The sequence below is a fragment of the Nocardioides taihuensis genome, from assembly GCF_042657275.1.
GTDB classification, from domain to species: Bacteria; Actinomycetota; Actinomycetes; order Propionibacteriales; family Nocardioidaceae; genus Nocardioides; species Nocardioides taihuensis.
Genome location: NZ_JBHSKD010000027.1, coordinates 280,619 through 509,293, shown reverse-complemented (window position 1 = coordinate 509,293; position 228,675 = coordinate 280,619). Strand labels below are relative to the sequence as shown.

The following is a 228,675-nucleotide window of genomic DNA, read 5'->3' as shown; positions in this document are numbered from 1 at the left end:
GCTCGCACCCCAACCTCGTCAAGAAGCTTTTCGCCCTCGAGGTGCCCGAGATCGCCGACGGCACCGTCGAGATCGCGGCGATCGCGCGCGAGGCCGGGCACCGCACCAAGATCGCCGTCCGCTCCACGACGCCGGGCGTCAACGCCAAGGGCGCCTGCATCGGCCCGATGGGTCAGCGGGTGCGCAACGTGATGTCGGAGCTGCACGGCGAGAAGATCGACATCGTCGACTGGTCCGACGACCCCGCCGACCTGGTCGCCCACGCGCTCAGCCCGGCGCAGGTGACCTCGGTGCAGGTCGTGGACGCCGAGGCCCGCTCGGCCCGCGTGGTCGTGCCCGACTTCCAGCTCTCCCTCGCGATCGGCAAGGAGGGGCAGAACGCCCGCCTCGCCGCCCGCCTCACCGGGTGGCGGATCGACATCCGCTCCGACGAGGCCCCCGTCGAGGAGGTGCCGGTGGCTCCGCCCGTGGAGGCAGCCCCCGCCGACGCCCCCGCCGAGTAGGGCCGAACCGTCACCCAGATCACGCGAACCGTCACCCAGATCAGTCGAGCCGTCACTTCGGTCGGTGGGCGTCGCCCCGAGCGACGGCTCGGCAGATCTACCTGACGGTTCGACGGATCTGAGTGACGGTTCGACGGTCTCGGTTCGAATTCGCTCGCCCCCGCACGGTAGGGTTGCCGGAAGTGGCGCGCGAACGACTCCCTGCACCGACGACCGGGCTACCGGTCCGCACGTGCATCGGCTGTCGCGAGCGGGCCGCCAAGCGCAACTTGCTGCGCGTCGTCGCAGGTCAGGACGCCGACGGTCACCCGGCGGTGGTCCCCGACCCGGACGGCACGGCACCCGGACGTGGAGCGCACCTGCACCCCACGTCCGCGTGCTACGACCTCGCGGTGCGCAGGCGAGCCTTCACCCGAGCACTCCGGCTCCGGGAGGGGCTGGCCAGCACACCGGTGGGCGAGTACCTCGTTGCCGCAGCACAGACCGACACCTCGACCGACAGAAACTGGAGCAGCAGCTCATGAGCACTCGATGAGTACTTCGCGATGAGCGTGCACAACCACTAGCGGTCTGCGGTAACCCCCGAACACGGGTCGCAGGCCAGGAGGAGAAGCGTGGCTAAGACCCGAGTTCACGAGCTCGCCAAGGAATATGGCGTCGAGAGCAAGTTCGTTCTCGAGAAGCTCAAGGAGATGGGGGAGTTCGTCAAGTCGGCATCGTCGACGGTCGAGCCCCCTGTCGAGATGCGGTTCAAGAAGGAGTACGGCGAGCAGCTCAAGGCCGCCGCCTCCGCCGCCCCTGCCGACGAGAAGGCCCCCGCGGCCAAGGCCCCGGCCCCGAAGGCGGCCCCGAAGGCGGCCCCCCAGGCTCCGGCGGCCGAGACCGCCGCCCCCGCTGCCGAGGCCCCCGCGGCCGAGGCGCCCGCGGCGCCGGCCACCGCGGCCACGCCGTCGGCCAAGCCCGGCGCCCGCCCCGGCCCCCGCCCCGGGGCGCCGGCCGAGCCGACCGAGACCGCCCCCGCGGCGGCGGTCGAGACCCCCGCCGCGACTGCCGAGACCCCGGGCGACACCCCGGCGGCCCCGGTTGCCCCGGCGGCCTCCGGTGGACCGACCCCGAAGGCGCCCGCGCCGCGGCCGGTCGGCCGTCCCGGTGCCCCGCGTCCGGGCAACAACCCGTTCGCGTCCAGCCAGGGCATGGGCCGCCGTCCCTCCGCTCCGGAGGGTGGCGCTCCGGCCGCCGGTCCCGGCGACCAGCGGGCCCCACGCCCGCCGGCTGCCCGTGACGGCGGTGGCGCCCGCCCCGGCATGCCGCGCCCCAACCCGGCGATGATGCCGAAGTCCCCGGCCGCGTTCGGCCAGGGTCCCGGCGCCCGACCCCAGGGCGGAGGCCGTCCCGGTGCCCCGAGCCGTGGCGGTGCGCCCGGTCGTGGCGGTGCGCCCGGTCGTGGCGGTGCCCCGGCCGGTGCCGGCGCCCCCGCGCGTCCCGGTGGCTTCGGCCCGGGTGGTGGCGGTCGCGGCCGTCCCGGCCAGCGTGGCCAGACCCAGGGTGCCTTCGGTCGCCCGGGGGGTCCCTCGCGTCGTGGACGCAAGTCCAAGCGGGCGCGTCGCCAGGAGTTCGAGCAGATGGAGGCCCCGACGATCGGTGGCGTGCGCGTCCGCAAGGGCAGCGGCGAGACCGTCCGCCTGGCCCGGGGCGCGTCCCTGACCGACTTCGCCGAGAAGATCGGTGTCGACGCGGCGGCGCTCGTGCAGATGCTCTTCAGCCTCGGCGAGATGGTCACCGCGACCGAGTCGGTCAACGACGAGACCCTCGAGCTGCTCGGTGAGGAGCTCAACTACGTCGTCGAGGTCGTCTCGCCCGAGGACGAGGACCGCGAGCTGCTCGAGTCCTTCGACCTCGAGTTCGGTGAGGACGAGGGCGACGAGTCCGACCTGGCCATCCGTCCGCCGGTCGTGACCGTCATGGGTCACGTCGACCACGGCAAGACCAAGCTCCTCGACGCGCTGCGCAAGGCCAACGTCGTCGCCAAGGAGGCCGGTGGGATCACCCAGCACATCGGTGCCTACCAGGTCGCGGCGGAGGTCGACGGCGACGAGCGTCGGATCACCTTCATCGACACCCCGGGTCACGAGGCGTTCACCGCCATGCGTGCCCGTGGCGCCCAGGCCACCGACATCGCGATCCTCGTGGTCGCGGCGGACGACGGCGTGATGCCGCAGACGGTCGAGGCGCTCAACCACGCCAAGGCCGCCAACGTCCCGATCGTGGTCGCGGTGAACAAGATCGACAAGCCGGAGGCCGACCCGACCAAGGTGCGCGGCCAGCTGACCGAGTACGGCCTGGTGCCCGAGGAGTACGGCGGCGACGCGATGTTCGTCGACGTCTCGGCCAAGTCCGAGCTCAACCTCGACAAGCTGCTCGAGGCGGTCGTGCTGACCGCCGACGCGTCGCTGGACCTGCGGGCCAACCCGCACCAGGACGCGCAGGGCCTCGTCGTCGAGGCGCACCTCGACCGCGGTCGCGGTCCGGTGGCCACGGTGCTCGTCCAGCGCGGCACGCTGCGCGTGGGCGACTCGATCGTCGCCGGCCCGGCCCACGGCCGGGTCCGCGCGATGCTCGACGAGCACGGCGACAACATCGAGGCGGCCGACCCGTCGCGTCCGGCCATGGTGCTCGGCCTCAACGCCGCGCCGAGCGCGGGCCAGAACTTCATCGTGGTCGAGGACGACCGCATGGCCCGCCAGATCGCCGAGAAGCGCGAGGCGCGCGAGCGTGCGGCCATGCAGGCCAAGCGTCGCGTCCGCCGCTCGCTCGAGGACTTCATGGCCTCCATGGAGAAGGGCGAGAGCCAGCAGCTCAACCTGATCCTCAAGGGCGACGTGTCCGGTTCGGTCGAGGCGCTCGAGGACGCCCTGTCGCAGATCGACGTCGGCGAGGAGGTCAGCCTGCGGGTCATCGACCGCGGTGTCGGTGCGATCACCGAGACCAACGTCGACCTGGCCGCTGCCTCCGACGCGATCATCATCGGCTTCAACGTCCGCCCGCAGGGCAAGGCGACCGAGATGGCCGACCGCGAGGGCGTGGAGATCCGGTACTACACGGTGATCTACCAGGCGATCGAGGAGATCGAGGCCGCCCTCAAGGGCATGCTCAAGCCGGTCTACGAGGAGTCGACCCTGGGTCAGGCGGAGATCCGCGCGATCTTCCGCTCGTCCAAGCTCGGCAACATCGCGGGCTGCATGGTCACCAGCGGCCTGATCCGCCGCAACGCCAAGGTGCGGGTCATCCGCGACGGCGCGGTCGTGGCCGACAACCTCGACCTCGCGTCGCTCAAGCGCGAGAAGGACGACGCGTCCGAGGTCCGCGAGGGCTTCGAGTGCGGCCTGGTGCTGCGCAACTTCCAGGACATCAAGGAAGGCGACGTGATCGAGGCGTTCGAGATGCGCGAGATCGCCCGCACCTGACCGCCGGCACCACTGTTCCACCTGTGACCCGGCGGGTCCGACCCCACGGTCGGGCCCGCCGGGTCGTGGCGGCAACCGCCGCACGAGAGAGGAAGCACTGATGAGCAGCCCCCGCGTCCGCAAGATCGCCGACCGGATCCAGGTGATCGTGGCGGAGATGCTCGAGCGGCGGGTCAAGGACCCGCGTCTCGGCTTCGTCACCATCACCGACGTGCGGGTCACCGGCGACAGCCAGCACGCCTCGGTCTACTGGACCGTGCTCGGCACGCCCGAGGAGACCGCCGGCACCGCCGTGGCGCTGGAGTCGGCGAAGGGCCTGATGCGCTCGGAGGTCGCCAAGCAGCTCGGCATGCGCACCGCGCCGACGCTCACCTTCATCCACGACGCGCTGCCCGACGAGGCGCGCGCCCTCGACGACGCCCTCGCCCGGGCCCGGGCGGCCGACGAGGAGCTCGCCGCCCAGCGCGGCTCGGCGTACGCGGGGGAGAGCGACCCCTACCGCAAGCCGCGCGAGGACGAGGACGACGAGGACGACCTGGCCGACGAGGCCCGATGAGCGCCCGATGAGCGCCCGATGAGCGCCCGATGAGCACGGCCTCCGGGCTCGTCGTCGTCGACAAGCCGGGCGGCCTGACCTCGCACGACGTGGTGGCGCGGGTGCGCCGGCTCGCCGGAACCCGCAAGGTCGGGCACGCCGGCACGCTGGACCCGATGGCCACCGGCGTGCTGGTGGTCGGGGTCGAGCGCGCCACCCGCCTGCTCGGCCACCTGCTCCTCACCGAGAAGGCGTACGACGCCACGGTGCGGCTCGGCGTGGCGACCACGACCGACGACGCCGAGGGTGAGGTGACCGCGGCCGCGGGTGCCGCGGGCGTCGACGGGGCCGCGGTGCGCGAGGTCCTCGCCGGCTTCGTCGGCGAGATCGACCAGGTGCCGACGGCGGTCTCGGCCATCAAGGTCGACGGCCGCCGCGCCTACGAGCGGGTGCGTGCCGGCGAGGAGGTCGACCTCCCGTCGCGCCGGGTGACGGTCCACGAGCTCACGGTCCACGACGTCCGCCGGGCCGGTGAGCACGGCGAGCTGCTCGACGTGGACCTCTCCCTGCGCTGCTCGAGCGGCACCTACGTGCGCGCGATCGCCCGCGACGCGGGGGCCGCGCTGGGCGTCGGCGGCCATCTCACGGCCCTGCGCCGCACCGCCGTCGGCCCCTTCACCCTGGGGCAGGCGCGCACCCTCGAGGAGCTCGCCGACACCTTCTCCGTGCTGCCGATCGCCGAGGCCGCGCGGGCGTCGTTCCCTGCCGTCGACCTCGACGAGGCGGCCGCCACCCACGTGCGCCACGGTCGCGCCCTCGACCGCGAGCTCGACGGCCTGACCGCGCTCTTCGCACCCGACGGCGAGTTCCTCGCGCTCTACGAGCCGCGCGACGGCGTAGCGCGGGCGGCGGCGGTGTTCGTCTGATGCAGATCTTCCACCTCGCCCTGGCCGCCGACTGGGCCGCCGCCGTCGAGGCGGGCGACTACCGCGTCTCCACGCGCGGCGTGACCCTCGAGCAGGAGGGCTACATCCACTGCTCGCACGCCGACCAGTGGCGTGGCGTGCGTGACGCCTTCTACGCGGACGTCACCGAGCCCGTCCTCCTGCTCACCATCGACACCGACCGGCTCGCCGCACCGGTGGTCGAGGAGGAGGTCCCGGACGCCGACCGCCCGTTCCCCCACGTCTACGGACCGATCGACCTCGACGCGGTCGTCGAGGTCCGGCCGCTGCCGGGGGCCGGCACCCGGGGTCAGTAGGCTCTCGCCCGTGCGGATCTGGCGTACGACGGACGACGTCCCGGCCGACCTCGGCCCGACGGTCGTGGTCATCGGCAACTTCGACGGGGTCCACCAGGGGCACCGCCGGGTGCTCGAGCGCGGGCGCGCGGTGGCCGACGAGCGCGGCCTGCCGCTGGTGGCGGTGACCTTCGACCCGCACCCGATGGCGGTGCTGCGGCCCGAGCACGCGCCCACGATGCTGACCGGGCTCGAGGAGCGCGCGGCGCTGCTCGCGGGAGCCGGCGCCGACGACGTGCTCGCCGTGCCCTTCGACCGCGACATCGCCTCCTGGACGCCCGAGGAGTTCGTCGACCGGGTCCTCGTCCACAGCCTGCACGCCGCCGCGGTCGTGGTCGGCGCCAACTTCCGCTTCGGCCACCGCGCGGCCGGCGACGTGGCCACGCTGCAGGCGGCGGGGAAGTCCCGCGGTTTCGAGGCCGAGGGCATCCCGCTCGACGGCGGACCGCAGGTGTGGTCCTCGACGTACGTCCGCACCTGCCTGGTCACGGGGGACGTCGCCGGCGCGGCGGAGGCGCTGGGTCGACCTTTCGCCGTGCGCGGCACGGTCGTCGAGGGCGACAAGCGCGGCCGCGAGCTCGGCTACCCGACGGCGAACGTCCCCGTCCACGCGGGCGTGGCGGGCTCGGCCGCTCCCGCCGACGGCGTCTACGCGGGCTGGCTCACCCGGCTCGACGACGGCGAGCGGTGGCCGGCCGCGATCAGCGTCGGCACCAACCCCACCTTCGACGGGCACCGCGAGCGCCGCATCGAGTCCTACGTGCTCGACCGCGACGACCTCGAGCTCTACGGCGTCGAGGTGGAGGTGGCCTTCGTCGAGCGGCTGCGCGGGATGGTGGCCTTCGACTCGGTGGACGCCCTGGTCGTGCAGATGGCCGCCGACGTCGACCGCGCCCGCGAGCTGCTGGCGACCGCGTGAGGGAGCGCGCCCACCGCGACACCGCGACCGACCCGGTGGCGGCGGCCGACGCGTGGTTCCTCGCGCACGGCCTGACCTACTTCGTCCCGGAGAAGCGGGCCGCCGTTCGCGACTCCATGCGGGCCCGGCGGGTGCTGCCGTTCCTCGCCCTGGTGCTGCTGCTGGCGACCGGCGCCGGGGGACTGCTGGCGTGGACCGCCGACCAGCTCACGCTGGGTCCGGCGACCCTGGCGTCGCTGCTCGGGGTGGCCGCGCTCTGCTACGCGCTGACCGCGCTCCACGCGGCGCCGATCGTGCGATGGGCTCTCGGGCGCACCTTCGAGAGCCTACGCACCCTGCTGCCGATGACGACCCGGGCGCTGCCCCTCCTGCTGCTCTTCATCACGTTCCTGTTCATCAACACCGAGGTGTGGCAGGTCGCCTCCAACCTCACGGTCGGCCAGCTGTGGCTGGCGGTGCTGCTCTTCATCGGGCTGGCCGTCGGCTTCCTGCTGGTGCGCCTGCCCGAGGAGGTCGACCGCACCGACGACGACGTCGACGACGCGCTGCTGCTCGCCGCGTGCCGGGGCACGCCGCTCGCCGCGGCGGCCGAGGAGCTGGTCGCCGACGAGTCGGCCGACCCCGCCGCCTACGCCGAGGTGACCGGCCTCGAGCGCTGGAACCTCGTGCTCGTGCTGCTGATCGTGCAGGCGGTGCAGGTGCTGCTGGTGGCCTTCTCGGTGTTCGTGTTCCTCATGGTCTTCGGCTCGCTGATCATGACCCCCGCCGTCATGGACGCCTGGCTGACCGCACCCACCCACAGCGTGCCGGGCTTCGACAGCATCTCGGTCGCGCTGGTGCAGGTGTCGGTCTTCCTCGCGTCGTTCTCCGGGCTCTACCTCACCGTCTCGACCGTCACCGACGAGACCTACCGCGAGCAGTTCTTCGGCAGCGTGGTGAGCGAGCTGGAGCGGGCCGTGGGCGTCCGGGCGGTCTACCTCGCGGTGCGCGCCCGGGGCTGACCCGCCCCCGCTGCTCACCTCAGGCGTCGAGGTCCTGCTCGACCAGCGCCGCGATCTTGTCGACCGCGGCCGGGTCGTCGCCCGACACCTCGACCGTGTCGCCGTGGCCGGCGCCGAGGGTCATGATCAGCAGGGCGGAGCTGGCGTCGACGGGCTCGTCACCGGGGACGCCGATCAGCACCTCGGAGCCGAGCTCCTCGGCGGCCTCGGAGATGATCGCGGCCGGTCGGGCGTGGAGGCCGACGGCGGACCCGACGACGACGGTCTTGCTGGGCATGGCTGCTCCTTCTGGGAGGGGTGGGTGGTGGGGAGGATCAGGCGACGGGCTCGATGTCGGCGTCGCTGGTGCCGATGGACTTGAGGGCGATCACGGCCCCGGCGCCCACGACGACGCCGGCGGCGAGCGCGATCAGGAAGCCCATGACGCCGTCGACCGCGAAGAGGACGAAGATCCCGCCGTGCGGCGCGCGCACGGAGACGTGCATGGCCATCGCCAGGCCGCCGGTGACCGCGCTGCCGAGCATGATCGCGGGGATCACGCGCAGCGGGTCGGCAGCGGCGAACGGGATCGCGCCCTCGGTGATGAACGACGCGCCCAGCGCCCAGCCGGCCTTGCCGTTCTCCCGCTCGGCGGCGTTGAACAGCGAGGGGCGGACGACGGTGGCGAGGGCCAGGGCGATCGGGGGCACCATGCCGGCGAGCATGACCGCGGCCATGATCTGCAGCTCGGGGGCGTCGGAGGCCAGCGCGGCCCCGCCCACGCCGACGGCGGCGAAGCTGTAGGCGACCTTGTTGAGCGGGCCGCCCATGTCGAAGGCCATCATCAGGCCGAGCAGGACGCCGAGGAGGATCGCACTGCTGCCGGACATCGAGCTGAGGCCCTCGTTGAGCTGCTCCATCAGCCAGTTGATCGGCTTGCCCAGCACGACGATCATCGCCAGCCCCGCCAGGATGCACGTCAGCAGCGGGATCACGAGGACGGGCATCAGGCCGCGCGCCCAGACCGGGACCTTCCAGCCGGCGATCCAGTGCGCGATGACACCGGCCAGCACGCCGCCGGCGATCGCGCCGAGGAAGCCCGTGGCGGGGAAGGACACCGGGGTGGCGTCGGTGGTCTGCACGCCGAACAGGTTGGCCGCGAGACCGCCCATCACGAAGCCGGGCGCGATGCCCGGTCGGTCGGCGATGGCGTAGGCGATGTAGCCGGCGAACGCCGGGATGAAGAGCGCGAACGCGGTCTTGCCGATGATGAAGAACAGCGCGCCGAGGTAGGCCATGAGGCCGGAGTCGAACAGCGCGTGCTCGAGGCCGTAGTCGGCGGGGTTCGGCAGGTCGAACAGCGTGTGCTTGACCGCGATGTCGCCGTAGGGGCCGACGATCTCGTAGCCGCCGAGCAGGAAGCTCAGCGCGATCAGCAGGCCGCCGGCCGCGACGAACGGGATCATGTAGGACACGCCGGTCATCAGCACCCGGCGGGCGCGGGCGCCCCACGACTCGCTGCCGCCCGAGTCCGAGCCCACGGCGTCCGCGGTGCCCTCCACGCGGGGCGCGTGCGGGTCGTCGGCGTACTGGAGGGCCTCGGCGATCATCGCGTCGCCCTCCTCGATCGGGCGCTTCACGCCCGAGGAGACCACCGGCTTGCCGGCGAACCGCTGCCGGTCGCGGACCCCGACGTCGACGGCGAAGATGACCGCCGACGCCGCCGCGATCGTGTCGTGGGGCAGCGGCTTGGAGCCGGCCGAGCCCTGGGTCTCGACGGCGATGTCGACGCCGGCCCGCTCGGCAGCGGCCTCCAGCGCCTCGGCGGCCATGTAGGTGTGGGCGATGCCGGTGGGGCAGGCGGTCACGGCGACCAGCGAGCGGCGTACGGCGGGCTCCGGCGCCGCGGCTGCGGCGGCAGGCGCGACGGTCGGCGTGCCCGAGCCGGAGCCGGAGCCGACCACGGCGGGCTCGGCCACGGGCACGGTGGTGCCGAGCTCGGTGCCCACCAGCTCGACCACCTCGGCCGCCGAGCCGGCCTCGCGCAGCGCGCTGGTGAAGGCCGGCTTGACCAGGGCCCGGGCGAGCTTGGTCAGCAGCTTGAGGTGGGTGCTGTCGCCGCCGTCGGGGGCGGCGATGAGGAAGGCGATGTCTGCGGGACCGTCCTTGGCGCCGAAGTCGACGGTGGGGGAGAGCCGGGCGAAGGCGAGCGTGGGCTCGGTGACCCCGGCGGTGCGGCAGTGGGGGATCGCGATGCCGCCGGGGAGCCCGGTGGGGCTGGTCTCCTCCCGCGCCAGGGCGTCTGCGGCGAGGCGTTCGGCGTCCACGGCCCGGCCGGCCTCGGACACGACCCCGGCGAGCGCACGGATGACCTCGCCCTTGTCGGTGCCCAGCGGTGCGTCGAGACGGACGAGGTCGCTGGTGATCAGGTCTGACATGGAGTCACTTTCCTTGGGTGAGGTGGAGGTCGCGGACCCGGACGAGCCCGGGCGTGACGTGGGAGGGGTGGGGGATGGTGGTGCCGGGAAGTCCGGCGGCCGCGCTGCCGTAGGCGACGGCGAGCGCGAGTCGGTGGGCGGGCGACCGGTCCTCGATCGCGCCGAGCAGGTAGCCGAACAGGCTGGAGTCGCCCGCGCCGACCGTGCTGACGACCTGGGTCGGTGGCGGCGTGGCGTGCCACGCCCCCTCCGCGGTGACCAGGACCGCGCCGTGGGGGCCGAGCGTGGCGAGGACCGCTTCGACGCCGGCGGCGACCAGGTCCGCGGCGGCGCGCGCGGCCGCGAGCGGGTCGGCCTCGAGCCGCGCCGGGTCCTGGCCGGTGAAGGAGGCCAGCTCGTCGCCGTTGGGCTTCATCAGGTGCGGAGCCGCGACGTGGAGCCGCTTGACCAGCTCGTGCAGCGGCGCCTCGCTGGTGTCGACCGCGATCTTCGCCCCGCAGTCGGCGAGGGCCGCGACGAGGTCGGCGTACCAGTGGTCGGGCGTGCCCGGCGGCAGCGAGCCGGCGAGCACCACCCAGTCGCCCGGCCGGGCGCGCAGGTGCAGCGCCGCCGTCAGCGCGTCGAGGGTCGCGGGCGTCATCGCCGGGCCGGGGGTGTTGACCTTGGTGGTCGTGCCGTCGGGCTCGGTGAGGGCGATGTTGGACCGGAGCTCGCCGGGGTGCTCGACGGCGCGGCAGTCGATCCCGGCGGCGAGCAGCTCGAGCACGAACGGGTCGTCCGCGGGGGCCGGGAGGACCGCCAGCGACGGGACCCCGGCGGCCACCGAGGCCCGCGAGATGTTGATGCCCTTGCCGCCGGCCTGGGAGATGACCGAGGCGGCCCGCTGGACGGCGCCGCGCTCGAGCGGGCTGGCCAGGGTGACGGTGCGGTCGTGGCTGGGGTTGGCCGTCAGGGTGAGGATCACGCGACCACGACCTCGGGGCCGGCCGCGGCGAGCGCGGCCCGGTCGTCGGCGCCGAGGCCGCCGTCGGTGACGAGGACGTCGACCTCGTCGAGGGCGGCGAACCGGTGCGGTGCCTCCACCCCCACCTTGCTGGCGTCGGCCAGCACGACGACCTGGCGGGCCGCCGCCACCATGGCCCGCTTGGTGGCGGCCTCCTCGCTGTCGGGGGTGGAGCAGCCGTGCCCCACGCTCACGCCGTTGGTCCCGAGGAACGCGACGTCGACCCGGAGGGCGGAGAGGGCGGCGACGGTGTCGGCTCCGACGGCCGCCTGCGTCGTGGTGCGGACCCGGCCGGGCAGGAGGTGGAGCTCGACCTGCGGCAGCGCGGCGACCCGGGAGGCGATCGGCACGGCGTGGGTGATCACGACGAGACGGAGGTCGCGGGGGAGCAGCCCGGCGAGGCGCTGCGAGGTGGACCCGGCGTCGATGAGCACGGTGGAGCCGGCCGGCGGCAGCAGGTCGAGGGCGGCCTGGGCGATCCGGTCCTTCTCGGCGGTGTTGGCGGCGTCGCGCTCGCCGAGGCCGCGCTCGATCACCGTCAGCGAGCCCGCGGGCACCGCGCCGCCGTGGACCCGGCGCACCAGGCCCATCCTCTCCAGCGCCGACAGGTCGCGGCGCACGGTCTCGGTGGTGACGTCGTACTCGGTCGCCAGGTCGGTGACCGACAGGCGTCCGCGCGCGGTCACCAGCTGGGCGATGGCCTGCTGGCGTTCCTCCGCGTACATGCTCATGTGCACTCCGTCCGGTTGTGCCCGCTTCGATCTGTGTATGAGTTGTTTTACGCCCGAATGTGTTGACTGTCAAGCCCCAGCGCGGTTAGCGTGTGTCCATGGTCACCACCGCGAACCCCGACACCGCCCCCACCGTCCTGCGTGGCACCCCGGTCGTCCCCGGGCTGGCCCACGCGCCCGTGCAGACGGTGCGCGGGGAGGTGTCGGCCGAGGCGGTGGCGCGCTTCGGCACCGGCGACTTCGCCGACGAGGACGCCGCGCTGGCCGCCTACGACGCGGCGGCGCAGGCGGTGGCCGACGGCTTCACCGACAAGGCGGCGCGCACGTCGGGCGCCGCGGCCGAGGTCCTCACCGCCAGTGCCGGGATCGCCCGCGACCGGGGGCTGCGGTCGGCCGTGCGCAAGCAGCTGCGCAGCGGTGACGACCTCGTCGCCGCCGTCCGCGCGGCCGCCGACCAGTTCGCGGGGATCTTCACCCAGATGGGCGGCCTGATGGCCGAGCGCGTCACCGACCTGCGCGACATCGAGCGCCGCATGGTCGCCCGGCTCGTGGGGGAGCCCGAGCCGGGGGTGCCGACCCCGGCCGAGCCCTCCGTGCTGGTCGCCGAGGACCTCGCGCCCTCGGACACCGCCGGTCTGGATCCCGCGCTCGTGGTCGCCCTCGTGACGGAGCGGGGCGGGCCCACCAGCCACACCGCGATCATCGCCCGGCAGCTCGGCATCCCCTGCGTGGTCGGCACCGCCGGGGTGCTGCAGGTGTCCTCCGGCAGCCGTCTGCTGGTCGACGGCACCACGGGGCTCGTCGAGGTGGACCCCGACCCCGCCGACGCCGCGCGGCGGGTGGCGGAGGACCAGGCGGTGCAGGCGAGCCTGGCCGCGTGGACCGGCCCGGCCGCCACCGCCGACGGTCGGCCGGTGAAGCTGCTCGCCAACGTCGCCGACGGCGAGTCGGCGCGGGCAGCGTCGGGCGCTCCCGTCGAGGGCGTCGGCCTCTTCCGCACCGAGCTGTCGTTCCTCGACCGGCGCGAGGAGCCGACCGTCGAGGAGCAGGCCGAGGTGTACGCCGAGGTGCTGAACGCCTTCGCCGGGCCCGGTCCCGGCGGAGCGGACCGCCACGTCGTGGTCCGGACCCTCGACGCGGGCTCCGACAAGCCGCTGGCCTTTGCGACCCTCACCGACGAGGAGAACCCCGCGCTGGGTGTCCGCGGCCTGCGCCTCTCCTTCTCCAACGCCGGGCTGCTCGAGCGCCAGCTCGACGCGATCGCCCTGGCCGCCCGTCAGGCCGGCACCGAGGCCTGGGTGATGGCGCCGATGGTGGCCACGGTGGCCGAGGCGGCCGCCTTCGGCGAGCAGGTGCGCCGGCGCGGGCTCAAGGCCGGCGTCATGGTGGAGGTGCCGAGCGCGGCACTGCTGGCCCACCGGATGCTCGAGGTCGTCGACTTCCTCTCGATCGGCACCAACGACCTCACGCAGTACACGATGGCCGCCGACCGGATGGCCACCGACCTGGCCCACCTGACCGACCCGTGGCAGCCCGCCGTGCTCCACCTGATCGCGATCACGGCCGAGGCCGGACGCCGCGCCGGCAAGCCGGTCGGCGTCTGCGGCGAGGCCGCGGCCGATCCGCTCCTCGCCTGCGCGCTGGTCGGCATGGGCGTCACCTCGCTCTCGATGGCCGCTGCCGCCGTCCGCCCCGTCGGCGCTCGCCTGGCCACGGTCGGTTCGGAGCAGTGCGAGGAGGCCGCCGAGGCCGCGTGCGCCGCCGCCGACCCGATGGCCGCGCGCGACGCCGTACGGCGGGTGCTCGGGCTCTGAGCCCCGGCCTCAGGCAGGGGTGACGCGGACCGGGACGCCGTTGAGGGCGGCGTTGCCCGACACGTCCAGCCGCTCGGGGTCGGTCAGGTCGTTGATGGACACCCCGGGCACCGTGCGTGCGTGGGCGAGCCGGACGCCGTCGCGCTGGTGGCCGTAGCCGTGGGGGAGCGAGACGACCCCGCGCATCATGTCGTCGCTGGCCTGCACCTGCGTGGCCACCTCGCCGACGCGGGACGCGACGCGCACGGTCGCGCCGTCCTCGAGCCCGCGGGCTGCCAGGTCGTCGGGGTGCATCAGCAGCTGGTGCCGCGGGCGTCCGCGGGTGAGCCGCGGTGAGTTGTGCATCCACGAGTTGTTGTCGGAGCGGTGCCGGCGGCCGATCAGCAGCAGCTCGTCGCCCGTGGGGGTGGCCGCGAGGTCGTCGACGTGCCGGGCGAGGCGGGGCAGGTCGCCCAGCACCAGGTCGACGGCCAGGCGGACCTTCTTGCCGGGCGTCTGCAGCCGCCCCGGCATGGTCGGTCGCAGCGGGCCGAGGTCGACGCCCTCGGGGTGGGCGCGCAGCGCGCGCATCGTCGTCCGACGCCCGGAGAGCAGGAGCCCCGCGACGACCGTGCGGGGGCTGACCGAGAGCCGGGCGCGCAGGGCGAGGAGGCGGCGTCGCGACGGAGGCTTCTGCAACCGGGCCGCGACCCGCAGGGCGAGCTCGCGGTAGATCTCCCAGTCGTGCATCGCGCCGACGGGCTTCGGCAGGACCGCGGGGGTCCAGCGGGCGGTGTTGCGCACCGCCAGCGCGTGGAAGACCAGGTCGTACTGGTCGCGCTCCAGCGCCGTCGTCGGCGGGAGCACGACGTCGGCGTGCCGGGTGGTCTCGTTGAGGTAGAGGTCGATCGCCGCCATGAAGTCGAGGCCCTCGAGCGCGCGTGCCAGCGACGCGCCGTCGGGGGTCGACAGGACGGGGTTGCCCGCCAGCGTGAGGAGCGCGCGCACCTGCCCGTCGCCGGGCGTCTCGATCTCCTCGCGGAGCACGCTCACCGGCAGCTCGCCGGCGAACTCCGGAGCGCCGCGCACCCGGCTGCGCCAGACGTCCCAGTGTCCGCGCCCGACGATGCCGCGCCCCACGATGTCGGCCGCCGGCTCGGTGAACATCACCCCGCCCTCGCGGTCGAAGTTCCCGGTGAGCAGGTTGAGGCAGCAGATCGCCCACTGGCAGAGCGAGCCGAAGCCCTGGGTCGAGAGCCCCATCCGGCCGTAGACGACCGCCGCGTCGGCCGCGGCCAGCTCGCGGGCCAGCCGCCGGATCTCGTCGGCCGGGAGGCCGGACGCCATGGCCGCGCGCTCCGGCGTCCAGTCGGCCACCGCGAGGCGCACGGCCTGGACCCCCTCGACGTACGACGGGGGAGCGGTGAGGCCCTCCGCGAGCAGCACGTGCAGCATCGCGAGGAGCACGGCCGCGTCGGTGCCGGGCCGCACGAAGTGGTGCTCGTCGGCGACCTTGGCGGTCTCGGTGCGACGCGGGTCGAGCACCACCATCCGCCCGCCCCGGGCCTGCAGCTCCCGCACCCGCTGCGGGAAGTCGGGCACGGTCATCAGCGAGCCGTTGGAGGCCATCGGGTTCGCCCCGAGCACCAGGAAGTACGACGTGCGGTCGATGTCGGGGACCGGGATCAGCAGCTGGTGGCCGAAGAGCTGCCAGGCGACCAGCTGGTGCGGCACCTGGTCGACGGAGCTGGCGCTGAACTTGTTGCGCGTGCGGAACGACTTGAGCATCGCGATGCCGTGGGTCTGCGACCCGAGCGAGTGCGCGTTGGGGTTGCCGAGGTAGACGCCGAGCGCGTCGCGCCCGTGCTCGTTCACCGCCCGCGCGATGCCGTCCGCGGTGAGGTCGAGCGCCTCGTCCCACCCGATCTCCACCCACCGGGCCCCTGCGCCCTCGCCCTCGCGGCGCACGGGCCGGCGCAGCCGGTCGGGGTCGTCGGTGACGTCGGGGAGCGCCACGCCCTTGGGGCAGATGTGCCCGCGCGAGAGGGGGTCGTCGGGGTTGCCGCGGACCCCGGTCACCCGGCCGTCCTCGACCGTCAGCACGAGGCCGCAGATCGCCTCGCACAGGTTGCAGACCCCGAGCGTCCTGGTGCTGGCCACGTGGTCATGCTGCCAGAGTCACGCCAGCTGCCCGGCTCGCGGCCACCGCCGTACGGGCCGGACCGCGGCCGGGCGGACCTCCGCCCGGCCGACCGGTCAGTCCTCGTCGCCGTCCTGGCAGACGTCGCCGCCCTGGTCGTCGTCGTCCTGGCCGTCGTCGTCGACGTCGGAGTCCTGGTCGTCGTCGTCGGTGCTGTCGGAGATGCCGTCCTCGTCGGAGTCCTCGTCGCCGTCGTCCACGCCGTCGTCGTCGGAGTCGGCGTCGGCCGGGTCGTCGCCGTGGTCGTTCTCGTCCTCGTCGGCGAGCGCGTCGCCGTCGCTGTCGTCGTCGTCGGCCACGCAGGTCTCGTCGGTGTCGTCCTCGTCCTCGTTGGTCACGCCGTCCTCGTCGGCGTCCTCGTCGCCGTCGAGCGTGCCGTCCTCGTCGGTGTCGGCGTCGTCGGGGTCGGTCGTCGACGAGCCGTCGTGCACCTCGTCGCCGTCGTCGTCCCCGTCGCCGTCGGTGTCCTCGGACTGCGGGTCGGTGCTGCGGCGGAACTCGCCGAGGTTGCGCAGCCCGTCGTGGTCCGCGTCGCCGGCGCCGTTGGCGCGCTGGGGGTTCAGGCCAAAGCGCTGCTCCCAGCGGTTGGGCATCCCGTCGCCGTCGGAGTCGGTGGCCGCGCCCGCCGGGCCGGCCAGGGTGAGCAGACCGCCGGTCGCCAGCACGGCGATGGTGGCGACGACGCGGTGCAGGGTGCGGTGGTACACGGGGGCTCCTCGGGGGTCGGGCGGCCTCCGACGGGCGTCGGACGGCGACGTGCCCGCCCATCGTGCGACGGTCGGGGCGACAAATCTCAAGAAATCGTCAATCTTGGGGAGGGGCGTGGCCGCTGGTCGAGACCGGCGGTGACCACATGGACCGACCCACCTGCGCCAGCGCCCGGTCCGGGTTGTCCGACCCGGTCCGCGGGCGGGTGTGGCCGTGGCCCCGAGGGGGTAAGAACCCTCGGGCTGCCGCCGGTCACCGTGGCCGGCCGCGGAGAGGAGTGCAGAGCACATGGGCTACGGACTGGGCATCTTCCTGCTCGTGCTGGGGTTGATCCTGGCGCTGGCGGTGCAGGACGCGATCTCCGGCATCGACATCACGCTGATCGGCTGGATCCTGGCGCTGGCCGGCGTGCTGGTGCTGGTGCTGACCGCGGTGCAGGCCAACAGCCGCCGCACCCACCGCACCGTCGCGCGCACCACGCACGCCGACGGCTCGCAGTCGGTCACCGAGCGGCGCACCGACCAGGACCCGCCGCCGGCCGTCTGACGGCCACGACCTGCCGGCTCGGCAGGTCCCGGCACGCCTCCGGCCCCGTCCCGTTTTGGGCGGGGCCGGACGCCGTTGGTAGTCTCCACCGGTTGCCGTCTAACGGCCGCGGACACAGAGTGCCCGGGTGAACAGGCCCCGGCGCGCCGCGCAACGATCCGGAAGGAGCCCGCATGTCGATCGGTACCGATGCGGAGACCAAGAAGAAGATCATCGCCGAGTACGCCACGACCGAGGGTGACACCGGGTCGCCCGAGGTCCAGATCGCGCTGCTCAGCCACCGCATCTCCCACCTCACCGAGCACCTCAAGCAGCACAAGCACGACCACCACAGCCGTCGCGGTCTGCTGCTCCTCGTCGGCCAGCGCCGGCGTCTCCTGAACTACCTGCAGAAGACCGAGATCGAGCGCTACCGCTCGATCGTCGAGCGCCTCGGTCTGCGCCGCTGACCCCCGGAGGGCCCACCATCGGTGGGCCCTTCGCTAGATTTTCAACTGAACACACACCATCCAGGAGCGACCCGCGCCGTCTGGCCCGGTCCTCGGTAGTGGCTCTCAGACCCGGCCCGGCCGCGCACGTGCGCGGCGGCCGGGGGCTGCGGGCCTCGATCGAAGACCGGCCTCTCCACTGCGGGACGTTCGCGGATCGCTCCGCGAAGAGAAAGGGACCACACCGCGTGGAACCCACCATTTCTGCCGTCGAGACCGTTCTCGACAACGGCAAGTTCGGCCAGCGCAAGATCAAGTTCGAGACCGGGCTGCTGGCCCGCCAGGCCGCCGGCTCGGTGACCGCCTACCTCGACGACGACACGATGCTGCTCTCGGCGACCACCGCCGGCAAGCAGCCCAAGGACCACTTCGACTTCTTCCCCCTCACGATCGACGTCGAGGAGCGGATGTACGCCGCGGGCCAGATCCCCGGCTCCTTCTTCCGGTCCGAGGGTCGTCCGGGCGAGGACGCGATCCTCACCTGCCGCCTCATCGACCGCCCGCTGCGCCCGACCTTCAAGAAGGGTCTGCGCAACGAGGTGCAGGTCGTCATCACGGTGATGGCGCTCAACCCCGACGCGCCGTACGACGTGCTCGCGATCAACGCCGCGTCGATGTCCACCCAGCTCTCCGGCCTGCCGTTCTCCGGCCCGGTCGGCGGCGTCCGCGTCGCGCTGATCGACGGCCAGTGGGTGGCCTTCCCCAGCCACAGCCAGCTCGAGGACGCCGTCTTCGACATGGTGGTGGCCGGCCGCGTCACCGAGACCGGCGACGTCGCGATCATGATGGTCGAGGCCGAGGCCACCGAGCAGACCTTCGACCTGGTCCGCTCCGGCACCCAGGCCCCGACCGAGGAGATCGTGGCCGGCGGCCTCGACGCCGCCAAGCCGTTCATCAAGCAGCTGGTCGAGGCCCAGGTCGAGCTCGCCCGCGAGGCCGCGAAGCCCGTCCAGGAGTTCCCGATCTTCCTCGACTACGAGGACGATGTGTACGACGCCGTCGAGGCGGCGGTCAAGGCTGACGTCGCGCAGGCGATGACCATCGGTGACAAGCAGGAGCGCGAGGCCCGCACCGACGAGATCAAGGCGGGGCTGCTCGACCAGCTCGCCGGCAAGTTCGAGGGTCGCGACAAGGAGATCGGCGCGGCATTCCGCTCCGTGACCAAGCAGGTCGTGCGCGAGCGCGTGCTGCGCGACAAGGTGCGCATCGACGGTCGCGGCCTGGCCGACATCCGTCCGCTGCACGCCGAGGTCGGCGTCCTGCCCCGCGTCCACGGCTCCGCGCTGTTCGAGCGCGGCGAGACCCAGATCCTGGGTGTCACCACCCTCGACATGCTCAAGATGGAGCAGCAGCTCGACACGCTCTCGCCGGAGAAGCACCGTCGCTACATGCACAAGTACGTGTTCCCGCCGTTCTCCACCGGCGAGACCGGTCGCGTCGGCTCGCCGAAGCGACGCGAGGTCGGCCACGGTGCGCTGGCCCGCCGCGCGCTGCTGCCGGTGCTGCCCACCCGCGAGGAGTTCCCCTACGCAATCCGGCAGCTCTCGGAGGCGATGGGCTCCAACGGCTCGACCTCCATGGGCTCGGTCTGCGCCTCGACGATGTCGCTGCTGCACGCCGGTGTCCCGCTGAAGGCGCCGGTGGCCGGCATCGCCATGGGCCTGATCTCCGGTGAGCTCGACGGCCAGACGCAGTACGTCGCGCTCACCGACATCCTCGGTGCCGAGGACGCCTTCGGCGACATGGACTTCAAGGTCGCCGGCACGCGTGACTTCGTCACCGCGCTCCAGCTCGACACCAAGCTGGACGGCATCCCGGCCGAGGTCCTCGCTGCGGCGCTGACCCAGGCCCGCGACGCCCGCCTGGCGATCCTCGACGTGATGGCCGAGGCCATCGACGCTCCCGACGAGATGTCGGAGTACGCGCCGCGGATCATCACGGTCACGGTGCCGGTCGACAAGATCGGCGAGGTCATCGGCCCCAAGGGCAAGGTGATCAACCAGATCCAGGACGACACCGGCGCCACGCTCTCGATCGAGGACGACGGCACGGTCTACATCGGCGCCACCAACGCCGAGGCGGCGGAGGCGGCCCGGGCCGCGGTCAACGCGATCGCGAACCCGACCATGCCGGAGGTCGGCGAGCGCTACCTCGGCACCGTCGTGAAGACCACCAACTTCGGTGCGTTCGTCTCGCTGCTCCCGGGCAAGGACGGCCTGCTGCACATCAGCAAGCTGCGCGGCCTCGCCGGTGGCAAGCGGGTCGACGCCGTCGAGGACGTCGTCTCCGTGGGCCAGAAGCTGCAGGTCCAGATCGCCGAGATCGACGACCGGGGCAAGCTCTCGCTGATCCCCGTGGTCGAGGAGGAGGGTGCCTCGCAGGAGGCCTCCTCCGACGACGACGAGTGATCTCTCGTCCCACGACGCGGACGGCCGGCCAGCAGCACGCTGCTGGCCGGCTGTCCGTTCCCCAGAAGACCGGCTCGACGCGCACGGTGGAGACCGTCCGTGACGCCGAGGGCCAGGTGACCTCGCGGGTCCGGCGTACCGTCCTGCCCGGCGGCCTGCGGGTGATCACCGAGCACATGGCCGGCGTCCGGTCGGCGAGCATCGGCGTGTGGGTCGGCGTCGGCTCGCGCGACGAGCAGCCGGCGCTGCACGGCTGCTCGCACTTCCTCGAGCACCTGCTCTTCAAGGGCACCCGGGCCCGCTCGGCCATGGACATCTCGGTCGCGCTCGACGCGGTCGGCGGTGAGTTCAACGCCTTCACGGCCAAGGAGTACACCTGCTTCCACGCGCGGGTGCTCGACGTCGACCTGCCCCTGGCGATCGACGTCCTCGGCGACATGGTCACCGACTCGCTGATCGCCCCCGAGGACGTCGAGGCCGAGCGCGACGTGATCCTCGACGAGATCGCGATGCACGACGACGACCCCGACGACGTCGTCCACAACCTCTTCGCCGCCCAGGCCTGGGGCGACGCTCCGCTGGGGCGGCCGATCGCCGGCACGGCCGAGTCGATCGCGGGCCTCTCGCGCGACCAGGTCTGGCGGTTCTACAAGCGGCACTACCGGGCGGCCAACATCGTGGTGGCCGCCGCCGGCAACGTCGACCACGCGTCCGTCGTACGCCGGGTGCGCTCGGCGTTCGGCCGCACCGACTTCCTCTCCGGCGACGAGTCGCCGGTCGTCCCACGGACCCAGCGCAAGCTGCGCCGCGTGCACCCCGGCACGCTCTCGACGCGGCGTCCGCTCGAGCAGGTCAACGTGGTGCTCGGCATGAACGGCCTGACCCGCCACGACGACCGCCGGTTCGCGCTCGGTGTGCTCAACACCGCGCTCGGCGGCGGCACCTCGTCGCGGTTGTTCCAGGAGGTCCGCGAGCGGCGCGGCCTGGCCTACTCGGTCTTCTCCTTCGCCAGCCACCACCACGACGCCGGCCTGGTCGGCGTCTCCGTCGGCTGCCTGCCCGGCAAGCTCGACGCCGTGCTGGCCACGGTGCGCGCCGAGCTGGCGCGGGTCGCTGCCGAGGGCATCACCGAGGAGGAGCTGGTGCGCGGCAAGGGCCAGCTGCGCGGCGGGCTCGTGCTCGGGCTCGAGGACTCCGGCTCGCGGATGTCGCGGATCGGCAAGGCCGAGCTGGTCTACGACGAGCTGCTCTCGCTCGACGACGTGCTCGAGCGCGTCGACGCGGTCACCCGCGAGGAGGTCGCGGAGCTCGCCGCCGAGATCTTCGGGCAGCCCGAGATCCTGGCCGTCGTCGGGCCGTGAGGTCGTCGGGGGACTGGTGGTGCTGCGGCGGGGCGACCCGGGTCAGCGACGCCCGATGATCCCGACGACGGCGGGCGCCTTCTGCTCGACGACCGAGACCCGGAAGCCGCCCGTGCGCAGCGCGTTGGACGACTTCTCGACGATCGAGGGGACGAGCTCGGGGCGGTTGGCGTCGTAGAAGAGGAAGACCGCGCCGCCCGGCAGCACCCGCTCGTGCAGCAGGGCGACCTCGTCGTCGCACTTGCGGACCCAGAACAGGTTCACGTTGAAGGCGAAGACCTTGTTCAGGCGCTTGACCGGCACCCGCAGCGTGGCCAGGTCGATCTGTCGGACGGTGAGCCGGCCGGCGTCGACGTACTTCTGGCAGCGGCGGCGGGTGCGGTCGACGCCGGACTCCGAGCGGTCGATGGCGAAGAGCTTGCCGGTCTCGAGACGCTGGCAGATCAGCTCCGCGCCGGCGCCCGGCCCGCACCCGATCTCGAGCACGTGGTCGTTGGGCTGGACCTCCATGAGGTCGACCGCCCACCGGATCCGGGGAGGAATCGTCTGCACCGGCATGCCGCAAGCCTGCCAGAACCGCACCCCCGCGTCACCGACCCCTCCGCCCGTGGCGCGTGGCGCTGCCCACGACGGCGTGCCCTAGGGTCGGGCCATGACCGAGGTGATGCGGGTGGGCGTGCTCGGCGCGCGGGGCCGGGTCGGCAGCGAGGTGTGCCGCGGTGTGAGCGCCGAGGGCGACCTCGACCTCGTCGCCCAGGTCGACGCCGGCGACCCGCTCGACCTGCTCCTCGAGGGTGACGCGCAGGCAGTCGTCGACTTCACCCACCCCGACGTCGTGATGGACAACCTCGAGTTCTGCATCAGCCACGGCATCCACGCGGTGGTCGGCACCACCGGCTTCGACGACGCCCGGCTCGCGACGCTGCGCGGCTGGCTGGCCGACAGTCCCGGCACCGGCGTGCTGGTGGCACCCAACTTCTCCATCGGCGCGCTGCTGATGATGCGCTTCGCGGCCGCGGCGGCGCCGTGGTTCGAGTCCGTCGAGGTGGTCGAGCTGCACCACCCCGACAAGGCCGACGCCCCGTCGGGCACCGCCCGGCGTACGGCGCAGCTCATCGCCGCGGCCCGGGACGAGGCCGGGCTCGGGCCGGTGCCCGACGCGACGTCGACCGGTCTGGAGGGGGCGCGGGGAGCCGTCGTCGACGGCATCCACGTGCACGGCCTGCGGGTCCGCGGGCTCGTGGCCCACCAGGAGGTGCTGCTGGGCGGGCCGGGGGAGACCCTGACCATCCGGCACGACTCGCTCGACCGGGCCTCGTTCGTGCCCGGCGTCCTGGCGGGGCTGCGCGCGGTCGGTGACCGCCCCGGGCTGACCGTGGGTCTCGAGCAGGTCCTCGACCTGGGCTGAGGCGGTGGCCGGGGAGCCACCCCGGTCCGGCTCCGTCGCCGCGTAGGGACACCGGGGTGGCGCGGCCGATCAGGGAGCCCGCGGGCTCCGGGAGCGCGCCGGGTCGGCAGCGGCCCGGCGCGTGAAGTCGTGGACGAGCAGGAAGGCGCACACCACGCCGGCCAGGCTGCCCACGAGCAGCCCGTCGACGGGCAGCGGGAGGTCGAGGCTGCCGCTGAGCCAGGTGCCGAGCACGGCGCAGACCAGGATCGCGGCCACGACGACGCGGCGGCTGTACCGCCGGGGCAGAGGACCGAGCACGGTCACCCCCGAATGTGCGGCGGGCGAGATGCCCGCGACTGTCTCCAGCATCACCCTCCGGGCCGCAATGTCAATGAGATCGATCCAAGGCCCGTCGGCCAGGTGCGGTCCGGGCTCCCGGCCGTGGTACGGACCAGGTGGGGACAGGGCCGGGACGGCCGGACGGTGCGGTCAGGAGGTCAGGGCGGTGTGCAGGCGCACCTGCTTGACCCGGGCGCCGTCGGGTCCCTCGAGCTCGCGGTGCGCGGTGTCCGGGGCCCAGCCGGCGCCGGTGAGGAAGGCCCGCAGCACGTCGTCGCTCGCCACGGCCCACAGCACTGCCCGGCGGAAGCGGTCGGCGGCCATCGTCTCCGCCGCCGCCTGCAGCAGCCGCGAGCCGTGGCCCTTGCCGCGCTCGTCGGGGTCGACCGTGAGGTCCATCAGCTCGCCGTCGGCGACCGGGTCGCAGTCGGGGTCGCCGGCCGGGGTGGTCAACGCGAAGCCGACCACCCGGTTGCGCTCGAGCGCCACCAGCACCCGCGACCGGGCGTCGGCCGGCCGCGCCAGGGCGTCGCGCCAGACCGGGGTCGTCTGCGCGGGGTCGAGGTCGAGCGCCTCGGCCGGCAGCAGCTCGGCGTACGACGTCTGCCACGCGCGCACCTGCACCTGCGCGATCGCCTCGGCGTCGTCGGCCCAGGCGACCCGGACGGAGACGTCGGCGGAGGGGGAGCTCATGGACTCCAGTCTGTCCTGACGCGGTAGTCCCCGACGAGATGGCCCCCCCTACCGGTCAGTAGGGGGGCCATATCGTCGGGGACTACCGCGCCGTGTTACATCCCGACGCCCAAGATGTCGTCAACCGTCACAGGCGCTGGTAGCCTCACCGGGGTGTACGGCAACGACTTCAGCGCTCCGGACCAGTCCCGCCGCCCGGGTCCGGACCAGGCGGCGGACGACGACCCGACGTTCACCGCGCTGCTCGCGGACGAGGGGCGGGTGGAGCCCCGCGACGCGATGCCCGAGGCCTACCGCAGGACGCTGGTGCGCCAGATCGCCCAGCACGCGCACTCCGAGATCATCGGGATGCAGCCGGAGGGCAACTGGATCAGCCGGGCGCCCAGCCTGCGCCGCAAGGCGATCCTGATGGCCAAGGTGCAGGACGAGGCCGGCCACGGCCTCTACCTCTATGCCGCGGCGGAGACCCTCGGCGCCGACCGTGCGGACCTGCTCGACCAGCTGCACAGCGGCCGGCAGAAGTACTCCTCGATCTTCAACTACCCGACCCTCACCTGGGCCGACGTCGGCGCGATCGGCTGGCTGGTCGACGGTGCCGCGATCACCAACCAGGTCCCGCTGTGCCGCTGCTCCTACGGGCCCTACGCCCGCGCGATGGTGCGGGTCTGCAAGGAGGAGTCGTTCCACCAGCGGCAGGGCTTCGAGATCCTGCACACGCTCTCCCACGGCACGCCCGCGCAGAAGCGGATGGCCCAGGACGCCGTCGACCGCTACTGGTGGCCGTCGCTGATGATGTTCGGCCCGCCCGACGACGACTCGCCCAACTCCGCGCAGTCGATGGCCTGGGGCATCAAGCGGTTCTCCAACGACGAGCTGCGCCAGCGGTTCATCGACATGACCGTGCCGCAGGCCCAGGCGCTCGGCCTCACGCTGCCCGACCCCGAGCTGCGCTGGAACGAGGAGCGCGGCCACTACGACCACGGCACCATCGACTTCACCGAGCTGTTCGAGGTGATCAAGGGCCACGGCCCCTGCAACGCCGAGCGGATGGCCCACCGCCGCAAGGCGCACGACGACGGCGCGTGGGTGCGCGAGGCCGCGTCGGCGTACGCCGCGAAGCACGCCGCGCCCGCCGGCGCCGGTCGGGGCGTCGCGTGAGCGCCCCGCAGGCCGACTGGCCGCTGTGGGAGGTGTTCGTGCGCTCGCGCCGCGGGCTCTCGCACGTCCACGCCGGCTCGCTGCACGCACCCGACGCCGAGATGGCGCTGCGCAACGCGCGCGACCTCTACACGCGCCGGCAGGAGGGCGTCTCGATCTGGGTCGTCCGCTCGAGCGACATCGAGGCCAGCACCCCCGACGAGCGCGACGCGTTCTTCGACCCCGCGGCCGACAAGATCTACCGCCACCCGACGTTCTACGACGTCCCCGAGGGCGTGGAGCACCTGTGATCACCCCACGGAGATCTTCATCTCCTCCGCTGCGCTCCCCCGACGAACATCTCCGCGGGGACCCCGATCGTCTCGTGGTCGAGGTGTCCTTGAAGGCTCACGTCGACTACGTCCTCGGCCTGGCCGACGACGCGCTCGTCTCGGCCCAGCGTCTCGGCTGGTGGATCAGCCGCGCGCCGCAGCTCGAGGAGGACGTCGCGCTCGCCAACATCGGGCTCGACCAGCTGGGGCAGGCCCGCGCCCTGCTCGCCCACGCCGGCCGGCTCGAGGGGGAGGGGCGCGGCGAGGACGACCTCGCCCACCTCCGCGACGACCGCGAGTTCCGCAACGTCAAGCTCGTCGAGCGCCCCCAGGAGGACTTCGGGGTCGCGATGGCGCGGATGCTGCTGTTCTCGGCCTGGCAGACCGAGCTCTACGCCGCGCTCCGGTCCAGCGCCGACGAGACCCTGGCCGCGGTCGCGGCCAAGGCCGTCAAGGAGGTCACATACCACGCCGACCACGCCGTGCACTGGGTCGTGCGCCTCGGCGACGGCACCGAGGAGTCCCACGCCCGCATGCAGGCCGCGCTCGACGCGGAGTGGCCCTGGCTCGCCGAGCTGTTCGAGCCCGCCGACGCCGGCCTGGTCGCCGCGGGGGTGGCCGTCGACCCGCCGGCGCTCCGCGACGCCGTGCTGGCCCGGGTCGAGGCGGTCGTGGGGGAGGCGACCCTGCAGGTCCCGCAGGTCGACGACGCCGTCGGTGGTGGGCGGCGCGGCCTGCACACCGAGGCGCTCGGCCACCTGCTCGCCGACATGCAGCACCTGCACCGCTCGCACCCCGGAGCCTCGTGGTGACCCGCACCCCGGCGTGGGACGTCGCCGCCACCGTGCCCGACCCCGAGCTCCCGGTCGTCACCATCGCCGACCTCGGGATCCTGCGCGACGTCACGGAGGACGACCGCGGCCGGGTGCACGTGCAGATCACGCCGACCTACTCCGGCTGCCCCGCGATGGAGACCATCCGCGACGACCTCGTCGACGCGCTGACGCTGGCCGGCTACTCCCAGGTCGACGTCGAGCTCGTGCTCTCGCCCGCCTGGACGACCGACTGGCTGACCGACGACGCCCGCACCAAGCTCGAGGCGTACGGCGTGGCCCCGCCCGCCGCGCGGGTGGCCGGCGCCGGCGACGGCCCCGTGCCGCTCTCCCTGAGCGTGCGCTGCCCGCAGTGCGGCAGCCCCGACACCCGCGAGTCGAGCCGGTTCGGCTCCACCGCCTGCAAGTCGCTGTGGGTGTGCCGCAGCTGCCGCGAGCCGTTCGACCACTTCAAGCCGCTCTGAGAGGGCCGAGGACCCCACCCATGGCCCAGCACGCCACCTTCCACGACCTGCGCGTCTCCGCGATCCGCGAGGTCACCGACGACTCCGTCGCGATCACCTTCGACGTCCCCGGCGAGCTGCGGGCGGCGTACCGCTTCACCCACGGCCAGCACCTCAACATCCGCGGCGGCGACGACGTGCGCCGCAGCTACTCGATCTGCACCCCGCCCTCGTCGGGCGAGCTGACGATCGGGGTCAAGCGGCTGCCGGGCGGCGCGTTCAGCGAGGGGGTCGTCGACCGGCTGCGCGTCGGTGACACGCTCGAGGTCTCCACCCCGACCGGCCGGTTCACCACCGAGCTCGACCCCACGGCAGCGCGGCGCTACGTCGCGATCGCCGCCGGGTCGGGCATCACCCCGGTGCTGTCGATCGTGGCGGCGCTGCTCGAGGGCGAGCCCGCGTCCTTCGTCACGCTGGTCTACGCCAACCGCACCAGCCGGTCGGTGATGTTCCTCGACGAGGTGCACGACCTCAAGGACCGCTTCCCCGAGCGCTGCCAGGTGCTGCACGTGCTCTCGCGGGAGACCCAGGACGTCGAGCTCCTCTCGGGCCGCCTCGACGGCCGGCGGCTGCGCGGCCTGCTCGACGCGCTGGTGCCGGTGTCGCTGGTCGACGAGTGGTTCCTCTGCGGACCGCAGCAGATGGTCGAGGAGCTGCGCGGGGTGCTGGCCGACGCCGGCGCCACCCGGGTGCACACCGAGCTGTTCCACGCCGACCCGGTGCCGCGGGCCCCGGTCGCGGCGCTGGCCGACGGCGCGGAGGGTGCCGCGACGGTGACCGTGCGGCTCGACGGGCGGGCCTCGGAGTTCGCCCTGCGGCCCGACGACGTGCCGGTGCTCGAGGCGGCGATGCGGGTGCGCTCCGACGTGCCCTTCGCGTGCAAGGGCGGGGTGTGCGGCACCTGCCGCGCCCGGCTCGTCGAGGGCACCGTGGCGATGGACGCCAACTACGCGCTCGAGCCCGAGGAGATCGAGCGCGGCTACGTGCTGACCTGCCAGTCCCACCCGACGTCCGCGACGGTCGTGCTCGACTACGACGCCTGACGCCGCGGCGGCGTGGTGTCAGGCGCTCAGCGGTAACGCTCGGGGAGCTTCTGGCCGATCTTGACCTGAGCCTTCGGCAGCCGCATGAACTTCATCTGCAGCGAGCGCATGACGGCGTAGTAGGTGGTGCCCTTGATGTCCTCGTCGGGGAAGCGCCGTGCAAGCTCGCGGCGCAGCCGCCAGCGCATCACCAGGATGTCGAGCACGACCAGCAGCAGGGTGCCGAGCATGACGGTGTTGCCGATGCCGGCGAGCGTGGCGTTGCCGGAGTAGCCGAGCACCATGACCAGGATCAGCAGCGGGATCAGCAGCTCGACGAACGAGAAGCGGCTGTCGACGAAGTCGCGGACGAACCGGCGCACGGGTCCCTTGTCGCGCGCCATGTAGTAGCGCTCGTCGCCGGACTTCATCGCCTGGCGGACCTTCTGGCTCGACTCCGAGCGCGCCGCGCGCTGGGCCGCGGCGATCTCCTTGCGGGTCCGCGGGGCCTTGGCCCGGGCCTTCGCCGCCGCCTCCGCCTCGCGCCGCGAGGGTGTCGGGCGGCCCTTGCCGTCGGGCTTCTCCGGGGTGGTGACGGGCTCGGCTTCGGACTTGCTGCGACGGAACAACGCGGGACCTTCGGGACGAGGTGCAGGAGTTCGCTCACTCTACCCGGGCGGCGCCGCGGCCCGGTCCGGTGGACGGTCGCGGCCACTTGGCTGCGGACACTAGGGTGAGCCCCAGAACCGGAGCCGCGGGGTGTGCCCCGCAGAGGAGTTGACCCGATGAGCCTGTGGCAGCGCATCAGCCTGATCTTCAAGTCGAAGGCCAACAAGGCGCTCGACAGGGCCGAGGACCCCCGCGAGACGCTCGACTACAGCTACCAGCGCCAGGTCGAGCTGCTCAGCAAGGTGCGCCGGGGGGTCGCCGACGTCGCCACCAGCCGCAAGCGGGTGGAGCTCCAGGTCAACCAGCTCGAGGCGCAGTCGGCGAAGCTGCAGTCGCAGGCCGAGAAGGCGATCTCGATGGGGCGTGAGGACCTCGCGCGCGAGGCGCTGACCCGCAAGTCGGGGCTCACCTCCCAGATCACCGACCTCCAGGCCCAGCACGCGCAGCTGCTCGGCGAGGAGGAGAAGCTGACCCTCGCCCAACAGCGGCTGCAGGCCAAGGTCGAGGCGTTCCGCACGCGCAAGGAGACCATCAAGGCCACCTACACCGCGGCCGAGGCGCAGACCAAGATCAACGAGGCGGTGTCGGGCATCGGCGAGGAGATGGGCGACGTCGGGCTCGCCATCCAGCGCGCCGAGGACAAGACCGCGCAGATGCAGGCGCGGGCGGGGGCCATCGACGAGCTGATCGCCTCCGGTGCGCTCGACGACGTGACCGCGGTCGGGGCGGGCGACGACATCGCCCGCGAGCTCGACGCGATGAGCTCGCAGTCCGACGTGGAGTCCGAGCTGGCTCGGTTGAAGGCCGCCCAGCAGCCGCAGGCGATCGAGGCGGCCGAGGACGGCGGCGACGTCATCGAGGCCGCTCCGGAGACGGCGGAGAAGCCCGCCGAGGAGCGCTGAGCCGTGATCGTCCGCATCCTCGGTGAGGGCCAGTACGACGTCGACGCGTCCGCGCTCGACGGGCTCAACGAGCTCGACGCCGAGGTCGAGCGGGCCGTGGAGGCCGGCGACGAGCCGGCCTTCGAGGCGGCACTGGCCGCGCTGCACGACGGCGTCCGTGCCGCGGGGCGTCCGCACCCGGCCGACAGCCTCGACGAGTCCGACCTGATCCTCCCGCCCGCCGGCGCGTCGATCGACGAGGTGCGCCGGCTGCTCGGCGGCGAGGGCCTGATCCCGGGCTGACCCGCCGCAGGGGCGCGCCCGACCTGCCCGGAGTCGCTGCGTCGTCACCCCACCTGTGACAGGGTGGTCGGTCGTGACGATCGACGCCCCCGCCCCCGCCCCCGCCGGTCCGGACGAGCGGACCGCGGACGCCGAGCGCGTGCGCGCCCTCACCGACCTCGACGCGCTGGCGGTCCCGCCGCGCCGCGACCTCGTCGCCCTGGTCGACCTCGCCGCACTGCTCAGCGGCATGCCGATGGCGACGATCAACCTGGTCTCCGACACCCAGCAGCACCAGGTGGCGACCTACGGCTTCGCGGCCTCGGTCTGCCGCCGCGAGGACTCCATGTGCGCGCGCACGCTGCACGAGACCGAGCCGGTGGTGGTCGACGACGCATCGGTCGACGAGCGCTTCCGCGACAACCCGTTCGTCACCGGTGAGCTGGGGCGGGTGCGGTTCTACGCCTCGCAGCGGCTGACCACCCGCGAGGGCGTCGTGATCGGCACGCTCTGCGTCTTCGACGAGAAGCCCCGCACGCTCTCGCCCGACCAGGTGCAGGCGCTGTGCACGGTGGCGGACCGGGTCGTCGACGTGCTCGAGCTCGAGCTGGCCGGCCGCCGGCTGGCCGCGGCCAATGAGCAGCTGGCCGCCTCGAACGAGCGACTCGCGGACTTCGCCGGCCAGGTCAGCCACGACCTGAAGAACCCGCTCACCGCGGTCGCGATGTCCCTGGAGATGGCGCGCGAGGAGGCCGACGACGTCCCCGACCTCGCCGGCACCCCGCTGGTGTCGCTGCTCGAGCGGGCAGCCCGCGGCGCCGACCGGATGCAGGGCATGATCGACGACATGCTCGCCTACGCCCGGGGCGGGGCCGAGCCCCAGCTCGAGCCGGTCGACCTGGCCGCGGTCATGGCCGCGGTGGTCGACGACCTCGCCGGCGACGTCGCCGACGGACGGCTCGACGTCCAGGACCTGCCGGTCGTCGTCGGAGACCCCGTCCAGCTGCGCCTGGTGCTGCAGAACCTCGTCGCCAACGGCCTGAAGTTCACCCGCGAGGGCGAGCAGCCGCGGGTGAGCGTGTCCGCCCGGCGTACGACGAGCGGGTGGCGGGTGGAGGTCGCCGACCACGGCCGCGGCGTTGCGGCCGAGGAGCGCGAGCGCGTCTTCGAGCCCTTCGTGCGTCTGGACAAGAGGGTGCCGGGCACCGGTGTCGGGCTGGCCACGTGCCGCCGGATCCTCGCCGCGCACGGCGGCCGGACCGGCCTCGACGAGGCGCCGGGCGGGGGCACCCTCGCCTGGTTCGAGCTGCCCGACCTGCCGGAGGACGACCCGGCCTGACGCGGCCGGACCCGCTGACCGCGGGTCAGGGTCGGTCGGCGTCGGTCGGCTGCGTGCGCTCCGGCAGGGTCGGCGCGTCGGTGGGGTAGAGGCCGGCCACGAAGCCGTGGACCTGGTCTCCGGAGCGGGGGATCTGGGCGAACCGGCGCGCCAGCGCCTGCACCTCGGCCCAGAAGTCCCGCACCTCCTCGACGGGGATCCGCGCGTGCACCAGCGTGCACCGCAGGTCGTCGGTCTCGTGGGCGGCCCGCGACTCCCGGTAGGCCGTCGCCACGCCGTCGACCGAGCTGACGGTGGCGATGTCGTCGGGCGAGCTCAGGGCGCCGATGTAGATGGTGCGGGCCACCCGCCCGTAGTAGCGCTCCTCGATCGCCCGGACCCGGTGGGTGCGCACGACCTTGAGCAGGCCCGCGTCGACGAGGAGGTTGACGTGGTAGGCGACCGTGCTCTTGGGCCGCCCGACGGCCTGGGCCATCTCGGTCACGGTCGCCGCCCGCTCGAGCACCAGCTCCAGCAGCGTGCTGCGCAGGTCGTCCGCCACGGCGCGCAGCTGGACCGGCGCGGTGAGCACGATCGTCTCGTCGAGGTCGTAGTCCGGGATCTGGTGATTGACCGACATATCTGGATCATTCTAGGGTAGTGGATCATTCGATGGCAGTCGTCCGATGACAGGGAGTGTAGTGATGGCCGAGGTGCTGGTGTTCCACCACGTGCAGGGACTCACCGACGGGGTGAGCGCGTTCGCCGACGACCTGCGGGCGGCGGGGCACACGGTCCACCTCCCGGACCTCTGCGAGGGCCGCACCTTCGCCAGCGTCGACGACGGCTTCGCCTACCTGAAGTCGCTCGAGGAGGGGGAGGACGACCGGCGGGTCGCGGAGGCGGTGGAGGGCCTGCCCGCCGGGCTCGTCCTGGCCGGCTTCTCCTACGGCGTGGGCCCGGCGCAGCGACTGGCCCAGACGCGACCCGGCGCCCGCGGTGCCCTGCTCTACGAGGCCTGCTTCCCGATCTCGGGGGAGTGGGCGTTCGGCCCGTGGCCGGACGGCGTGCCGGTGCAGGTCCACGGGGCCGCCGGGGACGAGTTCTTCCAGGAGGACCTGCCGGCCGCCCAGGAGCTCGTGGCGAGGCACCCCGGCCTCGCCGAGCTGTTCGTCTACCCCGGTGAGCGGCACCTGTTCTCCGACCGCTCGCTCCCGTCGTACGACGCCGGGGCGGCGGCCACGCTCCTCGAGCGCAGCCTCGCCTTCCTGGAGCGTCTCGACGGCTGAGCCCGGGGGCGGTCGGCCCGTCGCTCTCAGTCGCGGTGGGAGCGGCCCGGCAGGTCGAGCATCCGCTGCAGCGCGACGAGCGCCTCGCGCTCGGTGTCGGGGTCGACCTCGATCCGGTTCACGACCGTGCCCGTGACCAGCGACTCCAGCGCCCACACCAGGTGGGGCAGGTCGATCCGGTTCATGGTCGAGCAGTAGCAGACCGTCTTGTCGAGGAAGGCGATCTCCTGCTCGGGGTGGTCCTCCGCGAGCCGCCGCACGAGGTTGAGCTCGGTGCCGATCGCCCAGCGGGTGCCGGGCGGCGCCGCCTCGACCGCCTTGATGATGTACTCCGTCGAGCCGACCTCGTCGGCCCGGGTGACGACCTCGTGGCGGCACTCGGGGTGCACCAGGACGCGCACGCCGGGCATGGTGGCGCGCAGCTCGTCGACCACCTCGGGCGCGAAGCGCCCGTGCACCGAGCAGTGGCCCTTCCAGAGGATCATCCGGGCGTCGCGCAGCTGCTCGGCGGGCAGGCCGCCGCCGGGCAGGAGCGGGTTCCAGACCACGCAGTCCTCCAGCGACATCCCCATCTGCAGCACGGCGGTGTTGCGGCCGAGGTGCTGGTCGGGCAGGAAGAGCACCTTGGCGTCGGGCTTCTGCCCGAAGGCCCACTCCAGCGCCACCTCGGCGTTGGAGGAGGTGCACACGACGCCGCCGTGGCGGCCGCAGAACGCCTTGATGTCGGCGCTGGAGTTCATGTAGGTCACCGGCACGACGGAGTCCGCGAGTCCGGCGTCGGCCAGGGCCTCCCACGCGCGCTCGACCTGTGCGAGCCGGGCCATGTCGGCCATCGAGCAACCGGCGGCGAGGTCGGGCAGCACGACCTGCTGGTGCGGCGCGGTCAGGATGTCGGCCGACTCGGCCATGAAGTGCACGCCGCAGAAGACGACGTACTCCGCGTCGGGGCGGGCCGCCGCCTCGCGGGCGAGCTTGAAGGAGTCGCCGGTGACGTCGGCGAACTGGATGACCTCGTCGCGCTGGTAGTGGTGGCCGAGCACGAAGACCCGGTCGCCGAGGGCGTCCTTGGCGGCGCGGGCGCGGGCGACGAGGTCGGGGTCGGAGGCCGCGGGCAGGTCGCCGGGGCACTCGACGCCACGCTCGGAGGAGGGGTCCTGGCCGCGGCCGAGGGGGAGCAGCGGCAGGTCGACGGTGGTCATGGCCTGATCCTATTCCGCGCTAGAGGAACACCCCGTTGTGGAGGTACGGCGCGGGCGGCCCCAGGCCGCGCAGCGCGAGGTAGCCCTCCTGGTGGAGGTCGAGGCGGGCCGTCATCGCCACGTCGACCGCCCACCGGTTCGCCGGTGTGACGTGGAAGAGCTCGGTCTCGCCCCCGGTGGCCGCCAGGGCGTCCCACAGCAGCCGCTCCGCCGTCCGGCGGTTGCTGGCCGCGAGCAGCTGGACCCGTCCGTCGTCCGCCACGTAGGCGTACCCCGAGCCGGTCGAGGTGTCGGAGACCCGCAGCCGCCACAGCCGGGCCATCACCGCGTGGTCGGGGCCGTGGGCGGCGCCGCGGGCGCGCCGGTCGAGGGAGTCCATCAGCTCCACGTCGGCGGCCGTGCCGTCGCGGACCTTGCGACCCGTGCCGACAGGGATGGCGGTGCGGTCGACGGTGCCGGAGAGGAACAGCTGCGGGTGGAGCGCGAAGCCGGCCCGCCAGTAGCGGCGGGTGGCCCGGGTGTCGGAGGACGCGGAGAGCATCGCGCGCAGGCAGCCCCGGCCGTGGTCCTGGGCGGCGGCGAGGAGGGCGGTCCCGAGGCCCTGGCCCTGCAGCCCCGGCCGCACGGCGTACGACGCGAGGATCCACATCAGCTCGCGGCGGTAGGAGATGGCCGCGCCCAGCAGGCCGGAGTCGTCCTCGGCGACCCAGCACCCCCCCGGGTCGGTGGCCAGGAAGTGGCCGGTCCGCGTGAGCCACTCCTCCACACGCGCGGGCGGGCGGAGCTCCGGCTCCGGCCAGGCCCGGCGGAAGGTGCGGGTGTCCAGCTCGTGGTAGGTCTCCGCGGTGAGCCGCTCGACCGCGGGGAGGTCGGCCTCCGCCATCGGCCGCAGGACCGGGTCGCTCATCCGGCCGCCCCCGCGACGTGCTGCGCGTAGCGCCCCAGCAGCAGCCCCCACTCGCCGAAGGTGCCGCGCCGGTGGCCGTTCTCCGCCGTCCAGCCGCCGTGCGTCAGCCGCACGCGCGTGCCGCCCTCCTCGGCCGCGAACGTGACCTCGAGGCTCGTCGGGTGTGCCCGGTCGAGCGCCAGCGTGAAGCTCTGCGCGTAGCGCACCCCGGGCTCCCAGGCCGAGACCCGACCCCACACGAACCGCTCGTCCCCGTGGCGCATCGCCACCTCCCCGCCCACCTCGGGGTCGAGGTCGACGCCGGTGTACGTCGCGGGGTCGGGCGTGAGCCGCGGGTCCCACCAGGCGCCGAGGTCGCGGGTGAACGCCGTGAACGCGGCGTCCGGACCGACCGGCACCACCTGCTCGACCACGATCGGGGAGAGGTCCACGGGCGCCAGCCTTGCAGGCCGGGCGGCCCGCGTCACCCGGACAGGGGCCGTCGGCGGACTGGGGCAGGATGGCGGTGTGCGCGTACTCATCGCCCCCGACAAGTTCGCGGGCACCCTGACCGCCGTCGAGGCCGCCGAGGCGATCGCCGAGGGCTGGCGCCGGCAGGCGCCCGACGACGAGCTCGACCTCGCGCCGATGGCCGACGGGGGACCCGGCTTCTGCGACGTGCTGCACGCCGCGCTCGGCGGCGACCTGCTGGCCGTCACGGTCGAGGGCCCCCACGGGGAGCGGGTGCCCGCCACCGTGCTGCTGGTCGGGGGCCCGGACGGCGCCACGGCGTACGTCGAGAGCGCGCAGGCGTGCGGGCTGCACCTCACGGGCGGCGAGGGCGCGGAGCTCGGCACCACCACCGGCGTGGGGGAGCTGCTGCTCGCGGCGCTCGGCACCGGCGCCCGGCGCGTGGTGGTGGGGCTCGGTGGCAGCGGCACCAACGACGGCGGCGCGGGGCTGCTCGCGGCGCTCGGTGCCACCTCCGACGGCGTGCTCGACCGCGGCGCCATCGGCCTGCCCGGCCTCACCGCGGTCGACCTCGGCCCGGCCCGGGCGCGCGTCGGGGACGTCCGCCTGGTCGCCGCGACCGACGTGGACAACCCGCTGACCGGGATGTTCGGCGCGACGAGGACCTTCGGGCCGCAGAAGGGCATCCCTGACGACCAGCTGCCGCTCGTGGACTCGTGGCTCGAGGAGCTCGCGACCGCGACCGACCGTCGCACCTCGCTGGAGAAGGGCGCCGGGGCCGCGGGCGGCCTCGGCTACGCCCTGCTGGTCCTCGGCGCCGAGCGCGCGCCCGGCATCGAGCTCGTCGCCGAGGCGGTCCGCCTCCCGGAGCGGGCCCGGGCGGCCGACCTCGTGCTGACCGGGGAGGGTGCCTTCGACTTCTCCTCGCGCTCCGGCAAGGTGCCCTACGGCGTCGCCGCCGTCGCGGGGGAGGCGCTGCGCCCGTGCGTGGCCCTCGCCGGGCAGGTGCTGGTCGGTTCCCGGGAGATGCGGGCCCTCGGCGTGGAGTCGGCGTACTCCGTCGTCGACCTCGTCGGCAAGGACCGGGCCTTCGCCGAGCCGCGGGCGGCCCTGGCCGAGCTCGCCCAGCGGGTCGCCCGCACCTGGTCGCACTGACGGCGTGGCGGTCCGCCCGGGGCGCCGGGATCGGCCGGGAGGGCGGGGAATAACCGATCGTGTGCGACCATTGAGCCAGTCGTCCGCACCACCACGCACACCCCGGGAGCCAGTCACATGACCGAGCAGGTCGAGACCACCGACGAGCGTCGTACCGACCAGATCAACCTGAGCGGCGTGGCCGCGTCCAAGGTGAAGAGCCTGCTGGAGCAGGAGGGTCGCGACGACCTCGCGCTGCGGATCTCCGTGCAGCCGGGCGGTTGCTCGGGCCTGCGCTACCAGCTCTTCTTCGACGAGCGCACGCTCGACGGTGACGTGACCACCGACTTCGACGGCGTGACCGTCGTCGTCGACCGGATGAGCGTCCCCTACCTCAACGGCGCGATGATCGACTTCGTCGACACCATCGAGAAGCAGGGCTTCACCATCGACAACCCCAACGCGACCGGCTCCTGCGCCTGCGGCGACTCCTTCCACTGAGCCGCCCGGGGCCTCCGGTCCCGACGACCTCCGACACCCCCGACGGCCCGGCCGTCGGGGGTGTCGTCCGTCCGGGGCGAGGCGCACCCGCCGCCCGCGACCTACGGTGCCGGGGGCCCGAGGCCGGTGCGGACCCCGGAGCGCCCTGGCCGTGTCCCTCCTGCCGCTGACCCTCGCGCGCGCACGTCGCTAGGCTGTCGCCCCTGCCAGCCCAGGCCCGCCGCCCGCCCGAGGACCCGTCATCGTCGCCCTGTCGTTCCGGACCACCGACCGGTTCCGGCCGTTCGCACTGGTCGCCCCTGGCTTCGTCGCGGTGGACCAGGAGGTGCGTGCGCCGGGTCCTCCCGGACCCCTCGCCGCGCCGCTGGTGCTGGCCGAGGAGGGCCCGCCGGCGCCCTACGCCGCTGTCGAGGTGACGATCGACCCGTCGGGGGAGGCGGTTGCCGGGCTGGCGACGGCCCGGGACGAGCACCTGCTGGTGCGGTGGTCGCCGGGCACGTCCCGGGTGACGCTCGAGGTGCGTCGCGACGGCCGCACCCGGGTCCTCCGGCGACGGACGATGCGCGGATCACCTCCGACGGCCCTCGCCTTCGCGCTCTGCGAGAACCAGGTCACGGCGCTGGTGCGTTCCGGGCGCCCGGGGGAGGAGGGCTGGCGCCCCGTGGTGACCGAGCGCGCCAAGGTGGCGGCACGCGTCGACCTGCGGGCGGAGGAACAGCTCGCTGCGCACCGCTACGCCTGGGGCGGCGCGGGCGTACGTCGGGTGCGCGCGGGCATCTTCGGGATGACCGGCTTGCGTGACCCGCGGCTGGTCCAGCACGCGGACGGCACGCCGTACGAACGCGACGGCCGCCTCTGGCTGACCTGGACGGCCGCCGGGCTCGGCTTCTTCCGCCAGGCCCACTGGACGGTCTGGTCGGTCGATCCCGCCGACCCGCGCGACCTGCGGCTCGAGGCCCAGCTGTTCAGCCGGCGTGACGGACGGGTGCTCGGCGACCACGCCGGCCAGCTCGTCCGCGACGGCGACCGCTGGCTGGTCGTCACCAGCTCGTGGGGGGACTTCGCGCCGGGGCACATCCATGTGCGGCACACCGCCACCACGGCCGACCTGCTCGCCGGCGTGCACGTCCTGGACACGGAACGCGCGGCGCTGCCGACCCGGCACGGCTCGTGGGACCCCGCGCTGGTGCGGCTCGACCGCACCTGGCACGTGGCGTTCGTGGAGAGTCCGTCGCAGGAGCCCTTCGACTTCCACCCGGCGCTGGCGCAGGGCACCGCCGCGACCTGGCACGAGGGCCTGGAGGGGGTCGCGGTCGCCGGGCACCTGCACCACTGCGAGGGACCCGTCTTCGTCACGGTGGACGGCCGGACCTGGCTGCTGACCAGCGACGGCGAGGCTCGGCGCTACCCCGTGTTCGACCTCGACGGCCGACACGTCGGTGACCTGGACGCGCCGTACGGCACGAACCTGCCGCACCCGCAGCTCGTCCCCGCCCCTGACGGCGCGCAGTGGCTGATCACCTTCGACGGCACGCAGTACTTCCCACGCGTGATGGGGTACGGCGGCCACGGTGACGTGGTCGTGATGCGCTCGACCTGAGGGGCCCCTCGGCCCCGTTCAGTCGAGGTGCAGGTGCAACGCGTTGGCGAGGCGCTGGGCCGCGTCGGTCACCGCGATGTCGCGCTTGCGCACCTCGGCGGGGAAGTCGTCGTAGTGGATCGACGGCGCCGGCCCGACCGCCGCGCGGGCGGCCCGCTCGAGCGCCGGGACGTTGCGACCCAGCGCGCGGCAGTCGTCGCGCATCTGCTCGGGGCTGGAGAAGTCGTCGTAGGCCAGCTGTCGCACGGGGTCGGTCATGTACCCGACGGTAGGGGCTACCGATGGGTACACCCAGCAGTACCCGCGGGTAGTCTCCGGCGCATGTCGTTGCTCATCACCGGCTCGATCGCGACCGACCACCTGATGTCCTTCCCGGGCAAGTTCGCGGACTCCCTCGTGGTCGACCAGCTCGATAAGCTGTCGGTGTCCTTCCTGGTCGAGGACCTCGAGGTACGGCGCGGCGGCTGCGCAGCGAACATCTGCTTCGGCCTGGGCAACCTCGGCCTCGACCCGATCCTGGTCGGGGCCGTGGGCGAGGACTTCGTGGAGTACCGCGCGTGGCTCGAGCGGCACCGCGTCGACTGCGGGTCGGTGCACGTCTCCGAGACCCGCCACACCGCGCGGTTCGTCTGCACCACCGACGACGCGATGGCCCAGATCGCCTCGTTCTACGCCGGGGCGATGAGCGAGGCCCGCGAGATCGAGCTCAAGCCGGTCGCGGACCGCGTCGGGGACCCGACGTACGTCCTGGTGGGGCCCAACGACCCCGAGGCGATGCTCCGCCACACCGAGGAGTGCCGCCAGCGCGGCTTCCCGTTCGTGGCCGACCCCTCGCAGCAGCTCGCCTTCGGCGACGGCGAGCTGATCCGGCCGCTCATCGACGGCGCCGAGATCCTCTTCTCCAACGAGTACGAGGCCGCGCTGATCACCCAGAAGACCGGCTGGAGCGCCGACGAGGTGCGCGAGCGGGTCGGCACCTGGGTCGTCACCCTCGGTGCCGCCGGCGTGCGCGTGGAGCAGCAGGGCGAGCCACCGATCACCGTGGCCGCGGTGCCCGAGGTCCAGAAGGTGGAGCCGACGGGCGTGGGCGACGCGTTCCGTGCCGGCTACCTCGCCGCGCTGACCTGGGGCCTCGGAGCGGAGCGGGCCGCCCAGCTCGGCTGCCTGCTGGCCGTCCACGTGGTCGAGCAGGTCGGCACGCAGGAGTACTCGCTGTCGCGGGAGGCCTTCCTGCGCCGCTGTGCCGGCGCGTACGGCGACGACGCCGCGGCCGAGCTCGAGCCGCACCTGCGCACGTTCCGCCCCTGAGCCCGGCTCAGGTGACCCGCCGCACGCGGTAGCGGGGGGCGCCGTCCGCCGCGGGGTCCTCGCCGAGGAACTCCTGGCCGGTCATCCGGCACCACGCCGCGACGTCGACCCGGGCCGCGGGGTCGGTGGCCACGATCGCGAGCACTCCCCCGACCGGCACGTCGGCCAGGTGTCGCGCGAGCTCGATGACCGGCTGCGGGCACACCAGCCCCCGACCGTCGAGCTCCAGGTCGACCCCATCGGTGGAGTCGCCGGTCACCGGCCGACCTCGGCGCGCAGGTCGGCCACGACACCCGGCAGCACGGCCAGGAAGCGCTCGACGTCGTCGGCGGTCGTGGTGCGGGTCAGCGAGACCCGCACGTTGCCGTGGGTCAGGGCGCCCATCGCTGCCAGCACGTGGCTCGGCTCGAGCGTCGAGGCCGTGCAGGCCGAGCCGCTGGCGACGCCGAGGCCGTGGCGGTCGAGCGCGGTCACGAGCGCCTCGCCGTCGACGTACAGGCAGGAGAACGTGACCAGGTGGGGGAGCCGGGCGTCGGGGTCGCCGACCACGTCCACGTGGGGCAGGGAGGCGGCCACCTCGCGGATGCGCGCGACGAGGGTGTGCTGGCGGGCGTTGACCTCGTCGCGCTCGGCCACCACGGCCTGCAGGGCCGCCGCGGCGGCGAGGGCCCCGGGCACGTTCTCGGCGCCGCTGGAGCGCGGGTCCACGCGGTCGTCGTCGGGGAAGGGGCTCTCCCACCGGACGCCGGACCTGACCAGCAGCACGCCCACCCCCGGGGGCCCGCCCCACTTGTGGGCCGAGCCGGCTGCCACCGACCAGCCGTCGGGGAGCGGGAGCCGGCCCATCGACGCGCAGGCGTCGGTGAAGAGCGGGACGTCGTTCGGCAGGCGGAGCTCGCCGACGGGCTGCACGGTCCCGACCTCGTGGTTCGCCGTCTGGAGCGCGACCACGGCGACTCCCGGGGCGACCGCCTCCTGCACGAGGTCGCCGTCGTGGACCCGTCCGTCGCTGTCGACGCCGACGACCCGGGGCTCCGCGCCCCACCGGACCGCGTGCACGACCGCCGAGTGCTCCACCGCGGAGTGGACCACGCCCCGCCCGGCGCGCGACCGCGCCCGGACCAGCCCGAGCAGCCCCCGGTGGACGGCGTCGGTGCCCGAGGAGGTGAAGGTGACCTCGTCCGGGCGGACCCCGAGGCACTCGGCCACCACGGCGCGCGCGTTGTCGAGGAGCAGCCGGGCCGAGCGTCCGGGGCGGTGCAGGCGGCGGGGATCGGCGTACCCCTGGTCGAGGGCGGCGAGCAGGGTCTCGCGGGCGGCCGGGTGGAGGGGCTCGGCCGAGGCGGCGTCGAGGTAGCCTCCGGCCGCCGGTGCGGGGGTCGGCCCGGGGTCGCTCACGACCCGAACCTAGTCCAGTGACCGCCCCGTGCCCCACCCGTTACCCGGGGGTGTGATTCGGATAGTGTGGCCCCCGTCGTGATCGCCGAAGAGAGAGGCTCCTTCGTGGGTCTGCACAACCACCAGCGTTCGGCCTGGTCGTGGCGTCGGCTGGCACTGCCTGTCGTGCTCGGCGCCGTGGTGTTCCTCAGTGGTTGCTCCGTCGAGCTCCAGGAGCAGTGGAAGCGGGGCGGCATGCCCGACCCCGCCAGCGAGCAGGGCGAGCCGATCCTGCAGCTCTGGCAGGGTGCATGGATCGCCGCGCTGGCGACCGGCATCCTGGTCTGGGGCCTGATCTTCTGGGCGATCTGGCGCTACCGGCGCCGCAGCGACGACGAGATCCCCGTCCAGACGCGCTACAACCTGCCGCTCGAGATCTTCTACACGATCGCCCCGATCATCATGGTGGTCGTGTTCTTCTCCCACACGGTGCGGGTGCAGGACGAGGTGCTCCAGGACACCGCCGAGGACCACGTCATCAACGTCGTGGGCCAGCAGTGGTCGTGGACCTTCAACTACACCGACGAGGACGCCGTCACCGCTCCCAACGTCTACGTCTCCGGCACCGGCGGGAACATCCCGACACTGGTGATGCCGGTCGACCAGACCACGCAGTTCAACCTCTACTCGCCCGACGTGATCCACGACTTCGGCGTCCCGAGCTTCCTGATGAAGATGGACGTCATCCCCGGCAAGATCAACCACTACGAGATCACGCCGACCACCACCGGCACGTTCAAGGGCAAGTGCTACGAGCTCTGCGGTGCCTACCACTCGCGGATGCTCTTCAACGTCGAGATCGTGACCGAGAGCGAGTTCGAGGCCTACCTCCAGGACCTGGAGGACCAGGGCTTCACGTCGGACGCGCCGGTCACGGGCGGCGGTGAGGCCTACACGCAGGCAGGACTCGACTCCGAGGAGGGCGCGGAGTGACCGCGACCGCAGCACACCCGACCACCACGATCGGCCGCAAGCCGCTGGGGCAGCAGCTGGTCCGGGTGCTCACCACGACCGACCACAAGCTGATCGGCAAGCTCTACCTCACGACGTCGTTCGTCTGGTTCCTCATCGGTGGCGTGATGGCGCTGCTGATCCGCTCCGAGCTGGCCTACCCGGGCAGCCAGATCGTCAGCGACGAGACCTACAACCAGCTGTTCACGATGCACGGCACGATCATGCTGCTGCTCTTCGCGACGCCGCTGTTCTTCGGCTTCGGCAACGTGATCATGCCGCTGCAGATCGGCTCGCCCGACGTCGCGTTCCCGCGCCTGAACATGCTGAGCTACTGGCTGTTCCTCTTCGGCGGCCTGATCGCGGCGTCCGGCTTCCTGACCCCCACCGGCGCGGCCGACTTCGGCTGGTTCGCCTACACGCCCCTCTCCGACGCCGTCCGCTCACCGGGCGTCGGTGGCGACCTGTGGATCATGGGCCTGTGGATGGCCGGCCTCGGCACCATCCTCGGTGCGGTCAACTTCATCACCACGATCATCTGCATGCGCGCGCCCGGCATGACCATGTTCCGGATGCCGATCTTCGTCTGGAACACGCTGGTCACGAGCCTGCTGGTCCTGATCGCGTTCCCGGTGCTGGCCGGCGCGCTGCTCTCGCTCGAGGCCGACCGGATCCTCGGGGCCCACGTCTTCGACACCGCCCACGGCGGCGCGATCCTGTGGCAGCACCTGTTCTGGTTCTTCGGCCACCCCGAGGTCTACATCATCGCGTTGCCGTTCTTCGGCATCGTGACCGAGATCCTGCCGGTCTTCAGCCGCAAGCCGATCTTCGGCTACGTCGGCCTGGTCGGCGCGACGCTCGGCATCGCGATCCTCTCCGTGGCCGTGTGGGCGCACCACATGTTCGTGACCGGCGCGGTCGACCTGCCGTTCTTCTCCGGCATGACCTTCCTGATCGCGGTGCCCACCGGTGTGAAGTTCTTCAACTGGATCGGGACCATGTGGGGCGGGTCCCTGTCCTTCGACACACCCATGCTCTGGAGCCTCGGCTTCCTCACGACGTTCCTGTTCGGTGGCCTGACCGGCATCATCCTGGCCAGCCCGCCGCTGGACTTCCACGTGTCCGACTCCTACTTCGTGGTGGCGCACTTCCACTACGTCGTCTTCGGCACCGTGGTGTTCGCGATGTTCGCCGGCTTCTACTTCTGGTGGCCGAAGATGACGGGCCGGATGCTCAACGAGCGCCTCGGCTTCCTGCACTTCTGGCTGACCTTCATCGGCTTCCACACGACGTTCCTGGTGCAGCACTGGCTGGGCGTCGAGGGCATGCCGCGCCGCTACGCGGACTATCTGCCGTCCGACGGCTTCACCGGCCTCAACCAGGTGTCGACCGTCGGTGCGTTCCTGCTGGCGTCCTCGACGCTCCCCTTCCTCTACAACGTCTACATCTCGCGGCGTGGCCCGCTCGTCGAGACCGACGACCCGTGGGGCTGGGGCCGCTCGCTGGAGTGGGCGACCAGCTGCCCGCCGCCGCGGCACAACTTCGTGACCATCCCGCGGATCCGCTCGGAGTCGCCGGCCTTCGACCTGCACCACCCGGAGATCGCCGCTCTCGAGCTCGAGGACAACCCCGCGGAGGCCGGTGGCGGCTTCGTGGACGCCCCCGACACGGCGGGGCGCGCCGAGCACCTCGACCAGCACACTGACGACCCGGAGGACCGCACCCGATGAAGGCCGAGACCTGGATCTTCGCGATGACGACGGCGTTCTTCGTCCTCGTCAGCCCGGCGTACTGGTTCATCACCGGCGACTGGACGGGCACCTCGGCGCTCACCATGACCACGCTGCTGGCCGCCATGGTCACGGTCTACCTCGGCTTCCACGCGGCCCGGATGGACCCGCGCCCGGAGGACCGCAAGGAGGCCGAGATCGCCGACGGGGCCGGCGAGCTGGGGTTCTTCCCGCCCTACTCGTGGTGGCCGCTGTGGTGCGCCCTCACCCTGTCGCTCATCGTGTACGCCGTCGCCTTCACCGCCTGGTGGCTGGTGATCATCGGCTTCGCGGTCGGCGCCGTCACCCTGTCGGGCCTGGTCTTCGAGTACTACCGGGGCGAGCACGCCCACTGATCGCGGGGGACCGGCGGTCTGGACAGGCGTCCGGCCCGCCGCCGCGCCGCGCGGCGGTGAATTGGGGCGCTGCACCCCACCGGGTTAAATTGGGCGTGCCCGGCACCACCGTCACCGCCACCTGTTCTCTTCCCGGGGGAAGCCAGATGTCCCACGCCCGCTCCGTCGTCCCTGCCATGGTCAGGTCTCGACGCGCCCGCACCGCGGCCGCCACCGCTGCCCTGGTGCTGCTCGGCTCGGCCCTGGCTGCCTGCGACGGCGACTCCGCCGCCGCTCCCGGCGCGGCGCCGTCCGGCTCGGCCGCCTCCGAGTCCGAGGACGCCGTCCCCGCCGTCAGCCTGACCACGTCGCCCCGCGCAGGCGCGAAGGGCGTCAAGGTCGACCGCACCATCGAGGTGGCGGCCGACAACGGCACCATCGAGAGCGTCAAGGTCTCCTCGAGCGCCGGCAAGGTGGCCGGCGAGCTCTCCGCGGACGGCGCCTCCTGGACCGCCACCGACCGCCTCGAGCCCGGCGCCACGTACGCCGTGCGCACGGTGGCCACGGGCGAGGACGGTGAGCAGGTCACCAGGACCGCGAAGTTCCGCACCCAGGACCTCACCCTCGACCAGCAGACCTACCCGTCGGTGGCCCCGCTGCCCGGCGAGACGGTCGGCGTCGGCATGCCGGTGATCGTGCGATTCGACGTGCCGGTCACCGACCACGCGTCGTTCGAGAAGAACATGAGCGTGACCACCGCCCCGCAGCAGAAGGGCTCGTGGTACTGGCTGAGCGACTACGAGGCCCACTGGCGCCCCAAGACCTACTGGAAGCCCGGCACCGAGGTCTCCGTCGACGTCGACGTGAACAGCGTGTCGGCCGGCAACGGGATCTACGGCCAGGAGAGCCGCCAGGTCGACTTCGAGGTCGGCGACGCCCACATCTACAAGGTCAACATGGTGACCCACGAGATGAAGGTCTTCTCCAACGGCGATCTCCTGCGCACCATCCCGATCACGACGGGGGAGCAGCCCGCGTACACGACCCGCTCCGGCACCAAGGTCATCATCGAGAAGTTCGAGAAGAAGGACATGAACTCCGAGACCGTGGGCATCACCGGCGCGGACGCCTACAACATCAGCGACGTGCAGTGGGCGATGCGGCTGACCTACTCCGGCGAGTTCATCCACGCCGCCCCGTGGTCGGTCTCCTCGCAGGGCGTCGCGAACGTCTCCCACGGCTGCACCGGCATGTCGACCGAGAACGCCGGGTGGCTCTACGCGATGTCCCGCCGCGGCGACGTCGTCGAGTACACCGGCTCCGACAAGCCGATGACCCTCGACAACGGCTACGGCGACTGGAATGCCTCCTGGTCCGACTGGAAGAGCGGCTCCGCCCTCAGCTGACCCACCCACGCTGACCCGCCGTTAACTAACGGCGGGTCAGCGTCATTTGTGGCTCTTCCCTGTGGACAAGTCAGGTGGAACCGGGGTTGTCCACAGGCGGCGTCGACCTTGGTGGTGCCGGCGCGGGCGGCGGCCCAACCTGTGGTCATGCCGCGACGCCGCTTGTTCGACCGGATCGACGACTACCCCGAGGCCGCCGTGCCCCGGGAGCGCCCCTTCGCCGCGACGGAGCTGCTGGCTGCCGGGGTGACGCGGCGGCAGCTCGATCACTGGCTGTCCCGAGGCGAGCTCGTGCGACCGATCCGCGGGGTGCTTCACGACGGCAGTCTGGACGACGGACTCGACCTGCGGGTTGCCGTGCTGCGTCTGGTGGTGCCCGACGCGTGTGTCGTGACCGATCGGACGGCTGCCTGGTTGTGGGGTGCCCCGATGGCGCTGGCGCCGGGAGACCACCTGGTCACGCCCGCAGTCTCGGTGTTCTCACCGCCCGGACACCGGCTGCGCAACGGGCTGGTGGCCAGCGGCGAGCGCCGGCTCGAACGACATGACGTTGCGGAGCTGGACGGCTTGCGGGTGACGACGCCGCTGCGCACGGCGTGCGATCTCGGGCGCCTGCTCCACCGCGACCAGGCCCTCGCCGGCATGGACGCGCTGGCGTCGTCGGGTGACTTCACGGTCGAGGAGCTGGTCGTCGAGACGGGGCGGTTCGCGGGCTACCGGGGTGTGGTGCAGCTGCGCGTGCTGGGGCCGATCGTCGACCCCGCCTCGGGCTCGCCGGGGGAGGCCGCCCTCCGGCTGCGCTGGTACGACGCGGGGCTGCCCCGCCCGCAGTGCCAGGTCCCGGTGCCCTCGCCGACCGGTGGCTGGTTCTACGTCGACCTGGGCCTCGAGGAGCTGCGCTTCGGCGCCGAGTACGACGGCGAGGAGTTCCACGGGCCGCAGCAGGCCGAGGAGGACGCCCAGCGGCGCCTCTGGCTGCGCGACGTGCAGGGCTGGCGCCTGGTCGTGACCCGCCGGGCCAACGTCTACGGCCAGCACCAGGACGCGTGCGAGATCCTGCGCGCCGCGTACGACAACGCCCGGCGCCAGGCCCGGAAATGACACTGACCCGCCGTCAACTAACGGCGGGTCAGCGCGGTGGAGCGTCAGTGCTGGCGGAGCGACTCGTCCTCGACGAGGTGGTGCCCGTCGAACTGGTGGCCGTCGGCAGCGTGGTCGAGGCCTGCCTGGAGCTCGTGCTCGTGGTCCGCGTGGGCGTGACCCTCCTGGAGCTCCTCCACGGTCGGCTTCTGGACGTTGTCGGCGTACATGTAGCGACGCAGCCGGTTGCGCAGCGCGTGGATCCGGGTGTGCTTGGCCGGGAGCCCGTTGGCGTCCGGGGTCTCGCCGTCGCCGTCCACGACCGGGTCGCGGTCGCGGGCGGTGAGGACGTAGGCCCGGGTCTCCGAGACGGGCAGGTGCCGCTCGGAGTAGCCACCCTCGGGGGAGCGCATGATCACGCCCGTCTCGTAGCCGTGCAGCAGCCGGTCGCGGTCGGCCCGCTGGAGCGAGATGCACCAGCGGCGGGTGACGATGAAGGCGATCACCGGTCCCACGAACACCGCGACACGCATGAAGTACGTGATCTGGTTGATGCTCAGGTCGAACGTGATCGCGATGATGTCGTTGCCACCCGCAGCCCAGAGCAGGCCGTAGAAGGTCATCAACGCGACCATGGTCGCCGTCCGGGTCGGCGCGTTGCGCGGCCGCTCCAGCAGGTGGTGGTTGCGCTTGTCGCCGGTGATCCAGGCCTCCACGAAGGGCAGGAGCAGCAGGATCGTGAACATCACGCCGGGCAGCACGATGATCGGCAGCATCACGTTCCAGCTGATGGTGTGACCCCAGATGTGCGTCTCGATGCCGGGCATGATCCGCAGGGCGCCGTCGGGCCAGCCCATGTACCAGTCGGGCTGCGAGCCCGCGGTCACCTTGGACGGGTCGTACGGCCCGTACTTCCACACCGGGTTGATCGACAGCAGGCCGCCCATGAGGGCGATCACGCCGAAGACGATGAAGAAGAAGCCGCCCGCCTTGGCCATGTAGACCGGCAGCATCGGGTAGCCGACCACGTTGTCGTTGGTGCGGCCGGGACCGGGCCACTGGGTGTGCTTGTGGTAGACGAGCAGCAGCATGTGCGCGGTGATCAGCGCGAGCAGCAGGCCCGGGATCAGCAGCACGTGCGCGGTGTAGAGGCGGGGGATGATCGCCTCGCCCGGGAACTCGCCGTCGAAGAGCAGGAACGACATGTACGTGCCGACGACGGGCATCGACTTCATGAAGCCGTCCGCGGCGCGGATGCCGGTGCCGGAGAGCAGGTCGTCGGGCAGCGAGTAGCCGGTGAAGCCCTCGAGCGTGCCGAGCAGCAGCAGCAGCGAGCCGATCACCCAGTTGAGCTCACGGGGCTTGCGGAAGGCACCGGTGAAGAACACGCGGAGCAGGTGCACCATCATCGAGGCGACGAAGATCATCGCTGCCCAGTGGTGCATCTGGCGCATCAGCAGGCCGCCGCGGACGTCGAAGGAGATGTCGAGGCTGGACCGGTAGGCCTCGGACATCATGATGCCGCGCAGCTGCTCGTAGGAGCCCTGGTACTGGACCTCGCCCATGCTCGGCGTGAACCACAGCGTCAGGAAGACGCCGGTGAGCAGCAGGACGACGAAGCTCCACAGGGCGATCTCGCCCAGCATGAACGACCAGTGGTCCGGGAAGACCTTGCGCAGGTTCTTCTTGCCGACGGCCGCGAGGCCGAGGCGGTCGTCGGCCCACGAGGCCAGCGCGCCGGCCTTGCCCGGCTTGGAAGCAGTGGCGGCAGTACCGGTGTTGCTCGTAGCGACCTTGCTCGTGTCAATGCTCATTGCGAGTCTCGCTCCCAGAAGCTCGGGCCCACGGGCTCGGTGAAGTCGCTCTGTGCCACAAGGTACCCCTCCTGGTCAACCGCCAGGGGCAGCTGGGGGAGGGCACGCGCGGCCGGGCCGAAGACCACCTTGCCGGAGTCGGCGAGGTCGAAGGTCGACTGGTGGCACGGGCAGAGCAGGTGGTGGGTGGTGCGCTCGTTCAGCGAGATCGGGCAACCCACGTGGGTGCAGATCTTGGAGTAGGCCACGATGCCGTCGACCGACCAGTTCTCCCGGCCGGGGCCGGGGATGATGTCGTCGGGCTCCATCCGCAGCAGGATCAGCGCGCCCTTGGACTTGGCGATCTGCAGCGTGACGCCCTCGACGAGGGGCTCGCCCTCGTCGTCGACCTCGAAGATCGCGGCGGGCTCGGCGTTGACCAGGTCACCGATCTCGAGGTCGCTGACCTTGATCGGGGTGCCGATCACGTCGCGCACGACGCGCATGCCGTTGGTCCAGATGGTGTTCTTGATGCCCGCGCCGGGGTAGTCGGCGTCGTTGGCCACCTGGTTGGGCGTCGGGCCGAGGTCGCGCAGCAGCACCACGAACGGCGCCAGCACCAGCGCGACCGCCGCGAGCAGGGAGTTGCGCACGAGCGGGCGCCGGCCGATGCCGGACTCCTCGAGCCCCTGCTGCAGGACGGCCACCGTGGCCTCGCGGTCCTCGTCGGAGGAGCGGGCGGGGTGGCGCATCTCCACGATCTCGTGGTCGGACATGAGCTTGCGGGCCCACTGGATGATGCCGAGGCCGATGAAGAGCAGCGCGCCGCCGAGGGTCAGGCCGAGCGTGACGTTGGAGGCGCCGAAGCCCAGGATCACGTCGGGGGTGTCGCCGATCTCGAAGATGACGTACGCCGCGACGAACAGCACCACGCAGACGATCGACAGCCCGAACAGCGTCGAGACCTGGCGCTCGGCCCGGCGCTCCTTGGCCGGGTCGACGTCGGTCGGCCGCCACTGGTGGGCCGGCAGGCCCGGGTTGGCGAGCGGCTCCTCCTCGCGCGCCGGCAGGTTGGGGTTGTCGCTCACGCCTGCACCTCGGCTTCCGCCTCGTCCTTGCTCTCGTCGTTGTCGTCGGGGTCGGCCTCGCCCTTGCGCTTGCTCGTGCGCGTCGTGTGCGCGGCGATCCAGACGGCGACACCGACGAGCACGCCGATGCCGACCACCCAGGCCGCGATGCCCTCCGGCACGGGGCCGAGGCCGCCGAGCCCGTAGCCGCCGTACTCGGGCGACTCGTTGAGCGACTCGATGTAGGCGATCACGTCACGCTTGGCGTCCGGCGGCAGGTTGCCGTCGGAGAAGTTGTCCATCGACTGGGGGCCGGTGAGCATCGCCTCGTAGATGTGGCGGGGCTCGGTGTTGCGGATGTTCGGGGCGTAGCCACCGCGGGGCATGGCGCCGCCGCTGCCCTGGAAGTTGTGGCACGCCGTGCAGTTGGTGAGGAAGATCTGACCACCGCGCGAGATCGCGGCCTGACGCTCGGCGTCGGTCATGCCCTCGGTGCTGTACTGCGACGAGTCGGGGATCGCGGGGCCGGGGCCCAGGGAGGCCACGTAGGCGGCGAGCGCGGCGATCTCCTCGTCGGTGTAGACGACCTTCTTGGCCTGGGCCTGCTGGCCCGGCTGCGCCATCGGCATCCGGCCGGTGCCGACCTGGAAGTCGACCGCTGCGGCGCCGACGCCGACCAGCGAGGGGCCGAGCTGCTCGTTGTCGCCGTTGGTCTCGACGCCCTCGCCGTTCTGGCCGTGGCAGAACGCGCAGCCGACGAGGAAGAGCTCACGGCCCTGGGCGACCAGCTCGGTGTCGCTGGTCTGCTCCTCCGCGGACGCGGGGGCGAACGCGGCGTACAGGCCGCCGGAGAGGACCAGCCCCAGCAGGAGCAGGACCATGCCCGCCAGCGGCCCGCGGCGGTGCCGGGAGAGCCGTCCGGCGGATCGGTTCAGGAGACGCACATCGATTCCTTGCGTTGGGTCCGGGCGGGGGTCACTGGACGAGGTAGATGGTGGCGAACAGGCCGATCCACACCACGTCGACGAAGTGCCAGTAGTACGAGACGACGATCGCGCTGACCGCCTGCTCGTGGGTGAACTTGCGGGCCACGAACGTGCGGCCCAGCACGAACAGGAACGCGATCAGGCCGCCGGTCACGTGGAGGCCGTGGAAGCCGGTGGTCAGGTAGAACATCGTGCCGTAGGCGGAGTCCTGGATGGTGACCCCCTCCTGGACCAGCTCGGCGTACTCGGTGGCCTGGCCGCCGATGAAGATCGCGCCCATGATGTAGGTCAGCACGAACCACTCGCGCAGCCCCCAGCCCGAGACCTTGAGCAGCGAGCCGGTGCGGCCCACCTGTCCGCGCTCGGCGGCGAACACACCGAGCTGGCAGGTCAGCGACGACAGCACCAGGATCGTGGTGTTGACCGCGGCGAACGGCACGTTGAGCTTGGCGGTGTTCATCGCCCACAGGTCCGGGCTCACTGCCCGGATGGTGAAGTACGACGCGAACAGCGCCGCGAAGAACATCAGCTCGCTCGAGAGCCAGATGATCGTCCCCACCGAGACCATGCTCGGCCGGTCGTGATGGCCGTGCAGTCGGGATGCCGGAATAGCCGTTGCTGTCGCCACGGGCGCCATTATGGCGGTACGACCCCCCCTGGGGCACCCCGACCCCCTGGCCGTGGGCATCGAGTCTCGGGACCTATCCTCGCCAGCGTGGGCCCGACCGCCTGGACGACCTCTCCCGACCTGCCCCCCTTCGGCCTGGGGCGGGTCGTGACGGAGGCCGGGCTGGCGCCGGTTCCCGTGATCGTGACGGTCTGGGTCTGCGGCCTCTACCTGCTCGGCGTGCACACCCTGCGTCGGCGCGGCGACCGCTGGCCGGTGGGCCGCACCCTGGCCTTCGTGCCGGCCGGCATGGGCGCGTTCCTGTTCGCCACGACGTCCGGCATGGCGGCGTACGACACCACGCTCCTGAGCGTGCACATGGTGCAGCACATGGTCCTGTCGATGTTCGTGCCGCTGATGCTGGCGCTGGGGGCCCCGGTCACGCTCGCGCTGCGCACGCTGCGCCCGAGCCCCCGCAAGGCGCTGCTCGCGGTGCTGCACTCGCGGGTGGCGAAGGTGCTCACCTTCCCCCCGCTCACCTTCACCCTGTACGTCGTCTCGCCGTGGGCGCTCTACTTCACCCGCTGGTACGACGCGTCGCTGAGCTCGGGCTACGTGCACGAGATGATGCACCTGCACCTCGTGCTGGTCGGGTCGCTCTTCTTCTGGCCGATCGTGGGCGTCGACCCGGTGCCGGGACGGGTGGCCTACCCCTTCCGGGTGCTGCTGGTGGTGCTCACGCTGCCCTTCCACGCCTTCCTCGGCGTCACGATCATGGACCAGACCACGCTGCTCGGCGGCGACTGGTACCCCCGGCTGCACGACGGCCCGATGGGCTCCTGGCTGCCCGAGCCCGCGGACGACCAGCACCTCGCCGGCGGCATCCTGTGGGGCTCGGGCGACATCGTGGCGCTGCTGCTGGTCGCGGTCCTGTTCGTGCAGTGGGTGCGCTCCTCGATGCGCGAGGCCGTGCGCGAGGACCGGCGCCTCGACCGGCTCGAGGCGCAGGAGGCGCGCGCGGCCGCCGCGGCCCGCGCTGTCCCTGTCTCCGACGCGGCGGCCGGCACGGGCGCCGACACGGGCGCTGCCGCCGTGGGCGACGCCCCGGACGCGGCGGAGGACAGGTAGCATGCGCGCGTGAGCGACTCGACCTCCTCCACGACGGCCCCGCTGCGGGTGCTTGTCTACAGCGACGACGTCAACACGCGCCAGCAGGTGATCCTGGCCCTCGGCCGGCGCCCGCACCCCGACCTGCCCGAGGTCGAGTACGTCGAGGTCGCGACCGAGCCGGTCGTCATCCAGAACATGGACGCCGGGAACATCGACCTCGTCGTCCTCGACGGCGAGGCGGTCCCCGCTGGTGGCATGGGCATCGCCAAGCAGCTCAAGGACGAGATCTACCAGTGCCCCCCGGTCCTGGTGCTGACCGGGCGGCCGCAGGACGCCTGGCTGGCGACCTGGTCGCGGGCCGAGGCCGCCGTGCCGCACCCGCTGGACCCGATCCAGCTCGCCGAGGCCGCCGTCGCCCTGCTGCGCGACCGCGTGCCGGCGACGTCCTGACGCGTCGTACCCCATGACCAGCTGGCCCGACGTGCTGACCGCGCTCGTCGCGGGTGAGGACCTCAGCGCCGAGCAGACCGCGTGGGCGATGGGGGAGATCCTCGAGGGCGCCGCCACCCCGGTGCAGATCGCCGGCTTCGCGGTGGCGCTGCGGGCCAAGGGCGAGACCATCGACGAGGTCACCGGCCTGGTCGAGGCGATGTACGAGCGCGCCACGCCGATCTCGGTGCCGGGCCGCCTGCTCGACGTCGTGGGCACCGGCGGCGACCGCTCCATGTCGGTCAACATCTCGACCATGGCGGCGCTGGTGGCTGCCGGGGCCGGTGCCCGTGTCGTCAAGCACGGCAACCGGTCGGCGTCCTCGATGGCGGGTTCCGCCGACGTGCTCGAGGCGCTCGGCATCCGCCTGGACCTGCCGGCCGAGCGGGTGGCTGCGGTGGCCGCCGAGGCCGGCATCACCTTCTGCTTCGCCGCCGCCTTCCACCCGGCGCTGCGGCACGCCGCCGTCCCGCGCCGCGAGCTCGGGATCGCGACGTCGTTCAACCTGCTCGGGCCGCTCGCGAACCCGGCCCGCCCGCAGGCGCAGGCGATCGGGTGCGCCGACCGCCGCCGGGCCCCGGTGATGGCCGGCGTGCTCGCCGCCCGCGGGGTGGACGCGTGGGTGTTCCGCGGCGACGACGGGCTCGACGAGCTCACGACGACGACGACGTCCTCGGTCTGGCTCGTGCACGACGGCGCGGTGCGCGAGGCCACCCTCGACCCCCGGGCGCACGGCGTTCCGGTCGGCACCGCAGCCGACCTGCGCGGTGGCGACGCGGCGCACAACGCCGACGTCGTGCGGCGGGTGCTCGACGGCGAGCCCGGGCCGGTGCGCGACGCCGTCGTCCTCAACGCCGCCGCCGCGCTCGCGGTGCACGACGACCCGGCACTTGCCCTCGACGATGCGCTGGCCGCCGCCCTCGTCCGCGCCCGGGACGCGATCGACTCCGGGGCCGCCCGCGCGACGCTCGACCGCTGGGTCGCCGTCTCCGCCCCGTAGGGCGAGCTAGAGCTCCAGGGCGTACGACGCGCCCTCGCGCCGGAAGCCGTAGGGGAGCCGGTCGTAGTAGGGGTCGAGCATGTCCGGGGGCGTGACGACGCGCCGGAAGCCGCGGGCCCGCAGCTGGTCGGTGCGCCGCCACACGAACTCGCCGGGGGAGAAGTCGCGGAAGCGCGGCGTCACGTAGTCGAGCAGGACCCGCGCGACGTCGCCGTCGCGCCGCAGCAGGACCACCCCCACGGTCTCGTCACCGCGCTCGACCTGGAAGGCGAGGTCGTCCGCCGTGACGGCGCCGGCCTCGAAGCCGGGCTGGTAGGTCGCGATGTCCGCGGCGTGCACCTCGAGGAAGTGCCGCAGGTACGCGTCGGAGGGCCCGACCTCGAGCACGGTGTAGACGGCCTCGTCATGGCGCCCGCGCAGCAGGTGCGCGATGAACCAGACGTTGATCGCGCTGGTCGCCAGGTTCATGCCCACCATCGGCCACACGCCGACGAGGGCGTTGAAGAGCACCAGGCTCAGCGAGGCGGCGAGGTTGAGGAGCCGGAAGCGCAGGATCCGGGTCTGGAGCAGCGAGACGATCAGCAGGGCACTGCCGAACCAGCCGAAGGCGTCGAGCAGGGACACGGGCGGGGGTCAGTCCAGGCCGAGCGAGAAGGCCGACTCGAGGTCGTGCTGGGAGTAGGCGCGGAAGGCGATGTGGGTCTCGGTGGAGGTCACCCCGGGCACCTTGTTGAGCCGGTCGGCCACCACCGCGGCGACGTCGTCGTGGTGCCGCACGCGGACCAGGGTGATCAGGTCGATCTGGCCGGTGACGGAGTAGACCTCGCTGACGCCCTCGAGGGCGGCGATCTGCTCGGCGACCTCGGGGATGCGAGCGACGTCGGCCTTGACGAAGACGATGGCGGTGATCACGTCGGGCAGTCTAGGGCCCTCGTCGCCCGCCGCCGGGGATCACCGGGCGGGCTGGTGCACCGGCGTCAGGTCGCGCCGGTCGTCGAACGGCACCAGCGAGAGCCGGGACTCGGTCACCGCGTCGTGCACGGCGAGGTGGCGGGTCGCGCCCGCCACGGGGCACGACCACTCGCCGTCGACCTCGATGAGCCGCACACCGGGCGACTCGAGCCAGCGCAGGATCTTCTCGGTCTCCTCGGCGGTGGCGACGGGCACCGGCCCGGGCGCGGGCCGGACGGTCTCGGCGCCGGCGCGCAGCTCGCGGACGAACTGGTGGGCGTCGGCCCCGGGGGGGATCACCCCCGCGGCGACCAGGCGGCCGTGGCGCACCACGTGGACGGCCCAACCGGCGTCCTCGCGGCGTGCGGCCACGACCTCGGGGCACCGGGTCAGCGCGGTCAGCCGCTGGGTGCGGGCGGCCGCCCGCACGAACGCCGCCAGCCGGTCGCGGTGCACGCCCGCCTCCTCGAACCGCTCGTCGGCGGCCAGGGAGGCCATCCGGGCGTTGATCGCCTCCACGACCTCGTCGGGCCGGTGGAGCAGGGTGTCGCGCAGCTGTCGCACCACCGCGGCGTACGTCGCGGCGTCGGCGCTGCCGTCGCAGGGGGAGAGGCACCGGCCCATCTCCGCGAGGACGCACGGGGACCGCCCGCCGGTGCGGGAGAGGCGCTCGGAGCACTGCCGCACCGGGAAGGTGTCGTGCAGCGCGGCGAGGCACTTCTCGGCCGTCTTGCGGGAGGAGAAGGGGCCGAGGTAGTCGGCGTCGTCGTCGAGCACCCGCCGGACCAGCGACAGTCGCGGCCAGGTCTCGCGGGTGAGCTTGACGAAGTGCGCCTTCTCGGGGAACCGCGAGCGCCGGTTGTAGCGGGGCTTGTGCTCCGCGATCAGCCGCAGCTCGCGCACCTCGGCCTCGAGCGGGGTGGCGCACTCGATGCCGAGCACCGAGTCCGCGAGGCCGACCATCTCGCCCATGCGCGACCGGGTCTCGGAGGAGGTGAAGTAGGAGCGCACCCGGGTGCGGAGGTCGCGCGACGTGCCGACGTAGAGCACCCGCTCGCGCTCGTCGCGGAAGAGGTAGACGCCAGGCGCGTGGGGCAGCCCCTCGGCGAGGTGGCGCTTGCGGCGCTGCGCGGGCGTGACGCGCGAGGTGAAGGTCTGCAGCTCCTCGAGCGTGTGCACGCCGAGCGGGCCGAGCCGCTCGAGGAGCCCGTGCAGCACGTCGACGGTGGCGCGGGCGTCGGACAGCGCACGGTGGTTGGGGGTGGTCGTGGAGTGGAAGACGCGCGCGAGGGAGGACAGCTTGCAGTTGGGGGCGTCGTCGCGGGTGATCACGCGGCGGGCGAGGCGCGCGGTGTCGAGCACCTCGACGCGCGGCCACGGACGCCCCTGCAGCTCGGCGAAGTGACGCAGGAAGCCGATGTCGAACGGGGCGTTGTGCGCCACCAGCACGCAGCCGGCGGCGAACTCGAGGAAGGCCGGCAGCGCCGACTCGATCGGCGGGGCGTCGGCGACCATGTGGTTGGTGATGCCGGTCAGGACGGCGATGAAGGCCGGGATCTCGGTCTGGGGGTCGACGAGGGTCTGGAACTCCCCGAGCACCTCGCCGCCGCGGACCTTGACCGCGCCGATCTCGGTGATCATCGAGCCGGCGGCGGCCGAGCCACCGGTGGTCTCGAGGTCGACCACGCAGAAGGTGAGGTCGCGCAGCGGGCGGCCGAGCTCGTCGAAGCTGCGCTGCTCCTCCCACCGCGACCGGGCAGGGACGTCGCGACCCGGTGCCGCCACGCCTGTCCTGCTCATGCCCACGACGCTAGGCGCGGCCACCGACAATCCCGGGACGACGCGCTGGACGCCCCGCGCCGCTGACCCGGAGGATCTAGGGTTGAGGCGTGACCACGGCACTCCCCGACACGACGCACCGCTGGCGGTGCGGCGGCTGCGGCAACCTCACCCGCTTCGACGTGACCCGGACCCGTCGTACCACGGAGTTCTGGCACTTCGACCTCGGCGGCGAGCACCGCGTCGAGGAGACCGACCTCGTCGACGAGGTCGTCACCTCCGTGCGCTGCCGCTGGTGCGGGCGCGACGACGCGGTCGAGCTGGTCTCGCGCGCCGAGGCCGCCACCGCGACCGATCCGTCGGACGGCTGACCGGGGCGCGATGACCGCGAACGGGACCCCGCTGGCGCAGCTGCCCGAGCAGGTGCGCACGCGCGTGTCCGCCCTGACGGCCGAGGTGCTGCCCTCGGTGCCCGACCTGCCGGCGCCGTTGCGCAAGGTCGCGGCCTTCGCGCCGGCGCGCCGCGCCCGCGCGGCCGGCCAGCAGCTGGCCGTGGCCCTCGACGGCGACGACGCGTTCCGCGAGCGCGTCGCCACCCAGGTCACCGCCGTCCTGGCCACCCCGCTGTCCGAGCTGGTCACCCACCCCGACGAGGCCGACCCCGTCGAGCTCGCCGGGCTGGCCTGGTTGGTGCGTCCCGAGGGCTGGCAGGACGTCGTGGACCGCGCCGTGGGTCGACTGGCCGAGCGCGCGGAGGCATCGGGGGCCGAACGTGAGCGCACCGAGCGGTTGCAGCGGGCCGCCGAGCAGGCCGAGCAGGCGCTGCGCGAGGCCCGGGCGCGGCACCGCGAGGAGCTCGCGGCGCTCAAGGCCGAGAACGCCGACCTGCGCCGCAAGCTGGGGGAGACCCGCACCCAGGTCCGTACGACGACGGCCGAGGCCGAGCAGGCCCGTCAGGAGCTCACCGCCGAGCGGGCCGCGGCGCGCACCGCCGCCGCCGCGGCCGAGCGTGAGCTGCGGCAGGTCCGCGCCCGGCTCCAGCAGCACGAGGAGGCCGCGGCCGAGGGCCGCCGGTCCGCCCGCAGCGAGCGCGACGACGCGACCCTGCGGGCGCGGGTGCTGCTCGACACCGTGCTCGACGCCGCCGCCGGGCTGCAGCGCGAGCTCTCGCTGCCCTCGGCGTCCGGCACGCCCTCCGACCGCGTCGAGGCCGCACTGGCGGCGCAGGAGGGCTCCCGGCCACACTCGGGGGCCGGCGCGCTGGGCCCCTCGAGCCCCGCCCTGCTCGAGCAGTACCTGGCCATGCCACGGTCCCGGCTGGTCGTCGACGGCTACAACGTCAGCAAGACCGCCTGGCCGAGCTCGAGCCTCGAGGCACAGCGCACCCGCCTGCTCCGCGAGATCGCGCCCCTCGTCGCCCGCACCGGCGCCGAGACCACCGTGGTCTTCGACGCCGCCGGCAGCGAGTCCCGCCCGGTCGTCTCAGCGCCCCGGGGCGTCAAGGTGCTCTTCAGTCCCTACGGCGTGATCGCCGACGACGTGATCCGCGACCTGGTAGCCGCCGAGCCGGCCGGACGCGTGGTCGTGGTCGTGACGAACGACCGCGAGCTCGGCGGCGACGTCGTGCGCGAGGGTGCGCGGCTCGCCGGCAGCGAGGGCCTGCTCGCCCTCATGCAGCGGAGTGGATGACCTCGGGCGACGGCGTCGGGGTCTCGGCGCGGGCACGGCGCTCCTGCCAGACGCGCCCGGCCAGCCATCCGACGGCGACCATCAGCACCGCCCAGAAGCCCACGACCGGCAGGGTCCGCAGGGCGAGCACGAACGCGTTGTCGGTCCAGGCGTCCTCACGGTGGAGCAGGAAGCCCTCCGAGATCGCGCCGAGCGAGATGGCGGCGAACTGCAGCCCCACGACCGGGCCGCAGAGCCGCTTGGCCCACGTGCCCATCCGGTGGGCGCTGAACGCGTACGCCGGGGCGACGCAGGCGAGGAGCTCCATGCCGAGCCGCTGGCCGTAGAACCCGTCGCCACCCATGAACTCGTTGAGCTGTCCCTGCACCAGCATGTAGAGGATCCCGCCGACCGGGAGCCAGCGCGCCCAGTCGGGGAGGTCGCGCCACTCGCGCACCACGGCCGGGAGCAGCAGCAGCAGCAGCGGCGTCCAGACGAGGACGCCGCGGTCGGGTGACACCCACAGCCCGAAGTGGTTCGCCACCTGGTTCCAGAAGCCCGTGACGAAGCCTCCGGTGGCCACGCTCTCGAGGTTGTTGCTGCCGTAGCCACCAGCGGGGTTCCAGGTGCCGTACATCCAGTGACTCCACACGGACGCCAGGCCGAGGAAGCCCCCGCTGACCACCCCGACCTTGACCGCGATGTCGGGTCGCCGGCGGGACCACGCCACGCCGAGACCCAGCACGGCCACGATCAGGGTGGTGTGCAGGCGCCCCCACAGGGCGATCCCGCCGAAGAGGCCGACGAGCCACCACCGCTCGCGTGAGGCGGCCCAGCTCATCCCGAAGATGCCGAGCAGGGTGATGCAGTGGGTCCACAGCGAGTTGCCGACCACGCTCCACATCGGCGTGGTCAGCGCGAACACCGCCGTGGCCAGCACCGCCTCCGAGTCGCGCATCCGCGAGCGCAGGGTGAGGAACAGCAGCAGGACGCCCGTCGCGGCCAGGAGCGCGGCCATCCGTGCGCCCGGGTCGATGCTGAACTCCGACTCGTCGGGGCCCTCGCCCGAGAGCCAGTACGCCGGCACGGCCGCCGCGACGACGCCCGGGGACCGGTGCACGACCATGTGGCCGTTGGGCGCCTCGAAGTTGAACACGCGGGCGTCGTAGATGTCCGTCTCCGGGTCGGTGGTGTCGGCGACGCTCACGTCGACGTCGTCCATCCAGGGCGCACCGGTCGAGGCGATCCGCCACCCGCCCAGGCTGGCTGAGCGAGCATCCGTGTTGACCAGGCCGGTGGCGACCGTCGCCAGGTAGACGAGCGCGCACCCCAGCAGCACGACGATCGGCAGCAGGACACGGCGGCGCGGCCCCGAGAGCGGAGTGGACACCGCCCCATTGTGCGCGAAGGAGGGCCGTGCGCGCGGGAGAACGGGCGAGGTGTCGGTGGGGCCTGCTGGACTGCCTCCATGACGACACGGATCGACTGCGACACCTGCGTGGTGAGGGGGCTCGCCTGCCACGACTGCGTGGTGACGGTGCTCCTCGGGCCCCCACCCGAGCTGACCTTCGACGACGACGAGCGCCGCGCGCTCGACGTCCTGGCCGCCGGCGGCCTGGTGCCGCCTCTGCGGCTCGTGGAGCCGGTCGACGGGCCGGTGATCGAGTCGGCGTGAGTCGTGTGTCCCGTGTGACCGGAGTTGCCCCCGTGGCAGGAGGTGCCCATGTGACCTGCGGCGTGACCTGCCTCACCCGTCCGGGCGTGAAGTCGGTGTGATTTCGGGCCGACCCACCGGGGTGACTTGGCGGCTTCTCCGGCCAGTGGTTAGGGTGCTTGCTCAGGAGCTCGTGGAAGTGGATCAGTCCGGGTCCGCGCGAGTTCCGCGCCGAGTCCGAGGTCGCCAGCGATGGGGGCCGAGGAGCCGGGGAACCACTTCCCTGGGGTGAATCGCCTGCAAGGCGACTGTGTCGGGGGACGCGGTCGAGGAGCAGGTGTAGGGACACGTCGTGCCCGAACCCGACAGCTCACCCGGTAGGCGTAACGACACCCCAAGGAGACCGCCCGCTCGTGTTGAACGGTCGGAAGCGACTCATCGCTGCTGCCTGCTCCATCTTCGCGACCGTCGCCGTTCTCGGCCTCGTGCCGGGGAGCGCCTCGGCAGAGCCCGACGTCGACGACGTCAAGGCCCAGGTCAACCGCCTCTACCACGAGGCCGAGCAGGCCTCGGAGCGCTACAACGACGCCCGCCTCGAGCTCACGGAGCTCAAGCGCGACCTCGGCTCCCTCAAGGCCGACGAGCGTCGCCAGGACGCCAGGTTGTCCGCCGTGCGCGAGCAGGTGCGCGACAGCGTGGTCCGCCAGTACGAGGGCCAGGGCATGTCCGCGGTCGGCCAGGTCGTCGTGTCCGAGGACCCGCAGGCGTTCCTCGACAAGCTCTCGACGATGTCGGCCTTCAACGATCTCCAGTCGCAGCTCTTCGACGACTACTCGCGCGAGCTCAAGGCCCTCGACATCCGTCACGACGCGACCGCCGAGCGGCTCGCGGAGATGGCGAAGACCAAGCAGCAGCTGGCCGACGAGAAGGCCACCATCGACGACAAGCTCGCCCAGGCCAAGGAGCTGCTCGGTCGACTCCAGGCCGCGGCGGCACCCGCCCCGGCGCCGACGACGTCCACGTCGCGCAGCAGCACCGTGCGTTACGCCAACGTGCCGGTCTCCGGCCGCGCCGGCGTGGCCGTGCAGTACGCCCTCGACCAGGTGGGCGACGCCTACGTGTACGGCGCCACCGGTCCCGACGCGTACGACTGCTCGGGCCTGACCATGGCCGCCTGGGGCGCCGCCGGCGTCTCGCTGCCGCACTCCTCGAGCGCCCAGTACAGCTCGGGCCCGCAGGTGGCCTCCAGCGACCTGCAGCCCGGTGACCTGGTCTTCTACTACCAGCCGATCAGCCACGTGGGCATCTACATCGGCAACGGCCAGATCGTCGACGCCGCCAACCCGAGCACCGGAGTCCGGGTCGCCGGCGTGTTCTCGATGCCGTTCAGCGGAGCCGTCCGCCCTGGCTGACCCGCAGCCACCAGCACGCCTCGCAGGGGCCGGTCACCCACGTCGGTGGGTGGTCGGCCTCTCGTCGTGCCTGGGCCTGCTGCTCCTCGCCGGCCTCGCCTGGTGGGTGCTGCGCGACGACACGTACACCGCGCCCGTGCCGGACAGCCCGGTGGCCTCCGCCCAGCCCGACGCGGCAGCGGACGCCCTGGCGGAGCTGGTGGACGCCGTCCGGTCCGGTGACATCGGCGCGGCGCGTGCCCTAGCGCCCGAGGACGACCCGGCGGCCGCGGAGGCCCTGGCGGGCGTCGTGACCAACGCCGGCGCGGCCCGGGTCGAGGACGTCGACCTGCGCTACGTCGACGAGCTCGGCGCCGTCGGGGACGACGGTGCGTGGTCGGCCGCGGTGGACACGACCTGGCAGTTCGCCGGCTTCGACAGGACGCCGGCGAGGACGGAGGTCCGGGTCGGCTTCGTGCCCGACGACGCCGGTGGGGTCGCGATCACCGGGGTCGGTGGCGGAGGCCGGCGGACGCCCCTGTGGCTCACCGGGCCGGTGCAGGTGCGCCGCGACGCCGACTCGCTCGTGCTCGTCGACGGGCCGGCAGCCCTCGCCGACCGCTACGCCGCGCTCGCCGACCGAGCCGTGCCGACCGTGCACCGGGTGCTGCAGGGCTGGCGTCCGCGCCTCGTCGTGGAGGTGCCGCGCTCGGCGGACGCGCTGGACGACACGCTGGGCGCGGAGCACGGGAGGTACGCCGCGATCGCCGCGGTCACCAGCAGCGTCGACGGGTCGCTGGGCCCCCGCGCTCCGGTGCACGTCTTCGTGAACCCCGAGGTCTTCGACCGCCTCGAGCCGCGCGGCGCACGCGTCGTGATGGCGCACGAGGCCACGCACGTCGCGACACGGGCCGCGACGGCCGACGTGCCCGTGTGGCTCCTCGAGGGCTTCGCGGACTACGTCGCCCTGCGCGACGTCCGCCTGCCGCTCGCGGTCACCGCACGGCAGGTCGCCCAGCAGGTCCGTCGCGACGGAGTGCCCGACGCCCTCCCCGGCACGGCAGAGTTCGACACCACCACGCCGCACCTCGGCGCGGCGTACGAGGCAGCCTGGCTGGCCTGCCGCCTCGTGGCGCAGGTGGCCGGGGAGGACGCGCTGCTGGCCGTCTACCGGCGGGTGTCGGCCGGTGAGCCCCCGGGGCGGGCGCTCGTGCGCGAGACCGGGATGACCGAGGCCGAGCTGACCACCCGCTGGCAGGACGTCCTGCGGGGGCTGGCATGAGCGGGCGTCCCCCCGAGCGCACCGCCGCCCTGGCGGTCGCCCTGGGCGGGGGAGCGGCTCTCCTGGCGCTGGCCCGGGTGCTGGTGCCGCCGGACGTCGTGGCCGGGCTCCACCTCCCGGCTGCCTCCGACGTGTTCGACCCGGCCTTCCTCGAACGCGCCGAGGCCTACGCGCGCGCGGCGCGGGCCTGGTCGTGGTCGTCGCTGGGCGTGTCGGTCGTCGTGGCGTGCGTGCTGGGCTTCACCCGGGCCGGCCGCGCGCTGGTCGGGCGGCTGCCCGGGCCGTGGTGGTGCGTCGTGGTCCTGGCCGTCTCCCTGCTCGCGGTCGTCGGCCGCCTCGCGACGTTGCCGCTCGGACTCGGGCTGCACCGGGAGCAGGTGAGGGTGGGGCTGTCCACCCAGGGGACGGGGGCGTGGCTCCTCGACGTCGCCCGCTCGGTCGGCGTCGGGGTGGTGATCACCAGCCTGGCGCTGCTGGTGCTGGTCGGCACCGCGCGCCGCCTGCCTCGTGCGTGGCCGGTCGTGGCCGGTGGGGTGCTGGGACTGCTGGTGCTGGGCGCGTCGTTCGTCTACCCGCTGCTCGTCGAGCCGCTCTTCAACGACTTCGAGCCCCTCCCGCCGGGCCAGCTCCGGACCGACGTGCTCGACCTCGCCGACCAGGAGGGCGTGAACGTCGACGACGTGCTGGTGGCAGACGCCTCGCGCCGCACCACCACGCTCAACGCCTACGTCTCGGGCTTCGGCAGCACCCGGCGCGTCGTCCTCTACGACACGCTGGTCGACGACCTGCCGCGCGACCAGGCGCTCTCGGTGGTGGCGCACGAGCTCGCGCACGCCAAGCACCGCGACGTCGTGACCGGGTCCGTGCTGGGCGCGGTCGGGGTCTTCGCCGCCGTCGGGCTGCTCGGCCTCCTCGTCGGGGCGCTGGGTCGCCGTACGGGCGTCGGCATGGCCGACCCGCGGGTCGTGCCGCTCGTGCTCGCCCTCGTCGCGGTGGGCTCACTGCTCGCGAGCCCGCTGGAGAATGCCGTGAGCCGCCGGATCGAGGCCCGGGCCGACGCCGACGCCCTCGCGGTCACCGGTGATCCGGGGGCTTTCGAGGCGATGCAGCGCCGCCTGGCTGAGAAGGCGCTGGCGGACCCGACGCCGCCGGCCTGGTCGCAGTGGTGGTTCGGCAGCCACCCGACCGCCCTGCAGCGGATCGCCCTGGCCCGGTCGCTCGAGCGGGACTGACCCGTGCGGGTCTCCCCACGAAATGCGGAAACGCCCGGCCCGGTCCGAAGACCGAGCCGGGCGAGCCCGACTGGTGCCGCCCTCAGCAGCTGTTCGAGCCGAGGGCGTTCCTCACCGAGCCGCAGGTGTCCGAGTACTGGCCGCTGACGACCCCACCCAGGGCGAAGATGACCAGCACGATGACCGCTGCGATCCCTGCGATCAGGAGGCCGTACTCCACCGCGGAGGCGCCGCGGTCATCGCGGACCTCCGGCGTGACGTCGTCACGTTCCATCTCGAACACCTTCTCTCTCGGTCGTGCTAGCAGTACTGACGTCAGTCAGTCGGTCAGGCGCAGCTACCGCTGCCCGAACCGGACTGGATGGCGTCGCAGGTGTCCTGGAAGACACCCTGGATGGTGCCACCGAAGGCGAACACGACGAGCACGATGAGCGCCGCGATGCCGGCGATCAGCAGGCCGTACTCCACGGCCGAGGCGCCGCGCTCCTCCTTGGCGAAGCGAGCGTTGAGCAGAATGCGCAGGTAGTCCAGCATGGGGGGGTTCCTTTCTCCCACCTATTTCACGTGAGGGAGGCCGGGAGACCTCCACGACTCAAGTTTGGGTCAAGATCGGGGTTCGTGTGATCGGTTCTTCGGATCCACTTGGGTAGTCAATTCGGGCCATCAGCGGCCCCCTCCACCCGTGGTCCTGGCGCCTGGCCATGGCCCGACCGGGTCAGCCGCCGAGGTCCTTGCGCACCGGCTGCATCGAGGAGAGCAGGCCCACCCGCATCGCGGTGACAAGGGCCTGGGCGCGGTTGGCGGCGCCGAGCTTCTGGTAGATCCGCGCCACGTGCGACTTCACCGTCGACTCGCTCAGGTGCAGGCGGGCGCCGATGTCGGCCGCGCTCAGGCCGTCGGCGAGCAGCAGGAGGACGTCGTGCTCGCGGGTGGTCAGCTGGCTGGCCGTGTTCTGGGCCCTGCGCAGCACGGCGTCCGCGAGTGCGGCGCACAGGAACGACCGGGGTGACCTCGCGGAGTGCAGGGCGGCCTTCACCACCTCGGTGGAGGGCGCGTCCTTGCCGACGAACGCCGATGCGCCCGCCTCCATCGAGGCGAAGATCTGCTCGTCGCCCGAGTGCATCGTCAGCACCACCAGGCCGACGTCACCGCCGTTCGCGGTCTCGCGGCGCACCGTCCGCACGATGTCGAGCCCGGTGCCGTCCGGGAGCTGGAGGTCGGTGACGACGACGTCGGGGGAGAGCTCGTCATAGAGCGCGAGGGCCTCGGTGACCGTCTTGGCCGCACCGACCACCCGCGTGGCCGGCTCGAGGCCGAAGGCGCCGGTGAGACCGTCGCGGATCAGGTCGTGGTCGTCGACGAGAAGGACGGTGATCGGTGCCCGGGCGCCGGCGAGGTCGCTCATGCGGTCACCCTGGCCTCTTCGGTCTCGGTGGTGGTGGCGATGGACCCGGTGGCAGGAGCGGCGGCCGGGACACGAGGCTCGCGCACGGGTGCGGGCGCGCGGGCCGGGAGGTCCACGACGACCCGGGTGCCGTGGGGAGGAGCGTTCTCGACGGTGAGCACCGCGTCGACGAGGTGGGCGCGCTCGCGCATCACCTCGAGGCCCTGGGAGTCGGGGCGGGGCGGCCCGAGACCGGTGCCGTCGTCGTGCACCTCGATCCGCGCGGCCGGGGCGTCGACGAGGCAGCGGACCTCGATCACCGACGGTCGGGCGTGCTTGACCGCGTTGGTCATCGCCTCCTGGGCGATGCGGAGCAGCTCGGACTCGACCTCCGGGCGGAGCCGTGCGGTGCGCTCGTCCACCGTCACCTGGATCGGGATGCCGGAGGCGTCGCTGAGGTGGCGGGCCAGCCCGGCGATCGCGGCGCCGAGGCTGGCGTTGGCCCCGACCTCGGTCCGCAACGACTTCACCGACTGCCGGACGTCCGCGACGACGGTGGTGATGCGCTCGCGCAGCACCTGGAGCTGCGCCGCCTGCTCCGGCGTCGTCGCGCGGGCGGCGAGCCCGTCGACGAGGTAGCCGAGCGAGGCGATGTCCTGGGCGATGCCGTCGTGCATCTCGCGGGCGAGGCGACGGCGCTCGCTCGCGGTGGCGGTGTCGCGCAGTGTCGCGAAGAGCAGGGCCGTGTCGAGCTGCACGGCCGTGGCCCGCAGCCGGTCCGCCAGGGAGTCGAGGTGGCGCGCCACCTGCAGCGACTCGAGGCCGACCCGGTGCGACCAGGCGCCGGCCACGACGGCCACCACCCGCGTGTCGGACACCAGCGGCAGTGCGAACGCGTTCTCGGCGAACTCCGAGCGACGGGAGCCGAAGGCCAGGGTCGCCAGATCGTCCAGGGCGGGCGTGGCGGCCGCGGTGCCGGCGTCCAGTCCCTGTCCCTCGGCGTCGGCCACCAGCGGGGTGAGCTCGTCGTCGCGGGGGACGAGCACGGAGACGGCCGTCAGCGGGAGCTCGTCGCGGACCGCGGCGGCGATGGCCGCGCCCAGGGTGAAGGGGTCGAGCCCCGAGGACAGGCCCCGCGAGATGTCGGTCAGCTCGCGGATCAGCTGCTGCGCGTCGCGGTAGGGCGTGAGCGGGTCGCTCTCGTGGGCGGCGGTCGAGTGGAGGAAGGTGCCGATCAGCCCGAGGCCGGCACCGGTGACGATCCAGGTGAACGTGCCGGCTCCCTGCTCGGTGTCGAGCGAGCCGTGGGCGGCGACCGCGAAGCCGACGAGCGCGACCAGCTCCGCCGAGACCGACAGCGCCGCGCCGAGCAGTCCCCGGCGCAGGGCCGCGGTGAACGGCGGCACCGCCAGCGCGCCCAGCACGGCGAGGCTGGCGTCGACCGACAGCGCACACACCGTGCCGATCAGTGCTCCCTCGAGCACGATCGTGACGGTGCTGTCGAGGCCGAGCCTCTCGGCGCCGGTGGCCAGCACCCAGATCATCGCCACGGCGACGAGGGCCAGCCCCATCGTGCTCCCGCCGGACCACAACACCGGCCCCGACAGCACCACCAGGCCGAAGATGCGGGCGCTGACGGCGAGCCGGGCGAGGTGTGTGCCCCCGGCGAGAGTGATCATTTCCCGCTGAAGTTGGCCATGATGCTGATCACCGCCGGCCCCATGACCGCGAGGAACAGGCACGGGAGGATGCAGAAGATCAGCGGGATGGTGATCTTCACCGGCACCTGCTGGGCCTTCTCCTCCGCGCGCTGCCGGCGCTTGGTCCGGATCTCCGACGACTGCACGCGCAGCACCTGGGCGATCGGGATGCCGAAGGCGTCGGCCTGCACCATCGCGCTGACGAACGTCTTGACGTCGCCCACGTTGGTGCGTTCGGCCATGGCCCGGAGGGACTCCGAGCGGGAGGCGCCGATCTGCATCTCTCCGAGCATCCGGGTGAACTCGTCGGCCAGCGGGCCCTCGGTGTTCTTGGCCACCTGTTGGATGGCCGCGTCGAAGCCGAGACCCGACTCCACGCTGATCGTCATCAGGTCGATCGCGTCGGGCAGGTCGCGCTGCAGCCGGCTCGAGCGGTCGTACGACTTCTGGTAGAGGTACATGTTGGGCGCCATGTAGCCGGCGAGCGCGATGCCGCCGAAGACCACCACGAACCAGAGCACGCTGCCGGTGAGGACCACGGCCAGGACCAGACCGATCACGCCGCCGGCGATCAGTCCCATCACCTTGCTCGCGATCACCCGGTCGACGGTCCAGCCCCCCGGGTTGCCCGCGACGTCGAGCTTGACCCGGTAGCGCTCACCGGCGTCGGCGCCGATGAAGCGGCGCCCGAGCCGCAGGGAGGCCGCCCGCGCCGGCGCGAGCACCCGCTCCTGGAACGACTTGTCGAGGTCCTTGGTCAGCTCGCTCGGCGCGTTGGTCATCGCCTCGAGCACCGCGAGCGAGCGGTTGAGGCCGCGCGGCTCGCTGGCGCTCATGGCCTGACCGACGATGACGATCGCCAGCAGGATCAGGATCCCGCCCATCACCAGCAAGATGGTCATCTCACACCTCCACCTTGACCAGGCGACTCATCCAGAAGATGCCGACCGAGAGCAGGACGGCGCCGCCGAGCAGCATCATCCAGCCGATCGGCTCGGTGAACAGCGGCATCACGTACTCGCGGTTCGACAGGTACAGGTACACCAGGAAGATCAGGGGCAACCCGCCGAGCACCCAGGCCGAGAGCTTGCCCTCCGCGGCCAGCGCGGCGACCTGGCGCCGCATGTACTCGCGCTCGCGCATCGTCTCGGCGACCGAGTCGAGGAGCTCGGCCAGGTTGCCGCCGACCTGGCGCTGGATCCGGATCGCCATCACGACCCACGCGAAGTCCTTGCTGTCGAAGCGCTGGCCCACGGCCTCGAGCGCGTCCTCGAGACCGACGCCCAGGCGGGTCTCGACCAGCGCCCGGCGGAACTCGCTCGCGATGGGCTCCTGCCCCTCGCGGACCACGGTGTCCACCGACTGGGCCAGCGACAGACCGGCGGCGAGCGAGCCGGAGATCAGCTGCAGCGTGTTGGGGAGCGAGCCGTCGAACGACTTGCGGCGCCGGTTCTTCTTCCAGCCCAGCCAGAACCAGGGGATGATCGCGCCGAGGGCGAGGAAGACCAGCCCGAGGAACAGACCCCCGCCGCCGAGCAGCAGGCCCACCGCGCCGGCGCCGATGAAGATGCCGGTGTGGATCAGCAGCCACTCTGCGGGCTTGAAGGGGGAGCCGGCCTGCTCGAGCCGGGCGGCCACCTTGGCCTCGAAGCCCTGGTTGGCCGCGAGCACCGCGGCCGCCGCGTCCTTGGCGCCCGCCAGCGCGGCGTCGGGCTCCACCTTCGCCCGCTTGGCGGAGCGCTTGCCGCTCGTACGCGCCGTGTAGGTGGCAGCCGTCTCCTCGGCGGTGAGCGGACCCTGCTTGCGGGGCACGAACACGATCAGGAGGGCGAGCAGACCGATGCCGATGGCGACGAGGCCGCCGTACATCGCCGCGGTCGGCAGGACGAAGCCACCGCTGTCGGCCGCCGGGATGACGAACTGCTCGGCCGGGACCTCCTCGGCCGGCGCCGCCTTGATGGTGGAGAAGGCGGAGGCGGACACCGGACCGGTGTCGGAGGGGAGGCTGACCAGCACCGTGGCCTCCTCGGCCGTGACGCTGTCGGGCACCTGGGCGGTCACCAGCACCTGGCGGGCCAGCACGTCCGCCTCGGCGGAGAAGGCTGCCTTGAGCGCCGCCGGGTCGGCGTCGATGACCTGGCCCTGGCCGGCGTCGGCGACGTCCTCGAGCGCGGCGAGGTCCTCGCCCGTCTGCCCGAGCGACACGACGTCGACGAGCACCTCGGCGTCCTCGACCGCCTTGGTGGCGTCGTCGAGGGTCGCCTTGCTGTTGTTGTCGGCGCCGTCGGAGAGGACGAGCAGCGACCGCTGGCCGTCCTCGCCCGCCAGGGCGGTCGCGTCGACGATGCCGTCGTAGAGGGCGGTCTCGGGGCCGAGCTCGAGGCCCTGGACGACGGTGCGCGCGGCGTCGCGGTCGAGCGTCGGCTCCAGCGCGTCCTCGACGGTGCTGTCGAACGTGACGATGCCGACGTAGACGTCGTCGGGGACGGTGTCGAGGAAGGTGAGCGCGGCCTGCTTGGCGGCGGCGAACCGCTCGCCCTTCATCGAGTTGCTGGTGTCGATCGTGAGGACAGCGGTCCGCTGGACGTCGGTCGTCGAGGCGAGCGCTGCCGTGGCGGTGGCGTCCTGACCGTCGATCTCGACGGTGACGCCCTCGAGGTCGACCTCGGCGTCGGCCGGCACCGACACCAGGATCTGGACGCCGGCGGCGTCGGGCTCGACGTGCGTGATCGCGGCGTCACCCGCCTCCGGCGTGGCGGTCGCCGGCGCGCCGGCGAGCAGCACGACCGCGGCCGCGGCGACGATCGCGCGACCCGGGCGGAGGACCCCGCGGCGGGTCCCGGACGTCCTCGTCACAGCCGACCCTCGGCGAAGATCATCGGGTCGACGTGGACGTTGACGTGCGACATCTTCTCCAGGAACTTCGGCCGCAGCCCGGTGGGCCGCAGCGTGCCCCGCGCCCGGCCGTCCTCGTCGAAGCCGGCGTCGTGGTCGAACAGGAAGACGTCCTGGAGCGTGATCACGTCGCCCTCCATCCGCTCCACCTCGGTGATGTGGGTGATCCGGCGCGAGCCGTCCTTGAGGCGGGCCTGGTGCACGATCAGGTCCACCGCGGAGGCGACCTGCTCGCGGATCGCGCGCACCGGCAGGTCCATGCCGGCCATCAGCACCATGGTCTCCATGCGGGCCAGGGTGTCGCGGGGACCGTTGGAGTGCAGGGTGCAGATCGAGCCGTCGTGACCGGTGTTCATGGCCTGCAGCATGTCGAGCGCCGAGGCGTCGCGGACCTCACCGACGATGATGCGGTCGGGGCGCATGCGCAGGCTGTTCTTCACCAGGTCGCGGATGGTCACCGCGCCCTTGCCCTCGATGTTGTTGGGGCGCGACTCGAGACGGACCACGTGCTCCTGCTTGAGCTGGAGCTCAGCGGCGTCCTCGATGGTGACGATCCGCTCGTCGCCCGGGATGAACGACGACAGCACGTTGAGGGTGGTCGTCTTGCCGGCGCCGGTACCGCCAGAGACGATCACGTTGAGGCGGCCACGCACGCACGCGTCGAGGAAGTCGGCGGTGGAGGGTGACAGCGAGCCGAACTCGATGAGGTTCTGCACGGTGAGCGGGTCGGCGGAGAACTTGCGGATCGTGAGCGCCGAGCCGTCGATCGCCAGGGGCGGGATCACCGCGTTGACACGGGAGCCGTCGGGGAGGCGGGCGTCCACCATCGGGCTCGACTCGTCGACGCGACGGCCGATGCGGGAGACGATCTTGTCGATGGTGCGACGCAGGTGGCCCTCGTCGTCGAAGTGAGCGTCGGCGGCGGTCAGGCGGCCCGAGCGCTCCAGCCAGATGCTGTCGGGGCCGTTGACCATGACCTCGGAGACCGCCGGGTCGCGCAGGAAGGGCTCGATGGGGCCGTAGCCCAGGATGTCGTCGCTGATCTCCTGGGTGATCCGGGTGCGGTCCTTGTTGCTGATCGGCCGCTCGTGGTCGGCCAGCACGTCGCTGAGCACCACGCGGACGCGCTGGTCGAGCTCCTGCTGGTCCATGTCGGCGGCGTAGAGCTGCGGCCCGAGCTGCTTGAGCAGCTCGGCGTGCACCTGGAGCTTGAGGTCCTCGAGGCCGGCACCTCCCGCGGGCGCCAGACGTCGCGCCCCGGTGTCGGGGGTGGCGGGGCGCAGGGTCGGCGGGGTCACCCGCTCCGGAGGCGGCACGGGAGCGGCCGTCCCGTTCGAGCTCGGCGCGGACGTGCCGTTGGTCGCGGCGGGGGTGCCGTTGGACGTGGGCACGGGCGGTGCACCGGCCGGGACCGCACGACGCTTGCCGACGGACGGCGCGGGCAGCCCGGCCTCCAGCCCGGTCTCGACCGGGGGCGCGCTGTGCTGGCTGATCGTGTCGGTGGCTGCCGCTGTCGCTGCGGACCCGGTGTCGGCGGTGTCCGCCGCGTCGAGGTCGCCGGCTTGGAGCGCGGCGGCGGCCCGCGCGGCGGCGAGCCGGTCTCCGAGGCTGCTCATGCTGTGTCCCCCTGGGGTGCGGGGCCCGAGGGCCGGGTGGTCGGGTGGTCGTGCACGGTCGGGGTCGTCATCGGGTCACCGCCGCATCCGGAAGCGGCGGCCGCTCCGGTCGTCGTCGTCGTCGACTGCCATCCCGCCGCTGCCGCCGGACAGGCCGGCCGGCGCGACGGGTGCCTCGGGCTGGCCGGTGAGCGTCTCGGCGAGCTCGCGGATCGTGATGCTGGACTCGTGGGCCGGGTTCGCCGACAGGATCGGCTTCCCGGAGTTGGTGGCCGCGGCGATGTCCATCGAGGTGGCGACCCGGGCGGACACCTCCATGCCGAGGATCGCCTCGACCTTCTCGGGCCCCAGGCCGACGGCGTCGTCCGCGCGGTTGAGCAGCAGGTGCCGGTGGTCGCGGGCGATGTTGAGCATCTCCAGCGTCTCCAGGGCGACCTTGACGTTCTTGAGCGTCGGCACGTCGAGCGTGGCCACGATGACGCACTCGTCGGTCTCGTCGAGCGCGGTCAGCGTCTGCTCGTCGAAGGCCGGCGCGGTGTCGACCACGATGAAGTCGAAGGTCTCGCGGAGCCCGCGGAGAACCCGGGAGATCAGCGTGGGGGAGACCCGGTCGCGCACGTCGGGGTGGCTGGGGGCGGCGAGCACCATGAGGGAGTCGGGGTGACGCGTCATCAGCGACTCGAGCAACGGGGCGTCGATCGAGTCCTCCGACCCGATGGCGTGCTCGATCGAGTGGCTCGGGAACAGCTGCAGCGTGATCGCCACGTCGCCGAAGGCGAGATCGAGGTCCACCAGGCAGACCTTGCGGGCGCCCTTGTCGGTCAGGGCGAGCGCGAGGTTGACCGCCATCGTGGTCTTGCCCACCCCGCCCTTGGGGGAGAAGACCGTGACGATCCGACCGCTGTGGATGACGCCGCCGGGACCGCGCAGCGCGACGTAGAGCTGGTAGGCGCGGTCGATCGCGCTCATGATCGCCGGGGCGTCGGCCGCCGGGACGACGTCGCGGGTGCCGGCGTGCATGGCCTCGCGCATCACCTGTGTGTCGACCTCGTCGCGCAGGAGGATCACGCTGGTCGACGGCCGGGTGAGACGCATCCCGTCGGAGATCGCGAGGGCGGACTCCAGTGCCACGTGCGGACCGAGGACGACGGCGTACTCCTCGGGCCGGTTCTGCAACCAGGCCTGGAGGGTCTCCGGGTCCTCGACCCCGTGCCCGCCGGCTGGAAGAACCTCCAGCAGGCGTGCGAGGGTCTCGCTCTCGGGATCGACGATGACGGGCATGTCAGCTCACTTGAAGAGGGTGGTGGAGGAGGCGCCCTTGTCCATCTTGAGGATGGTGTTGCCGGTGAGCAGCGCCAGCGCCAGCTCGCCGTTGCCCTGGGCGAAGAGCACCTTCTGGGCGTCCTCCTGGCTGAGGGCGAGCGTCAGCAGCGTGCGCGGCAGCTCCTCCTGGACCTGCTCGCCGTCCGCCGTGGTCGTCGTGGTGGTGGTCGTCGTGGTGGAGCCGACGCCCAGGACCTGGACCTTGGGCAGCAGCAGCCGGCTGTAGGCCTGGCCGGTGTCCGGGTCGGCCCCGTTGAGGAAGACGCCGACGTCGGAGCCCGGGTTCACGAAGCCGGCCACGCGTCCGGGGTCGCTCAGGCTGACCGACACCGCGACCATGCCCTTGGGGATCTGGAGCGGCGAGGCCGCCTCGGCTGCCGCCTCGGCGCCACCGAACTTGTCGGGGACGATCTGCTCGCCGGGGTAGATGGTGGTGATCGCGACCTGCCCGCTCAGCTCGCTGACGGTGGTCTGCGCGTTGGGCAGCATGTCCTCCTGCGTGACCGGCTGCAGGGCGAGCTTGCCACTCGAGGCGGCATCGTCGATGCTCTCGCCCGGTGCGATGGGCTGCACGGCCTTGAGCACCTGGACGGTCTCGAAACGCTCCTCGGCGCGCTTGTCGGCTCCCTGCACGTAGAGGAAGACCAGGGCCGTGCCCAGGATGGCCACCACGGCGGCGGCAACCAGGAGGATCTTGCGGCGGTCCATCGACGGCACCTTTCCCGAATACACGACGACCCTTGTTCGTCCTGTGACGAGGGTCGTTTCTCTGTCTCGAAGGGGCCCGTTGGTGCGTCTGCACCCTCGCAACCCCACGCGTCACTCTAGAGAAGGTTTTGCTTTCCCGTGGGCGTTTCGGGGGATGTGGTGCTGGGGTTCCGGACGTCCGCCGAGCGAGCTCCTTGAGGGTCTCCTGACCCTTTGCTGATCATCGTCGCCCCGACCTGGACGGGGTCCGTCAGCCGTCGTACAGGCCGGCGATGTCGTCGCGGTGCTCGCGCGTCACCACGGAGCGCTTGAGCTTGAGGCTGGGCGTGAGCTGGCCGCCCTCCTCGGTCCAGTCCTCCGCCAGCAGGGCGAACTTCCGGATCGACTCCGCACGCGACACGGCCTTGTTCGCCTCCTCGACCGCGCGCTCGATCTCGGCGCGGACGCGGGGGTCGTCGACCATGTCGTGCACCCGCGGCGACAGTCCTCGTGCCCGTGCCCACTCCGGTGCGAGCTCGGCGTCGAGGGTGACCAGGGCGGCGATGAAAGGGCGCCCGTCGCCGACGACCATGCACTGCCCGACCAGGGGGTGGGCCCGCAGGCGGTCCTCGAGGACGGCGGGGGCGACGTTCTTGCCCCCGGCGGTCACCAGGATCTCCTTCTTGCGGCCGGTGATCCGCACGAACCCCTCGTCGTCGACCTCGCCGACGTCGCCGGTGTGCAGCCACCCGTCGCGCTCCAGCGCCTCGGCGGTGGCGTCCTCGTCGTTCCAGTAGCCGGCGAAGATCTGGCCCCCGCGCAGCAGCAGCTCGCCGTCGTCCGCCACCCGTACGGCCGTCCCCGGCAGCGGGCGCCCCACGCTGCCGACCTTGTGCGCGTCGGGCAGGTTGACCGTCGCCGCACCCGTGGTCTCGGTCAGGCCGTAGCCCTCGAGGATGGTGAGCCCGATCCCGCGGTAGAAGTGCCCGAGCCGCTCCCCGAGGGGTGCACCACCGGAGATCGCCCACTGGCACCGACCGCCCAGCGCGTCGCGCAGCCGGGAGTGCACCAGTCGCGAGTACACCGCGTGCCGGGCGCGGACGGCGATGGGGACGCGTCCGCGGTCACGTCCACGCGACCAGGCGATCGCCGTCTCCACGGCCCGGTCGAAGATGGCTCCCCGGCCGTCCGCGGTGGCGCGCTGCGAGGCGGTGTTGAACACCTTCTCGAACACCCGCGGGACCGCAAGCACGAAGGTGGGGCGGAAGTCGCCGAGGTCGTCGACGAGCCGGGGGATGTCGGAGCTGTGGCCCATCCTGACCCGGCGCTTGATGCAGCCCACCTGGATGATGCGCGCGAGCACGTGGGCCAGCGGCAGGAACAGCAGGGTGCACGCGTCGTCGCTGCCGAAGACCTCGTCGAGCTCCTCGACGGCGACGCCCAGCTCGAACATGAAGTTGCCGTGGGTGAGCATGCAGCCCTTGGGGAGGCCCGTCGTGCCCGAGGTGTAGATGATCGTGGCGAGGTCGAGGGGGGTCGCGGTCGTGCGACAGCGCTCGAGGTGCTCGTCGGTGATGTCCTCGCCGAGCCGCCGCAGCACGTCGACCGCGTTGTCGTCGAGCGACCAGACGTGGTTGAGCTCGGGCAGGTCGCCGCGCACCTGTGCGATCCGCGCGAGGTGGGTGGTGTTCTCGGCCACCACGGCCCGCGCACCGGAGTCGCTGAGGATCCACCCGATCTGCTCCGGTGACGAGGTCTCGTAGATCGGCACGGTCACCGCGCCGGCGAACCAGATCGCGTAGTCGACGAGCGTCCACTCGTAGCGCGTGCGCGAGATCAGGCCCACCCGGTCACCCGGCTCGACCCCGGCGGCCACCAGCCCCTTGGCCACGGACGTGACCTCCTCGAGGAAGCGCGCGGCGGTCACGTCGACCCAGGCGCCGTCGGCGCGCCGGCTCAGCACGACGTCGTCGGCCGCCTCGTGGGCGTTGCGCACGACGTCGTCGGTGAGGTTGCCCGTGTCGGGGATGCGGATGGCCAGGGGGGTGGAGTACTCGCGCACGCTGCCTCCTCGTGGCCGGCTGGTCTCGGAGCGGGTCCCGGCGCAGGTTACCGCTGCGGGAGGGGGCCGCCCGATCCGGTACGCTCCGAGCCTCCGGAAGCAGCACGACGTCACCACCGCACCACACCTGAGCAGGAGCCTGATGGCCGAGCAGACGACCTCGTCGATCGTCATCGACGCCGATCCCCACCTGGTGATGGAGGTGATCGGCGACTTCCCGTCGTACCCGGTGTGGGCCAAGGGCGTGCAGGTCGCCGAGGTGGTCGAGGAGGGCGAGCACGGCTGGGCTCGCCAGGTCTTCTTCTCCCTCGACGTCGCGCCGATCAAGGACGAGTACACCCTCGAGTACGAGTGGGACGGGTACGACGGCGTCACCTGGACGCTCGTCGAGGGCAAGATGCTCCGGGCGCTCGACGGCGCCTACCTGCTGCGCTCCCTCGGCACCGGCAGCACCGAGGTCACCTACCGGCTCGCCCTCGACGTCTCGATCCCGCTGATCGGGATGCTCAAGCGCAAGGGCGAGAAGATCCTCATCGACACCGCGCTGAAGGGACTCAAGAAGCGCGTCGAGTCGCTCTGAGGCGGCGCTGACGCCTGTGCGGATCCTCCTGTTCACCGGCAAGGGCGGGGTGGGCAAGTCCACCGTCGCCGCCGGGACGGCAGCCCTCTCCGCGGCGGCCGGCCGGCGCACCCTGGTGCTCTCCACCGACGCCGCGCACTCCCTGGCCGACGCCTTCGGCGTGACGGGGATCGCCGACACCCCGACCGAGGTCGCCCCCGACCTGAGCGTCCTGCAGGTCGACGCGCAGCGCCGCTTCGAGCAGTCGTGGGCCGAGATCCAGCACTACCTCCTCTCGGTGCTCGACATCGCCGGGGTCGACCCGATCGCGGCAGAGGAGCTGACGGTGATCCCGGGCGCCGAGGAGGTGCTCGCGCTCCTCGAGCTCCGGCTGCACGCGTTGTCGGGGGAGTGGGACGCGATCGTGGTCGACTGCGCGCCGACGGCCGAGACACTGCGGCTGCTCGCGCTGCCGGAGGCGCTCGGCTGGTACATGCACCGTGTCTTCCCGACCCAGCGCCGGGTGGTCAAGGCCCTCAAGCCGGTGCTCAGCCGCGCGGCCGGCGCCCCGATGCCCGGCGACTCGGTGTTCGACGCGATCGAGCGGCTGCACCTCGAGCTCGAGGAGGTGCGGACCCTGCTGTCCGGGCCCGAGGCGAGCGTGCGGCTGGTGCTCACCCCCGAGCAGGTGGTGCTCGCCGAGGCGCGGCGCTCCTACACGACCCTGTCGCTCTTCGGCTACCGCGTGGACGGCGTGGTGGCCAACCGCATCTTCCCCGCCGACGGCGCCGACCCGTGGCGCGCCGGGTGGGTCGAGGCCCAGGCGGCGGTGCTGACCCAGGTCGAGGAGTCGTTCGCCGGGCTCCCGCTCTGGCGCTCGCCGTACCGCCGCGGCGAGCCGGTCGGCCTCGGCTCCCTGACCGACCTCGCCCGCGAGGTGTACGGCGCGGACGACCCGCTGCGTGCCCCCCGCGGCGCCGGGCCGTTCCGGATCACCCGCGGCAGCAGCGGCGCCGTGCTGCGCCTCGCGCTGCCGCTCGTCTCCCGCACCGACGTGGACCTCGCCCGCAACGGCGACGAGCTCGTCGTGACCGTGGGGTCGTATCGTCGTCTCCTCACGCTGCCCGCCGGGCTGGCCCGCTACCGCGTGGCCGGCGCCCGGGTGGAGCAGGGTGAGCTGCAGGTCAGGTTCGAGGAGAGGACGTCGTGAGCGACGCGCGTGACGGAACGCCCCCTGGAGACGGCCCGGACGACGGCCCCCGCGACGGCATCGGCGCGGAGGCCGGCCAGGAGGCCGTGGGCAGCGTGGGCGAGGAGGCCGCCAAGCTCTTCGGCGCGCTGTCCGACTGGGCCCGCGACCAGGGCTCCGACCTCGGCAGCGGGCTGTCCGGCCTGGCCGCGCACGCGGCGACCACGGCGCGCGAGGTGAACGAGCACGTGGCCACCGGGGCGCCCGAGTGCAGCTACTGCCCGATCTGCCGCACGGTGCACGTCGTGCGCCAGGCCAGCCCCGAGGTCCGCACCCAGCTCGCCCTCGCCGCCTCGTCGTTGATGCAGGCCGCGGCGGGCCTGCTGGCCACCGCGGTCCCGCAGGAGGAGCGTCGCCGCGGCGAGCCGGTCGAGCACATCGACCTCGACCTGGACGAGGATGGTGGGAACGGCGCCGGTGGCGTGCCGGACGACGACTGGCCGGAGGAGGAGTGATGACCGGTCTGGCCTGCGGCATCGACGTCGGTGGCACCAAGATCGCCGGCGGTGTGGTCGACCACGAGGGCCGCGTGCTCGAGAAGCTGACGGTGCAGTCGCCCGCGGCCGATGTCGGGGCGATCGAGGACGCGATCACCGACGTGGTGCAGCGGCTCCGCGCCTCCCACGACATCCAGACGGTGGGGGTGGGCGCCGCCGGGTACGTCGACCGGACGCGCTCGACCGTGCTGTTCGCCCCCAACCTCGCCTGGCGTGACGTCGACCTCAAGGCCGAGCTCGAGCCGCGGCTCGACCTGCCGGTGGTGGTCGAGAACGACGCGAACGCCGCGGCGTGGGGCGAGTTCACCTTCGGGGCAGGCGCCCACGTCGACGACTTCCTGCTGCTCACGGTCGGCACCGGCGTCGGCGGCGGGCTGGTGTTCGACGGTGTCCTCCACCGCGGTGCCTTCGGCGTCGCCGCCGAGATCGGCCACCTGCGCGTCGTACCCGACGGGCAGCTGTGCGGCTGCGGGGCCCACGGCTGTCTCGAGCAGTACGCCAGCGGGTCCGCGCTGGTGCGCAACGCCCGTGGCGAGGCGGCAGCGGGCGCGCCGCCCGCGCGGCTGCTGCTGGCCCGCGCCGGCGGCGAGATCGGCAAGATCGACGGCCCCATGGTCACCGCGGCCGCGCGCGAGGGCGACAAGTTCGCGGTCGACCTGCTCGCTGAGCTGGGGCGCTGGCTGGGTGAGGGGATCGCCTCGCTCGCGGCCGTGCTCGACCCGGCCATGGTCGCGGTGGGAGGCGGCGTCAGCGACGCGGGTGACCTGCTGATCGTGCCCGCGCGCGAGGCCTTCCTGCGCACCCTGCCGGCACGCGGCAACCGCCCCGAGCTGGAGATCGCCCGCGCCACCCTCGGCAACGAGGCGGGACTGATCGGCGCCGCCGACCTGTCCCGCCAGGACTAGGCGGTCGGCGGTGTCCCTCTTCATCGGCGTCGACGTCGGCGGCACCAAGGTGCTGGCCGCCGCGGTGTCGACGTCCGGCCGGCTGGTGCGCACCGCCCGGCGCGAGACCCCCGACCGCAACGAGGACCCGATGGTCGTCGAGGACGCGCTCACCGACGCCGTGCACGCCGTCGCCGGCAGCCGTCGCGTGGACGGCGTGGGCATCGCCGCCGCGGGCTTCGTCGACGCCGCAGGGGAGCGCGTGATGTTCGCGCCCCACCTGCCGTTCCGGGGCGAGGAGGTCCGGGCCCGGCTGATGGAGCGCTGGGACACGACGGTCATGCTCGACAACGACGCCAACTGCACCGCGCGCGCCGAGGTGACGTACGGCGCGGCGCGCGGCGCGACCGACGCGGTCGTGATCACCCTCGGGACCGGCATCGGCGGCGCCGTGGTGATCGGCGGGCGCGTGCACCGCGGTCGCAACGGCATGGCCGGCGAGTTCGGTCACATGCAGGTGGTACCGCAGGGACGGGCCTGCGAGTGCGGCGGGGTCGGCTGCTGGGAGCAGTACTGCAGCGGCAACGCGCTCGCGCGCGCCGCCCGCGCGCGGCTCGGCGAGGCGCCGACGCTGCTCGAGCAGGCCTGCGACGGCGACCCCGACCTGCTCACCGGGCCCATGGTGACGAGCGCGGCCGAGCAGGGCGACCAGCTCGCCCTGGCGGCCTTCGAGGAGATCGGGTCGTGGCTCGGCGTCGGCACCGCCAACCTGGTGGCCGCGTTCGACCCCGACGTGGTGGTCGTCGGCGGCGGGGTCTGCGACGCGGGCGACCTGCTGCTCGGCCCGGCGCGGCACGCGCTGTCCACGTCGCTGGTCGGCGTCGGCCACCGCGTCGTGCCGCCCGTGCTGCGGGCGACCCTGGGCCCCAGCGCCGGGGCCGTCGGCGCGGCGTCGATGGTCCGGATCGCCGTGCAGGACCACCCGCGGGTGTTCAGGACCTCCGGTACGCGGGCACGAGCTCGCCTGCGAGCTGCTCGAGGAACAAGCCGACGTCGGTGACGATGCCGCGGGCCTGCGACGACCCACGGTCGGCGAGCTTGGTGACGGTAGCGGGGTTGATGTCCACGCAGACGAGCGGGATCGACGACGGCAGGATGTTGCCGGTGGCGACCGAGTGCAGCATGGTCGCGGCCATCAGGCAGAAGCCCACGTCGGGGAGCTTCGCGCGCATCGCGCGCTGACCCTCGATCACGTCGGTGTGGACGTCGGGCAGGGGCCCGTCGTCGCGCACGGAGCCGACGAGCACGAACTCCTTGTCGTGGGTGACCATCGCGTGCATGATCCCGCCGGTCAGCACCCCGCTCTCGACCGCGTTGCGGATCGAGCCCTCCTTGCGGATGGTGTTGAGCGCCCGGATGTGGTGCTCGTGGCCGTGCTCCACGCCGCGGCCCATGGCGAGGTCGACGCCGAGCGAGGTGCCGTAGAGCGCGGACTCGATGTCGTGGGTGGCCAGCGCGTTGCCGGCGAAGAGCACGTCGACGAAGCCCGCGTGCACCATCGCCACCATGGCCGGGGCGGCGCCGGTGTGGACCACACCCGGCCCGAGCACCCACAGCACCTTCTTCCCGTTGTCCTTGGCCTCGCGCATGCCGTCGGCCACCTGGCGCACCAGCACCGCCTGCGGCTTCTCCGAGGACACGTCGGACTCCATGAACCCGAACGAGCCGCCCTGCTCCTGCTGCAGCTCGGGGATCTGCACCTTGATGCCGGAGGCGCCGGTGACGACCTGCATGCCGACCAGCACGTCGGACATCGGCAGCGTGATCACCCGGGGGCCGTCGGCGTCCTCCTCGACGACGAGGCCGCAGTCCATCTCGGGGTTCGCCACGTCGTACCAGCGGCCGCTGAGCCGGACCTTGGTCGGCAGGTTGGTGGTCGAGTAGAAGCCGTCGGGGAAGACCCCGTCGAGCTCGGCCTCCGAGAGCGTCGCCTCGCCCGGGTCGACCTGGTTGACGCCGCGGGTCTGCAGGCGCATCAGCAGCCGCTGCAGCGCCTCGTCGTCCTCCGCGGTGACGGTGATCGTGGCCGTGGAGGTGTCGTGGGCCTCGTGACCGACCTCGAAGCGGTCGATCACGTAGTCGCCCTCGTACTCCCGGATGTCGTCGAGGATGCGGCTGAGGATGCCGCTGTCCATGAGGTGGCCGGAGACTTCGACGGTTTCGCTGCTGCTCACGCGGCAGAGCCTAGCCACGCTCCCCGGCTGCAGGGGCGAGGGTGTGGTTCAGACCACCGCTCCGTCGTCGCCGGGGTCGCGCGGGGTGTTGTCCATGTGCAGCACGAGGTAGCCGAACCCGCCCACGAACCAGCCGATGAGGGCGTAGCCGAGCACCGAGGGCAGCGTCACCCCGAGCACCAGCCCGACGAGCAGCACCGTCGGGGCCCCGAAGACGCCGAGCCAGGCCAGCAGCCGGGCCGGCTCCGGCCACGGGAGGGGTGGCGGGGGCGGGGGGACGAAGCCCTCTTCGTCCGGGTCGTCGATGTCGTCCGCGCCGGCGCTGCCGGCTGCGTCCGCGAGCGCCCCGGTGAACCACACCGGCTCGGGCTCCGGCGCGGGCGGGGACGGGTCGAGGCGCGGGCGCTCGCCGTAGTTCTCGACGATGGCGCGCCAGGCGTCGTCCTCGTTCTGTGCTCCCACGGCACCACGGTACGACGGAGCCGGGAGTCGTGGTCGCGCCCGGCCCGACCGGTCTCAGGCGGTGACGCGGGCGACGAACGCGGCCGACTCCTCGAAGATGGTCGGGGCGTCGTTGTCCATGGTCGCGACGTGGTAGCTCTCGGGCAGCCGGCGCACGGTGACGTCGGGGGAGGCGAGGCCGCCGAGGATCAGCGGCTCCGAGGCCTCGTCGACGACGTGGTCGACCGTGGAGCGGAAGTAGAGCACCGGTGCGGTGATCCGGCCGAGGTCGGCGACCAGCGACGGCCAGGCCGTCATCAGCGAGTGGATCGCCTTGAGCGGCGTGCGGGTGTAGCCGTGCTCGACCCCGCCGGGCATCTTGATGTCGCTGGCGATCCCGGGGAACGACGGCACCACGTGCTTGAGCACCGGCAGCAGCTTCACGTCGAGCCGCTTGGTCGCCACCGCCGGGTTGACGAGCACGAGCCCGGCGACCTCGGTGGGGTGGTCGGCCGCCAGCCGCAGCGCCAGCGCGCCACCCATCGACAGGCCCCCGACGACGACCGCGTCGCTGCGGGCCGCGAGGTCGCGGAAGCTCGCCTCCAGGGTCGCGCACCAGTCGTCCCAGCGACGGGTGTTGAGGTCCTGCCAGGTGGTGCCGTGGCCGGGCAGCAGCGGCACCTCCACGGCGTACCCCAGCTCGCCCAGGTGTTCGCCCCACGCGCGCATGGACTCGGGCGAGCCGCTGAAGCCGTGGCTCAGGAGGACGCCGACCCGGCGGCCGCCGGTCAGCTCGGGGCGCCCGGGGACAGAGAGAGGCGCGTGGATGTCGGGGGTCATGCCCGGATTGTGCACCACAGGGTCTGGGCCCTCGTGCCCTAGGCTGCGCGGTGACGGGTGTCGTCCGGGTCCTGCGAGGTGGGCGTTGTTCTACTGGTTCCTGAAGTGGGTGGCCGTCGGTCCGTTCCTGCGGGTGGTCTTCCGTCCCCATGTCGAGGGTGCCGAGAACGTCCCCGCCACCGGCCCGGCCATCCTGGCCAGCAACCACCTGTCGTACGCCGACTGGCTGTTCATGCCGCTGACCCTGCCGCGCCGGGTCACCTTCGTGGCCAAGGCGGAGTACTTCAACTCCCCGGGCATCAAGGGCTGGTTCCAGCGCAAGTTCTTCGCCGGGTCGGGGCAGGTGCCGATCGACCGCTCCGGAGCCTCGGCGGCGGAGGGCGCCCTGACCGCCGCCAAGCGGATCCTCGACGAGGGCGAGCTCTTCGGCATCTACCCCGAGGGCACCCGGTCGCACGACGGCCGCCTCTACCGCGGCAAGACGGGTGTGGCCCGGCTGGCGCTGGAGACCGGCGTGCCGGTGGTCCCGGTCGCGGTGCTCGGCACCGACGTCGTCGCCCCGCCCGGCAAGACGTTCGGCACCTTCACGCGGCCCGCCGTGCGCTTCGGCGCACCGCTCGACTTCTCCCGCTACGAGGGCATGGAGAACGACCGCTACATCCTGCGCTCGATCACGGACGAGATCATGTACGAGATCATGCGGCTCTCGGGCCAGGAGTACGTCGACATGTACGCCACCCGGGCCAAGGAGGAGTCGAAGAAGCACGCCTCCGACCGCGCCGAGGGCGGGCCCGACGCCCGCGGGGAGACCGAGCAGAAGAAGGCGTCCTGACCGTCGTGGGGGACCGGCGGCTCTGGTCGCGCCCGGCGCTCGACGTCGAGGACCGGCTGTTCCGGGCCCTGGCGATCCTCCGCGTCGTCGTCCTGCTCAACGCCATCGCGCTCAACATCTACCGCGCGCCGGGCGCCGAGCACCCGGCCGCCCTGGCCGGCGTGGTGGCGGTGATGGTGGTCTGGACGGTCGTCGCCATCTGGGCGTACGCCGAGCCCCGCCGCCGCACACCGGCGCTGCTGGTCGCCGACCTCGCGATCGCGACCGCGACGATCCTGGTCTCGCCCGTGGTCAAGGGGCCGGGCATGGAGGCCACGATCGGCGGGTTCTGGATCATCGGCGCCCTCCTGGCCTGGGCGGTGCACTGGAACTGGCGCGGCGGCCTGGTGGCGTCGGTCGTCCTCGCGGTGGCCGACCTCTCCGTGCGCGACCACGTCTCGCAGGGCAACTACGGAAACACCTTCCTGCTGCTGATCGGCGGGCCGATCGTGGGCTTCCTGGCCGAGTCGCTGCAGATGATGGCGAGCGAGCGTGACGCCGCCCAGCGGGCCACGGTCGCCGCCGAGGAGCGGGCCAGGCTGGCGCGGGCGGTGCACGACGGGGTGCTGCAGGTGCTGGCGCTCGTGCAGCGCCGCGGCCGCGAGCTCGGCGGGGAGGCGGCCGAGCTGGGCCGGCTGGCAGGCGAGCAGGAGTCGGTGCTGCGGCGGCTGATCCGCGAGCAGGACGCCGTGCCGTCCGGCCCGGCCGGGGCCACCGAGGCCGACCTGACGTCGGCGCTGGCCGGGCTCGAGTCCGACCGCGTCACCGTGGCGACCACCGGCGCCCCGGTGCTGCTCGACACGCGCGTCGTCGACGAGGTCGTGGCGGCGGCGCGCGCCTGCCTCGACAACGTCGAGCGCCACGTCGGACCCGGCGCCGCGGCGTGGGTCCTGCTCGAGACGCTGCCCGACGAGGTGGTGGTGAGCGTGCGCGACGAGGGCCCGGGCATCCCGGACGGGCGCCTGGCCGCGGCGGCGGCCGACGGCCGGCTCGGCGTGGCGGAGTCGATCACCGGGCGGTTGTGCGACCTCGGCGGCGAGGCGGTGCTCACCACCGGGCCCACCGGCTCGGAGTGGGAGCTGCGGGTGCCCCTGCGCGCGGGGTGACCCGCCGTACGCTCGCCGGGTGACGATCCACACCGAGCACCCGTTCCTCGAGCCGGAGTCCGAGCACGACCCCGAGCGGCGGTTCCGCGGCCGGCTCGGCGGGTCGGTCGCGCTGTTCACGGCCGGGGGGACGGGGGACGTGGCGCGGGCCGGGCTCACGGTGAGCTCGCTCATGATCGCGCGCGGCGAGTCGTCGCGGGTGCTGGCGCTGATCGACCCCGACGCCGACCTCACCGCGACGCTCGAGGCGACGGGGCGGGCCGTCGTGAACCTGCTGGCGTGGCAGCACCGCGACCTGGCCGACGCCTTCGCGGGCCTCGCCCCGGCGCCGGGCGGCCCGTTCCGGATGGCGGAGTGGGAGGACACCGGGTGGGGTCCGTGCCTCGTCGGGGTCTCCGCGTGGGCCGGTGTGGCGCTCGAGTCGACGGCCCCCGTGGGCTGGTCGTCGCTGGTCACCTGCCGGATCGAGCGCCTCGCGCTGCTGAAGGACCAGCCGCCCCTGGTGCACCGACGCGGTCGCTACCAGCGTCCCCCGGGTGACGAGATGGCCTAGTCTGCGCCTCGTGGGGGCCAACGGGGAGGACCACGGCGCGGTCGCCGACGCCGCGCCGGTGCGGGTGATGGTGGTCGACGACCACCCGATGTGGCGTGACGCGGTCGAGCGCGACCTGCAGCAGGCCGGCTTCGACGTCGTGGCCGTCGCCGCCACCGGCGACCAGGCGCTGGCCAGGTTCCCGGCCGCGCGGCCGCAGGTGGTGGTCCTCGACCTCCAGATCCCCGGCCCCACCGGGGTCGAGGTGACCGGTGAGGTGCTGCGACGGGACCCGTCGGCGCGGGTGCTGATCCTCTCGGCCTCCGGCGAGCAGGACGACGTGCTCGCGGCCGTGAAGGCCGGGGCGACCGGCTACCTGGTGAAGTCCGCCTCCCGCGAGGAGCTGCTCGACGCCGTACGCCGCGTGGCCGCGGGCGACACGGTGTTCACGCCCGGGCTGGCGGGGCTGGTCCTCGGGGAGTTCCGGCGGATGGCCCTGCCCTCCCGGCCCGACGACCACCCGGAGCTGACCGAGCGCGAGACCGAGGTGCTCAAGCTCGTCGCGAAGGGCATGTCCTACAAGCAGATCGCCGAGCGGCTCGTGCTCTCGCACCGCACGGTGCAGAACCACGTGCAGAACACCCTGCGCAAGCTGCAGATGCACAACCGCGTCGAGCTGACGCGCTACGCGATCGAGCGCGGTCTCGACGACCCGGACCCCGACCCCGGCGCCCCGCCCGGGGGTGGGGGGACGTGACCGCGGCCGCCACCGCGGCGTACCTGCGACGCCTCGGGCTGGACGACCACCTGCCGCCGACCGCCGCCACCCTCGCCACCGTCCACCGGGCGCACCTCGCGACGGTGCCCTACGAGAACCTCGCGATCATGCTCGGCCGGCCGCCCTCGGTGGACCCCGACCGCTGCCTCGAGCGGGTGGCGCGCCGGGGCCGGGCGGGGTACTGCTTCCACCAGAACGCCGCGCTCGAGGCGGCGCTGCTCGGTCTGGGCTTCACCGTCGAGCGCCGGCACGGCCACGTCTGGACCGACCCGGCGTGGCGTCACCACCCGCTGCTCAACCACCTGGTGCTGGTGGTGACCGGGCTGCCCACCGACGACAACCCCGGCGGGCGCTGGTGGCCCGACGCCGGGCTGGGTGAGGGGTTCTGGGAGCCGCTGCGGCTGGTGGCCGGCGAGGTCACGGACGGGCCGTTCCGGTTCCGGCTCGACGACGTCACCGACGCGGGGTGGTCGTTCGGCCACGACCCGGCCGGCTCGTTCCGCGGGATCGAGGTCGACGACCGGCCGGCCGACCACGCGGCGGTCGCGGCGGGTCACCGCGAGCTCTCGACCCCGCCCGACGGCGTCTTCACCCGCGTGCTGGTCGCCCAGCGCCGCGTTCCCGGTGGGCTGCGCTCCCTGCGGTGCTGCGTGCTGACCAGCACCACCGTCGAGGGCGCGCACGCCACCGACGTGACCTCGTGGAGCGACTGGCGGGCCGCGCTCGTCGACGTGGTCGGCGTGCCCGTCGACGACGTCCCGGTCGACGACCTCCGCGCGCTGCACGCCCGGATGGTCGAGGCACACCGTGCGTGGGACGAGGCCGGTCGCCCATGAGCCGCCGGTGACGGGTCGCGCGGCTACGATCCCCGGCATGTGGGGCGGTCGGGGTCGAGGAGCGCGCGCGGGAGCCACCCGTGGGTGCTGACCCGCTGCTCGCCGAGGCCGAGGCGCTCTACGGGCTGACGCTCGCCGAGTTCACCCCGGCGCGTGACGCCCGCGCCAAGGAGCTCAAGAAGGACGACGCCGCGCTGTCCGCGGCCGTGAAGGCGCTGCGCAAGCCCACCCTGGCGGCGTGGGTGGTCAACGTGCTGGTGCGGCACGAGACCGAGCAGGTCGAGCAGGTGCTCGACGTCGGTACGGCGCTGCGCGAGGCGCAGGCGAGCCTCGACGGCGAGGAGCTGCGGGCGCTGACCCGGCAGCGGCGCCAGCTGACGGCGGCGGTGACCACGCGCGCCCGCGGTGTCGCGGCGGGGCTCGGGGTCAAGGTCACCGAGGCCGTCGCCGACCAGGTCGAGGCCACGCTGACCGCGGCGATGGTCGACGAGGGGTGCGCGCAGGCGGTGCGCAGCGGGCTGCTGATCGCACCGCTGGCCGCGACGGGGGTCGACGAGGTGGACCTCGGCGCCGCGGTCGCGACGCCCGACGCCCTCGGCTTCGCCGCCGCCCCCGCCGAGGCCGCACCCGAGGTACGGCCCGAGCTGCACGTCGTACCCGATCCCGACGCGGACGCCAAGGCGGTCGCGGCGGCGCAGGAGCGTCTCGATGCCGCCGAGGCGGAGGTCACCGAAGCCTCCGCGGAGCTGGCCGAGGCCAGCGGCGCGGTCGAGGAGCTCGAGGCGCGCTCGCTCCAGGTGCAGGCACGCATCGACGAGCTCAGGCGCGAGCTGGCCGGCCTCGAGGAGCAGGCCGAGGAGGTCGACGAGGAGCTCGAGGAGGCCGAGTCGGCCCGCGACGACGCCGAGACCGTGCTCGCCGAGGCGGTCTCGACGCGCGACGCGGCCGCGGCCGCCCTCGCCCGCCTCTCGCCCTGACGGGTAGTACGTCACGAAAAGCCCCGTTTGCCGTCGCGGGGTGGGGCTCTTCGTGACGTACTACCCGCAGCGGCGCCGGGTCAGGGGGCGGCCCAGCCCTTGCTGCGCTCGACGGCGTCGGCCCAGCGGGCGTGGGCGGCGTCGGCCTGCGCCCGGTCGCCGGAGGGCTCGAAGCGGTGGTCGAGCTGCCAGGTGTGGCGCAGCTCATCGGTCGACGACCAGGTGCCCACGCCGAGCCCGGCGAGGAACGCCGCCCCGAGGGCGGTGGTCTCCACGATCCGCGGGCGCTCGACGGGGATGTCGAGCTGGTCGGCCTGGAGCTGGCAGAGGAAGTCGTTGGCGGCCGCGCCGCCGTCGACCCGCAGCGACGAGGCGCCCGGCATCGTGTCGAGGACGTCGCGGACCTCGAAGGCGATCGCCTCCAGCGTCGCGCGGACGACGTGGGCGCGGGAGGTGCCGCGGGTCATCCCGATCAGCAGGCCGCGCGCGTGCGGGTCCCAGTGGGGGGCGCCGAGACCGGTCAGGGCGGGCACGAACACCACGCCGCCGGAGTCCTCGACGGTGGCGGCGACGGCCGCCGTCTCGGCCGCCGAACCGACGATCTGCAGACCGTCGCGCAGCCACTGCACGGCCGCTCCGGTCACGAAGATCGCACCCTCGAGCGCGTAGGTCAGCTCGCCGCCGGGGGAGCGCCACGCGGCGGTCGAGAGCAGGCCCGCGTCGGAGCGCTCCAGGGTCGAGCCGGTGTTGGTGAGGATGAACGACCCGGTGCCGTAGGTGCACTTGGAGTCGCCGACCTCGAAGCAGGTCTGGCCGAAGAGCGCCGACTGCTGGTCGCCCGCCAGGCCGGCGATCGGCAGGTCGAGCCCGCAGAACGATGCCGGGTCGGTGCGGCCGATCTCGCCCCAGTTCGGCACGAGCTCGGGCAGGGCGTCGCGGGGCACGCCGAACAGCCCGCACAGCTCCTCGGACCACTCGCCCGACCGCAGGTCCATCAGCAGCGTGCGGCTCGCGTTGGACACGTCGGTGACGTGGTGGACCCCGCGCGTCATCCGGGCGACGAGGTAGGAGTCGACCGTGCCGACGGCGTACCGGCCCTGCGCGACCAGCGCCCAGGTGTGTGGCTCGTGCTCGGCGAGCCACAGCAGCTTGGTGCCGGAGAAGTAGGGGTCGAGCCGTAGCCCGGTCAGCTCGGTGACGCGCTCCTCGTGGCCGGCGTCGCGCAGGCGCGTGCAGATGTCGGCCGTGCGGCGGTCCTGCCAGACGATCGCCCGCCGCGGCGAGCCGAGCGTCTCGCGGTCCCACAGCAGCACGGTCTCGCGCTGGTTGGTGATCCCGACCGCCTCGAGCTCCGCGGCGTCGACCTGGTCCAGCACCGTCCGCGTGGCCTGCAGGGCGGCCTGCCAGATCTCCTCGGGCGCGTGCTCCACCCAGCCGGGCTCGGGGAAGTGCTGGGCGAACTCCTGGTAGCCGGTCGCGACGATCCGCCCGTCGTGCCCGACGACCACCGCGGTGACGCCGGTGGTGCCGGCGTCGATCGCGAGCACGCTCATGCGCCGGCCCCGCCCTGCTGCTCGCGCACGATCGCGAGCACCTTCTCGTCGATCCACGCGAGGTCGGGCGCCACCCGCATCTCGTAGTTCTCGGTGCCCACCCAGGCGTGGAAGTCGCGGTGTCCCTGCGCGTGGGCGAAGTCCTCCAGCTCCTGCTCCAGCTCCGGCGTGACCGGGACCTGCTCGTCCTCGGTGGAAGCGGTCAGGTAGAGGTCGTTGAGGTCGAGCAGCCGCTCGAGCTCGGGCACCGGCGTCGTGTGGTCGTCGACCCGCAGGTCGACCGCGATGTCGTCGAGCCCGCCGTACCCGGCCCCGTCCTGCACGACGAGCAGCGCGGCCGACTGGCGCCCCCGGCGGTCCCCTCCGGCCGCGTCCCCGGCCGCGAGCGCCGCGAGGAGCCGGCGTGCCAGCGGGGCGTCGGGGTCGCTGGCGAGCCAGGCGGCCTCCATGGCGTCCACGACCTCCTCGCCGGTGAGCACGTTGCCCTGGATGGCGTAGCCGTCGCCGGTCAGGCTCCCGGCCCAGTCGAGGCACGCCTGCCCGGTGTGCGAGACGGCGCCGCCGTCGCTGTCGACGATGCCGATCTGCCGGTGGTCGCGGCCCTCGTCCTCCTCGAGCATCCGCTGCAGCGCGACGGACGCCGTCGCGCCCTCGTCGAGGTGCGCGAGCCCGATGCCCTTCCACGCGACGTTGGCGTCGGCCTGGGTGGCAAGGGCGCCGACGCCGGCGACGGCGGCCGGCACCGCGCTGCCGACCGCGAGGAACTTGGAGGCCACCGCCACGCCCCACGACTGTCCGTCGGCGGAGCGGGCCACGATCGAGAAGGTCATGCCCGGGAGCGTAGCCACACCGCAGCCCGGCCGGCGGCCGCCCGGCCACCGCCACGCCCGAAACCCGCTTGCCCTCAACCGCACTCGAGGTCCGAGGATGGGTCCGTGCTGCAGCGACTCGGCTTCCCCTCCCTCGGCTCCCACCGCCGCTTCGTCACGGCGATCGGCGTGGACGCGGTCGGCAGCGGGGTGTTCATGCCGGTCTCGATGCTCTACTTCCTCGCCGTCACGCCGTTGTCGCTGGTGCAGGTCGGCGCCGCGATCTCCGCGGCCTCGCTGGTGGCCCTGCCGGCCGGCCCGGCCATCGGGGCGCTGGTCGACCGTCTCGGGGCCAAGCGGGTCCTGCTCGCGGGCAACGCCATGCAGGCCGCCGGCTTCGTGGCCTACCTGTTCGTGGAGTCGTTCGCCGCGGTGCTCGTCTGGACGGTGCTGGTGACCGTGGGCCGCACGGCGTTCTGGGGCTCCTACGGCAACATCGTCGCCGCGATCGCCCAGCCGGGGGAGCGTGAGCGCTGGTTCGGCTTCCTCGGCGCCCTGCGCAACGTCGGCTTCGCCCTCGGCGGGCTGGCCTCGGGCGTCGCGATCGCCATCGGCACCGACCTCGCCTTCGCCACGGTGGTGGCGGTCAACGCCGCGTCCTACGTGCTCGCCTTCTGCCTGCTGCTCGCCGTCCCCGACGTGCACCCCGCCGGTCACGCGCACCTGCCGGGCACCTGGGCGACCGTGCTCCGCGACCGCCCCTACCGCCTGCTCGTCGTCGCCCAGGTCGGCTACTCGCTGCCGATGATGGTGCTCAACTTCGCGCTGCCGGTGTACGTCGTGACCCTGCTCGGGCTGCCCGGCTGGATCACCGGCGTGGTGTTCACGGTCAACTGCGCGATGGTCGGCCTCGGGCAGGGGCTCGTGGTCACCGGGCTCACCGGCCGGCTGCGCTACCGCGTCCTGCTGGCCGCCCAGGCGGCGTTCGCCGCGTCGTACCTGGTCTTCCTCGGCGCCGCGTCGTTGCCCGTCGTGCTGGCGAGCGTGGTGGTCGTGCTCGGTACGGTGGTCTACACGCTCGACGAGCTGATGGGCGGGCCGGTGCTCGGCGCGCTGGCCGCGGACGCCTCGCCCGAGCACCTCCGCGGCCGCTACCTGTCGATGATCCAGCTGGCGTGGAACCTCAGCAGCACCGTCGCCCCGCTGCTGTTCGCCTGGCTGCTCGGCGCGGGCACCTCCCCGCTGTGGCTGGTGATGCTCGTCGTCGCCGCGGCCGCCTCGCTCGTCGCCGTGCGGCTCGGCAGCGTGCTGGCCCAGGCCGGCCAGCCGGTCACCAACCGCGCGGAGCCGGTCGCCGCCTGACCCCGGTCGATCCGGCCCACCGGACCGCTGGTGCCACCGACGGAGGAGCCGCTAGGGTCGGGACCGGAAATGTGAACGATCCAATCCCCAAACCGATCGATCCGCAGGAGGTCTGACGTGCGCGTCGGAGTGCTCACCGGAGGCGGCGACTGCCCCGGTCTCAACGCGGTCATCCGCGCCGTGGTCCGCAAGGGCGTCAAGCAGCACGGCTTCGAGTTCGTCGGCTACCGCGACGGGTGGCGCGGCCCGCTCGAGGGCGTGACGATGGAGCTCGGCGTCGAGCAGTGCCGCGGCATCCTGCCGCGCGGCGGCACGATCCTCGGCTCGTCCCGCACCAACCCGTTCTCGATCGAGGGCGGCGTCGAGCGGATCCAGGAGAACCTCGCCAACGACGGCGTCGACGCGCTGGTCGCGATCGGCGGCGAGGACACCCTCGGCGTGGCCACCAAGCTCGCCGACCTCGGCGTGCACGTCGTCGGCGTGCCCAAGACGATCGACAACGACCTGTCGGGCACCGACTTCACCTTCGGCTTCGACACCGCGGTCAACATCGCGACCGAGGCCATCGACCGGCTGCACACCACGGCGGAGTCGCACCACCGCGTGCTCGTCGTCGAGGTGATGGGCCGCCACGCCGGCTGGATCGCGCTGCACGCCGGCATTGCCGGCGGCGCCAGCGCGGTGCTGATCCCCGAGCAGCCGTTCGACATCCAGGCCCTGTGCGACCTCGTCGAGCGCCGGTTCACGACGCGTTACTCCCCGATCATCGTGGTCTCCGAGGGCGCGGTCCCGGCCGAGGGAGGCGACATGACCCTGGTCTCGGGGGAGAAGGACTCCTTCGGCCACGTGCGGCTCGGCGGCATCGGCGACCGGATCGCCGGCGAGATCGAGGCCCGCACCGGTGAGGAGGCCCGCGCGGTCGTGCTCGGCCACATCCAGCGCGGCGGCACGCCCACGGCGTTCGACCGCTGGCTGGCGACCCGGTTCGGCCTCCAGGCCATCGACGCGGTCGCCGAGGGCGACTTCGGCACGATGATGGCGCTGCGCGGCACGAAGATCATCCGGGTGCCGCTGGTCGAGGGCACCGGCGAGCTCAAGACCGTGAGCCCCGAGGAGTACGCCGAGGCCGAGGTCTTCTTCGGCTGACGCAGGCCCGGAGTTTCGCCCCGTCCCACACCGGGAAGACCCCGGGCATGACTGCGCACGCGCAAGAGACGGTCGACGTCAACGGCCCCGAGCCCGACCTCAAGCGGGTGATGGGGCCCGGGCTCCTGCTCCTCTTCATCGTCGGCGACATCCTCGGGGCCGGTGTGTACGCCGTGACCGGCCAGATGGCGGGCATCGTCGGCGGGGTCGTCTGGCTGCCGTTCCTCGTCGCGTTCGTGGTGGCCACGCTGACCGCGCTGTCCTACCTCGAGCTCGTCACCAGGTACCCGCAGGCCGCGGGTGCCGCTCTCTACACGCACAAGGCGTTCGGCATCCACTTCGTGACGTTCCTGGTCGCCTTCGCGGTGATCTGCTCGGGCATCACCTCGGCCTCCGCCTCGTCGAACGTCGTGGCGCTCAACCTGCTCAAGGGGCTCGAGCTGAACGGCTGGATCAGCGGCACGCCCTCGGAGAACACCGGGCTGGTCACCTTGCTCGCGATGGGGTTCATGGCCCTGCTGGCGCTGGTCAACCTCCGCGGCGTCGGCGAGAGCGTCAAGTTCAACGTCGTGCTCACCGCCGTCGAGATCACGGCGCTGGCCATCGTGATCGGGGTCGGCCTCTACGCGGTCTCCGCGGGCGACGGCGACATCAGCCAGGTCACGGTGTTCTCCTCGCCCGAGGGGAAGGGGATGTTCCTCGCGGTCACGGCGGCCACCTCGGTGGCGTTCTTCGCCATGGTCGGCTTCGAGGACTCCGTGAACATGGTCGAGGAGACCAAGGACCCCGAGCGGAACTTCCCCCGGGTCATGCTCACCGGACTCGGCATCGCGGTGCTGCTCTACATGCTGGTCGCGGTCTCGGTGGTGGCCGTCCTGACCTCCGACCAGATCGCCCAGCTCAACGAGGACAAGTCCCCGGCGCTGGTCGCGGTGGTGAGCGTGGGTGCTCCGGACTTCCCGATCGACCAGGTCTTCCCGTTCCTCACCTGCTTCGCGGTCGCCAACACCGCGCTGATCAACATGCTGATGGCCAGCCGGTTGCTCTACGGCCTCGCCCACCAGGACGTGCTGCCGCGCACCCTCGGGAAGGTCTCGGCCCGGAGCCGCTCGCCGTACATGGGCATCGCCTTCTCGACCGCCCTGGCCCTGGGTCTCATCGCCTACCTCAGCCTCGATGCCGAGAGCGACATCGTGCTCAACCTGGCCAGTGTCACCGCGCTGCTGCTGCTCGGCGTCTTCACGATCGTGAACGTCGCCTGCCTGGTCCTGCGCCGCGACCGCGCCGCCCGCCCGGGCGGCTTCCGGTCGCCGGGTCTGACCCCGGTCGTCGGCGCGGTGGCCTGCGCCTTCCTGATCGGACCGTGGGTCGACCGCGACGTCCTCATCTACCAGATCGCCGGGGCGCTGCTGGCGATCGGCATCGTGCTCTGGGCGATCACCTGGATGACCAACCGCGGCATCCGCGCCAAGAAGACCGGCTTCCGCGACATCGAGCACCTCGAGGAGTGATGCTGGGGGCGTGACCGGCCCCGTCCCGCTCCCGCCACTCGCGCGGGGACCGGTGCTCGCCGCGGCCGCGACGGTCGCGGCGGTGCTCACGGCCCTGTCGACCCGCTACGGCTACCACCGCGACGAGCTCTACTTCCGGATGCTCGACCCCGCGTGGGGCTACGTCGACCAGCCGCCGCTGGTGCCCTGGCTGGCCCGCACGCTCGGCGACGAGGTGTGGCTCCTCCGGCTGCCCGCCACCGCGTGTGCGGCCACCTCGGTGGTCCTGGTCGCGCTGCTGTGCCGCGAGGTGGGAGGCGGGCGCACCCCGCAGGCGTTCGTCGCCTGGGCGTACGCCGGCACCACCGCCTGCCTCGACTTCGGCCACGTGCTGCTCACCTCGTCGCTCGACCTCGTGCTGTGGCCGCTCGTGGTCTGGCTCGTGGTCCGGGCCGAGCTGCGCGGCCGGCCCCGGCTCTGGCTGGTGGCGGGACTCGTGGCCGGGCTCGCGTCGTACGCCCACCTGCTGGTGGCGGTGCTGCTGGCCGGCATCGCGCTCGGGCTGCTCCTGGTCGGCCCGCGCTCCCGGCTCCTCGACCTGCGCGTGCTCGGCGGGGGCGTGCTGGCCCTGCTGGTCGCGTTGCCGAACGTGGTCTACCAGGCCACGCACGACTGGCCGCAGCTGGCGATGGGCGACGCGCTCGCCGAGAACAACGCCGGCGAGGTGCGCTGGTTCATGTGGGTGTTCCTGGTGATCGTGCTGGGCCCGGTCCTCGTCCCGGTGTGGTGGTCGGGGCTGGTCGGCCTGTGGCGCCGCGAGGAGTGGCGGCCCGTGCGGTTCCTCGTGCCGGCCTCGGCGCTGGTCGTGGTGTTCACGTTCGTCGGCGGCAGCCAGCCGCACTACCCGACGTTCGTGCTCGTGGCGCTGCTCGGCATCGGTGCCGCGGCCCTCGGCGACCGGCTCGGGCGGCCGGGCTGGTGGGTGGCCGCCGCGCTGAACGCCGCCGTGGCCGCCGTCATCTCGCTCCCGCTGCTGCCGCTCGGCCTCGTGGGCCGCACGCCCGTGCCCGACCTCAACCTGCTCATCGCCGACCAGGTCGGCTGGCCGGCGTACGGCGCGCAGGTGCAGGCGGCGTGGGAGTCGGTGCCCGCCGAGGAGCGGGAGCACGCGGTGGTGATGACCGGGAACTACGGCGAGGCCGGGGCGCTCGACCGGTTCGCAGCGGACATCCCGGTGGTCAGCGGGCAGAACGCCCTGCACGACCAGACCCGGCCTCCCGACGACACCACGGTGGTCGTCACGGTCGGCTGGTTCCTCGAGGACGTCCGCCGCCTCTTCGCCTCGTGCGAGGTGGTCGACGAGCTCGACAACGGGGTCGACGTCGCCAACGAGGAGCAGGGGGCGCCGGTCGCCGTCTGCCGCGGCCCGGTGCAGCCGTGGTCGGTGCTGTGGCCACGCCTGCGACACCTGGACTGACCACCCCGGCCACGCGCGTACCCTTGTGCGGTGAGCATCCCCGATCTCCCGGCCCTGCACGCGCTCGGGCCGGCCCAGCAGCCGAGGTACCCCGACGCTGCCGCCGTCGACGCCGCGGTGGCCCGCCTCCGCACGTTCCCGCCGCTGGTCTTCGCGGGCGAGTGCGACGACCTCACCACCAAGATCGGGGCCGTGGCCCGCGGCGAGGCGTTCCTGCTCCAGGGCGGCGACTGCGCCGAGACCTTCGTCGGCGTCACCGCCGACAACGTGCGCAACAAGCTCCGGGTGCTGCTGCAGATGGCGGTGGTGCTCACCTACGCCGCGTCCGTGCCCGTGGTGAAGGTCGGTCGGCTGGCGGGGCAGTACGCCAAGCCGCGCTCCTCCGACCTCGAGACCCGCGAGGGCGTGACCCTCCCGGCGTACCGTGGCGACGCCGTCAACGGCTACGACTTCACCGCCGACGCCCGCGTGCCCGACCCGCAGCGCCTCGTCGAGGTCTACCACGCGTCCGCGGCGACGCTGAACCTCGTGCGCGCCTTCGTCACCGGCGGCTACGCCGACCTGCGCCAGGTGCACGCGTGGAACACCGACTTCGTCAAGGAGTCGCCCGTTGGCCAGCGCTACGAGGCGATGGCCAACGACATCGAGCGCGCCCTGACCTTCATGCAGGCGATCGGCGCCGACCCCGACGAGTTCCACCGGGTCGACTTCCACAGCAGCCACGAGGCGCTGGTGCTGGAGTACGAGCACGCGCTCACGCGCATCGACTCCCGCACCCAGCTGCCCTACGACGTGTCGGGCCACTTCGTCTGGATCGGCGAGCGCACGCGCCAGCTCGACGGCGCGCACGTCGAGCTGATGCGCCACATCCGCAACCCGATCGGCGTCAAGCTCGGCCCGACCACCGCGCCCGACGACGCGTTGGCCCTGGCCGAGCGGCTCAACCCCGACAACATCCCGGGGCGGCTGACCTTCATCACCCGCTTCGGCGCCGGGCGGATCCGCGACGGCCTGCCGGAGCTCGTCGAGAAGGTCACCGCCGCGGGCGTCGAGGTGGCGTGGGTGTGCGACCCGATGCACGGCAACACGTTCGAGGCGTCGTCCGGCTTCAAGACCCGCCGCTTCGACGACGTCATCGAGGAGGTGCAGGGCTTCTTCGACGTGCACCGCTCGCTCGGCACCTGGCCGGGTGGCGTCCACGTGGAGCTCACCGGCGACGACGTGACCGAGTGCGTCGGCGGCGGCGAGGAGCTCGCCGAGATCGACCTGTCGCACCGCTACGAGTCGGTCTGCGACCCGCGGCTCAACCGCGTCCAGTCGCTCGAGCTCGCGTTCCTCGTCGCCGAGATGCTGCGCAAGGCCTGAGGTGCCGGTGCGGGCCCGTGCGCTGCCGGCGGCCGCCGTGCTCGCGCTCGCCCTCGCGCTGCCGTCGCCGGCCGTGGCCGCCGACCGGGTGGTGACGGTCTCGGACGCGGGTTACTCGCCGGACGTGGTGCGGCTGACCCTTGGCAGCCGGGTGGAGTTCACCTTCGTCGACCCCGGCCACTCGGCCACCTCCGACGTGGGGTTCTTCGACACCGGCGTCCAGACCGGGGGACTCGAGCGCGAGTGGTTCTGGGCCAGTGGCAGCTACCGCTACCACTGCACCGCTCACCCCTCGACGACCGGCCGGGTCCGGGTGCCGCCGCGGGCCACGGAGGAGACCGACGGCGGGTGGCTGCTGTGGTGGGCCGACGCGGACGCCCCCGACACGACGACGTACGACGTGCAGGTGCGGCGGCGGGGTGCCGACGCCTGGCGCGACCTCCGCAGCGACACCACCGACGCGTCCGCGTCGTTCGACCCCGCGCGCCGTGGTCCCTGGAAGGTCCGCGCCCGCGCCGTCCTCACCGCCTCGGGGGCCACGTCGGGCTGGTCACCGGTCCTGCGGCTGTCCTGACGCCCTGCTCGACCCAGGCCTCCCGGCCGTGACGATGCCCACCCGTCTGGACGGCACTTCGGCCCTACCGGCGGTCGGGGTCCGGCGGTAGTGCGGAAGTGAATGGTGCGCAGGCCCATGGTCTCGGGCGGACGGGAGAAGGTGTCATGTCCAGGTCGGGACGCAGTGTCGTCGGTACGTTCGCACTCGCAACAGCTCTGTCGGTCACGATGGCCGGTGTTGCGCCCGGCGTCGCAGCGGCGGCACCCGCGAGCACCGCGACGCTCGTGCAGGTCATCGACCTGTCGACGTGGTCGCCGGCGAGCCCGGACCCCTCGGGCGTCGCCTGGCGTGCGGCCACGGGTCACCTGGTCGTCGTCGACTCCGAGGTCGACGAGACCACGGGTGCCGGCTACCACGGCGTGAACCTCTGGGAGGCGACGCGCACCGGCACGGTCACGGCGACGGGCACCACCGTCGGCGTCTCGAGCGAGCCGACCGGTGCCGGCATGGATCCCGCCACCGACACGTTGTTCGTCTCCGACGACGACGGCGGTCGGGTGCTGGCGCGTCGGGCCGGCCCCGACGGGCTCTTCGGCACCACCGACGATGTCGGCGTGGGCTCGGTCAACACGCGCGCGCTCGGCATCGCCGACACCGAGGACCCCGCCTTCGACACCGCGAACGGCGCCCTCTACTTCCTCAACGGCACCTCGACGGACGTCTACCGCGTCAACCCGGTGAACGGCGTCTTCGGCGACGCGGACGACACGGTCAGCCAGTTCGACGTCGGCTTCCTCGGCATCACCGACACCGAGGCGTTGGCCTACGACGCCGCCCGCAACACCCTGCTCGTCGGCGGCAGCAACGGCTACATCTACGAGCTCACGCCCACCGGCACGCTGGTGCGCTCGGTCGACGCCCGGGTGGGCGGCCTGAGCCACCTCTCCGGCATCACCGTGGCGCCCGCCTCGGACGGAGCGTCCGTCCCGAGCTGGTGGGTCGTCGACCGCGGTGTCGACAACGACGCCGTGCCCACCGAGAACGACGGCCGGCTCTTCGAGCTGCGCGCGCTCCCGGACGCCACGAACCTGCCGCCGGTCGTCGAGTCGGTGAGGATCGACCAGACCTCGCCGACCACCGACCAGGAGCTGACGGTGACCGTCGACGCCAGTGACGTGGACGGCCCCCAGCCGGTCCAGTTCTCCTACCAGTGGTCGCGCAACGGCGAGGACATCGCCGGCGCCACCGCTGCCACGCTCGACCTGGGCGTCGCGGGCAACGGTGACAAGGGCGACCGCATCTCGGTGAGCGTCCGGGCCACGGACGGCGTCGACGCCACGCCGTGGGTCGCGTCGGCCGCGGTCACGGTCGTCAACGGCGCGCCCGCCTTCGTGCCCCCGCTGCCGGACCGCAACGGCACCGAGGGGCGCAGTGTCGACGTCGCCGCGGCGGCGACTGACCCCGACGGCGACACGCTCACCTACACGGCGACCGGCCTGCCTCCCGGGCTGACCATCGACGCCGCCACCGGACACATCACCGGCACGATCGCCGACGGCGCGGCTGCCGGCGGGCCCTACACCGTCACCGTCGATGCCGCCGACGGGCCGCCGTCCGTGCCGTCGCCGGAGGTCCGGAAGGTGCAGTCCGCGTCGGGCACCGCCACCACCGGCAGCTCGATGACCGTGGACCTGCCCGCGACGCCGACGCCGGGCAACCTGCTCGTCGCCACGGCGCGCTTCGGTGGGTCGAGCGCGGCGGTGCTCCCGACCGGATGGCGTGCGGCCGTGCAGCTGGGGTCTCCGAAGGCCTTGGTGATGTACAAGGTCGTCGCCGCAGGTGACTCGCGGTCGGTGACCCTGTCGCTGAACCCGTACGTCTCCTCGGTGTTCGCGATGACGGTCCTGGAGTACTCGGGGCTGATCACCGACACCGACACCGTGCTGGACCGCACGGGCAGTGGCACCGTGGCCCCCAGTGCCACCTCGGCCTCCGTGGCTCTCTCGGCGGCCACCACGGAGGCGTCGGAGCTGGTCGTGGCCACGGTGAACGTCTCCGCTGTGTCGACCCCGGGCTTCAGCGGCACGTGGGCCAACGGCTTCAGCCACGACGCGACCGGGCCCTACCAGGCCGTGGCGCACCGCGCGGTCACCGAGACCGGGACGTACGCGACCGGCACGTCGTGGACCAGCGCGGTCACCGCCGGCACGTCGACCATCGCGTCCTTCCGCCGCATCCCGGGGGTCGAGACGGACTCGCGCGTCGCGCGGGACACCTTCACCTGGACGGTCGGCACGGACACCACCGGGCCGGAGGTCGGCATCACCGTGGCACCGCCCGACCCGGACGGAGCCGCCGGCTGGTACCGCTCCGCGGTGACGGTCACCGTCGACGCCACCGACGACTCGGGCGAGGTGGCCTCGGTCGAGTACGCCGTCGACGGCGGCGACTGGACGGACTACACCGGGGCGTTCGCGCTGTCCGACGGCGAGCACCTCGTGCACGCGCGGGCCACGGACGACCTCGGGAACACCGGGACCGACCAGCTGGCGCTGAAGCAGGACACCGCCGGCCCGGCGGTGGCGCTGGTGGGCGGTCCCGTCGGCGACCAGGAGCTCGGGCACGTCGCCCCGGCGCCCACGTGCGATGCCTCCGACGTGACGTCCGGCCTGCAGGACTGCGTGGTCACCGGCTACGGCACCGACCTCGGCCAGCACACGGTCGTGGCGACGGCCACGGACAACGCGGGCAACGTGAGCACCGACATGCGGAAGTACACGGTGGTGGACACGGGCGTCCCTTCGGTCGTGATCGCCGTGACGCCCGCGGTGCCCGACGGCCTGGACGGCTGGTACACCTCCGGAGTCACGGTCTCGGTGACCGCGACCGACGAACCCGGCGGCGTGACCTCGACCGAGGTCTCGGTCGACGGCGGGACGACGTGGGTCGGCTACGACGGGCCGTTCCTGCTGCCCGACGGCGAGCACGCCGTGCAGGCGCGGGCGACCGACGCCAGCGGCAACACCGGCACCGACCACGTGACGCTGCGGCAGGACACCACCCACCCGGCGGTGGCCCTCGTGGGTGGCCCCACGGGCGACCAGGAGCTGGGCCACGTGGCGGCGGCGCCGACGTGCGAGGCCTCCGACGCCACGTCCGGGCTGAAGGACTGTGTCGTCACCGGCTACGGCACCGACCTCGGTGAGCACACCGTGGTCGCCACGGCCACCGACGACGCCGGCAACGTCAGCACCGACGAGCGCACCTACCGGGTCGCCGACACGGGAGCCCCGACGGTCGGGATCTCCGTGTCGCCGGGCGACCCGGACGGCGCGAACGGGTGGTACACCTCGGTCGTCGAGGTCACGGTGACCTCCGACGACGCCGGCGCGCTCGCCGCGGTGGAGGTCTCGGTCGACGGGTCCACCTGGCTGGACTACGTCGGGCGCTTCCCGCTGGCCGACGGAGACTGGGTGGTGCGGGCGCGCGCCACCGACGCCAGTGGCAACACGGGGGCCGACCAGCTGGCGCTGAAGCAGGACACCGCCGGCCCGGTCGTCGCCCTGGTGGGCGGCCCGAGCGGCACGCAAGAGCTGGGGAGCGTCGCTCCCGAGCCGGCCTGCGAGGCGTCGGACGCCACGTCGGGCCTGCAGGACTGCGTGGTCACCGGGTACGGCACCGGTCTGGGCGAGCACACGGTGGTCGCGACGGCCACGGACGGTGCGGGCAACGTGCGCAAGGACTCGCGTACCTACACCGTGGTCGACACCGGTCGGCCGACCGTGGTGCTCTCGGTGGCACCGGCGAGCCCGGACGGCCTGGACGGGTGGTACACCTCGGTGGTGGAGGTCGCGGTGACCGCGACCGACGAGCCGAGCGGCGTCGCCTCGACCCAGTTCTCGGTCGATGGTGGCGAGACGTGGTCGGACTACACCGGCGCGCTCACGCTGCCCGACGGTGACTACACGCTGAAGGCGCGGGCCACCGATGCCAGCGGGAACACCGGGACCGACCAGCTGGCGCTGAAGCAGGACACCGCCGACCCGGCGGTGGCCCTGGTGGGTGGTCCCGTCGGCGACCAGGAGCTCGGGCACGTCGCCCCGGCGCCCACCTGTGACGCCTCCGACGTGACTTCCGGACTGAAGGACTGCGTGGTCACCGGCTACGGCACCGACCTCGGTGAGCACACCGTGGTCGCGACCGCGACCGACAACGCCGGCAACACCAGCCGCGACTCCCGCAGCTACACCGTCGTCAGGAACGACACGGCGCCGGTCGCCGCGGACGACGCGTACGCGACGAACGCGGGCGACACGCTGCGCGTCGCCGCGCCCGGCGTCCTGGGCAACGACTCCGACCCCGACGGCGACACCCTGTCGGCCGAGGTGGTCGACGCGCCGGCGCATGCGTCGTCCTTCGCGCTCGCGGGTGACGGATCCTTCACCTACGTCCCCGCACCCGGCTTCGGTGGGGTGGACACGTTCCGCTACCGCGTGGTCAGCGGCACCTCGGTCAGCGCACCGGCGACGGTCACGCTCACGGTGACCCCCGCCTGGGCGGCGCAGTACTTCTCCAACGAGAAGCTCAGCGGCGCACCGGTCGCCACCGCGTTCGAGCCCCTGGGTGACCCCGAGCAGCTCGTGCACGAGTGGGGCAGCGGTGGACCGGCCGGCGTGCGCGTCGACGGGTTCTCCGCCCGCTGGACGACGAGCATCGACCTCGACCAGGGCGGCGACTTCATCTTCACCGGAAGCGCCGACGACGGCTTCCGCGTGCTCGTCGACGGCACCTGGGTGCTGCGCGACTGGGGCAAGCTGGCCGTCGTGACGTCGGCCGCCGTGCCGCTGACGGCGGGCACCCACACGATCGTGGTCGAGTACTACGAGCACACCGGCGCCGCCCGGGTCGACGTCGGGTGGCAGCGGGCCGCGAGCAACCACTGGACGGCGGAGTACTTCGCCAACGAGACGCTGAAGGGCGCGCCGGCGAGCGTCGTCGACGAGGCGTTCGGCAGCCCGCGCCAGCTCGACCACAACTGGGGCACCGGCGGACCCGCGGGCCTGGGGCCCGACGGATTCTCGGCGCGGTATTCCGCGCGCGTGGTCCTCGCCGCAGGCGACTACCACTTCACCGCCACCAGCGACGACGGTGTGCGCGTGCGCATCGACGGCACCCTGGTGCTCAACGACTGGAAGGCGCACACGGTCCGCACCAGGGCGGTGACCGTCCACCTCACGGCGGGTCAGCACACGATCGTCGTGGAGCACTACGAGCACTCCGGGGCGGCAACCGTCCAGCTGTCCTGGTAGCCGCTCGACGCGCCTGCCCGGGAGTCCCTCCCGGGCAGGCGCGTGGTGTGATGCTGTCATGGCGATCGACCTGCGCAGCGACACCGTCACGCGCCCGACGGAGGCCATGCGCCGGGCCATGGCCCGCGCCGAGGTCGGTGACGACGTCTACGGCGAGGACCCCACGGTCCGGGCGCTCGAGGAGCGGGTGGCGGGGCTGTTCGGGCACGAGGCGGCGCTGTTCACGCCCACCGGCTCGCTGGCCAACGTGCTGGCCGTGCGCACCCTCGTCGGCGTCGGGCAGGAGGTGCTCTGCGAGGCCCGCGCCCACATCGCCCGCGCCGAGCTCGGCGCGCACGGAGCCGTCACCGGGCTCACCATGCGCACCTGGAGCGCGCCCGACGGCCGCCCCGACCTCGCCGCCCTGCGCGAGCTCTTCGCGCCCGACATGGGGCCCTTCTTCGTGCCGACCGCGGCGATCTCGGTCGAGAACAGCCACAACTTCGCCGGCGGCACCGTGGTCGCGGTCGACGACCTGCGCGCGCTGCACGCGTGGACCCGCGACGTCGGCGCGCGGGTCCACCTCGACGGCGCCCGGATCTGGAACGCCCACGTCGCCACCGGCACCCCGCTCGCCGACTTCGGCGCCACGGCCGACGTGATGGCGGTGTGCCTCTCCAAGGGGCTCGGCGCCCCGGTCGGCTCGCTCGTCGTCGGCTCGGCCGACGCGGTCGCGGAGTCGCGGGTGTGGCGCAAGCGCCTCGGGGGCGGGATGCGCCAGTCGGGCATCCTCGCGGCCGCCGGGCTGCACGCGCTCGACCACCACGTCGAGCGCCTGGCCGTCGACCACGACCACGCGCGCCTGCTGGCCGAGGCCTGCGCGGTCGACCCCGCCACGGTGGAGACCAACATCGTCGTGGTGCCGCACCACGATCCGGCGTCGGTCGTGGCCGCCGCCCGCGAGGAGGGCGTGCTCGTCGGCGCCGTCGGACCCACCGCGCTGCGGCTGGTCACCCACCTCGACGTCGACGCCGACGGCGCCGCCCGGGCCGCGCAGGTGCTGGGCCGGCTGGTGGGCTGATCCGGACCGGCCTGCGGACCGCTCCTACTGCGGCGTGCCCGTCAGCGAGACCTCGCTGATCGCGGTGTAGTTGCGGGCCTCGGGGCCCGAGCCGGGCTTGGAGACCTCGGTCAACGTCAGCCGCACGGTCGTCGTCGTGACGGGGTCGAGCTGCAGGCTCTGGAGGTCGCGGGTCTCGGTGAGATCCTGCTCGATGACGGTGCCGTCGTCGAACTCCCACGTCGCCTTCAGGATGCGCCGGTTGCCGGCGTACCAGTCGAGGCTCCCCGCCGTCTTGGCGTAGCCGTTGATCATCCCGACCTCCTTGACCACCGTCTCCTGGGGGAGCGTGAAGGTGATCGTCGAGCCGGTGCCGTCGCCGGGCATCCGCCAGCAGGTGTCGGCCTTGCCGTCGACCATGTTGGCCGCCTCGTAGGTGACGGTGTCGCCGTTGACGTCCTGGTTGGGCGGGGCCGTCGCCGGGACCTCGATCCGTGCCGACGGCGCGACGTCCCCGGGCTTCCCGGGCTTGTCGGGCTTCTGGTCCTTGGTCGGCTCGCTCGACGGCTCCTTGCTCGGCTTCTTGTCCGGCCCCTTCTGCGCCTTGGTGGTCTCCTCCGCGGCCGGCGCCGCGTCATCGCCCCCGCCCGACAGCAGCAGGCGTACGCCGAGCACGGCGACCACGACGAGCACGGCCGCGACGACGAGCCACGGCCACCACGCCGCCCGGCGGTGGCTGGTGGGCACGGCCGGCTCGGGGGCGATCTCCTCGGGTGCGGGCAACGGCGGCGGCAACGGGGGCCCGGCGTCCACCGGCCCGGGCGGCCCGGCGACCTCGTCCGCGAAGAGGGGGTAGCGCGCCGGCTCGAGCGGTGCCGTGTGCGGGCTGGGCGGCGGCGCGGGCGGCGTCGACCCGTCAGCGGCGACGGCAGGGCGTTCGGCGGTGCCGGTGCGCCAGTCGGGATCCTCGACCGGGGCGCCGATGGGCTGGCCGCAGTTGGTGCAGAAACGGCCGACGCTCGAGGGGTCGAGCTCCTGGCCGCACCGGGTGCAGACGGACATGTGCCTCCTCACGCGGCCCGCTTGCTCGAGCCCGGACTGGGGCCCGGCGTGGGCCCAGCGTAGGGGACGGGGCGCTCAGCCGGACCGGCTGCGGTCCGCGGCGGGCGCCCGGCCCAGCAGCGGCGGCATCCGCCGCACCGCCTGGGCCAGCTCGCGCAGCGCCGTCCCGTGCAGGGCCTGCGGGCCGTCGCAGAGCGCCGTCTCCGGGTCGGGGTGGACGTCGACGATCACCCCGTCCGCCCCGGCGCCGATCGAGGCCCGGGAGAGGGGGACCACCAGGTCCATCCGGCCGGCCGCGTGCGAGGGGTCGACGATGATCGGCAGGTGGCTGGTCGACTGGACCACCGGCACCGCCGAGAGGTCGAGGGTGTTCCGGGTGGCCGGCTCGAAGGTGCGGATGCCCCGCTCGCACAGCACGACGTCGAGGTTGCCGCGCTGGGCGATGTACTCCGCCGCCATCAGCCACTCCTCGACGGTCGCGGTCATCCCGCGCTTGAGCAGCACCGGCTTCCCGGCGCGCCCCACCGCCTGGAGCAGGCCGAAGTTCGCCATGTTGCGGGTGCCGACCTGCAGCATGTCGGCGTGCTCGACGACGACGTCCACGTCGCGCGCGTCGACCACCTCGGTGACGACCGGGAGCCCGGTCAGCTCGCCGACGTCGGCCAGGATCTTCAGTCCGGTGACGCCGAGGCCCTGGAAGGCGTACGGCGAGGTGCGTGGCTTGTAGGCCCCGCCCCGCAGCAGCGTGGCGCCCGCGGAGGCGGCCATCCGGGCGGCCTCGAGGGTCTGGTCGGCGGTCTCGACCGCGCACGGGCCGGCGATGAACGTGAAGGTGTCCGGCCCGATCGGGACCTCGCGGCCCGGCCGCCCGACCCAGACGGTCGATCGCTCGGGGTGGTGCTGGCGGCTGACGAGCTTGTAGGGGTCGGAGATCCGGTGCACGTCGGCCACCCCGGGCAGCGTGCGCAGGTTGAGGTGGTGGAAGGAGTCGATGTCGCCGACCAGGCCGATGATCGTGCGCACCACACCCTTGGAGACGAAGGCCTCACCGCCCACGCTCTCGACCTTCTCGACGACGTGGGCGACCTGCTCGTCGGTGGCACCGGGGGCCATGACGACGACCATGGGGACTCCTCGGAGGTGGGTTGCCGGGTCACGTCAGGAGAGCGTCTCCCGGGAGCCGGGCACGTTGCCACCCCGGGGGATCACGGTCTCGTCACCGTTCGGTCACGCCGCGCGGCCGGCCCGCTCACACCGCGAGGTGCGGCACCTCGCCCTCGGTGCCGCGCCGCGGGCCGATCTCGACGACGAGCATCGCGGTCAGCACCAGGGCGCCGCCGACCGCCATCTTCACCGTCATCGACTCCCCGCCCAGCAGCACCGCGAAGAACGCGGCGAAGACCGGCTCCATGCTCATGATGATCGCGCAGCGGGTGGCCGGGAGGTGGGCCTGCGCCCAGGTCTGCCCGACCAGCGACAGCACGCCGGCGAAGACCGCCATGTAGATCACGGCCAGCCAGTCCTGCGTGGTGGCGGGCAGCACCATCCCGCCGGGGAGCGCGGCCACCAGGCAGATCACCGCGATCACGACCACCTGCACGATCGAGAGGCCCAGTGCGTCCGCGGGTCGCGACCAGGCCCCCAGCCCGACGATGTGCAGCGCGTAGAGCATCGCCGCCACGAAGGTGAGCGCCTCGCCGTACCCGACCGACAGCCCGGAGAGCGTCAGCAGCGCCAGGCCGCCCGTCGCGAGCGCGACCGCGCCCCAGGTCACCGCGGTCACCCGCGTGCCGAGCAGGACGGCCGCGAACAGCGGCGTGGCCACGACGTACAACCCCGTGATGAAGCCCGACACGGTGGCCGGGGTGTGCGCCAGCCCGGCGGTCTGGAGGATCTGGGCGACACCGTAGAGGCCTCCGAGGACCACCGCCCGGCGCCGGTTGTCGGGCGAGAGCCGCACCATCGCCTTCGGCGCGACCACCACCAGCAGCACCGCCGCGATCGTGAAGCGGACCGCCAGGAAGTCGAGGGTCGGCACCCGGGTCAGCAGGTCCTTGATCAGGAAGAACGTCGAGCCCCAGACCGCCGTGATCAGCAGCAGCAGGCCGGTCGCCGCCAACGTCGTACGGCGGGTGGGAGCGGCCGCCACGGTGCTCACGCCGCCTCCTCGCGCAGCCGCTTGAGCAGCGGGATGCCGGGGTCGCCGAGGTCACGCGAGCCCGGGGTCTCGAGCACGAACGGCACCCCCGCCGTCGCCGGGTGGGCCAGCAGCTCGGCGAACGCGCCCGTGCCGACGTGGCCCTCGCCGAGCTTCTCGTGGCGGTCCTTGAAGGCGCCGCGCACGTCCCGGGAGTCGTTGGCGTGCACGAGCCGGAGCCGCCCGGGGCCGCCGATCCCGACCAGGCGGTCGAGGGTGGCCGTCGCGCCCCCGGGCTCGTCGAGGGGAGCGCCGGCCGCGAAGACGTGGCAGGTGTCGAGGCAGATGCCCGCCTTGGGGTGGTGGTCGAGCGCGTCCAGGTAGGCAGTGAGGTCCTCCACACCCGCGCACAGCGAGCGGCCCTGGCCCGCGGTCGGCTCGAGCAGCAGCCAGGGCGCGGCCTCGTCGGCCACGGCCTCGAGCAGCGGCAGCAGCCCGTCGCGCACCTGGCGCAGCGCTGCCGCGCGGCGGGCCGCCGTCGCGGCCCCGTCGCCGCCCGGGTCGACGTACGACCCGGTGTGCACGACCACGCCCTCGGCGCCGATCTCGGCCGCCCGGCGCAGGTTGTGGGCGACGCTGGCGACCGACCGCTCGTAGGTGGACGCGGTGGGGGAGCCGAGGTTGACCAGGTAGGGCGCGTGCAGGAAGACGCGGATCCCGCGCTCCGCGACGGCCCCCCGGAACCGCGCGTCCTCGCGCGGGTCGCCCGGCGACAGCGACCAGCCGCGCGGGTTGCCGACGAAGACCTGGAACGCCTCGCAGCCCAGCGCCTCGGCGTCGGCGAGGGCGCCCGCCACCAGCCCGCGGCCGACCTTGACGTGGGTCCCCACGGGGTTGCGCAGCGCTGCGCGGGTCGCCGCCGGGGTGGTCACCCCGGCAGCCTAGGTGGGGGCGGGGTCAGATGATCGAGAGGGTGATCGTGCTCCCGGCCGGCACCTCGGTGCCGGACTCCGGGTCGACCGACCACACGTAGCCCAGGCCGAGGTAGCCGTCGGCGTTGCGCACCCTGACCTCGAACCCGAGGTCCTCGAGCGCCTGCGTCGCCGCATCGACGCCGGAGCCGCGCAGGCCGTCGGGCACCGCCACCAGCTCCGGGCCGGAGGAGACCACGAGGGTGACCGTGTCGCCCTCGTGGACCTGCGAGCCGCCCGCCGGGTCCATCGAGATCACGTCGCCCTCGGCCACGGTGTCGGAGTGCTCGGTCCGCGAGGCGTCGACGGTGATGCCGCGCTCCTCCAGCCACGCCTGCGCCGTGGCCGCGCTGCGTCCGACCCAGTCGCGCAGCTCGACCGGCTGCGGGCCCTTGCTGACGACGAGGTCGACGATCGAGCCCGGGCGCAGCGTGGTGCCGACCGGCGGGTCGCTCCTGAGCACCCGGCCCTCGGGCACGGTGGTCGACCACCGGCCGGTCGAGTCGCCGAAGTCGAGCTTCAGCTCCGCGAGGGCGTCCTGCGCCTGGTCCTCGGTCATGCCCCGCAGCTTCGGGACGTCGTAGCGCTCCTTGCCCAGCGACATGGTCAGCGTGACCGTGCCGCCGTCGAGCACCCGCTCGCCCGCGCCGGGGTCGGTGCTCAGCACCTTGCCGGCCGGCACGGTCTCGGAGTACGCCGGGTCGCCGACCTCCACCTCGAGACCGGCCGCCTCGAGCTCGTCGACGGCCGCGCCCTGGCTCATGCCGAGCACCGCGGGCGTCGAGGTGTAGCGCGCCCAGCCGAACCACCACGCCGAGGCGCCGAGCGCGGTGACCAGCACCAGGGCGACGGCCAGCAGCACGGGTCCGCGGCGCGAGCGGCGCGGCCGGGCCGGCGGCCTCTCGTCGCGCTCCCGGGACGGACCCGAGGGTGGCCCGGGCGGTGCGGGGGCCTGGTGCGCGGGCTCGCGGGGGATCGCGGTGGTGCGGTCGTCGACCGCGGAGGCGGCGGTGGCCGCGGCGGCGGCCGGGAGCAGCCAGGCGGCGTGCTCGCCACCGTCGGCCTGCGGGGACGCGCCGAAGACCTGGGGGGCCGTGTCGACGTCGAGCCCGGCGACCGGTCCGGGCGCGGCCGAGGGGCGCAGTGCGAGGTCGGCCTCGAGGTCGGGATCTGTCCACACGCCGGCGGCCACGGCGTGCGCCACCTGGTGGAGCAGGTGCAGCAGCACGCCGGCGTCGGCCGGGCGCTGGGTGCGGTCGCGGGCGGTCGCGCGAGCGACGAGCGCGTCGACGTACGGCGGGATGCCGTCGACCGTCGCCGACGGCGCGGGCACGTCCTCGTGCACGTGCTTGTAGGCGACCTGGATCGGCGACTCGCCCTCGTGCGGCTTCTGGCCGGTGAGCAGCTCGTAGAGCACCACGCCGGCGGCGTACACGTCGGCCCGCGCGTCGGAGCGGCCCTCGACCACGAGCTCGGGGGCGAGGTAGGACACGGTGCCGATCAGCACCCCGCCGGTCGCCGTGTGCTGGGTGTCGGCGCTGATCGCCTTGGCCAGGCCGAAGTCGGCGACCTTGACCGCGCCACCGGCCGAGTCGTCGGCGATCAGGACGTTCTCGGGCTTGACGTCGCGGTGCACCAGGCCGGCCCGGTGCGCCGCGGCCAGCGCGGAGACCACGGGCTCGAGCAGCGCCAGCGCCCGCCCCGGGGCCATCGGGCTCTCCTTGCGGATGACGTCGCGCAGGGTGTGGCCGGGCACGTGCTCCATCGCGAGGAACACGATGCCGTCGTCGTCGCCCTGGTCGTAGACGGCCACGACGTGGGGGTGGGAGAGGCGGGCCGCCGCCCGGGCCTCACGCACGAAGCGGTCGGCGAACTCGGTGTCGTCGCCCATCCCGGGGTGCATGACCTTCACGGCCACGGTGCGGTCGAGGCGGAGGTCGGTGGCCTCGTAGACGCTGGCCATGCCGCCGCGGGCGATCCGGCCGCGGATCCGGTAGCGGCCGTCGAGCAGCCGCCCGGTCATGGGGTCGCTGACGCCGGCGTCGGTGCCCGTGGGGGCGCGCCGCTCTGGCGTCACGTCGACCCTCCTGCTCCGGACGGGGAAGGCTCCGGATCGCTCCCATGGTACGGATCGCCGGGCCCCCGGCCCGCCTCGGCGCGCTCGCGGCGTGGCGCGCCTCACCCGCCCGCGGGTGCGGCGGGGGCTGGCCCGGCCTGCCAGAGTGGGACCCATGAGCGAGCGCATCCAGGACCTCACCCCCGACTTCGCGGGGCTCGTCGAGGAGTGGCTGGACTGGTCGGAGGCCGGCGCCGTCCTCGGCGTGACCCCGGCCAAGATCCGCACCATGGTCCGCGACCACGAGCTGGCCGCGGCCGTCCCCGCCCCCGGGTCGCCGCCGTCCGTCCCGGCCCTCTTCCTCCAGGACGGGCTGGTCGTCAAGGGGCTCCCCGGCCTGCTGACCGTGCTCCACGACGGCGGGTTCGACGACCGCGCCGCGATCGCCTGGATCTTCACCGACGCCGACCTCCCGGGCCGCCCGATCGACGCGCTGCGCGAGAACCGCGGCTCCGAGGTCAAGCGGCGCGCCCAGGCGCTCGGCTTCTAGGTCGCGCCCCGGCCCACCGCGCGGTGCGCCGTCCGGTTCACCCTCTGGCACCCCCCTCGCGCAGGCCCCGTCCCGAGGAGTAGAACGGTGTCCGGGGACGAACGAGCGACGCGAGAGGAGTCCGACGATGAGCGGACTGGCGGGACTGCTGGCAGGGCGCACCGAGCCCGGCATCTACCGGTGGCACGGTGCCTTCGACACCGCCGACGTGCAGCACGCGGTCGAGCACGCCCACTGGAACTTCGCCTGGGTGGACGGGTGGCACCACCAGGACAAGAAGGAGTTCCTCGACGCCGCCGGTCAGGCGCTCGGGTTCCCCGACAACTGGGGGCACACCTTCGACGCGCTCGGTGACTGCCTCGCCGACGTGACGGCCGGGGACAGCAACGGCTGGGTGCTGCTGTGGGACGGCTGGGGCACCCTGGCCCGCTCCGACGAGCAGGCCTTCTCGGTCGCGCTCAGCGTGCTGGGCGGCCGGGTGAACGCCGACCGGGGCGGCCCGTTCGCCGTCCTGCTGCGGGGCGAGGGGCCGGAGAGCATGACCGGGGTCGAGAGCCTCGACTGACTGGAGTGACGCCCGGGGGCGCGGCAGTCAGCGCACCCGGTGCGTGACGTCCGCGGCGAGTCCGCGGAGCACCTCACGTCCGGCCTCGTCGATCGGCGCGCGCTCCAGCGCCGCCAGGGCGTGGTCGGCGAGGTCGCGGATCACCGCCTCGACCTGCGCCGGGGCGCCGGAGGCCTCGATCACGCCGCGCAGCCGGTCGACCTCCGCGACGTCGAGCGGGGTGCCGAGCGCCGCGTCGAGCAGGGCGGCGTCGCCGTCCGGCAGCGCGTCGAGCGCCAGCGCCACCAGCACCGTGCGCTTGCCCTCGACGAGGTCGTCACCCGCGGGCTTGCCGGTCTCGACCGCGTCGCCGAACACGCCGAGCAGGTCGTCGCGCAGCTGGAACGCCTCGCCGAGCGGCAGCCCGTACGCCCGCAGCGCGGTGGTGGCGTCCTCGCCGGCGCCGGCGAGCGCGGCGCCCACGTGGAGGGGGCGCTCGATGGAGTACTTCGCGGACTTGAAGCGCAGCACGGTCATCGCGGCGTCCACGTCGGCCCGGCCGCGTGCCTGCACCGAGACGTCGAGGAACTGGCCAGCGATCACCTCCGAGCGGCACAGGTCGAAGACGTCCATCGCGGCCGCCACCTCCTCGGAGCCGAGCCCGCAGCGGCGCAGCAGCTCGTCGCTCCAGCTCAGCAGCAGGTCGCCGAGCAGGATCGCGCCGGCCGCGCCGTACTGGTCGGGGTCGCCGGTCCACCCGTCACGGCGGTGCTCGGTCGCGAACGCGCGGTGGCTGGCCGGGCGGCCACGGCGGGTGTCGGAGGCGTCCATGAGGTCGTCGTGCACCAGCGCGCTCGCGTGCAGCAGCTCGAGGGCGGCGCAGGCGCGGAGCAGGGCGCGCTCCTCGTCCGCGGTGAGCGCCTCGGGGCGCACGGCGCGGAACCCCCACCAGCAGAAGGCCGCCCGGAAGCGCTTGCCGCCGCCGACCACGCCACGGGCCTCCTCGAGCAGGCGCAGGGCGTCGGGGCCGAGCGGGGCGAGCCGGTCGCCCATCCGGGCCAGGAAGTCGTCGAGGGTCTCCTGCAGGCGCGCCCGGAAGTGTTCGGCGTCCCAGCTCGTCACCCGGCCACGGTAGGGCATCCCCGTGCGTGGACAGCGGCCCGGGGCGACCGCCGACCTCCTACGCTGGTGCGCATGGTGCAACAACGGCCCCCCAGCATCGGCGCTCGGGTGCGGGGCGGGGAACGGTCGTTCTCGTTCGAGTTCATGCCGCCGCGCGACGAGGCCGGCGAGCAGCAGCTCTGGACCGCGATCGCCGAGCTCGAGCCGTACCGCCCGACCTTCGTGTCGGTGACGTACGGCGCCGGAGGCACCACCCGCGACACCACGGTCGCGCTGACCGGCCGGATCGCGCGGGACACCTCGCTGCTGCCGATGGGTCACCTGACCTGCGTGGGCCACACCCGTGAGGAGCTCGCGTCGATCCTCGAGTCCTACGCCGCCGCCGGGGTGCACAACGTGCTCGCGCTGCGCGGCGACCCCCGCGAGGGGCCGCGGGCGGAGTGGACGCCCACGCCCGGCGGGCTCACCCACGCCACCGAGCTGGTGGCGATGGCGCACGAGCGCGGTGACCTGAGCGTCGGGGTGGCGGCGTTCCCGACCGGTCACCCGGGGGCGTCCTCGATCGACGACGACACCCGCGTGCTGCTGGCCAAGCAGCGGGCCGGCGCGGAGTTCGCGATCACCGACATGGTCTTCCGGGCCCCGGACTACGTCGCGCTGGTGGAGCGGGCGGCAGCGGTGGGCGCCGACCTCCCGATCCTGCCCGGCATCATGCCGATCCTGAACATCGGCCAGGTGACCCGGATGGCCGAGCTGTCGGGCCGCGAGATCCCGGCCGAGGTGCGCGAGCGGGTCGAGCGCCACGGCGACGACAGGGCCGCCGTCCGCGCCGAGGGGATCGCGATGGCCTCCGAGCTGTGCGAGGCGCTGCTCGAGGCGGGCGCCCCGGGGCTGCACTTCTACACGCTCAACCGCTCCAAGGCGACGCGCGAGATCTTCGAGGCGCTCCAGATCAGGGCCTGACGACGCGCAGCGTCGTCAGCTCGGGGTCCGCGGCGTAGGCGATGCGCGTGCCGGCGGCTCGCGCGTGCTCGAGCGCGGCGAGGGTACCGGCCGTGACCTCCTCGCCCGGGGCCAGCACGGGGATGCCGGGCGGGTACGGCGCGACCAGCTCGGCGCTGGCCCGACCCTCGGCTCGGTCGAGCGGGACGGCCTCCGAGGGTGCGAAGAACGCCTGCCGCGGCGGCAGCACCGGCAGCGGGTCGACGGTGTAGGCCGCGGGGCCGACGACCGGCCGCGGGTCGCCGCGGTGCCGCTCGACCGAGGCGGCCAGTCGCGCCGCGAGCGCGTCGAGCGTGGCCGCGGTGTCGGCGAGCGACACCACCGCGACGACGACGTCGCGGTCGGCCGACTCGACGGGGAGGCCGGCCGCGAGCAGGTCCTGCTCGACGACGTTGCCGTCGGCGCCGGTGCCGGCCAGCACCACCGTCAGCTTGAGCGGGTCGACGCCCGCCCCGTCGAGGACGGCCAGCCCGTCGACCGCACGCAGCCGGTCGCGCGCGGCGCGGGTGGCCGCGAGGGCCTCGCCGAGCAGCTGCTCGCCGTCGCGCTCGAGCAGGGCGCGGGCGGCGTCGGTGCTGGCCAGGATCGCGCCGGCCGGGCTGGTCGTGGCGGTCGCCTCGACGCCGGCGTCGAGGCGCGCGGGGTCGACGCGGGCGGTGCGGGCGAGCACCAGCGCGGCCTGGCTCCACGCGGGGAGCGTCTTGTGGGCGCTGGTGACCACGACGTCCGCGCCGAGCTGGAGCGCGTGGCGGGGGAGCGCGGGGTGGAACCCGAAGTGCGCCGCCCACGCGGCGTCCACGACCACGGGCACGTCGTACGCGTGGGCCGCCGACGCGAGGCCGGCGACGTCGCCGACGGTCCCGACGTACGACGGGTCCCCGACCAGCACGGCGCGGGCGTCGGGGTGGTCGGCGAGCGCGCGGCGCACGGTCGTCGGGGCGACGCCGAGGGGGAGACCCGTGGCGGGGTCGACCTCGGGGCGCACCCACACCGGCGTGAGGCCGGCCAGCACCAGCCCGAGCAGCAGCGAGCGGTGGAGGGTGCGGCTGACCACGACGCGGTCACCATCGCCGGCCACGGCCAGCGCCACCGCCTGGTTGGCGTGGGTCGCGCCGCCGGTGGAGAAGCGGCAGACGTCGGCGCCCCAGAGGCGGGCGGCCCGGGCCTCGGCCTCCGCGAGCACGCCGGTGGCGAGCTTCATGGTGTCGAGTCCGGCGTAGAGCGGGACGTCGCCGGCCACGACGTCCCCGACGAGGTCGTGGCGCTGCTTGTGCCCCGGGATCGTGAACGGCGTCGGAGGCTTCTCGTGGAAGCGCAGCCACGCGTCGAGCAGCGGGGCGTCGGCGCGCAGGCCGCGCGGGTCAGTCGGCACCGGGCGCCCCACCGCGCTCCGCCGGACCCACCACCTGCGCGACCAGGGCCGCCGACAGCCCCACGAACGGCAGGCCCGCGCCGGGGGTCGCGTGCGCGCCGGCCGCGTAGACGCCGGGGACCGGGGTGTCGGGGCCGAGCCGGCGCCGCAGCGTCGCCCGCCCCTGCCACAGCACGCCCAGGGGCGAGCCGCCCCACTCCTCGACGAGGTCGCGCGGGCTGCGGTCGAGCCGCACCAGCACCCGGTCGCGCACGTCGACCCGGTGCCGGGCGAGCGCGCGCAGCACGTCCTCGGCCAGCCGCCCGCGGCCGTGCACCGTCCACGCGACGTGGCCCGGGGGCGCGACGCCGCCGGTGCGCAGCACCAGCAGGGGGTCGCCGTGCAGCACCACCTCGGGGCCGAGGTCCGCGAGCGTGCCGTCGGGGTCGCCCAGCCCGACGTGGGTGACCACGGGCGGGATCGCCGGCATCGTGCGCGCCACGTGCGGTGCCAGGGCCGGCAGCCGGCGCGGGTCGACGGCGACGACGACCACGTCCGCGTCGAGCTCGCCCGCGTCGGTCGCCACCGCCGCCACCCGGCCGCCCCGCAGCACCAGGTCGCGCGCCGTCGTCGACGTCAGCACGGTCACCCGCCGGGTCGCCAGCCGTCGCTCCATCGCGACCGCCAGGCCGGCCATGCCGCCGGGCACGGTCCAGGCGCCGAACCGCTGCTCGACGTACGACGCGACCCCGAGCCACGACGGCACGTTGCGCAGGTCGTGCCCCTCGGCCACGAACCGGTGCCCGGCCACCAGGCGCAGCCGCTCGTCCCCGAGGTCCCGGCGCAGCCGCTGGTGCAGGTTCTGGCGCCGCAGCAGCCTCGCCGACAGCTCGCGCGGGAGGTGGTGGCGGTCCCACGGCACCTCGAGGTAGCCGCGGCGGATCACCTCCCAGTCGTCCGCGAACCCGGCGACGTGGTCGGCCCACGCGCGCCCGAGCCCGGCGCCGAGCCCGTCGAACGCCGCGATCTGGGCGGCCCGCGAGCCGCCGGTGAGCACCACGCGGCTGCCGTCCTCGAACCGGTGCTCCCGGATCGAGGGCAGCGGCTCGAGCTCGAGCTCCTTCTCCACCGGCCGCCCCGTCTTGCGGAACAGGTCGCGGACCACGGCCGGCAGCAGCGTCGCGTGCGGCCCGGCGTCCCACACGAAGTCACCCGCTGCCGCGGTGGCGCGCACCGTGGCGAGCGCGCCGCCCAGGGTGGGGGAGCGCTCGACCAGCGTCACCGCGTGGCCCTGCTTGGCCAGGCGCGCGGCCGAGGCGAGTCCGCCGAAGCCGCCGCCGACCACCACCACCCGCGCCATGCCGGGAGCCTAGGGCGTGCGGGCGCCCGGCTCACCGCAGGTCGGGCGCCGCCTCCGCGTCGCCGAACGAGGAGCCGTGGGTCGCGTCGAGGTGGCGCATCAGCCCGGCGTTGAGCGGGCCGAGCCGGTCGCCGGGGCCCAGGGCCGCGCACGGCTCGATCTTGGCGAAGAAGCCGCTGGGGGTGTCGCCGAGCACCAGGCGGTTGCCGGTCGGCTCCTCCACCCGGGTGAGGTGCCGGCCGTCCCACGCCACGGCGTACTCGTCGGACCCGCCGACCGAGCCGCCCTCGCCGACGGCGACCGCGCGGCCGCTGCGCTGCGCGTCCATGAGCGGCAGCAGCGACTCGACGTCGGCGTACCCGAGCCCGGTGTCGTGCCCGGCGACGAGGTGGTCGTGCACGAGCTGCACGAGCTCGCCGGCCACCTTGCCGAGCTGGGTGAGCCCGGCCGAGACCCGGGTGTTGAGCTCGGTCGGGCGGAAACCGTCGGCCGTGAGCACCCCGTCGATGCCGAACGCGCCGCGGTAGCCGTGCCGCTCGCGCAGGTGCTCACCGACCCGGCGGGCGTGCCCGCGCATCTCCTCGCGGTCGGCGGCGGGCGGGTCCCACCACGACGACAGGCCGCCGAAGAGGAACCGCCGACGCCCCGGGTCGCGCAGGCTGGCGATCTCCACCGGCCGGAAGACCGCCGTGCCGTCGGGCAGCACGATCCCGTGGATCGAGCAGGGGACGCCGTCGAGGAACGGCATCACCCGCACCCGGTCGCAGCGCGGAACGAAGAACGCGAACGCCTCGGCGCGGTCGGCCTCGTCCACCACCCAGCGCACGTAGTTGCCGGCCCCGTTGAAGCCGTCGCGGGCGTCGCCCGACCAGACGGTGCCGAGCCCGCCCGGTTGCCCGGCGAGCGCGTCGCTCGCCGCCGTCAGGTCCTCGAGCCGCGCCGGCACGATCCGGTACGGCGCGTGGGGGACGCCTGCGGCCGCCCAGACCTCGTCGGCGAGCAGCTTGTCCTCGAGCGCGAGGAACGCCCGCGGCCGCCCACCGAGCAGCTCGCGACCGAGCAGCGGCTCGTCGGTGGTGACGAAGTTGCCCGGGTACCAGACCGCCTCGTGGCCGGGGTCGAACGCCTCGATCGCGGCGACGACCTCCTCCGGCAGGTCGTGGGCGAGAGCGTCGAGCTGCCGCAGCTCGTCGGTCACCGAGTCGGCGGGGGCGAGCGCCAGCTCCACGACCTCGCACGCGTCGGCGTCGGGGACCGGACCGGCGCCACGCGTCGTGGAGAGCACGAGCACGCGGCTCCCGCGGGCCCGGTGGCGGGCCACGGCGTCGGTGAAGCCTGCGAGCACCCCGGGGCCGAGCACGACCGGACGCCCGGCGTGCCGGGCCACCAGGCGCTCGACGGCGGCGTCGCGCGTGGGCGGGTCGGCGAGGTCGTGCGCGGCCCGAGAGGTCGTCATGGCCGGAGGCTAGCCAGCCGTGCCGCCGGGCACGACCGGGTTTCCCGGACCACCCGTCGGTGGCGGCGTCCGCCGGCCGCGCAGCCGCTGCCAGCCGCGCCGGACCAGGCGGGCCACGAGGTAGACCACGACCAGCCCGACGAGCAGCAGCACGCCCGCGATCGCCGCGGCGGCCCGCGGGTGCTCGACGGCGAACCACATCAGCGCCAGCACCGTGACGTCCTCGGCCAGGCTCGCGGTCACGTTGCTGACCGGCTCGGGACTGCTGTTGATCGCCAGCCGGCTGCTGGCCTTGACCGTGTGTGAGAGCAGCGCGGTGCCACCGCCCACGACGCCGGCGACGGCCTGGTCGAGCGTGGCGGCGTCGCCGGCGATCAGCACGCCCACGACCGCGCCGACCGTGGGCCGGATGACGGTCGACACGGCGTCCCAGGCCGAGTCGAGGTAGGGCACCTTGTCGGCCACGAACTCGAGCGCGAACATCACCGCGGCCGCCAGCAGCACGTCGGTGCGCCCGAGCGCGTCGGGGATCCCGGCGACGTCGCCGAAGCGGTCGGCGAGCCCGAGCACCAGCACGACCAGGTAGGCGTTGACGCCGCTGGCCCAGCCGCTGGAGAAGACCAGCGCGAGCGAGTCCACCGGGTCCCTACCCCTGCTCGACGTCCACCGGGGTGGCGCCGGTCAGCGCGAGCAGCTCGGCGTACGTCGTGGAGAAGACCGCCGCGGGATGGCCGGCGGCGGCCCACACGACGTCGTAGCGCTGCAGCCAGGCGTCGAGGTACGTCGGCACCGGGCGCGGGTGCCCGATCGGGGAGACCCCGCCGATCACCTGGCCGGTGTGCTCGCGGACGAACTCCGGGGTGGCCCGCGCGAGCTTCCCGGCGCCGATGGCGGCGGCGGTGTGCGCGGTGTCGACCCGGTGGGCGCCGGAGGTGAGGATCAGCACGGGGGAGCCGTGGTCGTCGAAGACCAGGCTGTTCGCGATCGCCCCCACCTCGCACCCGAGCGCGGCGGCGGCCAGCGCGGCCGTGTGCACGGTGTCGGGCAGCACCACGATGTCGCCGGTGCCGCCGAGCCGGGCGTGCTCGGCCCGGAAGCGGGCGATCGAGGGGTGCTCGGGGGTGGGCTCGCTGGTCATGGACCGACCCTAGTGTCGACGGCCGGTGCCGTCGCGCGAGATGCCGGTCGCCGGTCACGGACGACCTCTGGCACCATCGACACCGACGGTGACAGCGGCATCGGCGACAGAGGGGGACCTCGGGTGCTGGACGGGACGACGGTCGAGCGGGACGAGAGAGGGGCTGCGGGCATGCGGGGCACCCGACGCGCGCTGCCGCCGACGGTCCGGGCGGCCAGCCTGGCCCAGGTCGGGCTCGTCGTGCTGACCGGCCTCGCCACGGTGCTGACCGTGCTGCTGCGCGACGAGCTGCTCGACGAGTGGTACCGCCGGCACCCCACCGGCATCGAGCCGCCTGCCTTCGCGCCGGTCGCCGTCGTGCTCTTCGTGACCTACGCCCTGCTGGCGGCGGTGCTGCTGGTCTTCTTCCGCGGCGGTCACCGCGAGGCCCGCTGGGGGCTGACCCTGCTCGCGGCGTTCTTCGCCTTCACCATGGTGGTGCTGGTGCGCCAGGACCCGCCCCCGCTCTTCGTCGCGCTCGCGGTCGCCTGCGCGCTCGTCGACGTGGGGGTCGGCGCGCTGCTCTGGCGCCGCGAGACGACCGCGTTCCTGCGCGGCCCCGCTGCTGCCTGACCCTCCCGGTCCGGGCTCGGCGGGCTCCCGGGACCTCGTCGTGACTTTGCCCCGCTCTTTCCTTGACGCCCTGTCCGTGGGCCGGTGTACCGTGGTCTCGTTCGAACACGTGTTCGAACACCCTCCGGCGGAGGCGACCTCGACCCCCGCCTCCGCCGGAGCCGGGGCGGCGTCATCGGCCGGTCCGGGCAGGGGGTGACCGGGGGTCGTCCGAGGGGTCGAGCAGGCGTGGGAGGCGACGACGTGAGGCGCTACGACGACCCCGTGGAGGTGCGCCGCGGATGGGTGAGCGGGCCCGGGCACACCGGTGAGGGACCCGAGCAGTTCGTGTGGCACGGGCGGCTCTGGAAGGTGCGGGCGGTGCTCGCGCACTGGGTGGAGACCGGTCCCTGGTGGCAGTCCTCCGGGGCGCGGGCGGTGATCGGCTCCGACGAGCCGGCGGGCGGGGGCGACGGGGGTGCGCTCCCGGCCGCCGACCTGCTCCAGGAGCGCGAGCTGTGGCGGGTCGAGGCCGGGCGCGGCCCCGACCGGGCCGGCGTCTTCGACCTCTCCTTCGACTGGGCCGACGGCCGCTGGCAGCTCGTCGGCTGCGCGGACTGAGGGAGGACGAGACGTGACCGACCCGAGCCCCGCCGACGTCCCGCACCCCTTCGGGCTGCCCGCGACCACCCACGCCTACCTCGACCGTGCCGCCGGCTCGCTCCGGGAGGCGATCACCGCCACCGACGTCCCCGCCCGCTACGCCTGCGCCCACGTCGCCGCGCTCCGTGCTGCTGCCGCGCTGCTCGCTGCGCGGGCCCGCCCGGCCCCTGCCCGCCGCCGCCCGCAGAAGAACGCCTGGGTGCTGCTGGTCGAGGTCGCCCCCGAGCTGGAGGAGTGGGCCCGGTTCTTCGCCGCCGGTGCCGCCAAGCGGGCCGCGGCCGAGGCCGGCTCGACCCGGGCGGTCAGCGAGCGCGAGGCCGACGACCTGGTGCGCGACGCCGACCGGTTCCTCGCCGTGGTGGAGCAGGCGCTCGGCCTGGTCCCGCACCCGCCGCTGGGCGACCGGGTGGCCGTCGCCCGCCCTGCTCCCGGCACCGTTCCCGGCCACGCTCCCGACGGCACCGGCTGGGGGACGCGTGTCTCCTGACCCCTTCGTCCACCTCCACGTCGCCTCCGGCTACTCCCTGCGCTACGGCGCCTCCCACCCGCACACGCTGGTGGAGCGGGCCGTCGAGCAGGAGATGGACACCCTGGCGCTCACCGACCGTGACGGCACCTACGGCGCGGTGAAGTTCGCCCGCGCCTGCCTCGCCGCCGGGGTGCGCCCGGTGCTCGGCGTCGACCTCGCCTGCCGGCCGACCACCCCCCAGCACCTCCCGCAGCAGCGGTCGCGTCCCCGCACGCCGGTGCGCGGCGGCGCCTTCCGCGAGCGCGACCCCGAGCAGACCGCCGGGCCGGGCGGCGAGCTGCCCCGGGTCACCTTCCTGGCCGCCGGCCGGGCCGGCTGGTCGGCGCTGTGCCACCTGGTCTCGGCCACCCACCTCGCCGGCGAGCGCGGCGCCCCGGTCGCCGACCTCGACCTGCTCGCCCCCCACCTCGCCTCGGGCGACGTGCTGGTCCTGCTCGGCCCCGGCTCCGAGCTGGGGATGGCGGCCACCCACCGCCGCGACGACCTCGCGGCGGCCGTGCTCGAGCGCTGGTCCGCGGTCGTGCCGCGGGCCAACCTCCTCGTCGAGCTGGTCTCCCACCGGCTGCCCGCCCACCAGGGCACCTGGGGTCCCGGCACCTCCCCGCACGCCGCCCGGATGGCCGGCATCGCCCGGCGCGCCGGCCTGACCGCGGTGCTGACCAACGCGGTCCGCTACGCCGACCGCCTCGACGCACCCGTCTGCGACGTGCTCGACGCCTCCCGCCGCCTGGTCGCCCTCGGGTCGGTCGACCTGCGCCGGGTCGGGCCCACCGGGGTGCGGGGCAACGCGGAGGGGTTCATGAAGTCCGGCAAGCAGATGCTCGAGGTGGCCGAGGAGATCTGCCGGGCCGCCGGGCTGGGCGAGCCCGGGCACGAGGCCCACCGGCTGCTCGCCGCCACCCGCGCGGTCGCCGACCGCTGCGCCCTCGACCCGCGCTCCGACCTCGGTCTGGGCGAGGTGCACTTCCCCGAGTTCGAGCTGGCCGCCGGTGCGGCGGGCGGGGCGGGCGGGGCGGGGAGGTCGGCCGACGCCGACGCGCTGCTGCGCGCCCGGTGCGAGGGTGCGGTCGGCCGGCGCTACGGCTCGGCTCCGCGGCAGCGGATCTGGAAGCGCCTCGACGACGAGCTCGAGGTGATCCGCGGCCTGGGCTACGCGTCGTACTTCCTCACCGTCGGCGACGTCACCGACCTGATCCGCGACCTCGGCGTGCGCTGCGCGGCCCGCGGGTCGGGGGCCGGCAGCCTGGTCAACTACCTGCTCGGCGTCTCCGGGGTCGACCCGCTGCGCCACGGGCTGCTCATGGAGCGCTTCCTCTCGCCGCTGCGCGAGGCGCTGCCCGACATCGACGTCGACGTCGAGTCGGCCCGCCGGCTCGAGGTCTACGAGGCGATCCTCGACCGCTACGGCGGCGAGCGCTGCGTGTGCGTGTCGATGATGGACACCTACCGGGTCCGCCACGCCGTGCGCGACGTCGGTGCCGCGCTCGGCATGCCACCCGGCGAGACCGACGCGATCGCCAAGGCCTTCCCGCACATCCGGGCCCGCGACGCCCGGGTCGCGCTGCGCGAGCTGCCCGAGCTGCGGGCGTCCGGGCTGGGGGAGGAGCGGCTCGACCTGATGTTCCGCCTCGTCGAGCGGCTCGACGGGCTGCCGCGCCACATCGCCGTCCATCCGTGCGGGGTGCTGCTCTCCGACGCCACCCTGCTCGACCGCACCCCCGTCGAGGCGTCCTACGCCGGTTTCCCGATGAGCCAGTTCGACAAGGACGACGTCGAGGACCTCGGCCTGCTCAAGCTCGACGTGCTCGGTATCCGGATGCAGTCCTCGATGGCCCACGCCGTCGCCGAGATCTCCCGGGTCGACGGCGTCGAGGTCGACCTCGACGACGAGGCGCAGGTGCCCTTCGACGACCCGACGACCTTCGAGATGATCAGCTCCGCCCGCACCCTCGGGGTGTTCCAGATCGAGTCGCCCGGCCAGCGCGAGCTGGTGGGCAAGTCGGGCATCGACTCCTTCGACGACATCATCACCGACATCTCGCTGTTCCGGCCCGGCCCGGTCAAGAGCGACATGATCACCCCCTACCTCGACGTCAAGCAGGGGTGGAAGGCCTCGGCCTACCTCCACGACGACCTGCGCCCGATCCTCGGGCCGACCCATGGCGTGGTGGTCTTCCACGAGCAGGTGATCGAGATGATCGCGCTGTTCACCGGGCTCACCTACGCCGAGGCCGACGAGAAGCGCCGCGCCCTCGGGGATGTCGAGGGGATGGCCGAGACCAGGGTGTGGTTCTTCCCGCGGGCGCTGGCCCGCGGCTACCCGCTCGCGGTGGTCGAGCAGGTGTGGTCGGTGCTCGAGGCGTTCGCGTCGTTCGGGTTCTGCAAGGCCCACGCCGCGGCGTTCGCGCTGCCGACCTACCAGTCCGCGTGGCTCAAGGCGCACTGGCCGGCGCACTTCCTGGCCGGGGTGCTCACCCACGACCCCGGCATGTACCCCAAGCGGCTGATCCTCGACGACGCCCGCCAGCACGGCATCGCGGTGCTCGGTCTCGACGTCAACGCCTCCGCGCGCCACTACACCGTGGAGCGCACCGGGGAGGAGGCCGACGGCTACGGCATCCGGCTGGCGCTCGAGGAGGTCAAGGGGATCAGCGCGGCCGAGGTGGAGCGGGTGGTGGCGGCGCGGCCGTTCGCCTCGCTCTCCGACTTCTGGCACCGCACCCAGGTCTCCCGACCGGTGGTCGAGCGGCTGGTGCTCGCGGGCGGGTTCGACAGCCTCTACCGGATCGGCCCGGCCGACGACGGCGTCCAGCCCCGCGGCCGGGTGACCCGGCGCGACCTGCTGCTCCAGGTGGCCGAGCTCGACCGGCACGCGCGGGCCCTGCACCGCGCGGCCCGGGGGCGCGGGGGCGGGCGTCGTCCCTCCCGCACGCCGGCGGCCGCGCAGGCGCGGGCGGCCGACGCCGCGGCGCGCAACAGCTCCGAGCCCGGCGAGCGCGAGGCGGCGCCGACGACCGAGCGGCACGCGCTGGCCGACGGCGGGGTGTGGGCGCGGGCGTCCGCCCAGTCGCGGGCGACCCCGACCCCGCCCCCGGTGACCTCGGTCCAGCTCGCCCTCGAGCTCGGCGACGAGCCGGCGGAGGGGACCGTCTCCGGGCTGCCGGAGATGAACGCCGAGGAGCGGATGCGCGCCGAGCTGGAGATCCTCGGGCTCGACGTCAGCCGGCACGTCGTCGACACCTACGCCCGGTTCCTCGACGCGCTCGGCGTCACCCGCAGCCGCGACCTGCTGACCCGTCGCAGCCGCTCCGAGCTGCTCGTGGCCGGGGTCAAGGTGGCCACCCAGACCCCGCCGATCCGGTCGGGGCGCCGGGTCGTCTTCCTCACCCTCGACGACGCCACCGGCCCGGTCGACGCCACCTTCTTCGAGGACGCCCAGGGTCCCTACGCCGCCACCGTCTTCCACTCCTGGCTGCTGGTCGTGCGGGGCGAGCTGCGCCGCACCGGTCGCCGCGGTGTCTCGCTGCGGGCCACCGGCTGCTGGGCGCTCCCGGAGCTCAACGCGGTCTGGGAGGCCGGGGGGCTGCCCGCGGTGCACGAGGTGATGGCGGTCGTCCCCGAGGGGTTCGCCGGCGTCGGCGTCCCCACCGAGGCGGTCGCGGGTGCGGCGGAGAGCCGCTCCTCGCGACCGGTGGTGTCGCGCCCCGACCTCGACGGCGGCACCCGCGAGGGCGGCCGGGGTGGCAGCGCGGCCGGCGGCATGGGCCGTCGCCGGGTGCTGGTCCACTCCAGCGGGTTCAAGCTCTCGCCGTACGCCGACGTCAAGCCGGCCGGCGAGGAGACCCGGCAGGTCGCGCGCAAGCTGTGGCACCGCAGCCCCGGGAGCCCGGGATGACCGCGCGGGAGCAGGCCTCGCTGCCACTCCCGCTGCCACTAGGGTGGACGCCATGGCCATGGCTCCCAGCGACCGTCGCAGCAGTGCCCGCACCGCGGTGGTCTGGGAGGCCCTGCTCCCGCTCCTCGAGGGGAGCGACATCGACGTGCTCGACATCGGCGGCGGCACCGGTGGGTTCGCCGTCCGCGTGGCCGAGCTCGGACACCGGGTCCGGGTGGTCGACCCCAGCCCCGACGCCCTCGCCTCGCTCGACCGGCGGGCCCGTGAGCGGGAGGTCTCCGACCGGGTCACCGGCCAGCAGGGCGACCTGTCCACGCTGCTGGAGATCGCCGGCAGCGGCAGCGTCGACCTGGTGCTCTGCCACGGCGTGCTCGAGGTGGTCGACGACCCCGCCGCCGCCCTGGCCACGATCGCCGAGGTGCTGCGTCCCGGCGGCTCGCTCAGCCTGCTCGTCGCGCAGCGGCACGCCGCCGTGGTCGCCCGCGCCATGGCCGGCCACTTCGGCCAGGCCCGCGACCTGCTCGACGAGACCGGCCCCACCGGCCGCTCGGGTCGCCGCTACACCGCCGAGGAGCTCGACGCCCTGCTGCGCGCGGCCGGCTTCGAGCCCACCTCGCTGCACGCCGTCCGGGTCTTCTCCGACCTGGTCCCCGGCTCCCTGCTCGACCTCGAGCCCGGCGCCACCACGGCCCTCGTCGAGCTCGAGCGCGCCGTGGCCACCCGGTCCGAGTACCTCCCGCTGGCCACGCAGGTGCACGTGCTCGCGCGTCGCTGAGGTCCGGCGGGGCAGGTCCGTCTCGGTTTGCCGTCCGCTCCCGGCTCTCCGGCCGTGGACCCCTCGCCGACACGTCGCTTGTCCGCCTCGTCGCTGCGCTCCTCGCGAACAACCGACGGGTCGGCTCCTCTCCATGTCGCCGGGAGGATCGGCGTGAGCGCCGGAACGGCGCTCACGCCGATCCTCCACGTCGACATGGATGCCTTCTACGCGTCGGTGATGACCCGTGACCGGCCCGACCTCCAGGACGTGCCGGTGATCGTGGGGGGCGGCTACCGCGGGGTGGTCCTGTCCGCGAACTACCTCGCCCGCCGGTCGGGGGTCCGGTCCGCGCTGCCGATGACGCGGGCGCGGCGGTTGTGCCCCGAGGCGGTGGTGGTGGCGCCGGACTACCCGACGTTCGAGACGGTGTCGGCCTCGGTGCGCGAGAACTTCCGTCAGGTCACGCCGCTGGTGGAGGTGCTCTCGCTCGACGAGGCGTTCCTCGACGTCCGGGGGGCCGGCCGCCGGCTGGGCGACCCGGTGGAGATCGCCGAGCGGCTGCGGTCCACCATCCACGACGAGCAGGGGATCACCTGCTCGGTGGGGGTGGCGGCCTCGGTGTCGGTGGCCAAGCTGGCCAGCCGGCGGGCCAAGCCGGACGGCGTGGTGGTGGTGCCGCCCGACGCGATCACCTCGTTCCTGCACCCGCTCGACGTCGGTGAGCTGTGGGGGGTGGGGGAGAAGACCCAGGCGATGCTGCACCGGCTCGGGCTGATCACGGTCGGTGACGTCGCGCACACCCCGGTCCGCACCCTGCAGCGCGCCCTCGGGGACCACCTCGGCCGCCACCTGCACGAGCTGGCCTGGGGCGTCGACCGCCGGGTGGTGAGCGCACGCAACGTCGGCGTCTTCGGTGGCGGGGACCCCGACAAGTCGATGGGGGCCCAGGAGACCTTCGGTCGCGACACCGACGACCGCGAGGTGGTGCTGCGCGAGGTCCTGAGGCTCGCGGCGCGGGTGACCACCCGGATGCGGGTGGCGGGGGTGGCTGGGCGGACGGTGGCGCTGACCGTCCGCTTCGCCGACTTCACCACGATCACCCGGTCGCGCACCCGGGCCGAGGCCACCGACGTCACCCAGGAGGTCTACGCCACCGCCACCGAGCTGTACGACGCCCTCGGCCTGCAGCGGGCCCGGATCCGGCTGGTGGGGGTGCGGGTCGAGGGGCTGGTGCCCCGCTCGTCGGTGCACCGCCAGCTCGTCCTCGGGGAGCCCGAGCACGGCTGGTCGGACGCCGACCGGGCGGTGGACCGGGCCGTCGGACGGTTCGGGAAGGCGGCGGTCCAGCCCGCCAGCCTCCTGTAGTCCATCAATTTCCTGAACGCGGCTACCGTCGCGACCAGCCGCTGCCTAGACTGGGGCCACACGCCGAGAGACTGCTGGAGGGAACAGTGCCGCTCTCCGAGGAAGAGTTGCGACTGCTCGAGCAGATGGAGCGCGCCCTCGTCGAGGAGGACCCGAAGTTCGCGTCCACCCTCCGCGGCACCACGCTCCGCAGCTCCGCACGCCGCCGCGCCATCGTGGCCGCCGTCTGCTTCGTGCTCGGTGTCGTCGTGCTCATGGTCGGCGCGATCTTCGAGCTCTACCCCGTGGCCATCGGTGGCTTCGTGGTGATGCTGGCCTCCGCCACCGTCGCGGTCACCTCGTTGCGCAGTCGTCGTCAGGCCGAGCAGCAGCCCGGCACCCCCACCAGCCAGGGCTTCACCGTCCACCAGGGCGGGCGCGCCGGCCGCAAGAGCCGCCAGCGCAGCTCCGAGGGCTTCCTCGACCGGATGGAGGCGCGCTGGCGCCGTCGCCGCGAGAACGGCGGCTTCTGAGCCGCAGGCAGGTGCTCGCGGGTCAGCCCACGTGGTCGACGACCCCGCCCGCGCCGACGGGCTCGGGAGACATCGCCCGCGGCCCGGCGGGCGTACGCCGGCTCAGCACCGAGCGCGGCCACCACTCCGCGGCACGACGGGCCCGCCGCGGGGCGCCGCCGACCAGCGAGTCCAGCACGGTCTGCAGGTCCGCGACGAGGGCGTCGTCGGCGCCGCGCGCGTACGCGCCACCCTCGCGGGCGTAGCGCGACAGCTCGAGCGCGTGCGCCAGCCGGTCCAGCGCGGCGGCCGCCGCGGGGGACACGTCGGGGCCGCGGGCCGGCCGCTCGGGGGTCCGGTCGCTCAGCGGGTGCCCGAGGTAGCGTGCGAGGTGGTCGCGGGTCTCCCGTGGTGAGCGCGCCGCGCGCCACGGCACCCGCAGGTCGACGGCCGTGTCGCGGATCTCGGCCCAGGCGACCTCGGGGTCGGGGACCAGGCGCCGCCGGCGACGCGAACGCCGTACGGTCCGCGGCAGCAGCAGCAGCCCGGCCATCACCAGGAGCAGGCCGCCCACGGTCAGCACGGGGACCCACGGGAACGGCGTGCCTTCCTGCTGCGCGTTCTCGTCCCGACCCTTGTCGGGCGCCGCCGAGGCCGACTCGCTCTCGCCGCGGTCGGGGACGTCGTCGCTGATCCGCGGGTTCGCGGTCAGGTTGCCCTCCGGGATGTCCTGGACCTGCTGGGTGGTGTACGCCGGTGCCTGCGGCGACCCCGGCCGGCCGGCCGGCGTGGGCTCGAACCTCACCCAGCCCGAGCCGGGGAAGAAGAGCTCCGGCCAGGCGTGCAGGTCGTGGGCGCTGTACTCGAACGTGTCGGTGCCGACCTGGTCGGGCTGGAAGAAGCCGACCGCCACCCGCGACGGGATGCCGAGCGTGCGGGCCATGATCGCCATGGCCGCGGCGAACTGCTCGCAGTAGCCGGTGCGGCCCCCCTCGCCGGTGGACAGGAAGCGGACCAGGTCGTCGGTGCCGTTGCCCTCGGTCGCGTTGAGGCTGTACCTGAAGCCACCGTCCTTGCGGAACCACTGCTGCAGCGCGGTGGCCTGCTCGAAGCGGCTGTCCTCGTTGCGCGTCACCTGGAAGGCCAGGGAGGAGACGTCGGACGACACACCGCTGGGGATGTAGGTGTACTCGGAGCCGACCAGGCCACCGGTGGCCGGCGCGCGGGACATGTCGGCGGCGGAGTAGTCGAAGTCGACGCCGGTCATCGTGTAGCTCATGCCCGCGGCGGTGACGTCGGTGTTGTAGGACATGACGTTCATCGTCGGCGTGTCGTAGCGCCAGTCGCCCTCGGCGGAGATCTCGGTGACGGGGAACTCGGTCGGCAGGAACTGCGAGTCGAAGTCGTCGGTCGTGGTGACCTCGTACCGGTGGGTGACGCGGGGCACGGTGCTGGCCACGCCGAGGACCTCCGGCAGCGTGCCGTTGGCCCGGTGCTCGGGCGGCAGGTCGAGGTTGCCGGTGCTCCACGTCTCGCCGTTGTAGCGGGGCAGCGCGGCGATCCGCAGGTACGACGGGTCGGGGTCGTCGGTCCGGATCCGCAGCAGCGGGATGTCGTCGCCCCGCTGGAGGTCGCGGCGCAGGTCGACCATGGGGTTCTCGATGGTCACGCCGTCGCCGCCCGGACCGTCGCCGCCGGGGAGCCAGCCGAGGCTCAGCGTCGGGATCGCCAGCGGCAGCACGATCGCCAGCGCGGTGGCCGCACCGCCGACCGCGCCCGCGGTGGCGCGCACGGCGCCGGTGCGCACGCCGAACCCGAACGGGTCGGAGGAGGCGTCGCTGCCCAGCGGGCGTCCCCAGCGCGCGACCGCCTCGTTCTCCTGCAGGAAGATCAGCGTCAGGAAGCCGCCCGCGGTCAGGGCGAACACCCACCACGACGGGCCGTCGACGTCCAGGCTCACCGGCACCGTGTAGACGGCGAGCAGGGGCAGGCCGGCCAGCGGCGCGCGACGCAGGGTGCCGGCGATGATGTCGACCAGGAGCAGGCAGGCCAGGCCGCCGACGATGAGCAGCGGGTCGATCGGCGGGGCGAACGCCGGGATCGGCGCCTTGTACTGCTGGGCCGAGGTGACGGCGTCCGCGAACGCCGCGACCAGCCGGTCCCACGCCGGGCCGACCGGGAGCGGCGACCCGCACAGCATCATGCTGGCGACCGCGCCGGAGAGCAGCACCTGACCGGGGACGGCGACGGCGGGGGAGAGCCGCGCCCAGCGGCTCAGCGCGCCGGTCAGACCGACCACGACGGCGAGCACGAGCAGTGGGCCGAGGAAGTGGGCCGAGCGGTCGGCGAACCCGCGCCACGACAGCATCGCCACCCAGGTCGTGGCCGCTCCGGTGGCGGCGAGGGCGAGGGTGGCGGGCAGGCCGCCGCGGACGGGGTTCACCGCAGCACCCCCTCGACGTTGACGTCGGCGGTGCTGGTCCGCGAGACGTGGGCGCTGGAGCGGCCGAGCTCCTGCCACACGGCGTCCAGGCGGTCGCGCGGGCCGAGTGCGGCAGCGCGCCACCCGAGCCGGGTCAGGTTCGCGGCCGTGCTCCCGGTCGCCGGCCGGCCCACCCACGCGTCGACGTCGAGCGCGAGGGCGACGGCCGTACCGGCGTGGTGGTGCATCCGGCGCAGCACCGGCACGTCGGCCTGCTCCACGGCACCGACGACCGCGACCACCAGGCCGCCGTGGGTCGGCTCGGCCAGCCAGTCGGTCGCGATGTGGGCCTGCGGGATCGCCTGCACCACCGCGAGCGCCTCGAGCAGCGGACCCGTGTTGAGCTCGGCCTCGCGGAAGTGCCAGGCGTTGTTCGGGTCCTCGCCCGATGCGGTGACCAGCCGGATCGTGAAGCCGCGGCGCCCGAGGTGGACCGCGATGGACGCGGCCGCGGAGACCGCCGCCTCCAGGGAGGAGGCGATGCCCTGGCCGCGGTGGGCCCGGAGCCGGTTGTCCAGGAAGAGCGTCGCGCGCGACTGCCAGGGCTGCTCCTCGCGGCGCACCATCAGCTCGCCGACCCTGGCCGAGCTGCGCCAGTGCACGCGGCGCAGGTCGTCGCCGCGGCGGTACTCGCGCACCGTCACGTCCTCGGCGCTGCCGATCGCGAACGCGCGCGGCCGGTTGTCGCCCGAGCCGGTCCAGTCGCCCCCGAGCGGGATCTGGGGCAGGGGGACCGTCCGCGGGGTCACCGTGAGCGGCACCGTGGTGCGGAACGCGCGTCCGAGCTCGACCAGGCCGAAGGGGTCGCAGACCCGCACGGTCATGGGACCGATCTCGAACCGTCCGCGGACGTCGGAGCGCACCTGGTAGGTGACGTGCCGCTTCCAGCCGTGGCCGATGCCCTCGAGCACGAAGCGGGGGCGGGTGCCGAGCACGTAGGGCACGTGGTCCTCGAGCTTGAGAACCCCGCTCGGCGTACGTCCCTCGTTGGTGAGGGTGAGGTTGACGCGGGCCGGCTGTCCGGCGGCTACGAGCTGCGGGTTGACCACCCGCACCAGCGCCAGCCGGTAGCGGCTGCGCCCGAGCACGAACGCCGTGACGAAGGGGAGAGCGAGCACCAGCACGCCGACCCGGGTCAGCGCCGGCTCGCCGAGGAGGACGGCACAGACCACGGCGGACGCTCCGGCCGCGACGAACGCCCGTCCCCGGACGGTCAGGGCGCGCAAGGCCTCACGCACGACGGCCCCCCTGCCGCGTGCGGTCCACCCCGGCGTCCACGACCTACCCCTGGTGACCGTCGGGGACCGGCACCGCGTCGGTCACCTCGGCCAGGATCGCCGAGGTGCTCCGACCGCTCATCGCGGCCTCGACGCTGGGCAGCAGGCGGTGGGCGAGGACCGGTTGGGTCAGGGTGCGCACGTCGTCGGGGAGCACGTAGTCGCGGCCGTGGATCGCCGCGCGCGCCTTCGCGGCCCGGACCAGGTGCAGGGTCGAGCGGGGCGAGGCGCCCAGTGTCAGCTCGGAGGTACGGCGGGTGGCCGAGGTGAGCGCGACGGTGTAGCGCTGCACCGCGGGGGAGACGTAGACGTCGGCCACGATCCCGATCAGCTTGCGGATCTCCGCGGCGTCGGCGACCGGCTCGAGGTCCTCCAGCGGGTTGTGCCCGGTGTGCGTGCTGATCATCGCGATCTCGGCCGCCTCGACCGGGTAGCCGACGGACACCCGCGCCATGAACCGGTCGCGCTGCGCCTCGGGCAGGGCGTAGGTGCCCTCCATCTCGATCGGGTTCTGGGTCGCGATGACCATGAACGGCGTCTCGAGCTGGTAGGTCGCGTTGTCGACGGTGACCTGACGCTCCTCCATGCACTCCAGGAGCGCGGACTGCGTCTTGGGGGAGGCGCGGTTGATCTCGTCGCCGACCACGATGTTGGCGAAGACGCCGCCCGGGCGGAACTCGAACTCGCGGGTGTTCTGGTTGAACACCGAGACGCCGGTGACGTCCGAGGGGAGCAGGTCGGGCGTGAACTGGATGCGGCGGACCGAGGAGTCGATGCTGCGCGCGAGCGCCTTGCTCAGCATGGTCTTGCCGACGCCCGGCACGTCCTCGATCAGCAGGTGGCCCTCGGCCAGGAGCACGACCAGAGCGGCCTGGACGACGTCGGGCTTCCCCTCGATGACCCGCTCGATGTTGCTGCGGATCCGGTCCACGACCCGCGACAGCGTCTCGAGATCGGCAGCGCCGCCTGCACTCGGAGTGTCCACGCCCCGTCCTTCCACTCGACCCCCGAAGGCCGACTCGTCGATCTGTCGTCGAAAAGCACAGCACGCCCGGGGCCCCCTGCGCCACAGGTGGGCCCTCCCCGTTCCTCCACGGTAGGCGCGTGGGCGAAAACCTACGCGTCCGACGCCTGCCTGCGCTGGGACTCCGGTGGTCACGGTTTGGTTGCGTTGTCGTCGCGGCGCGGCTGGGGGAGAGGTGGGGCCCGGGGGAGCGCCACGCCGCAGCACCCCGCGCCCCACCGGCCCTCCCCGGACGCTCCACCGTCCTCCACCGGCGCTCCACGCGGGCCCCGGCGGCCGTCCGGGCGCCGCCGACACGCCTCTGACCTGCACAGACGCGTCGTCGCCCGCACGCCCGCCGCCGCAGCCGCCGGCTCGCCGCCCGTGCGGACCGGTGGGGAAAACGCCGCGAATGTGGTTGACGGTGGTGCAAAGTGGCGTATGGTGGAGCGAAGTGGAGGAAGGGTCCCGGATCGGGGCTCCGGAGGAGGTGCCCGATGTTCTTCATGGGCACCTACACGCCGAAGCTCGACGAGAAGGGGCGGCTCTTCCTCCCGGCCAAGTTCAGGGACCAGCTGGCGGAGGGACTCGTGGTGACCAGAGGACAGGAGCGGTGCCTCACCGTCTGGCCCGCTGGTGAGTTCGAGCAGATCGCCCGTCGGGCCCAGGAGGCTCCGGTGACGGTGAAGGGGGCGCGCGACTACCTGCGCTTCCTGTTCGCCGGCGCCACGGACGACACCCCGGACAAGCAGGGCCGGATCACGATCCCGCCGATGCTGCGCGAGTACGCCGCGCTGCGCAAGGACGTCGTCGTGATCGGCGTGATGAACCGGGTCGAGATCTGGGACCCGCACCGCTGGCAGGAGTACTCCGAGGCCGGCGAGTCCGCCTTCGCGGAGCTGAGCGAAGAAGTCTTCCCCGGGGTCTGACCCCGAGCACCACCCCGAGCACCACCCCGAGCACCACCCGGACACAACTGCAGAACGGTTCGTCGGACGAGGCCTCGAGCCCGCTCCCCACACCGCCCTCTGGGACACCTTCCCCGGCCCCTGATGGCGCTTCCCACAACGCGGGAGCGGGCTGGGACCTGGCCCGACGAGCCGTCCTCCTTCTTTCTCGGCGCACCACCTTCCCGAGCAGCACCCGAGCACCACCCGAGCAGCACTGGGGTCGAACCGATGAGCATCGCGCAGGACGCACCCGTCACCCGACGGGTCCGCCACCAGGCCCGGGAGGCCGTGGCCGTGATGGCCTTCTCCCTCGGCACGTCGGTGGCCGTGGCGACCTGCCTCGTGCTGCTCACGCACCTGGGTCGCCAGGCCTGAGCATGAGCGGCCCCACCCACGTCCCGGTCCTGCGTGACCGGGTCGTCTCCCTTCTCGCACCCCCGCTCGACCACGCGGGTGCCGTCCTCGTCGACGCCACGCTCGGGCTCGGCGGCCACACCGAGGCCGTGCTGACCCGGTGCCCGCAGGCCCGCGCGGTCGGCGTCGACCGCGACCGCGACGCCCTGGCACTGGCCAGCGAGCGCCTCGCACCGTTCGGCGACCGCTTCACCCCCGCGCACGCGGTGTACGACGAGATCCCGCGGGTGCTCGCCGAGCTCGAGCTCGACGTCGTCGACGCGGTGCTCTTCGACCTCGGCGTCTCCTCGATGCAGCTCGACCTGCCCGAGCGCGGCTTCGCCTACGCCGCCGACGCCCCCCTCGACATGCGGATGGACCCGTCCTCGGGCGGTCCCACCGCGGCCGACGTGCTCAACACCTACTCCGCCGCCGAGCTGACCCGCGTGCTGCGCGACTGGGGCGAGGAGAAGTTCGCCCGCAAGATCGCCGCCGCCGTGGTCCGCGAGCGCGAGAAGGAACCGTTCACGACCTCCGCCCGGCTCGTCGAGCTGCTGTACGCCGAGATCCCCGCCCCGGCGCGCCGTACCGGTGGACACCCGGCCAAGCGCACCTTCCAGGCGTTGCGGATGGAGGTCAACGACGAGCTCGCGGTGCTGCGGCGCGCGCTGCCCGCCGCGCTCGACGCCGTCGGCGTGGGCGGTCGCGTGGTCGTGGAGTCCTACCACTCGCTGGAGGACCGGACGGTGAAGCGCGCGTTCACCGCCGTCACCCGCAGCGAGGTGCCCGAGGACCTGCCGTTCGTGCCGGAGGGCAGCGAGCCGGCGTTCCGGACGGTCACCCGGGGTGCGGAGAAGGCGAACGCCGACGAGGTCGGTGAGAACCCGCGGGCCGCCTCGGTGCGGCTGCGGGCGGTGGAGCGGGTCCGGGACACCGGGCCCGCAGCAGTGACGTCTCGAGACAGGGGAGCAGCCTCGTGAGCAGTCCACTCGTGCAGGTGCGGTCGCGGGTCCCGCGGATCGCCGGAGCCGCGGTCGAGCGTGCGCGCCTCACCGTCGTCCCCCGGCGGCAGCGGGAGGCGGCGCGGATGCCGTTCGTGGTGCTGGTCAGCCTGGTGCTGCTCGGCGGCGTGGTCGGTCTCCTGCTGTTCAACACCTCGATGCAGCAGGCGTCCTTCGCGGCGGCCGAGCTCGAGGACCAGGCGACCACGCTCGACGCCCGCGAGCAGACCCTGCAGCGCGAGCTCGACGCCCTCCGCGACCCGCAGCGGGTCGCCGAGCAGGCGCACCGCCTCGGCATGGTGCCCGCCGGCGCACCGGCCTTCCTCCGTCTCGCCGACGGCAAGGTCCTCGGCACCCCGACGCCGGCGGTGGCCGACGGCTCCCTCCGCCTGCAGCCGCGCCCGCCGGCCAAGCCGCCGGTCCTGACCCCGGCCCCGATCGTGACCACCGTCGTGGCCGACCCGAAGCCGTCGGCGCGCGACGCGGGCCGCGACCGGGCCGCGGGCAGCGGCAACAACGGCAACCCGGGCTCCGGCCGCGGCGGCCGGGGCTGAGGACGGGCGGGGAGAGGACACCGTGACCGGCAGAGGACGCAGGAGGGGCAACCTCCGCACCACGCGCGCGCCGGGCCGCCGTCCGCGCGGCAGCCTGCGCGGAGCGCCGATGCTGCGGCTCAGGATCGGCTTCGTGCTGATCGCGATGGTGCTGTCGGTCTTCGGCGCAAGGCTGGTGCAGCTCCAGGGCGTCGACCCCGGTGCGTACGCCGAGATGGCGGCCGCCGAGGGCATGGTCGACGTGGTGCTGCCGGCCACCCGGGGCGACATCCTCGACCGCAACGGCGAGCCCCTCGCGACCTCGGTCGACGGGATGATGGTCATCGGTGACCCGGCACTGACCGCGCCGCAGGCACCGGAGATCGCCAAGTTCCTCGCCGAGCGGCTCGACGTCGACTACTTCACCATCCTGCCCCGGCTCCGCGAGGAGGGCAGCCGCTACGAGTACCTCGCCCGCAGGGTGCCGGCCACCCTCGCCAACGACGTGCTCGACGAGGCCGACCAGCGCGGCTTCGAGGGCCTGACCCTGCAGCGCGACCCCGTGCGTGAGTACCCCGCCGACGACGTGGCGGCCAACCTGGTCGGCTTCGTGGGCATCGACGAGGCGCTCGCCGGCTTCGAGCTCACCTTCGACCACATGCTCGCCGGCTCCGACGGCTCCGCTCGCTACGAGGCCGGCGGGGGTGCGCGGATCCCGCTCGGCGACAGCACGACCGTCGACCCGGTCGACGGCCAGGACCTCCACACGACCATCGACCTCGACCTGCAGTGGTACGTGCAGCGGGTGCTCCGCCAGACCGTCGAGGACGCCCGCGGCGACTCCGGCTTCGCGGTGGTGATGGACACCCACACGGGCGAGCTGCTCGCCGTCGCCGACGACCCGACGTTCGACGCCAACGACCCCGGTGAGTACCCCCGGGCCGACCGGGTCTCCCGCGCGCTCTCCGACGTCTACGAGCCCGGGTCGGTGGAGAAGGCGCTGACCCTCAGCGCGCTCATCGACGCCGGCAAGGTGACGCCCCACACCCGGCTCAAGGTGCCCGGCTCCCTGACGCGCGACACCCGCACGATCACCGACTGGTTCCCGCACGGGATGATCCACCTGACGCTGGCCGGCGTGATCGCGAAGTCGTCGAACATCGGCACCGTGCTCGCCGCGGACCGGTTCGCGCCGGGCCAGCTGCGCCACTACCTCACCGAGTTCGGGCTCGGGGCCGCCACCGGGGTGGGTGTCCGGGGCGAGAGCAGGGGCATCCTGCCCTCGGGCAGCGCCTGGACCAACCTGGTCGACGACCGGATCGCCTTCGGCCAGTCGCTCTCCGTCAACGCGGTGCAGATGGCGGCCGCGATCAACACCATCGCCAACGACGGCCTCCGCGTGGACCCCAGCCTGATCCAGGGCTCGGCCACCATGGACGACGGCACGGTGGTCGGCACCGACCGCACCACCGTGCGTCGGGTGATCAGCGCCCAGGCCGCGCACGAGACCGCGCACATGATGGAGCGGGTGCTCGACCCCGAGGACGGTGTCGCGCCCCTGGCGGCGGTGCCCGGCTACCGCGTCGCCGGCAAGACCGGTACCGCCGAGCGGGTCGACTCCGCGTGCGGCTGCTACCGCGGCACCACCGTGTCCTTCGCCGGGTTCGCACCCGCCGACGACCCCGCCTTCACCGTGTACGTCGTGGTGCACAACCCCCGCAACGGCGGCGGCGGTGGGTCCGTGGCCGGCCCGGCGTTCTCCCAGATCATGGGCTTCGCGCTGCGTCGCTACCAGGTCCCGCCCACCGGCACGCAGCCCTCCAGGCTCCCGGTCGAGTGGTGACCCGGACGACGCAGGGCAGGGGTGGTCGGCCGCTGCCGACCCCGGTCGGTAGCCTCGGCGGGTGACCAGCCCGGACCCCGCGGGCGCGGCGTCCCTGCTCGCCGCCACCCGGCCCCAGCACCCGCCCGCGCTCAACCTCGGTGAGCTCGTGGCGTGGCTCGCGGACGCGGTGCCGGACGTTCGCGCCGTCCGTCTCGACGGCGCCGGTCCGGCGGTGTCCGGGGTCTCGCTCAGCTCGCAGCGGATCGTCCCCGGCGACCTCTACGCCGGCCTCCCGGGCTCGCGCGCACACGGCATCACCTTCGCCGCGGACGCCGTGGCCGCCGGCGCGGTCGCGCTGCTGACCGACGACGCGGGACTCGACGCGGCCCCCGGCGACGTCCTCGACCGCGTCCCCGTGCTCGTCGTCCCGGAGCCGCGACGGGTGCTCGGACGCCTCGCCGCCCACGTGTACGGCGAGCCGGCTGCGGCGATGCGGATGATCGGCATCACGGGGACCCAGGGCAAGACCACGACCACCCGGCTCGCCGAGGGCGCGCTCGCCGCCGCCGGCACGGTGGCCGGCGTGGTCGGCACGCTCGGCACCCGGATCGCCGGGGTCGAGGTGAAGACCGCCCTGACCACCCCCGAGGCCCCCGACCTGCACGCGCTGTTCGCGGTGATGCGCGAGCGCGGCGTCGAGGCCTGCGCGATGGAGGTCTCGAGCCACGCCCTCGTCATGGGGCGCGTGGACGGCGTGGTCTTCGACGTCGCGGTGTTCACCAACCTCGGGCGTGACCACCTCGACTTCCACACCGACGTCGAGGACTACTTCCGGGCCAAGGCCTCGCTCTTCACCCCCGGACGCTCCCGGCTGGGGCTCGTCAACGTCGACGACGAGCACGGACGGCGGCTGGTGGAGCAGGCGACGGTGCCGGTGCGCACCTTCTCCGCGACGGGTCGCGCGGCCGACTGGCGGGCCGTCGAGGTCGACCTGGCGCCCGACGGCTCGACGTTCGTGGTGGTCGCCCCCGACGGCAGCCGCCACCCCGCCGGCGTACCGCTGCCCGGCGCCTTCAACGTCGCCAACGCCCTGGCGGCCGTGGCCGCGTGCGGCGAGGCCGGCCTCGACCCCGCACGCGTCGCCGCGGGCCTCGCCGGCGGTGCGGGCGTGCCCGGACGGTTCGAGAGGGTGGACGCGGGGCAGGAGTTCGCCGTCGTCGTCGACTACGCCCACAAGCCGGACGCCGTGGAGGCCGCCCTCCGCACGCTCCGCCCGCTCACCGACGGTCGCGTGATCGTGGTCATCGGCGCCGGCGGCGACCGTGACCCCGGCAAGCGCCCGATCATGGGGGAGATCGCGGCCCGGCTCGCCGACCTGGTCGTGGTCACCGACGACAACCCGCGCCGCGAGGACCCGGCCGCGATCCGGCAGGCGCTGCTCGCCGGCGCCGCCGCGGGCCCGGCCGAGGTGCGCGAGGTCGGGGACCGGCGGGTGGCCATCCGCACGGCGCTCGAGGCGGCGCGGCCCGGCGACATCGTGCTGGTGGCCGGCAAGGGGCACGAGGCGGGGCAGCAGGTCGGCGACGTCGTCCAGCCGTTCGACGACCGCGACGTGGTGCGTGAGGAGCTGGCAGGAGTGGTGGGTCGGTGATCCCGATGACCCTGGCCGAGGTGGCCGCCGTCGTGGGCGGCGAGGTCGACGGCGACCCGGCGACCACGGTGACCGGCGCCGCCTTCGTGGACAGCAGGGCGCCCGAGGCGGGCGGCCTCTTCGTCGCCGTGGCGGGGGAGCGGGTCGACGGGCACGAGTACGCCGCGGGCGCGGTGGCCGACGGCGCCGCCGCCGTGCTGGGCTCGCGGCCGACCGGCGTGCCGACGGTCGTCGTCGACGACCCCGTGGCCGCCCTGGGCCGGCTGGCGCGGCACGTCGTCGACACGCTGCGACCGACGGTCGTGGCGCTGACCGGCTCGCAGGGCAAGACCGGCACCAAGGACTACCTCGCCCACGTGCTCGCGGTCGCGGGCGCGACCGTGGCGACCCGCGGGAACTTCAACAACGAGCTCGGCGTGCCCCTCACCGTGCTGCGCGCGACGGAGGAGACCCGCTTCCTCGTCGTCGAGATGGGGGCCCGCAACCTCGGCAACATCGCCTACCTGTGCGAGGTGGCCCCGCCGTCGGTCGCGGCCGTGCTCAACGTCGGCACCGCGCACGTCGGCGAGTTCGGCTCGCGCGAGGTGATCGCGCAGACCAAGGGAGAGATCGTCGAGGCGCTGCGGCCCGACGGCGTCGCCGTCCTCAACGCCGACGACGAGCTCGTGTCCGCCATGCGGCCCCGGACCCTCGCCCGGGTGCTCACCTTCGGCAGCGCGGGTGACGTCGCCTGGCGCGCCGTCGAGGCCGACGACCTCGGCCGCCCGTCGTTCGAGATGGGGTACGGCGGCGCGTGGCGTCGGGTGACGCTGACGCAGTCGGGCGCCCACCAGGTCGCCAACGCCTGCGCGGCCGCCGCCCTCGCCCTCGGCGCCGGGCGACCCTTCGACGAGGTCGCGGACGCCCTCACCACCGCGCAGGCCACCTCGCCGTGGCGGATGCAGCTGCACGAGCGCGCCGACGGCGTGGTCGTGGTCAACGACGCCTACAACGCCAACCCCGACTCGATGGAGGCCGCCCTCCACACCCTGGCGGTGATGGGCCGTCGGCGGGGCGCCCGCACCGTCGCCGTGCTCGGGGAGATGCGGGAGCTGGGGGACGAGACCCGGTCCGGCCACCGGCGTGTGGGCCGCTTCGCGGCGGAGTCCGGCACCGACGTGGTTCTCACCGTGGGCGAGGTCGCCGCGGACATCGCGGACGCCGCCGCCGCGCACGACGGCTGGACCGGCGTGGCGGTGCGTACGGCGGGCCGCGACGAGGCGCTGACCTGGTTGCGACAGAATGTCGCGGCCGGGGACGTCGTGCTGGTCAAGGCCTCCCGTGGCGCCGCACTCGAACTCGTCGCCGACGGACTGCTGGAGGAGACCCTGCCGTGAAAGCCATCCTGTTCGGTGGCGGGCTCGCGCTGATCGTGTCCCTGCTCGGGACCCGGCTCGCGATCACCTGGCTGACCCAGCGGGGCTACGGGCAGGAGATCCGCGACGACGGCCCCACCAGCCACCACACCAAGCGCGGCACGCCCACCATGGGCGGCATCGTGATCATCCTGGCCACGCTCATCGGCTACTTCGGCGCCAAGCTGCTCAGCGGCGACCTGCCCACCGCCTCGGCCATCCTGCTGCTGTTCCTCTTCGTGGGTACCGGGCTGGTCGGCTTCGTCGACGACTACATCAAGATCGCCAAGCAGCGCAGCCTCGGCCTGCGCAGCAAGGCCAAGATGATCGGTCTGTCCGTCGTCGCTCTCACGTTCGGCGTGCTGGCGCTGTGGCCGGGGCTCGAGGACAGCCGCGGCCAGACCCCGGCCTCGCTGCACCTCTCCTTCATCCGCGACATCGAGACGTTCGTCCTGCCGGCGGCGGTCGTGGTGCTGCTCTTCTGGTTCATCATCGCCGGCACCACGAACGGCGTGAACCTCACCGACGGCCTCGACGGGCTGGCCACCGGCGCGAGCGTGATGGTCTTCGGGGCCTACACGCTGGTCAACATCTGGCAGAACAACCAGTGGTGCGGCCAGCCCGACATCACCTACGGCAAGTGCTACGAGGTGCGCGACCCGCTCGACCTCGCGATCATCGCGGCCGCGATCACCGGGGCGTGCTTCGGCTTCCTGTGGTGGAACGCCTCGCCCGCCTCGATCTTCATGGGTGACACCGGGTCGCTGGCGCTGGGCGGCGCGCTGGCCGGGTTCGCCATCCTGACCCGCACCGAGCTGCTGCTGATGGTGATCGGTGGGATCTTCCTGCTCGAGACCCTGTCGGTGATGCTGCAGGTGACGTGGTTCAAGACCACCAAGCGCTTCACCGGGACCGGCCGGCGGATCTTCCGCATCGCGCCGATCCACCACCACTTCGAGATGCTCGGGTGGGAGCAGGTCAACGTCGTGATCCGCTTCTGGATCATCACCGGGCTCACCGTGGCCGCCGGCCTCGGCATCTTCTACGCCGAGTGGGTCGCCGGAGCATGAGCGACCCCTCCCTCCTCGGTCGCACCGACCCCTGGGACGGCGTCCGGGCGGTGGTCGCCGGGTTCGGCGTCTCGGGCTTCGCCGCGGCCGACAACCTCGCCTTCCTCGGTGCCTCGGTGACCGCCCTCGACGAGTCGCCCGGCGACGACGACCGGCAGGAGCGTGCCCAGCTCCTCGAGGCCCTCGGCGCCACCATCCGGCTCGGCCCCGGCGCGACCGCCACCCTGCCCGACGACGTCGACGTGGTCGTCACCTCGCCCGGCTGGCACCCGTCGTCGCCGCTGCTCGCCCAGGCCGCCGCACGCGGCGTACCCGTGTGGGGCGAGGTCGAGCTGGCCTGGCGCCTGCGCGACCCCGACAACCCCGTGCCGTGGCTGGCGGTCACCGGCACCAACGGCAAGACCACGACCGTGCAGATGCTCGACGCGATCCTGCGGGCCGCCGGGCTCCGTTCGGCCGCGGTGGGCAACGTCGGCCGTCCGGTGGTGGAGGCGGTGATGGACCCCGCGCCGCTCGACGTGATGGCGGTGGAGCTGTCGAGCTTCCAGCTGCACTACGTGCACTCGATGGCCGCGGAGTCGGCTGCGGTGCTCAACCTCGCCGAGGACCACCTCGACTGGTACCCCGGCCCGACCGGCATGGCCGACTACGCCGCCGACAAGGGCCGGATCTACGAGGGCGTGCAGCAGGCGTGCGTCTACAACGTCGCCGACCCGCTCACCGAGCAGCTCGTGCGCGACGCCGACGTCGAGGAGGGGGCGCGGGCGATCGGCTTCACGCTCGGCACGCCCGCGCCGGGGATGCTCGGCCTGGTCGAGAACATCCTCGCCGACCGCGCCTTCGTCGAGACCCGCGCGACCAGCGCCGCCGAGCTGTGCACCCTCGACGACCTCGGCTCGTCGGCGCCGCACATGGTCGAGAACGCGCTGGCTGCCGCGGCGCTGGCCCGGGCGCACGGCGTCCCGGCGTCGGCCGTGCGCGACGGGCTGCGGGGGTTCCGCCCCGACGGCCACCGGATCGCCGTGGTCGCCGAGCGCGACGGCATCGCGTGGGTCGACGACTCCAAGGCGACCAACCCGCACGCCGCGCGCTCCTCGCTGCGCGGCTACGACCCCGTCGTCTGGGTGGCCGGGGGCCTGGCCAAGGGCGCGTCCTTCGACGACCTCGTCACCGACGTGGCCGGCCGCCTGCGGGGCGTCGTGCTGCTCGGTCGCGATCGCGACGTCATCGCCGCGGCACTTGCGCGACACGCCCCCGATGTGCCGGTCATCGTCGTGGACGACGGCGAGACTGGTCGCGGACACGGTTCCATGGACCGCGTGGTCCGGGCGGCGGCCGACCTGGCTCGTCCCGGCGACACGGTGCTGCTGGCCCCGGGCTGCGCGTCGATGGACATGTTCACCAACTACGCCGCACGCGGCGACGCCTTCGCGGCGGCGGTGCGGCGGCACCTCGAGGGAGCAGGCTGAGACGGGCCGCACGGCCGGGAAGGGGCAGGAGTGACCACGACCCCGGTCAGGCGCTCGGACCTACCCGCCGCCACTGCCGCCCGCCGTACCGGACCGGTGAGCTGGTACGCCGCCGCCCGGCATGCGCTCGACCGCCCGCTCACGTCCTACTACCTGCTGCTCGGGGCCTCGGCCCTGCTGCTGGTGATCGGGCTGATCATGGTGCTGAGCGCCTCGAGCGTCTACTCCTTCCAGGAGCACGACGGCGACTCCTACGCGATCGTCAAGCGCCAGCTGCTGTGGGTCGCGATCGGCGTGCCGTGCGCCTGGGTGGCCTCGCGGCTCCCGCACGGCGTGATCCGGCAGGTCTCGTGGCTCGGCATCGGTGTCGCGGTGGTGCTGCTCGCGCTCACCCAGACCCCGCTCGGCACGACCGTCAACGGCAACACCAACTGGCTCGCGCTGGGTCCCGTGCAGATCCAGCCCTCGGAGATCGCCAAGCTCGCGATCGTGCTCTGGGCGGCGCACGTCTACGCGCAGAAGGACCGACGGCTCGGCAGCCTGCACCACGTGCTGGTCCCGGTGGTGCCGGTGATCCTGGGGATGGCCGGGCTGGTGATCATCGGCCGCGACCTCGGGACCGCGCTGGTGCTGTTCGCGATCATGCTCGCGCTGCTGTGGGTGGTCGGCGCACCCGCCCGGCTGTTCACGATCGCGATCAGCGTGGTCGGCGTGGTGGCGATCTGGCTGGCCTCCACCGACCCCGAGCGCCGCGACCGGCTCACCAACTTCGTCGACCCCTTCAAGGACTACCACGACGCGGGCTGGCAGCCGGCCCACGGCCTCTACGCCCTCTCCTCCGGCGGGTGGTTCGGGCAGGGCATCGGCGCCAGCCAGCAGAAGTGGGGTGACCTGCCCGAGGCCCACACGGACTTCATCTTCGCCGTGCTCGGCGAGGAGCTCGGCCTGGTCGGCACGCTGCTGGTGATCGCGCTGTTCCTGACCATCGCCTACGCCGCGATCCGGGTCGCGCGCGAGACCCGCGACCCCTTCGTGCGCTACCTGACCTTCGGCATCGTGGTCTGGCTGATCGGCCAGATGATCATCAACGTCGGCATGGTGCTCGCGCTGCTCCCGGTCATCGGCATCCCGCTGCCGCTGGTCTCCTACGGCGGCTCGGCGCTGGTGCCGTCGCTGGTCGCGCTCGGCCTCCTCATCGGCTTCGCCCGGCGCGAGCCCGAGGCGGCGCGGGCCCTCGCGCAGCGCCGCCGCGCGCGCTCCTCCGGGCTCTCGGCCGGCCGCGTCCCCGGCGTGGGCGACTGATCGCCCGTCCCTAGACTCGACCCGATGCGCATCCTCCTCGCCGGCGGTGGCACTGCCGGCCACACCTCGCCCCTCATCGCCACCGCCGACGCGTTGCGCCGGCTCGACCCCGACGTCGAGGTGACCTGCCTGGGCACGTCCCGCGGGCTCGAGACGCGCGTGGTCCCCGAGGCCGGCTACCCGCTCGAGCTCGTGCCGCCCGTGCCGCTCCCGCGCCGCCCCGGCGCGGACCTGCTCAAGGTGCCGACGCGGCTGCGCGGCGCGGTGCGCGCGACCTCGGCCGTGCTCGACCGGGTGCGGCCCGACGTCGTGGTCGGCTACGGCGGGTACGTCTCGGTCCCGGCCTACCTCGCCGCCCGGCGACAGAAGCTGCCGGTGGTGGTGCACGAGGGCAACTCGCTGCCCGGCCTGGCCAACCGGCTGGGCGCCCGCTTCGCCGCTCGGGTCGCGGTCAGCTTCCCCGGCACGCCGCTGCGGCACGCGGAGTACGTCGGGCTGCCGGTGCGACGGATGATCTCGACCCTCGACCGGGCCGCCTCGCGTGCCGAGGCGCGCGCCTTCTTCGGCCTCGACCCCGACCGGCCCACGCTGCTCGTGACCGGGGGCTCGCAGGGCGCCCAGTCGCTGAACCGGGCGGTGTCGGCGGCTGCGGCCGAGCTCTCCGCAGCCGGCATCCAGGTGCTGCACGTGCAGGGCAAGCACGGCGGGGCCGCGCCGGCCGCGACCGGCACGCCGTACGTCGTGCTCGACTACGTCGACCGCATGGACCTCGCCTACGCCGCCGCCGACCTCGTGGTCTGCCGCGCGGGCGCCAACAGCGTCACCGAGGCCGCCGCCACCGGCCTGCCCGCCGTCTTCGTGCCGCTGCCCGTCGGCAACGGGGAGCAGGAGCACAACGCGCGGCCCGTCGTCGACGCCGGCGGCGGTCTGCTGGTCGCCGACTCGGCGCTGACGCCCCAGTGGGTGGCCGCGACCGTCCCCGGGCTGCTGACCGACCCCGACCGGCTCGCCGCCATGGGCGCGGCGGCGTCGGGGCTGATCCCGCGCGACGCCGACGAGAAGCTCGCCCGGATCGTGCTCGAGGCCGGGGGAGTGCGCCGGTGAGGATCCCCGTGCCCGACGTCGTCCTGCCGGCCGACGAGCTCGGGCGGGTCCACTTCGTCGGCATCGGCGGCGCCGGGCTCTCCGCGATCGCCCGGATCATGGCGGGCCGCGGACTGTCGGTCACCGGCAGTGACGACCAGGACACTCCTTTCCTCCCGTCCCTGCGCGAGCTCGGTGTGCCGGTGCACCTCGGCTACGCCGCGGAGCACCTCGGTGACCTCGGTCCGGACGACACCGTGGTGGTGACCACGGCCGCCCGCGAGGACAACCCGGAGGTGGTGGAGGCCCGCCGTCGCGGCGTCCGCGTGCTGCCCCGCTCCGCCGGGCTGCAGTCGGTGATGCTCGGACGCCGCGTGCTCGCGGTCGCCGGCACCCACGGGAAGACCACGACGACCTCGCTGCTCACCTCGGCGCTGCTCGCCTGCGACGTGGACCCGACGTACGCCGTCGGGGGCGTCCTGACCGCGACCGGCCGCAACGCGGACGCCGGGAGCGGCGAGCTGTTCGTCGCCGAGGCCGACGAGAGCGACGGGGCGTTCCTCGTCTACACGCCGTGGGCCGCGATCGTGACCAGCGTCGAGGCCGACCACCTCGACGTGTGGGGCACCGAGGAGGCCTACCGCGCGGGCTTCGTGCAGTTCCTCGACCGCATCGACCCCGCCGGCCTCCTCGTCTGCTGCACCGCGGACGCCGGGGCCGCCGAGCTCGCGGCCGTGGCGGAGGCCCGCGGGCTCCGGGTCGTCCGGGTGGGCGAGGCAGACGGCGACGACGTCCGGGCGAGCGACCTCGCCTTCGAGGGCAGCACGTCGTCGTTCACCGTCCACGACGGCGAGACCGGTCTGGGGCGCGTGCGGCTGCAGATCCCCGGCCGCCACTACGTGCACGACGCGCTCGCCGCGCTGGCGCTCGGTCTGCGGCTCGGGCTGCCGTTCGACCGGTTGCGCGCCGGTCTCGAGGCCTTCACCGGGTCGGGGCGCCGGATGGAGCCCAAGGGCGAGGCCGCCGACATCCGTGTCGTGGACAGCTACGCCCACCACCCGGTCGAGATCGCCGGCGACCTGGCGGCGGCCCGGTCGGTGGCCGGCGACGGCCGGCTCGTGGTCGCCTTCCAGCCCCACCTGGTCTCGCGCACCCGCGTCTTCGGCGCGGCGATGGGAGAGGCGCTCGGCGCCGCCGACGAGGTCGTCGTGCTCGACGTCTACCTCGCGCGCGAGGACGCCGACCCCGAGGTCACCGGACGCCTGGTCGCCGACGCCGTGCCGCTGCCGGCCGACCGGGTCGTCTTCGTGCCCGACGTGGCTGCCGCGGTCGAGGCCCTCGCCGCGCGGGCCCGGCCCGGCGACCTGGTACTCACGCTGGGCGCCGGCAACGTCACCGAGGTCGGGCCCCGGCTGCTGGCCAGGCTCGAGGAGCGCTCGGATGCGTGACACCCGGCCGCGCGGCTCCGCCGTCGACGACACGACCTCGACCGGCACCACCCCGCCCCTCGACCCGGCCGCCGAGCGCAGCCGCAAGCGGTTCGCGCGCCGGCAGTGGGCGCGGCGCTGGCTCGCCTGGCGCTACGTCGTCGCGGTCGCACTGGTGCTGGTGCTCGTCGTCGGTGGGCTGTGGCTCGTCCTCTTCTCCTCGGCGCTGGCCGTCGAGCAGGTGCAGGTGCAGGGGGAGCAGACGCTCACGGAGGACGAGGTGCGCGCGGCGGCCGCCGTACCCCTGGGGGAGCCGCTGGCGCGGGTCGACCTGACCGCGATCCGGGCCCGGGTGCAGGCGCTGGCGGTCGTGCGCTCCGCCACCGTGACGCGACACTGGCCCGACGGCGTGACCGTCGCGGTCGTGGAGCGGACGCCCGTCGCGGTGGTCGACGTGAGCGGGCAGGTCCGGGGGATGGACGCCGACGGTGTGCTCTTCCGCGACTACCAGCAGCCCCCCGCCGACCTGCCGCTCGTCGAGACCTCGAGCGACACCCGCGCCGACGCGTTGCGCGAGGCCGCCGAGGTGGTCACCGCGCTGCCCGACGACCTCGCGGCGCGTGTCGACCACGTCGACGTGGTGACGGTCGACCAGATCACGCTGGTGCTGCGCGACGGCCGGACCGTCGAGTGGGGGAGCGCGGAGCAGTCCGACCTCAAGGCCGAGGTGCTGGTGCCGCTGCTGGAACGCGAACGCCGCGCCGAGCGCTACGACGTCAGCGTCCCCGGGCTGCCCACCTTCGAGTGAGTCCGGCGGGTCCCGTCGACCCGGGCCGGAAGAAAATCCCGGAATCTGCGCCGCGCCGGGCGTGTCGGCACGGTTCGCCCTCCCGGTCTCCCTACTGTTCTGGACAACGCGAGGTTGACATAACTATAACCCTCAGGTTCAGGGTTACAGTTTCGGCCCCGCGGCTTGCTTCCCCACCGACTTGACCGACCACCGGCCCGGCGCACCCGCCGGTCCAGATCACGAGAGGCGCACCTGCCGTGGCAGCAGCTCAGAACTACCTGGCCATCATCAAGGTCGTGGGCATCGGTGGTGGTGGTGTCAACGCCGTCAACCGGATGATCGAGGTCGGCCTCAAGGGGGTCGAGTTCATCGCGATCAACACCGACGCCCAGGCGCTCCTGATGAGCGACGCCGACGTCAAGCTCGACATCGGCCGCGAGCTCACCCGCGGGCTCGGCGCCGGCGCCAACCCCGAGGTGGGTGGCCGTGCCGCCGAGGACCACGCCGACGAGATCGAGGAGGTCCTCAAGGGCGCCGACATGGTCTTCGTCACCGCCGGCGAGGGCGGCGGCACCGGCACCGGCGGCGCGCCCGTGGTGGCCCGGATCGCCCGGTCGCTCGGCGCGCTCACCATCGGCGTGGTCACGCGGCCGTTCGCCTTCGAGGGTCGCCGTCGCGCCAACTCCGCCGAGGAGGGCATCGCCCGGCTCCGCGAGGAGGTCGACACCCTCATCGTGATCCCCAACGACCGGCTGCTCTCGATCAGCGACCGCAGTGTGTCGGTGCTCGACGCGTTCCGCCAGGCCGACCAGGTGCTGTGGCAGGGCGTGTCCGGCATCACCGACCTGATCACCACGCCCGGCCTGATCAACCTCGACTTCGCGGACGTGAAGTCGGTGATGTCCAACGCCGGGTCCGCCCTGATGGGCATCGGCTCGGCCCGCGGCGAGGACCGCTCGGTCGCGGCCGCGGAGATGGCGGTCTCGAGCCCGCTGCTCGAGGCCAGCATCGACGGGGCGCACGGCGTGCTGCTCTCGATCGCGGGCGGGTCGGACCTCGGCCTCTTCGAGATCAACGAGGCGGCGGCCCTGGTGGCGGCGGCAGCCCACGAGGAGGCCAACATCATCTTCGGCGCCACGATCGACGACGCCCTCGGCGACGAGGTCCGGGTGACCGTGATCGCCGCGGGCTTCGACGGCGGGATGCCCAAGCGTCGCAACGAGGGCACGGTGCTGCGCCGCGAGCCCCAGCCCCAGCAGTCCCAGGCCGAGACGCGGGCTGCCGCGCAGCAGCTGGCGAGCCAGGTGGCGAGCCGCCCCGCCGGCGAGCGGCCGGCCCAGGCCGCGGAGGCTCCTGCCCCGGTGGGCCGATCCGGTGCCACGTCGTCCCCCGCGGCCGACCCCGCCCCGGCGGCGCCGGCGCGGGCGCCGCGCCCGGTGCAGTTCGACGACGACGACCTCGACGTCCCGGACTTCCTGAAGTAACCGCTTGTACGCCTACCGCTCCACCCACGGCCCCGTCGACCGCCCGGTGCACCTCGCGTTCACCGACCGGCTCGGCGGGGTCAGCGGCGCTCCCTTCGACTCGCTCGACCTCGCGATCGAGGGGGACGCCGCGGCCCACCGCGCCGAGAACCTGCGTCGCCTGCTGGACGACTTCGCCCCGGGGGCCGCGCTGCGCGACCTGCACCAGGTGCACGGGGCCGACGTCGTCGAGGCCGCGGCGGACCCACCGCGGGAGCGGCCGCGGGCCGACGCCATCGTCACCGACCGCGCCGGCGTGGTCCTGATGGTGCGAGCCGCCGACTGCGTGCCGGTGCTGCTGGCCGACGACGACGGCCGGGCGGTGGGTGCGGTGCACTGCGGACGGCCGGGCCTGGCGGCCGGTGTGGTGCCCGCTGCCGTCGCGCGCCTGCGCGAGCTCGGGGCGGAGCACCTCACCGCGTGGATCGGCCCGCACGTGTGCGGCGCCTGCTACGAGGTGCCGGCCGACCTCCAGGGCGAGGTCGCCTCGGTGGTGCCCGAGAGCCGGGCGACCACGTCGTGGGGCACCCCGTCGCTCGACCTCGGCGCGGGCGTGCGCGCCCAGCTCGCCGACCGCGGCGTGCGGGTGGTCGACGCCAGCAGGTGCACGCGTGAGTCGTCCGACCTCTTCTCCTACCGTCGTGACGGCGCCTCGGCCGGCCGGCTCGCCGGCCTGGTGCGGATCGGGGTGGCGGCGTGAACGCGTCGGCAGCCGAGCGCCGCCAGCAGGTCGCGGCCGGGCTGGCGGAGGTGCAGCAGCGGATCGCCGGCGCCTGCCGCGACGTCGGCCGGGATCCCGGCGAGGTCACCCTCGTGGTGGTCACCAAGTTCTTCCCCGCCTCCGACGTGCGCCTGCTGGCCGACCTCGGGGTCACCGACGTGGGGGAGAACCGGCACCAGGAGGCGGAGGCCAAGGCGGCCGACTGTGCCGACCTCGGCCTGCGCTGGCACTACATCGGTGGACTGCAGAGCAACAAGGCGGCGGCCGTCGCCCGCTACGCCGACGTCGTCGAGTCGGTCGACCGGGCCAAGCTCGTCGGCCGGCTCGACCAGGGCGCCCACGACCGCGGGCGCCCTGTCGACTGCCTGGTCCAGGTCAGCCTCGACCCCCCGGACACCGAGGGGCGGGCGGGCGCCGACCCGGCCGACGTCCCCGCCCTGGCAGCCGCCGTCGAGGCCGCCGGGATGCTCACCCTCCGGGGTGTCATGGCCGTCGCGCCCCTGGGCGCCGACCCGGCCGACGCCTTCTCCCGACTGGCCGCGGTGCACCGCGACCTGATGGCCGACCACCCCTCCGCGACCTGGGTCTCGGCAGGCATGAGCGGCGACCTCGAGCACGGCATCCGGGCGGGCGCGACACACGTGCGCGTCGGCTCCGCGATCCTCGGACCGCGGCCACGGATCAAGTAGTGTCACGACCACAGCGAGTGCCCCGGCGCGGGGTGCAGAAGTTCCGGAGGACGAAGTCATGAGCGGCGCGATGCGCAAGATCGGTGAGTACCTCGGACTCCTCGAGGACACCCGCTACGACGACTACGACGACGCCTACGACGGCCCCGACGGCTTCGCCGCCGAGGAGCCCGCTCCGGTGCGCGCACCGCGCGTGCGTGAGCAGCAGCGACCCGCCCCCGTGGCCGACCTCGCCGAGCGTCGCCGCCCGGTCGTGGCTGCCCCCGTCGGCACGGTCGCCGAGCTGTCGCGGATCACCACGATGCACCCACGGACCTACAACGAGGCCCGCACCGTCGGCGAGAATTTCCGCGACGGCACGCCGGTGATCATGAACCTGTCCGAGATGGACGACAACGACGCCAAGCGCCTGGTGGACTTCGCCGCGGGGCTCGTCTTTGCCACGCGTGGCACCATCGAGCGCGTCACCAACAAGGTGTTCCTGCTCTCGCCGCCCAACGTCTCGGTCGCCGCCGAGGACAAGCAGCGCATCGCCGAGGGCGGGTTCTTCAACCAGAGCTGAGGTCTCGTCGTTGTACATCGTGGGTCAGGTCATCCATGGCCTGCTCTGGTTCTTCATCGCGCTCCTGTGGGTGCGCTTCATCGTGGACTGGGTGCAGGTGTTCGCCCGGTCGTGGACGCCGCACGGCGTGATCCTGGTGCTGCTGGAGGTCGTCTACTCGATCACCGACCCGCCGATCAAGGCGCTGCGGCGAGTGATCCCGCCGCTGCGGCTCGGCAACTTCGCACTGGACCTCAGCTTCCTGATCGTCCTGCTCCTGGCCTACGTGCTGCTCAGTGTGACGGGGGCGGTCTTCAACCTGTGATCCCTGACCTGACTGCCTGCCTGAGCAGGCGCTATTGTTCGACCGACAGACAAGTGACGCCGAGAAACGAATGGGTGAGGTCATGCCGCTGACGCCTGAGGACGTGAGCAACAAGCGCTTTACTCCCGTGCGGCTCCGGGAGGGCTACGACATGGGGGAGGTCGACCAGTTCCTCGACGAGGTGGAGGCCGAGCTCGCGCGTCTCACCCAGGAGAACGACGACCTGCGCTCCAAGCTGCAGGCCGCACAGTCGGGTGGGGGCGCCGCCGTCGCGACGCCGGCGCCGACGCCCGAGCCGAAGCCCGAGGTCAAGGCTCCCGAGCCGCCGAAGCCGGAGGCCCCGGCCCAGCCGGCCCCGGTCGAGACCATCCGCGTGGAGACCGTCCCGGACGCCTCCAACGCCGCGGCTCGCCTCCTGGAGATCGCGACCCGCAACGCGGACGAGCTCGTGGAGGACGCGAAGAACGAGGCCGACCGGATCGTCGGCGAAGCCCGCACCAAGGCCGAGCGGCTCGACGCCGAGTCCAAGGGCAAGGCCGACCGGCTCGAGGCCGAGGCTCGCGCCCGTGCGCAGATGCTCGACTCCGAGACCGCCGAGCGTCGCCAGCAGATGTTCGGTGACCTCGAGAAGGAGCGCGACAAGCTCAACTCCGAGGTCGAGAACCTGCGCTCGTTCGAGCGCGAGTACCGCTCGCGCCTGAAGAGCTACTTCAGCCAGCAGCTGCAGCTGCTGGAGACGGGTGTCGAGACCAGCCCGCCGAGCACCCAGAGTGCGCCGAAGCGGCTGCGCTCGATCCTCGGCGACGACGAGAGCTGAGACCGCTTCAGCTCCCCGCGTCACCTCGCTGTCACCGGCGCGGCCGACCCTCGGGTCGGCCGCGCCGGCGTTTGCGGGGTGTTGCGCTTTGAGACGCAGGCGGGCCCGGGTACCCTCCCTGCCACGCTCTGCGGCTCCCGCCGGAGAGCGCCAGGCCCGAGGGAGGCCCCAGGATCATGGCACGCTCCACGAGGAAGTCGCTGGCCAGCTCGGCTGCGTCGGCGGCTCGCAAGGTGATTCCGCGGCGCGGGTCCACGGCCACCGGGTCGGCGACGAAGGCGACGACGACCGCCAAGACGTCTGCACCAGCACGAAAGTCGGCCCCGGCGAAGAAGGCGGCTCCGGCGAAGAAGGCGGCTCCGGCGAAGAAGACCGCGCCGGCGAAGAAGACCGCGCCGGCGAAGAAGACCGCGCCGGCGAAGAAGACCGCGCCGGCGAAGAAGACCGCGCCGGCCAAGAAGACCGCGCCGGCCAAGAAGACCGCGCCGGCCAAGAAGACCGCGCCGGCCAAGAAGACCGCGCCGGCGAAGAAGACCGCGCCGGCCAAGAAGACCGCGCCGGCCAAGAAGACCGCGCCGGCCAAGAAGACCGCGCCGGCGAAGAAGACCGCCCCACCAGCAACGAAGACCACCACACCGACGAAGAAGGCTCTCTCTGTGACGAAGTCGGCTCCGGCAAAGAAGACCGCCGCCGCCACCGCTGCCAAGGCCAGCGGACTCCAGGTCAAGGCCGGCGAAGGCGCCTGGACGAAGGCCGAGCTCAAGGAGGTCCTCGACGAGCTCCACGAGGCTCGCGAACGCGTGCACCGCAACCTCCACGAGCAGGAGGAGGAGCTCGCCGGGCTGATGCGCGACGCCGGTGACGGCGCGGGGCACGACCAGGCCGACATGGGCGCCACCAGCTTCGAGCGCGACCACGAGCTCACCGTGCTGAACAACGAGCGCGAGAAGCTGGCCCAGATCGACCGCGCCCTGGCACGCATCGAGGACGGCACGTACGGCATCTGCGAGTCGTGCGGCAACCCCATCGGCAAGATGCGGGTGATGGCTTTCCCCCGTGCCACACTGTGCATGACATGCAAGCAGCGCGAGGAGCGTCGCTGACCGACGCCGAGACCGAGTCCGACGACGCGGGTTCCCGTACCCGGATCCGGGCGACCTTCGTGGTCGTGGCCCTCGCGGCCTACCTCCTCGACGTGGCGACCAAGATCCTTGCCGTCGAGCACCTGAGGGAGCGCGACGTCGAGCTCGTCGGCTCCTGGTTCGTCCTGCACCTCACGCGCAACGCGGGCGCCGCCTTCTCCACGGGGACCGAGCTCACGCTGGTGATCAGCCTCGTCGCGGTGGCGGCCGTGGTCGCGGTGCTCTGGTTCGCGCGACGTCTGGGCAGCACGACCTGGGCCTGGGCGCTGGGCCTCCTCCTGGCCGGCGTGGCGGGCAACCTGACCGACCGCCTGTTCCGGTCCCCGGCGCCGCTGCGCGGGCACGTCATCGACTTCCTCATGGTCCCGAACTGGCCGGTGTTCAACATCGCGGACATCTGCATCAACGTCGCCGCGGGCCTGATCGTCCTGCAGGCGTTCCGCGGCATCGGCATCGACGGTCGCCGGCACGGCCGGGAGCAGGCGGCGTGAGCCCTGCCGCAGACCACCGGGTGCTCCCGGTGCCCGACGGCCTCGCCGGGGAACGGGTCGACGCCGCGATGGCGAAGATGTTCGGCCTCTCGCGGACCCGGGCCGCCGAGCTGATCGGCCAGGGCCACGTGCGCGTGGACGGGGGGAGCGTCGGGAAGAGCGACCGGGTCCTGCCCGGGACGCTCATCGACGTCGACATCCCGGTCGAGCCCGATCCGCTGACCGTCGTGCCCGAGGTGGTCGAGGGCATCCGGATCATCCACGACGACGACTCGATCGTGGTCATCGACAAGCCGGTCGGCGTCGCGGTCCACCCGTCACCCGGCTGGTCGGGACCGACCGTCGTCGGCCACCTCGCGGGGGCGGGCTTCAAGATCGCCACCAGTGGCGCCTCGGAGCGCCAGGGGATCGTGCAGAGGCTCGACGTCGGGACCTCCGGTGTGATGGTGATCTGCAAGTCGGAGCGCGCCTACTCGCTGCTGAAGAACGCCTTCCGGCAACGCGACGTCGACAAGACCTACCACGCGCTCGTCCAGGGGCACCCCGACCCGCTCGAAGGGACGATCGACGCCCCCATCGGCCGGCACCCCCGGGCCGACTACAAGTTCGCGGTGATGGCGGACGGGCGGCACAGCGTCACGCACTACACCACGCTCGAGGCGCACCGGTTCGCGAGCCTGCTGGAGATCTCGCTGGAGACCGGGAGGACGCACCAGATCCGCGTCCACATGGCGGCGCTGAAGCACCCGTGCGTCGGTGACCTGACCTACGGCGGTGACCCGAGCCTGGCCCGCCGCGTCGGTCTCGAGCGGCAGTGGCTGCACGCGGTCCGGCTCGGGTTCGAGCACCCCGACTCGGCCGAGTACGTCGAGTACGTGTCGGACTACCCCGAGGACCTCGCCCACGCGCTCGAGGTCATCCGCGAGGCTCACTGATGGCGGAGCTCACGCTGCGCCGCGGTGGCGTCGAGGACAGCGAGGCGGTGGCCGACGTCCACCTGGCGGCCCGCCGGGAGGCCGCGATGCCGACGGGGGTGCACCCCGACGACGACGTCCGGCAGTGGCTCCGCGGTCGGATCGAGGGCGGCGACGAGGTCTGGGTGGCGGAGACCGGCGACGGTGTGGTCGGGTACGCCCGCCTCACCCCCGGCTGGCTCGACGACCTGTACGTCGTGCCGGGCCACGCCCGCAGCGGCGTCGGCAGCGCGCTCCTCGACCTGGTCAAGCACCGCCATGCCGACGGCTTCTGCCTGTGGGTCTTCGAGATGAACGCGCCGGCGCGCGCCTTCTACCGCAGGCACGGCCTGGTCGAGCTCGAGCACACCGACGGCGCGGCGAACGAGGAGCGCAGCCCGGACCTGCGCATGGCCTGGCCGGGCGCGGACCCGCTGGCCTTCTTCCGCACCCTGGTCGACGACGTCGACGCCCAGCTCGCCGACCTGCTGGCGCGCCGCGCGGCGCTGACGCGCGCGATCCAGCCGTACAAGGCGTCGCCGGGGCGCGACCCCGAGCGTGAGCAGGAGATCGCCGCGGCGATGGCGGCCCGGGCTCCCGCGCTGGGCCGCCAGCGGCTCGCGCGGATCCTCCACACGATCATCTCCGAGAGCCTCGACGCGGCCGGTGACGGGCCCGGCGGCTGACCCCCGCCACTGTCGGTGCGTCCTGCCACCATCGTCCCGACGGCTCGCGTAGGCTGGCGTCCTTCCCCCAGCAAGGTCGCCCGGCACCCCGCGCCAGGCTTGCTGAGCCGTGCCCGCACGACATCGCAGCGCGCTGCTGCCAGAACGACCCGCGAGGAGCCCGACCACCTGCCATGACGAGCCCGGCCGACGACTTCGTCCACCTCCACGTGCACACCGAGTACTCGATGCTCGACGGGGCCTCGCTGCTGGACGGGCTCTTCACCCGGGTGACCGAGCTCGGGATGCCGGCGATCGCGATGACCGACCACGGCAACCTGCACGGGGCCTTCGACTTCTACTCCAAGGCCCGCAAGCACGGGGTGAAGCCGATCATCGGCATCGAGGCCTACATCACCCCCGACACCCCGCGAGGCGAGCGCAAGCGGGTCCGGTGGGGCAAGGGCGACATCGCCGAGGAGGGCGGCAACGACGTCGCGGGCGGCGGCGCCTACACCCACATGACGATGTGGGCCGAGACCACCGAGGGCATGCACAACCTGTTCAAGCTCTCGTCCCGCTCCAGCCTGGAGGGCTACTTCTACAAGCCCCGGATGGACAAGGAGATCCTCCAGGAGCACTGCAGGGGCATCATCGTCAGCACCGGCTGCCCCAGCGGCGCCATCCAGACCCGGCTGCGCCTCGGGCAGTGGGACGAGGCGATCCGGGAGGCCGGCGAGCTGCAGGACATGTTCGGCCGCGACAACGTCTTCCTCGAGCTGATGGACCACGGCATCGCGATCGAGAAGCGGGTGCGCGACGACCTGCTCCGCCTGGGTCGCGAGCTCGGCATCCCGCCCCTGGCGACCAACGACTCCCACTACAACAACCCCGAGGACGCCGACGCCCACGACGCGCTGATCTGCGTCGCCTCGGGCAAGCGGCTCTCCGACACCAACCGGCTCAAGTTCGACGGTGGCGGCTACTACATCAAGTCCGCCGCCGAGATGCGCGACCTCTGGTCCCGCCACGACCTCGGCGCGGCCTGCGACAACACCCTGGCGATCGCCGAGCGCTGCGAGGTCGAGTTCGTCGAGTCGACGGGCGGCTACATGGCCCGCGCCGACATCCCCGCCGGCGAGACCGAGGAGAGCTGGTTCCGCACGGAGGTGTGGCGGGGCATCGAGGCCCGCTACCCCGGTGAGCGGCTGACCCAGCAGGTCAAGGACCGCGTCGAGATGGAGCTCGCGGTCATCTCCCAGAAGGGCTACTGCGGCTACTACCTCGTGGTCGCCGACTTCATCCAGTGGTCCAAGCGCAACGGCATCCGGGTCGGCCCCGGCCGCGGCTCCGGTGCCGGCTCGATCGCGGCGTACGCGCTGAGCATCACCGACCTGTGCCCGCTCGAGCACGGGCTCTTCTTCGAGCGGTTCCTCAACCCCGAGCGCCCCTCGATGCCCGACTTCGACATCGACTTCGACGACCACCGCCGCGGCGAGGTCATCAAGTACGTCACCGAGAAGTACGGCGCCGACCGGGTCGCCCAGATCGCCACCTTCGGGCGCCTCAAGTCCAAGGCCGCGATCAAGGACGCCGCGCGGGTGCTCGACCACGGCTTCGCGATCTCCGACCGCATCACCAAGGCGCTGCCGCCCGACGTCATGGGCAAGGGCGTGCCGCTCAAGGACATCTTCGACCCCGCCCACAAGCGCTACGGCGAGGGCGGCGAGTTCCGCGCGCTCCACGACTCCGACCCCGACGTCCGCACGATCTACCAGACGGCCGTCGGCCTCGAGGGCCAGATCCGCAACTGGGGCGTGCACGCGGCCGGCGTGATCATGTCGAGCGAGCCGCTGATCGACATCGTGCCGATCATGGCGCGCCCGCAGGACGGCGCGATCATCACGCAGTTCGACTACCCGATGTGCGAGTCGCTCGGGTTGGTCAAGATGGACTTCCTCGGCCTGAGCAACCTCCACACCCTCGAGGACGCGCTGGTCAACATCGAGGCCAACCGCGGTGAGCGGGTGGTGCTGGAGGAGCTGCCGTTCGACGACCGGGCGACCTACGAGCTGATGGGCCGCGGCGACACGCTGGGGGTGTTCCAGCTCGACGGCAGCGGCATGCGCGCGCTCCTCCGCTCGCTGCAGCCCGACCAGTTCGCCGACATCACCGCGGTCAGCGCGCTCTACCGCCCGGGCCCGATGGGCGCGGACTCCCACAACAAGTACGCCCGCCGCAAGAACGGCCGCGAGCCGATCGAGCCGATCCACCCGGCGCTGGCCGATGCGCTCGAGCCGGTGCTGGGGGAGACCTACGGCCTGATCGTCTACCAGGAGCAGGTGATGGCGATCGCCCAGGCGCTCGCGGGCTTCACGCTCGGCGCGGCGGACAACCTGCGGCGCGCCATGGGGAAGAAGAAGAAGGAGGAGCTCGACAAGCAGTACGCCGGGTTCCAGGCCGGCATGCTCGAGCGGGGCTTCCCGCAGGTCGCGATCGACAAGCTCTGGGAGATCCTGCTCCCGTTCTCCGACTACGCCTTCAACAAGTCCCACTCCGCGGCGTACGGCGTGATCACATACTGGACCGCCTACCTCAAGGCCAACTACCCCGCCGAGTACATGGCCGCCCTCCTGACGTCCGTCAAGGACGACAAGGACAAGATGGCGATCTACCTCAACGAGTGCCGCCGGATGAAGATCCAGGTGCTGCCGCCGGACGTCAACGAGTCCCAGGCGACCTTCACGCCGGTCGGCAACGACATCCGGTTCGGCCTCACCGCGATCCGCAACGTCGGCCACAACGTCGTCTCCGCGATCGTCGCCGCCCGGGAGGAGAAGGGGCGGTTCGCCGACTTCAACGACTTCATGGAGAAGGTCCCGGCGCTCGTGTGCAACAAGCGCATGATCGAGTCGCTGATCAAGGCCGGGGCCTTCGACGAGATGAAGCACCACCGCCGGGCGCTGGTCGCGATCCACGAGACCGCGGTCGACCAGTACGTCGACATCAAGCGCAACGAGGCCATCGGCCAGGACTCCCTCTTCGGCGGGCTCGACGACGCCGGCGGCTCGGGCTTCGGGATCGCCGTCACCGTCCCCGACATCGACGAGTGGGACAAGATGACGCTCCTGGGCCACGAGCGCGACATGCTCGGCCTCTACGTCTCCGACCACCCGCTGCTCGGCCTCGAGCACGTGCTCTCCAACGGCACGGACTGCTCGATCGGCCAGCTCGTCCTCGACGAGGACCGGGCGGACGGCACGGTGCTGACCGTGAGCGGTCTGGTCACCTCCGTGCAGCGCAAGATCACCAAGCGCGGCGACGCCTGGGCGATCGTGACGCTGGAGGACCTCGACGGCGCGATCGACGTGCTGCTCTTCCCGAGCACCTACCAGCTGGCGAGCACCTACCTCACCGAGGACGCCATCATCACGGTCAAGGGCCGGCTGTCGCGCAGCAAGGACCAGCCCGAGCTGCACGGGCAGGAGGTGACCGTCCCCGACCTGTCCGACGGTCCCTCCGGGCCGGTCGTGATCAGCCTGCCGTCGACCCGCTGCACCGGACCCGTGGTCTCGCAGCTGCGCGACGTGCTCGGCACCCACCCGGGCCTGACCGAGGTCCAGCTCCGGTTGCTCACCCGCAACGCGACGACCCTGATGCGGCTCGACGACCGGCTGCGGGTGACCCCGAGCCCGGCGCTCTTCGCCGACCTCAAGGCGCTCCTGGGGCCTGGATGCCTCAGCGGGTGACCTCGGTCCTGCGCCAGGTCGTGGTCGTCCTGCTCCTCTGCGCCGTGGTGGGGGCCCTGGCCGGCGTGGTGTGGCAGTGGGTCTGGACCCCGCCGGTGGGCGTGTCCTACCAGGGTGACTGGACCCTCGACACGGCCGCCCTGACCGACGACTTCTCCGGCACCGGCTGGTACGTCGTGATCGGGTCGGCGGCCGGCCTGCTCGTGGGGGTGGCCGCCGGGCTGCTCTTCGACCACGACGAGCTCTTCACGCTCGGGGCGGTCGTGGTCGGATCCGTCCTCGGCGCCTGGGTAATGAAGGAGGTCGGGGTCGCGCTCGGCCCCTCCGACCCGCTGGCGGTGGCCAGGGCGGCCGAGGACTTCACCCGGATCCCGGGCAGGCTCGAGGTCGTGGGGCGCAGCCCGTGGGTCGCGTTCCCGGCCGGTGCCCTGGCCGGCCTCGCGGTGACCCTGCTCGGCGTCGGCCACCGCCGTCCCGGCTGACCGCAACGGTTCTCCACCAACCCCGTCAACCCGCGCCCGGACGGGCGTCCGCGCCGGTATCCTTCCCGAGCCGTCGCGACCCGCGACGCTCCCGCACCGACACGCATTCCTGGGGGGTTCCACGTGTCCAGCACCCTGCCGCCGTCCGGCGGTCCCGAGTACCTCGAGGTGGGCGGCGGCGCGCCGCTGCCGCCGTCCGAGACCTCGTCCGGCCGGGGCGGTCGCCGCCTCCTGGTCGGCGGGGTCGTCGCCGCCGCGCTCGTCGCCGGCGGTGGCGCCGCCTGGGCGCTCACGTCGTTCTTCTCCAGCGGTCCGCAGGCGGCCGAGGTGCTCCCGGCCACGACGGTCGGCTACGCCAGCATCGACCTCGACCCGTCCGGGTCGCAGAAGATCGAGGCGGTCCGGATGCTCCGGAAGTTCCCCTCGTTCCGCGAGGACGTCGGTCTCGACACCGACGACGACGTCCGCAAGGCGATCTGGGACGAGCTCGGCGCCGAGGACGAGTGCCCCGACATCAGCTACGCCGACGACGTCGAGCCCTGGCTCGGCGACCGGTTCGCCATGGCCGCCGTCGACACGGGTGGCGGCACCCCCGTGCCGGTCGGGGTGCTGCAGGTGACCGACGAGGACGCCGCCGACGAGGGCCTGCAGCGGCTGCGCGACTGCGGCTCCGGGGGCGTGGTGTCCGACCCGGCGTCGGGCGGCTGGGTGATCAGCGACGGGTGGGCCATCATCGCGGAGGACGAGAAGACCGCCCAGCAGGTGGTCGACGCGACCGACGACGGCACGCTCGCCGACGACGAGACCTACCAGGAGTGGATGGACGAGGTCGGCGACGCCGGCATCGCCAGCGCGTACGTCGCGCCCGCGGCGGGTGCGTTCATGGCCGACGGCCTGCAGGGCATGACCGGGCTCGTCCCGCCGGAGGCGACCGACCTGGGCTCCGAGGCCGACCGGGCGCTGCGCGACTTCCAGGGGCTCGCGATGACGGTCCGGTTCTCCGACGGCGCGCTGGAGATGGAGATGGCCGGTGACCCCGGCCTCACCGTCGAGAGCCTCTACTCCTCCGACCGCGGTGCCGACATGGCGCAGACGCTCCCCGACAGCACGGCGATCGCCGTGGGGGCCGGGTTCGAGGACGGCTGGGTCCGGGACGTCGTCGACCAGGTGGCCTCGATGGTCGGCGGCGACGCCGACGAGCTGCTCGCCGAGGCGGGGGCCGGCACCGGCCTCGACCTGCCCGACGACGTCGAGACCCTGGTCGGTGACTCGTTCGCCCTGTCCGTGGACTCCGACTTCGACCCCGACGAGCTTCTCAGCGTCGGGGACACGAGCTCGATCCCGGTGGCCGCGAAGATCCAGGGCGACCCGGAGGGCGTCGAGTCGGTCCTCGACAAGCTGCGCAGCCAGATCCCCCCGCCGGACGGCGAGGCGCTGATCCCGAGCGAGTCCGACGGGGACGTCACCGTCGTCGGGCTCTCGTCGGACTACAACAGCGAGGTGCTCGGCAACGGCGGCCTCGGCGACTCCGACGTCTTCCGCAACGCGGTCCGCGAGGCGGACCAGGCGAGCGCCGTGCTCTTCGTCAACTTCGACGCGGGCAATGGCTGGGTCGAGGACATGGTCGACGACGGTGACCCCGGGTCGGTCGACGACGTCGCGGTCCTGCAGGGCTTCGGCATGTCGCTGTGGGGCACCGACGGCGCCGCGCACGCGGTGCTGCGGCTCACGACCGACGACTGATCGGCCCGGTGATCGCCCCGGTCACGGCCACCAGGTCGGCCGGGGCGATCTCGAGGTCGAGCCCACGCCGACCGGCCGAGACCAGCACCGTCGGGTGCTCCAGCGCGGTCGCGTCGACCACCGTCGGGAGGCGCCTGCGCTGGCCGACGGGGGAGATGCCGCCCACCACGTAGCCCGTCGCGCGCTGCGCCGCGGCCGGGTCGGCCATCGTCGCCCGGCTGCCGCCCAGTGCCCGGGCGAGCGCCTTGAGGTCGAGCAGGCCCGACACCGGGACCACCGCCACGGTGAGCTCGCCGTCGACGGCGGCGACCAGGGTCTTGAACACCCGCTCGGGCGCGACGCCGAGCGCCTCGGCCGCCTCCAGGCCGTAGGACTCGGCGCGCGGGTCGTGGTCGTAGGGGCGCAGCTCGAACGCCACCCCGGCTGCCGTGAGCGCGACCGTGGCCGGGGTGCCCCCGGCCGCCTTCCTCGCCACCGCAGGCCCTAGTTGGGGGACCAGCGCGTGCGGGCGACCTGGGTCGCCGGCAGCGAGGGGATGACGTTCATCGCCCGCAGCTCCGCGCGCAGCAGCTCGGTGACCATGCCGAGGCGTACGGCGGTGTCCTCGGCCTCGAGCAGCGCCTGCCGCTCGTGCAGCGGCAGCGGGGCGACCGCGGCCAGGGTCCACGACAGGTAGCCGGCGTCGCGGGGGAGCGCGTCGGGGAAGGGGTCCTCGCGGATCTCCGTCAGCGCCACCCGGTACGCCGCGAACGTCGCGCGGGCCGCTTCCACGACCTCTGCCGGCGCGTCGCCCGTCGTCCCCGACCGGACCACCACGTGCCCGACGGGGAAGAGCCCGGAGGTGTCGAGCCGCTCGAGCTCGATCCGGTCGAGCCCCACGGCGACCACGTCGAAGGTGCCGTCGGGGTGCGACTCGACCTCGGTGAGCTGCATCCGGCAGCCGACCCGGAACAGCGACTGCGCGCCGTGGTCGCCCACCTCGTAGCCCTCGCGGATCCCGACCGAGCCGAACACCCGCTCCGCGGGGTCGGCGACGCGCAGCAGGTGGTGCACCAGCGCGCGGTAGCGGTCCTCGAAGACGCGCAGCGGCACGCTCACGCCGGGGAAGAGCACCGTGTTGAGCGGGAACATCGGGAGCTGTGCCTGGGTGCCCGGGGTCACGCCTCCGACCCTAGCCCCCAGCCCGGTCGTTCCACCGCAGGCGCCGCGGTCGGGCGGGCCGGGACGCCTTCCGTAGAATCGCTCCCATGACCTCGAGCACCGCGATCCGCCGGATCGACCTGCGCACCGCAGGGACCGGAGCAGGTCAGCAGCATGACGACTACCGCGCCGCGCTGCCCCGGGCCGACTTCGACGTCGAGGCTGCCACGCAGGTGGTCCGCCCGATCTGCGAGGCGGTCCGCGAGCGCGGCGCCGAGGCCGTGCGCGAGTTCTCGGCGCGCTTCGACGGTGTGGAGCAGGCCGAGATCACCGTCCCGCCGGAGGCGCTCGCGACGGCGCTGGCCGAGCTCGACCCCGCCGTCCGCGCCGGGCTCGAGGAGTCGATCCGCCGCCTGCGCACCACCTGCGAGGCCGAGCTCGAGCGCGACGTCGTCACCGACCTCGGGCCGGGTGCCCGCGTGACCCACCGCAAGGTGGCGGTCGGCCGGGTCGGTCTCTACGTCCCCGGCGGCCTCGCGCCGCTGGTCTCCAGCGTGGTGATGAACGTCGTCCCCGCCCAGGTCGCCGGCGTCCGCTCGATCGCGCTCACCTCGACGCCCCAGTCCGAGTTCGGCGGCCTGCCGCACCCGACCATCCTCGCGGCGTGCGCGCTCCTCGGCATCGAGGAGGTGTACGCCGTCGGCGGCGCCCAGGCGATCGCCATGTTCGCCTACGGCGCGGGGCCCTGCCGTCCGGTCGACCTGGTCACCGGGCCGGGGTCGATCTGGACCGTCGCCGCCAAGCGCGTGCTGCGCGGCGTGGTCGGCATCGACTCCGAGGCCGGTCCCACCGAGATCGCGATCCTCGCCGACGACACCGCCGACCCGGCGTACGTCGCGTCCGACCTGCTCAGCCAGGCCGAGCACGACCCGCTCGCCGCGGCGGTGCTGGTCACGCCGTCGGAGCGCCTCGCCAGCGAGGTCGAGGCCGAGCTCGACAAGCAGGTCTCGGTCACCCGTCACGTCGAGCGCGTGCGCACCGCCCTGGCCGGGCGCCAGTCCGCGGTCGTCCTCGTCGACGACCTCGAGCAGGGGCTCGCCGTGGTCGACGCCTACGCCGCCGAGCACCTCGAGATCCAGACCGCCGACGCTGCCGCGCTGGCCGCCCGGGTCCGCAACGCGGGCGCGATCTTCGTCGGGTCCTTCGCCCCGGTCTCGCTGGGTGACTACTGCGCCGGCTCCAACCACGTGCTCCCGACGGCGGGCTGCGCCTGCCACTCCTCGGGGCTGTCGGTGCGGGCGTTCCTCAAGTCGGTGCACGTCGTCGAGTACGACCGCCCCGCGCTGCTCGAGGTGGCCGACCACGTGGTCGCGCTCGCCGAGGCGGAGGACCTGCCCGGTCACGCGGCCGCCGTCCGCGCGCGGCTCGTCGAGGGCTGAGCGGCCGTGGACTTCCCTCCCCTGCGGGAGGAGCTGCGCGGCCTCGAGCCCTACGGCGCCCCGCAGCTCTCCCTCGACGTCGCCCCGGTGCAGCTCAACGTCAACGAGAACCCCTACCCGCCCTCACCCGCCGTCGTCGCCGAGATCGCGTCCGCCGTGGCGCAGGCGGCTTCGGGGCTCAACCGCTACCCCGACCGCGAGCTGGTCGCGCTGCGCGAGGCGCTGGCCGGCTACCTCGGCCACGGGGTGCGCCCCGAGCAGGTGTGGGCGGCCAACGGCTCGAACGAGGTCATGCTCCAGCTGCTCCAGGCCTTCGGCGGCCCGGGCCGCACCGCGCTGAGCTTCGCGCCGACCTACTCGATGTACCCCGAGTACGCCCGCGACACCGTCACCGACTGGGTCGTCGGCGCCCGCGAGGACGACTTCGGCCTCGACCTCGACCGCGCCCGCGCGCTGGTGGAGGAGGTGCGGCCGAGCGTGGTGCTGCTGCCCTCGCCCAACAACCCCACCGGCACCGCACTCCCGCCCGCGGCGGTCACGGTGCTGTGCGAGGCGGTGGGGGACGGCGGGATCGTCGTCGTCGACGAGGCGTACGGCGAGTTCCGGCGCGCCGGCACCCCCAGTGCGCTGGAGCTGCTGCCGCGGCACCGCAACCTCGTCGTCACGCGAACCATGAGCAAGGCCTTCGCCCTCGCCGGGGCCCGGCTCGGCTACCTGGCGGCGGACCCGGCCGTCTGCGACGCGATCCGCGTCGTCCGGCTGCCCTACCACCTCTCGGCGGTCACCCAGGCGGTCGCGCTGGCGGCGCTGCGGCACGCCCCCGAGCTGCTCGGCCAGGTCGACCGCCTGCGCGAGGAGCGCGACGCCTGCGAGGCCTGGCTGCGCGGGCAGGGCCTGTCCGCTGCCGAGAGCGACGCGAACTTCGTGCTGTTCGGGACGTTCGCCGACCGGCACGCCGTCTGGCAGGGGCTCCTCGACCGCGGGGTGCTGGTGCGCGAGACGGGTCCCGAGGGGTGGCTGCGGGTGTCGATCGGCACCCCTGACGAGATGATGGCCTTCCGGACGGCCCTGACCGAGGTGTTGGCCCGGGTGGCCCGGGTGACCCCAGTGACCCCAGTGACAAGGAGCCAGGGATGAGCAGGACCGCGCGCCTCGAGCGCCAGACCAGCGAGTCGAAGGTGCTCGTCGAGGTCGACCTCGACGGGTCCGGTCGCCACGACGTCTCGACCGGCGTCGGCTTCTACGACCACATGCTCTCCTCGCTGGCCCGGCACGCCCTGCTCGACCTGACCGTGCGCACCGAGGGCGACACCCACATCGACGCCCACCACACCGTCGAGGACACCGCGATCGTGCTCGGCGAGGCGCTGCGCGAGGCGCTCGGCGACAAGGTCGGCATCCGCCGCTTCGGTGACGCCACCGTGCCGCTCGACGAGGCGCTCGTGCAGGCCGTCGTCGACGTCTCCGGCCGCCCCTACTGCGTGCACACCGGCGAGCCCGACGCGCAGGCCTACGTCGTGATCGGCGGCGACAGCGGGCCCGGGTTCTCCGGCTCGCTGACGCGTCACGTCTTCGAGACGCTCGCCTTCCGCGCGCAGGTCGCGCTGCACGTCCGGGTGCTGGCGGGCCGCGACCCCCACCACCTCGTCGAGGCGCAGTTCAAGGCCTTCGCGCGGGCGCTGCGCGACGCGGTGGCGCTCGACCCGCGCGAGAGCGGCGTCCCCTCGACCAAGGGCACGCTCTGACCGCGCGCACGGTCGTCGTCCTCGACTACGGCTCGGGGAACCTCCGCTCGGTGCACCGCGCCCTCGAGCGGGTCGCCCCCGACGGCACCGACGTCGTGGTGACGGCCGACCGCACCCGGGTGCGGGCCGCCGACGCGCTCGTCGTCCCCGGCGTCGGGGCGTTCGCGGCCTGCATGCGCGGGCTGCACCAGGCGCACGGTCCGGAGATGATCGGGCGGTTCCTGGCCGGCGGGCGACCGGTGCTCGGGATCTGCGTGGGCATGCAGGTGCTGTTCGAGCACGGCGTCGAGCACGGGGTGACCACCGAGGGCTGCGGCGAGTGGCCCGGCACCGTCGAGCGGCTGCAGGCCGACGTCGTGCCGCACATGGGCTGGAACACCGTCGAGGCCCCCGACGGCACGGCGGCCTTCGCCGGCGTGGAGGGCGAGCGCTTCTACTTCGTGCACTCCTACGCCGCGCGCCGCTGGGAGCTGGTGACCAACGACCGCACCCGGGCCCCGCTGGTCACCTGGGCCGAGCACGGTGGCGACCGGTTCGTCGCGGCGGTCGAGAACGGTCCGCTGTGGGCGACCCAGTTCCACCCCGAGAAGTCCGGGGACGCCGGCGCCGTCCTGCTCGAGAACTGGATGCGGTCGTGGTGACCCGCCGATGAGCAAGGAACGGGCTCGCCGGCGCGCCGAGCGTGAGCGCGAGCAGGCGATCAAGCAGGCGGCGCGCGCCCGCGTGGACGAGCGTCGGCAGCGTCGCGCCCGGCGGCGCGCGGCGCTGACCGGGTGGGTGCCCCGGCCGTCCAAGCCGGCCTCGCGCCAGACCGGCATCCTCGCGCGGCGGAACCGGCAGCAGGTCGTCCTCACCCTCGCGCTGCTCGTGGGCGTCAACGTGCTGGTCTGGGTGTTCGTGCCGGGCTGGGCCGCCCGGGCGATGGCACTCCTGGTCTCGGTGCTCGTGGCCCCCGTCGTCCACCTGATGCTGTTCCGCCGCTCCTGAGGGAAGGACCTCCCGTGACCCACCTCCAGCTCCTGCCCGCCGTCGACATCACCGAGGGCCGGGCCGTCCAGCTCGCCCAGGGCGTGGCCGGCTCCGAGCGCGTGTACGGCGACCCGCTGGCCGCCGCGCGCCGGTGGCAGGACGCCGGGGCCGAGTGGCTGCACCTCGTCGACCTCGACGCCGCCTTCGGCCGCGGCAGCAACCGCGAGCTGCAGGCCGAGATCGTGGCCGCCCTCGACCTCCAGGTCGAGATGAGCGGCGGCATCCGCGACGACGAGTCGCTGGAGGCGGCGCTCGCGACCGGCTGCCGCCGGGTCAACATCGGGACCGCGGCGCTCGAGCACCCGGAGTGGTGCGCGAAGGTGATCGCCGAGCACGGCGACCGGGTCGCCATCGGCCTCGACGTCCGCGGCCGCACGCTGGCCGCCCGCGGCTGGACCCGCGACGGGGGCGACCTCTACGAGGTGCTGGCCCGGCTCGACGCCGAGGGCTGCGCCCGCTACGTCGTCACCGACGTGAACAAGGACGGCATGCTCGCCGGCCCCAACCTCCAGCTCTTGCGCGACGTGTGCGCTGCCACCGACCGCCCGGTCGTCGCCTCGGGCGGGGTGACCACGCTCGACGACATCCGCGCGCTGATGGACCTCGTGCCGCTGGGGGTCGAGGGTGCGATCGCCGGCACCGCCCTCTACGAGGGACGGTTCACCCTCGAGGACGCCCTCGCCCTGACCCGGGGGGAGGCATGACGCTCGCCGTCCGCGTCATCCCCTGCCTCGACGTCGACGCGGGGCGGGTGGTCAAGGGCGTCAACTTCCAGGAGCTGCGCGACGCCGGCGACCCCGTCGAGCTCGCCCGCACCTACGACGCCGAGGGCGCCGACGAGCTGACCTTCCTCGACATCTCCGCCTCGCACGAGGGTCGCGCGACCACGATGGAGGTCGTCTCCCGCTGTGCCGAGGAGGTCTTCATCCCGCTGACGGTGGGCGGCGGGGTCTCGTCGACCGACGACGTCGACCGCCTGCTGCGCGCCGGCGCCGACAAGGTCGCGGTGAACACCGCGGCCCTCCACCGTCCCGAGCTGGTCGCCGAGATCGCCGACCGCTTCGGCAGCCAGGTGCTGGTGCTCTCGGTCGACGCCCGGCGCTCGCCGGCCACCCCGAGCGGCTTCGAGGTGACCACGCACGGCGGTCGGAGGTCGAGCGGGCTCGACGCGCTGGAGTGGGCGGCCCGCGCCTGCGAGCTCGGCGCGGGGGAGATCCTGCTCAACGCGATGGACGCCGACGGCACCCGCGACGGCTTCGACCTGCCCCTCATCGAGGCCGTACGCCGGGAGGTCACCGTCCCCGTGATCGCCTCCGGCGGCGCCGGGCGCCTCGAGCACTTCGCCCCGGCGGTCGAGGCGGGTGCGGACGCCGTGCTGGCCGCGTCGGTCTTCCACTTCGGCACCCTGCGGATCGGCGAGGTCAAGGCCGCGCTCGCCGCGGCCGGCCTCCCCGTCCGTGAGGCTCACCCGCCGGGTGCTCAGCGACCCAGTGCGGACACCGGCACCTCGTAGGCCCGCCGCACCTCGGGGTGCGTCACCACGAGGGTGCTCCCCACCAGGGCGGCACCGACGTTCTCCCGGGTGGAGGGGGCGGCGTCGAGCACCAGCTCGCCGGTGACCTCCTGCGTGCGCGCGTCGATCGTCCACACCGTCGGTCCCTCCTGGCCCACGACGTAGACGGTGTCGCGGTCGGCGACGACCGCGTCGGCGTACGGCAGGTCGGGCAGCTCGACGACCGGCTGCAGGCTCTCCGCGTCGAGGCCCACCACCTGCCCGTCGACGGTGCAGGCCACCCACACCACGCCCGCGGCCTCGGCCAGCCCCTGCGGCGACAGGCACGAGCCGGCGTTGCGCGTGGTGCCCCGGCCGTCGACCACCCGTGTCACCGACCCCTCGGTGTAGTTGCCGACGAACACCCCCGACGGCCCGGCCGCGACCAGCCGCGGCTCGTGGCCGACGCGGACCGCTGCTCCGACGTCGCCGGTGGCCGGGTCGACCGGCAGCACCCGGTCGCCGGCCTGGTCGACGACCCACAGGGTCCGTCCGTCGTAGGCCAGGCCCTCGGGCTCGCTGTCGCGCGGCCGGAGCCGCACCTGCCGGTCGACCTCGCCGGTCGCGGGGTCGATGCGCACGAGCCGGCCGTCCCCGATCACGCTGACCCAGACCCCCTGCGGAGTGGTCACCAACCGCAGCGGGAGCGAGCCGACGGCCACCGAGGCGCCGTCGGCGGTGCGCACGGCGCCCGCGTCGGGCAGTGCCGCCCACCACCCGCCGTCGACCCCGGCCACCCCGACCGGCGCCTCGTCGAGGTCGGTGACGCCCACGCCGTCCGGCGTGGTCGCGGACGGGCTGCCGCTCGCGTCGCCGTCCGGCGCGAGGCCGCCGTCGTCCTCCTCCTCCCCGCCGCACCCGGAGAGGAGGGGAAGCAGGGCCAGGGCGAGGACGGCGAGCGCGCGACGCATGCGCCGAACCTAGGGTCGGCCGGACTCGATCCGGTCTCGATCCGGTCTCGGTCGGGGGGAGGCCTCAGAAGCCCAGCGCGGCGGTCCGCAGCGCGGCGGTCCGCTCGTCGGCCCCGAGCAGCCGCACGCCGCGGGTGTGCTCGCGCCCGAAGAGGAACAGCGCCACCTCGCCGGGCGGCCCGCTGACCACGGCCGGGTCGGAGCCGTGCCGCAGCGTGGCCTCGGCCCCGGTGTCCTCGCGGGCGATCCGTACCGGCACGCCGGCGTGGCGCACCAGCCCACGGCCGAACAGCCGCAGCGCCCGCCACACGGCGTCGGCGTCGCCGGTCGGGAGGTCGCGCGGCTGCCAGTCGGGCTGGGCCCGGCGCAGGTCCTCGTGGTGCACGAAGTACTCGAGCGTGTTGCCGACCCGGTCCACCGGCCCGAGGGAGTACGGCGTCAGGCCGCGGCCGCGCAGCCGCTCGACGAGCACGGTGAACTCACGCCGCCCGACCCGGGCCATCTCGCGCTCGGTCAGCCCGGAGAGCCGGTCGACGGCCAGCCCGAGGGCGCCGAGCGGGGAGTACTCGCGGACGAGGAGGTGGACCACGAGGTCCTTGGCCGTCCAGTCGGGCAGCACGGTCGGGGCGTCCTCGCCGAGCAGCAGGGCGAGGTCGCACAGCGCGTGCCGCTCGCGGCGGGCGAGGGGAGGGGTGCCCATGGGCGGAGCCTACTGAGGGTGGGGGCGGCTGCGATTCGTGGCCCGTCGGTGCACCGGAATACGGTGGGGCCCGTGAGCGGCGACGGCGTCAGACCCCGTGCGGCGACCACCCGCGAGGGGTTCGGCGTCCTGTGGGTCGCGATCAAGCGCGAGCCCTGGATCTTCACCGCCTCGACGCTCGGCAGCGTGCTCTTCGGCGCCCTCACGGTCGCCGACGCCTGGGTGCTCGGCTGGGCCACCGACCACGTCGTCCTGCCGGCGTTCAAGACCGGCGAGGTCGACTCCTCGTTGCTGGTCGCCGTCGTCGCGCTGTTCCTCGGCGTGGCCGTGCTGCGCGCGGTCGGCATCGTGGCCCGGCGGCTCGGGGCCGGTGTCATGCAGTACCGGATGCAGGCGCACTACCGCCGGGCCGTGACCCGCCAGTACCTCTCGCTGCCGATGGAGTGGCACCAGCGCCACCCGACCGGGCAGCTGCTCTCCAACGCCAACGCCGACGTCGAGGCGGCGTGGGGGCCGATCGCACCCCTGCCGATGGCCGTCGGCACCGTCGCGATGATGGTGATCGCGGTCGCCCAGATGTTCGCCGCCGACGTCGTGCTCGCCCTGGTCGGGCTGCTGGTCTTCCCGCTCGTGGTGATGGCGAACCTCTTCTACCAGCGGTTCAGCTCGCCGCTGATGACCCGGGCGCAGGGGCTGCGCGGCGAGGTCAGCGAGATCGCCCACGAGTCCTTCGACGGCGCGCTGGTCGTGAAGACGCTGGGTCGCGAGGGCGAGGAGACCCAGCGGTTCCGCGAGCGGGCCGAGGAGCTGCGCGACGTCAACATCCGGGCCGGCGCGATCCGGGCGGCGTTCGACCCGACGCTCGCGGCGCTGCCCAACCTCGGGGTGCTGGTGGTCCTCGCCGTCGGCGTGGCGCGCGTGCTCGACGGCAGCACCGACGCCGGCGCGGTGGTCACGGTCTCCTACCTCCTCACCATCGTGTCCTTCCCGATCCGCTCGATCGGCTGGCTGCTCGGGGAGTTCCCGCGCAGCGTCGTGGGCTTCAGCCGGGTCAGCGCCGTGCTCGCGGCCACCGGCCGGATGCAGTACGGCGACCGGGCGCTGCCCGCCTCCGGCGACGGGGCGCGCCTCCAGCTCGACCACGTCGCCTACGCCTACGTGCCCGACGAGCCGCTGCTGCGCGACGTGACCTTCACCGTCGAGCCGGGCCGCACGGTCGCGCTCGTCGGCGCGACCGCGTCGGGCAAGAGCACCCTGACCACCCTGCTCACGCGGCTGGTCGACCCCGACGCCGGCCGGGTCCTCGTCGACGGCACCGACCTGCGCGACCTCGCGTCGGGCGAGCTGGCCCGGGCGGTCTCGCTGGTGCCGCAGACACCCTTCCTCTTCGACGACACCGTGCGCGGCAACGTCACGCTCGGCGCCGACGTCACCGACGACGAGGTCTGGGCGGCGCTGCGCACCGCCCAGGCGGACGGGTTCGTCGCGGCGCTCCCCGAGGGCCTCGACACCCGCCTCGGCGAGCGCGGCACCTCCTTGTCAGGCGGGCAGCGGCAGCGGATCTCGCTGGCGCGGGCCCTGGTCCGCCGGCCGCGCCTGCTGGTGCTCGACGACGCGACCTCGGCGGTCGACCCCGAGGTCGAGGCACGGATCCTCGCGGCGCTCCGCTCCGGGGACCGTGACAGCACGCTCGTGGTCGTCGCCTACCGGAAGGCCACGATCGGGCTCGCCGACGAGGTGGTGCTGCTCGAGGACGGCCGGATCACCGACCGCGGCCCGCACGCCGAGCTGCTCGTCCGCAACGCGGCGTACGCCCACCTCGTCAACGCCTACGAGCAGCACCAGACGCACCCCCTCGACGACGACGAGGTCGTCGCGGGCGAGCTGGCGGGGGAGACGTCGTGAGCGCGGCGACCCGGATGGACACCGGCGAGGAGATCGCCGCCCTCGACACCATCCGCCGCGGGGTGAAGTTCTCGCCCGAGCTCAAGGAGGGGGTCCGGTTCACCCTCGTGCTGGCCGTCATCGCCTCGCTCGGCCAGGTCGTGGTGCCGATCGCGGTGCAGCAGACGCTCGACCGCGGGCTGCGTTCCGGCGGAGGGCCCGACGTCCAGTTCACGGTCCTGCTCGGCCTCGCGGCCGCGGTCGCGATCGTGATCACCGGTTTCGCCTCCTACCTGATGACCCGTCGGCTCTTCACCACCTCCGAGCGCGGGCTGGCCACCCTGCGGATCAAGGCGTTCCGCCACGTGCACGACCTGCCCCTGCTCACCCAGAACACCGAGCGCCGGGGCGCGCTGGTCGCGCGGGTGACCAGCGACGTCGACCAGGTCAGCCAGTTCCTGGTCTTCGGCGGACTGATCTTCGTGGTCAGCATCGGCCAGGTGCTGGTCGCCACCATCGTGATGGCCTTCTACTCCTGGCAGCTCACGATCGTGGTGTGGGTCTGCTTCGCCCCGCTGTTCCTCTCGCTGCGCTACTTCCAGCGCAAGCTGTCCGCGGCGTACGGCGTGGTGCGGCGCCAGGTGGGCATCATGCTCTCGGCCATCTCCGAGCCGGTGGTCGGCGCCGCGGTGGTCCGGTCCTACGCCGTCGAGGGCCGCACCCAGGCCCGCATCGACGAGGCGATCGACGCGCACAAGGCGGCCAGCACCAAGGCGCAGGGCTTCACGGCTTTCTCGTTCTCGCTCGGCGGCATCTCGGCCGGTCTCGCCAACGCCGGCGTGATCGTGGTCGGCGTCTGGCTCGGCTTCGCCGACCAGATCACCGCCGGCGAGGTGCTGGCCTTCGCCTACCTCGTCACGCTCTTCGTCGGCCCGGTGCAGATGGGCACCCAGATCCTCACCGACGCGCAGAACGCCATCGCCGGCTGGCGCCGCGTGATCGGCATCCTCGAGACGCCGGCCGACCTCGTCGACCCCGGCGAGGACGGCGTCGTCCTGCCGCGCGGTCCGCTGCACGTGCGCTTCGACCACGTCACGTTCGCCTATCCCGAGGGACCCCCGGTGCTCCGCGACGTCGACCTCGAGATCGCGCCCGGCACCCGGGTGGCGATCGTCGGCGAGACCGGCTCCGGCAAGTCGACGTTCGCCAAGCTGCTGACCCGGCTGATGGACCCGGCCGAGGGCCGCGTGCTGCTCGACGGCGTCGACGTGCGCGAGGTGCGGCAGGACTCCCTGCGCCGCAGCGTGGTGCTGGTTCCGCAGGAGGGGTTCCTCTTCGACGACACCCTGCACGCCAACGCCCGCTACGGCCGCCTCGACGCAACCGAGGACGACGTGCTGCGCAGCGCCGACGAGCTCGGCCTCGGCGACTGGGTCGCCGGGCTGCCGCGCGGCCTCGCGACCCGCGTCGGCCAGCGCGGCGAGTCGCTGTCCGCGGGGGAGCGGCAGCTGGTCGCACTGCTCCGGGCACAGCTCGCCGACCCCGACCTGCTCGTGCTCGACGAGGCCACCAGCGCCGTCGACCCCGCCCTGGAGATGCGGATCGGCCGGGCACTCGAGCGGCTGATGAGCGGACGGACCTCGGTGACCATCGCCCACCGGCTCTCGACGGCCGAGGCCGCCGACGAGGTGGTCGTGGTCGACCGCGGGCGCATCGTGCAGCGCGGCCCCCACGCGCGGCTGGTGGCCGAGGACGGCGTCTACGCCGGGCTGCACGCCTCGTGGGTGGCCACCCACGGCTCCTGAGGCCGCGCGGGGTCCTGAGAGACTGGCCCGGTGACCTCCCTCGACCCCGACATCGCCGACCGGCTCAAGCGCAACGCCGAGGGACTGGTCCCTGCCGTGGTCCAGCAGCACGGCACCGGCGAGGTGCTGATGCTCGGCTGGATGGACGACGAGGCGCTGGCGCGCACGCTGACGACCGGCCGGGCGACCTACTGGAGCCGCTCACGCCAGGAGTACTGGGTCAAGGGCGAGACCTCGGGGCACCGGCAGTGGGTGCGCGCCGTGCGGCTCGACTGCGACGGCGACACGCTGCTCGTGACGGTCGACCAGGAGGGCGCCGCCTGCCACACCGGTGACCGCACCTGCTTCGACGCCGCGCTGCTCGCCGAGCTCCCGGCCCGGGTGGAGGGCGGCGCCGGTGGCTGAGCAGCCGGCCCGTCGGCGCACGTTCGGGCCGGTGCTCGCCCTCGGGCTGGCCTCGGGCGTGCTGGCCGCGGTGGCCGGCACCAAGCCCTGGGTCGCCGCCGGGGGCGCGACCACGCAGACGCTGCCCGGGATGCCGACCGTCGGCGACCCCGGCGCCGGCGAGATGCCGGTGGCGTTCGCCCTCGCGCTCGTGGTGCTCGCGTGCTGGGGCGTGGTGCTGGTGACCCGTGGCCGGTTCCGCCGGGCGGTCGCCGTCCTGGGCGCCGTCGCGGCCGCGGGGCTGGTGGCGGCCGTCGTCGTGGCCTGGACCACCCTGCCCGACCAGCTGCGCGACTCGCTCGAGGCGGCCTCGGCCCTCGGCGACCCCGGCGCCGACGTGGTGAGCCGCACCGGGTGGTACGCCGCCGCCGTGGTCGGGGCGGTGGGCTCGCTCGTCGCGACCGTGCTCGCCGTGCGCCTCGTACCGGGCTGGCCCGAGATGGGCAGCCGCTACGACGCGCCCACCGGCAGCACCGTGGCCGCCCCACCGCCGGAGGATGCCTCGAGCCTCGACCTCTGGAAGGCGATCGACGAGGGCCACGACCCGACCGAGCACCCGGTCGACGACTGAGCCGGACCAGTCCCACCACCCTGCGGCGAACGGGGGTCGCGGCTGCATAGACTGTGCCCGCACCACCGAGCCCCCCACCTCCTCGAGGAGCCCCGCATGTCTGCACACCACGGCAACACCCCGGCCGCCTGGACCGCTGTCGCGATCGGGATGCTCGGGTTCGTGGTCGGCGGCATCGCGCTGATGCTCTCGCCGGTGAGCATGGTCGGGTTCTGGGTCGGCTGCGCGCTGGTCGTCGTCGCGGGCGTCGTGTTCGGCGTGATGGCGAAGATGGGCCTCAACGGCGAAGAGCACTGAGGCGGCCACGACCGTGGCGACCGTCACCGCAGCCACTGCCCCCGCGCGGGTCTCCCGCCGGGAGCGGATGACGGCGCCGGTGGCGACGATCGCCGGGCTCACGGCGGCCACCGTGGCGCTGCACGTGCGCGACCCGCACGTCTCCGGCAGCTGGGGCTACTGCCCGCTGTCGCTGCTCGGGGTCTACTGCCCCGGGTGCGGAGGTCTGCGGGCGGTCAACGACCTCACCCACGGCGACCTCGCGGGCGCCGCCTCGAGCAACCTGCTGCTGCTGCTCCTCGCGCCGGTGGCCGTGTTCCTCCTCGCCCGGTGGGCGGTCGACGCCTGGCACGGCCGCGACCGCGGCCGCGGCCGTGCGATCGTCCTCGCCCCACCCGCGCTGGCGGTGTTCGCGGTGGTCACCCTCGTGTTCGTCGTGGCCCGCAACCTGCCGGGCAGCTGGCTCGCACCCTGACGCGCACCGGGCCCGGCCCGCACGCCGTGCGGACCGGGTCCGAGCACGACCGGCTCAGCCCGAGGTGTTGACGTCGCCGCTGAAGTCGATGACGCCCGTGGCGAAACCGATGATCTGCAGCACCAGGAACACCAGCGCGATGATGCCGAGGATGAAGCCGGCCTTGGCCATGCCGGCGCCGCCCTGGCCGCTCGTCGCGATCTCGCTCTGGGCACTGCGGCCCAGGATGATCGCGACGATGCCGAGCGGGCTGCAGCAGAGGAGACCGAGGATGCCGAGGACCAGCGCCCACACGGCCTTGCTGTTGTTGCCGGCCGACGGCGCGCCGTAGCCGGGCTGCCCGCCGTAGGACGGCGGCGGCGGTCCTCCGTAGGGAGGTTGGCCCCCGTCGCCCGGAGGGGGCGGGGTGCCGTAGCTGCCTCCGCCGGGCGGCGGCGGCGGGGGAGGTGCCTGGTTGCTCATGGAGCTCGCTTCCTGTTCTCCGGCCGCACCCGGTGGTGCGGCTCACCCGGCCGGGCCGGGACGTCGTGGTCAGTAGCCGCTGCCGGTGTTGCCGTCGAACGACGCGGTGAAGCTCCCGGTCACCAGCAGCACGACGACGAGCAGCGCGCTGAGGATCATCAGCACGATCGAGATCAGGCCGAGGATCCAGCCGGCCTTGGCCAGCCCCTCGCCCGTGAGCCGGCCGCCGGAGGCGGCGATCTCGCGGTCCGCGCGGCGGCCGATGATGTACGCCGGGATGCCGAGCAGCCCGCAGCACAGGAACGAGAGGAGCCCCAGCACCAGCGCGGTCGTCGCCGACCCGTGGTTCTGGGGGGCACCCACGCCGGGGCCGCTGCCGTACGCCGGCGGCACGTAGCCCGCGGGCAGGTCCCCGTGCGGCTGGCCGTAGGCCTCGCGGTAGGTGCTGCTGTACTGCGGGGCCGCCGGCCCGGAGCCGCCGGGCTGCGCGGGCGGCGGGGGAGGCGGCTGGCTGCCCCCGGAGGCCTCCTCTGGCGGTGGCGGAGGCGTGGTGTCGCTCATCGCGGAGTCCTTCCGGCGGTGCACGGCTGACGTCGGGGGAGCGTGCGTCGCGCCGCGCCCCCGCGCGAGGCTACACAGGTTTCGTCCCTCGGAGGTGGACGCGGCGCGGAACCGTCCGCGTGAGAGGCTGGAGGCCGTCCCCAGACCCGCCGGTGGTCTGGTCGGACCCGGGAGATCAGGAGTCGTGGCAGTGGTGGCGAGCGGGGAGCGGGCAGGCGGTGCTGCCGCGGGTTCGGTGCTCGACGAGATCGTCGACGGCGTCCGTCTCGACCTCGCCCGCCGCGAGGCCGCCACGAGCGCGGCCGAGCTGTGCGCCCGCCTCGCCGACGCGCCGCCGGTGCGCGACCCGATGCCGGCCCTGCGCGCGGCCGGGAGCAGCGTGGTCGCGGAGGTCAAGCGGCGGAGCCCGAGCAAGGGCGACCTGGCCGCGATCCCCGACCCCGCCGAGCTCGCGCGCGCCTACGAGCGGGGCGGAGCGGCCGCCATCAGCGTGCTCACCGAGGAGCGCCGCTTCGGCGGCAGCCTCGACGACCTCCGCACCGTGCGCGCGGCGGTCGAGGTGCCGCTGCTGCGCAAGGACTTCGTCGTCACCTCCTACCAGCTGCTCGAGGCGCGGGTCGCGGGCGCCGACCTGGTGCTGCTGATCGTGGCTGCCCTCGACGACGAGACCCTGCGCCGGCTCCACGACGAGGCCCGCGAGCTCGGCCTGACCGTGCTGGTCGAGGTGCACGACGAGCCGGAGACCGAGCGGGCCCTCGACCTCGGCGCGGAGCTGGTCGGCGTGAACGCCCGCAACCTCAAGACCCTGGCCGTCGACCCCGCGACCTTCGGTCGGCTGGCACCCTTGGTGCCGTCGGACCGCGTGCTGGTGGCGGAGTCCGGCATCACCGGCCCCGACGACGTGGCCCGCTTCGTCTCCGAGGGCGCCCGCGCGGTGCTGGTCGGCGAGGCACTGGTCCGTGACGGCGACCCCGAGGGCGCCGTCCGAGCGATGACGGGAGTGCGAGCGTGACGACGACGTACGACGCAGACGAGCGCGGTTGGTTCGGAGGCCCGGAGACCGGGTGGGGCGGGCGGTTCATGCCCGAGGCCCTGGTCGCCGCCCTCGACGAGCTGACCGAGGCGTGGCACGACGCCATGGCCGACCCGACGTTCGTCGCCGAGTTCGACGCCATCCTGCGCGACTACGCGGGAGCGCCGAGCATGCTCTACCACGCCGAACGGCTCAGCCGGAAGGTCGGCGCCCGCATCCTGCTCAAGCGCGAGGACCTCAACCACACCGGCGCCCACAAGATCCGCAACGTGCTCGGCCAGGCCCTGCTCACCCGGCGGATGGGCAAGCAGCGCGTCATCGCCGAGACCGGCGCGGGCCAGCACGGCGTCGCGAGCGCGACGGCGGCCGCCTACTTCGGGCTCGACTGCACCGTCTACATGGGCTCGGTCGACATCCGGCGCCAGGCGCTCAACGTCGCCCGGATGAACCTCCTCGGCGCGAAGGTGGTCCCGGTCGACTCGGGGTCCGCGACGCTCAAGGACGCCATCAACGAGGCCCTGCGCGACTGGGTCGCCTCGGTCGACCACACGGCGTACCTCTTCGGCACCGCGGCCGGCCCGCACCCCTTCCCCAGCATGGTGCGCGACTTCACCCGCAGCATCGGCGACGAGGCCCGCCAGCAGTGCCTCGACCGCTGGGGCGTGCTGCCCGACGCGATCGCCGCCTGCGTGGGCGGGGGCTCCAACGCGATCGGGCTCTTCACCGCGTTCCTCGACGACGACGACGTGGCGATCTACGGCTTCGAGCCGGGCGGTGAGGGTGTCGACACACCACGCCACGCGGCCACGATCCACGCCGGCGCGAAGGGCGTCCTGCACGGCGCGCGCACCTACGTGCTGCAGGACGAGGACGGCCAGACCACCGAGTCCCACTCGATCTCGGCCGGTCTCGACTACCCGGGCGTCGGCCCCCAGCACGCCTTCCTCGCCGCGAGCGGGCGGGCGACCTACCTGCCGGTGACCGACGCCGAGGCGATGGAGGCGCTCGCCCTGCTGAGCCGCACCGAGGGGATCATCCCCGCCATCGAGTCCGCCCACGCCGTCGCCGGCGCGCTGCGGGTGGCCGAGGAGCTCGCCGCCGAGAAGGGGCCGGACGCGACGGTGCTGATCAACCTGTCCGGCCGCGGCGACAAGGACATGGACACCGCGATCGAGTGGTTCGGCCTCGACGACGGCACCCCCGGGGAGCCGGTCGGATGAGCGCCCCGACGACGCGCACGGCGTTCGAGAAGGCCCGCGCCGACGGGCGCGCCGCCCTGGTCGGCTACCTCCCGGCGGGGTTCCCCGACGTCGACGGCGGCATCGCCGCGCTCCGGCAGCTCGTCGACAGCGGCTGCGACGTGATCGAGATCGGCCTGCCCTACTCCGACCCGGTCATGGACGGCCCGACCATCCAGGCCGCCGCCCAGCAGGCGCTCGAGGGCGGGGTCCGCACCCGCGACGTGCTGCGCACGGTCGAGGCGGTCGCCGCCACCGGTGTGCCGACCGTGGTGATGACCTACTGGAACCCGATCGAGCGGTACGGCGTCGAGAGGTTCGCCGCCGACCTCGCCTCCGCCGGCGGCGCCGGCCTGATCACTCCCGACCTCACGCCCGACAGCGGCGGTGACTGGATCGCGGCCGCCGACGCCCACGACCTGGACAAGGTCTTCCTCGTGGCCCCGAGCTCCACGGACGCCCGCCTGGCCATGACCACGGCCGCCTGCCGCGGTTTCGTCTACGCGACTGCCGTCATGGGTGTCACGGGCACGCGCACCGAGACCAGCGACCTCGCCGGGCCGCTCGTCGCCCGCACCCGCGAGACCACCGACCTCCCGATCGGCGTCGGCCTCGGCGTGAGCAACGGCGCCCAGGCGGCCGAGGTCGCGTCGTACGCCGACGGCGTGATCGTGGGCTCGGCCTTCGTGCGCGTGCTGCTCGACCACCCCGGCGACCTGAGCGCGGGGTTGGGGGCACTGGCCGCACTCACCGAGGACCTCGCCGCAGGGGTCCGGCGTGGCTGAGCCCCGCTCCGGGCACCCCTGGCTGCTCGCGGTCGGTCTGACCGTCGGCCTGCTCCTCCTCGCCGGGTGCGGCGGGAGCGCCGACTCGGCCACCGGCGAGGGCGAGGGCGGCTACACCGCCGCGGCCGTGCTCGACCAGCCCTACACGGTCCCCGACACCGCGCTGACCGACACCGGGGGGCAGCGCTACTCGCTGGCCGCCGACACCGACAAGCCGCTGACGCTGGTCTTCTTCGGCTACACCCGGTGCCCCGACATCTGCCACGTGGTGATGGGCTCGCTCGCCTCGGCGATGACCCGGCTCGACGAGGCCGACCGCCAGCAGGTCGACGTCGTCTTCGTGACGACCGACCCGGCGCGCGACGACGAGGCCACGCTGCGCGACTACCTCGACCGCTTCGACCCGTCGTTCATCGGCCTGACCGGTGACCTCGACACGATCGTCGACGTGGGCGCGGACCTCGCGGTCGCGGTCGACCAGGGCGACAAGCTGCCGAGCGGTGGCTACGAGGTCACCCACGGCACCTCGGTCGCCGCGATCGACGCCGACGACGAGGTGCCGATGATCTGGACCCAGGACACCTCTGCCGAGCAATTCGCCGCTGACGTCCACCACTACCTGTCCACCACCGGCTCCTGAGCCGCAGACGGATCGAGTCCCGTGCTCCCGCTCTCCATCCCCAGCCCGTCCGAGGGCGTCTGGCACCTCGGGCCGCTGCCGGTCCGCGGCTACGCGCTCTGCATCATCCTCGGGATCGTCGCCGCCATCTGGATCGGCGAGCGCCGCTGGGTGGCCCGCGGCGGCCGGTCGGGTGACGTCAGCGACCTCGCCGTGTGGGCGGTGCCGTTCGGGCTCGTGGGCGGGCGGCTCTACCACGTCGCGACCGACTGGAAGCTCTACTTCGGCGACGGCCAGAACCCGGTCGAGGCGCTCTACGTCTGGCGCGGCGGCCTCGGCGTCTGGGGCGCCATCGCCTTCGGCGCGCTCGGCGTCGTCATCGGCGCCCGCACCAAGGGCATCAAGCTGCTGCCGGTGCTCGACGCGATGGCTCCCGGTGTGCTGGTCGCGCAGGCGATCGGCCGCTGGGGCAACTGGTTCAACCAGGAGCTCTACGGACGCCCGACCGACCTGCCCTGGGGCCTCGAGATCGACGAGGCCCACCGCCCCGTGGACTCCCTCGACCGGGCCACCTACCACCCGACCTTCCTCTACGAGTCGCTGTGGTGCCTGGCCGCGTTCGCGGTGGTGGTCTGGGCCGACCGCCGCTTCCGCCTCGGTCACGGCCGGGTGCTCGCGCTCTACGTGATGGCCTACACCGCGGGGAGGTTCTGGATCGAGTCGATGCGCGTGGACGACGTGCAGCTCGACGACGTGTTCGGCCTCCGGTTCAACGAGTGGACCTCGATCGTGCTGTTCCTCGCCGCCCTGGCGTGGTTCGTCTGGAGCGCCCGCACGCACCCCGGCCGCGAGGAGCAGGTCTACCGCGAGGGTCGGCAGCCCGAGCCGGTCACCGACGCCGAGAACGCCGACTGAGGGGCCCGTCCACCCCCTGTCCGCGCGCCGGTCAACCCCTCCTCGCGGCCGGAGCCGGGTGGTACCTTGGGCGCTCCGCTCGGGCCAACGTCGTCCCCTGCACCGCCAGCTGCAACCACCGTTCGGCCGTGCCCCGCCCCCGGGTGGCGCGCGTGCCGCAGAGACGACGGGAGAATGCCCAGTGCCCACGCACGCGTTCCCGCCGCCCTCAGGGCTGTACGACCCCGCGCACGAGCACGACGCCTGTGGCGTCGCGTTCGTGGCCACGCTGACCGGTGAGGCCAGCCACGACATCGTGGCCAAGGCGCTGACCGCCCTGCGCAACCTCGAGCACCGCGGTGCCGCCGGTGCGGAGCCGACGTCGGGCGACGGTGCGGGCATCCTGATGCAGGTCCCCGACGCCTTCCTCCGCGCGGTCGCGGGGGAGCACGGGATCGACCTCCCGCCGCAGGGGTCCTACGCCGTCGGCACGGCGTTCCTGCCCGGCGACGACGAGGTGGTGGCCAAGACCCGCCAGCGGATCGAGGAGATCGCCGCCGAGGAGGGTCTCGCGGTGCTCGGCTGGCGCGAGGTGCCGGTGGAGCCCGAGCTGCTGGGCCGCACCGCGCGCGGCGTGATGCCGTCGTTCAGCCAGCTGTTCGTGGCGGGGGGCGCCCAGCGCACCCGCGGCATGGCCCTGGAGCGGCAGGCGTTCTGCCTGCGCAAGCGGGCCGAGCACGAGACCGACGCCTACTTCCCGTCGCTGTCGGGCCGCACCCTGGCCTACAAGGGCATGCTGACGACCGACCAGCTCGACCGGTTCTACCCCGACCTGACCGACGAGCGGATCGCCTCGGCGCTGGCCGTCGTCCACTCGCGGTTCTCCACGAACACCTTCCCGAGCTGGCCGCTGGCCCACCCGTTCCGGTTCATCGCCCACAACGGCGAGATCAACACCGTGATGGGCAACCGCAACTGGATGCGGGCCCGCGAGGCGCTGCTCGACTCCGACCTGGTGCCGGGCGACCTCGAGCGGCTGTTCCCGATCTGCACCCCGGGCGCGTCCGACTCCGCGTCCTTCGACGAGGTGCTCGAGCTGCTGCACATGGGCGGCCGCTCGCTGCCGCACGCGGTGCTGATGATGATCCCGGAGGCGTGGGAGAACCACGCCGAGATGGACCGCAAGCGCCGCGCCTTCTACGAGTTCCACTCCTCGCTGATGGAGCCGTGGGACGGCCCCGCCTGCGTGGTCTTCACCGACGGCTCGCAGATCGGGGCGGTGCTCGACCGCAACGGCCTGCGCCCCTCGCGCTACTGGGTCACCGACGACGGCCTGGTCGTGCTCGCCTCCGAGGTCGGGGTGCTCGACCTCGACCCGGCCACGATCGTCCGCAAGGGACGGCTCCAGCCCGGCCGGATGTTCCTCGTCGACACCGACGACCACCGGATCATCGAGGATGAGGAGATCAAGGCCGAGCTGGCCGCGGAGCACCCCTACGACGAGTGGCTGCACGCCGGCCTGATCCACCTCGCCGACATCCCCGAGCGCGAGCACATCGTGCACACCCACGCCTCGGTGACCCGGCGCCAGCAGATCTTCGGCTACACCGAGGAGGAGCTGCGGATCCTGCTCACGCCCATGGCCAACACCGGCGGCGAGCCGCTGGGCTCGATGGGCACCGACACGCCGATCGCGGCGCTGTCGGACAAGCCGCGGCTGCTCTTCGACTACTTCAGCCAGCTCTTCGCCCAGGTCACCAACCCGCCGCTCGACGCGATCCGCGAGGAGCTGGTGACCTCGCTCAGCGGCACCATCGGGCCGGAGGCCAACCTGCTCGAGCCGCAGCCGGCGTCCTGCCGGCAGGTCGTGCTGCCGTTCCCGGTCATCTCCAACGACGACCTGGCCAAGATCCGCCACATCAACCGCGACGGCGACATGCCGGGCTTCATCACCCACGTCTCCCGGGGGCTCTACCCCGTCGAGGGCGGCGGCGAGGCGATGGCCCAGCGGATCGAGGAGATCTGCGCCGAGGTGTCCGAGGCGATCGCGGACGGCGCGCGCATCATCGTGCTCTCCGACCGCCACTCCACCGCCGAGCTGGCACCCATCCCGTCGCTGCTGCTCACCGGTGCGGTCCACCACCACCTGGTGCGCGAGAAGACGCGCACCCAGGTCGGGCTGCTGGTCGAGGCCGGCGACGTCCGCGAGGTGCACCACGTCGCGCTGCTCATCGGGTACGGCGCGGCCGCGGTGAATCCCTACCTGGCGATGGAGTCGGTCGAGGACCTCGCCCGCGACGGCTACTACGTCAAGGTCGAGCCCGAGCAGGCCGTGGCCCACCTCGTCAAGGCGCTGGGCAAGGGCGTGCTCAAGGTGATGTCGAAGATGGGCGTCTCCACCGTGGCGTCCTACACCGGTGCCCAGATCTTCGAGGCGATCGGCCTCTCGCAGGCGGTCGTCGACCGCTACTTCACCGGCACCACCTCCAAGCTCGGCGGCATCGGGCTCGAGACGATCGCCGACGAGGTGGCGCGCCGGCACGCCGTGGCCTACCCCGGCATCGCGCCCGCGCACCGCGAGCTCGCCATCGGTGGCGAGTACCAGTGGCGGCGCGAGGGCGAGCCGCACCTGTTCGACCCCGACACCGTCTTCCGGCTCCAGCACTCCACGCGCACGGGCCGCTACGACATCTTCAAGCAGTACACGCACCGCGTGGACGAGCAGTCCGAGCGGCTGATGACGCTGCGCGGCCTGTTCCGCTTCAAGGACGCCGGTGAGACCGGGCGGGCGCCGGTGCCGATCGAGGAGGTCGAGCCGGTCTCCGAGATCGTCAAGCGGTTCTCCACCGGCGCGATGTCCTACGGCTCGATCAGCCAGGAGGCGCACGAGACCCTCGCGATCGCCATGAACCGGCTGGGCGCGAAGTCCAACACCGGCGAGGGCGGTGAGGACCCCGACCGCCTCCACGACCCCGAGCGCCGCAGCGCGATCAAGCAGGTCGCCTCGGGCCGGTTCGGCGTCACGGCGGAGTACCTCACCAACGCCGACGACATCCAGATCAAGATGGCCCAGGGCGCCAAGCCCGGCGAGGGTGGCCAGCTGCCCGGCCACAAGGTCTACCCGTGGGTGGCCAGGACCCGGCACTCGACGCCGGGGGTGGGGCTGATCAGCCCGCCGCCGCACCACGACATCTACTCCATCGAGGACCTCGCCCAGCTGATCCACGACCTCAAGAACGCCAACCCGTCGGCCCGCATCCACGTGAAGCTGGTCTCCGAGGTGGGCGTCGGCACGGTCGCCGCGGGCGTCTCGAAGGCGCACGCCGACGTCGTGCTGATCTCCGGGCACGACGGCGGCACGGGCGCCTCGCCGCTGACCTCGCTCAAGCACGCCGGGGGGCCGTGGGAGCTCGGGCTGGCCGAGACCCAGCAGACGCTGCTGCTCAACGGCCTGCGCGACCGGATCGTCGTGCAGACCGACGGCCAGCTCAAGACCGGCCGCGACGTCGTGGTGGCAGCGCTGCTCGGCGCGGAGGAGTACGGCTTCGCCACCGCGCCGCTGGTGGTCTCGGGCTGCGTGATGATGCGCGTGTGCCACCTCGACACCTGCCCGGTGGGCGTGGCCACGCAGAACCCCGTGCTGCGGAGCCGCTACACCGGCAAGGCCGAGCACGTCGTCCGCTTCTTCGAGTACGTCGCGGAGGAGGTGCGCGAGCTGCTCGCGGAGCTCGGCTTCCGCACCCTCGACGAGGCGATCGGCCAGGTCGACGCGCTCGACACCGTCCGCGCGGTCCAGCACTGGAAGGCCTCCGGTCTCGACCTGACCCCGGTGCTGCACCGGCCGCAGCTGTCCGAGGGCGCCGCGCTGCGTCGTACGACCGAGCAGGACCACGGCCTCGACAAGGCGCTCGACAACGAGCTGATCGCGCTCTGCGCAGATGCGCTCGACCGGGGAGAGCCGGTGCGGGCCACGTTGCCGGTCCGCAACGTCAACCGCACGGTCGGCACCATGCTCGGCCACGAGGTGACCAAGCGCTACCGGGGCGAGGGCCTGCCCGACGGCACGATCGACCTGACCTTCACCGGGTCGGCCGGCCAGTCCTTCGGCGCGTTCCTCCCGCGCGGCGTGACGTTGCGGCTCGAGGGCGACGCCAACGACTACGTCGGCAAGGGCCTGTCCGGTGGCCGCGTCGTGGTCCGGCCCGACCGCGCGGCGACGTTCGACGCGAGCGACCAGATCATCGCCGGCAACGTGATCGGGTACGGCGCGACGTCCGGCGAGATCTTCCTCCGCGGCGTCGTGGGGGAGCGGTTCTGCGTCCGCAACTCCGGTGCGGTGGCCGTCGTCGAGGGCGTCGGCGACCACGGCTGCGAGTACATGACCGGCGGCACGGTCGTGATCGTCGGTGGCACCGGCCGCAACTTCGCGGCCGGCATGTCCGGCGGGTACGCGTTCGTGCTCGACCTCGACGAGCGGCGGGTCAACCCCGAGCTCGTCGACCTCGGGCCGGTGCAGGGCGAGGCGGCCGAGGAGCTGCGCTCACTGGTGGCCCGGCACGCCGAGGAGACCGGCTCCACCGTCGCCCGGGCGCTGCTCGACGACTGGGCGGCCGCGCTGCCCCGGTTCACCGAGGTCATGCCCCGCGACTACAAGAGAGTGCTGGACGCGCGCGCCGCGGCCCTCGACGAGGGCCTCGACGACGACGCCGCGGCCGCCCGGATCATGGAGGTCCTTCATGGCTGACCCCAAGGGATTCCTCAAGCACGGCCGCGAGGTCGCCACGCGCCGTCCCGTCGAGGAGCGGGTGCACGACTGGAACGAGGTCTACCCCGACGGCGTCGGCCGCGCGCTGCTGCCGATCATCGGCACCCAGGCCGGGCGCTGCATGGACTGCGGCATCCCGTTCTGCCACCAGGGCTGCCCGCTGGGCAACATCATCCCGGAGTGGAACGACCTGGTCTGGCGCGGCGACTGGGAGGGCGCCATCGAGCGGCTGCACGCGACCAACAACTTCCCGGAGTTCACCGGGCGACTGTGCCCGGCGCCGTGCGAGACCGCCTGCGTCCTGGGGATCAACCAGGACCCCGTGACCATCAAGAACGTCGAGGTGGCGATCATCGACAAGGCCTGGGAGTCCGGCTACGTCCGGCCCCAGCCGCCGGAGTGGCTCTCGGGCCGCACCATCGCCGTGATCGGCTCCGGCCCCGCCGGGCTCGCGGCCGCCCAGCAGCTGACGCGCGCCGGCCACACGGTCGCCGTCTACGAGCGGGCCGACAAGGTCGGCGGGCTGCTGCGCTACGGCATCCCCGAGTTCAAGATGGAGAAGAAGCACCTCGACCGTCGCGTCGACCAGATGAAGCGCGAGGGCACCGTCTTCCGCGCCGGCGTCGACGTCGGCACCGACCTGACCGCGGCGCAGCTGCGTGACCGCTACGACGCCGTCGTGCTGGCTATGGGCGCCACCGAGCCGCGCGACCTCGACGTGCCCGGACGGCAGCTCGCGGGTATCCACCAGGCGATGGAGTACCTCCCGCAGTCCAACCGCGCCTGCCTCGGCGCGGAGGTCGAGGGACAGATCCGCGCCGACGGCAAGCACGTCGTGATCATCGGCGGCGGCGACACCGGCGCCGACTGCCTCGGCACCGCCACCCGCCAGGGCGCTGCGTCGATCACCCAGCTCGAGATCATGGCCGAGCCGCCGGTGGAGCGGCCGGCGGGCCAGCCCTGGCCGACGTACCCGATGACCTTCCGGGTCTCCTCGGCCCACGAGGAGGCAGGCGAGCGGGTCTACGCCGTGTCGACCCAGGAGTTCCTCGGTGACGACGACGGCCACGTCCGGGCGCTGCGGCTGGTCGAGGTCGCCCTCAGCGACGGCCGCTTCCAGGAGGTGGCCGGCACCGAGCGCGAGATCCCGGCCGACCTCGTCCTGTTCGCCATGGGCTTCGTCGGCCCCGAGAAGCCCGGCCTGGTCGAGCAGCTCGGCGTCGACCTCGACGAGCGGGGCAACGTCGCCCGCGACGCGCACTACGCCACGTCGGTCGACGGGGTCTTCGTGGCCGGGGACGCCGGTCGCGGCCAGTCGCTGATCGTCTGGGCGATCGCCGAGGGGCGCGCCGCCGCCGCGGCGGTGGACGCCTACCTGACCGGCTCGACCAACCTGCCCGCCCCGATCCCGCCGACCGCGCGCCCCCTGGTCGTCTGAGGCGGCGGAGATCCGTCAGGGTTACCGACGGGTCACCGTGTTGGAACGATCCAACGTTCGCTAGGCTCGCGTGGTGCGTAGAGCGAAGATCGTGTGCACCCTGGGCCCGGCGACCGCGACGAAGGAGCGGATCCGCGAGCTCGTCGACGCCGGCATGGACGTCGCCCGGCTCAACATGAGCCACGGCACCCACGCCGACCACGAGCGCAGCTACCGCCTGGTCCGCGAGGCCGCCGACGCGACCGGCCACGGCGTGGGCATCTTCGCCGACCTCCAGGGGCCCAAGATCCGGCTCGACACCTTCGCCGAGGGACAGGTCAAGGTCGCCGCCGGCGCGACCTTCACGATCACCACCCGCGAGGTCGAGGGCGACGCTGAGGTCTGCGGCACGACGTACGACGGTCTGCCCGGCGACGTGAAGCCCGGCGACCCGATCCTCATCGACGACGGCAAGATCCGGCTCGAGGTGGTCGAGGTCGACGGCACCGACGTCGTCACCAAGGTCGTCGTCGGCGGCAAGGTCAGCGACCACAAGGGCATCAACCTGCCCGGCGTCCCGGTCAGCGTGCCGGCGATGTCGGAGAAGGACATCGAGGACCTCCGCTTCGCGCTGCACCTCTCGGTCGACTTCATCGCGCTCTCGTTCGTGCGTTCGGCGGCCGACGCCGAGGACGTGCGCCGGATCATGCGCGAGGAGGGCGTGCTGCTGCCCGTGATCGCCAAGATCGAGAAGCCGCAGGCGATCGACAACCTCGACGAGGTGGTCGAGGCGTTCGACGCCTTCATGGTCGCCCGCGGCGACCTCGGGGTGGAGTGCCCGCTCGAGGACGTGCCCTTCCTGCAGAAGCGGGTGATCGAGAAGGCGCGCCGCAACGCCAAGCCGGTGATCGTGGCCACGCAGATGCTCGAGTCGATGATCAGCAACCCGGCGCCGACCCGCGCCGAGGCCAACGACGTCGCCAACGCCGTGCTCGACGGCGCCGACGCCGTGATGCTCTCCGGCGAGACCAGCGTGGGGGAGTACCCCGTCGCGACCGTCGAGACCATGGCCCGGATCATCGGCGCCACCGAGCGCCACGGCCTCAGCCGGATGGCCGGGATCGACTGGCAGCCGCGCACCCGCGGCGGGGTGATCGCCAAGGCGGCCGCCGAGGTGGCCGACCGGATCGGCGCGAAGTACCTCGTCGCGTTCACGACCTCCGGCGACTCCGCGCGACGCCTCTCGCGCTACCGCAGCCACGTGCCGGTGCTGGCCTTCACGCCGGAGGCGCAGGTGCGGTCGCAGCTCTCGCTGACCTGGGGTGTCGAGACCTTCAAGACCCACGCGGTCGAGCACACCGACGAGATGGTGCGCCAGGTCGACGAACAGCTGCTCGAGATCGGCCGCGTGCAGGAGGGCGACCTCGTCGTCATCATCGCCGGCAGCCCGCCCGGCATCCCCGGCTCGACCAACGCCCTGCGCATCCACCGGATGGGCGACGCCATCAACGAGGTCGCGCCCGCCTACCGCCGCTCCTGACAGGCGGTCACTGCTTCGGGCGGGGCTCGTCGAGGCGCCGGACGGCTTCACGCCGCGACACGCTCACCGCGCGCCAGCTGGACCGACGCCATGCGACCCCGGCGTGGTCGAGGGCCTCTCCGGCCACGCTCGCACCGTCGACCGTGCGACGCCGGGTCGTCGGCTCACCTCGGAGACCGAGAGCCCCTGGCGGAGGAGCATTCTCGCCTGGTCGCTACGGCTTCCGCATGCACGCGGGCAGTCTGGTGGTGAGGACCGACATCTGTACCCCGGGTGGGATTCGAACCCACACTGGACGCTGTTTGAGAGCGCGGCCTCTGCCGTTGGGCTACCGGGGCGTACGGGGCCCAAGGTTACCGGTCCGGCCGAGCGCGCCGCCCTTGCAAAACAGTAGTAATCCACTATAGTTACATCAGACGCGTGGAGAGCGACGGGAGGTCGTCATGGTGAAGGTCTGGGACTGGGGTGCTCGCAGCCACGAGCGGGCCCTCGACAACGCCCGGGCCGCGGCGACCGCGCTCCACCGGGCCCGTCTCGAGCGCGCGGAGGTCGACCTGTGGTTCGAGCTCCGCGGCGCCGGCGCCGAGGCGGCCGACCAGCCAGCCTAGGGCCCGGTGTGCCGGACGCCCGCGCGTCCGTGGTGCCGGGGTGGGCGCACACCACCCCGGCACCACCGTCCCTGACCCGCCCGCGGCGGGATCGCTGCGGCCGCTAGCCTGTCGGCCGTGACCCAGCCAGCAGCAGCCCGCCGCGTGGTGATCGCGGAGGACGAGGCACTGATCCGCATGGACCTCGCCGAGATGCTCGCCGACGAGGGGTACGACGTGGTCGGCCAGGCTGCCGACGGCGCCGTGGCGGTCCAGATGGCCGAGGAGCTCCGCCCCGACCTGGTCATCCTCGACGTGAAGATGCCGGTGCTCGACGGGATCGCCGCGGCCGAGCGGATCGCCGGCCAGCGGATCGCACCGGTGGTCATCCTGACCGCCTTCTCCCAGCGGGACCTCGTCGAGCGCGCCCGCGACGCCGGCGCCATGGCCTACCTCGTCAAGCCGTTCACCCAGCAGGACCTCGTCCCGGCCATCGAGATGGCGGTCAGCCGGTTCGCCGAGGTCGACGCCCTCGAGCGCGAGGTCGCCGACCTCACCGAGCGCCTCGAGACCCGCAAGGCGGTCGACCGGGCCAAGGGCGTGCTGCAGAAGGACCTCGGCCTCTCCGAGCCCGACGCCTTCCGCTGGATCCAGAAGACCGCCATGGACCTGCGCCTCTCCATGCGCCAGGTCGCGGACGGCGTGGTCGAGCACGGCCCGGGGGGCGCCGGCTCGTGACGGGCGGACGTTCGTCCGGTCACGTCTCGGCAACGTCGGGAATTCGTCCAGCGCGGGTGTCGCCTGCATCACACCCCCTACCCCTAGACTGCCCGACATCGCCCAGCCGGGCGCTCCAGAGGGAGGATCTCGTGAAGCCCCGACCCATGACGCGTGCGCGTGGTGGCCGGGGAGTGTCGCACCTGCGCCTCGTGGCGCTGCTGACGATGCTCCTGGCACCTGCGCTGCTGCTCCTCGCCCCCGGCCCGGCCGCGGCTTCGGTCACGCAGCTGTGCATGCCCGACGCCGAGACGTCGTGCCTCACCGGCACCATCCGCACCGAGGAGGGTGTCGTCGAGGGCGTCGACCTGACGATCACGCCCCCGCAGGGCGAGCCGACCACGGTCACCACCGACGCCGGCGGCAAGTGGAGCCTCGCGGTCAAGGAGGCCGGCACCTACACCGTCACGCTCGTCGAGGACTCGCTGCCCGACGGCGTGGCCGCGGTCGGCCGCACCGAGGAGCAGGTCGACGTCAAGATCGGCGAGAAGCAGACCACGTACGTCGCGCTCTTCGAGGTCCGCACGGGCGACTACTCGGCCACCAAGAGTGATTCCGCCTACTACATCCAGAGCTTCGTCAACGGCCTGCGGCTCGGTCTCCTGCTGGCGCTCGCCTCGGTCGGGCTCTCGCTGATCTACGGCACGACCGGGCTCTCCAACTTCGCGCACGCCGAGCAGGTCACCCTCGGCGGCATCCTCGCGTACTGGCTCTGCAACGTGCTCGGCCTGCCGCTGGTCCTGGGCTGCATCATCTCGGTGCTGCTGTGTGCCGGTACGGGCTGGGCGCAGGACCGCGGCATCTGGCAACCACTGCGGCGGCGGGGCCTGGGCCTGACCCAGATGATGATCGTGACCATCGGCCTCGCGCTCACGCTGCAGTACACCTACCAGTACTTCGTCGGCGCGAGCACGGTGAAGATCACCACCGCCACCTCGACCACCGTCGACATCGGCCCGATCACGCTCACCACGCAGTCGTTCTGGGCCATGGGCATCTCGATCGTGATGATCGCGCTGGTCGGCTGGGTGCTCCTGCGCACCCGGATCGGCCGGGCCACCCGTGCGGTCTCCGACAACCCCGCGCTGGCGGCGGCCTCGGGCATCGACGTCGACCGGATCATCCGGCTGGTCTGGATCGCCGCCACCGGCCTCGCCGGCCTCTCCGGCGTGCTCTACGCCCTGGTCGTGAGCAACGGCATCCGGTGGGACACCGGCATGCAGATCCTCCTCCTGCTGTTCGCGTCCGTGACGCTCGGCGGCCTCGGCACGGCGTTCGGCGCCCTGGTCGGCTCGCTGATCATCGGCATGGTGGTCGAGATGGCCGGGCCGCTCGGCGCGCCGGGCGACCTCAAGTACGCCGTGGCACTGGCCATCCTGATCCTGCTGCTGCTCGTGCGGCCCCAGGGCCTGCTGGGCCGCCCCGAGCGGGTCGGCTGAGGAAAGGGACGCGACGATGGACAACCTGACCAACCTCTTCGAGGCGATGGCCCGCGAGCTGATCGCCCCGGGCACGGCCGCGGTGGCGATCGCGGTGATCGGCCTCAACATCCACTTCGGCTTCACCGGCCTGCTCAACATGGGCCAGGCGGGCTTCATGCTGCTCGGCGCCTACGGCTTCGCGATCTCGATGTGGAAGGGCCTGCCCCTGACCGTCGGCGTCCTGATCGGACTCGGCGCCGCCCTCGTCTTCGCCCTGATCCTCGGTGCACCCACGCTGAAGCTGCGCGGTGACTACCTCGCGATCGTGACCATCTCGGCGGCGGAGATCATCCGGTACGTCGGGCGGCTCGCCGTGCTCGAGGACTTCACGGGCGCCGCGCAGGGCATCCCCGGCAGCCAGTACCGCCAGCAGTTCGTGGACCTCTCGTTCCTCGGTGACGGGTCGACGTCGATCGGGCCGTGGGACTACTCCAACACCGGCGTCAACGGCTGGTGGGTGCGACTGGTGGCCTGGGCGCTGGTCGCCCTCGCCACCCTGCTGCTGTGGCTGCTCGTCCGCTCGCCGTGGGGGCGCCTGCTGCGCGGGATCCGCGAGGACGAGGACGCGATCCGCAGCCTCGGCAAGAACGTCTTCGCGATCAAGATGCAGGCCCTGATCATCGGTGGCCTCTTCGGCGCCGTCGGAGGCATGGTCTACGTGCTGGCGAGCTCGGTGCAGGCGGACTCGATGGGACGCCAGCTGACGTTCTTCTGCTACACGGCGCTGCTGCTCGGCGGTGCAGCGACGATCTTCGGGCCCGTCCTCGGGACCGTGCTGTTCTACGTCGGGCGCATCTTCATCAAGACGGTGGCGAACACCTGGGTGCCCGACAGCATCATGAACACCCAGCAGACGGAGTGGTTCTCGTTCATCGTGGTCGGCATCGCCCTGATGCTGCTGGTGATCTTCAGACCACAGGGCATCCTGGGCGACAAGAGGGAGCTGCAGTTCGATGTCTGACGCGACCACCCCCGCCTCCGTGGCCGTGGCCCCCGGGGCGCTGGCCGACCCGGTGGCCCGCAAGCAGCTGATGAGCGGCGTCGACGCGGTGCCGGGCTCGTCGAAGCCCGACTCGATCCTCGTCGTGGACAAGATCGTCCGGCAGTTCGGCGGCATGACGGCCGTCGACGTGGGTCACCTCGAGGTGCAGCGCGGCATCATCACCGCGCTGATCGGGCCCAACGGCGCCGGCAAGACGACGTTCTTCAACCTGATCACCGGCTTCGACAGGCCCACCACCGCCGGCAAGGGCGCGCACTGGGCCTTCGACGGGCGCACCCTCGACAAGACCTCGGCCTCGAGCGTGGCGCGGGCCGGCATGGTCCGCACCTTCCAGCTGACCAAGGCGCTGTCGCGGATGACCGTGATGGAGAACATGATGCTCGGGGCCCAGCATCAGGCCGGCGAGAACCTCCTCAAGTCGGTGTTCAAGCCGCTGTGGGCCAACCAGGAGAAGGAGATCGAGCTCAAGGCCGAGGGCCTGCTCGAGCGCTTCCGGCTCCTCGAGAAGAAGGACGACTACGCCGGCAGCCTCTCCGGCGGCCAGCGCAAGCTCCTCGAGATGGCCCGGGCGCTGATGAGCGACCCGAAGATGATCATGCTCGACGAGCCGATGGCCGGCGTGAACCCGGCGCTGACCCAGTCGCTGCTCGGCCACATCCAGGCCCTGCGCGACGAGGGCATGACCGTGCTCTTCGTCGAGCACGACATGCACGTCGTGCGCCACATCTCCGACTGGGTCGCGGTGATGGCCGAGGGCCGGCTGGTCGCCGAGGGGCCCTCGGACACCGTCATGAACGACAAGGCCGTGATCGACGCCTACCTCGGCGCCCACCACGACACCGACCTCGGCGACGACGCGCTCCTGAGCGACGAGGTCCTCGAGCAGATCGCCGAGGAGGTCGCCGCCGAGGAGGCCGTCCGCGAGGGCGACGCGACCGACGAGGCCGGCACCACGGGCACCACAGGAGAGGGCAGGCCATGAGCGAGCAGACCAACGCCGGCGGGCAGACGGCCGTGGCGGAGCGCGGCGACGCGATCGTCGAGGCCAAGGACGTCGTCGCCGGCTACATCCCCGGCGTGAACATCCTCAACGGCTGCAACCTCGCGGCGTACCCCGGCGAGATGATCGGCATCATCGGCCCCAACGGCGCCGGCAAGTCCACGCTGCTGAAGGCGATGTTCGGCCTGGTCACCGTGCACTCCGGAAGCGTCACGCTGCACGGGCGCGAGATCACCAACCTGCGCGCCAACAAGCTGGTCGAGATGGGCGTCGGCTTCGTGCCGCAGACCAACAACGTCTTCCCGACGCTCACCATCGAGGAGAACCTCCGGATGGGGCTCTACATGCGCCCCAAGAAGCTCACCGAGCGGCTGGCGGCGACCTGGGACCTGTTCCCGGTGCTGCACGACCGTCGCAACCAGCGCGCCGGCGCCCTCTCCGGCGGCGAGCGCCAGTCGTTGGCCATGGCCCGGGCGCTGATGATGGAGCCCTCGGTGCTGCTGCTCGACGAGCCCTCGGCCGGGCTGTCGCCGGTCCGCCAGGACGAGACCTTCCTGCGCACCCGGCGGATCAACAAGACCGGCGTCTGCGTGGTCATGGTCGAGCAGAACGCGCGCCGCTGCCTGCAGATCTGCGACCGGGGCTACGTCCTCGACCAGGGCCGGGACGCCTACACCGGCAGTGGTCGCGAGCTGGCGAACGACCCGAAGGTGATCGAGCTCTACCTCGGCACCCTGGCCAAGGACGTCGACGCCGCGCGCGACGAGAAGCCGCAGGCGTAGGCGGAGCGCCCGCCCTGGCAACCCACCGCCGCCCACTCCGTCGTACGCTGTCGGCCGGGAGGAGGCTGCGATGGCTGATCCGGTGGGCGACATCATCGGGGACTACCGGGGGTTCGCCGCGCAGCAGCGCGACCGCCTGCTCGCCCGGGGCATCGACATCTCGCCCTACTCGCTCAGCCACGTGGCCTTCCGCGTGCCGGAGTGGGACCTCTACCTGCAGGTGCGCGGCCAGCTCGAACGTCACGCGGTCGCCAACCGCGAGAACGTCTGGAACGGCCGCCCGATCTCGCTGATCGTCCCCGCCGAGCCGCTCGAGGTCCTCGACGGCAAGGCCGTCCCGCTCATCGAGCTCATCCCGCCCGTGCACCAGCGCGTCTACAAGATGGGCCTGGAGCACCTCGGCGTCGTGGTCGGCGACACCTTCGACGTGTTCGTCGAAGCCCACAAGCCTGTCCTGACGGGACAGCAGTTCCAGGGCCCGGACAGCACACCCGACCCCGTCTACATCCTGTTCGAGGACTTCACCCACGTGAAGTTCTACCGGCTGTCGCTGCGCGCGTCCGTCGAGCTGGGTGCCGGCCCCTTCGCCGAGGGGTTCCACCACGTCGACGACTGGGTGCCCCAGCGGCTGGTGACGGCGACCGGGCCGAACCCTCTGCCGCGGTGAGCGGCGCACGACAGAGACGCAGCAGTGGAGGACCGGCTTCCCTGCGCAGTTCCTTGACCGGAGTCACCACGTGAAGACCACCACGATCGAGACCGCGGCGAGCGGGCGCTCCCCCCTGGGGGCCCTGATCCGGTTCCTGATGGAGGGGCCGCACGGCAACATGATCCACTCGACGGTGCCGCCCGGGATGGTGGGCCGGGCCTGCCACTTCCGCAGCATCGACGAGTACTGGTACGTGCTGTCGGGCGAGGGAGAAGTCTGGCGCAGCGCCCCGGACGGCCATCAGGGCGTCACCCGGCTCGTTCCCGGCGTCTGTGTCGACATCCCACTCGGCACCACCTTTCAGTACCGCTGCACCGGGAACCTCCCCCTCGTCTTCACGTGCACGGCCCTGCCGCCCTGGCCGGGCGACGACGAGGCAGTGATCGTGGACGGGCCGTGGGAGCCCCGTGTGGACCCGGAGCCCCGGGCCCACTCGGACTAGGCCCCGCCCACCCTTCGCACGCACGGCGGCAGGTCCGGACGCCGGTGACTGCCACCCACGGGGAGCAGACGCACGAAGGCCCCGGACCTCACGGTCCGGGGCCTTCGCGGTGGTGCGGTCAGCCGATCAGCGGATCAGCTGGAGCCCTCCACGGTGCTGGTGAGGACGGGCTTGTTGTCCGCGTCGAACTGGTAGATGCCGATGAAGGCCGACGACGGGTCGTTCTTGTCGTTGATCGGACCGATACCGGACGGGCCGGCGTACCGGATCTCCTGGCCGTCCTCGAGCATCGCGACGCAGTCGGCGTAGGTGTTGCACTCCTCGCCGCCGGTGGCACCGGAGACCGCCGCGTAGTTCTTCTGGATGTCGGCGGACTCGGTCGAGCCGGCCTTGACGGCAGCCAGCGCGGCCAGGATCACCGCGTCGTAGGACTCGGCGCCGTAGGAGTAGTCGTCGAGCGACTTGCCCTGCGCCACCTCGTACCACGCCGAGAGCTGGTCCTTGAAGCCCTGGTCGGGGTCGTTGCCCGGCAGAGTGCCCTGGGCGCCCTCGAGCAGGCCCTTGTCGAAGACCTCGCTGTAGTCGGCCAGGTTGCCGTCGGTGTAGTAGGTCTTGCTCATGTCCCAGCCCTGGTTCGCGAGCTCGGGCACGATCGCCTTGGTCTCGTCGAAGGCCAGGACGACGATGGCGTCCGGGTTGCTGTTGAGCGCCGCGGTCACCTCGGCCGAGAAGGTGGTCTGACCGGCCGGGAACTCGTCGCCGTCACCCTTGCCGCCGTAGACGACCTCGCCACCGTTCTGCTCGATGGTCGCCTGCGTGTAGTTGCGCAGGCCGGTGCCGTAGGTGTCGTTGAAGACCAGGAAGGCGATCTTCTTGTAGCCGTCGGAGGAGATCAGGGTGCCGAGGGCGTTGCCCTGGACCGTGTCCGGCGGGGCGGTGCGGAAGTAGAACGGCGAGTAGCCCGACAGGTCGACCGCGGTGTTCGCGGGGGAGACCTGGGTGATCTTCGCGTCGGTCAGGGTGTCGACGAAGTTCAGCGAGACGCTGGACGACGCGGCACCGATGACGACCGACGGCTTGGCGGCGACCATGTTGCCGGCCGAGGCCGTCGAGATCGACATGTCGGTGGAGTCGCCCGAGTCCTCGATCTGGTGGCAGGCGTCCTTGCCGTCGACGCCGCCCGCGGCGTTGATGTCGGAGACGGCCAGGCCGACGCCCGAGATCTCCGGGGGGCCGAGGAAGGCGAGGTTGCCCGTGAGCGGCAGGATGCCGCCGACCTTGAAGGTGTCGGCGCTCGTGGTGCCGTTCTTGCACTGGTCGTTGGTGGGCTGGGCGGCCGACGAGGACTGGGACGTCGACTCCGAGGGGCTGTCGCTCGCCTCGGGGGAGTCGTCGTCCGACCCGCAGGCGGCCAGTGACAAGCTGAGGACGGCGGTGCCGGCCATGAGCTTGACCCAGGTGGCGGTACTGGATCGATTCACGGGGTGAACCTTTCTTGTCGCGTGTGCACTTCGCGCAGCCGTACCCGGGGGCGGGCGCGGCCGCTGCCACCGTAGGTCCGGGGTCGGACAGCGGCGCCACCCGGCACCCTGTCGTTAGCGAACCGTTACGTCAATGGATCCACGCCGCCAGTGAGACCAGACCCGGTGCCAGGAACAGCGCGGGGAGCAGGTCCGCCACCGGCACCTGGCGCACGCGGAGGAGCCGCAGGGCCACGCCGAGCAGCAGCAGGCCCCCGACCGCCGTCATCGCGGCCACCTGGGCGTCGGAGAGGACGTCACCGAGCACCACCCCGGCGAGCGTGAGACCGCCCTGGACCACGAGGACCGTGAGCGCGCTGGCGGCCACTCCCCACCCGAACGCCGCGGCGAACGCGATGGCAGCGAAGCCGTCGAGCGCGGACTTGAGGTAGAGCTGGTCGGCGCCGAGGCCCAGCCCGTCGGAGAGCGAGCCGAGGATGGTCAGCGGCCCGGTGCAGAACACGAGCGAGGAGACCACGAACCCCTCGATGAACCGCTGCCGGTCCTCCGAGGCCGCCCCGCGCGACAGGCGGGCCTGGAGCCGGCCGCCGAGCGACTCGACCCGCTGCTCGAGGCGCAGCAGCGAGCCCACGATGCTGCCGAGCACCAAGGAGCCCAGCACGACCAGCATCGGCGCGCTCGACCCGACCGCGGACTCGAGGGCGGCGTCGCCCACCGCCAGCGCGGAGAGCACCGCGATCAGCACGGTGACCAGCCCGAGGGCGTCGGTGACGGCCTCCCGCACGCGCTCGGGGAGCCGGTGGCCCAGCAGCACGCCGAGCGTGGCTCCCGCGAGCACCGTGGCCACGTTGACCAGGGTGCCGGTTCCGGCGATCACGGGACTCCTCTCACACGGGCGAGGTCGGCAGCGTAGTCTCGACAGGGTGCGTTCGCGCCCTCGGGGGACCAGGGCGGCGCGGGCCCCGTGTCGTGCAAGTTCTCGGAGGACGTGGTGGTGGTGACGTGCCGGTGAAGAGGTCCCAGGTCGTGCTGCGCGATGCGCGTGCGGACGACGCGGAGGCGTTGGCCCGGCTGTGGGGTGACATCCTGCGCCACGGCGACGACGAGTCGCGCGCGGCCGACGTCCGGGCGGTCGTGGAGCGCATCGACGGCCACGACGACGAGCGCCTCGTGGTGGCCGAGTACGACGGTCAGGTCGCCGGCGCCGTCCACCTGCGCGCGACCACGCTGACCCCCCTCAACCTCGAGCCGGTCGTCCAGGCGATCTCCCCGCACGTCTTCAGCGACTTCCGCCGGCACGGCGTCGGCCGCGAGCTCATGCACGCGGCCGTGGCCTTCGCCGACGAGCGCGGCATCGAGCACGTCGCGACCGCGGCCGTGGCCGGCGCCCGCGACGCCAACCGGTTCATGGCCCGCCTCGCGCTGGCGCCCGCGGCGATCCTCCGGGTCGCGCCCACCGCTGTCGTGGCGGCGCGGCTCAGCGCGCAGGGCCCGCACGGGGGCCACCCGACCCGGGCCGGCGGCCGTCAGCTCACGCACGTGCTCGCCGCCCGGCGCTCCGCGCGCCGGCGCCGCGCGGACCCCGCGCCCGAGGCCAGCAGCTGACCGGAGCCCCCGCTGTGCAGGACGGCCGCGGGATCTCAGCTGACCCGGGCGGCCGGGACCAGCGAGCAGGTGATCCGCGAGGTGCAGACCCGGCGTCCCTGCTCGTCGGAGATCACGACCTCGTAGCAGGCGCTGTTGCGCCCGAGGTGCACCGCAGTGGCGACGCCGGTCACGGTGCCCGAGGTGACGGCCCGGTGGTGGGTGGCGTTGATGTCCACGCCGACCGACAGCTTCTCGGGCAGCGCGTGCATCGCGGAACCGACCGAGCCGAGCGTCTCGGCGAGCACCACCGACGCCCCGCCGTGCAGGAGGCCGTAGGGCTGGGTGTTGCCCTCGACCGGCATGGTCGCGACCACCCGCTCGGCGCTGATCTCGACCAGCTCGATCCCCATCCGCTCGTTCAGCACGCCCATGCCCTGGGGCATCCGGGCGATGAACTGCTCGACGTCCACGGGCTCGTCTCCTGCGTCGCTCATGGCTCCATCATTGCCGACCGACGCAGTGTCCGTGGCGACGGCTAGGCTCGGCGCGTGCCCGAGACCGACACCCGTCCCGACACCGCCGGGCGCCCCCGGCTCCTGCTCCTCGACGGCCACTCCCTGGCCTATCGCGCGTTCTTCGCGCTGCCGGTGGAGAACTTCTCGACCACCGCGGGTCAGCACACCAACGCGGTCTACGGCTTCACCTCGATGCTGGTCAACGTGCTGCGTGACGAGCAGCCGACCCACGTCGCCGTCGCCTTCGACGTCTCGCGCCAGACCTTCCGGCTCGAGCAGTACGCCGAGTACAAGGCCAAGCGCAACAAGACGCCCTCCGAGTTCAGCAGCCAGCTGCCGATCATCGAGCAGCTGCTCACCCAGTTCGGCATCACCTACCTCAAGAAGGACGGGTTCGAGGCCGACGACATCATCGCCACGCTGACCACCCGGGCGGTGGCCGCCGGCATGGAGGTGCTGATCCTCACCGGTGACCGCGACTCGCTCCAGCTCGTCAGCGACGACGCGACCGTCCTCTACCCCATGCGCGGCGTCTCCGACCTCGCCCGGATGACGCCCGAGGCCGTCGAGGCCAAGTACGGCGTGCCGCCGCAGCGCTACCCCGAGCTCGCGGCGATCGTGGGGGAGACCTCCGACAACCTGCCCGGAGTGCCCGGCGTCGGCCAGGGCTTCGCGGCCAGGTGGATCAACGAGTACGACGGCCTCGACAACGTCATCACCAACGCCGACAAGATCACCGGCAAGAAGGGCGAGGCGCTGCGCGAGCACCTCGGCGACGTGATCCGCAACCGCCGCCTCAACGCCCTGGTCTGCGACCTCGACCTCGAGCACGAGCCCGGCGACCTGGTCCTCCAGCCGTGGGACCGGCACGGGGCGCTGACCATGTTCGACGACCTCGAGTTCCGCGGCGAGCTGCGCACCCGCACCATCGACACGCTCGGCCCGGAGGAGGAGCCGCTCGAGGAGGGCGGCTTCGAGCTGGCCGGGCGGCGGCTCGGCCCGGGCGAGGTCGGCGCGTTCCTCGACGAGCTCGGCACCGAGCACGTCGGGGTCCACGTCCGCGGCCACTGGGGGTCGGGCACCGGCTCCGTGGAGGGCATCGCGGTCGCCGACGCCTCCGGCCGCGCGGCGTACGTCGACGTGGCGGAGCTCTCGCCCGAGGACGACGCCGCGCTCGGTGCCTGGCTGGCCGACCCGACGCGCCCCAAGGTGCTGCACGACGCCAAGGGCCCCGACCACGCGCTGGCCTCGCACGGCTGGCGGCTCGAGGGCCTGGTGAGCGACACGGCGCTGGCCGCCTACCTCGTCCAGCCCGACCAGCGCTCCTACGACCTCTCCGACCTGACCCTGCGCTACCTGCGCCGGGAGCTGCGCACCGAGCGCGAGCCCGACCAGGACGCCCTCTTCGAGGACCCCGCAGGCGGCCAGGACGCGGCCGAGACCGCGATGCTGCACGCGCGGGCCGTGATCGACCTCGCCGAGGCGCTCGACGGCGAGGTCGAGGCCGCAGGCGGCACCCGCCTGCTCGCCGAGGTCGAGCTGCCGCTGGTCCGGGTGCTCGAGGACATGGAGCGGGTCGGCATCGCCGTCGACACCGAGCACCTCGAGCAGCTCGAGGAGCACTTCGCCGCCGAGGTGCGGCGCGCGGCCGACGACGCCTTCGCGGTGATCGGCAAGGAGATCAACCTCGGCTCGCCCAAGCAGCTGCAGGTCGTGCTCTTCGACGAGCTCGACATGCCCAAGACCAAGCGCACCAAGACCGGCTACACCACCGACGCCGACGCGCTCCAGCAGCTCTACGTCAAGACCGAGCACCCGTTCCTGCTCCACCTGCTGCGCCACCGTGACGTGGCCCGCCTCCGGCAGACGATCGAGGGCCTGCTCAAGACGGTGGCCCCCGACGGGCGGATCCACACGACGTTCAACCAGATGATCGCGGCGACCGGGCGGCTCTCCAGCACCGACCCCAACCTGCAGAACATCCCCATCCGCACCGAGGAGGGCCGCCGGATCCGCGAGGGCTTCGTGGTCGGCCCGGGGTTCGAGTGCCTGATGACCGCCGACTACAGCCAGGTCGAGATGCGGATCATGGCCCACCTCTCCGAGGACGCCGGGCTGATCGAGGCGTTCCGGTCGGGCCGCGACTTCCACTCGATCACCGCCGCGCGGGTCTTCGACGTCGACCCCGACGCCGTCACGGTCGAGATGCGGGCCAAGATCAAGGCGATGAACTACGGCCTCGCCTACGGGCTGTCGGCCTTCGGCCTCGGCCAGCAGCTCCGGATCGAGCCCGGCGAGGCGCGGGCGCTGATGGACGAGTACTTCGAGACCTTCGGCGGCGTGCGCGACTACCTCCACGGCGTGGTCGACGAGGCGCGCAAGGCCGGGTTCACCGAGACGGTGTGGGGCCGGCGCCGCTACCTGCCCGACCTCACCAGCGACAACCGCCAGCGCCGCGACATGGCCGAGCGGATGGCGCTCAACGCCCCCATCCAGGGGTCGGCCGCCGACCTGGTGAAGGTCGCCATGCTCAACGTCGACCGCGCGATCCGCGAGGCGGGCCTCACCTCACGCATGCTGCTGCAGGTGCACGACGAGCTCGTGCTCGAGGTCGCGCCGGGGGAGCGCGACCGGCTCGAGGAGCTGGTGCGCACCGAGATGGCCGGCGCGGCCGACCTCACCGTCCCGCTCGACGTCTCCGTCGGCACCGGCCACAGCTGGCACGAGGCCGCGCACTAGTCCTCGGCGCGTGCGGCCTCGCGGTCGGCGGCCAGGGCGGTCTGCCGGTCGCTGACCCGCCAGAGGGTCAGGCCGAGCAGGACCGCGAAGAGCGCCGCGTCGACCATCGTGACGGTGGTGACCAGACCGGACAGCGTGGTCACCCACGGGCTGAGCGCGAGCAGCACGACGACCGCCATCCAGATGACGTACGCCGAGCGCGTGCCGCGGCGGGCCAGCACCGAGTAGACGAGCAGCTGGATGAGCGCGAGCAGCGTGCCGAGCACCGCGAAGCGCGGCAGCAACGACTCGACCTCGCCGTACTCCGCGCCACCGACGAAGACCATCGCGACGTCGGAGAGCACCCAGGCCCCGATGGTGCAGATCAGGCCGATCAGGAAGACCAGCCCCAGGCTCTGCAGGAGCGCGCGGCGGCGCTGCTCGGGCGTCGACATCGACGGGAACGCGATCACGACCACGAACTGCGGGAGGAAGAGCACTGCCTTGGTGAGGATCAGACCACCGGCGTAGAGGCCCGCCTCGTGCAGCGTGAGCACGTTGCGCGCGATCAGGATGTCGATGTTGGAGAGCACGAAGAAGGCCAGCAGGGCGAGCGACGCGGTCGTGGTCTCGCGGATCACGGGGCGCGCGTGGTGCTCGTCGCTCGACTCGCCGGGCTCGCGGTCGCGTCGCAGCGCGAACCAGCCGATGGTCGCCGGCACCAGGAGCGCGATCAGCACGCCGAACATCGCGCTGGTCTCCGACGGCCAGATGAGCAGGCACACGGTGCCGATCACCACGCGCGGCACGCCGACGCCGAGGAAGAGGAGGGCCAGCGGGAACCAGCGGCGCTCGCCCTGGAGGATGCCGGCCTGGCCGCCCATGATCGTGAGGGGGACCGCGGCGAAGGCGAGCAGCACCGCCGAGACCGGGCTGTCGAGACGGAGCACGACCCACACCGCCGGGGCGAGCACGAGCATCAGCGCCCCGAGCGCGAGGGCCGCGCGGTAGGTCACCCGCAGGATGGTCAGCTCGATCTGCGCGACGTGCCCGGGCGTCGCGGCGATCCGGCGGGCCGCGGTCGCCTGGAGGCCGAGCTGGAGCACCCCCATCACCAGCAGCAGGGCCATCAGGCCGGCCACGGCGCCGTACTCCTGCGGACCGAGGAGGCGGGCGGCGACCATCTGGAAGCCGTAGGTGGCGATGTTCATGACGCCCATCGCCACCGCGATGCCCACGCTCCCGCGCAGCATCCCGCGCAGGCCGGAGCCGCCCGGCGCCGCACCCCGCTCGGTGGTCGTCGTCACCGTTCGAGGGTAGTCGTTGGCACCACGCCTCCGCGCGGGAACCGGCCCGGCTCCGCACCGCGGCGGACCCAACGCCCCCGGGCACGTCCCCCGCGGCCCTAGACTGCGCGCGGAGCGAGGAGGTGGGCGCGGTGGTCGGCGCCGTGGTGCGCGGGATGCGCGTCCGCCAGTGGGTGAAGAACCTGCTGGTCGTGGCCGCGCCCGTGGCGGCCGGGCAGCTGCTCGAGCCCGAGGTCCTGGTCCCGACCCTCCTCGCCCTCGTCGGTTTCTGCCTGCTCTCCTCGTCGGTCTACCTGGTCAACGACTGCGCGGACGCCGAGGCCGACCGCCAGCACCCGGTGAAGAAGGCCCGCCCGGTGGCCGCCGGCGAGCTCACGGTGCCGGTCGCGCTGACGGTCGCGGCGTTGCTGGCGGCGGTCGCGCTCGGTCTCGGGGCCCTGGCCAGCCTGGAGCTGGTGCTGGTCATGGTCGGCTACCTCGTGCTCCAGGTGCTGTACGCCGTGTGGCTCAAGCACGAGCCGGTGCTCGACCTCGCCGTGGTCACCCTGGGCTTCCTGCTGCGCACCGTGGCCGGCGGCCTCGCCGCCGAGATCCCGATCTCGCAGTGGTTCCTGCTCGTTGCCGGCTTCGGGTCGCTGTTCGTGGTGGCGGGCAAGCGCTACTCCGAGCTGCACACCCTGGGCAGCGAGGCCGGCACCCGGCGCAGCCTGGTCCGCTACACCGACACCTACCTGCGCTTCGTCTGGAGCATCGCGGCCGGCGCGACGGTGATGTCCTACAGCCTCTGGGCCTTCGAGAACGGCGCGGGAGCCGACATCCCGTGGCACATGATCTCGATCGCGCCGTTCGTGGTCGCGATGCTGCGCTACGCCGTCGACATCGACGCGGGCACCGCGGCCGAGCCCGAGGAGATCGTCTGGCGCGACCGGATGCTCCAGGGCATCGGGGTGCTCTGGCTGGTGGTCTTCCTCCTGGGGGTGGCCGGTGCCGGCACCTGAGAGCGCGCCCCGCACGTTGCTGGCGGGCTGGGGACGCACCGCGCCGTCCGCGGCCACCGTCGTCGCCGCCGGACCCGCCGACGTCGCCCGCCTGGTCACCGGGGCGGGCGAGCGCGGCCTGATCGCCCGCGGTCTGGGCCGCTCCTACGGCGACGCCGCGCAGTCGGCCGGTGGCACGGTGCTCGACCCGCTCCCCGCGTCGTACGTCGTGGACCCCGCGGCCGGCACCCTCACCGCCTCGGCCGGCACGACGTTCGAGGCGCTCGTGCGCGACCTGCTCCCGCAGGGCTGGTTCGTGCCCGTGACACCCGGGACCCGTCAGGTCACCCTCGGCGGGGCGATCGCCTGCGACGTGCATGGCAAGAACCACCACCGCTCGGGCAGCCTGGGCCACCACGTGCGCTCGCTGACGCTCGTCGACGGCACCGGCACGACCCGCGTCGTGGGTCCGGACGGCGACGACGCCGACCTCTTCTGGGCCACCGTGGGCGGGATGGGTCTCACCGGGGTGGTGCTCGAGGCGACGCTCGACCTGTTGCCGGTCGAGACCGGCTGGATGAGCGTCGACACCAGCCGTCTGCCCGACCTCGACGCGGTGATGGCCGTGATGCGCGAGGCCGACCGCACGCACACCTACTCCGTGGCCTGGATCGACACGCTCGCCGGCGGCCGCCGGCTCGGCCGCTCGGTGCTCACCACCGGCGAGCACGCGTCACGGGCCGCACTGGCCGGCACCGCCGCGCACGACCCCCAACGCGTGCCCGGCGGTCCGCTGCTGCGGGTCCCGCCGGTGGTGCCGCCGGGACTGGTGACGCGGGCGTCGGTGCGCGCCTTCAACGAGGTGTGGTTCCGCAAGGCGCCGCGGCAGCGCACCGGTGAGCTGCAGCCGGTGGCGACGTTCTTCCACCCGCTCGACGGCGTCGCGGACTGGAACCGCCTCTACGGCCCGCGCGGTTTCGTGCAGTACCAGCTGGTGGTCCCCGACGCCGCCCACGAGACCGTGCGCCGCGTCCTCGAGCGGGTGGTCCGCGCCGGGCACCCGTCGTTCCTGTCGGTGCTCAAGCGGCTCGGCCCGGGCAACCCGGGGATGCTGTCCTTCCCCGACGCCGGCTGGACCCTCGCCCTCGACCTGCCGGTGCACCCGGGCCTCCGAACGCTGTTCGCGGCCCTCGACGAGGAGGTCGTGGCGGCCGGCGGCCGGGTCTACCTCGCCAAGGACGCCCGCGTCCCCGCCCGCCTGCTGCCGGCCATGTACCCCCGCCTCGCGGAGTTCCGCGAGGTCCGCGAGCGCCTGGACCCGCACCACGTCCTGCGCTCCGACCTGTCCCGGCGGCTCGGGCTCTGACCCGCGCCGCCCACCCACTGCTCCCGGAGGAACCCGTGATCGACGCACTCGGCCAGCCCCAGTCGGTGCTCGTGCTCGGCGGCACCAGCGACATCGCGCTCGCCACCGTCGAGGAGTGGGCGCACACCGGCCGCCCCCGCGTCGTGCTGGCTGCCCGGCCGTCGGCGCGGCGCGACGAGGCGGTCGCCCGCCTGGCCGCCCTCGGCCTCGAGGTCGAGGCGCTCGACTTCGACGCCACCGCCACCGACAGCCACCCGGCGCTGGTCGAGCAGGTCGCCGCGCAGGGGGACATCGACGTGGCGCTGGTGGCCTTCGGGGTGCTCGGCGACGAGGAGCAGGCCTGGCACGACCACGCGAGCGCGGTCGAGCACGCGCAGGTCAACACGGTGGGGGCGATCAGCGTCGGCGTCTGCCTCGCCGCCGTCCTCGAGCGTCAGGGCCACGGCTGCGTGGTGGCCCTCTCGACGGTGGCGGCCGAGCGGGTGCGCCGCTCCAACTTCGTGTACGGCGCGACCAAGGCGGGCATGGACGGCTTCTACCTGGGCCTCGGCGAGGCCCTGCGCGGCTCGGGTGCCCACGTGCTCGTCGTCCGGCCCGGGTTCGTCCGCACCCGGATGACCGAGGGCCGCGACCCCGCCCCCCTCGCGGTCGACGCCGCGGACGTCGCGCGCGCGATCGTGCGGGGCGTCGCCGAGCGCCGGACCCTGGTGTGGGTGCCGGGCCCGCTGCGCCCCGTGATGTCGGCGCTGCGCCACGTGCCGCGTCCGCTGTTCCGCCGGCTGCCGGTCTGACCACGCCGCGATGGCCCCCACCACCTCCACCTCGCGGGTGCAGCAGCTGCTGCCCGCGGCGTGGTGCGTCGTGCTGGTGGGGCTGCTCCTCGGCCCGGCGCTCGGGCCGGGCTTCCTGCTGACCTACGACCTCGTCTGGGTGCCCGACCTCGCGCTGCGCCCCGACTTCCTCGGCACGGGTGGTGCGCTGCCCCGCGCGGTGCCGTCCGACGCCGTCGTCGCGGTGGTCGACGCCCTGGTCCCGGGGATGCTGCTGGAGAAGCTGGTGCTTGCCGGGTCCCTCGTGGCCGCGGGCCTCGGCGCCGCCCGGCTGGTCGGCCCCCGGCTGTCCGCCCGGTTGGTGGCGGTCTCACTGGCGGTCTGGAACCCCTTCGTCGTCGAGCGCCTCTGGCTGGGGCACTGGACGGTCCTCGTCGGGTACGCCTGCCTGCCCTGGCTGGCCGGGGCGGCGATCCGTGCCCGGCGCGAGCGGCGGGTGCCCGTGAGCCTGCCGCTGCTGCTGCCGCTGGCCAGCCTCAGCGCCAGCGCCGGGGTCACCTCCGCGGTCGTCGTGCTCGCGCTCGGCGTGTCCCTGTCCCGCGAGGGCGGGTCGCGTCGTACGTCGGCGTGGCTGGTGCTCGCCGTCGTCGCCGCCAACGCGCCCTGGCTCGTCGCCGGCCTGCTCCACGCCGGCACGGCCGACATCACCGCCTCGACCGAGCAGTTCGGCCTGCACGGCGACGGGCTCCCGGCGCCGCTCGCCGCCCTGTCGATGGCCGGCATCTGGAACGCCCAGGTCGTCCCCGGCACCCGAGACGGCCTGCTGCTGCCCCTGCTCTTCCTCTCCTTCCTGGTGGCCCTGGCCGCCCTGGGCTGGCCACGCGCCCGGGCGCGCCTGGGTCGGCGCACGACGGCCGGTCTGGTCGGCTGCTGGGCCGCGGGCATCGCGGTCGCGGTGCTGACCTGGCTCGCGCCCGGCGCGGTCGACGCGCTGGCGGGCGCCGTGCCGGGGGCCGGGCTGGTCCGTGACGGCAGCCGCACGCTGGCGCTGGCCCTGCCGCTGCTCGTCGTGCTCGCCGGCGCCGGCGCCGAGGAGCTCGTGGACCGCTGCGCACGGCGGGGCTCGCGCGAGCTGGGGCTGCTGCTCGCTGCGGCGGCCACGCTGGTCCCGGTGGCGGTGCTGCCCGACGCCGCGTGGGGCATCGGCGGCGAGCTGCGCCCGGCCGACTACCCGGCGGACTGGGCGACGGCCCGCTCCGCGCTGGCCGACGCCGACCCGCCCGGCGACCTCCTCGTGCTCCCCGCCGGCGCCTACCGGGCCCCGGAGTGGAACCACGGCCGCACGGTGCTCGACCCGCTGGGCCGCTACCTGACGATGGACTGGGTCAGCGACGACACCCTCGTCGTGGACGACGTGACCATCCCCGGCGACGACCCCCGGATCCCGCGGGTCGAGCAGGCCCTGGCGCAGCCGCCCGGGGCGCGTGCGGCGCTGCTCGCCGACCTCGGCATCGGGGCGGTGGCGGTGGAGAAGGACGCGAGCCCCCCGGCGCCCGAGGCGCCGGCCGTGCCGGGCACCGTCGTGGCCGACGGCGCGACGCTGCGCGTGGTGGTGCTCGACGAGGACGTCACGGTCCGCGAGCGCCCCGCCGGCTGGGTGCTGGCCCTCGCGCTCGCGTGGTCGGCGTACGTCGGGTGCGCCCTCGTCGGCGTGGCCCTCGCCGTGGTGCGGACGGCGCGTCGACGCCGGTCTGGCCGGGCTCCCTGAGGAGTCCGCGGTCGTTGCTACCAGGTGGTACGGTTCACCGCGGAGAGGGAGGGAATCACATGGGTGGCGGCATTGTGCTCACCGGCGTGGGGCTGATCGTCGGAGCCGGCCTCGGCTGGGTGTCGATCTACGGTCTGGTCACGTCGCAGACGTCGACCGACGGCACGTCGCCGGTCAACGCGGACACCAACTCGATCCAGTACGGCACCACGACCAACCAGTGACCGACGGCTGAGCCGTCCTCCTGCCCCGCCGGCCATCGCCCGGGGCCAGCGCTCCGGGGTCAGCGCTCGGGCACGTCCTGGCTGGCGACGACCTCGCCGCGCAGCGCCGACGCGAGCACGTGCGCGAACGCCGACTGCGACTCCTCCCAGGTGAAGCCACCGCTGTAGCGGCGCGCGCTCTCGGAGAACGTCGCCAGCAGCGCGGGGTCGGAGAGCAGCTTGCGGGTGGTGGCGACCATCTCGTCGCGGCTGTCGACCAGCACGCCGGAGACGCCGTCCTGGATCGACTCGCGCGTCCCGCCCGACGCGGCGTAGGCGACGGTCGGGGTCCCGTGCTGGGCGGCCTCGCCGACGACGAGCCCCCACCCCTCCTTGATCGAGGGCAGCAGCTGCAGCCAGGCGGCCTCGTAGATCTCCTGCTTGCGCTCCTCGGAGACCTGCCCCTCGAAGACGACGGTGTCGCCGGCGTCGAGCTCGGCGGCGTACTCCTTGAGCGTCGGCGCCCACCAGCCGTCGCCGACGACGTGCAGCCTGATGTCGGGGAACTCCCGGCGCAGGTCGACCACCGTGGCGATCGCGTGCTCCACCCGCTTGTGGGGGACCAGCCGGCCGACCACGCACAGCGTCGGGTGGGGCGAGCGGTTCGGCCCGACCTCGAGCACGGGGTCGGTGCCGGTGTGGACCACTGCGATCTGGCGCGGCCGGACGCCGAGCTCCTCGAGCTCGCCCATGGTCGCGCGCGAGATCGTGACGTACTGCCGCTTGCGGTAGAGCCGCGGCGCGAGCTCGCTCTCGATCCACCAGCCGACCCGGCCGGTGGTGCCCGGGTACACGATCGGCCACTGCTCGCGGTGGACGTGGTAGACGAGCACCACGACGGGCACCCGGGTCACGACGGGGGAGAAGAACGGCAGGCCGTTCTGCACGTCGACGACGAGGTCGACCTTGCCGAACCGGCCCCGCAGCAGCTGCTCCATGCCGCGGGCGTAGACCGACATCTTCGAGCCGCGCCGCACGAAGCGGATGCCGTCGTGCACCTCCTGGTCGGCGGCAGCGGCGTACGCCGCGGAGAAGACGGTGACCCGGCAGCCGCGCTCGACCAGCCCCTCGGCCATCTTCTCGAGGTAGCGCTCGGCCCCGCCGCCCTCCGGGTTGCCCGAGTCGCGCCAGCTCAGGAACACGACGTGTTTCCCGGCGAGAGTGGCAGCGTCCTGGGGCACGTGCGCAGGTTAGCCCGGCTCCGCCCCGGATGCCGCTTCGAGGATACTGCCGGGTAGGGTTCCCGCCATGCCGGCGGCACCCGTGGCGTCTCGCGCGACGTCCCCGATCCGGCTGTGGGTCTACGGCCTCGGGCTCGCCCTCCTCGCCTTCGTGCAGCGACCCGGGCTGATGGTGGCCGACACCAAGTTCGACCTCGTGGTCGACCCCGGGCGCTTCCTCGCCCGGGCCCTGCAGATGTGGGACAGCACCGCGTCGTTCGGCCAGATCCAGAACCAGGCGTACGGCTACTTCTTCCCGATGGGTCCGTTCTTCTGGCTGGGGGAGCAGGCGCACCTCGACATGTGGGTGGTCCAGCGCCTGTGGTGGACCCTCCTCCTGTGCCTCGCCTTCTTCGGGGTGCTCAAGGTCGCCGAGGCGCTCGACCTCGGGGCGCCGTGGGCGCGCGTCGTGGCCGCCTTCGCCTACGCCCTCGGCTGCCACGTGACGACCGTGGTCGGGGCGACCAGCATCGAGGTGTGGCCCGGTGCCCTGGCTCCGTGGCTGCTGTGGTGCGTCGTGCGCGGCACGACCGGGGGGTCCGAACGACGGTGGGCCGCGGGCGCGGGCCTGGTGATGTTCGCCTGCGGCGGGGTGAACGCGGCCGCGGTGGTGGCGGTGCTCCCGCTGAGCGTGTGCTGGCTGCTCACGCGCCGCGGCCGCCGGGCCTGGGTCTTCGCCGGGTGGTGGGTGCTGTTCACCGGCCTGGCCACGCTGTGGTGGGTGGTGCCGCTGCTGCTGATGGGCGCCTACAGCTTCCCGTTCCTCGACTACATCGAGAGCGCCAGCGTCACCACGCTGCCCACCGACCTGCCCAACGTGCTCGCCGGCACCTCGCACTGGGTCTACTTCTACAGCTCCTCGCTGTTCCCGGCGGGCTACGACCTGGCCACCAACCCCTACCTGCTGCTCGACGCCCTTGTCCTGGCCGCCCTCGGGATCGCGGGCATCGCGCGCACCGACAACCCCCACCGCGGCTTCCTGTTCCTCGGGCTGGTGACCGGCCTGCTGGCGGTGTCCTTCGGCTACACCGGCGGTGGTCACGGCTGGTTCGCCGAGGCCCGGCAGGCCTCGCTGGACGGCGTCCTCGCGCCGCTGCGCAACCTGCACAAGTTCGACAACGTGCTGCGCCTCCCGCTGGTGCTCGGCGCCGCCCACCTGCTGGGCCGGCTCCGGCTCGCGGGGCCCTCCGCGGAGACCCTGCACCGGGTGGTGGCCGGGGTGGCCTGCCTGGCCCTCATCGCGATCGCGTCGCCGTGGTGGCTGGCGCCCCGCGTCGCGCCGTCGGGCCCGATCGAGTCGGTGCCGCAGTACTGGCGCGACGCTGCGGACTACCTCGACGCGCACGACGGCGGCACCACGTCGCTCGTCGTCCCGGCCGCCGGCACCGCGCTCTACGAGTGGGGCTACCCCCGCGACGACGTGATGCAGCCGCTGGCCGGCGCGCCCTGGGCCACCCGCAACGTGATCCCGTTCGCCCAGCCGGGCAGCGTCACCTTCCTCAACCAGCTCACCGACGTCCTCGAGTCGGGGCGACCCGACCCGCACCTCGCCCCGGTCCTCGCCGCGAACGGCGTCCGGTACGTCGTGGTCCGCAACGACCTCGACCTGGGCGCGACCGGCGCCCCCGACCCGGTGCTGCTGCACGCGGTGCTCGACGGCTCGCCCCACCTCGAGCGGGTCGCGGGCTTCGGCCCCGAGCTGGGCTTCCCCTCCGCGTCCCTCGACGACGACAGCGTCAAGGTGGCGGTGGCGGGCGGGCTGTCCGGCCGCTACCGGGCCGTCGAGGTCTACGAGGTCACGCTGCCCGTCGACACCGCCTCGGTCGTGGACACCGCCGGGGTGCGGGTCGCGCCGGGCGGGGCCCCGGGTGACGGTCTCTGGACGGGCGACACCGCACCGACCGTGCTCGGCGACCCCGGTGAGGCCGCCGAGGGCGCCGGCGTCGTGCTGTCCGACGGCCTGCAGCGCCGCGAGGAGGACTTCGCGGTGGTCCGGGAGGTGGTCTCGGCGACCATGCAGGCCCTCCAGCCGTGGCGGATCAACCGCCCGGTCCACCAGCGGATCATGTTCCCCGACCAGGAGCGCTGGGAGTCGGTCACCGACTGGCGCGGCGTCGAGGGCGTGAGCGCGAGCTCCAGCGCCGCGTGGCCGGACGCCCGCCCGCCGATGGTGCGCGGCGACGCTCCCGACGCCGCGCTCGACGGGTCGCCCACCACGGCGTGGCGCTCCGGGCCCGGGAGCCGGGCTACCGGGCAGTGGTGGCAGCTCGACCTCCTGCCCGGCACCGAGGTCGACCGCGTCGACGTGCTGCTCGCCCCCGACACCCGGGTCACCCGGCTGGCCCTCGACAACGGCGAGGACCGGGTCGAGGTCGCGGCCGCCGACCCCGGTCAGCTGCAGACCGTGCGCACCGGGTTCGGCCCGTCCGACCGGCTGCGGATCACCGCGGTCGCGTCCAGGCGGGTGGCGGCCGACGACTCCTCGCCGCCGCCGTTCGCCCTGGCCGAGGTCGACGTCGACGGCGTCCACGCCGACCGCAGCGTGGCGCTGCCCATGCCCCCGGAGGGGCGCGGCGTCGGTGCGGTGACCCTCGTGCGCGACCAGGGCACCCCGCCGTGCGTGGCCACCAACGACACGACCGTGTGCCGCGACGACCGCAGCACGCTCGGGGACGACGGTGCCGACCTCGACCGGTCCTTCACCCTCCCGCAGGCCGGCGAGTTCGACTGGACCGTCGACGCCACCTGGGCCGTCGGTCCGTTGCCCGCCCAGGTGCTGGCCGGCCAGCTGCCGTTCCGGGTCGATGCGTCCGCGAGCGGATCGACGCACGTGCGCACCAGCACCCTGGCGATGCTCGACGACCGCGCCGACACGGCGTGGATCGGTCCCGTCGGCGACCCACCGGTCCTGCAGGTCACGCTCCCGCTGCCCGAGCGCCTCGGCACGGTCGTCTGGCGCACGGCGGAGGGCACGCCCGCGGTGGCCGCCACCCGGTTGCTGCTCACGGCGGGTGAGGAGACGCGGGCGGTGCGGCTCGACGAGGACGGCGTCGGTCACTTCCGGCCGCTGACCGCCAACGCCCTCACGATCGAGGTCATCGCGAGCGAGCCCGGCTTCGCCTCGAGCCCCCTCGCGCCCGACGTCGGCGAGGCGCCGCTGCCCGTGGGCGCCGGGACGCTCGAGCTGCGCGGCGTCGACAGCCGCCGCAACCTCCTCGACGCCTCCACGCAGGAGTTCGCGGGCCCGTGCGGCACCGGCCCCGTGGTCACGGTGGACGGCGCCCCCAGGAGCACGCGTTGGGCGACGTCGACCGCCGAGGCGTTGCGGGGCGAGGTGCGGGTGACGCCGTGCGGGGGTCCGCTGGAGCTCCGGGCCGGTGGCACCCGGGTCGTCGCCCGGGCGACGGACCTCTTCGTGGTCGACGCGGTCTCACTGGCACGTCCCGACCTGCCCACGGGGACGAGCACGCCGGTGACCTGGACCGACGGCAGCGGCGACACCCGCACGCTCGACGTGCCGGACGCCCCGGGCGAGCGCCTGCTCGTCGTGTCGCAGAACCTCAACGACGGGTGGGTGGCGACGCTCGGCGGCGACACCCTCGAGCCGCAGCTGGTCGACGGCTGGCGCCAGGGCTGGTGGCTGCCGGCCGGCACCGGCGGCACGGTCACGCTGACGTTCGAACCCCAGCCGTGGTTCGAGGCCGGCCTGGTCGTGGGGCTGCTCGGCGTCGTGGTGACCGTGGTCGGGCTGTTGCTGCGCCCGCGCCGCTGCCCCCGGCCCCGCTCGCGCCCGCGGCGGATCCCGCCGGTCGCGCGCGTGCTGCTCACCGTCGCCGCCTGCGGCCTCCTCGCGGGCACCGTCGGGGCCCTGATCGCCGCCGGCGTCGGGCTGGCGCTGCTGCTGGTGCGCCCGCTGCCGAGGTACGCCTGGATCGGCGCCGGTGCGGTGGCGCTCGTGGCCGCCGCGCTCGCGGCCCAGCTCCGGGTCGACCAGCCGATCCTGCGGGAGCCTTCGCTTCAGTGGCTGCTGGTCGGCGCCGTGGCGCTGGCCCTGCCGGTCTTCTCCCGGGGCCCGAACCGGCGCAGGCGCATGGCCGGCACCTCGATCAGGTAGTAGGTGAGCGTGGCCAGCGCGATGGTGCCGGCCATGGTGAGCGCGAAGACCATGCCCCAGTCCCCCGAGAAGGCTTGGTAGTCGGTGCGACGGAACACCTCGTGAAGCACGATCAGGTGCACGCAGAAGATGCCGTAGGAGATCTCCCCGAGGAAGAACGGGATCCGGTGGTTGCAGAAGCGGCGGATCCGCCCCTCGCCGAGGTCGCCGAAGACCAGCGGCAGCACGAGCAGGCCCCCGAAGATCGCGAACAGGGTCACCCGAGCCGCAGCCTCCCAGTGCGTCGGCGGCAGCAGGAGCAGGGGGCCGGCGACGGGGGTCGCCGAGATCGCGAAGACGAGGAACGCCGCGACCCAGCAGGCCGCGGGGTCCTGGGCGAGCCGGGCGAGGACGTGCCGCGGCGTACGCACGGTGTCGGCGGCGGAGACCACCGCGAAGGCCATCCCGATGCAGAACCACGGGAGGTAGCCCGGGAGCCACTGCTCGAAGTGGCCCTCCCGGCCGGGGATCGGGCCCACGGTCGCCTGCCACGCGACGCCGGCGACCGCGATCAGGCCGAGGACCACCAGCGCGCGGCGCTCGGAGAAGCGGCGGGCGCGCCCCAGGACCAGCAGCACGAACAGCGGCAGCAGCAGGTAGAACGCGACCTCGGTGGCCAGGCTCCACATCTGGGTCAGGCCGGTGGGCAGCAGGTCGGGCCAGTACAGCTGGGTCAGGGTGAGGTTGCGCAGCCACATGACGGGGGTGATCACCCCGTCGTTGTCGGGCTCGGTCGCCCACACCACGACGACGACGAACCAGTAGAGGGGCAGGATCCGGATCGCGCGCTTCCAGAAGTAGCGGCGCACCGAGGGCTGGGGGAGACCCTGCAGCGCGGCGAGGAAGAACGGCCGGCTCAGGAGGAACCCGGAGAGCACGAAGAAGATCGTCACGCCGGCGTTCATCCGGCCGAGCAGCGCGCCGGCGGGCCCGTCGACGACCTTCCCGGTGTCGAACGCCGTGTGCGTGGCCACCACCATGATCGCGCCGGCCGCGCGCATGCCGTTCAGGCCGGGGAACGCGTGGTGCAGGGCCGCAGGGGTCGCGGCGCCCTCGATGCCGGCGCCCGCGTCCGGGGCCGGGTCGCTCGCTCGTTCGGTGGAGGTCATGGCGCAGCGCTCCCGCTCTGGTCGTCGTCGCCGGGCTCCTGCGGCTGGGGGAAGCCCAGGCTGAGGTTCCCCACGCACACCCACCGTCCGGGCCCGGTGAGCGTGAGGGTCACCTCGTCGAAGTGGCCGTCGGCACGGAAGTAGAGGTTGCGCAGCCCCGGCTCGAGCGTCAGCTCGTGGGTCGTGTCACCCGCCTCGATCCGCACCCCGGTCGCCTGCTTGGTCGCGTAGGGCAGCCGAGCCCACCAGTCGGTGCCGTCGACGGTGTCGGTGAGCGGGAGGGTGACCGGTCTGCGGGCGGTCAGCCGGTCGACGCAGCCCTCCTCGGGACCCTCGGTCGTGACGACCGGGGCGACCCGAAGCGACCGGACGACCCCGTCGTCGTCGATGACGAAGATGTCGTCCTGGGCGACGTCGGGGAAGGTGAACCGGTCGTCGTACATGGCGAGCACGTACTTGTTGGTGTTGCGCGGGTAGTCGAAGCCCCACATCAGGTACTGCGGCACCGACACGTTGACCAGGGGGGTCGGGTCCTCGGGCGAGCCCAGCGTCCGGTCCACGTTGGCGAAGTAGTCGCGCGACTCCTTGCTCCCACGCCAGTGGTCGACGAAGCGCAGCGAGGACACGAGCGAGAGGCCGACGACCACGGCGGTGGCCAGCGCCATCACCTCGCGGTTGGCCAGCAGCGGGCTGGGGGCGGCGCCCGGGCGCGGCTCCACGGTCTCGACGGCGCCGCGGACGGCCATCGTCGCGAGCGCCGCGGCGAGGGGCGTGACCATGCCGAGCTCGGTCACGTAGCGGAACTCCAGGCCGATGGTGGACCCGATCACGCTGGCGCGGGCCGCCGCCACCAGCCCGAGGTCGGCGAGCACGAAGAAGAGCGGCAGCAGCCAGGCCCGGCGCGAGCGGAGGAAGGTGCGGTCGACGTGGACCACGAAGGCGACGGCGAGCAGCAGCGCCAGCAGCAGCACCGTGTCGGCAGGGTCGACCAGCTGGAAGGGCCCGGCGAGCACGGAGTAGTCGAGCGGCCCGCCGAACATGGCGGGGAGCCAGGCCTTGGTGACCATGTTCCCGATCAGGCCGGCCGCGGGCAGCGACTTGCCACCGGTGTCGGGCAGCGTCAGCGCGAATTGGACGTAGACCGCGATGAAGACCAGCCCCGTGAGCACGTGGGTGACCACGCCGGCGCGGTAGCGGGACCACACCTGGGCGAGCCGCTGGCGCGCTCCGCCGGAGGTGAACCAAGCGAGGGTGACGATCGCGACCGCGCCGTAGACGAGCAGGACCTTCTCGTAGAAGGCCAGGCACACCACGATCACGGCCACCGTCGCGAGCACCCACCGGAAGCGACCGCTGCGCAGGTAGGCGAGGTGGCACAGCAGCCCCCAGGCCAGCGCCACCTGGAGCGCGAGCTGGTTCACGCCGGCCGCCCACCAGATGAAGGCGTTGAGGGTGATCGCCGAGAACAGGTAGACCGCCAGCGCCGGGACGATGCCCCAGCGCGCGCCGAAGAGGCTGCGCAGCAGCAGGAGGAAGCCGACGCTGGCCAGGGCCTGCAGCCCGAGCAGGGTGAGGGCGTACGGCGTGAAGCCGAGGGGGTCGAGCTGCACGAAGAGCCAGGTCAGGGTGAGGCCCGCCGGCATGAAGTGCCCGGCGTACCCGGCCCCGACGAGGTCCCAGCTCCAGGGCTGGTCGTAGAGGCGCGAGATGAAGACGACGTCGTCGAACTGGAACCACGAGCCCAGGACGGCCCACCCGCGGAACGCCAGCTGGGCAGCGATCAGCAGCACGCAGACGAGGACCACGAGGCGGCCCTGCGCGGGGGCCGGCTGCTCCTCCCGGGGGCGGTCGGGCACGGGGGGACGATATCCCGGTCACCTGTGCGCGCCGGCATCACCGGGCGATCGCCGCGGCCGCTGCCCGGCGGCGGGCTACGCCGCGGTAACACCCGTCGGTAACACCTTCGTGAAAGTGTCGTGCGGGGGGGCTCGGCCGGGCTCGACCCCTGCTAGGTTGACCCCCGTCACGGGTGGGGGAGGCCACGCGCGACCGGTCCGGCATGGGGCCAGCTGGGGGCGGAGAGAGGGAGAGCACCGTGAAGAGAGTCTTGGGCGGGATCCTGGTGGGTCTGGGGGCCTTCCTGCTCGCAGCCGGTCTGGTGGCCTACTTCTGGGCCCCGGACCTGCTCCTGAAGACGCCGGAGGCCGTCGACAACACGACGTACCTGACCGGCGACGCCACCAAGCTCAACCTCTCGACCGGCAAGCAGGACGAGCTCCCGATCAAGGTCACCAGCGTCACCCTGACCGACACCAGGCGCTCCACGGACACCGTCAACGCGTGGGTCAACAACGTCTGCGTCGTCGTCGACGAGGGCAACCCGCCCGACTGCATCGACAAGAAGGACGACCGGCTGGTCCAGGCGTCGACCGACATCTTCGCCACCGACCGCGTCACCGGCGAGTCGGTGGACGACCCGGCCACCTACCTCAGCGGCCTCGACTACACCGCCACGACCGGTCTGGTGAACAAGTTCCCCTTCGGCACCGAGAAGAAGGACTACATGTTCTGGGACCCGACGCTCGGCGCGGCGGTCCCGGTGACCTACGAGGGCACCGTCGACCTGGACGGTCTCGAGGTCTACGAGTTCCACATGGTCATCGACGGGGCGACCATCGAGATCGCCAAGGGCGTGGAAGGCACCTACGACTTCGACAAGACCATGATGATCGAGCCGACGACCGGGGCGATCGTCGACCAGTCGCAGCACGACGTGCGCACCCTCGAGGACGGCACCAACGCCCTCGACATGCAGATCCAGTTCACCGACGACATCGTCGCCGAGGGCGTCTCCGACGCCAAGGAGAACCTCAGCGGCATCAAGCTGGTGACCGAGACGGTGCCGCTCGTCGGCGTCATCGGCGGCCCGCTGCTGATCATCGCCGGCGTCTTCCTGCTCGTCCGCTCGCGCCGCAAGCCCGAGCCGGCCGACGACGCCCCGGCGCCGAAGACCCCGGCCACCGTCTGAGTCCGCGGCCGGACGGCTCAGACCCCGGCCGGCCCGCGTCGGGCACCGAAGATCGCGGTGCCCGGCGTGAAGCGTCCCCGGACCTCCGACCAGCCGCCCCACACCCGGTCGTGCCCCTCGGGCCAGGTCGGCTCGAGCAGGTCGGTGATCGTGAAGCCGTGGTCGGCCAGCACCCGCACCCAGTCGCCGAGGGTCCGGTGGTGCTCGACGTAGCTCACCTCGCCGCTGGCGTCGTCGATCTCGACGTAGGGCCGCCGGTCCCAGTACGACTGCGTCGCGGTGAGCCCCTCCTCCCCGGGGTGGTCGGGGAACATCCAGCGGGTGGGATGGGTGATCGAGAACGCGTAGCGGCCCCCGGGCCGCAGCACGCGCGCGGTCTCCGCCACGGCGCGGTCGAGGTCGCTGACGAACTGCAGGGCGCCGAACGAGGAGAAGACGACGTCGAAGGACCCGTCGGCGAACGGCAGGGCGGTGGCCGTCCCGCGCACCGACGGCACCACCACACCCGTCTCGAGGTCGATGCGTCGCGAGTGCTGGAGCTGGCGGTGGGAGAGGTCGAGGCCGACGGCGCGGCCGCCCTGCGTGCGCACCCAGCGCGAGCACTGGCCGGCGCCGGAGCCGACCTCGAGCACGTCGCGGTCGCGGACGTCGCCGAGGACGCCGGCCTCCTCCTCGGTGAGGCCCTCGGGCCCCCAGACGAAGCCGATGTCGCCGAGGAACTCGCCGTGGGTGGACTGGTACTCGTCGGCGTAGCGGTCCCAGTCGGGTCCGTTGGCGTGCCGGGACTCGGACTCCGAGACCGGACGGCGCTCGACGCGGACGCGCTGCGGGCGGTGGTCGCTCACGAGGGGAGGCTACGTCGTCGGACCGGGGTCACCGCACCCTGACCCGCACGCCGACCCGGTCGACGGAGTCCGGGTCGCGGGCCGAGGTGCTGGCGAGCACGAACGTACGGACCAGTCCGTCGGGTGCGTCGCGGGTGGCCCGCACCCTGGCCACGAGGACCCGCCCTCCGCCGGGCTGCGTGAGCGGTGACCTCCAGGTGCCCCGCACGACCGGCCGCGTGACGTCCTCGTGGCCGAACCGGTAGGAGACCACCAGCCGCCGGGTCCCCGCCGATCCGTCGACGACGAACCGGTCGGCCCGGGTGCCGGCGTTGCCGAGGCGTACCGGCACCCGCACGCCGTCACCGGCGGCGAGCCGGCGGTGGGTGGTCTGGTGCCGGAGGTCGCCGACGACGCCGGCGCCGGTCCACGTGCCGTCGGCCTCGCGCACCGACAGGTCCGGGCGGTGACGGGGCGCCACCGTGTACCGCCTGCGGACCGTGGTCACGTTCCCGGCGCCGTCGCTGGCCGTCACCCGCACCAGGTGCCGTCCGGGCACCGAGGTGTCGAGCGAGGTCCCGGGGAGCACGTCGCCGCAGGTCTGGAGGGTCGCCCCGCCGACGTCGGTGCAGGAGAAGTCGAGGGTGACCGGGGCGCCCTGCTCGAACGACGCGCCGCGGGTGGGGCTGGTCACGACGACCTCGGGGTCGGTGACGTCGGGGGCGTCGAGCTTCAGCGAGCGGTAGGAGAAGTACTTCCGGCCGTTGCTGCTGGGCACGGCCTCGAGCTGCCAGACGGGTGAGTCGTCGGGGGCGAGCTCGGTCGCCACGGCCTGCGTCGCCGATGCCCAGCCGACGAGGACGTTGCCGGTCTCGGGCAGCAGCTGCGCGGAGCCCATGAAGAACCCGAACCAGTCCGTGGGGCCGTAGGCGCGCACCAGCGTCGCCGTGCCGGCCTGCTCGTCGAGGTGCCAGACGGCCATCCGCGACTGCGTGCGCTCGACGGTCGGTCCGGCCGGGTCGGCCGGGTCGACGCAGAAGGATCCGAAGGCGTCGACCGACCCGTTGTCGAAGACCATGATGTCGCCGTCGGGCAGCTGCGACGCGGAGTGCTGGGCGCAGGGGCCGCCGAACGGGTCGTCGACGAAGTCGAAGGTGCTGTCACGCCCGCCGAGCTTCCACACGACGTCGCCCGGCTGGTGGCCGTCGTGCGCCACCCGGGCGATCAGCAGCACCGCCGAGAGGTGGCGGAAAGACGCCAGGAAGTCCTGCCCGCCGTTGACCACCTGCACGGAGTTGATGTGGGCGTAGTCGGCCCGTGTCCCGGCGACGGTCTCGGCGGCCAGCCCGCTGCTGTCCCACTGGAAGACCACGTCGCCCTGGGGGTCGACCTCCTGGATCACCGAGTCGGTCAGCCCCGTGTCGGGGTCGGGCTCGTAGGCCAGGAGCACCTCGGAGCCGTCGGCGCGCAGGATCGAGTCGTGGCCGTCGGTGTCCACGAGACCGACGGTGCGGTGCACCGCCACGGGCTGGAAGGCCCCGTCGAGCTCGACGATGTCCGAGCCCGTCCGGCCCGGCTCGTGGGTCGGCCGGGCCACGCTGTAGTGACCGTTCGGCTGGAGCTTGAGGTCGGCGGCGGCCCCGGGGTCGCTGCGGGTCCAGACGGGCACGCCGTTCACGTCGACCACGGCCTCGAACGACGGCCACCCGTTCCCGACCTGCCACTGGCTCAGGGTGAGCCCGACCAGACCGGGTGTGGTGCCGGGCTCGCGCACGGTGGCCGTCAGCTCCGGGAAGTCGGCGGGCAGCACGTAGACGGCGTCGGCCTCGCGACCCCCGGCGTCGTCGAAGACCACGGAGACCTCGTCGCCCGGCTGGAGCCCGGTCAGCGTCGTCTGGCCCCCGACCACAGGGACGCCGTTCACGAGCACCCGGCCCGCGGGGTCGTCGGTCGACGCCGTCACGGTCAGGGACGCCCCGCCGTCGGCGAACGTCGCGGCCGTGGTCGTGGCCGCGTACCGACGCACCGACGCGTCGTACGCCGGGTGGGCGGTGAGGCCGCCGGGACCCGACACGACGAGCGTGTGCACCGGTCCGGGCTCGGCGGTGGCGGGCGCGGACACGAGTGGCGCCAGGCCCAGTGCCAGGGCAAGCGTGGCGAGCAGGGCCAGGAGGGCGGTACGGATGGCGGGCTCCTCCCGGCCGGGGGTCTCCCGCGAGAGTCTAGGTGGTGGAGACCCTCCCGTCCGCCGCTCGGGCACGGCGTGTGGCAGCGTGCGGCCCGTGGACTTCTCCTCGCTGACCCCGCTGGCGGGCGGCTGGTCGGGGCGCACGTTCGTCGCCGAGGTGGCGGGGGAGCGGGCGGTGGTGAGGGTGTACCCCCCGGGGCAGGGCACCCCGCTGGCCCCCGAGGTGGACGCCGCCGTGCTCCGCCTGGTGCGCGGGCTGGTGCCGGTGCCCGAGGTCCTGGAGGTACGCCGGGCCGACGAGGCCGCCGACGCGCCCGGCCTCCTGGTCACCGCGTGGGTCACCGGTGTGCGGGGCGACCTGCTGCTGCCCGATCTCGACGACGCCGCCGCCGGGCGGGTCGGCGCGCAGCTCGGCGAGGTGGCTGCCGATCTCGCCGGCATGCCGCAGCCGCGGCCGGGCCCCTTCCTCGACGCGGACCTGACGATCGGGTCGTTCGGGGACGACGGGCTGCCCGAGTTCGTGGCCGCTCACGAGGCCGGCTTCTCCCACTGGGACGAGGCGGAGCGAGCGGGCCTGGCCGAGGTCGCCGCCGCCGCCCAGGACCTGCTCGACACGGTGGGACGGTGCTCGCTGGTGCACAGCGACCTCAACCCCAAGAACGTGCTCGTCGACCCGGAGCGGCTCGTCGTCACCGGGGTCGTCGACTGGGAATTCGCGCACGCCGGGCACCCCTTCACCGACCTCGGCAACCTGCTCCGCTTCGAGCGGCCGCCCGGGCGCGCGGCGTACGCCGGGGCCGTGCTCCGGGCGTGGGCCGCTCGACGCCGCACCGACCCCGACGAGGCCCTGGCGCTGGCCCGCGCCGCCGACCTGTGGGCCCTGGTCGACCTCGCCGCCCGCGCGCCCGACAACCCGGTGGCCCGGCGGGCCCACGACCGGCTCCGGCAGATCGCGCGCACGCGCGACCCGGGGGCATCCTCCTGAGCCTCGGCGGAGCGTGCTCGCCGGTTGGACGCGGCGTGTCGCCGCGGCGTAGGGTTGCACACTGCGCCTGCAGTCTGCCTGCGTCCCGGACGGAGCGGACAGGGCTCGCTATCGCCCCCGGCCCCCGGCAGGGAATCTCCAGAGGTAGTGAAACCGGACTCCGGGCGCGCCCGCACGAGCATCTGACCACCCGAGGATCCATTCCCCTTATGACGAGCAGCACCTTCACTCTTCCGGAGCACGACGCCCCGCAGGTCGCGGTCAACGACATCGGTTCGGAAGAGGACTTCCTCGCCGCGATCGACGAGACCATCAAGTACTTCAACGACGGTGACATCGTGGATGGCACCATCGTCAAGGTCGACCGGGACGAGGTCCTGCTCGACATCGGCTACAAGACCGAGGGCGTCATCCCCTCGCGCGAGCTCTCGATCAAGCACGACGTCGACCCCAACGAGGTCGTCGAGGTCGGCGACAAGGTCGAGGCCCTCGTCCTCCAGAAGGAGGACAAGGAAGGCCGCCTGATCCTGTCCAAGAAGCGCGCCCAGTACGAGCGCGCCTGGGGCACCATCGAGCAGGTCAAGGAGGAGGACGGCGTCGTCGAGGGCACCGTCATCGAGGTCGTCAAGGGCGGCCTGATCCTCGACATCGGCCTGCGCGGCTTCCTGCCGGCCTCCCTCGTGGAGATGCGTCGCGTCCGCGACCTGCAGCCGTACGTCGGCCAGACGCTCGAGGCGAAGATCATCGAGCTCGACAAGAACCGCAACAACGTCGTCCTCTCGCGCCGCGCGTGGCTGGAGCAGACCCAGTCCGAGGTGCGCCACGGCTTCCTGACCCAGCTCCAGAAGGGCCAGATCCGCAAGGGCGTCGTCTCCTCGATCGTCAACTTCGGTGCGTTCGTGGACCTCGGCGGCGTCGACGGCCTCGTGCACGTCTCCGAGCTGTCCTGGAAGCACATCGACCACCCCTCCGAGGTCGTGGCCGTGGGCGACGAGGTCACCGTCGAGGTGCTCGACGTCGACATGGACCGCGAGCGGGTCTCGCTGTCGCTCAAGGCGACGCAGGAGGACCCCTGGCAGCACTTCGCCCGCACCCACCAGATCGGCCAGATCGTGCCGGGCAAGGTCACCAAGCTGGTGCCCTTCGGCTCGTTCGTCCGCGTCGAGGAGGGCATCGAGGGCCTGGTGCACATCTCCGAGCTGGCCGAGCGCCACGTGGAGATCCCCGAGCAGGTCGTCCAGGTCAACGACGACGTCATGGTCAAGATCATCGACATCGACCTCGAGCGTCGCCGGATCTCGCTCTCGCTGAAGCAGGCGAACGAGACCCAGACCGCGAGCCACGTCGAGGAGTTCGACCCGACCATGTACGGCATGGCGGCGACCTACGACGAGCAGGGCAACTACGTCTACCCCGAGGGCTTCGACCCCGAGACGGGCGAGTGGCTCGACGGCTTCGAGGAGCAGCGCGCGATCTGGGAGGAGCAGTACGCCAAGGCGCACGCCCGCTGGGAGGCCCACGTCAAGCAGCAGGAGGAGGCCGCGAAGGCGGAGGTCGAGGCCGGCGAGGCCACGTCGTACTCCTCCGGCACCGAGGCCCCGCAGAGCGAGGACAGCGGCGGCAGCCTGGCCTCCGACGAGGCGCTGCAGGCGCTCCGCGAGAAGCTCACCGGCGGCAACTGAGCACACGACGAACGGCCCGTCCCTCTGGGGGCGGGCCGTTCGTCGTTCCCGGACCTCGACCGCGATCACGTCGCCCGGTGGGGCCAGGAGCGCAGTGGGCGGCGCTACCCGCTCCACGTCCGGGGCGAACGACGGCCTCGGGCCGGGCGCGTGGTCCGGGCGCCCGGGCGTACGGCGCTGAGCCTCACGCGGCCCAGCGGGCGCCGGGGGAGTGGTAGCGCGGGTCGTCGGCGTGGGAGCGCGGCGGCCGCTGCGGGCCGCGCCCGTCGCGGACGACCATCCGGACGGACTCGGCGGCGAGGAGGACGGACAGGACGGTGAGGATCATCAGGAAGGTCATGGCAGTAATCATGCGCCCGTGTCGATCCGGCCACGAGTGGCAGTAAAGCCACCTTCCGTTGATTTTCTGCCAGTTGCATGGCAGGCTCACCCCATGGCGCAGGTGCAGAAGGTGGCGGTGCTCGTCCAGGACGGCGCGGAGCCCTTCGGGCTCGGCGCGATGTGCGAGGTGTGGGCCGAGCCCTACCACCCCGAGGACGACAACCCGGTCTTCGACTTCGTCGTGGCCACGCCGCGTCCCGGCCGGGTGGCGGGGGCCTCCGGCTTCGACCTCCACGTCGAGCACGGTCTCGACGCCGCGGCGGACGCCGACCTGGTGATCGTGACCCCCAAGCGCGCCTACCTCGACCCGTCGCCGGAGGTGGTGGAGGTCGTGCGAGCGGCCCACGAGCGCGGTGCGATGGTCTTCGCGCACTGCACGGCGGCGTTCGTCCTCGGCGAGGCAGGGCTGCTCGACGGTCGTCGCTGCACCACCCACTGGCGCCACGTCGACACCCTGCGCGAGCAGTTCCCGCAGGCGCAGGTCGACGAGAACGTCCTCTACGTCCAGGACGGCACGATCGTCACCGGCGCGGGTGCGGCCGCCGGCCTCGACGCCGCCCTGCACGTGCTGCGCGAGGAGTTCGGCTCGCGGGTGGCCGCGGCCGCCGCGCGCCGGATCGTGATCCCGCCCCACCGCTCGGGCGGCCAGGCGCAGTTCATCGCGCGCCCGGTGCCCGACTGCGACGTGGAGACCCTCGGCCCGCTGCTGACCTGGATCGTGGAGCACCTCGACGAGGACCTCTCGGTCGAGGTGCTGGCACGGCGCAGCCTGATGTCGCCGCGCACCTTCGCTCGCCGCTTCCGCGAGGAGACCGGCACCACGCCGCACAGCTGGGTGACCGCCCAGCGGGTGCAGGCGGCCGAGGAGATGCTCGAGCGCACCGACCAGCCCGTGGAGTGGATCGCCACGCGCGCCGGCTTCGGCAACGCCGCGACGCTGCGCCACCACTTCACCCGGGCCCGCGGCGTCAGCCCCCAGCAGTACCGGCGCACGTTCACCTGCACCGCCGACGACGCTCCCGACGCGACAGTCGACGGGGTCGCCTCGTGACCGGGCCGGTGGAGATCACCGTCGCCGGTTCGTTCACCGCCTACCAGCGCCCCGAGCGCGCCGTCGTCCGGGCGACGCTCGCCCTCGAGGCGGACACCGCGGAGCGCGTGCACGCCCGCGCTGCGGAGTCGCAGCGGGCCGTCACCGCGCTGGTCACCCCGCTGCACGACGCCGATCGCGGGCCCGTGACCTGGTGGTCGAGCGACCAGGTGCGTACCTGGGCCCAGCGCCCGTGGAACCAGGACGGCGTGCAGCTCCCGCTCGTCCACCACGCCCGCGTGGCCTACCAGGTGAAGTTCCGCGACTTCGCCGAGCTGGGGCGGTTCCTCAGTGCCGCCGGGGCCGTCCCCGGCTTCGTGGTCGACGGCATCGAGTGGGCGTTGACCGTCGTACGCCAGGACGAGCTGGTGGGCCGGGTCCGCGCCGAGGCGGTGCGCGAGGCGCGCGAGAAGGCGCAGACGTACGCCGACGCGGCCGGCCTGGGGCCGGTGCGGCTGGTGGCGGTGGCCGACGCGGGGATGCTCGGCGACGGGCTGCACCCGACGGCGCCGGCGCCCGCCGGCATCGCGCGGATGGCGGCCGTCGGCGGGGGCGCCGAGCTCAGCTTCGCCCCGCAGGACGTCGCGGTCGCCGCCGACGTCCACGCCCGCTTCGCCGCCGACCCGGTCAGCTGAGCCGGTCGCGCCGGACCTTGCCGGTCGCGGTGCGCGGCAGGTCGTCGAGGAACACCCAGCTCTTGGGCCGCTTCGGCGGCGCCAGCCGCTCGCGCGCCCACGCGGCCAGCTCGGGCTCGCGAGCCGTGCCGACGACCGCCGCGCACACCCGCGTGCCCCACTCGTCGTCCGGCACGCCGTACACCGCGACGTCCTCGACGCCGGGGTGCTCGCGCAGCGCGTTCTCGACCTCGAGCGGGTAGACGTTGACGCCTCCGGAGATCAGCAGGTCGACCCGGCGGCCGTCGAGCCACAGGTAGCCGTCGTCGTCGAGCCGGCCGAGGTCGAAGACGCTGAACGCCGGGCCGTCGGGGGTCTCCCGCCAGGCGGCCGCGGTCTTGTCGGGGTCGTCCCAGTACTCGAACCGCGCGTGCTCGGGCACCGTGCACCAGATGGTGCCGTCGTCGTCGAGGTGCAGCGTGCGGCCGGGGCGCGCGCGGCCGACGGTGCCGGGCCGCTGCTGCCACTCCTCGCTGCGGCAGGCGGTGAACTGGCCCTCGGTCGAGCCGTAGAACTCCCACGTGCTGCCCGCCGGGAACAGCTCGACCAGTCGCTCCTTGACCGCGACCGGGCAGGGTGCGCCGGCGTGCGCGACCAGCCGGAAGCTGCTGAGGTCGGGGACGCCCACCTCGTCCCAGTGCCGGAACAGGCGCTGCAGGTGGGTGGGGACGCAGAACATCGTGGTCGGCCGCTCGTCGCGGATCGCCGCGGTGACGCGGGCGGGGTCGAAGCCGCCGGGCACGACCAGGCGGCCGCCGGCCAGCAGCGTGCCGGCGGCGAAGCGCAGGGGGGCGGAGTGGTGCAGGGGGCTCAGCACGAGGTTCACGTCGCCGGCGGCGAAGCCCCACAGGTCGCGCTCCTCGGCCAGCAGGGCCTGCGCCGCCTCGGGGTCGAGGAGGCCCGAGTACACCGCCTTGGGGCGCCCGGTGGTGCCGCTGGTGACGTGCATGGGTCGCCCGAGTGGCAGCCCGCGGCGGTAGCGCTCGGGAGTGTGCTCGACCATCGACGCGAGCAGGTCGGGCGAGTCGACGACAAGCCGGGGCGCGACGTCGTGCAGCACCCGCTCGCGCTCGACGGGGGTCAGACGGGGGTCGAGCGGCACCGGGAACATGCCGGCCGCGAGCAGGCTGATCACCAGCTCGACGTAGTCCTCCGAGCCGGGCACCAGCAGGGCGACGCGGTCCCCGGGGCGCAGCTCGACGTGCTCGCTCACGAGGGCGACCCTATGCGTGGATCACGCGGCGAGGACCCACCGGCCCGCCCCGCCCCGGACGAAGGCAGGCGCTCGCGCCGGTGGGGCCGTGCTCCGGTAGCGGTGACCGCTGGGGGTCACCGTCTCGATCGTGTGCCGGATCCCCGGGACCGGACGTGCGCGCCAGCCGGGGGCCTGCTTCGCGTGGTTGCACGCCTCGCAGAGGCCCTGTCCGTTGTCGAGCGAGGTGGCCCCGTCGTCGTCCACCGTGGCGGCGTGGTCGGAGTGGCGGATCGGGGTCCCGCACCAGGGGGTGCGGCAGAGACGGTCGCGCAGACGCAGGAGCCGGGCGAGGGCACGGGGGAAGAGCCGCGCCCGGGAGTCGACGGCGGTGAGCTCGCCGGTCGCGGGGGGAGGCATAGAGCCGTCGCAACCACGCTCCGTCGGTGTCGGCGAGCTCGAGCACCAGGTCGACCGGCACGGGACCGTAGCCGTCGACCTCCCCGGCGCCGGGGCGCCGCCCGAGGAGCACGTCGTCCGGGACCACGACGTTGATCACGATCCGCGGGGGCGCCGAGCCGTCGTTGCCCGGGTCGGACAGCACCTGGCGCACGAGCGTGTCGGCCATGATCTGGCCGCGGGACCGCGGGTCGCCCGACGCGCGGAGGCGGTCTGCCTCGCGACCCAGGGCGGCCATGACCGAGAGGCCGTCCTTGACCGGCAGGAGGGCCGAGAGCTGGCTCATCACGTCGGGAGCCGGCCGCAGGGTTACGCGGCGCTCGCTCTCCGCGCGCCGGCGCCGGGCCACGAGCGATGCCGGGTCGAGCTCGCAGGTGAGGCGGGTGAGCTCGGCCTGCAGCTCGCGGTCGTCCATCGCCGCGATCCGTTCCCCGGAGCCGGCGACGCGGGCGTCGACTGCCCTCCGGTCGGCCCGGCTCAGGCAGGCGGTCTCGCGGGCGACGAGCGTGGCCCTCCACTCCGCGATGCGGCCCGCGAGGAAGGCGGCCATGGTGTGGGGCAGCTCGTCGCGGAGGACGGTGGCGAGGCCGAGGTGCTGCTGGCCCCGGTGGGGCGACTCGCGGCGCGCCAGTGCGACCTGGGCGGCGATGCCCCGCCCCTGCCGGGCCGGCGGCACACCTCGCGCCGCCTGCTCTGCCCGTTGCGATTCGGCGACGTCGGCGGTGACGCCGGCCTGCACCGCCGCCGCCGTGCGGGTGAGCTCCTCCAGCGCGCGGATCAGGTCGATCCGGCCGGCATCGTCGAGGCCGGCGCCGGCGGAGCGAAGGGCGTCGGCGAACGCCCGGACGCCGGTGGCGTCCAGGGGAGGGGTGGTGCTGCCGAGTCGAACATGTGTTCGATCGTACGCCGATCCGGCGGGACCGGCAAGGCCTGTCCGCCACCTCGGGGCGGGCGTCCGCCGGTCGCGCCGGACGGCCACCCTGACCTTGACAAAACTTCTTGTCAAGGTCAGGGTGGCGCGATGAAGGACGTCGAGGTCATCGAGAGCGCGGAGGCGGCCACAGCCGCGCTGGATCCGGCCCGGGCCCGGCTGCTCCGCGAGCTGGCCGTCCCGGCCTCCGCAGCCGGGCTGGCCGCCCGAGTCGGACTCGCGCGCCAGAAGGTCAACTACCACCTCAAGGCGCTCGAGGCGCATGGCCTGGTGGAGCTGTCCGAGGAGCGCCGCCACGGTGGCATCACCGAGCGGGTGCTGCAGGCGTCGGCGGCGTCGTACATCGTGTCGCCGGCGGCCGTCAGTGCCTCCGCGGCCGACCCGGACGCCAACGCGGACCACTTGTCCGCGGGGTACCTCGTCGCACTGGCCGGTCGGCTGGTGCGCGAGGTCGGCGCCCTGGCGCGCCGGGCAGGCGCGTCCGGCAACCGCTTGCCGACGCTGACGATCGACACGCAGATCGGCTTTCGGTCGGCCGCCGACCGGGCTGCCTTCGCGGACGACCTGACGGTCGCGGTGCTCGACCTGGCCGCTCGCTACCACCACGACGACGGGCGCCCGCACCGGCTCCTCGTCGCCGCCCACCCCCTACCTGAGGAGAGCGTATGAGCACGACCCCGAACGTCCCGTACCGCCTGGAGTTCAGCGTCGAGGTCCCCGGTACCCCGGAACAGGTCTGGCAGGCCATCGCCACCGCCAAGGGCATGAGCGCGTGGTTCGCGCCGACCGAGATGGAGGAGCGCGAGGGTGGCTCCCTGCACTTCACCATGGGCCCGGAAATGGGCTCGGACGGCCAGGTCACCGCATGGGAGCCACCGCGCCGCCTCGTCTACGAGGAGGACTGGGCCGCCCTCATGGGCAAGGACCCCGATGCGCTCAGCGCGCTGACGTCGGAGTTCCTCGTCGAGGCCCAGTCCGGGGGCACCTGCGTCGTACGCGTCACCAGCAGCGGCTTCGGGATCGGCGCCGACTGGGAATCGGAGTTCTGGGACACCATGGCCCCCGGCTGGATGCCGTTCTTCGACAACCTCCGCCTCTACCTCGCGCACTTCCCCGGCCAGGAGGCCAGGCACCTGGAGGCCGCCGCCTCCCACCCCGGCGGCGCGGACCTGCTCTGGTCGACCCTGCACGACGCGCTGGGACTGGCCGACGAGGGCGCGACGGTCGAGGTGCGCGGCGCCACCGGCACGGTCGAGCGCGTCCGCGAGCGGCAGACGCTGGTCCGGCTCACCAGCCCGGTGCCCGGGATGCTCAGCGTCTACACGTGGGACGAGGGCGACGGCAAGGCGACGGCAGGCGTGCGGGCGTACCTGTTCTCCGCCGACGCCGCGGACTACGTCCGGCGCGAACAGCCGGCCTGGCAGGCCTGGTTGCAGGGGCTCTCCGTCTCCGCCTGATCCCCACGCCGTCACCGAGGGCGGCCCGTCGATGGGAGTGCGTCACCACGCCGCATGCCGGCGCACCTGAACGATCCGGTCGTGCCGAGTTGCGTGCGCTGGCCTTGCTGCCGACGTCATACGTTCCGGCGGTCAGGACCGGCATTGCGCATGACGTGCCAGATCGCCCTCAACTGCCGAGTCGAGTGCGGGCGCAGGAGCCGGTCTGCAGGTGTCGTGAACTGTGGTTGCCGAGAACGGTGGGCGCTCAGGGGCTGCGCGGGGCTGGAATCTCGCCCGATCCCCGTACGACCAGTTCGGTGGGCAGGACCTCGGTGAAGAGTGGCGAGGGGTCGCCGTCCAGGCGTGCGAGCAGGATCTCGACGGCTAGACGTCCCTCTGTGGCGGCGTCCTGGCGGATCGTCGTGACGGGTGGGTCGAGGAGGTCCGCCGCCACGACGTCGTCGAAGCCCACCAGCGCGACGGTGTGTGACAGGTCTGTGGCGCGCAGCGCCCGCACGGCGCCGAGCGTGATCGTGTTGCGTCCGGCGAAGACCGCGGTCGGTGGATTCGGCACGGCGAGCAGTCGCGTGAGGGTTGCGGCGGCGTCGGCGTCGGTGCGCAGGCCACCCACGACGAGCTGGGTGTCAACGGTGACGCCTGCCTCGCGCAGCGCTGCGAGATACCCGTCGCGGCGAGCCGTGGCGGTCATGATGCCGAGGTCGTCGACCAGGCACGCGATGCGGCGGTGGCCCTGCCTGAGCAGGTGCGCGGTCGCGTCCCGGGCGCCGCCGAGGTTGTCGGATGTCACCGAGTCCAGGGCGATGTTGCCGGGGGGCCGGTCGACGGCGACGATCGGGAGCCCGGCGCTGACCTCGGCCTGGAGGTAGGACTGGTCGGTGCCTGAGGGCATCAGGATGAGGCCGTCGCAGCGTCGCCGGATCAGGCCTTCGACGGCCGCCCGCTCGCGCTGGGGTTCGTCGTCCAACGACGCGACTGCCACCACCTGTCCGCGCTCGCGGGTCGCAGCCTCGACCGCGCGCAACAGCTCGGCGCAGAAGTCGTTGCTGATGTCCTGCACGAGTGCCCCGACCAGACCGGTCGGGCGTCCGCTGCGTAGGTTGCTGGCGCCGTGGTGGTGCCGGTAGCCGAGTCGCTGCACGGCGTCCTGGACCCGTCCGGTCATCTCGGGTGAGACTCCGGCTTCGCCGTTGACCACACGCGACACCGTCTTCAGCGAGACGCC

The 228,675-nt window shown here is 73.4% G+C and carries 213 protein-coding genes, 1 tRNA gene, 1 pseudogene and 1 riboswitch (2 of these 216 only partly in view); of the genes and pseudogenes, 140 read left to right on the top strand and 75 right to left on the bottom strand.

Features of this window, described 5'->3' with window-relative positions:
• The 8 genes from nusA to ACFPGP_RS20380 form a co-directional block, all read left to right on the top strand.
• Positions 1-503, top strand: the final stretch of a protein-coding gene (gene nusA / locus ACFPGP_RS20415; protein ID WP_378592933.1) for a transcription termination factor NusA. Its footprint begins 526 nt before the window's first position; 503 of the gene's 1,029 nt are visible here — the last part of the coding sequence; its start codon lies beyond the left edge, outside the window; it ends in the stop codon at positions 501-503.
• A gap of 122 nt (positions 504-625) precedes the next feature.
• Positions 626-1,027 (top strand): YlxR family protein, encoded by a 402-nt coding sequence (locus ACFPGP_RS20410; RefSeq protein ID WP_378592931.1) that lies wholly within the window; start codon positions 626-628, stop codon positions 1,025-1,027.
• 90 nt (positions 1,028-1,117) lie between these two features.
• Complete coding sequence (gene infB, locus ACFPGP_RS20405) at positions 1,118-3,967, top strand: translation initiation factor IF-2 (protein ID WP_378592930.1); 2,850 nt, start codon at positions 1,118-1,120, stop codon at positions 3,965-3,967.
• A 100-nt stretch (positions 3,968-4,067) separates the two neighbouring features.
• Positions 4,068-4,523: a 30S ribosome-binding factor RbfA gene (gene rbfA / locus ACFPGP_RS20400; protein ID WP_378592928.1), complete on the top strand. Its 456-nt coding sequence runs from the start codon at positions 4,068-4,070 to the stop codon at positions 4,521-4,523.
• A gap of 29 nt (positions 4,524-4,552) precedes the next feature.
• Positions 4,553-5,428, top strand: a complete 876-nt coding sequence (truB, locus tag ACFPGP_RS20395) for a tRNA pseudouridine(55) synthase TruB (protein ID WP_378592926.1) — start codon at positions 4,553-4,555, stop codon at positions 5,426-5,428.
• The gene (locus ACFPGP_RS20390) at positions 5,428-5,763 is read left to right on the top strand and encodes a DUF952 domain-containing protein (RefSeq protein ID WP_378592925.1); all 336 of its coding nucleotides are present in this window, start codon (positions 5,428-5,430) and stop codon (positions 5,761-5,763) included. Before truB ends, ACFPGP_RS20390 begins: the two co-directional genes overlap by 1 nt.
• Positions 5,764-5,773: 10 nt before the next feature.
• Positions 5,774-6,721, top strand: a complete 948-nt coding sequence (locus ACFPGP_RS20385; protein ID WP_378592923.1) for a bifunctional riboflavin kinase/FAD synthetase — start codon at positions 5,774-5,776, stop codon at positions 6,719-6,721.
• Positions 6,718-7,722 (top strand): hypothetical protein, encoded by a 1,005-nt coding sequence (locus ACFPGP_RS20380; protein ID WP_378592922.1) that lies wholly within the window; start codon positions 6,718-6,720, stop codon positions 7,720-7,722. Before ACFPGP_RS20385 ends, ACFPGP_RS20380 begins: the two co-directional genes overlap by 4 nt.
• Before the next feature lie 19 nt (positions 7,723-7,741).
• On the opposite strand, the gene ACFPGP_RS20375 is transcribed toward ACFPGP_RS20380, so the two are convergent.
• The 4 genes from ACFPGP_RS20375 to ACFPGP_RS20360 are packed head-to-tail and all read right to left on the bottom strand — an operon-like array spanning position 7,742 to position 11,873.
• Entirely contained in the window at positions 7,742-7,999 is a 258-nt protein-coding gene (locus ACFPGP_RS20375) for an HPr family phosphocarrier protein (protein WP_378592920.1), read from the bottom strand.
• Positions 8,000-8,036: 37 nt separating this feature from the next.
• Positions 8,037-10,139, bottom strand: coding sequence for a PTS fructose transporter subunit IIABC (locus ACFPGP_RS20370; protein WP_378592918.1), 2,103 nt, complete (start codon positions 10,137-10,139; stop codon positions 8,037-8,039).
• 4 nt (positions 10,140-10,143) lie between these two features.
• Positions 10,144-11,103, bottom strand: coding sequence for a 1-phosphofructokinase family hexose kinase (locus tag ACFPGP_RS20365; protein WP_378592916.1), 960 nt, complete (start codon positions 11,101-11,103; stop codon positions 10,144-10,146).
• Entirely contained in the window at positions 11,100-11,873 is a 774-nt protein-coding gene (locus ACFPGP_RS20360; RefSeq protein WP_378592915.1) for a DeoR/GlpR family DNA-binding transcription regulator, read from the bottom strand. The genes ACFPGP_RS20365 and ACFPGP_RS20360 overlap by 4 nt, the downstream gene beginning before the upstream one ends.
• Before the next feature lie 98 nt (positions 11,874-11,971).
• Between ACFPGP_RS20360 and ptsP the strand changes: the two genes are divergently transcribed.
• On the top strand, positions 11,972-13,687 hold the full coding sequence (gene ptsP / locus ACFPGP_RS20355; RefSeq protein ID WP_378592913.1) for a phosphoenolpyruvate--protein phosphotransferase: 1,716 nt from the start codon (positions 11,972-11,974) through the stop codon (positions 13,685-13,687).
• 9 nt (positions 13,688-13,696) lie between these two features.
• Here the strand turns inward: ptsP and ACFPGP_RS20350 are convergent, their stop codons facing one another.
• Together ACFPGP_RS20350 and ACFPGP_RS20345 are read right to left on the bottom strand one after the other, a co-directional pair.
• The gene (locus ACFPGP_RS20350; protein WP_378592911.1) at positions 13,697-15,826 is read right to left on the bottom strand and encodes a molybdopterin-dependent oxidoreductase; all 2,130 of its coding nucleotides are present in this window, start codon (positions 15,824-15,826) and stop codon (positions 13,697-13,699) included.
• Positions 15,827-15,922: 96 nt separating this feature from the next.
• Positions 15,923-16,573, bottom strand: a complete 651-nt coding sequence (locus tag ACFPGP_RS20345; RefSeq protein WP_378592909.1) for a hypothetical protein — start codon at positions 16,571-16,573, stop codon at positions 15,923-15,925.
• A gap of 289 nt (positions 16,574-16,862) precedes the next feature.
• On the opposite strand from ACFPGP_RS20345, the gene ACFPGP_RS20340 reads away from it, so the two are divergent.
• The 4 genes from ACFPGP_RS20340 (at position 16,863) to ACFPGP_RS20325 (ending at position 21,377) form a co-directional block, all read left to right on the top strand.
• Positions 16,863-17,120, top strand: coding sequence for a DUF6458 family protein (locus ACFPGP_RS20340; RefSeq protein ID WP_378592908.1), 258 nt, complete (start codon positions 16,863-16,865; stop codon positions 17,118-17,120).
• Between the two features lie 173 nt (positions 17,121-17,293).
• Complete coding sequence (gene rpsO / locus ACFPGP_RS20335) at positions 17,294-17,569, top strand: 30S ribosomal protein S15 (RefSeq protein WP_116572135.1); 276 nt, start codon at positions 17,294-17,296, stop codon at positions 17,567-17,569.
• 227 nt (positions 17,570-17,796) lie between these two features.
• Complete coding sequence (locus ACFPGP_RS20330) at positions 17,797-20,016, top strand: polyribonucleotide nucleotidyltransferase (protein WP_378592907.1); 2,220 nt, start codon at positions 17,797-17,799, stop codon at positions 20,014-20,016.
• The gene (locus tag ACFPGP_RS20325; RefSeq protein ID WP_378592905.1) at positions 20,013-21,377 is read left to right on the top strand and encodes a M16 family metallopeptidase; all 1,365 of its coding nucleotides are present in this window, start codon (positions 20,013-20,015) and stop codon (positions 21,375-21,377) included. The genes ACFPGP_RS20330 and ACFPGP_RS20325 overlap by 4 nt, the downstream gene beginning before the upstream one ends.
• A 42-nt stretch (positions 21,378-21,419) precedes the next feature.
• On the opposite strand, the gene ACFPGP_RS20320 is transcribed toward ACFPGP_RS20325, so the two are convergent.
• A complete protein-coding gene (locus tag ACFPGP_RS20320; protein WP_378592903.1) occupies positions 21,420-21,935 on the bottom strand; it encodes a class I SAM-dependent methyltransferase in 516 nt (171 codons plus the stop codon).
• Positions 21,936-22,029: 94 nt separating this feature from the next.
• On the opposite strand from ACFPGP_RS20320, the gene dapB reads away from it, so the two are divergent.
• Positions 22,030-22,785: a 4-hydroxy-tetrahydrodipicolinate reductase gene (dapB, locus tag ACFPGP_RS20315; protein ID WP_378592902.1), complete on the top strand. Its 756-nt coding sequence runs from the start codon at positions 22,030-22,032 to the stop codon at positions 22,783-22,785.
• 69 nt (positions 22,786-22,854) lie between these two features.
• On the opposite strand, the gene ACFPGP_RS20310 is transcribed toward dapB, so the two are convergent.
• Both ACFPGP_RS20310 and ACFPGP_RS20305 read right to left on the bottom strand, forming a co-directional pair.
• Entirely contained in the window at positions 22,855-23,136 is a 282-nt protein-coding gene (locus ACFPGP_RS20310) for a hypothetical protein (RefSeq protein WP_378592900.1), read from the bottom strand.
• 120 nt (positions 23,137-23,256) lie between these two features.
• Complete coding sequence (locus ACFPGP_RS20305; RefSeq protein ID WP_378592898.1) at positions 23,257-23,799, bottom strand: GNAT family N-acetyltransferase; 543 nt, start codon at positions 23,797-23,799, stop codon at positions 23,257-23,259.
• A 153-nt stretch (positions 23,800-23,952) separates the two neighbouring features.
• Between ACFPGP_RS20305 and paaA the strand changes: the two genes are divergently transcribed.
• The 5 genes from paaA (at position 23,953) to paaE (ending at position 27,647) form a co-directional block, all read left to right on the top strand.
• A complete protein-coding gene (gene paaA / locus ACFPGP_RS20300) occupies positions 23,953-24,957 on the top strand; it encodes a 1,2-phenylacetyl-CoA epoxidase subunit PaaA (RefSeq protein WP_378592896.1) in 1,005 nt (334 codons plus the stop codon).
• Positions 24,954-25,247: a 1,2-phenylacetyl-CoA epoxidase subunit PaaB gene (paaB, locus tag ACFPGP_RS20295; protein WP_378592894.1), complete on the top strand. Its 294-nt coding sequence runs from the start codon at positions 24,954-24,956 to the stop codon at positions 25,245-25,247. The genes paaA and paaB overlap by 4 nt, the downstream gene beginning before the upstream one ends.
• Positions 25,248-25,330: 83 nt before the next feature.
• Positions 25,331-26,080: a 1,2-phenylacetyl-CoA epoxidase subunit PaaC gene (paaC, locus tag ACFPGP_RS20290; protein ID WP_378592892.1), complete on the top strand. Its 750-nt coding sequence runs from the start codon at positions 25,331-25,333 to the stop codon at positions 26,078-26,080.
• Positions 26,077-26,565 (top strand): 1,2-phenylacetyl-CoA epoxidase subunit PaaD, encoded by a 489-nt coding sequence (gene paaD, locus ACFPGP_RS20285; RefSeq protein ID WP_378592890.1) that lies wholly within the window; start codon positions 26,077-26,079, stop codon positions 26,563-26,565. Before paaC ends, paaD begins: the two co-directional genes overlap by 4 nt.
• Before the next feature lie 20 nt (positions 26,566-26,585).
• Positions 26,586-27,647, top strand: a complete 1,062-nt coding sequence (paaE, locus tag ACFPGP_RS20280) for a 1,2-phenylacetyl-CoA epoxidase subunit PaaE (RefSeq protein ID WP_378592889.1) — start codon at positions 26,586-26,588, stop codon at positions 27,645-27,647.
• Positions 27,648-27,673: 26 nt separating this feature from the next.
• On the opposite strand, the gene ACFPGP_RS20275 is transcribed toward paaE, so the two are convergent.
• Positions 27,674-28,255, bottom strand: a complete 582-nt coding sequence (locus ACFPGP_RS20275) for a DUF3043 domain-containing protein (RefSeq protein WP_378592887.1) — start codon at positions 28,253-28,255, stop codon at positions 27,674-27,676.
• 156 nt (positions 28,256-28,411) lie between these two features.
• On the opposite strand from ACFPGP_RS20275, the gene ACFPGP_RS20270 reads away from it, so the two are divergent.
• From ACFPGP_RS20270 to ACFPGP_RS20260, 3 genes are all read left to right on the top strand, one after another.
• The gene (locus ACFPGP_RS20270; protein WP_378592885.1) at positions 28,412-29,197 is read left to right on the top strand and encodes a PspA/IM30 family protein; all 786 of its coding nucleotides are present in this window, start codon (positions 28,412-28,414) and stop codon (positions 29,195-29,197) included.
• A 3-nt stretch (positions 29,198-29,200) separates the two neighbouring features.
• A complete protein-coding gene (pspAA, locus tag ACFPGP_RS20265; protein WP_378592883.1) occupies positions 29,201-29,479 on the top strand; it encodes a PspA-associated protein PspAA in 279 nt (92 codons plus the stop codon).
• 73 nt (positions 29,480-29,552) lie between these two features.
• Entirely contained in the window at positions 29,553-30,797 is a 1,245-nt protein-coding gene (locus ACFPGP_RS20260; RefSeq protein ID WP_378592881.1) for a sensor histidine kinase, read from the top strand.
• Positions 30,798-30,822: 25 nt separating this feature from the next.
• On the opposite strand, the gene ACFPGP_RS20255 is transcribed toward ACFPGP_RS20260, so the two are convergent.
• Positions 30,823-31,416, bottom strand: a complete 594-nt coding sequence (locus ACFPGP_RS20255) for a helix-turn-helix domain-containing protein (RefSeq protein WP_378592879.1) — start codon at positions 31,414-31,416, stop codon at positions 30,823-30,825.
• A gap of 64 nt (positions 31,417-31,480) precedes the next feature.
• Here ACFPGP_RS20255 and ACFPGP_RS20250 point away from each other — a divergent pair, with 64 nt between their 5' ends.
• Positions 31,481-32,065, top strand: coding sequence for a dienelactone hydrolase family protein (locus ACFPGP_RS20250; protein ID WP_378592878.1), 585 nt, complete (start codon positions 31,481-31,483; stop codon positions 32,063-32,065).
• 26 nt (positions 32,066-32,091) lie between these two features.
• Here the strand turns inward: ACFPGP_RS20250 and nadA are convergent, their stop codons facing one another.
• From nadA to ACFPGP_RS20235, 3 genes are read right to left on the bottom strand one after another with little or no spacing between them, the layout of a single operon-like run.
• Complete coding sequence (gene nadA / locus ACFPGP_RS20245; RefSeq protein ID WP_378592876.1) at positions 32,092-33,264, bottom strand: quinolinate synthase NadA; 1,173 nt, start codon at positions 33,262-33,264, stop codon at positions 32,092-32,094.
• 19 nt (positions 33,265-33,283) lie between these two features.
• Positions 33,284-34,171: a GNAT family N-acetyltransferase gene (locus ACFPGP_RS20240; protein ID WP_378592874.1), complete on the bottom strand. Its 888-nt coding sequence runs from the start codon at positions 34,169-34,171 to the stop codon at positions 33,284-33,286.
• A complete protein-coding gene (locus tag ACFPGP_RS20235; RefSeq protein ID WP_378592872.1) occupies positions 34,168-34,602 on the bottom strand; it encodes an SRPBCC domain-containing protein in 435 nt (144 codons plus the stop codon). The genes ACFPGP_RS20240 and ACFPGP_RS20235 overlap by 4 nt, the downstream gene beginning before the upstream one ends.
• 76 nt (positions 34,603-34,678) lie before the next feature.
• Here ACFPGP_RS20235 and ACFPGP_RS20230 point away from each other — a divergent pair, with 76 nt between their 5' ends.
• From ACFPGP_RS20230 to ACFPGP_RS20220, 3 genes are all read left to right on the top strand, one after another.
• On the top strand, positions 34,679-35,776 hold the full coding sequence (locus ACFPGP_RS20230; protein WP_378592871.1) for a glycerate kinase family protein: 1,098 nt from the start codon (positions 34,679-34,681) through the stop codon (positions 35,774-35,776).
• Positions 35,777-35,893: 117 nt separating this feature from the next.
• Positions 35,894-36,256: an iron-sulfur cluster insertion protein ErpA gene (gene erpA, locus ACFPGP_RS20225; protein WP_378592869.1), complete on the top strand. Its 363-nt coding sequence runs from the start codon at positions 35,894-35,896 to the stop codon at positions 36,254-36,256.
• 313 nt (positions 36,257-36,569) lie between these two features.
• Positions 36,570-37,856 carry a hypothetical protein gene (locus ACFPGP_RS20220; RefSeq protein WP_378592867.1) on the top strand — a complete coding sequence of 429 codons (1,287 nt, stop codon included), beginning with the start codon at positions 36,570-36,572 and terminating at the stop codon, positions 37,854-37,856.
• Between the two features lie 18 nt (positions 37,857-37,874).
• Here the strand turns inward: ACFPGP_RS20220 and ACFPGP_RS20215 are convergent, their stop codons facing one another.
• Entirely contained in the window at positions 37,875-38,114 is a 240-nt protein-coding gene (locus ACFPGP_RS20215) for a hypothetical protein (RefSeq protein ID WP_378592866.1), read from the bottom strand.
• A 63-nt stretch (positions 38,115-38,177) separates the two neighbouring features.
• Here ACFPGP_RS20215 and ACFPGP_RS20210 point away from each other — a divergent pair, with 63 nt between their 5' ends.
• On the top strand, positions 38,178-39,164 hold the full coding sequence (locus ACFPGP_RS20210) for a carbohydrate kinase family protein (RefSeq protein ID WP_378592865.1): 987 nt from the start codon (positions 38,178-38,180) through the stop codon (positions 39,162-39,164).
• A gap of 7 nt (positions 39,165-39,171) precedes the next feature.
• On the opposite strand, the gene ACFPGP_RS20205 is transcribed toward ACFPGP_RS20210, so the two are convergent.
• Together ACFPGP_RS20205 and ACFPGP_RS20200 are read right to left on the bottom strand one after the other, a co-directional pair.
• Positions 39,172-39,423 carry a sulfurtransferase TusA family protein gene (locus tag ACFPGP_RS20205; protein WP_378592864.1) on the bottom strand — a complete coding sequence of 84 codons (252 nt, stop codon included), beginning with the start codon at positions 39,421-39,423 and terminating at the stop codon, positions 39,172-39,174.
• A complete protein-coding gene (locus ACFPGP_RS20200) occupies positions 39,420-40,562 on the bottom strand; it encodes a cysteine desulfurase family protein (RefSeq protein ID WP_378592862.1) in 1,143 nt (380 codons plus the stop codon). Before ACFPGP_RS20200 ends, ACFPGP_RS20205 begins: the two co-directional genes overlap by 4 nt.
• Positions 40,563-40,667: 105 nt before the next feature.
• Between ACFPGP_RS20200 and ctaC the strand changes: the two genes are divergently transcribed.
• The 5 genes from ctaC to ACFPGP_RS20175 all read left to right on the top strand — a co-directional run bounded on the left by ctaC (position 40,668) and on the right by ACFPGP_RS20175 (position 46,163).
• Positions 40,668-41,534, top strand: a complete 867-nt coding sequence (gene ctaC / locus ACFPGP_RS20195; RefSeq protein WP_378592860.1) for an aa3-type cytochrome oxidase subunit II — start codon at positions 40,668-40,670, stop codon at positions 41,532-41,534.
• Positions 41,531-43,282: an aa3-type cytochrome oxidase subunit I gene (gene ctaD / locus ACFPGP_RS20190; protein ID WP_378592859.1), complete on the top strand. Its 1,752-nt coding sequence runs from the start codon at positions 41,531-41,533 to the stop codon at positions 43,280-43,282. The genes ctaC and ctaD overlap by 4 nt, the downstream gene beginning before the upstream one ends.
• The gene (locus ACFPGP_RS20185) at positions 43,279-43,677 is read left to right on the top strand and encodes a cytochrome c oxidase subunit 4 (RefSeq protein ID WP_378592857.1); all 399 of its coding nucleotides are present in this window, start codon (positions 43,279-43,281) and stop codon (positions 43,675-43,677) included. Before ctaD ends, ACFPGP_RS20185 begins: the two co-directional genes overlap by 4 nt.
• Positions 43,678-43,823: 146 nt before the next feature.
• Entirely contained in the window at positions 43,824-45,062 is a 1,239-nt protein-coding gene (locus ACFPGP_RS20180) for a L,D-transpeptidase (protein ID WP_378592855.1), read from the top strand.
• Positions 45,063-45,209: 147 nt separating this feature from the next.
• Positions 45,210-46,163, top strand: coding sequence for a hypothetical protein (locus ACFPGP_RS20175; protein ID WP_378592853.1), 954 nt, complete (start codon positions 45,210-45,212; stop codon positions 46,161-46,163).
• A gap of 44 nt (positions 46,164-46,207) precedes the next feature.
• Here ACFPGP_RS20175 and qcrB read toward each other — a convergent pair whose 3' ends face one another.
• The 4 genes from qcrB to ctaE are packed head-to-tail and all read right to left on the bottom strand — an operon-like array spanning position 46,208 to position 50,556.
• Positions 46,208-47,956 (bottom strand): cytochrome bc1 complex cytochrome b subunit, encoded by a 1,749-nt coding sequence (gene qcrB / locus ACFPGP_RS20170; RefSeq protein ID WP_378592851.1) that lies wholly within the window; start codon positions 47,954-47,956, stop codon positions 46,208-46,210.
• Positions 47,953-49,023 (bottom strand): cytochrome bc1 complex Rieske iron-sulfur subunit, encoded by a 1,071-nt coding sequence (gene qcrA / locus ACFPGP_RS20165; protein WP_378592849.1) that lies wholly within the window; start codon positions 49,021-49,023, stop codon positions 47,953-47,955. Before qcrA ends, qcrB begins: the two co-directional genes overlap by 4 nt.
• Positions 49,020-49,946 carry a cytochrome bc1 complex diheme cytochrome c subunit gene (gene qcrC / locus ACFPGP_RS20160; protein WP_378592847.1) on the bottom strand — a complete coding sequence of 309 codons (927 nt, stop codon included), beginning with the start codon at positions 49,944-49,946 and terminating at the stop codon, positions 49,020-49,022. Before qcrC ends, qcrA begins: the two co-directional genes overlap by 4 nt.
• Positions 49,947-49,977: 31 nt before the next feature.
• The gene (gene ctaE / locus ACFPGP_RS20155; RefSeq protein ID WP_465263274.1) at positions 49,978-50,556 is read right to left on the bottom strand and encodes an aa3-type cytochrome oxidase subunit III; all 579 of its coding nucleotides are present in this window, start codon (positions 50,554-50,556) and stop codon (positions 49,978-49,980) included.
• Positions 50,557-50,703: 147 nt separating this feature from the next.
• Here ctaE and ACFPGP_RS20150 point away from each other — a divergent pair, with 147 nt between their 5' ends.
• Genes ACFPGP_RS20150 through trpD form a run of 3 tightly spaced genes read left to right on the top strand, consistent with a single transcriptional unit; the run spans position 50,704 to position 53,194 of the window.
• On the top strand, positions 50,704-51,723 hold the full coding sequence (locus tag ACFPGP_RS20150) for a cytochrome c oxidase assembly protein (protein WP_378592844.1): 1,020 nt from the start codon (positions 50,704-50,706) through the stop codon (positions 51,721-51,723).
• Positions 51,724-51,732: 9 nt separating this feature from the next.
• The gene (locus tag ACFPGP_RS20145) at positions 51,733-52,155 is read left to right on the top strand and encodes an Rv3143 family two-component system response regulator (RefSeq protein ID WP_378592842.1); all 423 of its coding nucleotides are present in this window, start codon (positions 51,733-51,735) and stop codon (positions 52,153-52,155) included.
• A gap of 13 nt (positions 52,156-52,168) precedes the next feature.
• Positions 52,169-53,194: an anthranilate phosphoribosyltransferase gene (gene trpD / locus ACFPGP_RS20140; RefSeq protein ID WP_378592840.1), complete on the top strand. Its 1,026-nt coding sequence runs from the start codon at positions 52,169-52,171 to the stop codon at positions 53,192-53,194.
• A gap of 6 nt (positions 53,195-53,200) precedes the next feature.
• On the opposite strand, the gene ACFPGP_RS20135 is transcribed toward trpD, so the two are convergent.
• The 3 genes from ACFPGP_RS20135 to ACFPGP_RS20125 are packed head-to-tail and all read right to left on the bottom strand — an operon-like array spanning position 53,201 to position 55,945.
• Positions 53,201-53,818: a hypothetical protein gene (locus tag ACFPGP_RS20135; RefSeq protein ID WP_378592839.1), complete on the bottom strand. Its 618-nt coding sequence runs from the start codon at positions 53,816-53,818 to the stop codon at positions 53,201-53,203.
• 9 nt (positions 53,819-53,827) lie between these two features.
• The gene (locus ACFPGP_RS20130) at positions 53,828-54,106 is read right to left on the bottom strand and encodes an Lrp/AsnC family transcriptional regulator (RefSeq protein WP_378592837.1); all 279 of its coding nucleotides are present in this window, start codon (positions 54,104-54,106) and stop codon (positions 53,828-53,830) included.
• Between the two features lie 39 nt (positions 54,107-54,145).
• Entirely contained in the window at positions 54,146-55,945 is a 1,800-nt protein-coding gene (locus ACFPGP_RS20125; RefSeq protein ID WP_378592835.1) for a DEDD exonuclease domain-containing protein, read from the bottom strand.
• An 89-nt stretch (positions 55,946-56,034) separates the two neighbouring features.
• On the opposite strand from ACFPGP_RS20125, the gene ACFPGP_RS20120 reads away from it, so the two are divergent.
• Both ACFPGP_RS20120 and ACFPGP_RS20115 read left to right on the top strand, forming a co-directional pair.
• The gene (locus ACFPGP_RS20120; RefSeq protein ID WP_378592833.1) at positions 56,035-56,295 is read left to right on the top strand and encodes a hypothetical protein; all 261 of its coding nucleotides are present in this window, start codon (positions 56,035-56,037) and stop codon (positions 56,293-56,295) included.
• Between the two features lie 10 nt (positions 56,296-56,305).
• A complete protein-coding gene (locus ACFPGP_RS20115) occupies positions 56,306-57,613 on the top strand; it encodes an NYN domain-containing protein (protein WP_378592832.1) in 1,308 nt (435 codons plus the stop codon).
• Here the strand turns inward: ACFPGP_RS20115 and ACFPGP_RS20110 are convergent.
• Positions 57,594-58,982, bottom strand: coding sequence for a hypothetical protein (locus tag ACFPGP_RS20110; RefSeq protein ID WP_378592830.1), 1,389 nt, complete (start codon positions 58,980-58,982; stop codon positions 57,594-57,596). The two genes, ACFPGP_RS20115 and ACFPGP_RS20110, sit on opposite strands and share 20 nt — an antisense overlap.
• Before the next feature lie 78 nt (positions 58,983-59,060).
• Here ACFPGP_RS20110 and ACFPGP_RS20105 point away from each other — a divergent pair, with 78 nt between their 5' ends.
• From ACFPGP_RS20105 to ACFPGP_RS20090, 4 genes are all read left to right on the top strand, one after another.
• Entirely contained in the window at positions 59,061-59,267 is a 207-nt protein-coding gene (locus ACFPGP_RS20105; RefSeq protein ID WP_378592828.1) for a hypothetical protein, read from the top strand.
• A gap of 198 nt (positions 59,268-59,465) precedes the next feature.
• Positions 59,466-59,644, top strand: a riboswitch (cyclic di-AMP (ydaO/yuaA leader).
• Between the two features lie 15 nt (positions 59,645-59,659).
• Positions 59,660-60,658 carry a C40 family peptidase gene (locus ACFPGP_RS20100; RefSeq protein ID WP_378592826.1) on the top strand — a complete coding sequence of 333 codons (999 nt, stop codon included), beginning with the start codon at positions 59,660-59,662 and terminating at the stop codon, positions 60,656-60,658.
• 49 nt (positions 60,659-60,707) lie between these two features.
• Entirely contained in the window at positions 60,708-61,919 is a 1,212-nt protein-coding gene (locus tag ACFPGP_RS20095; protein WP_378592824.1) for a gluzincin family metallopeptidase, read from the top strand.
• Entirely contained in the window at positions 61,916-63,151 is a 1,236-nt protein-coding gene (locus tag ACFPGP_RS20090; protein ID WP_378592822.1) for a M48 family metallopeptidase, read from the top strand. Before ACFPGP_RS20095 ends, ACFPGP_RS20090 begins: the two co-directional genes overlap by 4 nt.
• Before the next feature lie 82 nt (positions 63,152-63,233).
• Here the strand turns inward: ACFPGP_RS20090 and ACFPGP_RS20085 are convergent, their stop codons facing one another.
• From ACFPGP_RS20085 to ACFPGP_RS20040, 10 genes are all read right to left on the bottom strand, one after another.
• Positions 63,234-63,425, bottom strand: coding sequence for a Flp family type IVb pilin (locus tag ACFPGP_RS20085; RefSeq protein WP_378592821.1), 192 nt, complete (start codon positions 63,423-63,425; stop codon positions 63,234-63,236).
• Between the two features lie 53 nt (positions 63,426-63,478).
• Positions 63,479-63,685, bottom strand: a complete 207-nt coding sequence (locus tag ACFPGP_RS20080; protein WP_378592819.1) for a Flp family type IVb pilin — start codon at positions 63,683-63,685, stop codon at positions 63,479-63,481.
• A 181-nt stretch (positions 63,686-63,866) separates the two neighbouring features.
• The gene (locus ACFPGP_RS20075) at positions 63,867-64,556 is read right to left on the bottom strand and encodes a response regulator (protein ID WP_378592818.1); all 690 of its coding nucleotides are present in this window, start codon (positions 64,554-64,556) and stop codon (positions 63,867-63,869) included.
• On the bottom strand, positions 64,553-66,214 hold the full coding sequence (locus tag ACFPGP_RS20070) for a sensor histidine kinase (protein ID WP_378592816.1): 1,662 nt from the start codon (positions 66,212-66,214) through the stop codon (positions 64,553-64,555). The genes ACFPGP_RS20075 and ACFPGP_RS20070 overlap by 4 nt, the downstream gene beginning before the upstream one ends.
• On the bottom strand, positions 66,211-67,137 hold the full coding sequence (locus ACFPGP_RS20065) for a type II secretion system F family protein (protein WP_378592814.1): 927 nt from the start codon (positions 67,135-67,137) through the stop codon (positions 66,211-66,213). The genes ACFPGP_RS20070 and ACFPGP_RS20065 overlap by 4 nt, the downstream gene beginning before the upstream one ends.
• 1 nt (position 67,138) lies before the next feature.
• Positions 67,139-69,091, bottom strand: coding sequence for a type II secretion system F family protein (locus ACFPGP_RS20060; RefSeq protein ID WP_378592812.1), 1,953 nt, complete (start codon positions 69,089-69,091; stop codon positions 67,139-67,141).
• On the bottom strand, positions 69,088-70,746 hold the full coding sequence (locus tag ACFPGP_RS20055; protein WP_378592810.1) for a CpaF family protein: 1,659 nt from the start codon (positions 70,744-70,746) through the stop codon (positions 69,088-69,090). Before ACFPGP_RS20055 ends, ACFPGP_RS20060 begins: the two co-directional genes overlap by 4 nt.
• Before the next feature lie 75 nt (positions 70,747-70,821).
• The gene (locus ACFPGP_RS20050) at positions 70,822-72,027 is read right to left on the bottom strand and encodes an AAA family ATPase (protein ID WP_378592808.1); all 1,206 of its coding nucleotides are present in this window, start codon (positions 72,025-72,027) and stop codon (positions 70,822-70,824) included.
• A gap of 6 nt (positions 72,028-72,033) precedes the next feature.
• Complete coding sequence (cpaB, locus tag ACFPGP_RS20045) at positions 72,034-72,777, bottom strand: Flp pilus assembly protein CpaB (protein ID WP_378592807.1); 744 nt, start codon at positions 72,775-72,777, stop codon at positions 72,034-72,036.
• Between the two features lie 250 nt (positions 72,778-73,027).
• A complete protein-coding gene (locus tag ACFPGP_RS20040) occupies positions 73,028-74,818 on the bottom strand; it encodes an AMP-dependent synthetase/ligase (RefSeq protein ID WP_378592805.1) in 1,791 nt (596 codons plus the stop codon).
• Between the two features lie 142 nt (positions 74,819-74,960).
• Here ACFPGP_RS20040 and ACFPGP_RS20035 point away from each other — a divergent pair, with 142 nt between their 5' ends.
• From ACFPGP_RS20035 to ACFPGP_RS20015, 5 genes are read left to right on the top strand one after another with little or no spacing between them, the layout of a single operon-like run.
• Positions 74,961-75,398: an SRPBCC family protein gene (locus tag ACFPGP_RS20035; protein WP_378592804.1), complete on the top strand. Its 438-nt coding sequence runs from the start codon at positions 74,961-74,963 to the stop codon at positions 75,396-75,398.
• 16 nt (positions 75,399-75,414) lie between these two features.
• A complete protein-coding gene (locus ACFPGP_RS20030; RefSeq protein WP_378592802.1) occupies positions 75,415-76,587 on the top strand; it encodes an ArsA family ATPase in 1,173 nt (390 codons plus the stop codon).
• Complete coding sequence (locus ACFPGP_RS20025) at positions 76,584-77,081, top strand: hypothetical protein (RefSeq protein ID WP_378592800.1); 498 nt, start codon at positions 76,584-76,586, stop codon at positions 77,079-77,081. The genes ACFPGP_RS20030 and ACFPGP_RS20025 overlap by 4 nt, the downstream gene beginning before the upstream one ends.
• Complete coding sequence (locus tag ACFPGP_RS20020) at positions 77,081-78,028, top strand: ROK family glucokinase (protein WP_378592798.1); 948 nt, start codon at positions 77,081-77,083, stop codon at positions 78,026-78,028. The genes ACFPGP_RS20025 and ACFPGP_RS20020 overlap by 1 nt, the downstream gene beginning before the upstream one ends.
• 10 nt (positions 78,029-78,038) lie before the next feature.
• Positions 78,039-79,067, top strand: coding sequence for an ROK family protein (locus ACFPGP_RS20015; protein ID WP_378592797.1), 1,029 nt, complete (start codon positions 78,039-78,041; stop codon positions 79,065-79,067).
• Here ACFPGP_RS20015 and ACFPGP_RS20010 read toward each other — a convergent pair.
• Genes ACFPGP_RS20010 through ACFPGP_RS20000 form a run of 3 tightly spaced genes read right to left on the bottom strand, consistent with a single transcriptional unit; the run spans position 79,000 to position 81,522 of the window.
• Complete coding sequence (locus ACFPGP_RS20010) at positions 79,000-80,241, bottom strand: ornithine cyclodeaminase, nickel-pincer nucleotide-dependent (protein WP_378592796.1); 1,242 nt, start codon at positions 80,239-80,241, stop codon at positions 79,000-79,002. The genes ACFPGP_RS20015 and ACFPGP_RS20010 overlap by 68 nt on opposite strands.
• Before the next feature lie 48 nt (positions 80,242-80,289).
• On the bottom strand, positions 80,290-80,703 hold the full coding sequence (locus ACFPGP_RS20005; protein WP_378592794.1) for a hypothetical protein: 414 nt from the start codon (positions 80,701-80,703) through the stop codon (positions 80,290-80,292).
• A gap of 54 nt (positions 80,704-80,757) precedes the next feature.
• The gene (locus ACFPGP_RS20000; RefSeq protein WP_378592792.1) at positions 80,758-81,522 is read right to left on the bottom strand and encodes an alpha/beta hydrolase; all 765 of its coding nucleotides are present in this window, start codon (positions 81,520-81,522) and stop codon (positions 80,758-80,760) included.
• Between the two features lie 85 nt (positions 81,523-81,607).
• On the opposite strand from ACFPGP_RS20000, the gene ACFPGP_RS19995 reads away from it, so the two are divergent.
• The 6 genes from ACFPGP_RS19995 (at position 81,608) to ACFPGP_RS19970 (ending at position 86,622) form a co-directional block, all read left to right on the top strand.
• Complete coding sequence (locus ACFPGP_RS19995) at positions 81,608-82,354, top strand: lysophospholipid acyltransferase family protein (protein ID WP_378592790.1); 747 nt, start codon at positions 81,608-81,610, stop codon at positions 82,352-82,354.
• 5 nt (positions 82,355-82,359) lie between these two features.
• Complete coding sequence (gene macS / locus ACFPGP_RS19990) at positions 82,360-83,499, top strand: MacS family sensor histidine kinase (protein ID WP_378592788.1); 1,140 nt, start codon at positions 82,360-82,362, stop codon at positions 83,497-83,499.
• 19 nt (positions 83,500-83,518) lie between these two features.
• Positions 83,519-84,052: a flavin reductase family protein gene (locus ACFPGP_RS19985; RefSeq protein ID WP_378592787.1), complete on the top strand. Its 534-nt coding sequence runs from the start codon at positions 83,519-83,521 to the stop codon at positions 84,050-84,052.
• 67 nt (positions 84,053-84,119) lie between these two features.
• A complete protein-coding gene (locus ACFPGP_RS19980; RefSeq protein WP_378593569.1) occupies positions 84,120-84,788 on the top strand; it encodes a response regulator in 669 nt (222 codons plus the stop codon).
• A complete protein-coding gene (locus ACFPGP_RS19975; protein WP_378592786.1) occupies positions 84,785-85,645 on the top strand; it encodes an arylamine N-acetyltransferase family protein in 861 nt (286 codons plus the stop codon). Before ACFPGP_RS19980 ends, ACFPGP_RS19975 begins: the two co-directional genes overlap by 4 nt.
• Before the next feature lie 80 nt (positions 85,646-85,725).
• The gene (locus ACFPGP_RS19970) at positions 85,726-86,622 is read left to right on the top strand and encodes a hypothetical protein (protein ID WP_378592784.1); all 897 of its coding nucleotides are present in this window, start codon (positions 85,726-85,728) and stop codon (positions 86,620-86,622) included.
• Between the two features lie 80 nt (positions 86,623-86,702).
• Here ACFPGP_RS19970 and glpK read toward each other — a convergent pair whose 3' ends face one another.
• Together glpK and ACFPGP_RS19960 are read right to left on the bottom strand one after the other, a co-directional pair.
• Entirely contained in the window at positions 86,703-88,175 is a 1,473-nt protein-coding gene (gene glpK, locus ACFPGP_RS19965) for a glycerol kinase GlpK (protein WP_378592783.1), read from the bottom strand.
• Positions 88,172-89,005 (bottom strand): DUF1028 domain-containing protein, encoded by an 834-nt coding sequence (locus ACFPGP_RS19960; protein WP_378592782.1) that lies wholly within the window; start codon positions 89,003-89,005, stop codon positions 88,172-88,174. Before ACFPGP_RS19960 ends, glpK begins: the two co-directional genes overlap by 4 nt.
• Positions 89,006-89,110: 105 nt before the next feature.
• Between ACFPGP_RS19960 and ACFPGP_RS19955 the strand changes: the two genes are divergently transcribed.
• The 8 genes from ACFPGP_RS19955 (at position 89,111) to ACFPGP_RS19920 (ending at position 102,749) form a co-directional block, all read left to right on the top strand.
• Positions 89,111-90,346, top strand: coding sequence for an MFS transporter (locus tag ACFPGP_RS19955; protein WP_378592780.1), 1,236 nt, complete (start codon positions 89,111-89,113; stop codon positions 90,344-90,346).
• Positions 90,347-90,463: 117 nt separating this feature from the next.
• The gene (locus tag ACFPGP_RS19950; RefSeq protein WP_378592777.1) at positions 90,464-91,492 is read left to right on the top strand and encodes a 6-phosphofructokinase; all 1,029 of its coding nucleotides are present in this window, start codon (positions 90,464-90,466) and stop codon (positions 91,490-91,492) included.
• A 47-nt stretch (positions 91,493-91,539) separates the two neighbouring features.
• Entirely contained in the window at positions 91,540-93,003 is a 1,464-nt protein-coding gene (locus ACFPGP_RS19945; protein ID WP_378592775.1) for an APC family permease, read from the top strand.
• A 10-nt stretch (positions 93,004-93,013) separates the two neighbouring features.
• Positions 93,014-94,459: an ArnT family glycosyltransferase gene (locus ACFPGP_RS19940; RefSeq protein ID WP_378592773.1), complete on the top strand. Its 1,446-nt coding sequence runs from the start codon at positions 93,014-93,016 to the stop codon at positions 94,457-94,459.
• Positions 94,460-94,489: 30 nt separating this feature from the next.
• The gene (locus ACFPGP_RS19935) at positions 94,490-95,824 is read left to right on the top strand and encodes a class II 3-deoxy-7-phosphoheptulonate synthase (protein WP_378592771.1); all 1,335 of its coding nucleotides are present in this window, start codon (positions 94,490-94,492) and stop codon (positions 95,822-95,824) included.
• Between the two features lie 7 nt (positions 95,825-95,831).
• Positions 95,832-96,398 carry a cupredoxin domain-containing protein gene (locus ACFPGP_RS19930; RefSeq protein ID WP_378592769.1) on the top strand — a complete coding sequence of 189 codons (567 nt, stop codon included), beginning with the start codon at positions 95,832-95,834 and terminating at the stop codon, positions 96,396-96,398.
• A gap of 146 nt (positions 96,399-96,544) precedes the next feature.
• Positions 96,545-101,689, top strand: coding sequence for an OmpL47-type beta-barrel domain-containing protein (locus ACFPGP_RS19925; protein ID WP_378592767.1), 5,145 nt, complete (start codon positions 96,545-96,547; stop codon positions 101,687-101,689).
• Between the two features lie 58 nt (positions 101,690-101,747).
• Positions 101,748-102,749 (top strand): threonine aldolase family protein, encoded by a 1,002-nt coding sequence (locus ACFPGP_RS19920; protein WP_378592765.1) that lies wholly within the window; start codon positions 101,748-101,750, stop codon positions 102,747-102,749.
• Between the two features lie 24 nt (positions 102,750-102,773).
• On the opposite strand, the gene ACFPGP_RS19915 is transcribed toward ACFPGP_RS19920, so the two are convergent.
• The 6 genes and pseudogenes from ACFPGP_RS19915 to ACFPGP_RS23875 form a co-directional block, all read right to left on the bottom strand.
• Positions 102,774-103,790: an NADase-type glycan-binding domain-containing protein gene (locus ACFPGP_RS19915; RefSeq protein WP_378592763.1), complete on the bottom strand. Its 1,017-nt coding sequence runs from the start codon at positions 103,788-103,790 to the stop codon at positions 102,774-102,776.
• Positions 103,791-103,865: 75 nt separating this feature from the next.
• Positions 103,866-104,915 carry a 3-deoxy-7-phosphoheptulonate synthase gene (gene aroF / locus ACFPGP_RS19910; protein WP_378592761.1) on the bottom strand — a complete coding sequence of 350 codons (1,050 nt, stop codon included), beginning with the start codon at positions 104,913-104,915 and terminating at the stop codon, positions 103,866-103,868.
• A 124-nt stretch (positions 104,916-105,039) separates the two neighbouring features.
• Complete coding sequence (locus ACFPGP_RS19905; protein ID WP_378592759.1) at positions 105,040-105,948, bottom strand: DMT family transporter; 909 nt, start codon at positions 105,946-105,948, stop codon at positions 105,040-105,042.
• Positions 105,945-106,859, bottom strand: coding sequence for a deoxyribonuclease IV (locus tag ACFPGP_RS19900; RefSeq protein WP_378592757.1), 915 nt, complete (start codon positions 106,857-106,859; stop codon positions 105,945-105,947). Before ACFPGP_RS19900 ends, ACFPGP_RS19905 begins: the two co-directional genes overlap by 4 nt.
• A gap of 25 nt (positions 106,860-106,884) precedes the next feature.
• Positions 106,885-107,661, bottom strand: coding sequence for a Stk1 family PASTA domain-containing Ser/Thr kinase (locus tag ACFPGP_RS23880; RefSeq protein WP_417624514.1), 777 nt, complete (start codon positions 107,659-107,661; stop codon positions 106,885-106,887).
• 390 nt (positions 107,662-108,051) lie between these two features.
• A pseudogene (locus ACFPGP_RS23875) lies at positions 108,052-108,921 on the bottom strand (protein kinase domain-containing protein); the annotation flags it as partial.
• Positions 108,922-109,129: 208 nt separating this feature from the next.
• Here ACFPGP_RS23875 and ACFPGP_RS19890 point away from each other — a divergent pair.
• Together ACFPGP_RS19890 and ACFPGP_RS19885 are read left to right on the top strand one after the other, a co-directional pair.
• Positions 109,130-109,504: an Rv2175c family DNA-binding protein gene (locus ACFPGP_RS19890; RefSeq protein WP_378592753.1), complete on the top strand. Its 375-nt coding sequence runs from the start codon at positions 109,130-109,132 to the stop codon at positions 109,502-109,504.
• Between the two features lie 127 nt (positions 109,505-109,631).
• Positions 109,632-110,069 (top strand): barstar family protein, encoded by a 438-nt coding sequence (locus ACFPGP_RS19885; RefSeq protein ID WP_378592751.1) that lies wholly within the window; start codon positions 109,632-109,634, stop codon positions 110,067-110,069.
• A 27-nt stretch (positions 110,070-110,096) separates the two neighbouring features.
• Here ACFPGP_RS19885 and ACFPGP_RS19880 read toward each other — a convergent pair whose 3' ends face one another.
• Complete coding sequence (locus ACFPGP_RS19880; protein WP_378592749.1) at positions 110,097-111,170, bottom strand: polyprenyl synthetase family protein; 1,074 nt, start codon at positions 111,168-111,170, stop codon at positions 110,097-110,099.
• A gap of 72 nt (positions 111,171-111,242) precedes the next feature.
• Here ACFPGP_RS19880 and metF point away from each other — a divergent pair, with 72 nt between their 5' ends.
• Positions 111,243-112,133 (top strand): methylenetetrahydrofolate reductase [NAD(P)H], encoded by an 891-nt coding sequence (gene metF / locus ACFPGP_RS19875; protein WP_378592747.1) that lies wholly within the window; start codon positions 111,243-111,245, stop codon positions 112,131-112,133.
• Here metF and ACFPGP_RS19870 read toward each other — a convergent pair.
• The 5 genes from ACFPGP_RS19870 to ACFPGP_RS19850 are packed head-to-tail and all read right to left on the bottom strand — an operon-like array spanning position 112,123 to position 117,477.
• Positions 112,123-113,544: an aminotransferase class I/II-fold pyridoxal phosphate-dependent enzyme gene (locus ACFPGP_RS19870; protein ID WP_378592745.1), complete on the bottom strand. Its 1,422-nt coding sequence runs from the start codon at positions 113,542-113,544 to the stop codon at positions 112,123-112,125. The genes metF and ACFPGP_RS19870 overlap by 11 nt on opposite strands.
• The gene (locus ACFPGP_RS19865; RefSeq protein ID WP_378592743.1) at positions 113,534-114,883 is read right to left on the bottom strand and encodes a phytoene desaturase family protein; all 1,350 of its coding nucleotides are present in this window, start codon (positions 114,881-114,883) and stop codon (positions 113,534-113,536) included. The genes ACFPGP_RS19870 and ACFPGP_RS19865 overlap by 11 nt, the downstream gene beginning before the upstream one ends.
• Before the next feature lie 31 nt (positions 114,884-114,914).
• Positions 114,915-116,339: a hypothetical protein gene (locus ACFPGP_RS19860; protein ID WP_378592741.1), complete on the bottom strand. Its 1,425-nt coding sequence runs from the start codon at positions 116,337-116,339 to the stop codon at positions 114,915-114,917.
• A gap of 9 nt (positions 116,340-116,348) precedes the next feature.
• Complete coding sequence (locus ACFPGP_RS19855; RefSeq protein ID WP_378592739.1) at positions 116,349-116,978, bottom strand: DUF4126 domain-containing protein; 630 nt, start codon at positions 116,976-116,978, stop codon at positions 116,349-116,351.
• Between the two features lie 7 nt (positions 116,979-116,985).
• Entirely contained in the window at positions 116,986-117,477 is a 492-nt protein-coding gene (locus ACFPGP_RS19850) for a YbaK/EbsC family protein (RefSeq protein ID WP_378592737.1), read from the bottom strand.
• A 171-nt stretch (positions 117,478-117,648) separates the two neighbouring features.
• On the opposite strand from ACFPGP_RS19850, the gene ACFPGP_RS19845 reads away from it, so the two are divergent.
• The 7 genes from ACFPGP_RS19845 (at position 117,649) to ACFPGP_RS19815 (ending at position 125,789) form a co-directional block, all read left to right on the top strand.
• Positions 117,649-118,089: a hypothetical protein gene (locus ACFPGP_RS19845; RefSeq protein ID WP_378592733.1), complete on the top strand. Its 441-nt coding sequence runs from the start codon at positions 117,649-117,651 to the stop codon at positions 118,087-118,089.
• Between the two features lie 243 nt (positions 118,090-118,332).
• Complete coding sequence (locus ACFPGP_RS19840) at positions 118,333-118,689, top strand: DUF6504 family protein (RefSeq protein WP_378592731.1); 357 nt, start codon at positions 118,333-118,335, stop codon at positions 118,687-118,689.
• A gap of 13 nt (positions 118,690-118,702) precedes the next feature.
• Positions 118,703-119,218 carry an SAV_6107 family HEPN domain-containing protein gene (locus tag ACFPGP_RS19835; protein WP_378592729.1) on the top strand — a complete coding sequence of 172 codons (516 nt, stop codon included), beginning with the start codon at positions 118,703-118,705 and terminating at the stop codon, positions 119,216-119,218.
• Positions 119,208-123,155 (top strand): DNA polymerase III subunit alpha, encoded by a 3,948-nt coding sequence (locus tag ACFPGP_RS19830; protein ID WP_378592728.1) that lies wholly within the window; start codon positions 119,208-119,210, stop codon positions 123,153-123,155. Before ACFPGP_RS19835 ends, ACFPGP_RS19830 begins: the two co-directional genes overlap by 11 nt.
• Positions 123,156-123,207: 52 nt before the next feature.
• Positions 123,208-123,930 (top strand): methyltransferase domain-containing protein, encoded by a 723-nt coding sequence (locus tag ACFPGP_RS19825; RefSeq protein ID WP_378592726.1) that lies wholly within the window; start codon positions 123,208-123,210, stop codon positions 123,928-123,930.
• Positions 123,931-124,083: 153 nt separating this feature from the next.
• Positions 124,084-125,277 carry a DNA polymerase IV gene (dinB, locus tag ACFPGP_RS19820; protein ID WP_378592724.1) on the top strand — a complete coding sequence of 398 codons (1,194 nt, stop codon included), beginning with the start codon at positions 124,084-124,086 and terminating at the stop codon, positions 125,275-125,277.
• Positions 125,278-125,363: 86 nt separating this feature from the next.
• Positions 125,364-125,789, top strand: a complete 426-nt coding sequence (locus ACFPGP_RS19815) for a DUF3040 domain-containing protein (RefSeq protein WP_378592722.1) — start codon at positions 125,364-125,366, stop codon at positions 125,787-125,789.
• 22 nt (positions 125,790-125,811) lie between these two features.
• Here ACFPGP_RS19815 and ACFPGP_RS19810 read toward each other — a convergent pair whose 3' ends face one another.
• The 3 genes from ACFPGP_RS19810 to ACFPGP_RS19800 are packed head-to-tail and all read right to left on the bottom strand — an operon-like array spanning position 125,812 to position 130,512.
• Positions 125,812-128,211, bottom strand: coding sequence for a transglutaminase TgpA family protein (locus ACFPGP_RS19810; protein WP_378592721.1), 2,400 nt, complete (start codon positions 128,209-128,211; stop codon positions 125,812-125,814).
• Entirely contained in the window at positions 128,208-129,488 is a 1,281-nt protein-coding gene (locus ACFPGP_RS19805) for a DUF58 domain-containing protein (protein ID WP_378592720.1), read from the bottom strand. Before ACFPGP_RS19805 ends, ACFPGP_RS19810 begins: the two co-directional genes overlap by 4 nt.
• Positions 129,489-129,531: 43 nt before the next feature.
• Positions 129,532-130,512 (bottom strand): AAA family ATPase, encoded by a 981-nt coding sequence (locus ACFPGP_RS19800; RefSeq protein ID WP_378592718.1) that lies wholly within the window; start codon positions 130,510-130,512, stop codon positions 129,532-129,534.
• A gap of 515 nt (positions 130,513-131,027) precedes the next feature.
• Between ACFPGP_RS19800 and mraZ the strand changes: the two genes are divergently transcribed.
• From mraZ to ACFPGP_RS19670, 26 genes are all read left to right on the top strand, one after another.
• Positions 131,028-131,459 (top strand): division/cell wall cluster transcriptional repressor MraZ, encoded by a 432-nt coding sequence (gene mraZ, locus ACFPGP_RS19795; RefSeq protein ID WP_378592717.1) that lies wholly within the window; start codon positions 131,028-131,030, stop codon positions 131,457-131,459.
• Between the two features lie 249 nt (positions 131,460-131,708).
• Positions 131,709-131,855, top strand: a complete 147-nt coding sequence (locus ACFPGP_RS19790) for a hypothetical protein (protein WP_378592716.1) — start codon at positions 131,709-131,711, stop codon at positions 131,853-131,855.
• Positions 131,856-131,857: 2 nt separating this feature from the next.
• The gene (gene rsmH / locus ACFPGP_RS19785; RefSeq protein WP_378592714.1) at positions 131,858-132,853 is read left to right on the top strand and encodes a 16S rRNA (cytosine(1402)-N(4))-methyltransferase RsmH; all 996 of its coding nucleotides are present in this window, start codon (positions 131,858-131,860) and stop codon (positions 132,851-132,853) included.
• Positions 132,850-133,428: a cell division protein FtsL gene (ftsL, locus tag ACFPGP_RS19780; RefSeq protein ID WP_378592713.1), complete on the top strand. Its 579-nt coding sequence runs from the start codon at positions 132,850-132,852 to the stop codon at positions 133,426-133,428. The genes rsmH and ftsL overlap by 4 nt, the downstream gene beginning before the upstream one ends.
• 109 nt (positions 133,429-133,537) lie before the next feature.
• Entirely contained in the window at positions 133,538-135,250 is a 1,713-nt protein-coding gene (locus ACFPGP_RS19775; protein ID WP_378592712.1) for a peptidoglycan D,D-transpeptidase FtsI family protein, read from the top strand.
• Between the two features lie 61 nt (positions 135,251-135,311).
• Positions 135,312-136,883 carry a UDP-N-acetylmuramoyl-L-alanyl-D-glutamate--2,6-diaminopimelate ligase gene (locus ACFPGP_RS19770; RefSeq protein ID WP_465263273.1) on the top strand — a complete coding sequence of 524 codons (1,572 nt, stop codon included), beginning with the start codon at positions 135,312-135,314 and terminating at the stop codon, positions 136,881-136,883.
• 5 nt (positions 136,884-136,888) lie between these two features.
• Positions 136,889-138,259 (top strand): UDP-N-acetylmuramoyl-tripeptide--D-alanyl-D-alanine ligase, encoded by a 1,371-nt coding sequence (locus tag ACFPGP_RS19765; RefSeq protein WP_378593565.1) that lies wholly within the window; start codon positions 136,889-136,891, stop codon positions 138,257-138,259.
• Positions 138,256-139,347, top strand: coding sequence for a phospho-N-acetylmuramoyl-pentapeptide-transferase (gene mraY / locus ACFPGP_RS19760; RefSeq protein ID WP_378592711.1), 1,092 nt, complete (start codon positions 138,256-138,258; stop codon positions 139,345-139,347). The genes ACFPGP_RS19765 and mraY overlap by 4 nt, the downstream gene beginning before the upstream one ends.
• Positions 139,329-140,816, top strand: a complete 1,488-nt coding sequence (murD, locus tag ACFPGP_RS19755) for a UDP-N-acetylmuramoyl-L-alanine--D-glutamate ligase (protein ID WP_378592709.1) — start codon at positions 139,329-139,331, stop codon at positions 140,814-140,816. The genes mraY and murD overlap by 19 nt, the downstream gene beginning before the upstream one ends.
• A gap of 30 nt (positions 140,817-140,846) precedes the next feature.
• Positions 140,847-142,118, top strand: a complete 1,272-nt coding sequence (gene ftsW / locus ACFPGP_RS19750) for a putative lipid II flippase FtsW (RefSeq protein ID WP_378592708.1) — start codon at positions 140,847-140,849, stop codon at positions 142,116-142,118.
• A 24-nt stretch (positions 142,119-142,142) separates the two neighbouring features.
• Positions 142,143-143,222 (top strand): undecaprenyldiphospho-muramoylpentapeptide beta-N-acetylglucosaminyltransferase, encoded by a 1,080-nt coding sequence (murG, locus tag ACFPGP_RS19745; protein WP_378592706.1) that lies wholly within the window; start codon positions 142,143-142,145, stop codon positions 143,220-143,222.
• An 8-nt stretch (positions 143,223-143,230) separates the two neighbouring features.
• Positions 143,231-144,649: a UDP-N-acetylmuramate--L-alanine ligase gene (gene murC, locus ACFPGP_RS19740; protein WP_378592704.1), complete on the top strand. Its 1,419-nt coding sequence runs from the start codon at positions 143,231-143,233 to the stop codon at positions 144,647-144,649.
• Positions 144,642-145,436, top strand: a complete 795-nt coding sequence (locus ACFPGP_RS19735) for a cell division protein FtsQ/DivIB (RefSeq protein WP_378592702.1) — start codon at positions 144,642-144,644, stop codon at positions 145,434-145,436. The genes murC and ACFPGP_RS19735 overlap by 8 nt, the downstream gene beginning before the upstream one ends.
• Positions 145,437-145,675: 239 nt before the next feature.
• On the top strand, positions 145,676-146,902 hold the full coding sequence (ftsZ, locus tag ACFPGP_RS19730) for a cell division protein FtsZ (RefSeq protein ID WP_378592700.1): 1,227 nt from the start codon (positions 145,676-145,678) through the stop codon (positions 146,900-146,902).
• 4 nt (positions 146,903-146,906) lie between these two features.
• Positions 146,907-147,641 carry a peptidoglycan editing factor PgeF gene (gene pgeF, locus ACFPGP_RS19725; protein ID WP_378592698.1) on the top strand — a complete coding sequence of 245 codons (735 nt, stop codon included), beginning with the start codon at positions 146,907-146,909 and terminating at the stop codon, positions 147,639-147,641.
• Positions 147,638-148,351, top strand: a complete 714-nt coding sequence (locus tag ACFPGP_RS19720; protein ID WP_378592696.1) for a YggS family pyridoxal phosphate-dependent enzyme — start codon at positions 147,638-147,640, stop codon at positions 148,349-148,351. Before pgeF ends, ACFPGP_RS19720 begins: the two co-directional genes overlap by 4 nt.
• A 58-nt stretch (positions 148,352-148,409) precedes the next feature.
• Positions 148,410-148,913: a cell division protein SepF gene (locus tag ACFPGP_RS19715; RefSeq protein ID WP_378592694.1), complete on the top strand. Its 504-nt coding sequence runs from the start codon at positions 148,410-148,412 to the stop codon at positions 148,911-148,913.
• A 19-nt stretch (positions 148,914-148,932) separates the two neighbouring features.
• Positions 148,933-149,217 (top strand): YggT family protein, encoded by a 285-nt coding sequence (locus ACFPGP_RS19710; protein WP_378593563.1) that lies wholly within the window; start codon positions 148,933-148,935, stop codon positions 149,215-149,217.
• 82 nt (positions 149,218-149,299) lie between these two features.
• A complete protein-coding gene (locus ACFPGP_RS19705; RefSeq protein WP_378592692.1) occupies positions 149,300-150,034 on the top strand; it encodes a DivIVA domain-containing protein in 735 nt (244 codons plus the stop codon).
• Between the two features lie 176 nt (positions 150,035-150,210).
• A complete protein-coding gene (locus ACFPGP_RS19700; RefSeq protein WP_378592690.1) occupies positions 150,211-151,137 on the top strand; it encodes a TraR/DksA family transcriptional regulator in 927 nt (308 codons plus the stop codon).
• Positions 151,110-151,667 carry a signal peptidase II gene (lspA, locus tag ACFPGP_RS19695; protein ID WP_378592688.1) on the top strand — a complete coding sequence of 186 codons (558 nt, stop codon included), beginning with the start codon at positions 151,110-151,112 and terminating at the stop codon, positions 151,665-151,667. Before ACFPGP_RS19700 ends, lspA begins: the two co-directional genes overlap by 28 nt.
• Positions 151,664-152,602 (top strand): RluA family pseudouridine synthase, encoded by a 939-nt coding sequence (locus ACFPGP_RS19690; protein ID WP_378592686.1) that lies wholly within the window; start codon positions 151,664-151,666, stop codon positions 152,600-152,602. The genes lspA and ACFPGP_RS19690 overlap by 4 nt, the downstream gene beginning before the upstream one ends.
• Positions 152,602-153,306 (top strand): GNAT family N-acetyltransferase, encoded by a 705-nt coding sequence (locus ACFPGP_RS19685; protein ID WP_378592685.1) that lies wholly within the window; start codon positions 152,602-152,604, stop codon positions 153,304-153,306. Before ACFPGP_RS19690 ends, ACFPGP_RS19685 begins: the two co-directional genes overlap by 1 nt.
• 173 nt (positions 153,307-153,479) lie before the next feature.
• Positions 153,480-157,034, top strand: a complete 3,555-nt coding sequence (gene dnaE / locus ACFPGP_RS19680; protein ID WP_378592684.1) for a DNA polymerase III subunit alpha — start codon at positions 153,480-153,482, stop codon at positions 157,032-157,034.
• Complete coding sequence (locus ACFPGP_RS19675) at positions 157,019-157,516, top strand: hypothetical protein (RefSeq protein ID WP_378592682.1); 498 nt, start codon at positions 157,019-157,021, stop codon at positions 157,514-157,516. Before dnaE ends, ACFPGP_RS19675 begins: the two co-directional genes overlap by 16 nt.
• Before the next feature lie 123 nt (positions 157,517-157,639).
• On the top strand, positions 157,640-159,259 hold the full coding sequence (locus tag ACFPGP_RS19670) for a DUF3352 domain-containing protein (RefSeq protein ID WP_378592681.1): 1,620 nt from the start codon (positions 157,640-157,642) through the stop codon (positions 159,257-159,259).
• Here ACFPGP_RS19670 and ybaK read toward each other — a convergent pair.
• Both ybaK and ACFPGP_RS19660 read right to left on the bottom strand, forming a co-directional pair.
• Positions 159,243-159,734, bottom strand: a complete 492-nt coding sequence (ybaK, locus tag ACFPGP_RS19665) for a Cys-tRNA(Pro) deacylase (protein WP_378592679.1) — start codon at positions 159,732-159,734, stop codon at positions 159,243-159,245. The genes ACFPGP_RS19670 and ybaK overlap by 17 nt on opposite strands.
• A gap of 8 nt (positions 159,735-159,742) precedes the next feature.
• Positions 159,743-160,420, bottom strand: coding sequence for an LON peptidase substrate-binding domain-containing protein (locus ACFPGP_RS19660; protein ID WP_378592677.1), 678 nt, complete (start codon positions 160,418-160,420; stop codon positions 159,743-159,745).
• 86 nt (positions 160,421-160,506) lie between these two features.
• Between ACFPGP_RS19660 and hisD the strand changes: the two genes are divergently transcribed.
• Genes hisD through hisF form a run of 7 tightly spaced genes read left to right on the top strand, consistent with a single transcriptional unit; the run spans position 160,507 to position 166,125 of the window.
• Positions 160,507-161,838, top strand: coding sequence for a histidinol dehydrogenase (hisD, locus tag ACFPGP_RS19655; RefSeq protein WP_378592676.1), 1,332 nt, complete (start codon positions 160,507-160,509; stop codon positions 161,836-161,838).
• Between the two features lie 6 nt (positions 161,839-161,844).
• Positions 161,845-162,975 carry a histidinol-phosphate transaminase gene (locus ACFPGP_RS19650; RefSeq protein WP_378592675.1) on the top strand — a complete coding sequence of 377 codons (1,131 nt, stop codon included), beginning with the start codon at positions 161,845-161,847 and terminating at the stop codon, positions 162,973-162,975.
• A complete protein-coding gene (gene hisB, locus ACFPGP_RS19645) occupies positions 162,972-163,583 on the top strand; it encodes an imidazoleglycerol-phosphate dehydratase HisB (protein ID WP_378592674.1) in 612 nt (203 codons plus the stop codon). The genes ACFPGP_RS19650 and hisB overlap by 4 nt, the downstream gene beginning before the upstream one ends.
• Positions 163,580-164,224 carry an imidazole glycerol phosphate synthase subunit HisH gene (gene hisH / locus ACFPGP_RS19640; protein ID WP_378593561.1) on the top strand — a complete coding sequence of 215 codons (645 nt, stop codon included), beginning with the start codon at positions 163,580-163,582 and terminating at the stop codon, positions 164,222-164,224. Before hisB ends, hisH begins: the two co-directional genes overlap by 4 nt.
• 7 nt (positions 164,225-164,231) lie before the next feature.
• Positions 164,232-164,570: a hypothetical protein gene (locus ACFPGP_RS19635; RefSeq protein ID WP_378592673.1), complete on the top strand. Its 339-nt coding sequence runs from the start codon at positions 164,232-164,234 to the stop codon at positions 164,568-164,570.
• Positions 164,571-164,584: 14 nt separating this feature from the next.
• Positions 164,585-165,316, top strand: a complete 732-nt coding sequence (priA, locus tag ACFPGP_RS19630; protein WP_378592672.1) for a bifunctional 1-(5-phosphoribosyl)-5-((5-phosphoribosylamino)methylideneamino)imidazole-4-carboxamide isomerase/phosphoribosylanthranilate isomerase PriA — start codon at positions 164,585-164,587, stop codon at positions 165,314-165,316.
• Complete coding sequence (gene hisF / locus ACFPGP_RS19625; protein ID WP_378592671.1) at positions 165,313-166,125, top strand: imidazole glycerol phosphate synthase subunit HisF; 813 nt, start codon at positions 165,313-165,315, stop codon at positions 166,123-166,125. Before priA ends, hisF begins: the two co-directional genes overlap by 4 nt.
• Here hisF and ACFPGP_RS19620 read toward each other — a convergent pair.
• Positions 166,092-167,075 (bottom strand): Vgb family protein, encoded by a 984-nt coding sequence (locus ACFPGP_RS19620; RefSeq protein ID WP_378592670.1) that lies wholly within the window; start codon positions 167,073-167,075, stop codon positions 166,092-166,094. The two genes, hisF and ACFPGP_RS19620, sit on opposite strands and share 34 nt — an antisense overlap.
• Positions 167,076-167,139: 64 nt before the next feature.
• A complete protein-coding gene (locus tag ACFPGP_RS19615) occupies positions 167,140-167,775 on the bottom strand; it encodes a TIGR03085 family metal-binding protein (RefSeq protein WP_378592669.1) in 636 nt (211 codons plus the stop codon).
• A 72-nt stretch (positions 167,776-167,847) separates the two neighbouring features.
• On the opposite strand from ACFPGP_RS19615, the gene ACFPGP_RS19610 reads away from it, so the two are divergent.
• The 6 genes from ACFPGP_RS19610 (at position 167,848) to ACFPGP_RS19585 (ending at position 173,230) form a co-directional block, all read left to right on the top strand.
• Positions 167,848-169,680: an ABC transporter ATP-binding protein gene (locus tag ACFPGP_RS19610; RefSeq protein WP_378592668.1), complete on the top strand. Its 1,833-nt coding sequence runs from the start codon at positions 167,848-167,850 to the stop codon at positions 169,678-169,680.
• Entirely contained in the window at positions 169,677-171,464 is a 1,788-nt protein-coding gene (locus tag ACFPGP_RS19605; protein WP_378592667.1) for an ABC transporter ATP-binding protein, read from the top strand. The genes ACFPGP_RS19610 and ACFPGP_RS19605 overlap by 4 nt, the downstream gene beginning before the upstream one ends.
• A 30-nt stretch (positions 171,465-171,494) precedes the next feature.
• On the top strand, positions 171,495-171,869 hold the full coding sequence (hisI, locus tag ACFPGP_RS19600) for a phosphoribosyl-AMP cyclohydrolase (protein WP_378592666.1): 375 nt from the start codon (positions 171,495-171,497) through the stop codon (positions 171,867-171,869).
• Complete coding sequence (locus ACFPGP_RS19595; protein ID WP_378592665.1) at positions 171,862-172,479, top strand: Trp biosynthesis-associated membrane protein; 618 nt, start codon at positions 171,862-171,864, stop codon at positions 172,477-172,479. Before hisI ends, ACFPGP_RS19595 begins: the two co-directional genes overlap by 8 nt.
• Before the next feature lie 96 nt (positions 172,480-172,575).
• Positions 172,576-172,776 (top strand): HGxxPAAW family protein, encoded by a 201-nt coding sequence (locus ACFPGP_RS19590; protein ID WP_378592664.1) that lies wholly within the window; start codon positions 172,576-172,578, stop codon positions 172,774-172,776.
• Between the two features lie 13 nt (positions 172,777-172,789).
• Entirely contained in the window at positions 172,790-173,230 is a 441-nt protein-coding gene (locus ACFPGP_RS19585) for a DUF2752 domain-containing protein (RefSeq protein ID WP_378592663.1), read from the top strand.
• A gap of 54 nt (positions 173,231-173,284) precedes the next feature.
• On the opposite strand, the gene ACFPGP_RS19580 is transcribed toward ACFPGP_RS19585, so the two are convergent.
• Both ACFPGP_RS19580 and ACFPGP_RS19575 read right to left on the bottom strand, forming a co-directional pair.
• A complete protein-coding gene (locus ACFPGP_RS19580; protein ID WP_378592662.1) occupies positions 173,285-173,692 on the bottom strand; it encodes a DUF4190 domain-containing protein in 408 nt (135 codons plus the stop codon).
• Positions 173,693-173,761: 69 nt separating this feature from the next.
• Positions 173,762-174,253, bottom strand: coding sequence for a DUF4190 domain-containing protein (locus tag ACFPGP_RS19575; protein WP_378592661.1), 492 nt, complete (start codon positions 174,251-174,253; stop codon positions 173,762-173,764).
• A 184-nt stretch (positions 174,254-174,437) separates the two neighbouring features.
• On the opposite strand from ACFPGP_RS19575, the gene trpC reads away from it, so the two are divergent.
• From trpC to pyk, 8 genes are all read left to right on the top strand, one after another.
• The gene (gene trpC / locus ACFPGP_RS19570) at positions 174,438-175,265 is read left to right on the top strand and encodes an indole-3-glycerol phosphate synthase TrpC (RefSeq protein ID WP_378592659.1); all 828 of its coding nucleotides are present in this window, start codon (positions 174,438-174,440) and stop codon (positions 175,263-175,265) included.
• A complete protein-coding gene (gene trpB, locus ACFPGP_RS19565; protein ID WP_378592658.1) occupies positions 175,262-176,506 on the top strand; it encodes a tryptophan synthase subunit beta in 1,245 nt (414 codons plus the stop codon). Before trpC ends, trpB begins: the two co-directional genes overlap by 4 nt.
• Positions 176,503-177,309 (top strand): tryptophan synthase subunit alpha, encoded by an 807-nt coding sequence (gene trpA / locus ACFPGP_RS19560; RefSeq protein ID WP_378592656.1) that lies wholly within the window; start codon positions 176,503-176,505, stop codon positions 177,307-177,309. Before trpB ends, trpA begins: the two co-directional genes overlap by 4 nt.
• Positions 177,302-177,949 carry an SCO family protein gene (locus ACFPGP_RS19555; protein ID WP_378592654.1) on the top strand — a complete coding sequence of 216 codons (648 nt, stop codon included), beginning with the start codon at positions 177,302-177,304 and terminating at the stop codon, positions 177,947-177,949. The genes trpA and ACFPGP_RS19555 overlap by 8 nt, the downstream gene beginning before the upstream one ends.
• A 21-nt stretch (positions 177,950-177,970) precedes the next feature.
• Positions 177,971-178,843: a prolipoprotein diacylglyceryl transferase gene (gene lgt / locus ACFPGP_RS19550; protein WP_378592652.1), complete on the top strand. Its 873-nt coding sequence runs from the start codon at positions 177,971-177,973 to the stop codon at positions 178,841-178,843.
• A gap of 181 nt (positions 178,844-179,024) precedes the next feature.
• Entirely contained in the window at positions 179,025-183,566 is a 4,542-nt protein-coding gene (gene gltB / locus ACFPGP_RS19545) for a glutamate synthase large subunit (RefSeq protein WP_378592650.1), read from the top strand.
• Positions 183,559-185,025 carry a glutamate synthase subunit beta gene (locus ACFPGP_RS19540; protein WP_378592648.1) on the top strand — a complete coding sequence of 489 codons (1,467 nt, stop codon included), beginning with the start codon at positions 183,559-183,561 and terminating at the stop codon, positions 185,023-185,025. Before gltB ends, ACFPGP_RS19540 begins: the two co-directional genes overlap by 8 nt.
• A gap of 73 nt (positions 185,026-185,098) precedes the next feature.
• Complete coding sequence (pyk, locus tag ACFPGP_RS19535) at positions 185,099-186,544, top strand: pyruvate kinase (RefSeq protein ID WP_378592646.1); 1,446 nt, start codon at positions 185,099-185,101, stop codon at positions 186,542-186,544.
• A gap of 265 nt (positions 186,545-186,809) precedes the next feature.
• Here pyk and ACFPGP_RS19530 read toward each other — a convergent pair.
• Positions 186,810-186,882, bottom strand: a tRNA-Leu gene (locus ACFPGP_RS19530).
• A 105-nt stretch (positions 186,883-186,987) separates the two neighbouring features.
• Between ACFPGP_RS19530 and ACFPGP_RS19525 the strand changes: the two genes are divergently transcribed.
• The 8 genes from ACFPGP_RS19525 (at position 186,988) to ACFPGP_RS19490 (ending at position 193,325) form a co-directional block, all read left to right on the top strand.
• Positions 186,988-187,152 (top strand): hypothetical protein, encoded by a 165-nt coding sequence (locus ACFPGP_RS19525; RefSeq protein ID WP_378592645.1) that lies wholly within the window; start codon positions 186,988-186,990, stop codon positions 187,150-187,152.
• A gap of 108 nt (positions 187,153-187,260) precedes the next feature.
• Positions 187,261-187,869 (top strand): ANTAR domain-containing response regulator, encoded by a 609-nt coding sequence (locus tag ACFPGP_RS19520; protein WP_378593559.1) that lies wholly within the window; start codon positions 187,261-187,263, stop codon positions 187,867-187,869.
• A 146-nt stretch (positions 187,870-188,015) separates the two neighbouring features.
• Complete coding sequence (locus ACFPGP_RS19515) at positions 188,016-189,347, top strand: branched-chain amino acid ABC transporter permease (protein WP_378592643.1); 1,332 nt, start codon at positions 188,016-188,018, stop codon at positions 189,345-189,347.
• Positions 189,348-189,363: 16 nt separating this feature from the next.
• On the top strand, positions 189,364-190,350 hold the full coding sequence (locus ACFPGP_RS19510; protein ID WP_378592641.1) for a branched-chain amino acid ABC transporter permease: 987 nt from the start codon (positions 189,364-189,366) through the stop codon (positions 190,348-190,350).
• Complete coding sequence (locus ACFPGP_RS19505; RefSeq protein ID WP_378592639.1) at positions 190,343-191,374, top strand: ABC transporter ATP-binding protein; 1,032 nt, start codon at positions 190,343-190,345, stop codon at positions 191,372-191,374. Before ACFPGP_RS19510 ends, ACFPGP_RS19505 begins: the two co-directional genes overlap by 8 nt.
• Positions 191,371-192,174 (top strand): ABC transporter ATP-binding protein, encoded by an 804-nt coding sequence (locus tag ACFPGP_RS19500; protein WP_378592638.1) that lies wholly within the window; start codon positions 191,371-191,373, stop codon positions 192,172-192,174. Before ACFPGP_RS19505 ends, ACFPGP_RS19500 begins: the two co-directional genes overlap by 4 nt.
• A 70-nt stretch (positions 192,175-192,244) precedes the next feature.
• The gene (locus ACFPGP_RS19495; protein WP_378592637.1) at positions 192,245-192,841 is read left to right on the top strand and encodes a VOC family protein; all 597 of its coding nucleotides are present in this window, start codon (positions 192,245-192,247) and stop codon (positions 192,839-192,841) included.
• A gap of 70 nt (positions 192,842-192,911) precedes the next feature.
• Positions 192,912-193,325, top strand: a complete 414-nt coding sequence (locus tag ACFPGP_RS19490; protein ID WP_378592635.1) for a cupin domain-containing protein — start codon at positions 192,912-192,914, stop codon at positions 193,323-193,325.
• Between the two features lie 134 nt (positions 193,326-193,459).
• Here the strand turns inward: ACFPGP_RS19490 and ACFPGP_RS19485 are convergent, their stop codons facing one another.
• Entirely contained in the window at positions 193,460-194,806 is a 1,347-nt protein-coding gene (locus ACFPGP_RS19485; protein WP_378592633.1) for an ABC transporter substrate-binding protein, read from the bottom strand.
• Between the two features lie 130 nt (positions 194,807-194,936).
• Complete coding sequence (locus ACFPGP_RS19480; protein ID WP_378592632.1) at positions 194,937-195,683, bottom strand: DUF554 domain-containing protein; 747 nt, start codon at positions 195,681-195,683, stop codon at positions 194,937-194,939.
• Between the two features lie 131 nt (positions 195,684-195,814).
• Here ACFPGP_RS19480 and ACFPGP_RS19475 point away from each other — a divergent pair, with 131 nt between their 5' ends.
• On the top strand, positions 195,815-196,411 hold the full coding sequence (locus ACFPGP_RS19475) for a GNAT family N-acetyltransferase (RefSeq protein ID WP_378592630.1): 597 nt from the start codon (positions 195,815-195,817) through the stop codon (positions 196,409-196,411).
• A gap of 35 nt (positions 196,412-196,446) precedes the next feature.
• On the opposite strand, the gene ACFPGP_RS19470 is transcribed toward ACFPGP_RS19475, so the two are convergent.
• Positions 196,447-196,887 carry a hotdog fold thioesterase gene (locus ACFPGP_RS19470; protein WP_378592628.1) on the bottom strand — a complete coding sequence of 147 codons (441 nt, stop codon included), beginning with the start codon at positions 196,885-196,887 and terminating at the stop codon, positions 196,447-196,449.
• Between the two features lie 54 nt (positions 196,888-196,941).
• Here ACFPGP_RS19470 and polA point away from each other — a divergent pair, with 54 nt between their 5' ends.
• Entirely contained in the window at positions 196,942-199,647 is a 2,706-nt protein-coding gene (gene polA, locus ACFPGP_RS19465) for a DNA polymerase I (protein WP_378592627.1), read from the top strand.
• On the opposite strand, the gene ACFPGP_RS19460 is transcribed toward polA, so the two are convergent.
• Positions 199,644-200,933 (bottom strand): lipopolysaccharide biosynthesis protein, encoded by a 1,290-nt coding sequence (locus ACFPGP_RS19460; protein ID WP_378592625.1) that lies wholly within the window; start codon positions 200,931-200,933, stop codon positions 199,644-199,646. The two genes, polA and ACFPGP_RS19460, sit on opposite strands and share 4 nt — an antisense overlap.
• Positions 200,934-201,055: 122 nt before the next feature.
• On the opposite strand from ACFPGP_RS19460, the gene ACFPGP_RS19455 reads away from it, so the two are divergent.
• The 5 genes from ACFPGP_RS19455 to ACFPGP_RS19435 are packed head-to-tail and all read left to right on the top strand — an operon-like array spanning position 201,056 to position 206,038.
• Positions 201,056-201,931: a decaprenyl-phosphate phosphoribosyltransferase gene (locus ACFPGP_RS19455; RefSeq protein ID WP_378592624.1), complete on the top strand. Its 876-nt coding sequence runs from the start codon at positions 201,056-201,058 to the stop codon at positions 201,929-201,931.
• The gene (locus ACFPGP_RS19450) at positions 201,918-203,276 is read left to right on the top strand and encodes an FAD-binding protein (RefSeq protein WP_378592622.1); all 1,359 of its coding nucleotides are present in this window, start codon (positions 201,918-201,920) and stop codon (positions 203,274-203,276) included. The genes ACFPGP_RS19455 and ACFPGP_RS19450 overlap by 14 nt, the downstream gene beginning before the upstream one ends.
• Positions 203,277-203,311: 35 nt before the next feature.
• On the top strand, positions 203,312-204,067 hold the full coding sequence (locus ACFPGP_RS19445) for a decaprenylphospho-beta-D-erythro-pentofuranosid-2-ulose 2-reductase (RefSeq protein ID WP_378592621.1): 756 nt from the start codon (positions 203,312-203,314) through the stop codon (positions 204,065-204,067).
• 10 nt (positions 204,068-204,077) lie between these two features.
• Positions 204,078-205,814: an MmpA family trehalose lipid delivery protein gene (locus ACFPGP_RS19440; RefSeq protein ID WP_378592619.1), complete on the top strand. Its 1,737-nt coding sequence runs from the start codon at positions 204,078-204,080 to the stop codon at positions 205,812-205,814.
• Between the two features lie 59 nt (positions 205,815-205,873).
• A complete protein-coding gene (locus tag ACFPGP_RS19435) occupies positions 205,874-206,038 on the top strand; it encodes a hypothetical protein (RefSeq protein WP_378592618.1) in 165 nt (54 codons plus the stop codon).
• Between the two features lie 59 nt (positions 206,039-206,097).
• Here ACFPGP_RS19435 and ACFPGP_RS19430 read toward each other — a convergent pair whose 3' ends face one another.
• Positions 206,098-207,258 (bottom strand): glycosyltransferase family 4 protein, encoded by a 1,161-nt coding sequence (locus ACFPGP_RS19430; RefSeq protein WP_378592616.1) that lies wholly within the window; start codon positions 207,256-207,258, stop codon positions 206,098-206,100.
• A 67-nt stretch (positions 207,259-207,325) separates the two neighbouring features.
• Between ACFPGP_RS19430 and ACFPGP_RS19425 the strand changes: the two genes are divergently transcribed.
• Entirely contained in the window at positions 207,326-211,411 is a 4,086-nt protein-coding gene (locus ACFPGP_RS19425; RefSeq protein ID WP_378592614.1) for an alpha-(1->3)-arabinofuranosyltransferase domain-containing protein, read from the top strand.
• On the opposite strand, the gene ACFPGP_RS19420 is transcribed toward ACFPGP_RS19425, so the two are convergent.
• Both ACFPGP_RS19420 and ACFPGP_RS19415 read right to left on the bottom strand, forming a co-directional pair.
• The gene (locus ACFPGP_RS19420; protein ID WP_378592612.1) at positions 211,315-212,559 is read right to left on the bottom strand and encodes an acyltransferase family protein; all 1,245 of its coding nucleotides are present in this window, start codon (positions 212,557-212,559) and stop codon (positions 211,315-211,317) included. The genes ACFPGP_RS19425 and ACFPGP_RS19420 overlap by 97 nt on opposite strands.
• A complete protein-coding gene (locus tag ACFPGP_RS19415; RefSeq protein WP_378592610.1) occupies positions 212,556-214,415 on the bottom strand; it encodes a hypothetical protein in 1,860 nt (619 codons plus the stop codon). The genes ACFPGP_RS19420 and ACFPGP_RS19415 overlap by 4 nt, the downstream gene beginning before the upstream one ends.
• Before the next feature lie 239 nt (positions 214,416-214,654).
• Here ACFPGP_RS19415 and ACFPGP_RS19410 point away from each other — a divergent pair, with 239 nt between their 5' ends.
• Positions 214,655-215,587 (top strand): PorA family protein, encoded by a 933-nt coding sequence (locus ACFPGP_RS19410; protein ID WP_378592608.1) that lies wholly within the window; start codon positions 214,655-214,657, stop codon positions 215,585-215,587.
• 17 nt (positions 215,588-215,604) lie between these two features.
• Here ACFPGP_RS19410 and ACFPGP_RS19405 read toward each other — a convergent pair whose 3' ends face one another.
• Together ACFPGP_RS19405 and ACFPGP_RS19400 are read right to left on the bottom strand one after the other, a co-directional pair.
• Positions 215,605-216,432: a class I SAM-dependent methyltransferase gene (locus ACFPGP_RS19405; RefSeq protein WP_378592606.1), complete on the bottom strand. Its 828-nt coding sequence runs from the start codon at positions 216,430-216,432 to the stop codon at positions 215,605-215,607.
• 28 nt (positions 216,433-216,460) lie between these two features.
• A complete protein-coding gene (locus ACFPGP_RS19400; RefSeq protein WP_378592604.1) occupies positions 216,461-218,533 on the bottom strand; it encodes an aryl-sulfate sulfotransferase in 2,073 nt (690 codons plus the stop codon).
• Positions 218,534-218,693: 160 nt separating this feature from the next.
• Between ACFPGP_RS19400 and ACFPGP_RS19395 the strand changes: the two genes are divergently transcribed.
• Positions 218,694-219,584, top strand: a complete 891-nt coding sequence (locus tag ACFPGP_RS19395; RefSeq protein ID WP_378592602.1) for a phosphotransferase family protein — start codon at positions 218,694-218,696, stop codon at positions 219,582-219,584.
• Positions 219,585-219,793: 209 nt separating this feature from the next.
• On the top strand, positions 219,794-221,266 hold the full coding sequence (gene rpsA, locus ACFPGP_RS19390) for a 30S ribosomal protein S1 (RefSeq protein ID WP_378592600.1): 1,473 nt from the start codon (positions 219,794-219,796) through the stop codon (positions 221,264-221,266).
• Positions 221,267-221,450: 184 nt separating this feature from the next.
• On the opposite strand, the gene ACFPGP_RS19385 is transcribed toward rpsA, so the two are convergent.
• Positions 221,451-221,606, bottom strand: a complete 156-nt coding sequence (locus ACFPGP_RS19385) for a hypothetical protein (protein ID WP_378592598.1) — start codon at positions 221,604-221,606, stop codon at positions 221,451-221,453.
• 93 nt (positions 221,607-221,699) lie between these two features.
• Here ACFPGP_RS19385 and ACFPGP_RS19380 point away from each other — a divergent pair, with 93 nt between their 5' ends.
• Both ACFPGP_RS19380 and ACFPGP_RS19375 read left to right on the top strand, forming a co-directional pair.
• Positions 221,700-222,698 carry a GlxA family transcriptional regulator gene (locus tag ACFPGP_RS19380; protein WP_378592596.1) on the top strand — a complete coding sequence of 333 codons (999 nt, stop codon included), beginning with the start codon at positions 221,700-221,702 and terminating at the stop codon, positions 222,696-222,698.
• On the top strand, positions 222,695-223,372 hold the full coding sequence (locus ACFPGP_RS19375; RefSeq protein WP_378592594.1) for an SIMPL domain-containing protein: 678 nt from the start codon (positions 222,695-222,697) through the stop codon (positions 223,370-223,372). The genes ACFPGP_RS19380 and ACFPGP_RS19375 overlap by 4 nt, the downstream gene beginning before the upstream one ends.
• On the opposite strand, the gene ACFPGP_RS19370 is transcribed toward ACFPGP_RS19375, so the two are convergent.
• Positions 223,365-224,624, bottom strand: coding sequence for a class I adenylate-forming enzyme family protein (locus ACFPGP_RS19370; protein WP_378592592.1), 1,260 nt, complete (start codon positions 224,622-224,624; stop codon positions 223,365-223,367). The genes ACFPGP_RS19375 and ACFPGP_RS19370 overlap by 8 nt on opposite strands.
• Before the next feature lie 10 nt (positions 224,625-224,634).
• Complete coding sequence (locus ACFPGP_RS19365) at positions 224,635-226,041, bottom strand: DUF222 domain-containing protein (protein ID WP_378592590.1); 1,407 nt, start codon at positions 226,039-226,041, stop codon at positions 224,635-224,637.
• A gap of 42 nt (positions 226,042-226,083) precedes the next feature.
• Here ACFPGP_RS19365 and ACFPGP_RS19360 point away from each other — a divergent pair, with 42 nt between their 5' ends.
• Positions 226,084-226,662, top strand: coding sequence for a winged helix-turn-helix domain-containing protein (locus tag ACFPGP_RS19360; RefSeq protein ID WP_378592589.1), 579 nt, complete (start codon positions 226,084-226,086; stop codon positions 226,660-226,662).
• Entirely contained in the window at positions 226,659-227,450 is a 792-nt protein-coding gene (locus ACFPGP_RS19355) for an SRPBCC family protein (RefSeq protein ID WP_378592588.1), read from the top strand. Before ACFPGP_RS19360 ends, ACFPGP_RS19355 begins: the two co-directional genes overlap by 4 nt.
• 247 nt (positions 227,451-227,697) lie before the next feature.
• Here ACFPGP_RS19355 and ACFPGP_RS19350 read toward each other — a convergent pair whose 3' ends face one another.
• Positions 227,698-228,675, bottom strand: partial view of a LacI family DNA-binding transcriptional regulator gene (locus ACFPGP_RS19350; RefSeq protein WP_378592587.1) — the 3' portion only. It continues 60 nt past the right edge of the window; the window shows 978 of its 1,038 coding nt (coding positions 61-1,038); the start codon falls outside the window, past its right edge — the gene reads right to left on this strand; it ends in the stop codon at positions 227,698-227,700.

Coding starts and splice junctions, on each gene's coding strand:
- ACFPGP_RS19360 (WP_378592589.1), top strand. CDS start 226,084: ATGAAGGACGTCGAGGTCATCGAGAGCGCGGAGGCGGCCACAGCCGCG.
- ACFPGP_RS20115 (WP_378592832.1), top strand. CDS start 56,306: ATGACCGCGAACGGGACCCCGCTGGCGCAGCTGCCCGAGCAGGTGCGC.
- ACFPGP_RS19925 (WP_378592767.1), top strand. CDS start 96,545: ATGTCCAGGTCGGGACGCAGTGTCGTCGGTACGTTCGCACTCGCAACA.
- ACFPGP_RS19355 (WP_378592588.1), top strand. CDS start 226,659: ATGAGCACGACCCCGAACGTCCCGTACCGCCTGGAGTTCAGCGTCGAG.
- ACFPGP_RS20020 (WP_378592798.1), top strand. CDS start 77,081: ATGACCGGTCTGGCCTGCGGCATCGACGTCGGTGGCACCAAGATCGCC.
- ACFPGP_RS19845 (WP_378592733.1), top strand. CDS start 117,649: ATGCGGGGCACCCGACGCGCGCTGCCGCCGACGGTCCGGGCGGCCAGC.
- ACFPGP_RS19705 (WP_378592692.1), top strand. CDS start 149,300: ATGCCGCTGACGCCTGAGGACGTGAGCAACAAGCGCTTTACTCCCGTG.
- ACFPGP_RS19685 (WP_378592685.1), top strand. CDS start 152,602: ATGGCGGAGCTCACGCTGCGCCGCGGTGGCGTCGAGGACAGCGAGGCG.
- ACFPGP_RS19790 (WP_378592716.1), top strand. CDS start 131,709: ATGAGCATCGCGCAGGACGCACCCGTCACCCGACGGGTCCGCCACCAG.
- truB (WP_378592926.1), top strand. CDS start 4,553: ATGAGCACGGCCTCCGGGCTCGTCGTCGTCGACAAGCCGGGCGGCCTG.
- ACFPGP_RS20255 (WP_378592879.1), bottom strand. CDS start 31,416: ATGTCGGTCAATCACCAGATCCCGGACTACGACCTCGACGAGACGATC.
- ACFPGP_RS20090 (WP_378592822.1), top strand. CDS start 61,916: ATGAGCGGGCGTCCCCCCGAGCGCACCGCCGCCCTGGCGGTCGCCCTG.
- ACFPGP_RS20340 (WP_378592908.1), top strand. CDS start 16,863: ATGGGCTACGGACTGGGCATCTTCCTGCTCGTGCTGGGGTTGATCCTG.
- ACFPGP_RS20070 (WP_378592816.1), bottom strand. CDS start 66,214: ATGATCACTCTCGCCGGGGGCACACACCTCGCCCGGCTCGCCGTCAGC.
- ACFPGP_RS20390 (WP_378592925.1), top strand. CDS start 5,428: ATGCAGATCTTCCACCTCGCCCTGGCCGCCGACTGGGCCGCCGCCGTC.
- ACFPGP_RS20035 (WP_378592804.1), top strand. CDS start 74,961: ATGGCCGAGCAGACGACCTCGTCGATCGTCATCGACGCCGATCCCCAC.
- ACFPGP_RS20105 (WP_378592828.1), top strand. CDS start 59,061: ATGACGACACGGATCGACTGCGACACCTGCGTGGTGAGGGGGCTCGCC.
- ACFPGP_RS19425 (WP_378592614.1), top strand. CDS start 207,326: ATGCCGGCGGCACCCGTGGCGTCTCGCGCGACGTCCCCGATCCGGCTG.
- ACFPGP_RS19525 (WP_378592645.1), top strand. CDS start 186,988: ATGGTGAAGGTCTGGGACTGGGGTGCTCGCAGCCACGAGCGGGCCCTC.
- ACFPGP_RS19510 (WP_378592641.1), top strand. CDS start 189,364: ATGGACAACCTGACCAACCTCTTCGAGGCGATGGCCCGCGAGCTGATC.
- dnaE (WP_378592684.1), top strand. CDS start 153,480: ATGACGAGCCCGGCCGACGACTTCGTCCACCTCCACGTGCACACCGAG.
- ACFPGP_RS20085 (WP_378592821.1), bottom strand. CDS start 63,425: ATGGAACGTGACGACGTCACGCCGGAGGTCCGCGATGACCGCGGCGCC.
- ACFPGP_RS19715 (WP_378592694.1), top strand. CDS start 148,410: ATGAGCGGCGCGATGCGCAAGATCGGTGAGTACCTCGGACTCCTCGAG.
- ACFPGP_RS23880 (WP_417624514.1), bottom strand. CDS start 107,661: ATGAGCCAGGGCGCGGCCGTCGACGAGCTCGAGGCGGCCGGTCTCGAG.
- rpsA (WP_378592600.1), top strand. CDS start 219,794: ATGACGAGCAGCACCTTCACTCTTCCGGAGCACGACGCCCCGCAGGTC.
- ACFPGP_RS19420 (WP_378592612.1), bottom strand. CDS start 212,559: ATGACCTCCACCGAACGAGCGAGCGACCCGGCCCCGGACGCGGGCGCC.
- ACFPGP_RS19620 (WP_378592670.1), bottom strand. CDS start 167,075: ATGCGTCGCGCGCTCGCCGTCCTCGCCCTGGCCCTGCTTCCCCTCCTC.
- ACFPGP_RS19735 (WP_378592702.1), top strand. CDS start 144,642: ATGCGTGACACCCGGCCGCGCGGCTCCGCCGTCGACGACACGACCTCG.
- ACFPGP_RS20250 (WP_378592878.1), top strand. CDS start 31,481: ATGGCCGAGGTGCTGGTGTTCCACCACGTGCAGGGACTCACCGACGGG.
- ACFPGP_RS19590 (WP_378592664.1), top strand. CDS start 172,576: ATGTCTGCACACCACGGCAACACCCCGGCCGCCTGGACCGCTGTCGCG.
- rpsO (WP_116572135.1), top strand. CDS start 17,294: ATGTCGATCGGTACCGATGCGGAGACCAAGAAGAAGATCATCGCCGAG.
- ACFPGP_RS20305 (WP_378592898.1), bottom strand. CDS start 23,799: ATGAGCTCCCCCTCCGCCGACGTCTCCGTCCGGGTCGCCTGGGCCGAC.
- cpaB (WP_378592807.1), bottom strand. CDS start 72,777: ATGGACCGCCGCAAGATCCTCCTGGTTGCCGCCGCCGTGGTGGCCATC.
- ACFPGP_RS19385 (WP_378592598.1), bottom strand. CDS start 221,606: ATGACCTTCCTGATGATCCTCACCGTCCTGTCCGTCCTCCTCGCCGCC.
- ACFPGP_RS20210 (WP_378592865.1), top strand. CDS start 38,178: ATGTCGTTGCTCATCACCGGCTCGATCGCGACCGACCACCTGATGTCC.
- ACFPGP_RS19700 (WP_378592690.1), top strand. CDS start 150,211: ATGGCACGCTCCACGAGGAAGTCGCTGGCCAGCTCGGCTGCGTCGGCG.
- ACFPGP_RS20050 (WP_378592808.1), bottom strand. CDS start 72,027: ATGCCCGTCATCGTCGATCCCGAGAGCGAGACCCTCGCACGCCTGCTG.
- ACFPGP_RS19470 (WP_378592628.1), bottom strand. CDS start 196,887: ATGAGCGACGCAGGAGACGAGCCCGTGGACGTCGAGCAGTTCATCGCC.
- ACFPGP_RS19920 (WP_378592765.1), top strand. CDS start 101,748: ATGGCGATCGACCTGCGCAGCGACACCGTCACGCGCCCGACGGAGGCC.
- ACFPGP_RS19885 (WP_378592751.1), top strand. CDS start 109,632: ATGAGCGGACTGGCGGGACTGCTGGCAGGGCGCACCGAGCCCGGCATC.
- erpA (WP_378592869.1), top strand. CDS start 35,894: ATGACCGAGCAGGTCGAGACCACCGACGAGCGTCGTACCGACCAGATC.
- ACFPGP_RS19500 (WP_378592638.1), top strand. CDS start 191,371: ATGAGCGAGCAGACCAACGCCGGCGGGCAGACGGCCGTGGCGGAGCGC.
- glpK (WP_378592783.1), bottom strand. CDS start 88,175: ATGAGCGTGCTCGCGATCGACGCCGGCACCACCGGCGTCACCGCGGTG.
- ACFPGP_RS20270 (WP_378592885.1), top strand. CDS start 28,412: ATGAGCCTGTGGCAGCGCATCAGCCTGATCTTCAAGTCGAAGGCCAAC.
- aroF (WP_378592761.1), bottom strand. CDS start 104,915: ATGGTCGTCGTCATGGCCCCCGGTGCCACCGACGAGCAGGTCGCCCAC.
- ACFPGP_RS20125 (WP_378592835.1), bottom strand. CDS start 55,945: ATGAGCAGGACAGGCGTGGCGGCACCGGGTCGCGACGTCCCTGCCCGG.
- ACFPGP_RS20080 (WP_378592819.1), bottom strand. CDS start 63,685: ATGCTGGACTACCTGCGCATTCTGCTCAACGCTCGCTTCGCCAAGGAG.
- paaE (WP_378592889.1), top strand. CDS start 26,586: ATGGCCCAGCACGCCACCTTCCACGACCTGCGCGTCTCCGCGATCCGC.
- ACFPGP_RS20075 (WP_378592818.1), bottom strand. CDS start 64,556: ATGAGCGACCTCGCCGGCGCCCGGGCACCGATCACCGTCCTTCTCGTC.
- ACFPGP_RS20320 (WP_378592903.1), bottom strand. CDS start 21,935: ATGCCGGTGCAGACGATTCCTCCCCGGATCCGGTGGGCGGTCGACCTC.
- ACFPGP_RS19505 (WP_378592639.1), top strand. CDS start 190,343: ATGTCTGACGCGACCACCCCCGCCTCCGTGGCCGTGGCCCCCGGGGCG.
- ACFPGP_RS19435 (WP_378592618.1), top strand. CDS start 205,874: ATGGGTGGCGGCATTGTGCTCACCGGCGTGGGGCTGATCGTCGGAGCC.
- ACFPGP_RS19765 (WP_378593565.1), top strand. CDS start 136,889: ATGACCCTGGCCGAGGTGGCCGCCGTCGTGGGCGGCGAGGTCGACGGC.
- ACFPGP_RS19890 (WP_378592753.1), top strand. CDS start 109,130: ATGAGCGAGCGCATCCAGGACCTCACCCCCGACTTCGCGGGGCTCGTC.
- ACFPGP_RS19850 (WP_378592737.1), bottom strand. CDS start 117,477: ATGACCAGCGAGCCCACCCCCGAGCACCCCTCGATCGCCCGCTTCCGG.
- qcrB (WP_378592851.1), bottom strand. CDS start 47,956: ATGAGCATTGACACGAGCAAGGTCGCTACGAGCAACACCGGTACTGCC.
- ptsP (WP_378592913.1), top strand. CDS start 11,972: ATGGTCACCACCGCGAACCCCGACACCGCCCCCACCGTCCTGCGTGGC.
- ACFPGP_RS19675 (WP_378592682.1), top strand. CDS start 157,019: ATGCCTCAGCGGGTGACCTCGGTCCTGCGCCAGGTCGTGGTCGTCCTG.
- lspA (WP_378592688.1), top strand. CDS start 151,110: ATGCAAGCAGCGCGAGGAGCGTCGCTGACCGACGCCGAGACCGAGTCC.
- metF (WP_378592747.1), top strand. CDS start 111,243: ATGGTGCAACAACGGCCCCCCAGCATCGGCGCTCGGGTGCGGGGCGGG.
- ctaE (WP_465263274.1), bottom strand. CDS start 50,556: ATGGTCTCGGTGGGGACGATCATCTGGCTCTCGAGCGAGCTGATGTTC.
- ACFPGP_RS19960 (WP_378592782.1), bottom strand. CDS start 89,005: ATGACCTTCTCGATCGTGGCCCGCTCCGCCGACGGACAGTCGTGGGGC.
- ACFPGP_RS19980 (WP_378593569.1), top strand. CDS start 84,120: ATGGTGGTCGACGACCACCCGATGTGGCGTGACGCGGTCGAGCGCGAC.
- rbfA (WP_378592928.1), top strand. CDS start 4,068: ATGAGCAGCCCCCGCGTCCGCAAGATCGCCGACCGGATCCAGGTGATC.
- ACFPGP_RS20065 (WP_378592814.1), bottom strand. CDS start 67,137: ATGACCATCTTGCTGGTGATGGGCGGGATCCTGATCCTGCTGGCGATC.
- ACFPGP_RS19515 (WP_378592643.1), top strand. CDS start 188,016: ATGACGCGTGCGCGTGGTGGCCGGGGAGTGTCGCACCTGCGCCTCGTG.
- ACFPGP_RS20055 (WP_378592810.1), bottom strand. CDS start 70,746: ATGAGCAGCCTCGGAGACCGGCTCGCCGCCGCGCGGGCCGCCGCCGCG.
- murG (WP_378592706.1), top strand. CDS start 142,143: ATGCGCATCCTCCTCGCCGGCGGTGGCACTGCCGGCCACACCTCGCCC.
- ACFPGP_RS19635 (WP_378592673.1), top strand. CDS start 164,232: ATGAGCAAGGAACGGGCTCGCCGGCGCGCCGAGCGTGAGCGCGAGCAG.
- ACFPGP_RS19580 (WP_378592662.1), bottom strand. CDS start 173,692: ATGAGCAACCAGGCACCTCCCCCGCCGCCGCCGCCCGGCGGAGGCAGC.
- ACFPGP_RS19540 (WP_378592648.1), top strand. CDS start 183,559: ATGGCTGACCCCAAGGGATTCCTCAAGCACGGCCGCGAGGTCGCCACG.
- ACFPGP_RS20240 (WP_378592874.1), bottom strand. CDS start 34,171: ATGAGCGACCCGGTCCTGCGGCCGATGGCGGAGGCCGACCTCCCCGCG.
- ACFPGP_RS19865 (WP_378592743.1), bottom strand. CDS start 114,883: ATGGCGCGGGTGGTGGTGGTCGGCGGCGGCTTCGGCGGACTCGCCTCG.
- trpA (WP_378592656.1), top strand. CDS start 176,503: ATGAGCGCCCCGACGACGCGCACGGCGTTCGAGAAGGCCCGCGCCGAC.
- ACFPGP_RS20375 (WP_378592920.1), bottom strand. CDS start 7,999: ATGCCCAGCAAGACCGTCGTCGTCGGGTCCGCCGTCGGCCTCCACGCC.
- trpD (WP_378592840.1), top strand. CDS start 52,169: ATGACCAGCTGGCCCGACGTGCTGACCGCGCTCGTCGCGGGTGAGGAC.
- nadA (WP_378592876.1), bottom strand. CDS start 33,264: ATGACCACCGTCGACCTGCCGCTGCTCCCCCTCGGCCGCGGCCAGGAC.
- hisB (WP_378592674.1), top strand. CDS start 162,972: ATGAGCAGGACCGCGCGCCTCGAGCGCCAGACCAGCGAGTCGAAGGTG.
- ACFPGP_RS19915 (WP_378592763.1), bottom strand. CDS start 103,790: ATGTCCGTCTGCACCCGGTGCGGCCAGGAGCTCGACCCCTCGAGCGTC.
- ACFPGP_RS19380 (WP_378592596.1), top strand. CDS start 221,700: ATGGCGCAGGTGCAGAAGGTGGCGGTGCTCGTCCAGGACGGCGCGGAG.
- ACFPGP_RS19775 (WP_378592712.1), top strand. CDS start 133,538: ATGCTGCGGCTCAGGATCGGCTTCGTGCTGATCGCGATGGTGCTGTCG.
- ACFPGP_RS19495 (WP_378592637.1), top strand. CDS start 192,245: ATGGCTGATCCGGTGGGCGACATCATCGGGGACTACCGGGGGTTCGCC.
- hisD (WP_378592676.1), top strand. CDS start 160,507: ATGACCTCGAGCACCGCGATCCGCCGGATCGACCTGCGCACCGCAGGG.
- ACFPGP_RS19615 (WP_378592669.1), bottom strand. CDS start 167,775: ATGGGCACCCCTCCCCTCGCCCGCCGCGAGCGGCACGCGCTGTGCGAC.
- ACFPGP_RS20180 (WP_378592855.1), top strand. CDS start 43,824: ATGTCCCACGCCCGCTCCGTCGTCCCTGCCATGGTCAGGTCTCGACGC.
- ACFPGP_RS20360 (WP_378592915.1), bottom strand. CDS start 11,873: ATGAGCATGTACGCGGAGGAACGCCAGCAGGCCATCGCCCAGCTGGTG.
- ACFPGP_RS20000 (WP_378592792.1), bottom strand. CDS start 81,522: ATGACCCCCGACATCCACGCGCCTCTCTCTGTCCCCGGGCGCCCCGAG.
- ACFPGP_RS20215 (WP_378592866.1), bottom strand. CDS start 38,114: ATGACCGACCCCGTGCGACAGCTGGCCTACGACGACTTCTCCAGCCCC.
- dapB (WP_378592902.1), top strand. CDS start 22,030: ATGACCGAGGTGATGCGGGTGGGCGTGCTCGGCGCGCGGGGCCGGGTC.
- ACFPGP_RS19440 (WP_378592619.1), top strand. CDS start 204,078: ATGGCCCCCACCACCTCCACCTCGCGGGTGCAGCAGCTGCTGCCCGCG.
- ACFPGP_RS20175 (WP_378592853.1), top strand. CDS start 45,210: ATGCCGCGACGCCGCTTGTTCGACCGGATCGACGACTACCCCGAGGCC.
- ACFPGP_RS19860 (WP_378592741.1), bottom strand. CDS start 116,339: ATGACGACCTCTCGGGCCGCGCACGACCTCGCCGACCCGCCCACGCGC.
- ACFPGP_RS20185 (WP_378592857.1), top strand. CDS start 43,279: ATGAAGGCCGAGACCTGGATCTTCGCGATGACGACGGCGTTCTTCGTC.
- ACFPGP_RS19945 (WP_378592775.1), top strand. CDS start 91,540: ATGACTGCGCACGCGCAAGAGACGGTCGACGTCAACGGCCCCGAGCCC.
- ACFPGP_RS20370 (WP_378592918.1), bottom strand. CDS start 10,139: ATGTCAGACCTGATCACCAGCGACCTCGTCCGTCTCGACGCACCGCTG.
- ACFPGP_RS19825 (WP_378592726.1), top strand. CDS start 123,208: ATGGCCATGGCTCCCAGCGACCGTCGCAGCAGTGCCCGCACCGCGGTG.
- rsmH (WP_378592714.1), top strand. CDS start 131,858: ATGAGCGGCCCCACCCACGTCCCGGTCCTGCGTGACCGGGTCGTCTCC.
- ACFPGP_RS19575 (WP_378592661.1), bottom strand. CDS start 174,253: ATGAGCGACACCACGCCTCCGCCACCGCCAGAGGAGGCCTCCGGGGGC.
- ACFPGP_RS20310 (WP_378592900.1), bottom strand. CDS start 23,136: ATGCTGGAGACAGTCGCGGGCATCTCGCCCGCCGCACATTCGGGGGTG.
- mraZ (WP_378592717.1), top strand. CDS start 131,028: ATGTTCTTCATGGGCACCTACACGCCGAAGCTCGACGAGAAGGGGCGG.
- hisF (WP_378592671.1), top strand. CDS start 165,313: ATGACGCTCGCCGTCCGCGTCATCCCCTGCCTCGACGTCGACGCGGGG.